Genomic DNA, 230,686 nt, shown 5'->3' with positions numbered 1-230,686 from the left:
CCATCAATTCGAACTGTTCACGTTCTATTTCCTTTTTCATTGTACTGTTTGGAAGCTCTAAATGAATAGCGAAGCCCTCTTTTAGTTTAGGAATATCTGAATGCAAGTTAGAAGCAAGGATTTTTTGACCCTTTTTATCGATGATCTCTATAAAATCTGCCCAATGTTTACGAAGTTCTTCTTCAGTGAATGGTTCTTTAGGTAAGTTATTTTCGTCAATAACAACCTCGATTTTGTTTAGTTCGTGTTGTTTTTTGGCGTTTAAGCTAGAAATTGAAAGTCCAGAAACCCTTTTGGTAGGACGATTAATAATTGGTTTTTTAACGTCAGTACTGATTTCCGCTGACGTTGATTTTTCAGTATTTTGTTGAGGTTCTTTAGTTTTTATCGGTGCCACTTGTGTCTCAACAGCTGCTACAGGTTTTTTATCTTCTACCGTAGTTTCAGAAGTCTTGTTTACAACATTTGTTTCTTTAGGAACATTGGTTTGGGTAACTGCCGGTTGATTTCCGCTTACAGGATTAACCTTAGATTCTTTTTTAGGCGCTTGGTTGTAAAATGCGGAAGGGGCAATGAAATCAATAGTCTTATTGTTTAGAGCTACGGATTCAGGATTTTTTTTTTCTCCATCAAAATTGATAGAGGCAAGTTTCATAAGTGTAAGCTCAACAAGTAAGCGTTGATTTTTACTTGTTTTATACTTTAAATCACAGTCGTTTGATATTTCCAAACCTTGCAATAAAAAGGAGGGAGCAGTCTTTTTACTTTGATCTCTATATAATTGTTGCGCTGCTTCACCAACTTCTAACAAGTTAATTGTATCAGGATGCTGGCATACCATTAAATCCCTGAAATGAGATGCTAGTCCAGATATGAAATGGTGTCCGTCAAAACCGAGAGATAATGTCTTATTGAATAATATAAGTAAGCCAGGTATATTATGGTTTAGGATTAAATCTGTAGCTTCAAAATAAGTATCATAATCTAAGACATTTAAATTTTCAGTAACCGCTTTACGAGTAAGCTCTGAACCGGAAAAACTGACTACTCTATCAAAAATAGATAAGGCATCACGCATAGCGCCATCTGCCTTTTGGGCAATGATATGTAGTGCATCATCCTCAGCATTTACACCTTGGTTTTCAGCAATATATTTTAAATACTCGGCAGCATCTTTAACGGTAATTCTTTTGAAATCGAAAATTTGACATCTAGAAAGAATAGTAGGTATGATTTTGTGCTTTTCTGTCGTTGCCAAAATAAAAATAGCATGCTTTGGTGGCTCTTCTAAAGTTTTTAGAAATGCGTTGAAAGCAGACTGAGACAACATATGCACCTCATCAATGATATATACTTTGTATTTACCTACCTGTGGTGGTATGCGTACTTGGTCGATAAGATTACGAATATCGTCTACAGAGTTGTTAGAGGCGGCATCCAGTTCAAAAATATTAAAGGCAAAATCTTCATTTTCCTTTTCGGTACCATCAGAATTTATCTGTTTTGCCAAAATACGTGCGCAAGTAGTTTTACCAACACCTCTGGGTCCACAGAATAATAAAGCTTGTGCTAGGTGATTTTGGTCTATTGCATTTTGTAGTGTATTGGTTATAGACTGTTGGCCCACAACATCTTTAAATGTCTGGGGTCTATACTTTCTAGCCGATACAATAAATGGTTCCAAAATTCTATCTCTAATTAAACTTATACAAATATAATTATAGCCATTAATTCTAACGAGAATAAAGAAAAGAGATCATCCTTAGTTATCAACAATTGCAGTACATTTGCGCTCAGCAGGCCACCTTATCGCTGCCAAGTAATTGGGAGAGGAAAGTCTGGACACCATAGTGCAGTATAGCGGGTAACGCCCGTCCGCAGAGATGTGAGGACAAGTGCAACAGAAAGCAAGTACAGTTCGGCTGTAGTGAAACCAGGTAAACTCTATACGGTGAAACGTCATGTAAATCGGTGTTTGAGGGCTGCACGCTCAAGCCGAAGGGTAGGCGGTTAGAGCTCAGGGGTAACCCTTTGCCTAGATAAATGATAAGGAATTCTGATTTTTTTCAGAATACAGAATCCGGCTTATGGCCTGCTTTTTTTATTGAAATGGTAAGTGCGAAATTTACCTAATGGTAACAACCTTGAGTGTAGTTAAGATTCTTTACATTTCAGAATTAAGGCTGGTCATTTAAAAATTACTTCTCAAAAAAGCTAAAAACGCTTCCGCCGTATTTTCTAGAATTTTTATAGTGTGGAAATTCTGCTAAACTGGTACGGTTAGAATGTTCAATAATTAATACGCCGTCTTCCAAGAGAAGATCATTTTCAAAAACTAGTTTGGGCAATTTTTCAAAATCGGCTAATTCCATATCGTAGAAGGGGTCAGCGAATATGATATCGAATTTCTCTGTATTTCTTTGAAGAAAACTAAACACATCACTCTTTAAAGTACGAATATTCATGTCTAGCAATTCAACTGTTTTGTCAATAAATTGAATACAGCCAGAGTGTGCATCAATGGCAAGTACATCATCAACACCTCTAGAAGAGAATTCGTAGCTAATATTACCGGTACCTGCAAAAAGGTCAAGAACTTTAAGGTCTGGAAAATAGTAGCTATTGTTCAAAATATTGAACAAGCTTTCTTTAGCCATATCTTTTGTAGGTCTAACAGGTAGTTTTTTAGGGGCCATTAAATGACGACCTTTATGTTTTCCTGATATGATGCGCATTATATAGTATTAATAAGGGTGAAATCTATTGAGCCTGTTGAAGGTTCTCCAAGTTTTAATAGTTGAGCTGCTGATGGTTCAAAAATACTGATATGTTGAATATACGTATAGCAAAGTTGAAAAGTTTCGTTATCTTCTTCAATATCTCCAAATAGTTTTACAACTACGGTCTTTGGGTCTAATTCTAATTGCTCGATTACGAATAATAGGTAGTAGACAAAGTCTTCTTTTGTTTGAAATTTAAAGCTGTTGTACAGAAGAAGTTTGCGTTGGTTTAGAACGGTAATATCTAGTTGCTCTTTGTTTACATGTACAAAACATGTAATTTCTTGATTCTGTGTTTGGTTGTTTAGCAAAGATTGTAATAACACCGTGCCATTGTGCATAAAATCGAACTCGCCAAAAAGATCGTATATGTAATTGTTGATGTTCACATAGGGCACATACACATTTACCAAATCATGATTTTCTACCTCGTCATAGGCTAAAACATCATTTGCTAATACCTTGGTATTGAATTTAAGGTATTCATTTAAATGATTAGGGTTGAATAATGATTTTGGTACCAGACCAAAAAGTGTATTTCTATGAACAGCAACTACTTCATCAAACTGCATGTTTTCTATATCATGCTTCTGAAAAAGCTTTTCCAATTCATCTTTAGCGGTCATCGGGTTTTTTTCATCAGAAAAATCGATTCTGTCAGAAATCAACAATTTTTGCGAAACAGTATCTGCTACACAAAAAGAAAGTCCATTCAAGCTAACCTGAATGGACAATTTTTTAAAATTTTTATCCGCTATATTTAAGCTACTATTTTTTAACTTTTTTGTCATATATGGAAGGCCAGTTACCGCTTGTGCTAACTTCATCTAAAGAACCTACATAAATAGTTGGTCCATTTACTTCTTCTACACTTAAGGCTGCTTTTTCACGAGATAATAAATCTTTTGGCTGATCGTAAAGGATAACTTCTTTATCAACTTTTGCCTCAAAAACAGGGGCTTTATATCCACTTTTTTCTACAAATCCAGCCTTCATTGTAAACTTTTCACCATTTGCTGCTGTAGGTACATCCATTAAGCTTTTGTATCTACCATCAGATTTAAAAAGTGAATCTTTTACAGAAACAGTACCTAATGTATCAATGATTTTCATTTCTTTCAACATATCAATACCGTATGCTTTGTCAAATTCCATGAAAGAAGAATCTCTCTGCTGAGTAATAACATATTTACCAGTGTCGATAAAACGAATAAGACTATTAAAGTCATTTGCGTATTTGCCATTCACAGTTTTGTAAGCCTCTTGAGAGTTTTTAATGTCTTTCAATTTGGCGATAACCTGCGAATAACGCTCTATTTTTACTTCTTTAAATTTGATTGGTCCAGTAATGGAGTTGTAAATAAAGTATCCTAAAGCGATACATCCAATCCAAAGTACAATTTGTATTATGGTCTTCATTTCGTATGTGTTATTTTTATTTAGTGGTCTTCACAAATCTACAATTTTTTTTTAATCGTAAAAGTTTTTAGGCTAAAAATCATCTTTATCTTTGAAGGCACATGAAACCAACTACACCCGCATCATTCTATAGTATACTAGAAACCAAATTTCCTCACACACCAACTGCCACACAATCAGTGGCTTTGCAAAAATTGGCTGAGTTTACACTTTCAACGGTTAAGGATGAAGTTTTTTTGTTAAAAGGTTACGCAGGTACCGGTAAAACTACTTTAATAGGCACTTTAGTTAACAGTTTATGGAAGGTTCAGAAGAAAGCTGTGCTCATGGCACCTACTGGGAGAGCGGCAAAAGTGATGTCAAATTATTCAAAAACACAGGCATTTACCATCCATAGGAAAATATATTTTCCGAAGAAACAAAGTGGAGGAGGAGTACAGTTTGTTTTGGCACCTAATAAACATAGGGATACTTTATTTATAGTTGATGAAGCATCAATGATAACAGATACGGCTGCAGATTCTAAATTATTTGAAAACGGTTCGTTATTAGATGACTTAATGATGTTCGTGTACTCTGGTCACAAATGTAAGTTGTTATTAATAGGAGACACCGCGCAGTTACCTCCGGTTCATTTAGTATTGAGTCCGGCTTTGGATGGCGATAAACTTTCACTTAATTATAATAAAGAAGTGGTTCGTTTAGAATTGAATGAAGTAGTTAGGCAAGCAGGTGATTCGGGAATTTTGGCAAATGCTACCTTGTTAAGAGAACAATTACAAAGTGAATTCTTTGAAGATTTTAAATTTGATGTAGATCCTTTCACTGATATAGTACGCTTAATAGATGGTAATGAAATTCAAGAAGCCATTGACAGTTCATACTCAGAAAACGGAAAAGAGGAAACGGCATTTATTGTACGCTCTAATAAACGTGCAAATCTTTACAATCAGAATATTCGAGAACGGATATTATTTTTAGAGAATGATATTGCCGTAGGCGATTTTATGATGGTGGTTAAGAATAACTATTATTGGTTAAAGCCAAGCACAGAAGCTGGTTTTATTGCAAACGGAGATATTATAGAGATTCTAGAAATATTCGATATCAAAGAGATTTTTACGTTTAAGTTTGCCGAGGTTAAAGTGAAGATGGTAGATTACCCTAATATGCCACCTTTTGAAACCGTATTATTGTTAGATACCATAACGGCAGAATCTCCGTCGTTGTCTTATGAAGATGGCAATAGGTTGTATCAAGAAGTCATGAAAGATTTTGCCCATGAGAGTTCTAAGTACAAGAAATTTTTAGGGGTTAAGAATAACAAGTACTTCAATGGGTTGCAAGTAAAGTTCTCGTACGCCATAACCTGTCATAAATCTCAAGGGGGACAATGGGATACTGTTTTTGTTGAGCAACCATATTTGCCTAATGGGATAGATAAAGAATACTTACGTTGGTTGTATACCGCGGTAACCAGAGCAAAGAGCAAGTTGTATCTTATTGGTTTTAAAGATGATTTTTTTCTTGATTAAGAAAAGGTTATTTTAGTAATTATTGATCTATAGGAAAGAATATCTTATAATAGTAAATAGAATATGACAACAGATACGGTATTAAGTATATTTTTAGGAATAGGATTAGCCGCATCTGTGGGTTTTAGGGTATTTCTACCCTTATTTGCTTTGAGTTTGGCGTCATATTTCGGAGTATGGGAACTAAACGATAATTGGCAATGGATAGGCAGTTTAGTAGCGGTTTTAACTTTAGGCGTCGCGACATTATTAGAAATATTTGCCTATTTCATCCCTTGGTTCGATAATTTATTAGATAGTATAGCGGTGCCTTTAGCAGCAATAGCAGGTACAGCGGTTATGGTTTCAACAGTTGCAGATTTAGATCCAGTGATAACGTGGTCATTGGCTATTATAGCTGGTGGCGGTACAGCTACGGCGATTAAAGGAGCAGGGGCAACAGGAAGATTGGCATCTACTGCCACAACAGGTGGTTTGGCGAATCCGCTGATTACTACGGTAGAAACAGGTACTGCCGCTGTAGTATCGGTCGCGTCGATATTTGCACCTATCTTAGCAGCGGTTTTGGTCATAATCATTTTGGTTGTCATTTTTAGGATATACAGAAGCTTAAGACCAAAGGCAAAAACATAAAATAAAAGTAGTTGAAGAAAATAGCAATGATACCTGCCCGTTATGCGGCATCAAGATTTCCTGCGAAGCTAATGCAGGATTTAGCTGGTAAACCGGTCATTTTAAGAACATATCAAGCTGCGGTACATACCAAATTGTTTGATGAAGTATATGTGGTTACAGATAGTGAGGTTATCTATGATACCATCGTTAAAGCAGGTGGCTTGGCGATCATGAGTAAAAAAGAGCATGATTGTGGTAGTGATCGTATTGCAGAGGCCGTTATGCAGATGGATGTCGATATTATCGTAAATGTGCAAGGCGATGAGCCCTTTACTGATAGGGAAAGCTTAGAAGGGGTGATGAAGGTTTTTGAAGATGATATTCATAAGGAAATTGATTTAGCTTCTCTAATGGTGAAAATTTCAGATGAGGAAGAAATCAATAATCCGAATACGGTAAAGGTAATAGTGGATAATAGAGATTTTGCTCTATATTTTTCAAGGTCACCTATACCTTATCCAAGAGCAAAAAGTGACAACACCATATATTATAAGCACAAAGGTATATATGCTTTTAGAAAAAGTGCTTTAATGGATTTTCAAAGGTTACCTATGTTGCAATTGGAAGCAACGGAGAAAATCGAAGCCATTCGCTATTTGGAATATGGCAAAAAAATTAAAATGGTAGAAACGAATGTTCAGGGCATAGAAATTGATACTCCTGAAGACTTAAAGAAAGCTCAAGCAGCATGGAAATAAATTTTGACGGAATTAATGTAATCGGTTTTGATGCTGATGATACCTTGTGGGTAAATGAGACTTACTTTAGAGATACTGAAGATAAGTTTGCCAATTTATTGGAGAAGTACGAAACCAAGAATAAGATAGATCAAGAACTTTTTAGAACTGAAATAAAGAATTTAGATTTATACGGATACGGCATAAAGGGTTTTGTGCTTTCTATGGTAGAATGTGCTTTAGAACTTTCTAATAATCAAGTTTCATCCAAAACCATAAGTGCACTATTAGATTTGGGAAAAGATATGATTACCCAGCCCGTAGAATTATTGGATGGAGTAGAAGATGTTTTAAAAAGCTTAAAAGATAAATACCGATTAATTGTCTTGACAAAAGGAGATCTTTTAGATCAAGAACGAAAACTAGAACGATCAGGATTATCGGAATATTTTCATCATGTAGAAGTATTGAGCGATAAAAAGGAAAAGAATTACAGCGATCTTTTAGAGCATTTGCAAATAGCACCAAGTGAGTTTTTAATGATAGGTAATTCTCTGAAATCAGACGTTTTACCTTTAGTAGAATTAGGTGCACGTGCCATACATGTACCCTTTCATACTACATGGGAACACGAAGAGGTAAAAGGACCAATAGAGAATAAGGGATACATGACAATTTCTGCACTAACGGATATTTTGGAATATGTGTAATGGAGATGGACGTGAATAAACAAATGACATTGAAGAAAATACCAACAAAAGCATCGGAGGAGTTTAGAAATTTTCCAATGGTGCCAAGAGTAGTTTATGGAAAAGGAAGTTTTAATACCCTAGGTGATATTTTAATGCCTAAAAGAAAGCATTCAGAAGCACCAATGATTTATTTGGTAGATGATGTTTTTGAGAATACTGAACTTATAAGTAGGATTCCAAGCATTTTTTGTGATCAAATTATACTGATATCTGCAGAAGAAGAGCCCAAAACAGAACAAGTGGATGCTCTTGTTAAAATGATACAGGAAAAATTCACCGAATTGCCATCGGGTATTATAGGTATTGGTGGTGGTACGCTATTAGATTTAGCAAAAGCAGTGGCTATTATGCTAACCAATAAAGGTAGTGCATCAGAATATCAAGGCTGGGATTTAGTGAATAAGCAATCAATTTACCATGTAGGTATACCCACAATAAGTGGAACCGGTGCAGAAGTTTCAAGAACTACCGTGTTAATGGGACCAGAAAAGAAACTGGGTATAAATTCGGATTATACCACTTTTGATCAGGTTTTGTTAGATCCAGATTTAACTAAAGGCGTATCAAAAGAACAATGGTTTTATACCGGTATGGATTGCTATATACATTGTGTAGAATCTTTGAACGGAACATTTCTAAATGCTTTTAGTCAAAGTTATGGTGAGAAATCATTAGAACTTTGCAAAGAAGTATTTTTAGAGGATATAGAAGAATCGGAAAGTAGAGAGAAGCTTATGATGGCATCTTGGCATGGTGGTATGAGTATTGCATATTCACAAGTTGGCGTAGCACATGCTATGAGTTATGGTTTGGGTTACGTTTTAGGTGTAAAGCACGGAATAGGTAATTGTCTTGTTTTTCAATATTTAGAAGAGTTTTATCCAGAAGGAGTGGAGGTGTTCAACAAAATGCTTAAGAAACATAATATAGTATTACCAAAACAGGTATGCTCAAAATTGACAACAGCAGAAATGGATACTATGATTTCTGTTGCTATGGGTATGGAACCTTTATGGGAAAATGCGTTAGGGGAAGAATGGAAATTAATCATTACTCCCGAAAAGCTAAAGGCTATTTATCAAAAAATATAGTTTATTTCATTTATTTAATCAGTAGGTTAATTAATATCATAGCCTACATCTTAGTCTTATGCAGCAAATAGCAAAATTTATATATTTTAAAATGCTAGGGTGGAAACTTAATGGTGAATTCCCTTCACATCTAGATAAGTTTGTTGCTATTGTAGTGCCACATACTAGTTGGTGGGATTTTCTCTTGGGGTTGTTAATACGAGCCGTTTGGCAAGAAGAAATAAACTATGTTGGAAAGAAAAGCCTGTTTAAAGCCCCTTTTGGTTGGTTTTTTAGGTGGACAGGTGGTGCTCCAATTGATAGAACAAAAAATAGCGATACGGTAAAAGCTACAGCAGCCATATTCAGTGAAAGAAAAAAGTTTAGGCTGGCACTTTCTCCTGAAGGCACACGAAAGAAAGTAGAAAAATGGAAAACAGGATTCTACTATATAGCTAAAACTGCTAATGTACCCATAGTACTAGTTGCCTTTGACTATGGCAAAAAAGAAATAAAATTATCAGAACCTCTTATCCCAACAGAAGATAAAGAAGCCGATTTTAAAAAATATCATGCTTTTTTTGATGGGGTGGAGGGGAAGCATGTATAGAGTTTTAGAAGAATTATGTTATAAAACTAATATAGAAAGAAGTTCTGCTTTCTAATTGAATTTTAACTTTCCTTATATTCATTACCAAAGCTGTCGTTTATCGACTTTTTAAGTGTTTTATCTGGTTTTCAGATGTTAATTTTTCGTTAATCCAATACTGTCGTAATTTTAATAGAGTCAATAGATTAATAGATTTCCCCTACTTTTTTAATGTTTCATATGGTGTTTGTTAACAATCGATTATTGTTGATGGATAGCTGTTAAATATACTTAAATGAAAATATATAGGGGGTTAAGTCAATGGTTTAAGATAGTTGCTGGTCTAGTTGTAATTTCAATGTCTATGAGTTTCGGTTCTATGTTTTTTGGACCAGGTCTCACAGAAACAAAACCAATTGGTACTTTTCTAAATGGTAATTTCCCAGATGTTAAACTTGAGGGAGATCCTTATGAGATAGCTTATCCCAACATAAGATTTGACTGGCCATTAACCTATACGGTAGTTCCAGGGCAAACACGTATCGTGATAGGGCAATTAGATGGTAAAATCTTTTGGATTGATGATAGCCAAGATACTTCCGTTAAAAACCTTTTAGTGGACTTTTCAAATGAAATTGGTGATGCTGTAACTCCAAATCTTGAAGTATGGGATGGTGGTTTATTAGGGTTGGAAATTCACCCAAATTTTGGTTCAGAAGGAAATAATTATGTATACATTTATTATACTACAGAGTCTGAGACTGGAGATAACACTTTAAATAGTGGTGGTACTGGCACCTATGGCTGTAATCTCGCTAATTTTCATGGAAACTATATTCATTTAGATCGGTTTGAAGTAAACCCTTCGAATATGGTTTTAATTTCAAATTCTAGAGAACGTATGATGCGTCGTCGTATGTTGAATACAACTCATAGAGGTGGTGCTATGGAATTTGGAAGTGATGGATTTCTTTATATAGCCACTGGTGAGCAAGGTAGGGCTGTCAATGCCCAAAATATAATTGACAATCTTGATGGAGGAGTGCTACGCATTGACGTAGATATGGATGAATCTAAAAGTCATCCACCTAGGCGGACAATGCCAGCCAATGCAGGTAAAACTGATGAATTAACAGGTCATTTATATTGGATACCCAACGATAACCCTTTTCTAAGCACATCTGGTAATAACTTTGAAGAGTATTACACAATAGGTAATCGAAGTCCCCATAGAATGAGTAAAGATTCTCAAACAGGAGAGTTATATATAGGAGAAGTAGGTCAAAGTACACATGATGAAATAAATATTGTTTCTAAGGGAAAGAATTATGGGTGGCCTGTTTGGGAGGGTTTAGTTCCTGGGCCCTTTAATCAGTGTAATATCGAAATGCTAAATAATATGTCTCATGAGACTCCTTTGACTGCATTTTCTAGAACAGATGCTGGTTCTATTATAGGAGGTAACGTATATAGGGGGGCGGTATATACCTCATTTATAGGAAAGTTTATTACTGCTGACTGGGTTACCAGAAAAATTCTTTCAGTAGATGTCAATAGTGGAAGCTATGAAGCAATAGGAACTCTTCCTAAAAGACCAATTTCTTTTGGAGAAGGTACAGATGGTAATATTTACTATTTGGTACAGGGTCATAATGTTTCATTATATCGTTTTGTAGCACCTGGAACAGAAGGTAATATGCCACAATTGCTATCGCAAACAGGTGCTTTTACAGATTTAGATAATCTTACGGTAACAGATGGTTTTGTGCCATATGACTTAATAGATTCTTTTTGGTCTGACGGCGCGTATAAAAAACGTTGGATGGCTATACCAAACAATGGTGATTACAATTCTCTTGAAGAACAGGTGCAATTTTCAGAAGATGGAACATGGGTATTTCCAGTTGGATCTGTTTTAATTAAGCATTTTGATTATCCTATAAATGAAAATAATCCAGCAATTACGAAAAAAGTAGAAACTAGATTTTCTATTAAAAATACAAATGGTGATTGGACTTATTTGTCCTATAAATGGAATCAAGAACAAACGGAAGCTTACCTCGTTAATATGAATACTGGTGATTACGAACAGATTGCTATTACTGAAGTAGGCGGCGGAACGCGTACCGAAATTTGGACATACCCCTCCTTGAACGATTGTCTAAACTGTCACAATGAAGCTTCACAAGGAACTTTGGGGACAAGAACACGTTACTTAAATAGCACTTTTGATTATTCGAAACATACTCCTGATGGTATACAGGGCAATCAACTGGTAACGTTAAGTTATTTGGGTATTTTAAATCGTTCTATCACTGATTCGGATATTTCGAATTTCCTTACATATAAATCCATAGATGATCAAAATGCTAGTTTAGAAGATAAGGCTCGTTCATATTTAGATTTAAATTGTGCTTATTGTCATCAACCGGATAATAACATTCGTCCAGTTTTTGATTTAAGATTAGTAAACACCTTCGCGGAAACACGTTTGATGACTTCAGGAGTAAATGAACCTATAGAAGGGTTGGATTCTGATCAAAAAATTATATATCCAGGGAATGCGTCAAAGTCTCAAATTTACCATAGGACAAATAATTTAGTTCCAGGAACAATGATGCCGCCAATAGCGAAACAAAAAATAGATAAAAAAGGAGTTGCTCTATTGGAGGAATGGATAAATCAACTAGAATTTGAACCTACGGATATAATTTTCAACGCTCCTGATTCTGATGTGAACCTTGCACTATTGGAAGATGCGGTTTTAAGCGGTAGTGTGACCGGTGGTAGGGGAACGGTAGATGCTATTTTATACGATCCCGTTGCGGACGATTATTATACGCCCATACGTTTCAATGAGTACGGTGTTGCATATAGGGAGAACCTTGGTCGTCCCGCAGCAGATGACGGATTCCGTTGGCAGGTAGACTGGTCTAGTCCCAAGCGAATCAATTATATTACTTTCGGCGGTACGTACCCTAACCAGCCACAACCTAATTCCATGTGGCGCATATCCTATCTGCGCAATGGTAGCTGGGCAGTACTGGAAGAGGGCAAGGGAGGCTGGATCGATTCGGGAATCTATGAATGGGGCGGAGGTACTCAGTTTCCTATCGAGGCCGATGCACTTCGAGTACAGGTCTATAGCGACGGTAACAGCGATCTGGTAAGTATCCATTTACGTGGGCGCGGCGGTATATCTACATATAACAACGATAGCGGAACGGCCACCAAGGCCACATTGATACAGTATCTTCCGGGCGACCACGGTCCGGATACGGTGGCGCCGGTAATAACGTTGAACGGAGCGGACCCACAGATAATAGAGTTGGGAGAGGGATATTTCGAATTGGGCGCAACGACGGATGACGGTTCACCTGTCAATATAGACTCCAGTGCCTTCGTTGATGCCGTTGGTAGTTACGGTATCATATATAGCGCTACGGATGGAATAAACGATTCTGAGGAAGTGATCCGCATAGTAAATGTTATAAGTTCAGTTGATACGACAGCACCGGTAATAACGTTGAACGGAGCGGACCCGCAGGTAATAGAGTTGGGCGAGGGGTATTCCGAACTGGGCGCAACGACGGATGACGGTTCACCTGTCAGTGTAGACTCCAGTGCCTTCGTTGATGCCGTTGGTAGTTACGATATCATATATAGCGCTACGGATGGAATAAATGATTCTGAGGAAGTTATAAGAACGGTAGAGGTGGTGGAAACATCTATAGATTGGAACCAAGCGGATCCAGCTATCAACCTTGGTCTGGTAGATGATGCATCGATTAGTGGTAGTGTAGGTGAAGGTAGGGGAACGGTAGATGCTATTTTATACGATCCCGTTGCGGACGATTATTATACGCCCATACGTTTCAATGAGTACGGTGTTGCATATAGGGAGAACCTTGGTCGTCCCGCAGCGGATGACGGATTCCGTTGGCAGGTAGACTGGTCTAGTCCCAAGCGAATCAATTATATTACTTTCGGCGGTACGTACCCTAACCAGCCACAACCTAATTCCATGTGGCGCATATCCTATCTGCGCAACGGGACATGGACCGTTCTGGAAGAGGGTCGTGGCGGCTGGATCGACTCTGGCATCTATGAATGGGGCGGTGGGGATCAGTACCCTATCGAGGCGGATGCGCTCCGAGTGCAGGTGTACAGCGACGGCAACAACGATCTTGTGAGCATCCATCTGCGCGGGCGCGGCGGAATATCGGGGTCTGTGGACGACAGTTCCACGGCCACCAAGGCGACGTTGATACAGTATCTGCCGGGCGACCATGGTCCGGACACGACCGCGCCTGTGATCACTTTGAATGGAGCGAACCCCCAGGTGATAGAGCTTGGCGAGGGCTATACCGAGCTTGGTGCAACGACGGATGACGGATCACCGGTAGACATAGACTCGAGTTCCTTTATGGACGTTGTGGACAGTTATAATATTGTTTACAGTTCCACCGACGGGATCAACGAATCGGAAGATGTGGTCAGGGTAGTGGATGTTATCGACACGACCGCGCCTGTGATCACGCTTAACGGGGCGAACCCCCAGGTGATAGAGCTGGGCGAGGGCTATACGGAGCTTGGTGCTACGACGGATGACGGATCACCGGTTGACATAGACTCGAGTTCCTTTATGGACGTTGCGGGCAGTTACGATATCGTATATAGTTCCACCGATGGTACGAACCGATCGGAGGAAGTGATCAGGCGTGTCGAGGTAGTGGATGTATCTGGAGAGTTCAACGTTCCCGATTCTGATATCAACCTGGCGCTGGCAGAGGATGCTGTCCTTGGCGGCACGGTCAACGGAGGCCGTGGAACTATGGAGGTCATCCTCTACGACCCCGTGGCGGACAATTATTACACGCCTACGCGTTTCAACGAATACGGTGTTGCCTATAAGGACAACCTGGGCCGTCCCGGTGCGGATGACGGTTTCCGTTGGCAGGTGGACTGGTCCAGTACCAAGCGGATCAATTATATCACCTTCGGCGGAACGTACCCGAACCAGCCCCAGCCGAACTCGATGTGGCGTATATCCTATGAACGCAACGGTATATGGACCGTTCTGGAAGAGGGTCGTGGCGGCTGGATCGACTCTGGCATCTATGAATGGGGCGGTGGGGATCAGTACCCTATCGAGGCGGATGCGCTCCGTGTGCAGGTGTACAGTGACGGCAACAGCGATCTTGTGAGCATCCATCTGCGCGGACGCGGCGGAATATCACAATATGTGGACGACAGTTCCACGGCCACCAAGGCGACGTTGATACAGTATCTGCCGGGATCATATATAACCTCCAGGACAATCGGGGAGCTTAATAACGATATGGTAATTTACCCGAACCCTGCCGTTTACGAAACATCGATAAATTTCGATCGACCCACGACTGTAGGTGAGATTCAAATATTCGATGTAACAGGTAGATTGGTGCAGATGATTAATGGCGGACTTATAGATGAAAGAGGTACTCCTATAAATGTTCAGGAAATGCCCGATGGAGTTTATTTTGTTAAGACGACAGATTCCTTTGGTGTCGAATTCCAACAGAAAATATTGATAAAGAAATTATAAAAAATTATTATTATTAATAATCAACAACAAATAGAAATCTTTCATTACAAATAACAAAAGGAGAACTTTAATAACATGTAATGTTATAAATGATCCGTTTAACGAAAAAAATATACTTTAATCGTTAAAAAAGAATGAAATGATACAAAATTTAAGTTAATTACATATTCTTGTCATAGATATATTTTTTGTGATTTTAGTTTTTTGAGCTAAAATTTCCCCCTTCAGAAAAGGTATTTATTTCGTACCCCACTTACGATAATAAATTAACCTTGTAGTGCTTTGGTTATTCTTTAACCAAACCTATTTTAAATGACCAAAAATTACCTGATCAGTATTCTTAAGCTATATTATAGTTTAACGAATATTCATACCTGTTTTTTTATCTATAAATATTTCGTAATAACACAATTATTAAGGTGTTCGTTTGCGAAATCGTCTACTTTGAATATATCTCACCATCATTTTAATCTACCAATTTCACCTGTCTTATGAAGAAACAGCTACTATTATTCTACGGTTTATATGAAAATTCCATTATTCAAAATTTATTAAAAACAGATTTTGAACCTTGGATTGTCTATAGAAGTTCGATGTTACTTTTTACTTTTTTTATAAGTTCTTTAAGTCTCTGCGGTCAGTCAGAATTATCGATTACGCCATCTATTTCTAATGTATCAGTTGGAGATAATTTTGATTTGATTGTAGAAGTAAATAATGCAACTTCTCCTATTGATGTTGCTGAAGGTTATTTGACATTTAATAATTCTGTTCTTCAAGTAACTAATATAGAATTAGAGAGTACTTTGATTTCTTCTTTTCAGGGACCACCAATTTCAAATAATAATTTAGGAACTATTAGTTATTTGTTGGCTGCTTTTTCGAGCCCACCTTCGGGTGATTTTAATTTGTTGACCATTAGTTTTATTGCAATTGCCGATGGAAACGCTAATATAGATTTCTATGATCCTGATGGAGTGGCAGATACTGTTTTATTTTCGGCAGGTAGTCAGTTGCTTGATCAAACATATGGAGCAACTGTAAATGTTGGAACTTCTAACCAACCTCCTACAGCTAATTACACATTAGTGGTAGGTAATGGTGCTCAAAGTTTAGACGTATATTTTGATGCCAGTAGTTCTACTGATACGGATGGCAATAATACAATTTTCTCATATACATGGAATTTTGGAGATAGCTCTCCAAATGTAACTGGTCAAATTGTAAATCATACATATTTAAATTCTGGTACCTATCAAGTTAGTTTAACTGTTGAAGATGATAAAGGATTATCAGATACAATTACTAAAGAGGTGTCGGTTATTGAAACCATCGGTAATTCTATACCTACCATATCACCAATTGCCGACCAAATTTTATTTGAGGGAGATGATTTAGATTTAAATAACATTATTGAAATAAGTGATATTGATAATGACAATTTAATTGTTACTATTTCTTCTATTTCAAATGAACCTCAAGAGCTACAATCCAATAATAATGGACAACAGACAGATCCATATCCTTTTGATGCAAATAATTTTATAACTGAAACAGTAATTATAAATACCGCTGGATCGTATGTTTCAGACCTTAATTTTTTACCCACTTTTGGGGATGGTGGGTCAAATGGAGACAGTAGTGCGGTTTATACAGTTTCAATTACGGTTACAGATGAAGATTTGAATACTATAGTTGAATCATTTGAGGTTACTGTGAATGATGTACCTCAAGTATTATCAACAACTGAAATTGTATTGATAGAGGCTGAATCATATGACAACCAAGGCAACCTTGGAGGGGGTGTTGGTGTTGGTGTTGAAGTTGGTGCTAAAACGGTAGTTGGTTTTACTGGCCCAGGAGATTTTGTTGAATACACAATCGATGTGCCAACAACTGGATTATATGAGTTTAATTTCAACTCATCAAATGGAACTGCACAAGTAGGTACATTAATGATTAATAACGAACCAACAGCTACGGTTATTGTTCCTCAAGGAGCTAGCTGGGCGGCTTTTGGTGATTATGCAGCAACTGTAGAACTAATTCAGGGCATACAAACCTTACGTTTAGATTGGTCTGGAGGACCACAATATTATTCTAATACAGACTTTTTCAACGTATCGTTTGTTGGTCTGTCAAATATAGGTCCTGAGGTTTCTATTATCACTCCTGAGGATGGTATTGCTGTTTCACGAGGTGTAGAATTTAGTATTTCAGGATCAGCAGAAAGTGAGGGTGGTGATATTTCTTCAAGTATAAGTTGGTCTTCGGATACTGATACAGGTTTTTTGCCCACACCGAATATAGGTGAATCTGTTAGTGGAGTTTTTCTAGAACCAGGTATTCAAAATTTAAAAGCTTTTGTATCTGATTCTGAAGGTTTAACGAGTTTTGATGAAATTAATATTGAAGTTTCTTGTCCTCAAGTATCATTTAATAGTCCGTCAGAAGGTAGTGTTTTGACAAATGCATCTGTAGATATTGAAGTAAGTGCTTTAGATTTGTTATTTGGCACTGTAGCCAATCCAAATGAACATTTTCACTTTTTTATTAATCCATCAGATATAAATAATATTGATGTTAGTAAAAGAATTTCTACTGCACCATATGGAAATCAAACTGTATTTACATTTGATGAAAATAGCGGAGATTTAGCATTTGATGGTAATGGTAACGGTATTGTAGAAGGAGCTAATACTATTGTAGTTGTGGCGGCACAAGCTAATCATGTCGAATTTGACTGCTCTGGAGCAAAGGCAATTCTTAATTTTACAGTTAATTCTTTAATTGCTGATACTGAGGCTCCGATTATTACCCTTAACGGTGAGGCTGTAATAAATATAAATTTAGGTGACGACTATATTGATGCTGGTGCCACAGCTACTGATAACGTTGATACTTCGGTAACCGTAAATACTAGTGGAATTGTCGATTCCAATACTGAGGGCGTTTACACCATAATATATTCTGCTACAGATTTGGCAGGAAATTCATCGAGTGAGACAAGGACTATTAATGTTATTGCAGGTCCATTTCAAATTTGTGTAGCATCTGGTTCAGAAGGATTAACTGCTTTTGGAAGAACTTTTATTGGTGACCCCAACAATCTAGCTCCTGAGGGAGAGGGTTTTAGTCGCACCAACGGTAAAAAATATTCAGGCTATAATGGGGTTATTTCAGGTGCGAATACGACAGATGAATTACTATTATTTCAAAAAGAAATTTACGGGGGTCAAAATACCGCGAATCCTTCATTTAAATATTCTGTTCCAGTTACTAATGGTTCTTATCAAGTAGATTTATACTTAGCAGAAGTATATCATCAATCTTCAGGAGGGAGAGTTTTCGACATTCTTCTCGAAGGGGAAGTTATACTAGATGAATATGATTTAGTTGATCCTATTAAAGGTGGGTTGAACACAAACCAAACAGCTATTATTAGAACCTACTATGTAAACGTTATTGATGGGGCTATTGAAATAGAAGTAGGACCTGCTTCCACGGATAATGGAAAAATATCAGGATTTTGTATAACAGAATTAAGTGCTGCTAATTTAATGCCAACTTCAGATATAGGGAATTTATCTGCTGAAGCACTTCAGCCTATTGTTTGGCCTTTGAATATAAGTGACTCGGAGAATGATAATTTAAGTATTGTCTTAAATACTCTTCCCACAGGTCTAAGTCTAGATGCTGCTAATAATCAAATTATAGGTACGCCAGATGTAAGTTCGATAGGTATTCATGTTGTTAATGCAATTATTAGCGATGGAAACAGTTCACCTATAACGGAACAATTTGAAATTGAAATTACAGAACCATCTAGTACCACTCCTCCTTTATTTGTTACTGAGTTGAGTACTCAAACTAATTTTGAAGGTGATTCACCTTTAGGTTTGTTGGTTATAGCGGAAGACCCGGATGGAGGTATTATTACACTCTCTGATAACGGAACATTACCATTAGGTTTGTCAATTGATCCAGTATCAGGCGTAATAAGCGGAACTATTATTGAGGGTGCAGCAAAGGATAGTCCGTATAATGTTATTATTACGGCAACGGATGATCAGTTAGAAAATACAATAACATCTTTTGAGTGGATTGTAAATACAGAAATGATATTCCCTGTTTGCGTTAATGTAGGTAATCAACCTTCCTCCAATGCATTTGGAAAGACTTTTAGTTCAGATGAATATTTGACATCGGAAGCTACAGCTTATAATAAACTAAATACAACTTTTAATGGTATAGTTTCCGGCAGTGACGAAGAGGTTCTTTTTCTTTCCGAAAATTATAATGATCCTTTGAATTATGCAATACCTACTGGAAATGGAGCATTTACGGTCGAATTATATTTCGCTGAATTATACATAGGTGTAGCTGGAGGAGGTACTTCTCTAGGTGTAGGAGATAGAGTTTTTGATATAAACGTTGAGGGTTCTGTAGAGTCAGATGTTGATTTATTTTCTGAATATGGACCATTGACATCAGCTACAAAAACATTTGCAGTTACAGTTTCTGATGGAATTTTAAATATTGATTTGGATGCTATTGTTGACAACGCCAAACTAAGTGGGTTCTGTATTATCGAAACCTCTAATTATATGCCGAATGCAGCTCCTGTACTAACGATAGAACCTTCTTTAGATATTTTAGATTGTGATAATGATGGAGAAGATTTTATTCTTACGGCAAATGCTGTGGATAATGAACAGGGAGATTTGAGCTCCATAATTATTTGGAAAGATGAAAATGATGTACAAGTTGGCGTAGGCTCCACATTAGAGGTGTCTGGAGTTATTGGATCTAAAACTTATATAGCACAAGTTCAAGATGCTACACCGTCTTTAGTTATAGAAAGTGTAACTGTCAATTCAATTTCTAATACCCAACCATTATTGACAGATATAATTGCGGCACCTCAGCAGGTAGTATCGGGTGATACAATTAGTTTTAGCAGCACAGCTTCTGATAATGAAGATGATTATAATTCATTAATAGTTAGTTGGAGTTCAGATATAGAAACTGACAATGGTGGGGATTTAGGTTCTGGAGAAAGTATTACGGCTGTTTTAAATGTTGAGGGAACACATCTAATTACAGCTTCTGTGACTGATAGTTGTGGTGTCACAACCATCGTGACAGCAAGTGTCGTAGTCAATGGATTGGCAGACACAGAATCTCCGGAAATTGTTTTAAATGGTAGCGAAATTATTAATCTAGAAGTTGGTGATGTTTATACCGAACTAGGGGCTATTGTATCTGATAACATAGATTTAGATTTGGTTGCAAGCATAGGTGGTGATACTGTAGATACTTCAGTCGAAAATCAATATATAATTACCTATAATGCAGAAGATGCAGCAGGTAATGTTGCTGTTCAGGTTATTAGAACGGTTAATGTGAATGCTGCTCCAGACATAGAATCTCCTGTAATTGTGTTAAATGGAGATAGTATAATTGATCTTACGGTGGGTGATGTATATCAAGAATTAGGTGCAAATGTGTCTGATAATATAGATTTAGATTTAGTAGCAACCATAAGTGGTGATACTGTAGATACTTCAGTTGAAAACCAATATATAATTACTTATGATGCAGAAGACTCTGCAGGTAATGCTGCTGTTCAGGTTATTAGAACTGTAAATGTAAATGCAGTTCCGGATACAGAATCTCCTTTAATTGTTTTGATTGGAGATGCGATCGTAGAACTTAATGTTGGCGATACATATCAAGAATTGGGGGCTACGGTGACAGACAATGTTGACAACAGTTTAACTGTTGTAATAGGAGGAGATTCTGTTGATACAAATAGTCCAGGTAGTTATATAGTGAGTTATGATGCCATAGATTCGGCTGGAAATCAAGCAATACAAGTAATTAGAAATATAAATGTTGAAGCTTTGCCAGACAACACTGCCCCAGTCATAACTTTAAATGGGGAAGCAATAGTTAATTTAACAATTGGAGACGTTTATACAGAATTAAATGCAGCTGCCATTGATAATATAGATTCTAATGTAAGTGTTATTATTGGCGGTGATACTGTAGATACTTCGGTAGTTTCAACCTATATTATCACTTATGATGCAACTGATGCCGCTGGCAATATTGCTGTTCAAAAAACAAGAACTGTAAATGTTTATGAGGAAGGGGTTTTTCTTTCTGTAAACCCTATGTTGACCAATGTGGAAATTGGAGATGAGTTTGAATTATTAATTATGGTTCAAACGGGTGCACAATTTATAGATTTAGCCGAGGCACATCTTTCATTCGATACTTCAATTTTACAAGTGAATAATTTAACTCCAATTACCGATATTCTTTCAGTTCCATTAGTACCAGCTTCATTTGACAATGAACAAGGGACAATAGATTATGGAGCGGGGAATTTATTGCCACCTTTCCCTTCCGGAAATTTTAATTTGTTGAAAATCAATTTTACAGCAATAAACTCCGGAGAGACAAGTATTTCTTTTGTTGATCCTATTGGAGCTCCAAGTACGATTGTTACTTTCAACTCGACAAATGTTTTAACGGCCACAAATAACGGCAGTGTTATCGTAGCAAATGAACCTGAGCTGCAAATTATTCCAAATTCTTTATCTACAACTTTATTTGTTGATGAAACAGTTTCTTTGGAATATCTTTTAGAATCAAACAATGGTTCCATTTTGCCAACAGGAGCTAATATTTTAATTTTAGATAATGAAACATCAAATATTTCAACTTGGTCAACTACAGATTTAAATGTTGTTCAAGGGGTTACTAATCAGATATTATTTAACAGTACAGGGCTTGCTCCAGGATTTTATGGTGCTACTTTAACTGCGTCAGATGTTCCTGGATATAACGATATTTCAATACCTATTACTTTTGAGGTGTTAGAGTTGCCTAGTTTGGTATTTAGTGATGATAATTTTGAATTTGTTCTAAATTCGAATGAGCAGGCAGCTGGTTCTTTTAATCTTACTACTACAGATGGAAGTCAAGTGCCAGAAGATTTATTGATTTCTGTACTAGATGACGCTACTTTATCATCACCAACATGGTTAGTTGTGAATACGGCAAACGATGGATTTAGTATAAATACTGAGGAATTGCCCCCAGGTGATTATTCAGCTACTATAACTGCCTCGGGAACAAATGTTAATAACGTCATTTCAATTGTTAGTCTTACAGTTTCAGAGTCAATTCCATGTGCAAGAGTTGCTTTTGATACTGGCGGAAATATTGGAAATTCAAGTACATATGGAGGTGGTCTTGTTATCACAAATAATTCTACGGGGAACGTAACTATTACTTCGATAAGCATTGATTTGAGCACAGCGGTTTTTCCGAACATTGTTTTTGACCCTATAGGTACAGCGGGTGATGCAACTGCTCAATGTGTAACAATTGTTTCTCAAACAGGTGGCGATTCTAATGTCGGCTTAACCATTCCAGGTAATAATGGAACTGGGTCAGATATAGATTGTACAGAGCCCTTCTCAGGTCCTAATGGACCAGGCGGATATAATATAATGACATTAAATTTCAATGATTTTGAAGCAGGTGAAACTGTTGATATTGCAGTTGATGTAGATCCTAGAAGTATCGAAGGTTTTAATTCTGCCGGTAATGCCGGGGCTATTAGTGGTTTAGAATTAATTGGTACAACTGTAACTGTGACGTATTCTAATGATAGTTCCTCTACCAGACAATTATTTCAAGTTGGTAATAGTGAAGTAAATTCAGAAAATTATTTTAGCCCTAGCACATTACAATGTAACGCTCCAACCATTAGCTTAGAGAGCAATTCAGATAACTTTTCTATTAACTCTACAGAGCAAACAATTTCTGTAAATGGCCCTACTAATGCTAATATCAAAGTATTGATTTTTGGTACTTCAATTGAAGATTTAGATTCTTATGTGCCAATAGATATTTTTGAAATGAATAAAACTCAGTCTTTACAGCAGTTTTCTGGCGTATTGGATGGAACAGGAAATTTGAATTTGGATGTGAACTTTACAGGTCTTTCAAACGATCAAGTTTATTATGTTGTTTCGACCGTTATACCTGATAGCGAAGATTGTGGACCTAGTGCTTGCGATATTTCAAATATACTTAAAGTTAAATTAGACTTTACCCCCCCCATAATTACGCTTAACGGACCGGACCCCCAGGTTATAGAGCTTGGCGAGGGCTATACGGAGCTTGGGGCTACGACGGATGACGGATCACCGGTAGACATAGACTCGAGTTCCTTTATGGACGTTGTGGGCAGTTATGATATCGTATACAATTCCACCGACGGGATTAACGAGGCTGAGGATGTAGTCAGGATAGTAGAAGTTGTGGACACGACCGCGCCTGTGATCACTTTGAATGGAGCGAACCCCCAGGTGATAGAGCTTGGCGAGGGCTATACCGAGCTTGGTGCTACGACGGATGACGGATCACCGGTAGACATAGACTCGAGTTCCTTTATGGACGTTGTGGGCAGTTATAATATTGTTTACAGTTCCACCGACGGGATCAACGAATCGGAAGATGTGGTCAGGGTAGTGGATGTTATCGACACGACCGCACCTGTTATCACGCTTAACGGGGCGAACCCCCAGGTGATAGAGTTGGGCGAGGGCTATACGGAGCTTGGTGCTACGACGGATGACGGTTCCCTTGTAACGATAGACTCCGGTAGTTTTATGGATGCGGTAGGCAGTTATGATATTGTTTACAGTTCCACCGACGGAATCAACGAGGCAGAGGATGTAGTAAGACGTGTCGAGGTAGTGGAAGTTTCGGGAGAGTTCAATACTCCCGATTCTGATATCAACCTGGCACTTTTGGAGGATGCTGTCCTTGGCGGCACGGTCAACGGAGGCCGTGGAACTATGGAGGCCATCCTCTACGACCCTGTGGCGGACAATTATTACACGCCTACGCGTTTCAACGAATACGGTGTTACCTATAAGGACAACCTGGGCCGTCCCGGTGCGGATGAGGGTTTCCGTTGGCAGGTGGACTGGTCCAGTACCAAGCGGATCAATTATATCACCTTCGGCGGAACGTACCCGAACCAGCCCCAGCCGAACTCGATGTGGCGTATATCCTATGAACGCAACGGTATATGGACCGTTCTGGAAGAGGGCAAGGGCGGCTGGATCGACTCTGGCATCTATGAATGGGGCGGTGGGGATCAGTACCCTATCGAGGCGGATGCGCTCCGTGTGCAGGTGTACAGCGACGGCAACAGCGATCTTGTGAGCATCCACCTGCGCGGACGTGGCGGAATATCGGGATCTGTGGACGACAGTTCCACGGCCACCAAGGCGACGTTGATACAGTATCTGCCGGGCGACCATGGTCCGGACACGACCGCGCCTGTGATCACTTTGAACGGAGCGAACCCCCAGGTGATAGAGCTTGGCGAGGGCTATACCGAGCTTGGTGCTACGACGGATGACGGATCACCGGTAGACATAGACTCGAGTTCCTTTATGGACGTTGTGGGCAGTTATAATATTGTTTACAGTTCCACCGACGGGATCAACGAATCGGAAGATGTGGTCAGGGTAGTGGATGTTATCGACACTACCGCGCCCATCATAACTTTGAACGGAGCGAACCCCCAGGTGATAGAGCTGGGCGACGGTTATACGGAGCTCGGGGCGTCGACGGATGACGGTTCCCTTGTAACGATAGACTCCGGTAGTTTTATGGATGCGGTAGGCAGTTATGATATTGTTTACAGTTCCACCGACGGAATCAACGAGGCAGAGGATGTAGTAAGACGTGTCGAGGTAGTGGAAGTTTCGGGAGAGTTCAATACTCCCGATTCTGATATCAACCTGGCACTTTTGGAGGATGCTGTCCTTGGCGGCACGGTCAACGGAGGCCGTGGAACTATGGAGGCCATCCTCTACGACCCTGTGGCGGACAATTATTACACGCCTACGCGTTTCAACGAATACGGTGTTACCTATAAGGACAACCTGGGCCGTCCCGGTGCGGATGAGGGTTTCCGTTGGCAGGTGGACTGGTCCAGTACCAAGCGGATCAATTATATCACCTTCGGCGGAACGTACCCGAACCAGCCCCAGCCGAACTCGATGTGGCGTATATCCTATGAACGCAACGGTATATGGACCGTTCTGGAAGAGGGCAAGGGCGGCTGGATCGACTCTGGCATCTATGAATGGGGCGGTGGGGATCAGTACCCTATCGAGGCGGATGCGCTCCGTGTGCAGGTTTACAGTGACGGCAACAGCGATCTTGTGAGCATCCATCTGCGCGGACGTGGCGGAATATCACAATATGTGGACGACAGTTCCACTGCTATAAAAGCGACGCTGATACAGTATCTGCCTGGCGACCATGGTCCGGACACGACCGCGCCTGTGATCACTTTGAACGGAGCGAACCCCCAGGTGATAGAGCTTGGCGAGGGCTATACCGAGCTTGGTGCTACGACGGATGACGGATCACCGGTAGACATAGACTCGAGTTCCTTTATGGACGTTGTGGGCAGTTATAATATTGTTTACAGTTCCACCGACGGGATTAACGAGGCTGAGGAAGTAATCAGACGTGTCGAGGTAGTGGATGTTTCGGGAGAGTTCAACGTTCCCGATTCTGATATCAACCTGGCACTTTTGGAGGATGCGGTTCTTGGCGGCACGGTCAACGGTGGCCGTGGTACGATGCAGGCTATATTGTACGATCCGGTAGCGGATAACTATTATACGCCTACACGTTTCAATGAATACGGTGTGGGCCGTTATGACAACCTGGGCCGTCCCGGAGCCGATGATGGTTTCCGTTGGCAGGTCGATTGGTCGAGTACCAAGCGGATCAATTATATCACTTTCGGTGGAACGTACCCGAACCAGCCCCAGCCGAACTCGATGTGGCGTATCTCATATCTGCGCAACGGGACATGGACCGTTCTGGAAGAGGGTCGTGGCGGCTGGATCGACTCGGGCATCTATGAATGGGGCGGTCCCGATCAGTACCCTATCGAGGCGGATGCGCTCCGTGTGCAGGTGTACAGCGATGGTAACACCGACCTTGTAAGCATTCATTTGCGCGGACGTGGTGGAATATCTGGTTATGTAGACGACAGTGCCACTGCCACAAAGGCGACGTTAATACAGTATTTACCGGTTTCGTCATCGACATCAAAGTCGATAACAACTGTAGAATCGTTTAACAAAATGACAGTTTTCCCTAACCCCGCTGTGAGTGAAACTTCATTGAGTTTCGAATTACCAACTACAGTTGAAGAAATTCAAGTATTCGATGTAACTGGTAGATTAGTAAGAACAATAAAAGGTGGTGAAATTGACGAAAGAGGTGAACCTGTAAACGTACAAGAATTACCGGTCGGAGTTTATTTTCTCAAAACTCAAGATGTTAAAGGACAGCAATTTCAAGAACAAATGGTTATTAAACGGCAATAGTAGAATCTCATTTATACCCACAATTATAATACTATAATAAAGATTTAGATTATGAAAAATATCAAACCAAACCACTCAATTCCTAAGCAAATCAAATTTATCTTGATATGCTTAGGAATTACATTACCATTGCTTATTCATTCTCAAGATTTTGGTGCTAGTGGTCTATCTGGGGAATCTTCCAATAACCCAACTTCACTTCAATTTGGACCGGATGATAGATTATATGTTTCGCAACAAAATGGTACAATCTATTCATATACAATTAATAGAAACGGTGCAAATGATTATGATGTAGTAGCTACGGAAACTATTAATTTGGTGCAGAACATTCAAAACCATAGCGATATTACAGGACTTGCAGACGGTCAGGGAAATAGACAGGTAACTGGTATATATGTAACAGGTACGGCATATAATCCAAAATTATATGTTAGTTCTAGTGATCCAAGAATAGGTGCTGGAGGTGGAGGTAACGATAGCGGGTTAGATACTAATTCTGGTATGTTATCTTGTTTAACATGTATAGGAGGTGTTGTAGACAATATATGTACTGAATGGGAAAAAGTGGATTTAGTAAGAGGGTTGCCAAGATCAGAAGAAAACCATGCAACAAATGGTATTCAAATTGACGAAACTACAAATACATTATATCTAGCCGTGGGCGGACATACTAATGCCGGAGCTCCTTCAAACAATTTTGCCTTAACTACGGAGTATGTATATTCAGCAGCGATAATAAAGGTAAACTTAAGTATGCTTGAAAGTATGCCTGTTAAAACGTGGTCAGATCAATCAAAATACAAATATGATTTACCAACTTTAGATGACCCAACTAGACCCAATGTAAATGGTATTGATGATATTAATGCTCCAGGATATGATGGTATAGACCCTGGAGATCCTTTTGGTGGTAATGATGGTTTAAATCAAGCCAAAATAGATTTGGCTGGACCTGTTCAGTTGCATGCTACTGGATTTAGAAATTTGTATGACATTATTTTGACGGAGTCAGGTAAAATGTATGGTGTTGATAATGGGGCGAATGGTGGCTGGGGCGGTCATCCAGAAGGTGAGGCCGATTATACTTCAGAAATACCAGTCGGGGGCACTGCTACAGTTACGAATAATTTTTTATCTGGCGAACCTGGGTCAAATGGTAGTGGACCTGGTGGTGATGATAAAGTGAATAATAAAAATGGTTTGCATTATATTAGACCTTTGGTACCAGGTGATTTTAATTATGCGGCTCCAAATGAAATATATTACGGAGGACATCCTGCACCTATTAGAGCTAATCCGGTCGGAGCTGGACTTTATGTGAACGGAACATTTCGAAACGAAATTTTAAGTCCAGATGACCCTAATTTCGCAAACAGTTCTTTACCTGTAGATTGGCCACCAGTACCGGCTTCAATGGCAAATCCCGCCGAAGGAGATTTTAGAAATTCTGGGCAAGATGATAATACACTTTCCAATTATGGACCTTCAACGAACGGTTTAACAGAATATACGGCAAGTAATTTTGACAACGCTTTGAAAGGCAATTTATTATTGGCAGCATATAATGGTAACATTTATAAAGTTGTTTTAAGTGAGGATGGAAAGGTCGCGACCAATTGTCCAGATGTCTCTCAAAATGGTACATCAACTGTGGGTGATTGTAGTAATGGAAGTGCAACTTTTGCTTCCGGTTTTGGGTCCAATCCATTAGATGTAATTGCTCAAGGTGATAACGATACCTTTGCAGGTACGGTTTGGGCGGTAACCTATGGAGAGGATAATATAACAATATTCGAACCAACAGATTATAATGGCATCGATCCTGGAACTTGTGACGGTTTGAATGATGATACTATTGACGACGATGGAGATGGTTATACTAATGCTGATGAAATAGCAAGTGGGAGCAACCCTTGTTCTGGAGCTAGCCAACCAAATGATTTTGATGATGTAGTAGAGTACAATGGTTTTAAGCGGTCAGATTTTAATGATACTGACGATGATAATGATGGTATTCTGGATGTAAACGATGCGTTTTGCTTTGATGCCGAAAATGGTAAAAGTGGTATAGGTAATATCCCTTTTAGATTAGATTTGTTTAATTCAACAGGTTACGGTTTTGGAACTATTGGTTATACAGGAATAATGACTAATGGAACCGATGATTATCTCAATTTGATTGATGACGTAGGAGATGAATTGGTTTTTGGAGGAACTGCTGGTGTATACACAGATCCTTCAGTTTCAGATGGTGATGCATATCAGGCTACGAATTCTCAAAAGAATGCATTTCAGTTTCCTATAAATTCATCCATTGCTACAGGTTCATTTTCTGTGTTAGGACAAATTAATGGTCCATTTTTCAATGATATACCCCCCGTTAACTATGCTGCTCATGGCATATTTATTGGTTCAGGTAATCAAGACAATTATTTAAAGTTAACGCTAAGAAACAATGGAGGTACACCCGCATTACAAATATTATATGAAGAAAATGGCGTTAGTTCAGATGACCAAGTTATTAATGTTCCTGGTATTTTAGCCGCAACTGCTATTAAATTATATTTAAGTGTAGATCCTGGTACAGGTTCGGTACAGGCTAGTTATACGATTGACAGTGGCGACCGTACAGAAATAGGAAATCCTGTTACTGTTAGTGGTGATTTATTAGCAGCGGTTCAAGGTTCATACACAATCAATGGTGTGCCAAGTGCACTCGCAGCAGGTCCAATTGCGACCTCTGCCAATGCTTCACCAGAATTTTCCGCTAGTTGGGATTATTTTTTGGTAGAACAAAATTTATCTGAAACATCCGCTTTAGTAGAAATTAACACAAATGGAATTGACGGCAGTACTTACGGAAATTCTTCTTTTTATATAAAGAATAATGCAATTGGTGCCAATATAACTAATGTGACATTTAATTTGGCAACAGCTTTGTTGCCGGAAGTTGTTTTTGACCCTAATGGAAATGCTGGCGATGGTACCTCTAAAGATTTTACTGCTAATGCCGGTGGAGATGTAACTACAGGTAAAACTACCCATACCTTTGCAAATCCATATGAAGGTGGGTTTTATGAATTGTCTATTGATTTCAATGATTTTGAACCAACAGAAGAAATAGCGTTTGGTTTAGATGTAGATCCAATTAGTATTAAAGGAGGTAGTTCTCCAGGTCCAAATGACTCAGGAAGTGTTTCTGGATTGGAATTGGCGGGTTCAATGGTGACTGTATCATTTGATACGGGAGAGGTCTGGACTATTGAGTTATATAGAACCCAACCAGATTCTGATAGTCAATCTGTAAATGTGGTTAGAAACGCCTTGCCTAATGCTCCTGTAATTGAAATGCTAGGGGTTGAATCACAAAGCGTAGTGTCAAATTCAAATCAAACTATTATTGTGACTGCACCTGTTGATGCAAATGTTTCTCTTTTACAATTAGAAGCAGGTCTGTTTATAGATGGTTTAACAGGACCATATGCAGATGTTGGATATAATATAGACCCATGGGAAATTAATAGTATTATTAATATTCAGGAGTTTGACGGTATTGCCGATAACTCTAGTCAAGTTACTTTTCCAGTTACACTTAGTGATTCGGATGAAGAAGCAGGATTTGCCATTTTTGCAGCTGTAGTTGTTGATGATGATGGTGCTACTAGTAATTTATCTAACTATATTCTAGTAGAATTTGACGAAGCAGCAGTACCTGCTGAAATCATAAGAATTAATGCGGGTGGACCTGCATTCACGGATAATGAAGGTAATGAGTGGTCAGCAGATGAATTTTTTGTAGGAGGAGAACTCTATGCGAATGCAAAAGCTATTGAAAACACTGTTGATGATGTTCTGTACCAAACCGAACGATATGCAACAGTGTTAAATTATGAAATTCCTGTAACGCAAGTTGGTACTTATAATGTTAATCTTTCCATGGCAGAATTGTTTTTTACAGGAGGAAATGGAGGTGTCGGTGCTAGAGTTTTTGATATAGAGATTGAAGGACAAACAGAAATATCCGCTTATGATATTTTTGCAGACGTTGGAACAGCTACTGCTGTGACAAAACAATTTAGTAATATCAATGTAACTGATGGGTTTTTAAGTATTGTAATGACCGCATCTACAAATAATGCCAAGCTTTCTACAATAGAGGTATTGTCAAGTGATATTGAAGTAGAAGATATAGCGATCATAGCTAACCCTATTTCTAATCAAAGTAATCAAGAAGGAACAGAGGCTTTGATAGATGTTGCTGCAACCGGCGGAAACGGTAACCTAATATATACTGCTATAGGATTACCAAATGGTTTGGATTTGGAACCGACAAATGGTGATATTTTTGGAACAATTTTAAACGGAGCTGCTTTTGGCGGACCAAATTCAAACGGTATCTACCCGGTAACCATAACAGTTGATGATAGCGATTCAAATACAGAAGATGCCCAAATAATTACGTTTACATGGACGGTAACACCAGGTGCAGGTGGTGGGGTAGAGCAAGTTCTTTACAGAGTTAACGTTGGAGGTCCTCTAACGGTAGCTGCAGACGGCTCAGAGTTAGATTGGGGTGCTGATCAGAGTAATTTTGGATTAGAAGGCAATTCTCCTTATTTATCAGCTAGTACTGTAGGTAATAGTATATTTTTAGGTTCTTCTGGTGCAGCCCATCCCGGATCAATAATTACAACTGATCCATCATTGGATGCATATCCAGAAATCGATCCAATTATATTTAACTCAGAAAGATATGATGCTGTAGCTGCACCAGAAATGTTATGGCAGTTTCCTGTGGAGACTGGTACTCAAGTCGAAATAGTATTATTGTTTGCTGAATTATATAATGGCATTTCAGGAATTGACCAAAGAGTGTTTGATATATCTGTAGATGGAGAAGTTCCGTCAATTTTCACGGCAATTGATCCTTATGCTATAGCAGGACCAAAAGGAGCTTTTGTACGTTCATTTACAACAGTTTCTGATGGAGTTATTGATCTTGAATTTATTCATGGTGTTGAAAACCCCGCTTTAAAAGGAATTCAAATCAAAGCATTAAATTTTTCAGGAAATCTAGCACCCAAAATTACGGCAATAGCTACCAAAAATAATATTGAAGGTGAAGAGGTTAATGTTCAAATTGTGGCACTTGATGATGATAATTGTGGGGAGTTTATTTATACGGCATCTAATTTACCTACTGGGTTGACGATGAATTCATCAACAGGACTTATAAGTGGTGTACTTGAGGAAGGTACAGGTGGTTCTGGTGTTGATGGTGCTTTTATCGAAGAAAATGGTTTGGTAATAATTGAAGCGGAAACTGATTTTGTTGAGTCTCCTAGTGGATGGAATTTAGAACCTGGTTCGCCGTCATACTTAGTAGCCAGTCAAAATAATTATGGTAATGCAACAGGAGGACAAGTGCTAACTTATAACGTTCAAATAAGTACACCAGGTGTTTACAGGTTACATATGAAATCTGAATTTACGGGTACAAATGCTACTGAAGAAAACGATACATGGTTCAAGGTAGATAATACCGCCGATGTTCATTTCTTTAGTGTACAGGGTGGTGCTTTAAGTAGTACTTCAGAGTTGGAAAATCTTTTAAGTGGTAGTGGGTCAAAAACACTTTATTACCCAGCTGGGAATGCTCAAGGCAGACCGAATCATGGTAATGAAAATCCCGGTAGTAAAGGCTTTTTTAAGGTCTATAGAAGTGGAGGTGGAGGAAATAAATGGGATGCTAAAACCATTGATAATAATGGTTTTCCCATTTACGCCTATTTTCCAAATTCAGGGACTTTCTCCGTTCAAATATCAGAAAGATCTGCAGGGCATAAAGTTGATCGGTTCGGTTTGACTAATATTGATTTACAAGGAACCGGTGTACCTACATCAACTTTAAACGGCGCAGAATCTCTGCAAGTTGAAGGAGGTTCTGCCGGTGCTTCAGAAAGTAGCCCTTATGCTGTACAAGTTTCTGTATCAGATAACTGTTCTCCAGCAGCCTCGTCTGTAATAAATTTCGATTGGATAGTATCCCAAGGGCAATCCGGTGTTGGTTCCGCGTTAGTTCAAGTAACTCCGGGATTGGGTATAGAGGCAAGTACATATGGTAATAATTCTTTTATAATAGAGAATACTGGTACAGTCGATATTACAAGGTTGGAAATTGAGACGACATCAGCTTTTATGTTCGATGTTGTTTTTGATCCAGTAGGAACTGCCGGTGATTCAACAGCTAAGTGCCTTACACCAGGAAACTTAGGAAGTGGTGCTGTTGCCGTGGGTCAATCAGTTATTGACCCATGTCTCGACCCTTTCTTCAACCCTCATAATGGGGTTGATAATTCAGAAGGATTTGATGGTGTTGCTGTTGATTTTACTGATTTTAACTCTGGAGAAACATTTTATTTTGGAGCTGATATGGATCCAACTAGTATCAAAGGTGACTTAAGCGCAGGTGATTCAGGGTCGATTTCAGGGTTTGAATTAATTGGCGCAAAGGTCACAGTATATTTTGCCAATGGTCAATCTTACACATCTGCATTGTGGGATCAAGGTTCACTAGGAGGTTCAGATGCTATAATAACTGAAACAGACTTAACAGCACCAATTATTACAGCTGCTGGTCTATCCGCTCCATCATTAACTAATAATTCAAACCAAACTATTAATATTATCGGAGAACCAAATGCAACAGTTGAATTGTTGAGAGTTGATTCACATTTATTTATTGACCCAGGGAACCCTACGGTAGGTTACGATGTAGATCCATTTGAAGCTAATTCTGCAATGGCGAAGGAATTGTATTCCATAACACTAGATGCATCGGGTATAGGTTCTGTCCCTGTTATATTAACAAAAACGTTAGGTACGGGTAATGCACCTGATGGAGGATTGAATCATTTTATAGCTATCACCACCTCTCCAAACGGTAATAGTATTGCTTCGAATATAATTGTATTAGAATATGACCCAGAAGCTGTTAACTCTGATGTAAATTTGTCATATACGTTACAGTCTTGGAATAATTCTATTTCTAGTAATATTGATTTTACCGTAGAAGTTTATACAAGTGGAGTAGAAACACCAGTGTTAACTACTGAAATAAATACTACTGTTAGTGAGGGTCTTTTATCTTTTTCGGGTCTTGAAATAGGTACATATAATTTAGTAGTAAAAGCAAATAAACATTTGCAGATAGTATTATTGAATGTTGACATAGTTAATGGTGTTAATTCATTCGATTTAGGACAACTGTTAGGTGGGGACACTAATAATGATAATCAAGTAACTGCACTAGATTTTTCCTTGTTAGTTGCCAGTTTTAATATCTCTGAAGGGTCTACAGGTTATAACGAAGCTGCTGATATAAATGGGGATAAGTCAGTTTCTGCATTAGATTTTTCATTATTGGTTTCTAATTTTAATCAGCAGGGAGATGTTTATGTTCCTTAATATGAAATAAATTATTTCTTTATAAAAAAAAGGAGACCAACTAGGTCTCCTTTTTTCATATAACTTGATAAAGCTTATTCCTGCATAGAGTGATATACGTTCTGTACATCATCATCTTCTTCTAGTTTTTCTAGAAGCTTTTCAACATCAGCAGTTTCTTCTTCGTTAAGTGCCTTTGTCACTTGTGGTATACGTTCAAAGCCTGATGATAAAATTTCAATTTCACGGTTCTCCAATTCTTTTTGAAGAGCACCAAAACTTTCAAAAGGTCCGTATATTAATATTCCGTCATCGTCTACGAAAACTTCTTCAGCGCCAAAATCAATTAATTCTAATTCTATTTCTTCAGGGTCTAAACCTTCAGCTGGAATACGGAAGTTACAAGTATGATCGAACATGAATTCAACGGAACCTGAAGTACCTAAATTACCGTTGCATTTATTGAAGTAACTTCTAACGTTAGCAACCGTTCTTGTATTATTGTCAGTAGCGGTTTCTACTAGAACAGCTATACCATGAGGAGCATATCCTTCAAAAAGAACTTCTTTGTAATCACCAAGACTTTTATCACTCCCTCTTTTTATAGCGCGTTCCACATTGTCTTTCGGCATGTTGACCGACTTGGCATTTTGTATAACCGCTCTTAATCGCGAATTTGAATCAGGATCCGGTCCTCCTTCTTTTACGGCCATCACAATATCTTTGCCAATACGAGTAAAGGCTTTGGACATTGCTGACCATCTTTTCATTTTACGTGCTTTTCTAAACTCAAAAGCTCTTCCCATGGTAAATTATTTTAAACAAATGTACAAAAACGGTCAATGTTCAGAAATCATTAAATAAATTTCATGAATACCATTTTTAACTATTAGTATTGATTATTAAAATTCACTTTCTATAATATCTTCTATAGTTCTAGCTAGAACAAAATCTTTTTCGGTAACACCATTGGCATCATGAGTATTTAAACGAATATTCAAGGTGTTGTACACATTGCTCCAATCTGGGTGGTGATCTTGAGCTTCGCACTCAAATGCAATTCTTGTCATTACAGAAAAGGCTTCTTTGAAATTTTTAAATTCAAATGTGGTTTCTATGGCGCCATCCACATATTCCCATCCGTCCAATTGACCCAAATAATCCGCTATTTGCTGGTCAGTAAATTTTTCCATTTCTTTCATAATTGCTGCTAATTTAAAACATGATGGTCAATAATATCTTGAAAAGTAAACTGTAAATTTTTAGGTAATGTATTGGTCTTTGGTAAAACTGCCAAATATCTATCTTCATTGGTAGTATATACCCTTTTGATTATTGGGTTGAAATTGCCAACACGTTCTAATACTTCCTTTATAAAATCTTCGTGATGTGTTAAGTCATTACTTCCTAAATGATAAATACCGGTTTTGTTTCTATTTATAAGATAATGAATTTGCTGGGTTAGTTTATCATCATTAGTGACATTTAATATCAAATTAGGAAAGACCTCTACAGGTTCGTTGGCTATAATCGCTTTTTTCATATCCTTTACTCTTGGAGAACTGTTGCCAAAAACCATAGGAACTCTTAAAATAGCCATTTTATCTTTTGGTAACCTAAGCAGCATATTTTCAATCTTAATTTTCAGTCTGCCATACACACTTTCAGATAAAGTCTTGTCCATTTCATAGGATGGATATTTACTATAGGCATCAAAAACATTGGCAGAGGATATAAAGTAAATTTTACAGTCTTCTTTTAAAACATACTCGGCTAAATGACTGTGTGCAATAACAAGGGCTGCAAAATTACCTCTTAATGCGGAAACTATAACCTGTGGTTTCAGTTCTTCTAATACTTCAACAATATCATCTTCCTCTAAATTATAATGTATAAATTGTTTGTTAGATGAAAAAGAATTTGCGGCATGACAATAGGTGCCATAGGTGTCAAAATAATTACAAAGCTCTTTGTAAATTGCATTACCTATGAATCCGCTTCCGCCAAGAATCAGTATTTTTTTAGAGTCTAATTTCAAAAAATAGAAAGTTCAGTTTCTGTGGTTAATTTTTCAAGGGCTAGCATTCCTAATTTGGAATTTCCTTTAGGATTGAGACCGGGAGACCATGTAGCTACACAGAATTTATTTGGTAGTAATGCTACAATACCGCCACCAACACCACTCTTGCCGGGTAAGCCAACTTCAAAAGCAAATTCGCCTGCTTCATCGTAGAATCCGCACGTTAGCATTATAGCATTAATTCGTTTTACTTGAGATAATGTTAAATATGTCTTGTTTCTTCTACATTTACCATGATTCATGAAAACGTAGAATATATGTGTTAGCTGTGCACAATTCATGGCAAGTGAACATTGATGAAAATAGAAGTCTAGTACAACATCTACCTCATTATTTAAATTGCCATAAGATTTTAATAAGTTGGCAGCTGCAAAATTTCGAAATCCTGTTTTCTTTTCGGAAAGTGCTACGGTTTCATCATAATCTATTGTGTTATCACCTGCAATATTTCTAACGTAGTTTAGAAAATCTTCTTTCGGATTCTTTAATTGTGAAACCAAAATATCCGCAATAACTATAGCGCCAGGGTTTATTAACGGATTTCTTGGAATTCCGTTTTCTAATTCTAATAACGATAGATGGTTAAATGGATCACCAGATGGTTCAACATCAACACGTTTCCAAACGTCTTCTCCAATAAGGCTTAATGCCATAGACAATGTTAGAACTTTAGAAATACTTTGAATTGAAAACAGTTCGTTTGAATTTCCTGCAGAAAAGTCGTTCTGCAGATTGTCTATGAGGTGTATACCAAAATTGTTTACATCTACTTTTGCTAATTCTGGAATGTAATTAGCAATTTCTCCCCTTTCCTTCTCATTGGATGCAGCTTCATTTATAGCGGTAAGAATACGTTGAAAATCTATCATTTACTTTTTGTAAAATGGTAATTTAACTATAGTTGCAGATACAGCTTTCTTTCTTATTTGAATATTGATTTTGCTACCTACTTCCGTAAATATCGGTGGAACATACCCTAGTCCGATTCCGGTTCCCATAGAAGGCGACATCGTACCAGATGTTACTATGCCAATAGTTTTTCCACTACCATCAACTATATCATAACCATGTCTTGGTATGCCACGTTCATCTAATTCAAAAGCTACTAATTTGCGTTCTGGACCGTGTTGCTTTTCTTTTGCCAAAGCCTCAGAGTTTACAAACTCTTTGGTGAATTTGGTTACCCATCCTAATCCAGCTTCAAAGGGAGATGTATTATCATCAATATCATTCCCGTAAAGGCAGTATCCCATTTCTAGACGAAGTGTGTCTCTAGCCGCTAGTCCTATTGGTTTAATTCCAAAATCCGCTCCGGCTTCAAAAACCTTGTCCCATATTTGTTTAACCTCTTCATTTTTACAGTAAATTTCAAATCCTCCAGATCCAGTATATCCAGTTGCAGAAATAATCACATTGTCTATACCTGCAAAATCGGCAACTTCAAAATGATAAAATTTTATATCGGCTAAATTAACAGAAGTCAAAGATTGCATTGCTTCAACAGCCTTAGGACCTTGAATAGCTAAAAGCGAATATCCTTCAGAGATATCTCGGATATCTGCTTTTAAATCTGTATTGTAAGATGAAATGTGATTCCAGTCTTTTTCAATATTTGAAGCGTTCACCACTAGCAAATATTGTTCTTCTTTAATTTTATAAATGATTAGGTCATCTACTATACCACCAGTTTCATTAGGTAGGCAACTATACTGAGCTCTACCAATGGTCAATTTAGATGCATCGTTAGAAGAAACTTTCTGAATCAAGGCTAATGCATTTGGTCCAGAAATTAAAAACTCGCCCATATGCGATACATCAAAAACCCCAACAGCATTACGAACTGTTTCATGTTCGGCATTTACACCTTCGTATGAAACGGGCATGTTGTAACCAGCAAATGGTACCATTTTGGCACCAAGTGATTCGTGTGTTGTGGTAAGCGCAGTATTTTTCATCTTGTTCTATTTATTAGCGATACAAATTTATCGAAAATAAATAGAAGCAAATGTGGCTAAACCTTGATTTGGGAAAATATTGTAACCTTTAATTGAGGTCTACGATTTTAATAGAAAATCTTTGAGTCCTTCATAGGTTGAAATCTTAATTGATTTTTTTGTTTTACCCATTACTTTTTCAATTTGTGTTGGGATTTCCAATTTCTCATTTAAGGTTTCCTCAACAATATCCAAAAATTTAACTGGGTGTGCAGTTTCTAGGAAAATACCATAAGTGTCAGGGTGTGTTTCTTGATATTTCTTTAGGCCCAAGTAACCTACAGCACCATGAGGATCGGCAATGTATCCGTTGATATTGTAAATTTCCTTTAAGGCTTCTTTTGTTTGATTGTCATCAAAAGGATAAGAGGAAAGATTCTCTTTTAATGCTTCAAAATTATCCTGAAACAAATGCCTGATTCTAATAAAATTACTAGGGTCGCCTACATCCATAGCATTGGAAATTGTAGCTGTTGATGGTTTAGGAGTGTACTCTTTTGTAAGCATAAACTGAGGTACGGTATCGTTAACATTCGTAGAGGCTACAAAATGTTTTACAGGCATTCCTAGACGTTGAGCTACTAATCCTGCGCAAATATTACCAAAGTTACCTGAAGGAACAGAAAACACTATTTCTTTACCTTTTGATTTCGCTTGCTTGTAAGCAAAAAGGAAATAGAATAATTGTGGCAACCAACGGGCAACATTAATGGAATTTGCAGAAGTCAACTTCATATTGTCCAGAAGTTCTTTGTCTAAAAAAGCATTCTTAACCATAGCTTGGCAATTATCAAAAGTACCATTTACTTCTAAAGCAGTAATATTTTTACCCAAAGTAGTTAGTTGTCTTTCCTGAATATCGCTCACTTTTCCGCTTGGATAAAGAATAACCACATTCACACCTGCAACACCTAAAAAACCATTTGCAACTGCACCGCCAGTGTCGCCAGAAGTTGCTACAAGTACGGTAACCTCATTTTTTGAAGATCTGGAAAAATAACCTAAACATTGCGCCATAAAACGAGCACCAACATCTTTAAATGCCATCGTAGGACCGTGGAATAGTTCTAGTGTGGCAATATTCGGTGTAATTTCAACTACCGGAAAATCAAAGTCCAATACTTCTTTTAAAATGTCTTTCAATACATCGTCAGGTACTATGCCTTCTACAAATTGTTGTATTGCCTTAAATGCAATTTCTTCGTTAGAGAAGTTCTCTATGTTCTCGAAAAAAGAACTTGGTAGTGGACTGATTTTCTCAGGAAAGTACAAACCTTTATCAGGTGCAATACCATTAATTACGGCGGTATCAAAAGAAACCTGAGGCGCTGAATTATTTAAACTATAGAATTTCAAGCTGAATATTTTTAATTGTTATGATTGTAGTGATGTCTAACTTATAATAGTTTAACACCTTCCATATTGATTTTTGATACGTGTATTTCGTAAGCAATACCGATTTTATCGTAAACGGTTTTCATTGCATCACCAACTTTTACAGCTGTTTCGTTTCCTTTGCTAAATGCAAAAATTGATGGTCCAGACCCAGAGATGCCAGAGCCTAAAGCACCGGCTTCTAAAGAAACTTTTTTAACTTCATCAAAACCGGGAATTAAGATAGAACGGATGGGTTCTACAATATGGTCTTCTAAAGAACGACCAATTAAGTCGTAATCTTCTTTGAATAACCCTGCAACCAAGCCACCTACATTACCCCATTGTTTAATTCCGGTTTCCATAGAAATAGTAGTTTTTAAGATCTTTCTAGAATCTGAAGTTTTTATTTCTATTTGCGGATGAATTATGGTTACATATAATTCTGATGGTGCGGGAATGTCTATAACGTCTAGCGGACTATAGCTACGTACAAGTGTAAAACCACCGAATAGGGCAGGGGCTACATTATCTGCATGAGCAACATCACTGGCCAAACGTTCACCTTCCATGGCAAATTTTACCAGTTCGGTCTTACTGAATGGGTTTCCCAATAAATGGTTCATTGCCCATACGGCACCTGCAGAACTAGCGGCACTACTCCCAATACCACTACCTGGCTTTATTTTTTTATCTATTTTAATTTCAAATCCGCCATCATAATCAGAAGCCAATAAAAAAGCGTTTCCGGCTACACCAGCTACGTTATTTAAAGTTTCTTTTGGTAGATCTTGCCCGGTAAGTTTGGTTATGAAAATACCTTTTTTAGATACCTTTCTAACAATCATGTCATCGCCGACCGAGTCTAGGGCAACCCCTAGAACATCAAATCCGCATGAAACATTTGCAACCGTTGCTGGGCAAAAAACTTTAATTTCATTCTGGTTCATAATGAATATATTATTTATGAAATTTAGAAATTACCAATTCGTATGATATCTGCAAATATACCTGAAGCCGTTACAGCTGCACCAGCACCAGCACCTTTAATGATCATTGGCTGGTCTGGGTATCTTTCAGTGTAAAATAAAACAATATTATCGCTACCCTCTAGGTTGTAAAAATCGTGTCCCCTAGGTATTTCCTGTAAACCAACACTAGCCTTTCCATTATCAAACTGAGCAACATATTTCAATTTGCTATCTGCATTTTTTGCGCTGGTAAATAGGGATTGAAAATGAGCTTCGTTTTGTATTAAAGAAGCAAAGAACTCATCATTATTAGCTGTGTTTAAACTTTCTTCAGGTAAGAATGGATTGTTGGTAATGTCGCTGATTTCTAATTGATTTCCACTCTCACGAGCTAAAATTAATATTTTACGCATTACGTCAACTCCACTTAAATCAATTTTTGGATCTGGCTCAGTATACCCCTCTTCCTGAGCTTGTTTTACCACATCATGAAAGGTAGTTTTGTCATTGAAGTTATTGAAAACAAAGTTCAAGCTACCAGATAACACAGCTTGAATTTTCAATATTTTATCTCCTGATGCAATCAGATGTTTTAGCGTATCAATAATTGGTAAACCGGCGCCAACATTAGTTTCGAATAAAAAGGGCGCGTTATAAGTTCTTGCCAATGATTTAAGATTTGAATAGTTCTCGTAGGCAGAAGAACATGCAATTTTATTACAAGTAACTACTGATATGCTGTTACCTAAATATTCGCTATATGTTTTAGAAACCTCTTCACTTGCTGTGTTATCAACGAAGATGCTATTTCTATAATTCAAGCTATTTACTAATTCTAAAAACTTGACCTTATCGGCTTTTTCACCTTCGGCAAGTTTTGCAGACCAATCACTTAAGTCTATGCCTTTTTCATCAAAAAGCATAGTTCTAGAATTAGACATACCAATTACGCGAATATTCAATTTTAAATTCTCTTTCAAGAATTTACGTTGCTCTTTAATTTGCTCTAAAAATTTAGCTCCAACATTACCAACACCCATTACAAATAGGTTTAATTGCTTAATGTTTTCTTCAAAAAACTCTTCGTGCAATGCATTTAGTGCTTTTTTTACATCCTTTTCATCTATTATACACGAAATGTTTCTTTCAGATGCACCCTGCGCAATGACTCTAATATTTACATTGTTTTTACCAAGAGTGCTGAACATTTTACCGCTCAATCCTTGATGGCTTTTCATGTTGTCACCAACTAGCGCAACAATGGCTAAATCTTTTTCAGGCATTACTTCTTTTATGCGACCTCTTTCAATTTCATATTCAAAGGCTTCATTTACTATGTGTACTGCATTTTCAACATCGTCCGCAGATATGGCTACACATATGGAATGTTCAGAAGAAGCCTGTGTAATTAATACGACACTAATATCCGCTTGTGAAAGTACTTCAAAAAAACGTTTAGAAATCCCTGGTATTCCTACCATTCCTGGTCCTTCTAAGGATAGCAAAGCAATATTGCCAATATGGCTTATTCCACGAACGGTCTTTCCTTTTTCGTTTTTGGATTTTGTAATTAATGTACCAGCTTCATCAGGACTAAAAGTGTTCTTAATAACAATGGATATGCCTTTAGCTAACACGGGCTGTATTGTAGGTGGGTAAAGTACTTTAGCGCCAAAATGAGAAAGTTCCATAGCTTCCTCATAAGAAATATGTGGTATAGCTTTGGCTTGTTTCACCATTTTAGGGTTGGCAGTGTACATTCCACTTACATCTGTCCAGATTTCTAGCACATCCGCATCAATGGCGGCAGCATAAATAGCAGCCGTATAGTCAGAACCACCTCTGCCTAGTGTAGTAGAAATTCCTTCTTCAGAAGTAGCTATAAATCCAGGGCAAACAATTATTTTTTTATTTGAAACTTTAAAATAATCTATGCAGTTAGCATTGGTTTTTGCGAAATTGACCACATTTTTACCGTTAAGCTTATGCGTGATTATAAGCTCTCTACTATCTTTGAACTCAGCATCCAGTTTTTCGCTTATTAGATATTCGCTAATAATATACGAAGATAGAAGTTCGCCGTAGCTAACTATTTTGTCAGATAATTTCGGAGTAATTTCTCCGATAAAAAAGGCACCTTCTAAAAGAGTTTCCAATACATTGAACTCGCTTTTTACTTTGCTAAGTACCTTGCTTTGTGCTGTAACCGGCATAAGCTCTTTAATGGTAGAAAGATGTCTTTCTTCTAATGTGCTTAGAATCTTTTTATAGGATTCATCTTGGACAGAAGCTAAGGATCCAGCTTCTAGTAAAAGATCCGTTACACCACCTAATGCAGAAACAACCAGAATTATAGGGTCGTTGTACTTAGAGATGATATTTTTAATTTTAATTATATTTTCAGGTTTGGCTACAGATGAACCACCAAATTTTAGAACTTTCATGATATGAAATATTGACTTTGTAATTTAAGATATGGTGTAATTAAACACAGGTACGGAGAAATATAGTTTTTAACCCCTAAGGGTGAAACAAGCCGTAGTTGTACCATAAGTAATAGTAGCTGAAGTGAAATCGAATGTTATGTCTGTTTTATAGCAGTCCATAAATACTAATGGTTGAAAATCAAAAGTAGTACATTTGATAACTTAAACAAATCATTCCACAATTTTTTACGGAATAGTTATTTTTTAGATATAAATACAATAAAGAATGAAATTATATAGCGCAAAACAGATTTATAAAGCAGATCAGATTTCTATTAAAAAAGAGGAGATAGAAAGTAATGAGTTAATGGAACGTGCTGCTTTACAACTCTTCAATTGGATGCATCTACGCATGCAAGGAGCTCCCGTTAAAATACATTTATTCTGTGGAATTGGCAATAATGGGGGTGATGGTATTGCCCTTGCTAGGCATCTAGTGGACCATGGTTATAATGTAGAAGTATACGTTATAAATTACAGTGAGAAGCGATCAAAAGATTTTCTGATAAATTTAGATAGATTGAAAGATCGTAAGGTATGGCCTCATTTTATGAATTGTGATGATGAGTTACCAGAAATTGGCAGAGAGGATATTATTGTAGACGGAATTTTTGGAATTGGATTAAATAGAACACCAGACGCTTGGGTAACAAAAGTAATTCAGTATTTAAATAATTCTCAAGCTTTCATTCTTTCTATTGATATTCCGTCAGGATTATTTACAGATAAAGGTCCCGAAGATTTTGAATCTATAATAAAGTCAAATTATGTATTAAGTTTTCAAACTCCAAAATTGGTGTTCTTTTTACCGGAAACAGGTAGGTATATTGAACAATGGGAGGTTTTGGATATAGGTTTAGATCCAGAATATCTAAGAGTTACGGAAACCGATTATGAATTAATAGGTAAAAATGAAGTGCTAACTTTATATAAACCTAGAGAGAAATATGGTCATAAAGGTACTTACGGACATTCATTACTAATTGGTGGTAGTTATGGTAAAATAGGTTCTATATGTCTTTCATCTAAAGCGGCATTGTATTCCGGTAGTGGTCTGGTAACGTCTTATGTTCCTAGAATAGGATATAACATTATACAGACCTCATTGCCTGAAATTATGGTCTTAACAGATACAGATGAAAATGAACTTACGGATATTAAGTTTGATTTAGAGCCGTCAGTTATAGGAGTAGGTGTTGGTATAGGAACAAGTGAACCTACAGTGAAAGCCTTATCTAATTTTTTAAAAGGTAATAAGGCACCATTAGTAATAGATGCGGATGCGCTAAATATTCTTTCTCAGAATAAAGAGTTGTTAAAAGATTTACCCGAAGATTCTATATTAACTCCACATCCAAAAGAGCTAGAACGATTAATTGGAAAATGGAAAGACGACTTTGAAAAATTAACCAAGGTCAAAAAGTTTTCAAAAAAATATAAGTGTATAATAGTTATTAAAGGTGCACATACCATTGTAGTTCAGAATGACAAAGGTTATGTAAATACAACCGGAAACCCCGGTATGGCTACTGCGGGAAGTGGTGATGTCTTAACTGGTGTGATTACAGGTTTAAGAGCTCAGGGTTATCCTGTTTTAGATGCTGCAATATTTGGAGTCTACTTGCATGGTAGAGCCGGTGATATTGCTGTGGAATCTACAGGTTTTCAATCGTTAACAGCTTCTCATCTTATTGATAATATTGCTGGTGCATATTTGGATTTATTTAAACTACCTGAACAACCTGTAGTGGAGGAAGAAAATCAACAAAGTTGATTCTCTTTATGAATTAACTCTTCTTTTAACCCATTTTAATGCATTGTCAAATTCAATGAAAAACTTCATTGGTTTTTTATAAAACAGTTTTTCAATCTTAAAGTTATGCATGTCTATTTCTTTTACAGAAACTATTGCAAAAGCTTTAAGGTTGTCTAATTGCTTAAGATAGTTATATATAGTAGGGTCTATGGCAAAAGAGTTTTTACGTAAACTTATGAAGCCAAAGTTTCTGTCTCTAAAATGAATTTCAGATATACCGATAATCTGATACGCTCTTTCCAGCGTTAAAGTCGCTCCCTCGTCAAAGATCGATACCATGTAATTATCATAAACTTGAATTTTTCCGGTTTCTAATTCGTACTCCCGCACAATTACCTTCTTCTTGGTAGATCCTAACTTCATTCTTATCGTATTATATAGTGTGTCTGAAGCGAAAGTATAAGGAACTACTTTTTCTAGGTAACTTTTTAGTTTAAACGCGAAAATATCGTTCGTACTGCGTATGGCTACTATTCAGTGTATTTGTATTCTTACAATCGAAATTGAATTGTACGAAAAAGGAGCCCTACAAAGGGCTCCTTTTTTTATATTAGTAAATTAAGAATACCTATGTTTTAGGTGATTCTTTCTCTGCTTTTTCAATTTTTATAGTCAATTCTTCACTTTTCTTGTCAAGATCGATATAAATACTATCTCCTTCTTTAAGTTTAGAATTCACTATTTCTTCCGCAAGTGCATCTTCAATATATTTTTGAATAGCTCTTTTTAGCGGTCTAGCTCCATATTGTTTGTCAAAGCCTTTCTCTGCAATATAATCCTTAGCTTCATCAGTAAGGTTCAAGTGGTAACCAATATCCTTGATTCTCTTGAATAACTTCGCTAATTCAATATCAATGATCTTATGAATGTCTTCTCTTTCAAGAGCGTTGAAAACAATTACATCATCAATTCTATTTAAGAATTCAGGAGCGAAAGCTTTCTTCAAGGCATTCTCAATAACACCTTTTTGATGCGCATCTTCTTGTGACTTTTTGGCAGAAGTACCGAAACCGACACCTTGTCCAAAGTCCTTTAGTTGTCTAGCGCCAATATTAGAAGTCATTATAATAATGGTATTTCTAAAATCGATTTTACGACCAAGACTATCTGTTAAGAAACCATCATCCAATACTTGTAACAACATGTTGAATACATCTGGATGTGCTTTTTCAACTTCATCTAAAAGAATAACAGAGTAAGGTTTTCTTCTAACTTTTTCAGTTAATTGACCACCTTCTTCATAACCAACATATCCTGGAGGTGCACCAACTAATCTAGAGATGGCGAATTTTTCCATATACTCACTCATATCTATACGAATAAGTGCGTCTTCAGAATCAAAAAGTTCTTTAGCCAATACTTTTGCCAATTGTGTTTTACCAACACCTGTTTGACCTAAAAAGATAAACGAACCAATTGGCTTGTTTGGATCTTTAAGTCCGGCTCTATTACGTTGTATAGCTTTAGAAACCTTGGCAACTGCATCATCTTGACCAATAACATTAGATTTAATAAGTTCAGGTAAACCTGCTAACTTATTACTTTCAGTTTGTGCAATTCTATTTACAGGAATTCCACTCATCATAGAAACAACATCTGCAACATTGTCTTCACTAACGGTCTCTTTGTTAAGCTTGCTGTCATCTTCCCAGCGCTCTTGAGCAATAGCAAGTTCCTTTTCTAGACTTTTTTCGTCATCACGAAGCTTTGCGGCTTCTTCATATTTCTGCTTTTTAACAACACTGTTCTTAAGCTCACGTACATCTTCTAATTTCTTTTCCAATTCAAGAATTTGTTTTGGAACATCCATGTTAACAATGTGCACACGAGAACCAGCTTCATCTAAAGCATCAATAGCTTTGTCCGGTAAAAAACGATCCGTCATGTATCTATTAGTCAACTTAACACAAGCTTCAATAGCTTCATCAGTGTAGGTTACATTATGGTGATCTTCGTATTTACCTTTTATGTTATGAAGAATTTCAATTGTCTCATCAACAGAAGTTGGTTCAACAATAACTTTTTGAAAACGTCTTTCTAAAGCACCGTCCTTTTCAATATACTGTCTGTATTCATCTAGGGTAGTGGCACCAATACATTGAATTTCACCTCTAGCTAATGCTGGTTTAAACATATTGGAAGCATCTAAACTTCCGGTAGCTCCACCTGCACCTACAATAGTATGAATTTCATCAATGAATAAAATAACGTCGTCATTCTTTTCTAATTCGTTCATTACTGCTTTCATTCGCTCTTCAAACTGTCCACGGTATTTTGTACCGGCAACTAAAGATGCAAGATCAAGTGTAACAACTCTTTTGTTATAAAGAATTCTAGAAACTTTTTTATCTATAATTCTTAAGGCAAGACCTTCTGCAATGGCACTTTTACCAACGCCAGGCTCACCTATAAGTAATGGGTTGTTCTTTTTTCTTCTACTAAGAATTTGAGAAACCCTTTCTATTTCTTTTTCTCTACCAACAACTGGGTCCAATTTATTTTCCTCAGCCATTTGGGTAAGGTCTCTACCAAAATTATCTAATACCGGAGTTTTAGATTTTTTGGTACCTTTTTGACTAGAAGAAGCACCGAAAGTACTTTCTTTACCTTCGTTCGTATCTTCAGAATCACTAGGGAAAGATTCGGCCGTTGGGCCGTCTACCATATCGTCATCGCTTGTAATCATAAATTTAAACTGTTCCTTAACTCCGTCATAATCTACCTTTAGTTTATGTAAAAGCTTCGTAGTAGGGTCGTTTTCATTTCTAAGAATACAAAGTAGAAGGTGCGCTGTATTTATAGAAGAACTTTGAAAAAGTTTAGCTTCTAGAAATGTGGTTTTCAATGCACGCTCTGCCTGCCTTGTTAAGTGCAAATTCTTTTTATCTTTTTGTACGCCACTGGCGTTAGGGTTAGAAGGACTAAGTATTTCTACTTTTCTACGTAGGTGTTCCAGATCAACTTCCAAAGCATCTAAAATGCTTATAGCCTTCCCGTTTCCATCTCTAAGAAGCCCTAGCATGAGGTGCTCGGTACCGATAAAATCGTGACCAAGTCGCAATGCTTCCTCCTTGCTATAAGCAATTACATCCTTAACTCTTGGGGAAAAATTATCATCCATATACTATATTATCTACTATAAAATTACTAAATATGATTCAATCAATGGCAAATACCGTACCTATAATCGTTAAAGTTATTGTAAAACCCATTAAATGCGGCTTTAATAGTACCTAAATACTGATATAAAGTAAAAATTAACATAACTATGCCAAGTGTTAATAAAAAATAATATTATTAAATCCACTTATTCTTAAAACGCTCAGGATTTAAGTATATTGGCATGCTTTTTTACTAATTAAAAAACAGAAGATTTTAAAATGGCTGACGGTGAAAAATTGATTCCCATTAATATTGAAGAGGAAATGAAATCTGCCTACATTGATTACTCAATGTCGGTCATTGTGTCACGAGCCCTGCCAGATGTCAGGGATGGATTAAAACCCGTACACAGAAGAGTTCTTTTCGGAATGCATGAATTAGGAGTTAGAAGTAATAGCTCTCATAAAAAATCTGCACGTATTGTTGGGGAAGTTTTAGGTAAGTATCACCCACATGGTGATACTTCGGTATATGATGCCATGGTACGTATGGCTCAAGAATGGAGTTTGCGTTACATGTTGGTAGATGGTCAAGGTAACTTTGGTTCTGTTGATGGTGATAGCCCTGCGGCAATGCGTTATACGGAAGCCCGTATGCGTAAGATTGCAGACGATATGCTAATTGACATAGAAAAGGAAACCGTAGATTATCAATTGAATTTTGATGACTCTTTAAAAGAACCGACGGTTCTGCCTACTAGGGTTCCAAGTTTGTTGGTGAACGGTGCATCTGGTATTGCTGTAGGTATGGCAACCAATATGCCGCCACATAACTTATCTGAGGTAATAGATGGTACGGTTGCATATATAGATAATAACGACATTGAGATAGATGAGCTTATAACACATATTAAAGCACCGGATTTTCCAACTGGTGGTACTATTTATGGTTATGATGGTGTAAAAGAAGCTTTTCATACAGGAAGAGGGCGTGTAAAAATGCGTGCAAAAGCAACTTTTGAAGAAGTTCAAGGTCGCGAATGTATTGTTGTTACCGAAATTCCTTATCAGGTCAATAAGGCAGACATGATTAAGAAAACTGCCGATCTTGTCAATGATAAAAAATTGGAAGGTATAGCCAATATTAGAGATGAATCCGATAGAAACGGTATGCGTATCGTTTACATTTTAAAGAGGGATGCTATTCCTAATATTGTGTTGAACATGCTGTTTAAGTATACGGCTTTGCAAACATCTTTTAGTGTCAATAACATTGCATTGGTCAATGGAAGACCTCAATTGTTGAATGTCAAGGAAATGATTCATTATTTCGTTGAGCATAGACATGAAGTGGTAGTTAGGCGAACACAATTCGAATTAAAGAAGGCTGAAGATCGTGCTCATATCTTAGAAGGTTTAATTATTGCATCAGATAATATCGATGAGGTAATTGCTATAATCAGAGCCTCTAAAAATGCAGATGAAGCAAGGGCAAACTTAATTGAACGTTTCAAATTAAGTGAAATTCAAGCGAAGGCAATAGTAGAGATGAGACTTCGTCAACTTACTGGTCTGGAGCAAGATAAGTTAAGAAGTGAATATGATGAAATCATGCTTCTTATAGCGGATTTAAAAGATATTCTTGATAAGAAAGAACGTAGAATGTCTATTATCAAAGACGAGCTACTTGAGATTAAAGGTAAATACGGAGATGAAAGAAGATCTGTAATTAATATTGCAGGTGGTGATCTTAGCATGGAAGATATGATTCCAGATGAGCAAGTGGTAATTACTATTTCTCATGCGGGTTACATTAAAAGAACTCCTTTAAGTGAATACAAAACACAAAATAGAGGTGGGGTTGGTCAAAAAGCATCTTCTACAAGAAATGAAGATTTCTTAGAGCATTTATTTGTAGGTACCAATCACCAATATATGTTATTCTTTACCCAGAAGGGTAAATGTTTCTGGATGCGTGTGTTTGAAATTCCGGAAGGAAGTAGAACATCAAAAGGACGTGCAATTCAGAACCTTATAAATATTGAACAAGATGATAGTGTAAAAGCTTTCATTTGTACACAAGATTTAAAGGATGAAGAGTATATCAATGCGCACTATGTTATTATGGCTACTAAGAAAGGTGTTGTGAAGAAAACATCTTTAGAGCAATATTCAAGACCACGTCAAAATGGTATTAATGCCATTACCGTTCGTGAAGGTGATGAATTGTTAGAGGCTAAATTAACTACAGGTTCTAGTGAAATTTTCTTAGGACTTAAATCTGGTAAAGCAATTCGTTTCGAAGAAAGTAAAACACGACCAATGGGTAGAAATGCTTCTGGTGTTCGTGGTATTACTTTAGCAAATGACGAGGATGAGGTAATAGGTATGGTTTCCGTTCATAATTTTGAAGATGAAATATTAGTTGTTTCGGAAAAAGGTTATGGTAAGCGATCAAGTATTGATGATTATAGAGTTACCAATAGAGGAGGTAAAGGAGTTAAGACTATTAGTGTGACCGATAAAACGGGCGGACTAGTAGCAATTAAAAACGTTACCGATTCTGATGATTTAATGATTATCAATAAATCTGGAATTGCAATACGTATGAGCGTAGAAGATTTACGTGTAATGGGTAGAGCAACACAGGGTGTTAGGTTGATTAATATTAAAGGTAACGACTCTATTGCTGCAGTAGCGAAGGTTATGAAAGATGAGGATGATTTGGAAGAAGCTGAAATACTTGATATTGAGGTAAATGCAGAAGATGGCACGGAGATTGATACTTCTGATTCCGAGGAAAGTACAGACACGGATAATCCTGAAACTGAAGAGTAACATCATTTAAAAGTAAACACTAATAATTAATATATTAAAAATGAAGAATAGATTATTACTTGTAGCGGCACTGACATTTACAATGGTCGGTTTTGCTCAAAAGAATGAAATAAAAGCTGCAGAAAAGGCATTGAAAGCTGGTGATTCAGCTACTGCACAAACAGCTTTAGAAGCTGCTTCAGGTACAATTGCCGCTGCAGATGAAAAAACCCAGGCGCAGTATTATTTTACAAGAGGTAAGATATATAATGATTTAGCCAAAAAAGGAAATAATGATGCGTTTGAAAAAGCGGCATCTTCTTTTAAGAAAGTCGTAGAAATAGAAGAAGCTTCCGGTAAGCAGAAATATACTTCTGAAACCAACCAATACATGGCTGCATTGACTGCTGATCTTGTAAACTCTGCTGTTAGTGATAACGGTAACAACAAATTCAAAGAAGCTGCTGAGAAATTGTACATGAGTTATACACTTAGTCCAAAAGATACTTCATACTTGTACTATGCTGCAGGTAGTGCTGTAAACGGTGGACATTATGAAATGGCTTTGGACTATTACAACAAGCTTCAAGAAGTTGGTTATGATGGTGGCGGTATGATTTATAAAGCAACCAACGCTGCTTCAGGTGAAGTAGAGGAGATGGATAAAGTTCAACGTGACCTAATGGTTAAGTCTGGTACTTATTCTAATCCTGTAGATGAGAAAACGCCATCTAAAAAAGCTGAGATCGTTAAAAATACTGCATTGATTTATACACAATTAGGTCAAGATGAGAAAGCTTTAGAGGCTTATCAAGAGGCAAGAAAGAATGATCCAGAAGATGTAAATCTTATTTTGAACGAAGCTAACTTATATTTCAATCAAGGAAATAAGGATAAGTTTAAAGAATTGATGGCTCAAGCAATTGCATTGGCTCCTGATAATCCAGATTTACACTATAACGTTGGTGTTATTAGCATGGAGCAGGAGAATTATGAAGATGCTCGTGTATCTTATAAAAAAGCAATTGAGCTTAATCCTGAATATACTAATGCTTATTTAAATCTTTCTACTACTTATGTAAACGAAGGAAATAAGTTAATTGATGAAATGAATTCTTTAGGGAACTCTAGAGCTGACATTGCAAGATATGATGAGTTAAAAGAAAAGAAGGATGGTTTGTTCAAGCAAGGTGCAGATGTATTGGAAGATGCGTTAAAGAACAATCCTGAAAACGAAAATATAATGACTCAGCTTAAGAATATTTACGGAGCAATGGGTGATACTGAAAACTTCACGAAGATGAAGAAGATGTTAGGAGAGTAATTGTAAACTCACCTATAAAATTAAAGGCCCTGTCTAGGGCCTTTTTTTATACTATCTTTTTAATAACCCGTAATTGGTGGGTGTATGTTCTAAGTTCGTTGTTGAATATGCCGGTGTGATCTAAACGGTCAATTCTAACTTTTCCATTCACATGAATAACATGATTGTTTTCCATGATTATACCCACATGGTCAATTTCACCTTGTGCGTTATCAAAAAAAGCTAAATCTCCAGCTTCGCTTTCTTCAACAAAACTTAACGCAGTACCTTGAGTAGATTGAGTCTCTGCAGTTCTTAAAAGATGGTATCCATTTATTTGGTATACCATTTGTGAAAGACCTGCGCTATCAATCCCAAAAGGAGATTTTCCACCTTTTAGTTCGGGGGAATTTAAATAAAGCAATGCCGTTTTAACCAAGTTCTCTTTGGTATTAATTTCGCCACTCAAATTACCATCAAAATCAAAAGGTAATGAAGGGGTTTCAAACAAACAGGAGCCAATTAGTATTGGCGTCAAAATTTTATTTGAATCTTCAACAAAAGATACTAATTGGGAGACATGCTTTGATTTTTTATTTGCTTGGATGGCATTAAATTCTTCTTCCGGTATAAAAACTAACTGGCTGTTCATTATCCATCCTTCGCATTTGTCAGCAACAGTCTTTATTCTAGACCAATTCTTCCTGCATTCAAGTATCTTATAATGTTCACCGAACAAAAGTTGGGTAATCAGTTCAGATGCCTCGTCTGGAGTACTTCTTACAGGAACAATGCTTAATTGACAAATACCGTATTGCATATACAAATTTTATGCGCTTATGCTTTTTCAACAATTATAGCTGAAGCACCTCCACCACCGTTACATATTGCGGCAGCACCTAGTTTAGCATTATTTTGTTCCAATACATTTAATAATGTAATTAAAATTCGTGCACCAGAGCATCCTAATGGATGTCCTAAAGAAACAGCACCTCCGTTTACATTTACATTTTTATCATTTAAGCCTAGTATTTTCATATTGGCAAGACCTACCACAGAGAAGGCTTCGTTAAATTCAAAGAAGTTTATCTCTTCTAATTTTAGATTAGCTTTTGCCAAAGCTTTTGGTAATGCTTTTGCAGGGGCTGTAGTAAACCACTCAGGTTCATGAGCTGCATCAGCGTAACTTTTGATGACTGCCAATGGTTTTAGGTTTAACTCTTCTGCTTTTTCTTTGCTCATTAAAATTAATGCAGCGGCACCATCATTAATTGTAGAAGCGTTGGCAGCGGTTACCGTTCCATCTTTTGTAAATGCAGGTCTTAAATTCGGAATTTTGTCAATAAAAACATTACTGAATTCTTCATCTTTAATAACCATTTTAGGTTCTCCGCGTCTTTGTGGAACAGCTACTGGAATAACTTCATTGTCAAATTTTCCTTTTTCCCAGGCGTCTGCTGATCTTTTGTATGATTGTATGGCATAAGCATCTTGATCTTCTCTACTGAATTCATATTCAGTAGCACATGCATCGGCACAAACACCCATAGCATTTTCATCATACGCATCTACAAGACCGTCTTTTTGCATACCGTCAATTAAAGAAGTAGGTCCAAATTTAGTACCTGTTCTCATGTGAACATAATGAGGTATTAAGCTCATATTTTCCATGCCGCCTGCAACAACGATATCGGCATCGCCTAAAGCAATTGCTTGTGCACCTTGCATTACTGATTTCATACCAGAGGCACAAACTTTATTGATGGTTGTACAAGGAACAGTATTTGGTATGCCGGCAAATATAGCAGCTTGTCTAGCAGGTGCTTGACCTGTACCGGCTTGCACTACATTCCCCATTATTACCTCATCTACTAATGTAGGTGAAAGGTTGATTTTTTTTAAAGCGCCTTCAATAGCAATTGCTCCTAATTTTGGAGCAGGAACTGTTGATAATCCACCCATGAAACTTCCTATTGGAGTTCTTACGGCTGATACGATAACGACTTCTTTCATGTTTTTAATTATTTGATTACACGAAATTACTAAATTCTATAGCAACCCAAGGGATATCGATTCAATTACTAGTTATCAGCTTATTATTTTCTATTTTTGAAGAACCTAATACAATTTTCTTTTGGATAATCTTTACAAACAGCAATCGCTCATATTCAAGTATATACTCTATTTTGTAGCAGTTGCATTTATTGTGTTTTTCTTGCCTAAGGGAGGAAAGTTCAAGTACGAATTTCAAAAAGGGAAACCTTGGCAGTTTGAAAATCTATATGCGCCTTTCGATTTTTCCATTCAAAAAACCGATGCAGAAATAGCGAAAGAAAAACAAGTAATAGAAAGTAATCAGTTGCCATATTATAGGTATGATCAGGCTGAGGTGAGTAATGTTGCAAAAGAATTTGAGCAAAAATTTGAAAATAAATGGGATAGAGCCGCACTTGGGGAAAATCAAAAATCACGTTTAAAATACTTTTCAAAAGTGGTGTTAGATTCGGTGTACGCCAAGGGTATTTTGCAAAATAACGGAAAGCAAATTCAGCGGAGTTATATTTATTTGGTTAAAGATAATGAAGCAAGAAAAGTTAGGGTTTCAGATTTCTATAGGGTAAACGAAATTAACAACTTGGTAAGTAAAGTTCTTGCAGAGAATAATTTATCTGCTTTTGAGAAAGAAACTCAAGCACTTTTTTTTGATATTATTGCTCCCAATGTAAGTTTTGATAATAGTCTAACCCAAAAAGCTAGGGCAGAGGCATTGTCCAAATTGTCATATACAAGGGGAACGGTAGATCAAGGAAGATTGATCATTGCTAAAGGGGAAGTTGTAGAAGCGGAAAACCTTAAGATATTAGAATCGTTAAAATCTGAATACGAATCTGAGTTATGGACAGCAAATAACTATTATTATATATTGATAGGGTATACTGTTCTGGTTGCACTAGTACTTATTATGTTGTTCTTGTTTTTGAAAAAATACCGAAGAACCGTTTATGATAATAATGTAAAGGTCACTTTTATATTTTTCAATATTTTATTGATGGTATTTATTACCACTATGGTTATAAAGTACAATGATCAATTAGTGTTTGTTGTGCCGTTATGTATACTTCCGCTAATCTTAAAAACGTTTTTTGATGCTAGATTAGGATTGTTTGTACATGTATTGACGATACTGATTTTAGGTTTTGTAGTACCCAATAGTTTTGAGTATATATTTCTTCAGATAATTACAGGTATAGTTACAATTTTGACGGTATCAGAACTGTATAAAAGAGCAAACCTATTTGTTAGTGTTGGTCAAATAACATTGATTTATATTATTGGATATTTAGCTTTTCATACCATACACGAAGGAGACTTAAGTGATATTGAATGGTACACATTGGGGCTTTTTCTGTTAAATGGTATGATTACCCTTTTTGTACAGCCTTTAATATATATCTATGAGAAAGTTTTTGGGCTGGTGTCAGATGTGTCGTTATTGGAGTTGTCAGATACCAATTCTAAGCTTTTAAAGGAATTATCTAACAAGGCACCAGGAACTTTTCATCATTCGTTACAGGTCGCCAATTTAGCTGAAGCAGCTGCTAATGAAATTGGAGCAAACGCTATGTTGGTCAGGGTAGGGGCTTTATACCATGATATTGGTAAAATGAACGATCCTACTTACTTTACGGAGAACCAGGTGACAAATGTGAATCCGCATGATGAGCTTAGTCCTAAAGACAGTGCGCGTATTATAATAAATCATGTCATAAAGGGAATAGAGATAGCTAGAAAGAATAATATACCTGATCGTATTATAGATTTTATACGTTCTCACCATGGTACCACATTGGTATTTTATTTCTACAAGAAACAGAAAGAATTAGAAGAAGAGGTAAATGAAGAGGATTTTAGGTATCCTGGTCCGTTGCCATTCTCTAGAGAGACTGCAATATTAATGATGGCAGATTCTGTAGAAGCGGCATCAAAGAGTTTAAAGAATCCTACTTTTTTAATTATTGATGAGTTCGTTGATAAAATAATTTCGGGTCAAATGAAGGCAAATCAATTTTTGAATGCAGACATTACGTTCAAAGAAATAGAAACAATCAAGAAAATATTCAAACAAAAGCTCATAAATATTTATCATTTGCGAGTGGAATATCCTGAGTAACAGGGATGTATTTTTTTATTGAAAAAAAACATTAAAAATAGTTGTGTATAATCAGTAATACTTACTACATTTGCATCCGCTATTTAGAGCAACAGTTCATTGAAGAATTACTGGAGAGGTGCCTGAGTGGCCGAAAGGAGCGGTTTGCTAAATCGTCGTAGGTGGAAACATTTACCCAGGGTTCGAATCCCTGTCTCTCCGCAACAATATGTTGAGAGACATATTTTTTGATAACCAATTCGGGGTGTAGCGTAGCCCGGTTATCGCGCCGCGTTTGGGACGCGGAGGTCGCAGGTTCGAATCCTGCCACCCCGACCAATTTTAATTACCCTCGTAAATCATTTGATTTGCGAGGGTTTTTTCATTTGTAAGGAAGTCTGTGTATTATTTGTAAAATAAGTGCAGATATCCGCTAAAACCGGTTAAGTGTAGACGTTTAAAAGCTTAAACTATACCTGACATTGCTAATGAAATAATGGTAATTAAAAAATTCCCATAAAGATTAGCGTAGTTCAATTAAAACATGAACTACAAATTTTCTGTAACGAAGGTTGATTCTTTGTTTTTCTATTGTTCAGCATAAATATCCATAATCTCAGTGCTAAACTTCTCTCTTATGACCCTACGCTTTAATTTAAGGGTAGGTGTCAATTCTGCAGCTGCACCATCTGCATGTACTGGTAGCCATTCACGAGCAATAAGTTTAAATTTTTTAATTTGTTCTACATGGCTAAATTCAGGGTTGTATTTATCAATTATTTTTTGATATCGCTTTAGTACCTTGGGGTGCTTTGCTATTTCATCTAAACTGATCCAAGGAATATCCTTTTTATGGCAGTAGCTTTTCAATGCTTCCTCTGCAGGGACAATCAAAGCGGATACAAATTTTTGTTTATCACCAATAACCATCATTTGTTCTACCAAAAACTCCTCTTTTATTCTATTTTCAATAGGTGCCGGTGCAACATATTTACCACCAGAAGTTTTGAGTAATTCTTTCTTTCTGTCAGTAATTTTTAAAAATTCTCGTCCCGTTGGTCCTTTTACTAGCGTACCAATATCACCTGTGCGAAACCAACGTTTGCCATCTTTTTCGCAAAAAACTTGAGTATTGACTTCTGGTTTTTTGTAATACCCCATCATAACATTTGGTCCATGGGCTAAAATTTCTCCTTCGCCTTCTCTATAATCCCCATCTTCTTGGTCTATTAATATTTCTATACCATCAATGAGCGGACCTGCAGAACCTAAAAGGGCTCCATCTGGTTCCATAGTATTTACACTTAAAGTAGGTGAAGTTTCTGTTAGTCCATATCCTTCACGAATAGGTATACCGGCAGCACAAAAAACACGCATAACCTTAACTGGGCAAGGAGCAGCACCTGTAACTACTGCTTTTACATTTCCTCCAAGGGCATCTCGCCATTTAGAGAAAATCAATTTATCGGCAATTTTCCATTTTAGTTTGGAAACAAAAGATAATTTTTGATTTAGTTCATAATCATCGGTCAATGACAAAGCCCAAAAGAATAGCTTCTTTTTTGTACCATCTAATGCCAATCCTTTGTTGTAAATAGCCTCGTAAATTTTTTCTAGCAATCTAGGGACAGTAGTGAATGTTGCAGGTTTAACTGCAGCTAAGTCACCTTCAGGACCACTTAGATTGTCGGTGCCAGCAAAAAATATTTTAGCACTTTTGTAATAGTACACAAATGAAACAGAGCGTTCGTAGATATGGCACAAGGGTAAAAAACTTAATACATTGTCTCCTGGTTTCGCTTGTAAATGAGGAGAAGTGTTTAGAACTATGTGCATTATGTTTTTGTGCGATAGCATAACCCCTTTTGGGTTTCCTGTGGTACCGGAGGTATAAATAATGGTTGCTAGATCTTCATTTGTAATCCCGCTTTTAATTTTTTCTATTTCGGTAATATGAGAATTGTCAAATACGTCTTCCCAATACGGAATATTAGATTGCTTATCTAATGTATAAATGTGCTCAAGGGTGACTACACTTTTTCGTGTTGCATTTAATTTGCTATATAAATCTCCGCCACCGCAAAAAGCTACTTTTACCTCCGCTTCGTTTAAAATATATTCATATTCGCCAACACTAATAGTAGGGTATAAGGGAATACTTATGATACCTGCCATTTGCATAGCAAAATCTAAAATCATCCATTCCGGTCTATTTTTATAAACAACTAAAGCAACTTTATCGCCTGGTTTTAGACCAAGATTTAATAATCCTGATGCCATATTTTCGGCAGTTTCTTTAACTTCTTGCGAACTATACGATTTCCATTTTCCAGAGGCATCTCGACCATTTATGGAATTTTCTAAAGGATGATTTTCAAGTTGATGGTATAAAAGATCAAAGAGTCTGGTCATTGCTTCTGTTTGTTTTTGCTAGTTTAAAATACGAAAAATTTACAAGAGATTTTATTTACATAACTATGATTATTAAGGTCTTATGAGAACATAAGACTGATAAATTCTGCTACACAGGCTGGTTTTTCTGAACCTTCAATTTCAACGGTACAGTTCCATGTAACTTTTAATCCGTTATCGCCGTATTCTTCAATGTTGGCAATATTGCCTACTAATCGAAGGCGGCTATCAACCAATACGGGACTAGGAAACCGAACTTTATTCAATCCGTAATTAACACCCATTTTAACTGACTTTACCGAAATAAGATCTTCTAACATTTTTGAAAGCATAGAAATCGACATAAAACCATGTGCAACAGGTTTTTTAAAAGGGGAGTACTTGGTAGCTTTTTCAACATCTACATGAATCCATTGATGGTCACCGGTCGCTTTTGCGAAATCGTTGATCATTTCTTGGGTTACTATCATCCAATCACCTTCAGGAAGTGGTTTGCCTTCTAATGTTCTAAATACCTTAAAATCCTCTATCTCTAATTTTGCCATGTTATTATCTTGAAGTTCCACCATCTATCGTTAAACAAATTCCTGAAACAAACCTAGCCTCGTCTGATGCTAGGTATAGATATCCATAAGCAATATCAATTGGCTGTGCAACGGTCTTTAACGGTATACTTGCTTCAATTGCAGCAAAATGTTCTTTTGGTATTTTGGCAACCATGTCTGTCATGGTGAAACCAGGCGCAATTGCATTGGCTGTTATCCCATGTTTACCAAGTTCCATAGTCCATGTTTTTGACATTGCAATTACTCCTGCCTTTGTTGCGGCATAATTGGTTTGACCAAAATTCCCCCTTAAACCAACATTAGAAGCTGCACTTACTATTCTACCATATTTATTGGCTTTCATATAAGGTGCTGCGGCCTGGGTACACAAAAAGACTCCTTTTAGATTTACGTTTACTACAGAATCAAATTCTTCTTCACTCATTTTTTCAAGAGTTTTATCTCTTGTAATTCCTGCATTATTAATTAATATATCCAGTTTTCCGTGCTTTTCGTTTATAGATGCAAAAAGACTTTCAATAGCCTTTTTGTCTGTAACTGACACGGCGTGAAATTCTGCTTTACCGCCACTAGCGTTAATATCATCTGCTACGGTTTGTCCTTCCGGCAATAAATCAACTATTATTACGGTTGCACCTTCTTTTGCAAAAAGTTCTGATATTGCTTGTCCTATTCCTCTAGAACCGCCTGTTACTACTGCTATTTTGTTTTCTAATCTCATGATGTTCTGTTTCGTTATTCTTATATTGTTAATAGAATTGTTATGTTAAGAATGCTTCGCTGTTTGTTACTTTCTCTTTCAGGTTTTAACAATCAATTTACCCTTCACTTTTCTGTCGGTCATTTCTTCAAGTGCCGTGGCCGTATCTTCCAAATTATAAATGGCGTGGATATGTGGTTTTAGTTTTCCTTCGGCATGCCATTTCATTAAAGCCATTGTATTTTGCATATTCGCTTTAGCATCTTTCATGGCAAATGCACCCCAAAAAACACCGACAATTGAAGCTTCTTTTAAAAGGGGAAGATTAAGCGGAATTTTAGGGATATCGCCTGCGGCAAACCCTACTACTAAATACCTGCCATTTCGTGCTATACCTCTAAAAGCGGCTTCTGAATATGTTCCGCCAACAGGGTCATATATAACATCTACACCTTTACCATCTGTTAATTGCTTTATAGAAGCTTTAAGGTCTTGTGTGGTGTAATTTATTATTTCATCGGCACCATATTCTTTACATAGAGCCAACTTGTCATCCGTAGAAGCTGCTGCAATAACCTTAGCTCCCATAAGCTTCCCTAATTCAACAGCTGCCAAGCCTACACCACCAGAGGCACCTAAAACCAAAAGTGTTTCTCCTTCTTTCAAATTACCTCTGTCTCTTAATGCATGATATGACGTACCGTAAGCCATCAAGAATGAAGCTGCAATAGGGAAATCCATTTGGGGAGGTTTTGGAAAGCATGCGTTAGCAGGTATTAATACCTCTTCTGCCAAGCCACCATGTGCTACAAAACCAAATACTTCTTGACCCACTTTTAAATGCGAGACTCCGTCGCCAACTTCTTTAACGATACCGGCTACATCACTACCCGGGGTAAAAGGTAATTCTGGTTTAAACTGATACAGACCTTGAATAATCAATGTATCGGGAAAATTTAATCCACATGCTTTTACTTCTACTAAAACTTCTTTTGCTTTCGGACTTAAATTATCGACCTCTTCTAGTGATAAAGAAGAGGGGGGACCAAATTTTTTACACCGTATTGCTTTCATACCTATTAAAATTCAAAATTTAAAAGTCAAACTCAACTACCAATTCAAATTTCAGCTTTTGTCTTTCTGAATTTGATTTTTGTATTTGTGCTTGTATTTTATTATTTATTCCTCTATTATTTTCAACACCAATTTACCCATCTTGTCACCAGAAAAAAGACGGCTATAGGTTTCGGGAAAATTTTCAATTCCCTCGTAGATGTCCTCTTTACTTTTTAGTTTGCCTTGAGCCATCCAGCCACCTAAAATTTTAGCACCTTCAGCATATCTATCCGCATAATCAAAAACAACCATACCTGTCATGCTTGCTCTGTTTACTAATAAGGATAGGTAGTTGCTAGGTCCTTTTATTTCGGTTTTGTTGTTGTATTGTGATATGGCGCCACAAATAACTATTCTTGCATTCATGCGCAATCTACCTAAGGCTATATCAAGTATTTCGCCACCAACATTATCAAAATAGATATCTAATCCTTTAGGGCATTCTTCCTTTAATCGTTGTTTAACATCTTCATTTTTATAATCAATACAGGCATCAAAACCTAGTTCGTCAACAACGTATTTGCACTTATCAGTACCGCCTGCAATCCCTACTACTTTACATCCTTTTATTTTAGCAACCTGCCCAACAATACTACCAACGGCACCGGCTGCACCAGAAACTAAAACAATGTCACTTTCTTTTAATTTACCTACCTCTGTAATGCCAAAGTATGCGGTCATTCCAGGCATTCCTAAAGTGCCAATGTAAGTGGGTAATGGTGCCAGTTTTGGGTCTACTTTGTAATAGCCGTCTGCATTTGTAGCAATATATTGTTGCACACCGGCATAACCGGCAACATAATCACCTACTTTAAATTCTGGGTGATTGTTAGCTTCTATTACCTGACCAACAGAACCCGCTCGCATTACCGAATTTATTTCCATAGGCGGTATGTATGATTTTGCTTCATTCATCCAACCGCGCATGGCAGGGTCAAGCGAGACATAATGTTGTTGTAATAATACTTCTCCTTCTTTTATTTTAGGGATAGGATTAGACACTAATGACCATGTAGAAGCGTCTGCGTCACCTGTTGGTCTTTTTACAAATAATAATTGTTTGTTCATGAGTTAGTTATTTTATGATCAATCTGATAAGAGTTAGAATCTGATTGATTTTAATTTATAATCGTTGAGTGTTTATTTTTTCTTACTTGAAAAACTTTCTACATAGGCTTTCATCTTTGCTCGTATTTCGGGTTTCCACCAAAGTTCTGCTGCTTCTTTTAGGGAGTTTTCTCCATTTACATCTAATTTTTCAAGAAGGTGTTTTCGTATTTTCGCTTTGGTATTTCTCCAAATTTGCTGGTCTGCTTTCATGTAAAGTCGCATTTGCTTTTCAGCACGTTCCAAAACATTTTCTAACGGAACCAATTCATCTACCAAACCGGCAGAAAGCGCTTCTTTACCAGTTAACAATTTTCCCTCTAAAATATATCTGCTTGCTAATCCGTCACCCATCCAAAATGCATAGACCTCTGTCAGGTTTTGACTAATCTGAATATTTACGGCAACCTCGTTGAGTCCTATAACATATTTTTCCCCATCTGCCATGTACCGATTATCGCTGGCAACTGCTAAAACGCATCCTCCAGCAGGAGAATAACCGGTTATAGCAGATATAAAAGGTTTTTTAAATTGTACCAGTTCTAAATACAAACTACCAAAGGCAGAGAAGAAATCGCTAATTTGATTTTTGTCATACTGAAAGAGTTCAATTAAGTCCAATCCTGCAGAAAAATAATGCGGTTGACCAGTAAGGATAACACCTTTTACCTTGTTATTTGCAGCTATAGTTTTGAAAATTTCTCTCATTTCTGAAACCATTTCCGCATTAATAGCGTTTACCTTTCCACGGTTCATCTGTACAATAGCGTACTCGTCTTTATAAGTTATTTCTAATGTCTTCATATATTTTATAAGGAAGTTCCTCCGTCTAGTGTTAATGTTTGTCCTGTCATAAATTTAGAATTATCAGAAGCCAGAAAGCAAATGCCTTCTGCAATTTCATTGGCTTCACCAAATCTCTTCATAGGGATCATTCTTTTTAGCAAATCACCCATGTCAGGTCTAACGCTTAGCAGTTGGTCTAATAATGCAGAATGTGTGTAACCTGGGCAAACCGCGTTAATGCGAATATTTTTACTACCATATTCCAAAGCTGCGGATTTGGTCATACCTACCACGGCGAATTTGCTTGCACTGTATGAAAGATTATTTCCAGAAGCTTTAAGCCCCGCTAAAGAAGCTACATTGATTATGTTGCCATGACCTTGCCTCGTCATTTGTATAAGAGCTGCTTGCATGCAGTAAAAGACCCCTGTTTGGTTCACAGCAATAACATTATGCCAATCTTCATGTGTGTGCTCTGCAGTTTTTAATTGATGCTTGCCACCAATACCGGCATTGTTTACAATGACATCAACACGGTCGTATTTTGATACTGTTTGAGATATCAGTTCTTCTATCTCTTCATATTTTGTAACATCAGTTTTAATGGCAAATGCTTTGCCGCCGTTTTTTTTGATTTCATCAGCAATTTTTTCGGCGTTATCCAGGTTGATGTCTGAAACCACTACGTTTGCTTTGCGTTCACCTAATAGTTTAGCCGCTGCTGCACCAATACCGCTTCCGGCACCAGTTATAATTACTACTTTATCTTCTAAATTCATTTCTTCTATTTTAACCTTAGTATTCTAAGTGCTTATATTTTAAATCTCAAATTTTCAATCGCATTGAATTAATCTGGAATCCTGTAAAGACTGATCTCTAAAATGTGTGGGATAACCTTCTGCTTTTATCATCCATAAAAAATCAGCTGTAGAGTTATATTTTACGAGTAATATTTTATCCCATAACGCTTCATCTTCAGGTCCGATTAATATTCGTTGAGGTTTTCCCATATAAAGAATTTCAGCGTTCGCTTTTTGAAAGTAGGGCATAGCCGCTTTCATATACTCTTTATAAGATTCTGCTCCAGATAATCCGGTTTCTGCAACCGTATCTTTAAATTTTAGCAAGTTCATCATCACCACAGGTTTACCTGCAGGTAATAGCGAAAAGGCTTTTAACTGTTCTTGATTAATTTTATGATGTGATATTGTTTTCAAATATTTTAAAATAAATTATCGATTTGTTTTTTTTGAATTGCCTCCCAAGCTGTTTTACAGCATAATTCAGATGCTTTGTTTAGGTGCGCAAATTTTGGGTCGCTCGTATGTCCATTTTTATAGCGATAGTAGATTTGCTGAGCGATTACAGCAATTTTGAACAATCCGTAGGCATAATAAAAAATTAGGTTATCTACATTTCGTCCACTTTTTAAGGCATACTGCTGTACAACCTCTGCACGAAGAGGATTACCTTCCATAACCGTTGGAGACTGTAGGCCTTGCTTCATGAAATCTGGGTCTGCATACGTGGTCCAATACCCCAAAGAAGTACCTAGGTCCATTAAAGGGTCACCAAGTGTACACATTTCCCAATCTAGAATAGCTGCAATTTCTTTCCAGCTATTGTCCTTAAAAACCACATTGTCATATTTAAAATCATTGTGTATTAAAGTGTGATCATAGGTTTTGGGTTGATTTTCTGCCATCCATTTCATGACTTTCCCGGCAGTAGGGACATCATCTGTTGCGGCAGCTACATATTGTTTGCTCCAATTGGTTACTTGTCGCTCCACATAACCTTCAGGACGTCCCAAGTTTTCTAATCCTGCTGCTTTGTAATCTATTGCGTGAAAAGCTACAAAAGTATCTAGCCATGTATTGGAAATGGTCTTGAACTCTAGTGGAGTAATTTGTAGTTTATGTGCTTCTCTAGCAGTCAGGATAATCCCTTTTACTTTACTCATGATGTAAAATGGAGCTCCAATAATTGTAGTGTCTTCAGTATATGTATATGCTTTAGGGGTTTTATCGAATACAGTATTTAAGTTTGAAATAACCTTGTATTCTCGACTCATATCATGTCCTCGTTTTGGTGCAGCAAATGGAGGTCGACGTAAGACGTATTCCTTATTTTCAATTTTTAATAAGTAAGTAAGATTAGAAAAACCATTGGCAAATTGTTCTACTTGAAGTGGACTATCGCTATCTGCAATTAAGTTGTGCTCAAGAAGAAATTTCTTAAGATTAATTTCTTGTAATTCTTCACCTTTTCTAACCGGTTTTATATTCATATTTTTATTTTCTTTCCCAAGTAGGAGGGAAGCTTTTAAATTTTTAATTATCGTTTTATTTATTTGGCATATCTTTTTATGACATTTTTACCAAGTTGGCTCATATGCACCTCATCAGGTCCGTCTGCCAACCTAAGGGTTCTTGCAGCGGCATAAAAGTGTGCTAAAGGAGTGTCGTTGCTAACACCCATACCACCTAAAATTTGAATAGCTCTGTCAATTACTTTTAAGGTCATTTTTGGTGTAACAATTTTTATCATCGCAATTAGATCTTTAGCTTCTTTATTACCTAGTCTGTCCATTTTGTCCGCAGCAGATAGTACTAGCAATCGTGTTTGTTCTATTTCACACGCAGAACTGGCAATATCTTGTCGTATGCTACTATAGGTGTCTAATGTTCTACCAAAAGGTTTTCTTTTTGTGGTGCGCTCTGCCATAATTTCAAGAGACCTTTGTGCCATACCGATCAGGCGCATGCAATGGTGAATTCTACCTGGTCCCAATCTACCTTGAGCAATAGCAAAACCTTGTCCTTCACCTACCAATAGATTTTCTTTTGGTACACGAACATTTTCCAATAAAATTTCAGCATGCCCTTCTGGAGAGTCAGAATACCCAAAAACAGGTAAGTGTCTAATTATTTTTAGACCTGGGGTATCCATAGGAACTAATATCATACTCTGTTGCTGGTGTCTTGGGGCATCAAAATCTGTTTTTCCCATTACAATACTAATTTTGCAATTGGGGTTCATAGCACCTGACGACCACCACTTTTTACCGTTTATAATATATTCATCGCCATCGGCAACTATGGAGGTCTCAATATTCGTTGCATCAGAAGATGCAACTTCTGGTTCTGTCATTAAAAAAGCAGAACGTATTTCACCATTCATTAAAGGCTTTAACCATTGTTTTTGCTGAGCGGGAGTGCCATACTTAGCAAGTACTTCCATGTTTCCCGTGTCAGGGGCATTACAATTAAATATTTCTGGAACCCATATGGTACGACCCATTATTTCAGCTAACGGTGCATATTCTAAATTTGTTAATCCTGGACTTAAATCGCCGTAAGCTTTAGGTAGAAATAAATTCCATAAACCAGCATCTTTTGTTTTTTGCTTTAAGCCTTCTAATCCTGGCCATTTTTTCCAAGCATTATCCGGATGGTGATGAAAAGCATCAACCTCAGCTTCCACTGGAAGAATGTGTTCATCCACAAAAGCTTGTACTTTTTTCTGTAATGCAATTGCTTTTTCGCTATGTTCGAAATTCATTAGCTTTTTATTTTATCAACTTAATACTGAGTTCTTTTCTTATCCTGAGATTAAATAACCACCATCTACAGCATACACACCACCTGTCATATAAGAGCCGGCATCAGAGGCTAAAAGCATGACCACTCCCGCTAATTCATCTGGTACTGCAATTCTTTTTAAAGGTACTACTGCTTTGTAACCTGCAGCCAATTTATCATTTGACCAAAGTGCTTCACTAAGCTTCGTTTTAACCAATCCAGGGCAAACCGCATTAGAGCGGATACCATGTCTTCCCCATTCTTTTGCTTGATTCTTTGATAGCATTATTAATGCTGATTTTGAAATACTGTATAAGCCAAGATTAAAACCGGGGTGAATTCCTTCTACGGAAGAGATATTGATAATGCTGCCACCACCTTGTGTTTTCATATGCGGTTGTGCTAAGTTTGAAAGCAGCCAAGGCGCCTTTACATTTACATTCATAATTTTGTCAAAAACTTCGTTATCGGAAGCTTCTAAGGGACCATAATATGGGTTAATAGCAGCGTTGTTTACCAGTATGTCTATTCTGCCAAATTTTTCTATGGTTTTATTGATTAAAGCTTCACATTGGTCTGGATCACCAATATGGCATGCAATACCCACTGCATCAAAGCCAGCTTCGTTCAACTCTTTTGCAATGGCATCAACAGCATCTTGTTTTCTGCTACTGATGACTACCTTTGCACCGTTTTCAGCTAATCCTTTTGCTATAGAAAGTCCAATTCCTTTACTAGAGCCTGTTATTATTGCTACTTTGCCAGTAACATCAAATCTTTGTTTTATACTCATTTTATACTATTGGTTGCTACTTGTTTAATTAAATAATGATTGCAGAAGGGCACCTTAGTAAGATGCCTCTCTGTCTGCGCTCATGTTAATGGTTAGTGCAGTAAATTATGCAAATACTTCTTTATCTGTACCTATGGTTAAGGCTTCCCTATTATCTTTTAAAATTTCTGCTAGCCCTGAAGTTTTTGGTAGCTCATATTTAAAATAAAACTGCATGGTATGGATTTTACTTTCGTAGAATTCTGTACTATTATCGGTATTGCCCGTTACTAGGGCATTTTGCGCTTCCCTGGCTAAATCTAGCCATAACCAACCTATTAAAATGTTGCTGAAAAATTCCATAAATGGAGTGGCATCAGCTAAGAAACGTTGATAATCACCTTTCATGGCAAAGCCCATTAATGATTGTAATACCTCTTGTGTTAATTCTAATTTAGAAGCTAATTTCTTAGCGTAAGGTGCTAAAGAATCATGAGCCATGCTAGCTGTAATGGAGTTTTTGATTTCTTCGGATAATAATTGTAAAGCTTTACCATTGTTCATGGTAATCTTTCTGCCCAATAAATCTTGAGATTGAATCCCTGTAGTACCTTCGTAAAGTGCAAAAATTCTAATATCCCTTAGGTATTGTTGTAATACATAATCTGAACAGAAACCATATCCGCCTAAAACTTGTACGCCATTATCTACAGATGCTTTGCCCATTTCTGATGGATAGGTTTTAACAACGGGAGTCAAAATTTCCAATAGCAATCTATATTTCTCTCTGTCATCAGCTGTTGTACTTGATAATGAAAGATCTTGATATTTAGCAGCTAAAAAGATAAGGCTCAAAGAACCTTCTGATACTGCTTTTTGTAGCCATAACATTCTTCTTACATCCGGGTGGTTGATTATCAGTGTTTGCTCTTCATTGGCATCTTTTTTACCGGTACTTGTCAACTTACGCCCTTGAGGTCTTTCATTTGCATAATTTAAAGAAGCGTGGTAAGCTGCCGTTGCAATTGCTGCACCACCTCTACCAACACCAATTCTGGCACCGTTCATCATCAAGAACATATATTTAAGACCTTGGTGAGGTTCACCCACTAACCAGCCTTTACAATCCTCTTTATCACCAAAGAACAGGTGTGTAGTACAATAACCTCGCTGTCCCATTTTCTGAAAATCAGCCACTGTGGTCACATCGTTTGGAGTTAAGCCTCCGTCTTCTGTTGGTCTCTTTTTAGGTACTACAAACAGTGAAATTCCTTTAGTACCGGCCGGAGCACCTTTTATTCTAGCTAGAACCAAGTGAACAATATTTTGCGCACCAGTGTAATCTCCTCCAGAGATAAATATTTTTTGTCCGTGAATTTTATATGAATCGCCATCTGGGGTAGCAGAAGTTACTATATCCGATAATGAACTACCAGCTTGTGGTTCTGTTAAACACATGGTGCCGCCCCAAGTACCTTCCATCATTTTAGGCACATAGGTTTCGTTTAATTCTTTATTTGCAAAATGGGTTATTAATTCGGCAGAACCAACCGTAAGTCCAACATAACCAGGTAGGTGGTTGTTAGCTGCTTCTTGAATAAAAGCAGAAGCATTTAAGACCATTTGCGGTAATTGCATACCACCATCTTCATAAGAAAAAGAGCCGGAAATAAAGCCCATTTCACCAGCAGCCTTCATGTATTTGTTTACCTGTGGATGAACAACAATTTCACCATCTTTAAAATGGGCAGGTTGTTCATCCATTTCTCTGAAATACGGAAAGAGTTCTTTATCAGAAAAGTCCTTAACAGAATTCAAGAGCATTTCTATAGACTCTTTGTCATACTCTGCATATCGTTCTTGATCAAGAACTTCTTGCACGTTATGTACTTTATATAATAAAAATTTAAGGGTTTCTAAATCTACATATTGGTTTGCCATATCTAATTTTGTCTTTGAAATTATCGTACGACAATTTAGAATTAATTCATATGAAACTTATTAAACCAGTTTAATAAAATAAAAATATTAAGTTAAAATTTTGCGATTATGATAATATAAAGGGTGTAAAACAGGCTTAAAATGAGTAGTTCTTAATATAATTGGCTTTATTGAGAAATGCTAATTCGCTTTCTAATCTTTGAAAGTCCTACAGGTGTTAGCCCTAAATATGAAGCAATTAGGTACTGTGGCACCCTTTGGAGTAGATCAGGTCTTTTCTCCAATAAGCGCAAATAACGTTCCTCATTGGTTCTGTTGCTTAATCGCTCTACCCGAGTAAATATTTTCATAAAGGCTTCTTGCATTGACAGGCGACCAAAACGTTCCAATTGATGAGATTTTTTAAAAGAGTTTTCACCATCGGTCTTTAGTATGGCATAAACGACTGTATTTTCAGAAGCTCTTAAATAATAGTCTGAAGGTGTTTCTTTTACGTAAGCGGGTAAGTCTGTAAAAAAGATATCCTCTGTATAGAATTCAAGCACTTTTTGCTCACCTTCTTCCAATTTATAATAGTAAATACAGCCTTTTGCAACATAGTAAAAGTGCTCTACCATTTGCCCGGGAGAAATTAAGGTATCACCCTTTTTAACATCTATTCTTTTATAATAGCGTAGCCAGTGATTCAAAAGTTCTTCGTCCACCTCTGTATATGAGAGAATTTTATTTTTAAGATTTTTAAGATAATCTATGGAAGCGGATGCAGTCATTATTTATAAATACCTTTTGGGACTTTATAAATATAAGAATTTTGTTGAATTTAGAAATTTCTTAATGAGAGCGGTTAAAGAAATAACATGTGTCCTACAAAATAATTGACCGATCCGTCAACCTATTACATTGAAAATAAAAAGATTATCAGCTAGTAATTCTACCGGTCTTTTTTTTAATTTTTATTGCCGCCGAAGTTATACGTTAATTTCGCAATAACTCTTCTACCGATTGCAGGCATATTGACCAAAGCTCTATATTCATTGTCAAATAAATTTTGAGCGGATAGGTCTACCGCTAGTCCATTGTCAAAAACATAACCGATACCAGCATCTACTAAGTTTTTTTCTTGTACTTCCCCAGAAAATTGTCCGGCACTTGCAGTAAACGCATCATCATGTTGAAAAGATACGTTTGCTCTAATTCCTTTTTCTGCTCCATAATTTGCACCTAATCGATATTTATTTGCAGGTGCATTTAAAAAGGTAGTAAATGGGGCGGTACCGTCACCTTGTTCCCTTTCAAATTCAGAAGCATTAACCCAAGAATAGTTGCCGAAGAATGTTAACTTATCCGATGCAAAATATTGCAGACCTAAATCTGCGCCATATCTTGTATAAGGAGCATCAAAAACTCTGTAACCTGCAGCAACATGTAAGATTCCATCATCTTGTGGCACTCTATTAGTTTCAACACTACCTGTTGAATAAAAGTTTGGTATTAAAGCGGCAGTACCTGCATATGCCTGCGAAACTAATCCAGTTGCTACTTCTTGAGATAATCCTGCTTCGACCAAAGCGCCAATTAATTCCCCGGTCTTAGCTAAGAAAGGGTCTTGGCTAAATTCGGTCAAACCAATTAACGGAGCAATTGCTGTAAAGTCAAAACCGCCTCTTTCTGTAATAGCATACAAATCAAGAGAAGCAGAAAATTTATCACCTATAATTCCTTTGTAACCAACTTCATAAGTCTTAGAAGTTGCTATTACCCCACGTACTGTATTGGTTAAATTATTATTAGGTGCACCGCCTTCCAATGCGTTGATTCCAAGAAATGTTCCGTTATTTCCTGTAGGGCTATTTGCCAACACGCCTTGAATATCATCAATAAAATCTTCTAAACCGTTGGCTTGCATAGCAGCAATTAATGAGCCTGACGCAAATTGATGTACAAATTCATTTGTAAGACCTCCAGTACCTAATAACTCCTTTGGTAATTCTTGTGGAAGTGCACCGGCAAGAGGTGTTAGGGACTCAATGGGTATACCGGTCGCCGCACTTATACCAGCAGCCGTTACATTATGATTTAAAAATTCGATACTTGTTGCATTATCAAATGAATGAATGTCATTTGACCCAGCTAACCAAAAATCAAAAAAGCCCGGAACAGGAGAATTTACTGGGAAATCGTAATTCCATTCAGACGCAGAAGGAGAGAAGCTAGCATTATTAAAAGAAGCTCTAAAGGTATGTTTTGGACTTGCCTTATACACTAATGCAATTCTAGGAGCAATGGCAGTCTCGTCAGGAATATTAAATTTATCAAAACGTCCTGCTAAAACTAAATCTAACTTTTTCGCCAATTCAAATTTACCCTGTGCATAAATACCGAATACATTATAATCATCATCGTCTTCATTTCTACCATGCACTAATCCCTCGGTATCTGTTTTAGTAAGACGGTAATCTGACCCAACCGTAAAATTTGAATTTAAAAAATCAGGAATATCGAAGTTGTATTGCAATTGCCCTTCGTATTGTTTTAGAGCTAATGGGGTTCTATTTCCTGTTTGATATAAGAATATAGGTCTGTCTTCAGGGCCAAAATTAGTGTGAGTAGTATAAAATTGAGCAAACAATCCACCTTTTTGCATTCTTGCCTGTCCCCAAATTTCTTGCGGTTGTGATAGACCTTCTCCCAAATCATTATAGAACACAGAAGAAGATTGATTTAATCCACCTGCTACAATGATACTTAAATCATCTTGCGGACGGAATTCCAATGTGATATCTGAACCCATATTCCAATAATAATCTTGCATTACATTTCCATCTGCTCTAGGGGTTAATTCTAGGATTGTTTTACCAGGACTACTATCATCTACTACACCTGTAGATGTTAATGAAGGTTGTACAATGGTAGATTGAAACTTATCTATTTGCCTAGTAAATGTTCCATCAGCTGCGGTTGTGCCTTCAGAACCATCAAGTGTAAATTCATCACCTCTATTGTATTGGAGATTTATTTTGAAACCGAATTTATCAGAAACTTTGGTAGCATGTCTTAAGGCGGCTCCATATGTATTTAATTCACCACCATAAACTTGAAGAGTGGTACCAGGGTTGTCTATTGCGCCTTTGGTTATAAAATGTATTACACCAGAAGTTACTCCTGGTCCATAAAGTGCAGAACCTGCACCTCTAACCACTTCAATTCTTTCAATATCAATATTACTGAGTCCAGATTTGTCTGATTGAAAGGTATTATTTCCTGGAGCCACTAAACTCCTGTAATCTTTAATAGGAAATACTCTTGTACTAAAGGTACTAGCAGCTGCCCTCATTTCAAAATTCATTCTAGAGCCAGATTGCTGTTGAACGGTAACACCAGGTACATTCACCAAATTTCTTGCGGCATCAATTTGTGGTGAGCCTACTAATTTTTTAGCTGAAAGGACGGTGACCGAAGCGGGTGCCTCCTGTACTTTTTCTCTTCTACGTGAAGCAGATATTACAACTTCATCTACAATAAAAGCTGTTTGTTTTAAATCATATTTTAAATTGGTGTTAGCACTTGTTACCGGCATAATTTTAGAAGCATAGCCGGCGTAACTAATCGATAAGTTCCAAGGTAACGGTTCATTGCTGGTTATTGAAAACTTACCATCATAATCTGTACTTGCACCTATATTAGTTCCTTGAATTATAACGTTGGCGCCAATTAAGGGTTCGCCTATTTCTGAATCTGTAATGACTCCAGAAATTGTGGTTTGTGCTGTAAGAGCGAGTGTTGAAAGTGCAAAAATTGCCAATGTTGTTAAGAGGAATTTTTTCATTTTGGTTGATTGGTTTAATGTTCGCCCTAATATATGTCAATTATTGAATAATTAAATTAAACTAGTTTAATAAATTAATTTAATAATTTTTATATTAAAATTTTATGTAAATGATAATTTTATGGTCTTTTTAGTGACTTAAATTAAAACTGATGATATTGTAATTTGTATAAGGATTCACAGCTAAGCAATTGCTTTTGAAATCTATTTCATTGAGGAAAACAATTTTATTAGCTAGAGGTTGTGGAATAGTTTAAAATGTAGTTAGATTTAGAAAACAGTATTATTGGAGTGCTTTTAATGTGTAGGTCAAAAAAGCTTGTCTCCGTAATTAGTGTACCATTTTTCTGCATAAAAAAACCTCGCTGATGTAGCCGCGAGGTTTTTTTAAATATCATAAATAAGTAATGGTTGTATTAGTTACATTGTAGGATTGTATTATACCACTTCAAAAAGACCGGCAGCACCCATTCCACCACCAACACACATGGTAGAAACTACATATTTTGCTCCACGTCTTTTTCCTTCTATTAATGAATGTGCGACCATTCTTGAGCCCGACATACCATAAGGGTGACCAATGGAAATAGCACCGCCGTTAACATTCATTAATTCATTGGGAATACCTAATTTTTCTTGACAGTACAGTACTTGAACAGCAAAAGCTTCATTAAGCTCCCAAAGTCCGATATCACTCATTTTTAGTCCATGTGCCTTTAATAGTTTTGGAATGGCATATACAGGACCAATTCCCATTTCGTCTGGCTCGCAACCGGCAACCGCAATACCACGATAAATGCCCAATGGGGAAACACCACGTTGTTCTGCTAATTTTGAATCCATTAAAACACAGGCAGATGCACCGTCAGACATTTGGCTGGCATTACCTGCAGTTATAGTACCACCTTCATTCACTAAACGCAAACCTGCAAGACCTTCGGCGGTTGTTTCAGGTCTATTGCCTTCATCCTTATTTAAATAAGCAGGATGAAATCTCATTTCTTTGGTTTCCTTATCTACGATAGCCTTTACCGTTTCTACAGGTATGATCTCATCGTCAAATTTACCGGCTTCTTGTGCAGCTGCGGTTCGCATTTGAGATTGAAGTCCGTAAGCATCTTGCGCTTCGCGGCTAATTTTATAACGTTTGGCAACCACTTCTGCTGTTTGCAGCATTGGCATATAAACATCTTTATGGACTGCCTTTAATTTTTTGTCTACCATATGAAACGTATTCATATGGTCGTTTTGTACCATAGATATAGATTCTACTCCGCCACCTATAGTAATACTCATACCGTCATGTAAGATTTGTTTTGCAGCTGTTGCAATGGCCATCATACCAGAAGAACATTGACGGTCAATGGTCATGCCAGAAACGGTTACAGGTAAACCGCCGGCAAGTGCTGCCATTCTGCCTATATTCATACCAGATGTTCCTTGAGGTAAAGCACAGCCCATAATAACATCATCTATTTCTGCGGGGTCTACACCAGCACGTTTTACTGCTTCGTGAATGGTCCAGCCTGCCATTGTTGGAGTTTGTGTGGCATTCATAGCGCCCTTATAGGCTCTTCCCATAGGAGTTCTAGCGGTTGATACAATTACTGCTTCTTTCATTTTTAGGATTTAAGTTTTTTACATATTTATTAATAGTGCTGAGACCAAATCTTTATGCGATATTTTAGAGATTAAATGAATTCACTTTTAATCTTTTAATTAGTCATTAAAAAGATATGCACTTGTGGATATTTGTTTAGGTAGTCTAGACTTATTAATAACAATGGTATATAAACATTGATAATTAATCAATATTTTAACATTATATCATTGATTTAATATAATAGTTTAATGAAATCTTGTTTATTCATAAGAATTTTGTTCTTAGCTTATGCGTTATTTTTTTTAGTAAGGTGTTTTTTAATGCATAGATTATCTCGTTTCCAAAATTAAAATTCGGTAAAATTTGCTATGAGTTTAGAAATGTAAAGTCCGGTTCTTCTAGATTATTTTCAAAAGGGAATAGGTTTAACCACGAACTTTTGTTTTTTTTATACTTAAATTGTTCCACTTACAATCAGTTACTATACATGCAGACAATTAAGGAATTAGTAGAGTTGATAACTCTAAAAAAAATAGAAGAAACCATATTTGAAGGGCAAAACTACCAAGCACCTTGGGGAAGGGTTTTTGGAGGGCAAGTATTAGCACAATCTTTACATGCTGCTTATCAAACTGTTCCAGAAGATCGTATAGCCCATTCGTTACATGGTTATTTTATTTTGGGTGGAGATTTGAGATATCCTATCCGTTATGAGGTAGATACCATTAGAAATGGGGGGAGTTTTACTACCAGAAGAGTAGTGGCGAAACAAAATGGAGTAGCTATTTTTAATATGGCGGCATCTTTTCAGGTAAAAACTGACGGAGTAAACCATCAGTTTCCAATGCCCAATTTAATTCCACCAGAGAAATTAACCACAAGTTTAGAACAGGTTGAAGAGATAAAAGATTTACATCCTACCGCATATAAAAGACTTAAAGCGATACAGCCTAAGGTGTTCGAATTTAAGCCAGTAGAAAAATTTACCACACAGTTGGTAGAGAATGGTTCTCCTTTCTTTAATACTTGGCTTAAAACTTCTGATGCTACTGAAATTAGTTTGCCCATGCAGCAACAGTTATTAGCCTATGCCTCTGATTATAATTTGCTGACGACGGCAACTTTGCCACACCGAGAAGAGTTGAATAAAGGAGAAACGTTTTACGCCAGTTTAGATCATGCCATCTGGTTTCATAGAGACTTTGATATTACAAAATGGTTGTTATATAGTATGGATAGCCCAAGTGCATCTAACTCTCGTGGTTTTGCAAGAGGTAGTGTTTATGACAGAAAAGGAGTTTTGGTTGCTTCGGTTGCGCAAGAAGGTTTAATGAGGCAGAGTATTAAATAAGTGACTAAAAACTTTTAAGAATTCCATTAGTATCGAGTTTTTAAAATCCTTTAAATAGATTTTTAAAATAGTGTTTTGGCTTTAATTTGTTAAATGCTTGTAATCCCTTATTTTTATTGAATATCTATCAATAATTCGCTTAAATTTTGCTATTTTGATTATTAAATCTTTTTGGAGTGAAAAGCGTCTTTTTTAGCTTTTTTTAGTTCAAAATAATAATCGGTCAATAATGAATTTAAGGATATTCTTTCTCGTCCTGTTTTACTCAATAAGCTTCTTGTCTTATGCTCAATTCAACAATTTTAAGTTTGAAAACTTAGATACCGTTGATGGATTATCGAGCAGTACTTGCTTAACTATTTTTCAAGACTCAGAAGGTTTTATGTGGTTTGGTACTATTGACGGCCTTAATAAGTATAATGGGTACGAGTTTGAAGTGTACAGGTCAATATTAAATGACCAAAATTCAATTAGTAATAATAGAATTAATGCAATTGTAGAAGGAGAAGACGGTAATTTATGGATAGGAACTAACAATGGCTTAAATTACTTTAATAAGAAAACCAATAGTTTTCTTAGAGTAGATCTGTACAAGCAACTTTCCTTATCTAATAATCCACGTAAATTTATAAATGCTTTACTTTTTGATGAAGAAAAGAATGCCTTGTGGGTAGCTACCAATAATGGTGTCATAAAAATTTTACTTGAAGAGTTTAATGCAGATGTATCTGAATTAAAATTTTATTATTATCTAAATGATGATTCTAATTTAAATTCGTTGGATAATAATATAGTTAATGTAATTCTTAAAGATCAAAACAATGAAATTTGGTTAGGAACCAATGGTGAATATTTAAATAGATATAACGCTGAGCAAGATAATTTTGATCGTGTATTAATAGAGAACACTTCTAACTACGAATTAAACCATATACCTAAGAATATATTTGTTGATGCTGATAATGATTTTTGGATAGGAAACAACCTCTCAAACATTATTCATTGGAATAGGTCTAAAAATAGCTTTTCTCATATATCATTTACAGATGAAACCGATATTGCCATTCGAGATATGCATTTAGATGAAGATGGTAATATTTGGGCATCAACAGATGGTTATGGAGTGTTCATTTTAAATAAGACCGAAGAAAGAATAATTCAGAATTTAGTCAATAATTTTTCCGATTCATTTTCATTGCCTAACAACAAACCATCTAAAATTTATGAAGATTGTAATGGTATTTATTGGATAGGTAGTTACGATAAAGGTGTAAGTAAGTTAGACCCGTCGCAATATGCTTTTGGTCATTATTACTATCAACCTGGCAACCCAGATGGTCTTAACGAGAAAATTGCACAATCTGTTCTGGCAGACTCAAAAGACAGAATTTGGATTAGTGCCTACAATGGCGGGTTAAATCTATTAGATCAAGAAGAAAATACATTTCAACATTTTCGGCATAATCCTAAGAATATCAATAGCATAAGTTCAGATAGAATACTATACACCTTTGAGTCTAAGAATAGGAAAATTTGGGTATGTACTTTAGATGGGGGATTAAATAGATTTGATCCAGAAAGTTATAATGTTAAACGTTATTTGCACAATGAATCTAACCCTAATACCATAGGCCAAAATTCCGTTTGGTCAGGGGTAGAGGATAATGATAATAGAATATGGCTTGGGTTGAGAACAGAAGGTTTAAGTCTTTTTGACCCTGTAACCGATAAGTTCTATAATTTTAAAAATATAGCTGGCAAGGAAAACGGTCTGGCCAGTAACTTTATATTCTATTTATTCGTTGATTCTAGAAATAGGTTATTTGTTGGCACTTCTTTAGGGTTAAATTATATTGAATTAAACCAGTTTAATGAAAGAATACCTGAAACATTGACATTTAGCGAAATTAAAAGATCAGGTATTGAAGACAACCTAATCAATCATATATCTGAAGATCATTTAGGTAATATTTGGTTGGGCGCAGATACTGGTATTTATAAATTAGATTCAGAATTTAATGTCCTTAAGTCATACACCTCAAAAGAAGGTTTACCCAATAATTTGGTGGTTGGTGTACAAGAAGATGATAATCACAACTTTTGGATTACAACAAAAAGCGGACTTTCATTTTTAAATACAGAAACAGATCAATTAAAGAACTTTAATATTCATGACGGGTTGCAAGGGCCCGAATACCAAAGTAAATCTATTGAGAAAACCAGTGATGGTAGAATTATAATAGGAGGCATAAACGGATTTAATATATTTCACCCAGATGATATTACGTTAAAACCTTCATCACCGCTAAAACCTAAGATTACTCAATTTACATTGAATAATATACCCGTAGTTGTTGGTGATACGATTAATGAGAGGATTTTATTAGAGGATAAGTTAGAGGACTTAGATAATTTAAAATTGAACTATGATGAAAATTATGTCGCATTCGATTTTTTGGCACTTAATTTTGAAAACCCGGAAAGGGTAAAATATGCTTATAAATTGCAAGGTCTTGATAACGATTTTGAAACCATTGGTACTAAAAGAGAGGTTAGCTATGCTAATCTAAGTCCGGGTAAATATGGCTTTGAGGTGAAGGCATCTTTAGATGGCAATTGGGAGCAAGCTAAGGCAACAATCGTTAATTTTGAAGTTCTTTCACCACCATGGAGAACCTGGTGGGCTTATGTACTTTATATCTTATTAGGTGTATTGGTTTCGTACTTAGTATTACGTTACTATACCCAAAAAGTTCAAGAAGCCCAAGAGCATGAATTGGATCAGATGAAGTTACAGTTCTTTGTAAATGTATCTCATGAATTTAGAACACCGCTTACTTTGATTATGAATCCGGTAGATAAGATATTAACTAACTATAACTACAACCCAGAAGAAGTAAAATCATCAGCTATTTCTATACAACGTAGTGCACGTAGGTTATTACACTTAGTAAATCAATTGTTAGATTATAGAAAGATGGATGTAGGTATGGCACCACTTCAATTAGAAAAAGGAAACATTGTAAAATTTAGCGAAGATATTTTCTCCCTATTTGTTGGTCTTGCCAATAAGAAAGAGATTGAGTATCGATTTATATCGGAATCTGAGGATATTGTTTTCTTATTTGATTTAGATAAGGTAGAAAAGATCATTACCAATTTAATTTCAAATGCTTTAAAATTCACCAATTCAGGTGGAGAGATAACTTTTTCAATAAAAAAGATATCTCAGAAAAAAAGCTCGTCGAAATTGTTATTCCTTAAAAAGGAAATGACAGGAGACTTCGTTGAAATTACGGTTACTGACTCTGGTATAGGTTTAGATAAGGAACAGATTAAAAATATATTCTCTCGTTTTTATCATATTGATATTACCAAATCTGGTACAGGTATTGGGCTCAACTTTACACAAGCATTGGTTGAAAAACATGGAGGTGAAATTTATGTTGAAAGTGAATATGGGGTAGGGAGTAAGTTTGTTGTCAGGTTACCTTTAGATAGCAAGTTGGCACCAGTAGAAGTTGAGAATGTAAAAAATGAATTCTTGATAAATTCAATGAAGTCTGTAGAATATGAGATGTACATTGCAGATGATGAAAATTTAATATTACCTAATCTAAATTCAGAAAGTGAAATAGAAAAACCTACAATTTTGCTTGTAGAGGATAATAAAGAATTGCGTCAACATTTAAAGAACGATTTGCAGGATAAGTATAAAGTGTTGCAGGCAAAGAATGGCGAAGAAGGATTGGAAATGGTTAAAAAACGCTATCCTGATTTGGTGATAAGTGATGTAATGATGCCTAAGATGGATGGATTTGAAATGTGTAGATTATTGAAAACCGAGTTTGAGACATGCCATATACCGGTAATTCTACTTACGGCAAGAAGTCTAGAGATTGATAGGGTAAGTGGGTATGATAATGGTGCCGATGCCTATTTATCCAAGCCCTTTGTAACAAGTGTTTTAAAATCTAGAATTAGAAATCTTATTGAAGCGAAAAAAAGACTTAGAAAACGTTTTTCTGAAATTGGAGGAATTTTTCCATCGAGTGAAGTCACTACAAATAATATGGATGAAGTATTCCTGGATAAGGCTACTAAGGTAGTGTTAGATAATGTAAGTGATGAAGATTTTAAGCAAGATGATATTTTAAAAGAATTAGGTATTGGTCGATCTCAATTCTACCGTAAAATAAATACATTGACGGGGAATAACCCTAGTCATTTTATACGAACAATTAGACTTAGATATGCAGCTGAGTTATTGGAACAAAAGAACTATTCTATCAAAGAAGTAACGCATATGTGCGGTTTTAATTCAACAGCGTATTTCAGTAAAACCTTTAGAGAATTGTTCAATGTTACGCCTACAGAATATATGGAAGGAAATAAAGGTGAAACAGTTGAGGATAGAAAGTAAATAACCTTGGAGCAAAACCACGAAACATTGAAAGGAAAAAACACTTTGATTTCAAGACAAACCTCGAAGCATTTTTAATCTCGATTATGGAGTAACTGGTCTTCAATTAGATAAACTAGTTGGGTATTTTTAAGAATGCAGATTTAAGTTAGAATTAATTCTCTATTCATTCACTGAACAAAGCCAAGTAGCAACAGGAATACTAATTGAAATTGCTATTTAATATTATTTTGATGTAATCATTACCGAGAGAAGTGTATTTCTTACTGACAATAAGAGTTGCTTGGAATTAACGAATGATAACTCTGATAGAAATGTCTATTCTCGCAATTATACAAAAATAAAAGGCAGCTATACATAATGTATAACTGCCTTCAAACTAACTCAACACAAATTATTTAGTAACCAGGATTCTGGTTTATATTAGAATTTAAACTTATTTGAGATGTAGGAATTGGGAATAAATAATTATCTCTAGAGAAATTACGGGTAGCAGCTGGCTGAACAATTAAAGCTCTTCTTTCACCAACTCCTGTATCTGTAACTCCTTCTCCAAAACCATATCCACCAGGTGTATATAATTCTGGGTTATCTTCATAAACAGTACCTTCTATAACGGCACCATAAATAGTTTCTCCCAATTCATCTTCTGCAATACCCCATCTTTTCAAATCATTGAATCTTGTTGCACCTTCTGCATAAAGCTCAATAGTACGTTCTCTTCTAATTTCCGTTTCAATATCCATATTATTGGAAGCCAAGAAAGAATTGGAGATTGCAGGTAAACCTGCTCTAGCCTTAACTAAGTTTATTGATTCATCCATTTCAGCATCTGTGAGGCTACCATTTAATTCAAATAACGCTTCGGCGTACATTAAATAGACTTCTGCCAAACGAATAAAAGGCATGTCATAAGCTTCTGTCTTTGTAGCTCTGTAAGCTTCGTCAGTACCCCATTTCCAACTCATGAATTTAGAGTTGAAGTAACCAAAATTGTTTGTACCGTTTAAGGTTACATCTCCATTCTGTGGTATCTCACCAAGATTCTTGTGGTACGTGAAATATGCTGTCATTCTATAATCTCTATCTTGAAATTCATCGGGTGTATTTCCATAACCTTGAAATAAAGGAGACTGATCAATAGGTAAACCATCGGTATTCAAGAATAGATCCATCATTTTTCTACTAGGCTTAACTCTACCTTCATAAACGTGGCTAAGTAAATCGCCAGCTTGTCTAAAAGTAAAATCATACTTGTTATAGAAAATAAATTCTTTGTTGGTAGCTTTATCTAATCCTGCAGGGTTAGAACCACCATCTTCTAGGTTGAATAAGAAATTAGAACTTAAGTTATTTAACTCATCATTATAATCCCATAGTTCAAAACCACCTTGGTCCATTACAGTCTTAGTTAATGTCACCACTTCCTGTAAATAAGTTGTTATGTTAGAAGCATTAAAACCTTCACTACCGGCACCAACACCTGTACCATCACCATCAGTAGTTGTACCTACGTTTTTCATCCAAGTAGCCTCATGTAATAAAACATCTGCTTTAAAAGCCATAGCAGCCCATTTGCTGATTTTACCTTTATCTTCTGAAGCAATTTGTTGTTCAGTTGGTAAACCTGCAATGGCGTCATCTAAGTCTGCCAAAATTTGAGCAACAACTTGATATCTACTACTACGAGGCGCGCTTAGCTCTTCATCACCAACATCTAATGGTCTTGTAACTAAAGGAACACCGCCAAAACGCTGCACCAAATTAAAATATTGGTATGCTCTATGAAATTTTGTAGCGGCAACGTAAGGCACAATGCTTTCTTCACCTTCGTAGGCTTCAGCTCTTTGCAGTAAAAGATTCATATCTCTAATTGCAGAATAGGGAGCTGAGTAATATCCGTCTGATTCTGGTGCTCTAGTATCACCTCTACTATAAATTTGCATGTCACTATCCTCGGTATACCCAACCAAATCAGAACCATGATCGGCATAAACACCTTGGTCAAACCTCCAAGTCATTAGGTCTAGGTAAAATTGATTAGATCCAGTTAGAAAATGTTCTGCTTCGGTATAGTATACCTGATCTGTTATTGATGCAGGTGGGTCTAGGTCTATAAAGTCGTCTTCACAAGATGTAAAGAAGACCATTAGGCATGGTACTATTATATATATTATTTTTTTCATCTGTATATGATTTTATGATGTATTAACTACTTATTTAATTGTATTAGAGCGATACTTTTAAACCTAATGCCCAAGTACGCATAAATGGGTATGCACTGTTGTTAGAACTCGCTTGAAATTCAGGATCGTAACCATCCTTAACACTTGTTAATTCAAATAAATCATTTCCCGAGAAATAGATTCTGATGTTGTTTATAGGTGTGTTTCCAATATTTAAATCTCTAAAGTTGTATCCTATAATAAGAGACTTCAATCTCATATATCTATTATTCTGTAGAATGTGATCTTTACTTCTGTAGTTCCATGCAGATAAACCACGTTGTGTAGTCAATCTAGGGAATTCTGCATTTCTATTATCTTCTGTCCATGTTCTACCTAACCATGTGTTAGACTGATTTTGCCATTCAGCTTGAAAAGGCTGTGCAAAATATCCTGTTCTATAGATGTTATGATCTAGAGCACCTTGAAAAAATGCGCTCAGGTCAAAATTCTTATACTTTAGGTCAAAATTAAACCCGTAAACATAGTGAGGTGCAGCATCACCATGATAAGTTAAATCTTCATTGTCCAATGTGCCATCTCCGTTAGAATCAACAACGCGCATATCACCAGGTCTTAAAGCATCGTTTGATGTCTGTAGCGGTAATATTCCACCTTCGTTTAAACTAGCGTAATAAGCATCAACTTCAGCTTGAGAATCAAAATAGCCATCGGTTTCCCATAAAAAGAAAGAGTTTATAGGTCTGTTTAATATATTCTGTCCATCTTCGGCAGAGTTCAAGTTTTCGAAAATAGTTTGAGCACCATCATATTGGGTAATTTCATTTCTGGTATCACTCATGTTTGCGCTTACGGTGAATTCTAAATCACTTATATTTCCTTGGTATCCTAGCATAGCTTCCCAACCATCGGTTTCCAATGTTCCAATATTTGTAAATGGGGTTGCGGTACCTAAAACAGCTGTTTCAATACCTCTAACTAACATACCTACATTTTCTTTTTGATAAAGATCAAAAGAACCGAAAACCTTGCTGTTGAACAGTCTAAAGTCAACACCTATTTCTTTGGTTACAATTCTTTCCCAAGTGGTGCTACTACTAAATAAGCTACTAGCTACAGAGGTTGCTTGTTGGCCTGCATTTGTCTCTCCAAATACGGTATTACCAAAACCTACGGTAGACAAATAACTAAAATTGCCTATACCCGAAGTACTACCAAGCTCACCATAACCACCTCTTAACTTTAAGAATGAAATTAAGTTACTATCTTGTAAGAACTCTTCTGAGCTAATTACCCAACCACCGGAAACACTACCATAATTGGACCATTTTGCACCATCGGCAAATCTTGATGAACCATCTCGTCTACCTTGCAATTCCAATAGGTACTTGCTTTTGTAATCATAGTTAATACGGCCTATATAACCAAAGAACCCCCATGAAGTACCGCCACCAGAAGTGGTTACCAATTGATCTGTAGCTCCTAAGTTAATATCGTAAACCCCATAATCGACAAACCCGTTTCTTTTGATATAATATTCGTTAACATCGTTTTTTTCTGCTTCTATAGCCACAAGTCCCGATAGGTTGTGATCACCAAACTGATTTGAATAATTTAAAGTTGCTTTGTAGTTTTTATAGGTGATATTACCATCATTATTGTCAGGACCCGTACCTTCTTGAATAGAGGTAGTATTATTTATATTGTTAGAGAATTTTCCGCCCCAGCTATAAAGTGGCACAGAAACAGCATAGGATTGATATTCACTATTTTGTCTACTAATTGCATAAGAGCCTGTAATATCTAAGTGATCGGTTAATTTATATTTCGCTAAAGCAGATATTTTAAACTGCTCTACCGTTTTGTTTTCACGGCCACCATCAATAACTTGTGCAACACCATTTCTATCACCTGTAATTAAGTCACCACCAAAATTTGCATAGTATTGGCCATCTGCATTATACGTTGGGAAAAGTGGAGCATCCCAAGTAGCGGCCTCTCTACCCAAGCCACCTGATGGTCCAGAAAATTTGTTGTTGAAATAGGTAATATTCGTATTTACATTTAACCTATCACTTATATCAACACCGTAGTTCATTGAGAAGTTATACCTGTCAGAACTATCATCTGCTACTTTTAAACCACCAACGTTATTGTCATAACCTGCAGAAATACGAAAGTTACTTGTTTCGGTACCACCAGATATACTAATATTATGTTGGCTAGAATACGAGTTACCGAACATTTCATCAAATCTAGGAGCGTTACCCAACCAAATGTTTCCGTTAATAGGTAAATCATAATACCCTTCAAAACCAGAAGCAATTCTGTCAACTGTTTCAAGATCGTTCCAAAAGAAATATCTTGGCGGCTTTCCAGAAGCAATATCTTCACGAGCTGCTGCTGCATATAGTTGTCCGTATTGTGACATTGTCGGTGTTGGTGGGCGAATACCTATAGTACCAACTCTAGAAACAGTACTGATATCTACAGAAATTTTTCCTTTACCTTTTTTAGTAGTAACAAGAATAACACCACCGGCAGCTCGAGAACCATATACAGATGCAGATCCACCTTTTAATACACTAATACTTTCAATATCATTGGGGTTCATGTCATTAAATGATGATGAGTTAATAGAAGGAATTCCATCAATTACAATTAATGGTTCTATACCATTTATAGAAGAAGCACCTCTAATTAAAAAATTAACCCCTTCATCACCAGGTCTAGATGAGGTACGCGTAACTACTAAACCAGGAGTTCTTCCTTGAAGTGCCAATGCCGGACTACCAACAGCCAAATCTTCAAAAGCTTCAGCTTTTACCTGTTCAACAGAACCGGTTAATGTTTCTTTTTTGGCAGTACCATAACCTACAACTACCACTTCATCTAATGCAGTGGTATCAGGTTCAAGCGATACGTTGATAACATTTTTTGAACCAACGGCAATTTCTTGCTTTAGAAATCCTAAATAAGAAACTACGAGTATAGCATCTGATGAAGGAACGGTAATTGAGTAATTACCATCAAAATCAGTAACTGTACCTGTGGTCGTTCCTTTTACTACAACGGCAACACCAGGTAGCCCCATGCCGTCATCACTACTTACTATGGTACCTGTAATAGTAAGTTGTTGTTCTGAGTTTAATAAATGTACATCACTAGATAGAGTATTACTAGCTGTAATCGCGAAAGCATTGTTCGTACACAAAACTACAAACCCTACCAATAATGGTATCATGGTCTGTAATTTCCATTTAGAAAGTTTGATTAGTTTAATCATAAGATTGTTAATTTAATTAGTTAATTAATGTCGTTTCATCAGTTTCCCAATACAGTAATTATCATATTGATATTTGTTAAGGCAATGTTAACTAGAATTGAAGCAAAGGATTATAAATTATAAGTCAATGGTTATAAATTATATTCCTTTTTGCTGAATTGGGGGGTAAATTCATTTTTTATGCATGCTTAAATTTCGTAATGCTCATTTTTTTAACATTTTTTTTGTTGTTATACAACCTTGGTGTACAAGCTATAGTTTTCACACTATTTTCCATACCTATTAAAAGGTTACATATTCACAATTATTAACAATTCATATTAATAAACTTAAAATCAGTAAGTTGTGATGTATTGTAATTAACTGCGCACTTCTTGTTCAAGATTTTTAGTAGTGAGTAAACACAGCTTAGTTTTCATTTTTTACTCCTCATTATTTATCATGTAATTTTAAACAACTGATAATACACTTTTTGCTCAATAACGGTCACCATACAGGATTAAACCCGAAAATGACATGGGTAATAAGTTATTTTGGATGCTATTTTATAGTGTTTGAATGATAGTTTATCTACTTCAAAAGACATTCTTAATAAACTTGTTAAACAGTAATTCATCAATATTTGATCAACAATTTTCCCAGTAAAAATTTCACTTTCCTAGTCATTTTTAACGGGTCTAATTTTTACAAACGAAGACATTTTTTGTCTAATTATTAAGAAAAATATGAATCGATTATTCCTATTACTTTTCGTCTTAACGCTAACTAATTGTTCCGATCAAAAGGAGACTAGTGTCGTTACTACAGAAAAGATATTATCACAGAATGTAGAAAAAACAAAAGCAACACTTAAGGTATTGACTCCCGATCAAGGGTTTGCTAGAAATATTCCTAAGGGTCAAACTAATTGGGAATTAGTAGGGGCAAAAGATTGGTGCAGCGGATTTTGGCCTGGTGTTATTTGGTATGCTTATGAAGCTTCTGGAGACGAAGAACTTCGTAAACAAGCAGAGAAATTTACGGCACCACTTAAAAGTATCGCCTACACTCCTGCAGAAAACCATGACATAGGGTTCATGTTATATACCAGCTATGGTAATGGGTATAGGTTGACCGAAAATGAAGAATATAAGAATGTATTATTGGCAGCAGCAGATACTTTGGCAACACTTTACAATCCTAATGTAGGTTCCATATTGTCTTGGCCATCGCAAACTCAGTTTAGACACAATACTATTATAGATAATATGATGAACCTAGAACTTTTGTTTTGGGCGGCAAAGAATGGCGGTACACAAGACCTTTATAATGTAGCTGAAAGCCATGCTTTGGTAACTATGAAGAATCTAGTAAGAAAAGACAGTGCCATATATCATGTAGGTTCTTTTGATGAAACAACGGGCGAATTTTTAAAAGGTCAAACACACCAGGGCTTTGGCGATGAATCTATGTGGGCTAGAGGTCAAGCTTGGGGAATTTATGGGTTTAGTGTTGCCTACAGGGAAACCCATAGAAAAGAGTTTTTAGATACGGCTATAAAAGTTTCTGAGCATTATTTGGACAGATTGCCGGAAGACGGAATACCATATTGGGATTTTGATGATGTAAAAATACCTGATGCGCCTAAAGATGCTTCGGCAGCTGCTATTGCTGCATGCGGATTATTGGAGTTGTCAAAATTTGTACCTAGTAAAGAACAATCTGAAAATTATATAGCGGCAGCTAGAACAATGATTAACCTATTGTCAGAATCTCCATATTATAGCGGTGAAACTAACCAAGCACTTTTATTACATTCTACGGGTCATTTACCACATGATTCTGAGATAGATATGCCAATAATTTATGCCGATTACTATTATATGGAAGCTTTGCTACGGTTAAAGAAAATGGATGATGCAAAAAAAAAGGAATTGGCTAAGTCTTAAATCACCCTTTATATAAAACCGCTTAAGTTGTACAGCAATTCCTTATTAAAACAACAACAACCTAATCATGAATAAAAAAATACTTTTATGGTCTATAACTGCTGCGCTTGCCGGATTTCTATTTGGTTTTGATGTAGTAGTTATATCTGGTGCAGATAAAAAATTACAAAGTTTATGGCAATCGTCAGATTCATTTCACGGCTGGGTGGTTATGGGTATGGCGCTGTGGGGAACCGTAGTAGGTGCTATTTTTGGTGGTAAGCCTACCAATATTTATGGTAGAAAAAACACCTTGATAGCTATTGGGGTACTATTTGCATTTTCTGCAATAGGTTCGGGCTTGGCGAACGACCCTTATATTTTTGCCCTTTTTAGATTTATAGGTGGTATTGGGGTAGGAGCTTCTACCATTGCGGCACCAGCTTATATATCTGAAATTTCACCAGCTAAGGAACGCGGAAAGTTAGTAGCTATGTACCAATTCAATATTGTCTTTGGTATCTTAATAGCTTTTCTATCAAACTATTTATTAAGTGGTAGTGGAGAAAACGATTGGCGATGGATGTTAGGTGTGGAAGCTATTCCTGCTGTTTTATATATTCTTTTTGCATTGAAATTACCGAAAAGTCCAAGGTGGTTATTATCAAAAAACAAAATAGAAGAAGCCAAGAAAGTATTGGCAATAATAAATCCAGATATTGATGTTGAGCAACAATTAAAATCTATTGATGGTAGAAACAAAAAGCCCGATACTTCAGAAACTATTTTTATTAAAAAATATCGTTTTCCACTTATATTAGCCTTTTTAATTGCTTTTTTCAATCAATTTTCCGGTATAAATGCCTTTTTGTACTATGCTCCAAGAATTTTTGAAGAAGCCGGTTTAGGTGAAAGTACCGCACTTTTAAGTAGTGTCGGTATTGGGGTCACCAATTTAATTTTCACACTTTTAGGAGTTTTTCTAATAGATAAATTAGGAAGAAAAACCTTAATGTATTTTGGTTCAATTGGCTATATAATCTCATTAAGTTTAGTTGCAATGGCATTTTTCTTAAACTGGTCAGGTATGGCGGTTCCTATATTTCTATTTCTTTTTATAGCTGCGCATGCCGTTGGTCAAGGAGCTGTAATCTGGGTATTTATCTCTGAAATATTCCCAAATCATTTGCGGGCATCGGGTCAATCTTTCGGTAGTACAACGCATTGGGTATTAGCGGCATTAATTCCGTCACTGATTCCATATTTATTTAGTCACCCCGCAATAGGGGCAGGAGTGGTATTTCTCTTTTTTGCCGCTATGATGGTTTTGCAATTACTTTTTGTAGCTTTTATGATGCCAGAGACAAAAGGCAAAACTCTTGAAGAGTTAGAGGAATTAATGTTAAATAAAAAATAATTATAGTATGAGTAAGAAAGTATTTGGGTGCATAATTCTATTTTTTCATATCAACATTTTTGTTTTTGCCGGTGATGTAGATACGCTAATAGTGCATAGTAATGCAATGAATAAGGACATTAAAAATGTTGTTATTACGCCAGAAGGTTATGCAAAAAAAGAGAGCGCCTATTCAGTTGTTTATTTATTGCATGGTGCAGGTGGAGATTATAAAACGTGGTTAAAAGTAGCACCTAAATTAAAGGAATACTCAGATTATTATAATGTAATAATTGTATGTCCTGATGGTGAAAGAACAAGTTGGTACTTAGATAGCCCAATAGATTCAACTTATAAATATGAAGCATATGTTTCAGAAGAACTTATAGCCTCTGTCGATGAAAAATATAATACCGTTACAGAGGCAAAAGGTAGAGCAATTTCTGGTTTAAGTATGGGTGGGCATGGTGCATTATACTTGGCTTTTAGACATACGGATATTTGGGGCGCTGCGGCTAGTATGAGTGGTGGTGTTGATTTAAGACCCTATGGTTTACGATGGGAGATACAAAAACGTTTGGGAAGTATAACTGAGCATCCAGAGTATTGGGAGGAGAATAGTGTCATCAATTTAATACATCTAATTAGCGATAAAAAGTTAATTTTTCAGATAGATTGCGGAACAGAGGATTTCTTCTATCCAGATAATAAGAGATTACATGAGAAATTAATAGAAAGAAAAATTCCGCATGATTATACGGAAAGACCAGGTAAGCATAATACAGATTATTGGAGAAATTCTATTAAGTATCAATTGTTGTTTTTTAATGATTTCTTCAACAAATTAGAACAAGTAGAATAGTGAATTTATAACCTCAAATATTAAAAAAATTGAGGGTTTTGTTTAGCGCTGATAATAGTAATGCAATATTTGGGTATGCAAGTTTTTACTAAGAACTAATTCATCGGAGAATCTGTATAACAGACAAGAAAAAAGCAACTGGTTAAGGAGAAGAAGGTAAAGCAGTAATTTAATTTAAAAATGCGAAAAATCCTGCCGGATATAGCAGCGAAAAACTAAAATCAACCAAAAAATTATGAATCTAAAATATCTCTCAAAATTTACATTTCTTTTTTTATTTATGGTGGTAATGTCATGTAAAACAGAAAAGGGAAAAGAAAATAAAAAAGAGGTACTTGTTTTACCAAAACGACCCAATATAATCTTCATGATGTCAGATGACCATGCCTACCAGGCCATCAGTGCATATAGCAATCATTTGATCGAAACTCCAAATATAGACCGAATTGCTCATGAGGGTATTAAGTTTACCAATGCTTGCGTATCTAACTCTATTTGTGCACCATCAAGAGCAACAATACTAACCGGTAAGCATTGTCATATTCATGGAAAGGTAGACAATGTATTCCCTTTTGATGAATCGCAGATCACTTTTCCTCAGTTAATGCAACAAGCGGGTTATCAAACAGCAATGTTCGGAAAGTTACATTTTGGGAATAATCCGAAAGGAATCGATGAATTTAAAATCTTACCAGGGCAAGGGCAATATTACAATCCTGATTTTAATACCAATGAAGGCACAATAACTGTTGAAGGCTATGTTACGGATATTATTATGGACATGACTATTGACTGGTTAGAAAACAGAAGACAAGCGGACAAGCCCTTTATGTTGTTCTCCATGCAAAAAGCACCACATAGAGAATGGTTACCGGCACCTCGCCATTTTAAAGAATACACAAAAAAAACATTTGTAGAGCCATTAACTTTGTTTGATGATTATGAGGGTAGGGGTACTGCGGCCAAAACAGCAGAAATGAATTTGTTGGAACACATGAACTGGGCAGGTGATTCAAAAGTGTACCCCGAGGTTATGAAAAAGCTTGGTCTAAAAGATACATCTGGCTGGGATCTAGAAGCTTTTGAAAGAGAGGTAGGGCGTATGAAAAAAGATCAACGTGCCGTTTGGGATTCGATCTATGGTCCAGTAATCGAAGATTTCAAAGCCAAATATCCAGAAATGAGCGAGAAAGAACTAATGCGCTGGCGTTACCAACGTTATATGCAAGATTATTTAGGCTGTATTGCATCGGTAGATGAGAATGTGGGTCGCCTTTTAGATTATTTGGATGAAACTAAATTAGCAGAAAATACGGTAGTTATTTACACATCAGATCAAGGTTTTTATTTGGGAGAACATGGGTGGTTTGATAAGCGCTTCGTTTATGATGAATCTTTCAAAACACCATTGTTGATCAAATGGCCAAATGTCATTCAACCAGGTATAACCAATACCGAAATGGTTCAAAATTTAGATTTTGCACAAACCATTTTAGAAATTGCAGGAATTGATGCACCATCTGATATGCAGGGGGAAAGCTTATTGCCATTACTCTTAGGAAATGATGAAGAATGGACGAGAGAAGCGGTATACTATCATTATTACGAATACCCAGGAATTCATATGGTTAAAAGACATTATGCCATTATTACGCAAGAATATAAACTAGCACATTTTTACTATGATGTAGACGAATGGGAATTATATGACCGAAAGAAAGATACTCAAGAAATGAAGAATGTTATAGATGATCCTGCATATGCTAATGTTGTAGTAGAACTGAAAGAGCAGCTACAGGGTTTACGCGATCAATACGGAGACAGTTCTGAGTTGGATCAAGAGATTTTAAGAAAATATATTGAAGCAATGAATAACCCAGATGCAGAAACAGTACCGTTGCATTAAAACCGAAAAATAAACAGCGATAGAAATAAATAAATGGGTAGAACAGGTATATATATTGTTTTAATAATTTGTGTGTGGCTAGGGCTAAAACCTGGCTACGGGCAAGAAGAAAGTCATCCAAGAATATATGTTACTAATAAAGAAAAAGATGCTTTTAAAGCATCCTTAAAAACTGTAATATGGAAAAAAGACTTAATTGAAAGGAAGAAAGAGGGTTTGCAAAAGTATATTGAGCTTTGGCAGCAAAATCCAGAGTGGTTGGTTTCAAGACTACAGATGAACTGGAAAACCAGGCATGATAAAGTTTTTTTAAAAGGCGGTGATTTTTCACATTCAGAAGGAAAAGCTCCCGTGCCTACGGTACGATTTTCAGGTACAAGAGATTGGGCTACAGACTATAGGTCGCCATCTTTAGAAAATGTATTACCTTATTCCGATGACGCCAAAGGATTGTATTTAGAGCATAAAAAGACAGGAAAAAAAGAGTGGATAGCACCTAAAGAATCTGGTCATATCATAGAAGGTATTAACCGTAAGATCATGTCTTTAGTAGAAGATGCAGCTTTTTTGTATTGGGTTACCGGTGATAAAACGTATGCTGATTTTGCAACACCAGTTTTTACCACCTACATAGAGGGTATGTATTTTAGGGATGCCCCTGTAGATTTAGAAAATACGAACCAACAATTTATTTCTGGATTAGCCACTTTTGAGGTTATTCATGAAAAGGTGTTAATTAGTTTAATTACCACTTACGACTTTTTATACGAACATTTTCAATCTCAAAAAATGAACCTCGCTCATTGCGAGGCCGTTTTTCAAAAATGGGGGGATCAGATTATTAAAAATGGGATACCTAATAATAATTGGAACTTGTTTCAAGCGCGGTTTTTAACCTATGTAGCTTTGGTCTTAGAGCCAAATAAAAATTATAAAAATTGTAAGGGCAGGGAATACTATTTAGAACATACATTTAATACGTCGACCGATAGACAAATTTCAATTAAAGAATCTTTACTGGTCTATGATCAAGAAAACGGCATTTGGCCCGAGTCGGCTTCATATTCCGTTCATGTGATTACTACACTTTTAAATATCATCACCCTATTGGATAATTTCACAGATGTAAATGAATTATCTAATTTCCCGGTAGTCGAAAAAGCCGCTTTGTCATCTTTTCAATACCTTTTTCCATCAGGTCATACTATTGGTTTTGGCGATTCTGCACATAAAAAACTGCCAGCCGAAAATTTTGAATTACTGATTTCCAATTATCACAAATACAATCAGCAAGAGAAGTTAAAAGTGATATCGAGTTTACTTGATGATATGATTGCTGAAGGCAATTATAAAAGAGAGGCAAAAGACTTGTTCCAATTATTCTTTTATGTTAATGATATACCATCAGTTCAATTAAATGAAGAGCTTAAAAGTCAATTGGTATCTCCTACATTTTATGCGCCTAATGTCAGTTGGTTTAACCAAAGAATGGGTAGTGGAGATAATGCCGTCATGGTGGCAACCACCGGAACATATGGCAATCATGCACATGCGAATGGAGTATCAATAGAGTTGTATGCAAATGGCTATGTTCTAGGTCCAGATATGGGTAAGGGTTCTAGCTATTGGCATGATGATCATAGGCAATACTATTCTAGAATGCCTGCACATAATACGGTAGTAGTAGATGGTATTTCAGACTATGCGGCAATGCGTAGCTATCATCCTTTTAAATTGGAAAACAGCTTCCCAAAATCTGGCACATCTTCAAATTTCGATAAAATTACATTCTCAAATGTCTCGTTTACAGAGCCAAAAACCGAAGCAAAACAATTACGGTTTACATCGCTGATAAAAGGTCCTGCAGGAGATGGTTATATGGTTGATGTTTTTAGATCCAGAAAACAAAATGATGTGTTGCAACGGCATGATTATTTCTATCATAATCTAGGTACAGAATTAAAATTGAATACAACGGAAGGGTTAGTGAAATTGGAAGCCACGAAAGATTTAGGAAGTCACCAAGGCGATATAAAAGCATACGATTATTTGACTGAAAAAAAGAAATTGACGACGCCGAAAGCTGTTCAGGCAAATTTCAGTTTTAATACCGAAGGGCGTACTTCAAATATTATGGAAGTTTGGGTAAAGGGTAGTGCCGATCAAAATTTGTTTACGGCAATGGCGCCAAAATCTAAAGCATCCACAAGCGCAACTACACCAAAGGAATTATTGAATAAACCGGTTCCAACTCTTATGGTACAGCGCAATGCGGAAGCTTGGGATAATCCGTTTGCAATGGTATTCAATCCGTTAGATGTAACAGGAAACAATCCTATTTCTGAAGTTAATTTTTTACAAATTGATGAAAACAGTACCGCCCAAGAAGTAGCTGTGAAATTTAGTGATGGTATAACACAAGATAAGTTGATAGTCAATGAGGATGAAAATACAATTCTAGCGCAGGAAGATTTGTATCAAAAAGGATTAATGTCCGTCGTAAGAACAGATAAGAATAAAGAGCAACCAACTTTTATCTTCCTTTCAGGAATGTATAGGTTTGAACAAAATAATTGGGGAGTTCTAGCATCAGGTGAATCAGTTACTATATCCTTTGAAATTGAAGGAGATGAAATTTTGATTCAGAACGATCATCCGTTGGTATTTAATATTCCAAAACCAGCAAAAGGAAAGGAAGCAGTATTGCATTTATTTGAAGGTGATAAATTAGTAGACAAAAGAAGAGGACTAAAAAGTTGGGCAAACGATGCACAGTTAGAATTCAGATTATCAAAAGGGTATTCAAAAGTGCTTGTTAAAATTCAAAATAGTACAAATGAAAAGTAGGCTACAACATATTGGTATAAGAAGAATATTGGTCGCGTTGTGCATTTCGGCTAGCATATTTGTGAGCGCTCAAAAGAAATATAGTATTTCAATACCAGGTAAACAGTTAAAAGAATTGGTCTACAAAGTGGTTAATGGAGATACTTTGAAAATGGAATTGTATTCACCGGATAACTGGACTTCGACTAAAAAATTCCCAGCGATCATTTTCTTCTACGGAGGAGGTTGGAATGGAGGAACTTTAGATCAATTCAGGGGTCAAGCAGGATATTTTGCTTCACGTGGTATGGTAACGGTATTAGCAGATTATAGAGTAAAAAGCAGACAGGGTACCACACCTTATGAATCTGTAAAAGATGCAAAATCGGCAGTTCGTTTTTTGAAACATAATGCAGCAAGGTTACAAATAGATACGACTAAATTGGTAGCATCAGGTGGTTCTGCAGGCGGTCATTTAGCTGCTGCCGTAGCATTGCTTCCGGGTGTAAATGACAGCATTGATGATATTAAAATTGACACCAAAGTAAGTGCCGTCATTTTGTATAATGCCGTGGTAGATAATGGTCCTGGAGAGGGTGGTTTTCAACATGAAAGAATGGGTAAGAGCTGGTTAACAATTTCTCCCATACATCATATAGAAAAAGGTGCGCCACCGACATTACTCTTTTTAGGTGACCAAGATAAGATAATTCCGGTTTCTGTGGCACATGAGTACAAATCGAAAATGGAAGCGGTTTTCAGCAGATGCGATGTCATTATTTATAAAGGTCAAGGTCATGGATTTTTTAACCCTAGAGTAAAATCAAATGAATATTATTTAAAGACAACTCGTGAAGCTGATAAATTTTTGAGCTCTTTAGGTTATATAAAAGGAGAACCAACAATAGAATAGAATTAGATATATGAATAAATGTTTACTTTTTATCATGGCTGTGGTTCTGTTGTGCTCTTGTGCTTCAGAAGATAATGCTGTAGAAATATATGTAGATTCTAATGAACGAATGGTAGGTGATGGCAGTAAAGAGCATCCGTTTAATTCGATTGCAAGTGCATTGCATAAAGCGAAAGAAATAAAAGGAACTTCAGAGAATGCAGAAATAACGGTCAAGCTTTTAGATGGCGATTATTATTTAATGAAAGCCATTGTAATCGATTCCTCATTAAACGGATTAACAATAACTGGAACAGATGCTTCAAAAGTTACTATCAAGGGTTCTAGAAAACTAGAAACAAACTGGCAAAAATTCAACGAAGATATTTATGTCACTTCGGTTGCAAAAAAATCAGATTTTGATCAATTAATAATTGATGATACTCCGCAAACATTAGCAAGGTACCCAAATTATGATGAAAATGGTGGGTACTGGCAAGGGCATGCGTCAGATGCTATAAGTAAAGAAAGAATAGCCACATGGAACAATCCTGTAGGAGCATATTTTCATGTATTGCATGGCGGTAGATGGGGCGGATTCCATTATCAAATTACTGGAATAAATGATAATGGTACCCCAAAATTAAAAGGTGGTCATCAAAATAACAGACCATCAAGACCTCATGAAAAATATCGAATGGTCGAAAATGTGTTTGAAGAGTTAGATGCACCGGGCGAGTGGTTTTTAGATAAAGCAAGTTCAAAACTTTATTATTATCCGTCTGAGGGTGTGAACCTAGTAAACACCACAGCTGAGGTTTCGGCCTTAAAAGATCTGTTTCAGTTAATAGGTACTGCTGAAAATCCTGTAAAAGATATAACCATATCTAACATAAGTTTACAGCATACCAAACGTACTTTTATGGAAGAGTTTGAACCTTTATTACGAAGTGATTGGACCATCTATAGAGGCGGAGTAGTATTTTTTGAAGGTACTGAAAACTGCACTGTAAAACGCTGTATATTTAAAGATTTAGGCGGTAATGTCATATTTGCAAGTAAGTACAATGACAATTTAAAAATAGCCGAAAATAATATTTATGATTGTGGGGCAAGTGCTATTAGTTTTGTTGGTGATCCTTCGGCAGTTAGATCACCCGCTTTTCAGTATGGAGAAGTAGTGCCCTATTCAGAGATGGATACCCTACCGGGACCTAAAAACGAGCTGTACCCTAGAAACAGTTTGGTAGAGAACAACTTAATTCACAGAATAGGCAGAACAGAAAAACAAACGGCTGGTGTGCAAATAGCCATGGCAATGGATATAACCATACGTTCTAATAGCATTTATGATGTGCCTAGAGCCGGTATTAATATTAGCGATGGTACTTGGGGCGGACATCTTATTGAAAAGAATGATGTTTTCAATACCGTATTGGAAACCAGTGACCATGGGTCTTTCAATTCTTGGGGGCGTGATCGTTTTTGGCACCCGAATAGAAAGGTGATGGATAGTATGACTTTAGAGCACCCAAAAATGTACACTTGGGATGCTATAAAAACGACGACCATTCGTCAGAATAGATTTAGATGCGACCATGGTTGGGATATTGATTTAGACGATGGCTCATCTAACTATCACATTTACAATAACCTGTGTTTAAATAATGGGATTAAACTGCGAGAAGGTTTTGAACGTGTGGTAGAGAATAATATTTTGGTGAACAATTCTTTGCATCCGCATGTGTGGTTTGCAAATAGCTTAGATGTTTTTACGCATAATGTGGTAGCCAAGGCATATCAAGATGTAGGATTGAAAGGTTGGGGAAAAGACTTGGATTACAACCTATTCCCTAATGAAGAAAGCATGATGAAATCTCAGATATATAGTAGAGATATACACAGTGTTTACGGAAATCCGGAATTTAAGAATCCTTCAAAACTTGATTTTACGATCATGAACGATTCTTTAATTAAAGCTATAGGATTTAAAAATTATCCCATGGATGAGTTTGGTGTGCAAATACCAACTTTAAAACGGATAGCTAAAACCCCAGAAGTACCTGTACTTACTACCGGAAGCAAATCCGAAGACAAAGAAAGTCCGACAGTAGAATGGCTTCGCAATAGCTTAAAAAGTGTAGACTCTGAACAAGAGCAATCTGCATACGGATTAAAATCTGCGGCAGGAGTAATCATATTAGGGGTTTGGAACAAAAGTCCCGCAGTACAAAACAACGGTCTCAAAAAAGGAGATGTAATTATAGAAGTAGAGGGCAAACCGATTGCCACCATAAAAGACTTCTTTACCATCAATCAAAATTATCAAAACGAAGGCAAGCTAACGGTAGTGGTCATGCGTAATCAATCAGAGAAAAAACTAACAATTCAAACTAAATAATAATCTAATTCAGTAAACAATAACGAAATGAAAAAGCTAACAAAAATACTAACGGTACTTGTACTTGTAGCAAGTATGAATATGAGTTGTGCACAAACTAAAAAAGCAGTACAATTGTCTGAAGATGAACGAATGGAGTGGTGGCGCGATGCCAAATTCGGTATGTTCATACACTGGGGCGCATATTCTATAATAGGCGGTGAAAGAGGTGAGAATATAGCTGGTGGTGGTGCCGAATGGGCAATGGATAAATTAGATTATACGATAGAAGAATATGAGAAGTTTCCGGCAATGTTCAATCCAGAATTGTTCAATGCAGATGATTGGGTGAAAATGGCTAAAGATGCCGGTATGAAATATATCGTAATTACCTCAAAACACCATGACGGGTTCGGTTTATGGGACTCTCAAGTGTCTGATTATGACATTATGGATGCCTCCCCATTTAAACGTGATATCATCAGAGAATTAGCAGAAGCTTCAAGAAAACAGGGTATTAAATTTGGAGTGTATCACTCCATTGTAGACTGGCACCATCCGCAGGCACAAGGTAATTTGTTTCCAAATTACAATGCTGGTCAAAAAGATCAGACAGTAGTGAATCCTGAATTTCCGCAATACTATAAAAACTACCTAAAACCACAAGTAAAAGAGTTGTTGACAAATTACGGAGACATCGATGTAGTCTGGTTCGATGGTGATTGGATCGCTGATTACACTACAGAAATGGGTAAGGATATGTACGGATTTATACGTGAAATACAGCCAAATACTATAATCAACAACAGAGTTGATAAGGGAAGAAATGGAATGGAAGGTATGGATGTAGAAGGAAATTTTGCCGGAGATTTTGGTACGCCAGAACAAGAGATACCAGCAACGGGTATCGATGAAGATTGGGAAGCTTGCATGACCATGAACGGTACTTGGGGTTATAAGCCAGACGATACGAAATGGAAAAGTAGCGAAGACCTTATTCAGAAGTTGGTCGATATCGTATCAAAAGGAGGAAACTTCTTGTTGAATATAGGTCCTGATGGTTTTGGTAGATTTCCTGCACAAAGTATAAGAAGATTAAAGGCGATGGGTGAGTGGACCGAAGTTAATGGCGAGTCAGTTTATGGAGCAAAAGCTAGTCCGTACGATATGCCAGAATGGGGTAGATATACGACTAAAGACGGAGTTATTTATGCCCATGTTTTTAACTGGCCAGAAGATGGAAAATTAAAGCTTCACAAAGATTTAAAAGTAAAAAAAGCAACTTTATTAGCAAATTCTAATGCAGAATTAAAAGTATTAGCAACCTCTAGAGAGGTATTCATAGATATGCCGATGCAAGCTCCAGATGCTACTGTTTCTGTTGTTAAAATAGAATTGGCTAAATAGAGCGTTTTCTAGGTAGATTAATGTGATTGTATAAGTCTTAAAAACATTGTGGTAACCTTTCGGCGAACCGTAATGTTTTTTTGATAGTGAAACAATTTGAAAATTTTGAAAATGAAAATAGTGAATAAATTAATACTGATTGCAGCATTTGCAATAGTAAACCTAAGTACTATTTATGCTCAGGAAAATACAGAAGACCAACAGTCAGACAATGAAAAGCTCACCGAATGGAAAAAGGTAAATGAAGAAGCTTTTAATGATACTTTAGAGAATCCATTTGAAAAACCCAATTGGGGTATATATACCAAAAAGGATGATATTATATATGCCCATGTGTATGATTGGCCATCTGATGGAAAGCTGATTATCGATAGAGATATGAAAGTAAGAACAGCTTACTTAGATTATGGGGAGAAAAAATTAAAAACGCAATTAAACGATGGTAATTTAATTGTTTTTTTACCTAATGAAGCGCCAAATGAAATCGCCACTATTGTGAAAATTGTATTAACACCTACTGAAGATTGGGCAAACCTAAACCGTTATAGGCAGGCAAATACCCAATTAAAATCTCCTGCTAAAAAAGAACAAAGAGTAGTGTTTATAGGTAATTCTATAACAGACAATTGGACTAGAGATCATGGTCAATTTTTTGAAGCTAATCCATCTTATGTCAATAGAGGTATTAGTGGTCAAACAAGTGCACAAATGCTTTTAAGGTTTAGACCTGATGTTGTCGAGTTAAAGCCAAAAGTAGTAGTTATCTCAGCCGGTACAAATGATATTGCCGGTAATAGAGGAGCTATAGGCCTTAAGCGCATTGCTGGAAATATTTTTTCAATGGTAGAGTTAGCCAAGGCAAATAATATAAAAGTTGTTTTAGCTTCTGTATTACCAGCCTCAAGCTATTCTTGGAGTCCTTCTGTTGAACCAGCAGATAAAATTATTGAATTAAATACACTCATAAAAGCATATGCAAGTGAAAATAATGTCCTTTATCTAGATTATTATACGCCAATGGTTAATAAAGAAAAAGGGTTGAAAAAAGAATTAGGCAGAGACACGGTTCACCCCAATGAGCGAGGATACTTATTAATGGAACTATTGGTAAAAGAAGCTATCGCTAAAGCCCTAAAGAAAAAATAGTAGTAAGAGGGCATAAAACAATTGAGGCATACAACTTACTGAAAATTATAATTGAGCAGCAATGGTATATAAAATGAGTGTTTTAATGCTATATACTTGGTATTGGAACATAATTTATACGAGCTGCACACTATATTATATCCTATTTAGCCAAGAACTGATAACATTGTAATGTGATTGATTCTTGGCTTTTTTATTAAAACTATCGACAATGTTAAAGTTTGTCTTCTTAGACATGGGACAATACTTAATTCTATATGATGAAAAAAACGCTTCAACTTATTTATTGCTTTATGGCGATGGTTGTTCTCAACCAAAATATTATAGGGCAAACTTCTTCTGTATATTTAGATATGTCGATTTATCTAAAACTTGCAGATAGCGATACTATCTACCCATCTTCTGAACAAATTGAAATGCTTAAAAAAGTAATGCCTAAAGAAACATTTGAACCGGCACCTAAAATATCGGATAGAATGTATTGGAAAGGTATCGGGGACACAGACTCTGGTAAGGAATATTTGGCAAAGGCATTGGAGTTGTTGGACAGAAAACCAGAAGTGCCCATTACCGATAGTATTTATCGCCTTGCCAATAAAGATGGGAATAGGGGAATCTACAAACCAAGATACTACAGAACTATGGATCGTTTAGAACATTTTATTCTTGGGGAGTGTATCGATAATAAAGGGCTTTTTTTACCACAGATTGAAGCGTATAGCAAAGCGATAATGAGCATGAAATCATGGTTGCATCCCAATCATGATGATGATAATAACGGAGTATTGGAAGGAAGACGAATATCAATTGATTTAGGTGCCAGAAAGTTTGGGTCGGTATTGGCGTTGGCAGAAAATCTATTGGAAGATAAATTGACTTTAGAATTGCGAAATGAAATTAACGCGAAGCTGCAAAAACGGATAACCGATTCATATTTAAAAAGTACCAAATATTTAGATGAAAATAATAAGTGGATCAAGAGTACCAGTAATTGGAATTCGGTCTGCACCAGCGGTACGGTATTGACCACTATTACGAATTCAGATAGTTATGATAAGCGTTTGGCTACCGTAGGTTCGGCGCTGAATAGCATGACGTATTATTTAAGCGGATTTGGTGATGACGGGTATTGTTCAGAAGGTTTGGGGTATTGGGGCTATGGATTTGGTCATTACCTTTATTTAGCCCAGATTTTGCACGATTACACAAATGGAAGAATAGATTTGTTTAGATTCAATAATGCCGAAAAGATGAATAATGTAGGCAATTTTCCTGAGGGCTTTGAAATACAGAACCGCGTATGTTCCCCATTTTCAGATGGGGTATCATCGATTTCAAGTAAAGGAAGCAATTTTGCAAATGTCCTTTCTGCAAAACACTATGATGCTGTGCAACCAACAGAAATACGAATGGAAGAAGCAGCAGAACAATTGATCGCCTGGCAAAATCCAGAGATGTTTCAGGTGGCTGAAAAATCAGGCGTGTCAGATTTACCCGATCATACGTATTTTAATGATTTCGGAATGGTCATTTCTAGAGGAAAACAAGAAGTACCATTTTCAATTGCGGTAAAAGCAGGTCACAATGCAGAGAACCATAATCATAGTGATGTTGGCACGTATAGTTTGGTACTTAATGACGAAATTATAGCCGGGGACATTGGTGCACCGTCTTACCGAGCAGGCTCATTTTCTCCGGATAATAAAGCTAGGAGTTCATGGGGTCACCCAGTACCCATGATAAATAATACACTACAGTCTAACGGTATTGAATACAAAGGCATTATAACAAATGCTGATTTCAACAAGCAAAAAGATGAGGTGGTAATGAATATTCTTCCAGCTTATGAATTACCCATGTTGCAGATGCTCACCAGAACTGTCATTAATGATAAATCAGGAAAAGGCACTATCACAATTGAAGACCATTTTGTAGCCACAGAACCCGTTAGTTTTGCTTCTTCAATAATGACATTGAACGCATATGAAATTATCGATAATCATACGGTGATTTTAAAAACGGAGCATCAAAAAGTAAAAGCTGAAATTAAAACCAATGGTATTAAATTTAGCATTAAGGATGTTAAGGTACCGGTTGAGCATTTAAGAGAAGGAGGTCCGGCTTACAAAATAGGTGTAGAGTTTACAGAGCCTAGTGTTGAGGGTGTTCTAACCATTAAATTCACACCTATATCATGATGAGAAAAAGACTGTTGGTTATTTGCTGTTTGCTTGTTTCTATGGTACAAAGCCAAAACGTAATTCTTGATAATTTGGGTGTGGCACCTGTGGACGGCGGACTCATAATGGAAAATTATTGGGTTTGGGGTAGTTCTGTGATAAAGGGAGAAGATGGTACATATCATATGTACGCTTCTAGGTGGCCAAAATATTTAAAGTTTCACCCTGGGTGGATGATAGCTTCCGAAATTGTGCATGCCGTTTCAGATACAGCCGAAGGTCCTTACGTATTTAATGATGTTGCACTAGGATCTAGGGGTGCTCAGTTTTGGGACGGTCGGTCATGCCATAATCCGAAGATTGTAAAGTATAAAGACAATTATTTACTCTATTATATGGGTTCTACGCATCCGTTTGAAGAATTAACGCAAGAAAATTCAGATGCACTTACGTTGGATAGCAAATGGTGTATTGCCGGACGATGGGGCAAAAGAGTTGGTTTAGCCATTTCTAAGAGTCCGAATGGACCATGGAAACGGTTGGATGCCCCAATTTTAGATGTTCAACCAAACTCATTTTACAGTTATATAACATCCAATCCTTCACCATTGATTAAGAAAGATGGCTCAGTCGTCTTATTGTTTAAAGGCAGAAGTTACCAAGAAGATGGTATAACCCATACAGGTCAGTTTATTGGCGTGGCAACGGCAGATTCTTTTGATGGAAAGTACAGTGTTGTCGGTAACGAACCACTCTTTTCTGCGGATAAATTCGGCGAAGTCGAAGATCCTCATTTATGGAGTGATGATACTGGCTTTCATATGATTGCGAAAGATATGACGGGCGCAATTACTGACGGCTACCATGGAGGAGTTTTAGCACATTCTAAAGATGGAATTCAATGGGAGTTGGATGAGAACCCCTTGGCATATACCCGAAAAGTGAAATGGAACAATGAACTAACTATAGAACAAGGTCAATTGGAAAGACCTTTTGTTTTGGTGGAAGATGGAAAACCAACACATATATTTTTTGCCACAATGGATGGTCCAGGAGGATTTGGTAACGGCACCAAAACATGGAATATGGTAATACCACTCAAAGAGACCGATAAATAACATGCAAATGAGATATACAAAACAAATTTTTATAATGCTTTCGCTCTTTGTGATAGCGACATCATTTAAGATAACGGTTGATAATACGCAACAAGAGGTTATAGAAGTAAGTTCAATTGCAGAACTTAAAACGTACATAAATGTTGATAGTGTAAAAGTAAAACTTGCTGCTGGCAACTATCAAATTGATGATGCCAAAAAAATAAGATTCCTAGAGTTCACAGGTAATAATACCCATTTTGACTTGAAAGGAGCAAGGTTCATGGTCGATACTAAATTATTTAGTCGCAAAGATTTAGAATCTAGCAACGATGGTAATGACATGTATTGTGTTATTGAAGTATCTGGTAAAAATGTGATGTTGGAGGGGCTGTATATTGAGACATATGGCGATACTCCTGGAAAACAAAGTAAGAACAAGATTTTTAATGTTGTTGGTGAAGATGTAACCTTAAAAAATATAGAGATACGTACAGCAGGTTCTAGTCCTTGGGGCTATGGTAGTTTATACGGATTAGGTGGTGGCGATGTTCGAAAAATGAACGGAATACGAGTAGGCTATCCTGCCAAGAACGCAAAATTAATAGGGTGTAAAGTCCATATGAGAGCCATGGGTCATGCAATTTTTCTACAAGGCTCGGAGAATACCTTAATAGAAGATTGCCATGTAGACGGTTTGTTGCGAACAACAAATGCTATTCTTAAGGAGACTTCGGGGTATATGTTTGATAAAGGTTTTTATGCAACAAAACCAAAACACAAGCACAAACCTGGTTATGTTGAGGGAACAATTATAGGTTTGGATGGTAAAATTCTACCTGGTGAAATCATTTCTTTAAGCGAAGATGGTATACGAATGTACCCGGAATACAACGGTCATAAGACCTTGAATACAACCGTTAAAAACTGTACGGTTACACAAATGCGAAGAGGTATATGTACAGGACTAAGTACATCTGGCGATAAAATTATTGATTGTGTAGTTCGTGATTGCGTGGCAACAGGTTATAATATAGGTAATGCAGATACCGTGATCAACTGTAGTGCCGATGCCAAATATGCAGAAGCATTCTGTGTACCCTACACCGATGCCAAAGGCGCCCATGTAGAAATGACTATTTTAGATAGTCGGGGAGGTTTAGCTAATAATCTATTGGCGAAAATTAATGGGTCAGGGCATGAAATAATTATTAAAACAGCTGACCCTGATTATATTCCTGAGAATTTAGAGATCAAATTATCAGTTTGGGAGAGTTATGGCAACTTTAGTAAAGATGCCGTAATGCATGTTACAGATATCAAACTAGAGAATCAAACGAATACGAAAGTGCTTTTATACCCAGGAACTAAAAATCCACAAATAGAGAGTGTTGGGGAAGTGGTGAAAGTGCCATCGCGAGAATAACTAAAATGATTTTATAAGTATGAGTAAAGAGAAATCACTTATGAGGACGTGTATATGTATTTATATTTTAATAGGATGTATCTCGCTTTCATATGCCCAAGAAAATACCAAAATCCCGCTACCAACCAATTTAGAACAAGGGTATCCACGATTGTATATTACAAATTCTGAAAAGAAAGAGCTTCAAAAAACCATTAACAAAGAGACTTGGGCAAAAGATGTTTTAGCAGGATTGCACGATAAGGTTGATGCACATGTTGAGCGTCATGTTTCTGATCCAGAATGGATGGTTTCTCGTCTACAGATGCATTGGAAAACAAAAGCGACCAACATTTATGTAAACGGAGTGAATTTTTCTCATGCCGATGGAGAAGCCCCTGTGCCGACCGTTCGTTTTGTGGGTGCTAGAGATTACACCACCCCTTATGGCAAACCAAAACTAGAAGATATTTTACCCTATATGGATGACCCAAGGGGATTGTATTTGCCGAATAGAAACAAAGAAGGTAATCCGTTTGAATGGGTGCATCCCGGTAAAACTGGGCGTGTTATCTATTCTATAAATGAAGAAATCATAAGACTTGCACGCGATGCCGCCTTCATCAATTGGCTTGAAAGTGAAGAGGAGTATGCTGAATTCTCGTTCGATATATTTCATAAATATATGGAAGGTATGTCATACAGAAGCGAGCCTATCGATTTGCTGAACGGTCATATTCAAACCTTAGTAGGGTTTACCAATTTTCAAGTAATACATGAGGGTGTTTTAATAGATATAGCTGAACTATACGATTTTTTGCATCCGTACATAGAAGCGAATCATCCGCAGCATATTACTATGTATGATAAAACTATAAAACGATGGACAGACCAAGTTATTAAGAACGGGGTACCGCAGAATAACTGGAACCTTCATCAAGCAAAGATCATTTTAAAAGCGGCTATGGTTTTACAAGATGACAGGTACTATGAAGATAAAAAAGGACGAGAATACTACATTGATTATATCTTAAATGTAACATCTGCACGCCAATGGTCGTTGACCAAGTTTATGGATTATGGGTATGATAAAGATAATGGGGTTTGGGCTGAATGCCCTGGGTATTCTATGGGTGTTACCAAAGATTTGACGCATTTTATTGAAGATTTCAATAATACCTTCGACCATAACATATTGCCATATATGCCGGTTATGGAAAGTGCGGTTAAAATGTTGCCGCAGTATTTATTTCCAAATGGAGAAACCGTTGCTTTCGGTGATAGCTACTATGGACCTTTGAGTTCAGAACCTATGAGCGATATGATTCGCATTGCGCAGAAAAATGACAATCAAAAATTAGAAGAAGAATTTACCGGTTTATATCGCCTATTTGCTGACAATGAATCAGATAAAACAAGAAAGCCTAGAGCCAATATAAGTTCGTTTTTTGCGAGTAAACCCTTAGAAATCAATCCGAAATATCAAAAAGGTAATTTAGACGATTATGTAACTCAGACTTTCTATGCTCCTAATGTCAGCTGGCATGTGCAACGCATGGGTACGGGTAAAAACGGAATGATGGCTTCTTTAAATGCATCGTTAGGTAACCACATGCATGCCAATGGAATCAATATGGAATTGTACGGAAAGGGTTTTGTACAAGGGTCTGATCCTGGTAAAGGTGCAGGGTATTTGCAACCTGTTTATCTTGAATATTATTCCCAATTTCCAGCGCATAATACGGTGATGGTAGACGGTGTATCTTCCTATACTGAAATGTTGAGTTACCATGCGTTTGACTTGATGGGGCAATACCCAAAATCGGAACAAAAAGAAGGTTATTATAAAGACATCACCTATTCTGATGTTTACTTTTTAGAGCCAGAAACACAAAGTGACCAATCGCGTTTGGTAAGTATTGTTAAAACAGGCGAAGACACAGGGTATTATGTAGATGTTTTTCGCTCGAAGAAACAACGAGAAGGCGATAAATTCCATGATTATTATTACCATAATTTAGGTCAGACCATGAAAGTTATGGATGCTGATGGAAATCCGTTATCTCTTACGCCTAGCGAAGAAATGGGCTTTGCAGGCGGACATTTATATGCCTTGGATTATATGTGGGATAAAAATTCGATGAAGCTATCAGATGATTATCAAGCCGAATGGAAGATAGATATGCCAGAAGGTGAAAATGACGTATTTATGAATCTATGGATGATAGGTACAGAAGGTCGTGAGGTATTCTCTATAAAATCACCACCAAACAAAGCATTCAAAAAGCACAACTTACCGTATGATGTTGGCAAGTCACCTTATTTGACTTTTGCGGCACGTCAGCATGGCGAGGCTTGGGAGCATCCGTTTGTATCGGTTTATGAACCTTTTATGTCATCCGAAGGAAAAAGTATCTCTAGTATTTCAAGTTTTGAAGATGAAAATAAAAACAAGGAATTTGTTGGGTTAAAAGTCCAGCATAAATCGGGTAGAGAAGATTTAGTTTTTTCTACGGTCAACAACCAAATAGCAATATATGCACAAATGAGTACTGATGCTACGTATGCCTTATTTGGAAAGGAGAAAAACGGAGACATGGTTTTGTTTATGGGCAATGGTACGCAGCAAAGAACTAATGATATAGCAATTTCTTCCACAGAAAAAGGAAATGTTGTTGTAGAAATCAAGGGCGGTAAAATGTATTTGCACAATGAAGTACCAGTGATAATTACCAAAGGTGATGTAGAGAATGAGTACCCAGTAGGTGCCTATAGATTAATAGAATAAAATGTGGTTATCATAAATTGTACAGATGTTTATGAAGAGTATACAATACTTGATTTTTGTTTTTTGCGTAGGATTACTAGGAATAGCTAGTAGCCACGCTCAAAAGGAAGTTAAGAGCCCAAATATTATTTTCTTAATGACCGATGATCAACGGTGGGATAATATGGGGTGTTACGGTAAGCCTGAATTCAACACGCCTAACATTGATAAATTAGCAAGTACTGCTGTAGTTTTTGATAAAGCTTATCAAGCAGTTGCTATTTGTATGCCCAGTAGGGTAACCATGATAACGGGTCGTTTTAACTCCAACCATAAAGTGGGTTTTGTAGCACCAACTGATTATACATTGTCGCAAAGCGATTTTAATAATGGGTATCCTGCCATCCTGAAAAAAGCAGGTTATCGTAATGGGTTTATTGGTAAAGTTGGCTTTACTGTTACTAAAGAAGCGCAAAGACCCAGCATGCCAAAAGAACAATTTTATAAGAAGAATATGGCTCATGTTTTTGATTTTTTTGCAGGAAGTCAAGAACATGATAGAAACGGTGTGACTATGTGGCCAGAAGATGATAAAGGTTTACAAGAAATATATAAAAAAGGCAGACTTAATTCTGGGAGAACCTTAAGAACAGGAGAGGCAATGTTACGCTTTATAGAAACCCAACCCAAGGATCAACCCTTTTGTTTGTCGGTTAGTTTTTATGCGGTAAAACATGATAATGATAAAGATATGTATATGCCTCATCATGATCTGTTTAAGGAAAAGGAATTAAGCGTACCAGAAAATTGGGTAGAGGGGGGTAATGATGAATTACCTACAGTTGTTAAAGAAAATGCACGGGGAGTTCGCCTACATAAACAAAGGTCTGCTACTCCAGAATTACAGCAGAAATTGGTTCGTCGTTTTGCAACGCAAGGGTATAGTTTAGATGATCAAGTTGGTCTATTGGTGGCAAAATTAAAGGATCAGGGACTTTTAGATAATACAATTATTATTTATACAAGTGACAATGGTCGTTTTCAAGGCACTCATGGTCTTTTTGATAAATGTTTGCTTTATGAAGAATCGGTGAAAGCACCATTAATTGTGTATGATGGTAGAGTACTGGAATCTGAACGTGGATTTCGCGAAAATGCCCTTATTTCATCCGTAGATATTGCGCCCACTATTTTATCTATGGCAGGTATAACCGCTCCTAAAAGTATGCAGGGCAAAGACTTTAGTAACCTGTTGAATAAAACTCAAGATATGTCTCAATGGCGAAACGCCGTATTTATGGAAGACCTCTTTATTGAAGAAATGTTTCACCAACGTTACAAAGAAAATGTTGATGAAATTAACCAAGAATTGATAAACGCCAACAGGTCTTACCGCAGTCGTGGAATAAGAACAGATCGTTATAAATATTTTGTTTACTACGAACACAAGCCTAAAATAGAGGAATTGTACGATGTAGAGAATGACCCTCTTGAGCAAAATAATCTGGCAAATAATAAGGAGTATGTTGATGTATTAAAGCGCTTAAGAAAACAAACGGAAGAAATGTATTTAGAGGCACTGCGCTAGCTAGAAATATGAAAGCAACATTTTCTATGACAATTAATTTATAAGAAATGATAAAAAAATATTCGGGAATTCTATTCTTACTGCTTTTAGTGGCAATGGATAATGCTAATGCACAACAGGATAATGCTTTAAAGTTATGGTATACGGCACCAGCGGCAGATTGGAACGAAGCTTTGCCTATTGGCAACGGTCGTTTGGGAGCGATGGTTTTCGGTAATCCAACAAGTGAAAATATACAGTTGAACGAAAGTACCCTGTGGGCAGGTGGTCCGCACAGAAACGAAAATCCAAAGGCAAAAGAATCATTATCCGATATACGAGAATTGATTTTTGAAGAAAAATATGATGAAGCCCATAACTTAGCTAATCGAGATTTTATTTCAAAAACCTCTCATGGAATGCCCTACGAAACGGTTGGAAATTTGAGATTGAATTTTAAAGATCAAGAAAATTACACCAATTACTATAGAGAACTGGATATTGAAAATGCAGTGAATACCACCACGTACACGGTAGAAGGAGTGGAATATAAACGGGAGGTTTTCTCCTCTTTTACCGATGAGGTTATTGTAATGAGACTTACCGCCAATAAAGAATCTCAAATTAGTTTTACGGCAACAATGGATCGCCCCGCACCTGCGAAAGTTAGCTTGTATAATGAAGGTGATGCTATTTTGGTCATGACAGGTTTTGGTAGTGATAATAAGAACAAACGCTTACCGGAAAATGCCGACCCAATTAAAGGGGAAGTAGAATTTGATGCCAGAATAAAAATAGTTCCGGAAGGGGGAGCGATAACGTCAACAGCAAAAGAATTAAAAGTAACAAAGGCAAATAGCGTGATGCTGTACATTTCAATAGCTACAAATTTTGTCGACTATAATAATGTAAGTGCAGATGCCCATAAAAGGGCGGCAAATTATATGGCTAAGGCAACATCTAAAATCTTTGATGAATTGGTAAGCCGTCATTCAGATTTTTATCAAAAGTATTTTAATCGGGTCTCATTGAATTTAGGCAGTACTGATGCGGTTAAAAATCCCACCGATGTTAGAATAAAAGAATTTAGTACAGGTTTTGACCCATCGCTTGCTGCGTTGTATTTTCAATTTGGAAGATATTTATTGATCTCCTCATCGCAACCAGGTGGTCAGCCAGCAAACTTACAGGGCTTATGGAATAATCTATTAATCCCACCTTGGAAAAGTGCATATACGGTAAATATCAATACTGAAATGAATTACTGGCCTGCTGAGGTCACCAATTTATCTGAAATGCATGAGCCATTAATTGAAATGGTAAAAGACCTTTCAATAACAGGTAAAGAAACCGCCAAGGTTATGTATGGTGCAGATGGGTGGGTAACCCATCATAATACTGATCTATGGAGAATTACAGGTCCCGTAGATGGAGCAACATGGGGAATGTGGCCAACTGGTGGTATATGGTTAAGCCAGCACTTATTCGATAAATTTGAATTTAATGGAGATTTAGATTATTTAAGTACCGTATATCCCGCCATGAAAGGTGCCGCGCTATTCTGTTTAAGCATCTTGACCCCCGAACCTGAAAATGGTTTACTGGTAGTCTCACCATCTATCTCTCCAGAACATGGCCCCATGAACCGTTCTAAAAATGTATTCATTGCGGCAGGGACTACCATGGATAATCAGTTGGTGTTCGATATGTTGACAAAAACAATAAGAGCAGCAAAATTACTACGAATAGATGATAAAATGATAGTTGAAATGCAGTCCGCTTTGGCGAAGCTACCACCAATGAAAATTGGTCAATATCAGCAGCTTCAAGAATGGATGCAAGATTTAGATGACCCAACAGATGATCACCGTCATGTATCTCATTTGTACGGTTTGTATCCTTCCAATCAAATTTCACCATATAGAAATCCGGAATTATTTCAAGGAGCCAAGAACACGCTTATACAGCGGGGAGACCCTTCTACAGGCTGGTCAATGAACTGGAAAATTAATTTGTGGGCTAGAATGTTAGATGGCAACCACGCTTATAAATTAATGGGCGACCAGATTAAGTTGGTCGGTAGACCAGATTCGCCAAAAGGTGGTGGTACCTATGCCAATATGCTCGATGCTCACCCACCTTTTCAAATTGATGGCAATTTTGGGTTTACTTCGGGTGTTGCGGAAATGTTGGTGCAAAGTCACGACGGAGCAATTCATTTGTTACCTGCATTACCAGACGTATGGGAAGATGGTGAAGTATCGGGTTTACGAGCTCGGGGAGGATTCGAAATAACTTCCTTAGCATGGAAAGATGGAAAAGTTGTAAAAGCAATAATAAAGTCGAATTTAGGAGGGAATCTTAGAGTGCGTTCATACAGTAAACTAAAAAATCAGAATGCAAAGGAATTGGCTGCTGCATCCGGAGAAAATAAGAATCAATTTTATCAAGTGCCAAAAATAAAAACGCCGGTCGTTTCCGAAGCGACGAAATCAGAAGGGCTAGATTTAAAACCAACATTCTTATATGATATACCTACAAAAGTTGGGCAAGAGATCATCTTGCTTGCTAACTAGTAGTATAAAAGTCAAACTTACTTTTTTGCTTTAGTGCTCCTAAAACCCCTTGTATTGGTATAATAGGTGATAATTTATAGAAGTTGAACAATAAGAGATACACGTTTTGTTCAATAAAGAATAAACTTGTATAAATCAATAATCAACAACTTATAACTCGTTCTTACCTATGTGGAATTTTTTATCGAACACCTCAATTTTCAAGTCCATAGTTGGTGCATTTTTGCTGATGCAAATAGCATGCGCTCCAAATAATGAAAAAAATATAGATGCAGAAGTGGTCATTTATGGTGGCACATCTGCCGCCATTGCTACAGCGGTGCAATTGGCAAGAATGGATAAATCGGTCATTATTGTTTGTCCGGAAACCCATATTGGCGGACTCTCATCTAGCGGATTGGGATTCACCGATTTGGGTAATAAAGAAGTTATTGGTGGTATTTCAAAAGAGTTTTATCAAGAAGTATACAAGCACTACCAAAATGAAGTAGCTTGGAACTGGCAACCAAGGGAAGAGTATGGTAACGAGGGGCAAGGTACTACTGCTATAGATGATAAACTCAAGACCATGTGGACATTTGAGCCCCATGTTGCAGAACAAATCTTTGAGCAATTTGTAAAGGAGCATAACATTACCATACATCGTGATAAATGGCTCGATAGGGAAAAAGGGGTAGAAGTAGATAACGGCGTTATCAAATCTATCACCATGTTAGACGGGGAGAATTATAAAGCCAATATATTCGTTGATGCCACCTACGAAGGAGATTTAATGGCAGCCGCAGGTGTCAATTATCATGTAGGTAGGGAAGCTAATAGTGTATATGGTGAAGAATGGAACGGCGTACAAAAAGGCATTTATCACCATAGCCACAACTTTCAACAGTTGAATATTAGTCCGTATGTAATACCTGGCGATTCCACCAGCGGTGTGCTTCCAAGAATATCAACAGCGCCACCTGGTGAAAATGGTTCGGGTGATAAAGGTGTGCAGGCATATAACTATAGATTATGTACCACCAATGCAGAAGGTAATGTGGTACCTTTTGAAAAACCAGAAAATTATGACCCAGCACAATATGAGTTATTGAGAAGGGTATTTGAAGGTGGTAGATATTCCATGTTCGGTGGAGGAAAGATTCCCAATAAAAAGCGCGATGTCAATAACGTAGGACCGTTCAGCTCTGATAACATTGGGAAGAACTACGATTACCCTGAAGCATCGTACGAAAAGCGAAAAGAGATTTTACAAGAGCATATAGACTACCACAAAGGTTTGCTTTATTTCTGGGGTCATGATGAAAGCGTACCTGAGCGGTTTAGAACTAGCATTAAAAAGTGGGGACTTGCCAAAGACGAGTTTGTGGATAACGGTCACTGGCCTTATCAAATTTATGTTCGCGAAGCTAGAAGAATGATCGGGGAATTTGTAATGACAGATAATGAGATCCTAGGTAAAAAGAAAGTGCAGAAACCAATAGGTATGGGTTCTTACGCCATGGATTCCCATAATGTTCAACGCTATATCACCAAAGAAGGTTATGTACAAAATGAAGGTGATCTAGGAATAGAACCAGACGCTCCATATCAAATACATTTAGGAACAATCTTACCAAAGCAAGATGAATGTAAAAATTTATTGGTTCCTGCTGCGGTCTCTGGTTCGCACATTGCATTTGGTTCTATAAGAATGGAGCCTGTGTTTATGATTTTGGGTCAAAGTGCAGGTACACTTGCCGCGATGGCGATAGACGAGGAGAAAAATATTCATGATGTTGACTATACGGCTTTAAAGGAGCAGTTGCTTAAAGACGACCAAGTGTTAGAGTATAATAAACAACTAGTTGAAGAGTCTAAATGAGAATAACCAGAAATCATATCATTTTCATCGCATTATTTGTTGCAACTTCATTATCAACCTATGCTCAAGTAATAAATGCCGGTGTGGGCGGTAATACCACGGTACAACTTTTAGAAAGATTGCATGATGATGTTTTGGAAAAAAAACCAGATTTGGTAATAGTAATGGTCGGTACCAATGATATGCTGAATTCTAGAAAGTTGGTTTCATATCGTGCATATGAAGATAATTTAGAGCATATCGTAAAAAGCATAAAGCAAACGCATAGTAAAGTAGTGCTTATGACTTCACCTCCGGCAGATTCCGTGTATTTGTTTAAAAGGCATGATAAAAAGTTGTTTAATGAAGCACCCAACGTAAAATTAGATAGAGCAAGAAATAGTGTGTCTCGTGTAGCAAAGAAATTGTCGGTGCATTATTTGGATTTATTTCAGATTTTTAAAGATATGGATTTGCCAAAACACAACAGCGATTTATTTTTTAAGAATATAAGCAATAGTGGTGCCGCGGACGGAGTGCATCCTACGGCGTTGGGCTATCGGTTTATTGGTGAACTGGTATTGCGCTATTTAAAGGAAAACCAGCTACTGGAAAAGTCTCAGAAAATCATTTGTCTAGGCGATTCTATAACCTATGGCAGTGGTATGCAAGGCAGGGGAACTTCTACGGGAGATACCTATCCCGCAGTACTTCAAAATTTTATAAAAGAATACAACAGTGTAAATAGAACAACCAAGAACTGAAAAAACTAAACAATGAGAAATCACCGATTATTACTTATCTGCGTCACACTAATCGTAAATGTGGGTATCTCCAATGGACAAAATCAAAAGAGGATAGAGGACGGTTTTGAACAATTGTTCAATGGTAAAAATTTTGATGGTTGGCATCTGAAACTGAGGAATGGAGATACTGCTAAGGCGAAAGAAGTATATGCTATTGAAGATGGCATGGTGCATGTTTTTAAGCACATGCCAGATAGTTTAAATTTAAATACTGGTGAAAATGGCACTCACGGCCTATTCTATACCAATAAGAAATATAGTAAGTACATACTTCGATTCGAATATAAATGGGGAGAGAAAATAACCAATAATTTTGATGAATGGCAGTATGATGCGGGCTGCTATTACCATGTGTTCGATGACAAGGTGTGGCCTAAAGGTCTAGAATATCAAGTACGTTACAATCACATTACCGATAGAAACCATACAGGCGATTTTTGGGGTGCAGGTGTAAGTTTAAATTGGACAGCTACAGCAGATGGCAAAACATTTTTATTACCTAAAGATGGTGGTAAAGAGATGCCTAACATGAAGAATGAAATTTATGGGTATGCATCTCCCAAATACAATGCCCTGAATGGAGAATGGAACCAGTGCGAAATTATTGTAATGGGCAATGCATATACCATTCATAAGCTAAACGGTGAAATTGTAAATATGGGTACGAATCTGTCGGTGGGTGAAGGTATCATCGGTTTTCAATCAGAAACGGCAGAAATTTATTATCGTAACATAGAAATTAAAGAATTTGATAAGGTTGTTCCCATGAAAAAGTTTCTAAATTAAGAGAATGCCCATTAAAGTGAATAATTTATATAGAATGAACTATAAATTATAACATATGTCTATAGTAAAAAATACTTTCGATATAAGACCGAAAATATAGTAGAACTAATAGAAGCGGTGAGTATAACTGGTGTGCAAGTCTGGATAAAATTAAATGAATTCAAAAAATGAATAAAGGCAGAATTTTTTGCAACGTTATCGTAGTCTTTTTAGTTGCGATTGTTGGTTTTAGTTGTAAGGATAAAGAGAGGAATCAACCGTTTGAGGTAAAAAAGAAGCCGAACTTTTTATTCGTATTGGTGGATGATCAGTCACCATTCGATTTTAAATTTTACGATTCCACTTCTACTTTAGATGCCCCTACGATAACTCAATTGGCAAAAGATGGTTTGGTAGTGGACGATGCAAGGCATATGGGGGCAATGGTAGGTGCGGTATGTACACCATCAAGACATATGATCATGAGCGGTAGAACGGTGTGGAGCCTCCCATCAATGCAAGGGTATATTAACCCAAACGAACCCAAAAATTTAGAGGAGAATACTATTGGCGCTATTTTCAATAGGGCAGGGTACAGCACCATGCGCACATGTAAAAAGGGAAATTCATACCCAAAGGCGAACAAACAATTTACCGTGGTGAAAGATGCTACAAAACGAGGTGGCACTGACGAATCTGGTAGTGCTTGGCACGCTAATCAGGTATTGACCTATTTAGAAGATAGAGATTCAACAGCCGATAAAAATCCGTTTTTCATTTATTTTGGTCTATCGCATCCGCATGATGTAAGAGATGGCACTCCGGAATTGTTGGCGAAATATGGAGCAACAAATCATACCGATAAAAATAATCTTCCAGCAGCCAATGAAAAACAACCCCCGTTACCCGATAATTATTTGGACGGTCACCCTTTTCATCATGGTCATTTAGAATTGAGGGATGAAGAAAATGTAAGCGGTGTTTGGAAAAACAGGGATGAACAAACCGTTAGAAACGAAATAGGAAGAGAATATGCATGCTCAGAAAATATTGATATTCAACTGAATAAAGTCTTGAGAAAATTAGAGGCAATGGGCGAATTGGATAATACCTATATCATCTATACCTCTGATCATGGAATTGCGGTAGGCCGGCATGGTTTAATGGGGAAACAGAATTTATATGAACATACTTGGAGGGTGCCCTTAATTGTAAAAGGTCCTGGTATTAAGGCGAACCAACGAGTTAAGGGCAATATTTATTTAACCGATATTTTACCTACATTATGTGATTTGGCTGACATAGATATACCGGAAACAGTACAGAGCAAAAGCTTTAAACCTGTACTTATGGGTGAACAAGATAGTATTAGAGATGTAATGTATGGCGTTTATGCGGGTGGTTCAACACCCGGCATGCGCACCGTAAAAAAAGGAGATTGGAAATTGATTAAGTATGATGTTTTAGACGGTAAGGTTCGTGAGACACAATTATTCAATCTGGCGGAAAATCCTAATGAATATATTGCAGAACATTGTAAACCCAAAGAAATGCAAAATGACTTGGCAGAAAACCCAAAATACGCAGCTAAGTTGGCAGAAATGGAGAATTTACTTTTAGAGGAAATGGAAACTTACGGAGACCCATTTAGGTTATGGGATCAAGAAACTAAATAAGAATACACGATGATTTTAAAGAACACACGTAATACCACAATATTAATGCTACTATTTTTTAGTGTAGTAATAAGTAGGGCACAACAAGATAAAAAGACAGAACAGCCTAATATTATTATTTTTTTGTGCGATGATCTAGGTTACGGAGATCTATCGTCCTATGGTCATCCATTTATAAAAACACCGAATATTGATAAATTGGCGACCACGGGAATTAAAATGACCAATTATTATGCTGCCGCACCGGTATGTTCTCCTTCACGTGTAGGGTTGTTAACAGGACGTAGTCCCAATAGAGCAGGGGTGTACGACTTTATACCGGGGCCAAAGAAAAGTGAGGATTTAAGGGATAAGGTACACTTGCAAGAAGGGGAGGAAACCATACCGGCTATGCTTAAAACAGTGGGTTATGAAACCGCATTGGTCGGTAAATGGCATTGTAGTTCTTTGTTCAATAACCCGGCACAACCACAACCGGATTATTTTGGGTTTGACCATTGGTATGCAACACACAACAATGCATCGCCCAGTCATCAAAACCCAAAGAATTTTGTTCGTAACGGAGAGAAAGTAGGGCAACAAGAAGGGTTCAGTTGTCAATTGGTGGTAGATGAAGCCATGAGCTGGTTAGATCACAGAACGGGAGACAATCCGTTTTATTTACAAGTCACATTTCATGAACCTCACGAACCGGTAGCTTCACCAGAAGATTTGGTACAAGAGTATTTGCCATATTCCAATGGTCGTGCAGAAGCCGAGTTTTTTGCAAATGTTGCCAATGTAGATAAGGCAGTGGGTAGATTATTGGCATACTTGGAAGAAAAAGGAACAGATAACACCTTGGTAATTTTCACTTCGGATAACGGACCCGAAACTTTTACACGGTATTCTGGTGCAAAACGAACTTTTGGGCAGACAGGAGGATTAAAAGGAAGAAAATTATGGACAACCGAAGCAGGTATACGTGTACCGGGAATTATAAATTGGATAGGGAAACCAATGTATACCGGTACTACAGATGCCGTTGTTTCCGCATTGGATTTTCTGCCGACGCTATCTGAGCTTACGGGGGCAAAACTACCTAAAAAAGAGTTGGATGGGGAGTCGGTTCTATCCTTGATAAAAACAGGAGAATTCGAAAGAAATAAACCATTGGTTTGGGGCTTTTATAATGCTCTAAACCAACATAAAGTCGCTATGAGATATGGCGATTATAAAATATTGGCTCGTTTAAAAAATAATGGGGAATATCTTCCACAGATAATGAATGTTTACGATGGTAATGAAGCGTTGATTAAAAAAAGTGAACTAACGGACTTTGAATTGTATAATCTAATGGAAGATAAAATGGAGTCCGTAAATCTGATAGAAACAGAGCCGGAGAAATTTGCTGAAATGAAAAAATTACTTCATGTCGGGTATGGTAAATTATTGGATGGTAGTCACATATGGAAAAATGAAGCCAAGTAATTAATACGAATCAAGAATTGTATATGATGAAATATTGGAGGGCTAGCGGTATAATTTTTCGAGTAATAAATGTGGTTGTTTTTTTGATAGGCTGTGAAAATCAAGTAGAACCAATACTTGTTTCACCAGATCATAAGTTGACCGTACAGCTTTTCAACACCAAGTCTAATCTGCAGTTCTCATTTATGCATGATACAGATACAATTTTCTCTTCGTCATCTATTGGATTAGAGTTAGAGGAGATTGATTTAACGAAAAATGTGCATATTGGTGAAGTAGCTTATAAAAGCTATGATAATACCTGGTCTACCATAAATGGAAAGCAACCGACCGTAAAGAATAGCTATAATGAATACACATGTAAGGTAGTTTCAAACGCCAATAACAATGTTGGTTATAACATTCAGTTTAGAATGTATAATGACGGATTCGCATTTAGATATCAATTTCCGAAAATCTTAGGTGATAGTGTAACCATTCAACAAGAATTGACCAAGTTGAATATTACACGAAACTATACCTATTGGGCATACAATGGAGAACGCCATAATTTGGGTCCTGTTAGTAGTACCGAAGGGTTTCATAAAAAAGTGAGAACACCTATGGTAATTAAAACCAATACGGATAAATATATTGCGGCGTTAGAAGGTGCTATTGTCAACACGGCACCTATTACTTTTAATACATCAAACGATAATGGTGTATTATCGATAAATAACAAACCGGTACGCATTACTTCTGGATTTGAAACTTCGTGGAGAACTTTTATTGTTGGAGACAAGGCTGGGGGTTTGGTCTCATCAGATCTTTTGGTAAATCTAAATGAACCCAACAGAATAGAAGACAGCTCATGGATTAAACCGGGTAAAGCGCTGTGGGATTGGCGTGTGTGGGGTTATGCCACAAAAGATGGTTTTGAATATGGTGGTAATACCGTATCGCATAAACGAATGATCGATTTTGCCAGTCAAAATAGCATACAATATCTACTGGTCGATGCAGATTGGTATGGTTCTGAATTTAGCGAATCATCAGACCCAACCACGTCAAAAAGCGATATTGATATTGAAGAATGTATCGCCTATGGTAAAAAGAACAATGTGGGAATAATATTGTATTTGAACAATGTTGGAGCCAAAACTTACGGACTGGAGAATGTCATAAAGCAGTTTGCAGAATGGGGTGCTGTTGGTATCAAATATGGCTTTATGAAGGGAACGCCCAAACAGAAAGTTATAAATACTCAAAAGGTTGTTCAATTGTGTGCCAAGTATAAAATGATGGTTAATTTTCATGATAGTCCGGTAGCTCCAAGTGGCGATTATAGAACATGGCCTAATTTGATGTCTAAAGAATATGGTCATGCCCAGGCAGATGCTAAAAGGTCGTACTTTCCGGAAACTGCCGTAAATGCTACCTTAATTAATATGATTTCTGGACCGTTAGATTTAACCAATGGATATTTTGATTTAAATGAGGCGCATAAGCGTGATAAAGTATTTCAAGAATTACCGGGAACTGTGGTTGCAGAAGTGGCAAAACTAATTACGGTACATACTGGCTGGATGGTACTACCTGACAGCCCCGAAGCATATATGGCTAAAGAGGATCTATTCAATGCTATTAGACAAATGCCAGCACAATTCAATGGTTTTAAAGTCCTGGACGGTGAAATTGACGAATATGTGAGTATCGCTAGAAAAGCAGGTGAAAATTGGTTTGTAGGTTCTCTTACCAATCGGGAAAGTAGAGAGATAAATTTACCATTAGACTTTCTTGAGGAAGGTGAAAAATACAAAGCTACATTGTATGAAGACGCAAGTGATTCTCACTTTTTAGATAATAAGGAATCTTATATCATAAGTGTTACCGAGCTTACTAAGGAAAGTAAGTTAAAAATTAAAATGGCGCCCGGTGGAGGTCACGTACTACACCTTGAGAAAATTGATTAATTTTTAAAAACGATTATGAAAAATATAATAACAGTGGTTTTTGTTTTGCTACTTTTTGGTGGCCAATTTCTCATGGCGCAACAAAAGAATGTGCTTATAATTTGTATAGATGACCTAAGACCAGAATTAAATTCATTTGGAGTCGACTATATCCATTCGCCCAACATAGATAGTTTAGCGAGAATGGGGCGTGCGTTTACCAGACATTATGTAAACTCTCCTAGTTGCGGTCCATCACGTTATGCCTTTTTAACCGGACAATACGGATTGGAGTATAGGGGTGAATACAATCAGTCTTTATTTAAAAGGTCGGAAAGCTTTAAAGATAAAAATGCGAGTATAGCACCTAGTATGCCAGAATGGTTTCGAAATAATGGCTACACCACAGTTTCTGTGGGAAAGGTATCGCATCACCCTGGTGGTAGAGGTGGTGAGAATTGGGATGACAATAATATTCCAGAAATGCCAAATGCTTGGGATAATCATATCATGCCCGTGGCAGAATGGCAAAACCCAAAGGGAGCAATGCACGGCTTGGCATACGGTAAAGTACGTACGCCTAATACCAGAGATGTCATAGAAACTGTAGACGGTAATGATAAAAGTTATCCTGATGGTCACATTGCCGAAGAAGGTCTTCGACAATTAGATCAGTTGGCAAAAGCTGATCAACCATTCTTTTTGGCGATAGGGCTTATCAAACCTCATTTGCCATTTGGAGTTCCTAAAAAGTATTTGGATCTCTATGAGAATGTAGAAATTCCGCCAGCATCACATCCAGAAAAACCAAAGGGAAAAACGACTTGGCACGGCTCCGGAGAATTCATGAATTATAATAGGTGGAATAAAGACCCACGAAAGGATAAAGACTTCGCACTAGAACTTAAAAAGTATTACGCGGCATGTGTAAGCTATGCAGATAAGCATGTAGGTGATATTATGCAAAAACTAAAGGAAACCGGGGCAGATAAAAATACCATTGTAGTATTATGGGGAGATCACGGCTGGCATTTAGGGGAACACGCTATTTGGGGTAAGCATAGCCTGTTCGAAGAATCGCTGAAATCACCATTGATCATTTACGATCCGGCGATGGTAGAAAAAGGAAAAATGAGCGATGCCATAGTAGAATCGGTCGACGTGTTTCCAACCCTTTGCGGTTTAACCGGTTTGTCCACACCAAAATTTACAGAAGGCACTTCTTTGCAAACCTTGATAAATAATGTAAATGCCGAGGGGCATGAAGCTGTAGCTTTTAAATCGCACGCAACTACAATTAGAACAGAACGGTATCGGTTTACGCAACATAAAAGCGGAGTGGTTGAATTGTACGACCATAAAAATATATTGGCAGAACAAGTGAATATTGCAAACGATAATCCAAAACTAGTGGAAGAATTTAGAAGAAAGATATTGGTTAAAATGGGGGCTAAAGCTTTTACATTTTCAGAATAATCTTGAAATTTTTAACGATTCTAAGCCTTAACGGTTATTTATTAGGTATGCATAGCCCTTTTGCAATCTAATTTATATACATGGAGCATTAATTTATATGCTTTTACTATTAAAGATTTGATATTGGTGTATGAAATTAAATGAATCAACAAAATGCTAGATAAAGTAACTTTAAACGCTTTGTGTCAAAAATTAGAAGTGCTCTCCAATGTATGTAAGGGGCTGGTATTTTTTGCTATAATTTTTTCCGGTTCCGAATTACTGGCGCAGCAATTTAAAGTGTATGATGCTCCCAAGGGTATAGTTTTAGCTGAATCTTATAATGTATACGTTGAGGGTAAAGAAGTCCCAGTTTACAGAACAAAAATACCTCCATCTAAACCAGTGCCAAGATTAAACCCAATTCAAGGTAAATATGGTCAAGCTTCTGTAGCTTCTTTTGATATGAATGAAAGTGTTACGGTTTCCGTTGCTTATCATGAAAAAGTAGAAACGGTTAAAATTTTGCCTACTTCATATGGAATTGAGCCAACTTTTAAGGGTAGTACTATAGCTTTTGAAATGAATGAACCGGGTCATGTAACGGTTGAAATTAATGGCGAGTGGCAAGAATCTTTACACATTTTGGCTAACCCTTTCGAAGAAAATATTCCTGATGTAAACGACCCAAGTGTTATTTATTTTGGTCCGGGGGTGCACCATGTATCCCAGATAACGGTTAAAGATGGGCAGACCGTTTATATTGCAGGAGGAGCATATGTTTATTGTGTTCTTCCAACTAAGGAAGAAGAAATAGAAATTAGAGGGCATTTAAGAAAAAAACCATCATTTATTTTAGAAGGTAAAAATGTAAGCATTAGAGGACGCGGAATTATCGATCAAAGCAAAATTCCCAAAAAAGTAAGGCGTTACACCATTTTGGCGCAAAAAGCCGAAAAAGTAAAAATTGAGGGTGTAACCATTTTTGATCCTAGCCATTGGACAATTCCTATTCAAAGTAGTGACGATGTACATGTAGATAATATAAAAATTATTGGTTGGCGAGGTAATGCAGATGGTGTAGATATCACTAGCAGTAGGGATGTTTTGGTTGAAAATTGTTTTATGAGAACGTTTGATGATGCCGTCGTTATAAAATCTTTTGGTGGATACGGCGAGGTCAACAATATTCACACACGAAAATGTGTGGTCTGGAACGAATTGGCTCACTCTTTTAGTATTGGCGCAGAGGTTCACGAGAATATCAGCAATGTACTTTTTGAAAATTGTGACGTAATTCACGATGTTGGTAGAGAAACAGCTTTACGGGTATATCATTGTGATGATGCTGTAATAAGTGATATCACTTTTGATAATATTAGAATAGAGGAAGCCCGTAGATTAATATCTTGTTGGATAGGAAAAACAAGATGGACGGAAACCGAAGAACGCGGTCACATTAAAAATGTAATTTTTAAAAATATCACGGCAACTTCAGCTCCAATTGACACCACACTAACCGGTTTTCAAGACGGACCCGATTGGAAGCCGTATATCATTAAAGACCATGCGAGTATAGAGCTTATTGGGTTCGATAATGAACATATTGTTGAACAGGTGATATTTGACAATGTAATAATCGATGGTAAAAAAGTAGCAACTGACAATATCATTATGAATGATTTTGTCAAGGATGTTGAGGTTGAATAAAATTAGCATTCACAAGAAGGTTTATAAATTAACAACTAGTATGACTCATAAATTAAAATATTTTGCATTTATTCTTTTACTGCTTTTCAGTATGGCAATTTATGCACAAACAAAGGTGGAGACTTTAGCAGAATTAGTACCTTATTTATCACAGGACAATGCGAATGTGGTTTTAAAAGAAGGAACATATACCATTACGGTCAACAATATCAAAAACGGTACATTTAAATTTCATACTACAATCGATAATCATGAAGCTTTGGTGTTGTTGTTATTTAGCGGTAACAATAGCGTATATGATTTTACCGGTGTCACTGTCAATGTAGAAACAGAGGTGTTGACGGCGTTTAAAGAATATAATGAGTTTTATGAACTTCAGGTAGTTGGTAATAACAATGTTATCAAAAATTTGACTTTGGTAGATGTAGGTTCGGTATATGATCACCCTACAAGAAGAGCCTGTAATGTTGTTATGGATGGGGCAGGCAATAGAATTGAAGGTTTACATTTAAGTACTAAAGGATCTTATCCTTATGGATATGGAGAAACATTTGGTAAGGGAGGTAATAATGTGATAAATCATTTTAAACACTCCGCCTTTTTAATTCGTGGTTATAAAAATCATGCAAAAAACTGTACAATTATTCATAGGTCATATGGTCATGCAATGTTTATGCAAGCTGCAGATGAGCCTTTAATAGAAGGCTGTTATATAGAAGGTACTATGCGATCTACCGATGATATGCTAGCTGAAACCGGCACAGGTTCAGACGGTGACAAAGCAGGATTTATGACGTATTTTGGGTACAAATTGCCAGCAGGCTATATGATGAGTTTGGGCGAGGGTGGCATAAGAGCCTATAATGGTGGTGAAACTATTATTGACGGCGTAGTCTATAATCGCGGAACATCTAACCCTACCATCATCAATTGCACGGTAAAGAATATGAGAGCAGGGGTAACATTGACCCATGCAACGGGTAAAAAATATGTATCGGGGACGGCTACTATTGGTTGTGAAAGAGGATTTTGTATCGGTACTGGCGATATTGTAGATAGTTATGCAGATACCCAATATGGTCCTGCTCTAGGGGTAGATTATGTCAACGATAGCGGTACAAATGCAGATATTACATTACTGCCGTATGAAGGTAAATCATATAACGGTAGTGGTCATGCCGCTATAATTATAGGAAGCGATCATAAAATTACTCTTAGAAGCGCTGTGCCAAATCCTGATCAAAATTTAAAAATTCAAGTAGGTGGAGATAATAGAACTATTGGTCTATTGAAGCGCGATGAAAACTATCCCGCTTCCCATATTAAACTGAACAATTTAACGGAGTATCCGGTTGTTCTAGATGAAAATAGCAATAATACTACGGGTGTATCAGCCGGAAAAGTTAGCGATGACGGTCAAAATAATCATCTGTTTTATAAAGCGATGCACTAAAATTGGTTTACCCATCCGAAAAATAAATTAAAGAATAGAAACACTTATTAATCTATGTTTTTACAATCAATACTTAAACGTTCGAATAGAATATTTACATTTTTTATAGGATCCATAACAATATTATTTTTTTCATGTGAAGAAAAGAAGGAAATCACAACAGAGAAAGAAGCAAAGCCGAATGTTATTTTAATATTGGTAGATGATCAAGGTTATGGAGATATAGCGGCATTGGGTAATCCGTATATAAAAACGCCTAACATAGATAAACTACATGCAACAAGTGCCCGGTTTACAGATTATCATGTAAACCCCACCTGTGCGCCAACAAGGGCAGCATTGCTAACGGGTCATAACGCCAATAGAGCAGGAGTATGGCATACCATAAACGGTAGATCTTTATTGTTGGAGCGTGAAACAACTATGGCTGACATATTTAAGGAAAACGGCTATGCCACCTCAATATTCGGAAAATGGCATTTAGGCGATAACTATCCGTTTAGACCACAAGATAATGGCTTTGATGAGGTGCTTTCTCACGGTGGTGGCGGTATGGAGCAAACCATGGATTATTGGGATAATGACTATTTTGATGATATGTATGTGCATAACGGAGAGCTAAAAAGATTTGAAGGTTATAGTACCGATATCTGGTTCAATGAAGCCATTAAGCATATAGAGAAAAATAAAGACAAACCCTTCTTTTGTTACCTGCCTACAAATACGGCACATTCCCCATATTTTGTAGCTGATAAATATATAGAACCCTATAAGGATAATGAGGATATTCCCTTACCTGCTTTTTATGGCATGATCGCCAATATAGATGAGAATATAGGGAAGCTTGTAGACTATTTGGAAACCTCAGAACTTATGGATAATACCATTCTGATCTTTACCACAGATAACGGTACGGCTCAAGGAGCAAGAACGGAAGGGCATAGATTGGATGGTTTTATTAAAAAAGGATATAATGCAGGTATGCGTGGTGTGAAGGCAAGTAAGTATGAAGGCGGACACCGAGTTCCTTTATTTATTCATTGGAAGAATGGTGGAATTACAGTTGGTAAAGATATTGATGAGCTAACGGCACATTTTGATGTATTGCCTACCTTGGTAGAAATGTGCGATCTAGAAGTAGATACAGCTATATCTTTTGATGGAAAAAGTTTGCTGCCTTTGATCAATGACGAAAGTGAAGATTTTAAAGAGCGAATTGTTATTACTAATTCTCAACGTACCGAAAACCCAGAACCATGGCGAAGAACTTCTTTAATGCAAGGTAAATGGCGATTGGTAGATAGTACCGAGTTATATAATTTGGCTACAGACCCTGAGCAGCGAGATAATATAGCTTCCAAACATCCTGAGAAAATGGCGGAGTTTAAGAAAGCTTATGATCAGTGGTGGCAAGATTTGCTACCTGGGTATGATGATCTACCAAGAATTTATGTGGGTAACGAAAATGAAAATCCGGCAAAATTATATTGTCATGATTGGCATACTGACGGTGATAGTCCGTGGCACCAAAGACATATCAGAACTGGCTATATGGATAATGGGTATTGGGCAATTCATGTAGATGAACCAGGAACGTATTCTATAAAATTACGTAGATGGCCAGAAGAAACACAGTTAGCTTTAAATGCAACTGCAGCTGTAAGACCGGCAAAAGAAGGGACTAGTGTATCTGCAAGTAAGGCGGGTAAATCATTACCTATTACCAAGGCTAGATTAAAAGTACAGGAAACCGACAGTGAAATAGCGGTAGATCCTACACAAGAATATGCCGAATTTAAGGTGGAACTAACCAAGGGCGAGGCTAATTTACAAACCTGGTTTACTTTAAAGAACGAAAAAACCTTAGGGGCATATTTTGTAAGTGTGGAGAAAATGGAATAAGCTAAATGACTGGTTTTTAGGGTTTAATTTTATCGTGATTCATAATTTATCGATTATGAACGATGAGTTATATGTAAATGGGTGTTAAATTACCATATTGCATAAGATCAATTAACCAATCTAAAAGAGGTACATGAATTTAAGGAACATTCCATATTGTAAAACGGTAATATTGGTGCTGTTTACTGTACTGTTCAATTATGGGTGTGCCCAAACTTCTAAAGTTCTTTCTCTGAATGATACTTTAGAGGTACGTTCTATTTTACTTCATGAAGAGAATTTTAATGATGATTTAAGCTCTTGGCAGGTGGAGCAGATGCCTGGTGGAATTTCTGAAATTAAAAACAGCAAGCTTGAAATTGATGATGCCTCAGGGTGTACAATTTGGTATAAAAAGGAGTTGTCAGGTCCAATAATGATCGAGTACGATACCTACATCATTTCTGATGGAGGAAAGAATGACCGAGTGTCTGATATGAATTGTTTTTGGATGGCTACGGATATGGAACATCCTGATGATTTATTTAAGAACTCTGCAAAGCGTCATGGTAAATTTTCCAACTATGATGGTCTGCGCTTATATTATATGGGCGTCGGTGGTCATGATAATTCTAAAACCAGATTTAGACGCTATGTTGGCAATGGAGACCGACCCTTATTGGACGAACATGATTTCTCTAAATCAGAATTTTTGTTGCAGCCCAATACAACTTATCATATTAGAATCATCGCCTATAATAATGTAATTCAATATTATAGAAACGGAGTGAAAATGATCGATTTATATGATGCCGATCCATATACGAAAGGTCATTTCGGTTTTAGAACTGTGAAAAATCACATGACAATAGATAACTTTAAAGTGTACAGATTAAAACAATAATAAAATATAATTAAATGTCTACAACCTATCAAACAAGATATGCTTCTAGTCCTGAAGCAGTTAAAAAATATGATACCACAGCTTTAAGAGATGAATTTCTGATTGATGACCTTATGAAAAAGGGTGAGATCAATTTAACATATACTCATTATGACCGCTATATAGCGGGCTCTGCGGTACCAGAATCTGATTTGAAATTAGAAACTATTGACCCGTTAAAGGCTGAATTTTTCTTGGAAAGAAGAGAAATGGGTATTATTAATGTAGGAGAATCGGGTGCAGTTGAGGTAGATGGTACCACGTATAGCTTAGGACATAAGGATGCTTTGTATATTGGTATGGGAGCAAAAGAAGTCGTTTTTAAAAGTGACGACCCTAAAAAACCGGCAAAGTTTTATATCAATTCGGCACCGGCGCATACCAACTATCCTACGAAAAAGGTAAGCTTAGAAGAAGCTAACAAATTAGAATTGGGTTCACTAGAGACGGCAAATCATAGAACGGTTAGTCAAATGATCATTGGAGGTGTGGTTACTACTTGTCAATTGCAAATGGGAATGACCAAGTTAAAAACCGGAAGTGTTTGGAATACCATGCCGGCACACGTACATGATCGTAGAATGGAAGTATACTTTTATTTAGATGTGCCAGAGGGTCAGGCAGTGTGTCATTTTATGGGGCAACCACAAGAAACACGACATATATGGATGCATAACCACCAAGCCGTAATTTCACCACCATGGTCTATTCACTGTGGATCAGGTACTTCTAATTATACATTTATATGGGGTATGGCGGGTGAGAATTTAGATTATAGCGATATGGATGTTGCGGCAATAACAGATTTAAAATAAAAGTATGTCTACTGAACTATTTAATTTAAAAGGAAAAGTTGCTTTAGTAACGGGTAGCACGCATGGTCTTGGTATGGCAATGGCGAAAGGCTTAGGATTGGCAGGTGCAAAGCTGATTGTTAATGGTAATTCGTCTCAATCTAAAATTGATGATGCAGTTGCATTTTATAAGTCTTTAGGTATTGAAGCTTACGGATTCAAATTTAATGTCACCGATGATGCTGCCGTTATAAAAGCCGTAAACGATATACAAGCAACAGTGGGTTCTATTGATATTTTAGTAAATAATGCTGGAATTATTAAAAGAACACCATTGGAAGAAATGGAAGTCGAAGACTTTAAAGAAGTAATCAATGTTGATTTGGTGAGTCCGTTCATTGTATCTAAACACGTGGTGAAAACCATGATTGCGAAGAAGCAAGGTAAGATTATCAATATTTGCTCAATGATGAGTGAGTTGGGTAGAAATACTGTTGGTGCTTATGCTGCCGCAAAAGGCGGTTTAAAAATGCTGACACAAAATATGGCTACAGAATGGGCTAAGCATAATATTCAAGTAAACGGTATTGGTCCGGGATATTTTGCTACGAGTCAAACTGCACCGATTCGGGTTGATGGTCACCCGTTCAATGAGTTTATTTTGAATAGAACACCAGCCGCAAAATGGGGAGATCCAGATGATTTATCGGGTGCCGCTATATTTTTATCATCTAAAGCGAGCGATTTTGTAAACGGACATATTTTATACGTTGATGGTGGTATTTTGGCAACCATTGGTAAACCAAGTAATGAAAACTAAAATTAGTATGAACCAGATTCATTTAAAATACTGTGCAGCAATTGTAACCTTATTGTTGGTAAGCTGCGGTAGTGAAAAAAAACCGCTAGAAATTGAGGTTGTTAATAGTTTAGATGTTGATCGTTCTTTTGAGACTGTAGAAGTTGATTTAGATCTTTTGAAATCTAGCGAAACTTTAAAACTTGTATCTGGTAAATCTTATCAAATAAATGAAGTAGGAAGTGATGTAGAGTTGGTTTCGCAATTAAGTGATAATGATGGTGATGGTACTGCAGATGTACTTTTGTTTCAACCAGAAATAGCAGCAAATTCAAGTAAGTTATTTAACATATCGCTAAAAGATAGCGAAGCTCAGACAGATGAAATACCAACATGTTATTCAAGATTTGTACCAGAGCGTACCGATGATTACGCTTGGGAAAATGATAGGGTAGCTTTTAGAACTTATGGACCTGTTGCGCAAAAAATGATAGAGGATAGTATCCCTGGAGGTACACTTTCAAGCGGAATGGATGCGTGGTTGAAAAGAGTAGATTATCCTATAATTAATAAGTGGTATAAGAAAGAATTGGAGACAGATGGTTCTTACCACGAAGATGATGGCGAAGGCTTAGATAATTTTCATGTAGGTACCAGTAGAGGAGTTGGCGGTATAGCGGTTAAAGTAGATACCACGTATCGGTTTTCTAAAAACTTTACCGAATATAAAACCATCGAAACCGGACCTTTACGAACAAGTTTTTGGATTACCTATGCACCTTGGAAAGCAGGCGATAAAAACGTTGTTGAGAAGAAATTTATTTCTTTGGATAAAGGCAGTAACCTTACTAAATTCAGGGTAGAGGTTGAAGGTTCTGATACGCTGTCTGTAGGACTTACATTGCATGAGAAAGATGGTGAAGTAACTACCAAGGTCGAAGAAGGTTGGGTAAGTTATTGGGAACCTTATTTTGGTTCTGACTTAGGTACCGGTATTGTAGCCCCATCGAACACGTTGTTGGGCTATGATAAATATGTAACCGATGCAAAAGACTTAAGCAATCTGTATGCACAACTAAAAGTTGATGATGGTGTAGTTGTTTATTACACCGGATTTGGTTGGAAAAAAAGTAAGCAATTCAACACCAAAGTAGAGTGGAACAACTATTTAAAGCAGTTTGCTGAAAAAATAAATGCACCTTTAGAAGTGAGGGTGAAGTAATCAAATTATAAGAATACTATTTACGGATGATTATTTTACGGAATAAGTGTTTAGTGCTTATTAAATTAAAGTAATCATCCGTTTTTATTATTTGATTTTCTTAATCAAATGGTTGGGAAAATCTAACGTGTTTTCACAGCAAATTTGTTCCATTACCTGTTGTAATTCGGTTTTTAAAAGTGAAATAGTGTGGTTTCCACCTTCATTTCCTAATGCTGCTACGCCGTACATAAACGAACGACCCAAAAAGGTAAATTCTGCACCAGAAGCCATTGTTCTTGCAATATCTGGACCAGAGCGTAAACCACTATCCATCATTACTTTAATTTGGGCGCTATATTTCTCGGCAATTCTCGTTAATGGTCTAATAGTAGATTCGCCGGCATCTAGTTGTCTACCACCATGGTTAGAAACAATGATACCATCGATGCCCAGACGAATAGCTTTCTCTGCATCCATTTCAGAAGCAACACCTTTTATCACCAATTTACCCTTCCACATATCGCGAATAGGTTTTATTTTCTCTTCATTTAATCTACCTGTAAAGGTTTGGTCCATGAATTTACCTAGTTGCTTTAAATCTAGATTTTTAGGCATATAAGGTTTGAGCGTTTCAAAATTAGGTTGTCCGTGAATAAGGGTTTTCATAGCCCATTCTGGTCTTCCTAAAATTTGAAGAATATTCTTTACACTCATTTTTGGTGGCATTGCCAAACCATTTCTAATATCTCTAGGTCTAAATCCGAAAGTAGGTACATCTGATAAAATGACCAAAACAGAACATTCCGCCTGAGCAGCTCTTTGAATCATATCGTCTCGTAATCTATTCTCGGTGGGGTGGTATAATTGAAACCAGGCCTGACCCTCGGTTATTTCTGATATTCTTTCAATACTACTTGTAGATACAGTACTTAACACAAAAGGAACATTATGCTCGAATGCTGCCTTTGCTAATATTTCTGGAGCATTAGGCCACATGAGTCCTTGGAGACCAACAGGGGCAATACCAAAGGGTGCATCATAAGTATGACCAAATAGTTCGGTTTTCATATTAGAACCCGTATGCTTGCTTAAATAGCTGGGAGTCAACTCAACCTCTCTAATTTCAGACGTATTTTTAATAAGGTTTACATCTTCATTACATCCGCCGTCCAAATATTCAAAAGCGAATTTTGGAATCTTCTTCTTCGCTTTATTTCTTAGGTCGGTAACTGAAGGGTATTTATTATTGATGGCAAGTTTGGCTTTGCTCATAATTCAAATATTTTGTTCATTAATCGCCATTTTTCTCCTGATTTTGAGTTGGGTATAGCTTGTTGGTATTTCCACATTAAAGTTTCCCATTCTTGTACTTTGTCATTATTTTGGTCGGCTTTTTGTTTCTTATCAAAAGAAAACAGTGGAGAAGTCTCCATAACCATAAAGAGCCTGTTTTCTACCAGATAAATATCTAAATTTTCTATGTGAGAATTTTTTATGCTTTCTGTAATTTCTGGCCAGACATTTTTATGATACTCCACATACTCTTTGATTAGGGTAGGGTCATTTTTTAAATCTAGGGCAAAACAATGTTTTTGATTTTCCATATTAGCTCTGGTAATGTTTATTGGTCATTTGCCCATAAATAGCAATAACAACAAAGCAAATTAATGGTAGAATGAATGAAAAATTAACTTCTGATAATCCCATGATTTGGGTGTCGTCAACGCCAAATCCGCCAATATCGATAATTTTCCCTTGCAGACCGGGCATTAAGGCGCCACCAACAATAGCCATAACAAGACCAGCGGCACCAATTTTAGATTCCTCTTCTTCTAGGTTTTCTAGTGCGATCCCATAAATAGTTGGGAACATAACAGACATGCACAAAGAAAGACCTACAAGACAATAAAGACCTACAATGCCAACAAGAAACATAGTTCCTAGAGATGCAATAATGGCTGCAATAGCATAGGCTAAAAGTAGTTTTCCTGAGGATATAAATCTTAGCAGGTACGTTCCAATAACCCTGCCTACTAGAAATAAAATGAAGGCAACAATCTGATAATTGGCAGCAGTTTCACTGTCCATACTAATAGCTTCTGCGTATTGATAAATGTAGGTCCAGCACATGATCTGTGCTCCCACATAGAATATTTGTGATACTACGCCAAAGACATATTTTTTGTTTTTTTTCAAGGAAGCAAAAGTGTGACTTAAGCTGGGAATTGAACCATCTCCTTTAGACTGTGGCATTTTGCTAACGGCAATCAGTACCAATATCGCTAAAATGACCAGACCAAGAATAACATAGGGGTCTCTGATGACCATTAAATCTGAAGTTCTAATGAGTGATTTTTTAGCTTCGGATAAAGCACTATAGTTTTCAATATCATCAGATTGTAAATTTTTAAGTACGAATTGCTGCGCAACTAATAGTCCTAATAATAGACCAATAGGGTTAAAGGCTTGTGCCAGATTCAATCGTTGGGTGGCAGTTTTGGTATCTCCCATTGCCAAAATATATGGGTTGGCAGTAGTTTCTAAAAAAGCGAGTCCGAAAGTTAAGATATAAAGTCCTAAACAAAAGAACCAAAATTGCTCTGTGATAGCTGCCGGATAGAATAATAAAGCCCCCACAGCATAGAGTGCTAAACCTATGAGTACGCCTACTTTATAAGAATATTTTCTAACGAAAAGAGCTGCAGGCAAAGCCATGCAAAAGTAACCACCATAAAAAGCCATCTGTACCCAGGCCGCTTGAGAGTTAGAAAGTTCTAATACCTTTTTAAATGCTTGTACCATTGGGTCTGTAACAGCATTTGCAAAACCCCACAGCGCAAATAGAGAAGTTATAAGAATAAATGGCAGCAAAGTTTTTGTAGCTACGATAGGAGTTTTATCTGACTTTGACATTATTGGTGAGTTTTGTTGTTAGTTGAAGTATGGGTAGTCATGTCAGTTCTATAATGCGCGATCTAAATGACTATAGCCGCCATCGACAAAAATGAGTTGCCCTGTGGTGTGGCTAGACTTTTCAGATAATAGGAATGCGACTGTATCTGCAATTTCCTCAGCTGTGGTCATTCTATTTTCCAAAGGAATATTTTTGGTGATTTTATCAAGTCGTTCTTCGGGATTTGGAAAAGATTTGATCCAACGGTCATATAATGGCGTGTAGCATTCGGCAACTATGACCGCATTTACACGAATGGAGTAGGGTAGTAGTTCAACAGCCCATTCTCTGGTAAGTGCATTTCTACCGCCATTGGCAGCAGCGTAGCCAGAAGTTCCACCTTGCCCGGTAACCGAAGTTTTTGAGCCTATATTTACAATGGCTCCTTTATTCTTTTTTAGTTGAGGTAGCGCATAATGAGCCATCATGTAATAATGTGTAAGGTTTCTTGATATAGACCTCATGAAATCTTCATGGTTGCCATCTTCTAAACCTACAGAATCATTAACTCCCGCGTTATTTACCAAACCGTCAATTCTACCAAATCTTTCTATACAGCTATCAACGGCATCTTTACATTTTTCGGGGTCGGTAAGTTCTGCGAAAGCATAACCTGCTTGACCACCTGCTTTTTCGATTTCAGAAATTACAGATACGATGTTCGCTTTATTTCTACCTAAAATATAAGGTATGGCACCTTCCTTAGCAAGACTTAAGCTTATACCTCTACCAATTCCCGATGAGCCACCAGAAACTATTATAATTTTGTCTTTCAGTTTTAAATCCATCGTTGGTATGTTTTAATAAGTTGATTTAATGAGTGTTTAATCTGTAAAAGTTAATGGCATTTAAACCCATTACTTGATTCTGTTCGTTTTTTGACAATTGCTTAATATATGTTGTAACAACGTCTTTGTTTTTGGCATAGCTACCGGCCAATAAGCATACCGGCCAATCTGATCCGAATAGAATACGTTCGGCACCAAAAGCTTCGAAAATAACATCTATATAAGGCGTAAGTTCTTCTGTTTTCCAAGTGCTCCAATTAGCCTCTGTTGCTAACCCAGACAGTTTGCAATACACATTTGTGAAGCTAGCAAGTGTTTTAATGCCAGCTTTCCAACTATCTATTTCGCCTGATTTAATTGGTGGTTTTGCCAAATGGTCTATTATAAATTTTTGATCAGGAAATTTAGACACTAGCATTGTGCTATTTTTTAACTGATGAGGAAAAATTAAAATATCGTAGGTTAGATTTAGTGGGACTAATTTTTTAATGCCGTCTAAGAAAGCTTCAGAGATAATAAAATCTTCTTTTTCAGCCTGTAAAATATGTCGAACTCCTTTAAATAAATTGTCTTTTGTGTAATGTTCAAGACGCTGTTGTACATTGGTACTACACAGGTCTACCCATCCTACCACTCCTTTTATGAAATCGTTTTCAGCAGCCAGTTGAAGTAAGAATTTCGTTTCGTTTTCAGATTGATCAGCTTGTATGGCAATGCAACCATCAACATTATTACTTGTAAGTATAGGTTTAAGGTCGCCAGGTAAAAAATCACGCTGAATGATTTTCATAGAGCTATCAATCCAACTATCTCTAATTGGGTCATACTTCCAAAAATGTTGATGGCTGTCAATGATCATTTTGTATATGCCTTGGCAACTTGTTTAGAGCTTCCTAATTTTTCAATTCCTAATTCGACAACATCACCAGGGTTCAAATATCTAGGCGGATTGAAGCCTAAACCAACACCGAAAGGTGTTCCTGTAGAAATGATATCTCCAGGTAGCAATGTCATATATTGACTGATATAACTTACCAATTCTGGTACGTTAAAAACTAAATCTTCTGTATTACTGTTCTGTAATAATTCGCCATTTACCTTTAGCCAAAGATCTAAAACATGCGGGTTGCTCACTTCATCTTTAGTAGCCAAAAACGGACCGATAGGAGCGAAGGTGTCACAGCTTTTACCTTTTACCCATTGCCCTTCTTTTTCTAATTGAAATGCTCTTTCGCTATAATCGTTATGTAGCATATAACCAGCAACATAGTCCATAGCATCGGCTTCTTCAACATAACTTGCTTTTTTGCCAATGACCACAGCTAGCTCAACTTCCCAGTCGGTTTTCTTACTGTTTTTGGGAATAATTACATCATCATTAGGACCAACAATCGCAGAAGTTGCCTTGAAAAACAAAACAGGCTCTGTAGGTACCTTCATTCCACTTTCAGCAGCATGCTTCGCGTAATTTAGCCCTACACAAACAATTTTAGAAGGTTTTTTTAGTGGAGGACCTAAACGCGTACTCTTGTCTATTTTTGGAAGATCATTGCCTTTTTCGTCGAGCCAAGATTTAAGATGGGCTAAGCCATCGTTTTCAAAAAATAATTCATCATAATCTTCACCAAACGCAGAGGTATCTATCCATTCTCCGTTTTCAAGTATTACACCCGGTTTTTCATTTTGTGGTGTTCCAAATCGTATTAATTTCATATCGTAAATTTTATCCGTTAAGTTTTATGAATCCCCCGTCAATTGGGAAATCCGTTCCAGTAATAAAAGAAGCTTCGTCTGAGCATAAGTATAAAGCTAGATCAGCTACTTCTTGCGGTTTGCCCATTCGACCAATTGGTTGAGTGGCAGACAGGTTTTTAAACATTTCATCTTCCTGCCCAGGGTAGTTCGCTTTTATAAATCCGTCAACAAAGGGAGTGTGAATTCTAGCCGGTGAAATGCAGTTGCAGCGAATACCATTATTAATATAATCTTTAGCAATGGAGTAGGTCATGGTTAATATAGCCCCTTTACTCATAGAATATGCAAAGCGATCATCTATACCTACACTAGAAGCTATTGATGCCATATTAATAATTACTCCGCCGTTTTTCTTCATTTTGGGTATAAGGGCATACATGCAGTTATATGGACCTTTGACGTTTACGTTATAAACACGGTCCATATCATCTTCCGCGGTTTTTTCAATATTACCAACATGGGCAATACCCGCATTATTGATTAAAATATGAACCTCATGCTCCGATGTAATTTCATCGATAACAGCTAAAACCTGTTTTTGATCAACAACATTACAATTATAAGCTGTTGCTTCACCACCTTGCTCTTTAATTAAGTTTACTGTGCTTTCTGCATTTTCTGCATTTAATTCTAAAATATGAACGCTTGCTCCTTGTGCGGCAAAAGTGGTAGAAATTGCTTGACCAATACCACTACCACCACCCGTTATTATTGCGTTTTTACCTTTAAGGTTAAACCTCATGTTTCTATAGTTTAGTTTTTTTGTAATTCTTCTTTCCAAAATGCCCCATCAGGAAAAGTATAAGTATCCAAAGAGTCTTCCTTCATGGTAATACTATAACCTGGTAATTTAGGAGGCATATACGCACCATCTTTTATAATCACAGGGTCATAAAAATGCTCGTGTAAATGATCCACAAATTCTATTATCCTATTTTCCATAGACCCGCTAATAGCTATATAATCTATCATAGATAGGTGTTGTACATATTCACATAGACCAACCCCACCTGCATGCGGACAAACGGGAATATTAAATTTCGCAGCCATTAACAAAATAGCTAATATTTCATTTACTCCGCCAACCCTACAACTATCAATTTGGCAAATACCAATGGCACCTGCTTGCATTAACTGCTTAAAGATAACCCTGTTTTGGCAATGTTCACCAGTCGCGACCTCAATTGGCTTAACAGCTTTGGCAATTTTTGCATGTCCTAGAATATCATCAGGACTTGTGGGCTCTTCAATCCACCAAGGATTAAATTTTTTAAGTGATTCCATATTGGTGATAGCTTCATCAACATCCCACTTTTGATTGGCATCCATCATAAGTTTTAAATCGTCCCCAATTTCTTCACGAATAATTGCGGCACGTCTCATATCATCATTTAGGTCAGAACCAACCTTAATTTTCATATGTTTAAAACCACTCTCTTTAGCTTCTCTACAAAGACGTCTCATTTTATCATCAGAGTACCCTAACCATCCTGCAGATGTAGTATACGCAGGATAACCTTTGTCTTTTAAATGCGCAATTCGTTCTTGTTTGCCAGCTTCCTTTTTACTCAAAAGCTCAAGAGCTTCTTCAGGAGTTATAGCATCTGTGATATAAGTGAAATCTACACAAGAGACCAATTCAGCAGGAGTCATATCTGCCAATAGTTTCCAAAGAGGTTTCTTTTCTACTTTGGCATACAGATCCCAAACAGCATTAACAATCGCACCGGTAGCTAAATGTATAACTCCTTTTTCAGGACCTAACCAGCGTAACTGACTATCACCGGTAATCATTTTCCAAAAATCACCCATATTAATAGTGAAGCTTTCTATAGATTTCCCAATAACTAAATGAGAAAGAGATTTTATGGCTTGAGTACAAAGTTCGTTTCCTCTACCAATGGTAAAAGTTAAACCGTGGCCTTCATAACCCTCAGGTGAATTAGTCTTTAAAATTACGTAAGCGGCACTATAATCTGGATCCGGATTCATTGCATCAGAACCATCTAGAGACTTACTAGTAGGGAAGCGGATGTCCCTAGATATTACCTCAGTAATTATAATAGAATTTGACATTGATTTTGTTTTATCCAAAATTATTTGAATAGGGAAGTTAAAACCACCTCATAAAATACCAAATCTGATACTTTTTTTGCATAAAGACTATAAATGTTTTCGATGTTGGCTTAAAAATGAGGATGGAGATTCTTTTTTGATAATTTTGAACTGGCGGTTGAAGTTTGAAATATTTCCGAATCCGCATGCATATGCAATAGAAGTGATACTCTCTTTATTTTCCAATAACATTTTGCAGGCAAAACCAATGCGTATTTCATTTAAAAATCTTGTAAATGGTTTTCTGTGTGTACTCTTGAAAAATCTACTGAAGGATGAGGCATTCATATTTGCTAATTCAGCAACATCTTTTGAGCTAATTGGAGTATGGAAATTTTGATATACATACTCATAAATAATATTCAATCTCTTGTTTTCTGTTTGATGAAAAGTATTGATAAATCCATTACTGGATAATAAGGTATAGTTTTGGCTTTGCTCAAGTTTGATTAAAATTTCAATAATTCTTGTAATTTTAATGGCAGAATCTAGACTATGTAGATTTTTTAATTCATTTTTTATAGTATCGGTAACATTGGGAAATTTAATGCCTTGGGATGCTTTCGTTAAAAGATGAGAAATGGGTTGCATTTCTGGAAGGGATAAAAATTCTTTTCCTACAAAATTATCTTTAAAATGAATAGATACAGCTTGCGCTGTAAGTGTAGAATGTTTATCGAAATAGACTTTATCATTTAACCACATATGTGGCACATTTTTGCCAATTAATATGACCTCGCCAGCTTCGAATTTTTCTATACTATCACCAACAAATCTAGTGCCGGTACTTTTAATAATATAGACCAATTCTAGCTCTTCATGAAAATGCCAAACCTTCAAAAAATTCTTATAATTATTTTGAGATATGGTAATAGAGGTATTAGCAAGACTAGATCTATCTAGTAAATGAAGTTTCATTTCATGAATTTAGTACAAAATACGTACTATTTATGGATGTATAAAAAATATGTAATTAGAAGCGGAAATATAGTTGGTTAATCATTAATGAAGGTAACTCGTGCTTTTATTAAGTGAATTTTTTTAGTACTATTTTTTTTAATCTAAACGAAGATTTAAGTTACCGTAATAGAACACTATAATAAATCAATTTGGTTTGTTTGAATAGTTATTAAGTTTTACAATAAAATGGTAACTTTAAATTATATGAATATATATACTACCACTCTTTTAGAGTTTTTACTTATATCTTCAAGTATACTTTTCTTGTTTAAGTATAGAACTAAATTTGGTTTAGCTCCACTTTACATTCTTTTGGGTTCTGTACAATATTTACAAGCCTTTTCTGGTTCCATGGTTAGTTTTAATTTATTCGACGTATATCCAATCTACCCTGGTTCTGTAATTATATTTAGCGCTGTATTATTTGCTATTTTATTAATTTATATAAAGGAAGGTGTAGCTAATGCAAGAGCACTTATTATTGGCATTATTATTTCAAATGTTATTTTGTCTGCATTGTTTGGTATTACTTATATTTAAGAGCATTCTGACCAAATGATGAGTATTGAAGATTCATCGTCTATTTTTCAAATAAATTATAGATACTTTATTACAGGTACTATAATATTATTCCTAGATTTTTTTTATTGGTAATTATATACCAGTTTTTAATTTCAAAACTTAATAAACTATATTTTTTTCTAATTCTTTTCATTTCATTATGTTCTGTTTTACTTTTTGATTCTCTTGTCTTTAATTTCATTCTCAAGTATGACACACCAATTTTCACAGATTCATTAATTGGTCATATAATAGGTAAATCGTTTTCAGCCTTTATTTTTTCTTTTATTCTATACATTTATTTAAAGTTTATAGATAAAGAGGAAGATAATGGTGGTTTTATTGCTGCTCAAAACAGAGAGGTTTTTTCAATACTCAACTATAGAGAAAAGTACTTTAATCTTAAAGAAGAGAAACAACACGTAGAGAAAAAATATATTTCGCAAATTGAATCTACATTAAATCAAATTTCTGATGGCTTTGTATCATTAGATACAAACTGGTGTTACACCTATATAAATGAAAAAGCAGCTGAGTTTCTAGGTAAATCACCAGAAAGTTTAATAGGAAAACATATATGGAAAGAATTTCCTGAGGGTATCGGTTCTTCAATTGACATAGCTTATCGCAAAGCTCAAAAAACAATTCACTTTGAAAATTATTTCGAACCCTTAGATAAATGGTTCAAAAGTAGAATTTATCCATCTCCGGAAGGTTTAACTATCTACTATACAGATATTACAGAGAAGAAAAAGGCTGAAACTCATAATCAGATGTTGCTTTCTTTAATTGAAACAAGTGATGATTTTCTAGGATTAGCAACTTTAGAAGGTAAACCAACATATTTAAATACTAATGGTAGGCAGCTCGTAGGTTTAAAATCAAATGAAGAATTGGCAGATTCCATAACAGATTTTTTCCCTCAAAATTATAAAGAGGTTATCTTAAATGAGCATATGCCTAATATTTATAAAAAAGACAAATGGAATGGTGAAGTTGAATTTAAAAATTTTAAGACAGGAGCATTAATACCAATTGAAATGTCTGGTTTTTTAATTAAAGACAACCTTACTAAAAAATCTATAGCCTTGGGTATAGTTGCTAAAGATATTACGCAATGTAAAAAATCTGAAGAAAAATTAATAAGTAGTGAACAATTATTTAGAGGTCTATCATCTAACGTACCAGTTGCAATTTTTCAAGCAGATAAAGATGGTGCTTGTAATTATGTAAATGAAGAATGGCTAAAATATTCGGGACAATCTTTTAATGAAGTTATGGGTTTTGGCTGGTCAAATGCCATACATCCCGAGGACAAAGAAAGAGTTGTTAGTCAATGGCAAGAATCTATTGTTACTGGCACCAATTTATTTCAGATTTCAGACTGCTTCAAAAAAACGGAAAAGTAAAATGGCTCTCGTCTAAAGCAGTTTCCTTAATTGATGTAGATAAAGTAGTAAGTGGATATATAGGTATGTTATCAGATATTACCGAACATAAATACGCAGAAGAGGAATTAATAAAAAGCAAAAAATATTTTGATAATATAATTAACAGTATCGGAGACCCCGTATTTGTAAAAGATGATCAAAGTAGATTGTTAATTGTAAATGATGCTTTTTGTTCACTATTTAATCTTTCAAGAGTTGATATATTAGGAAAAACACTAGTAGAAAACGTGTCTGTTGAAGAAAGAGAGAGTTTTTTAAGAATAGACAAGCATGTTATTTCTTCAGGAATTGAAAATGTTAATGAAGAAACTTTAACATTAAGCGAAAATAAAAAAAAGATAGTTTCTACTAAAAAGACAAGATTTGTTGATAGTAATGAGAATAAATTTCTAATAGGAGTTATTAGGAATATAACCGAAAAGAAAAAAGCAGAAGTTGAGTTAGAAAAGCACAGAAATAATTTAGAAGAGTTGGTAGATGTAAGAACTTCTGAGTTATAAAAAGAAAAAATAAAAGCACATTCTGCCGATTTAATGAAATCTGCGTTTTTAGCAACAATGTCTCATGAATTAAGAACACCAATGAACTCTATTATTGGTTTTACAGGTATTTTATTAAAAGAATTAGCAGGTCCATTAAATGAGGAACAGAAAAAGCAGCTGTCTATGGTTAAAAATAGCAGTCAACATTTACTAAGTTTAATTAATGAGGTATTAGATATCTCTAAAATTGAAGCAGGTAAATTAAAAGTATCTATTTATCCTTTTAACTATTTAACAACACTAGAAAAAACCATAGACTTTTTAGTACCGCAAGCATTGAATAAAAAACTTCAAATACATTCAGAGATTACTGAGTTGGAGAATACTTTACATAGTGATGAGCGAAGAGTAGAGCAAGTATTACTCAATTTGCTTTCTAATGCTATTAAGTTCTCTAACCAAGGAATAATTAAAGTAAAAGTAACTATTGTTGATAATTATGTGGTTACTCAAGTAATTGATGAAGGTATAGGTATAAGTAAGATAAATCAGAATAAATTATTTATGCCATTTATTCAACTTGATGGAGGATTAAGTAGAACACATGAAGGAACCGGACTGGGATTAGCAATTTGTAAAAGTTTAATAGAAAAACTAGGAGGTACAATACAAGTGCAAAGTAAAGTTGGCAAAGGAAGTAATTTCTCATTTACGTTACCACTAAATTATGATGATAAAGTGTAACTGATTATAGAATTAATGTAAAATTGTTTAGACAAGTTTAGTATATTTAAGAATAAAGTTTTTGGTATTAAAAGTTTATACGCATTAATAATTGAAGATAATGAGCAAAATATGTACATGCTAACTTATCTGTTAGAACATAGTAATTATACTATTATTAAGGCATATAATGGAAAAGATGGGTTTAAATTGGCACATGTAAATAATCCAGAAATTATTTTAATAGATATTCAATTACCAGATATGGATGGCTATGAAATATGTAATAAATTAAGGCATAATGGTCTGCCTAAGAACACAACAATTATTGCAGTGACCTCGTATGCCATGGGTGGGGATAAAGAAAAAGCATGAGAAGCAGGTGCCGATGGTTATTTAGAAAAACCAATAAACCCAGAAACTTTTGTAATTCAAATGGAACGTATTGTAAATGAAAAATAATGAATGAATAGAAAAATTATTTTAATAGTAGATGATATTTATGAAAACCTATACTTGTTAAGAGTAATTCTTGAGGAGGCAGGTTTTAAAGTTATTGAAGCTAACGATGGAAGTGATGGACTTAAAAAACTATACGAGAATAGTACTGTAGACCTTATTATTTCTGAAATATTAATGCCAAATATGGACGGGTATTTATTTTGTCAAGCATGTAAAAAAGAAAAATTATTTAAAGACATTCCATTTGTTTTTTATACATCTACCTACACCGAAAAATTAGATGAAGAGTTTGGCTTAACCTTAGGCGTGGCAAAATTTTTAAGAAAACCAATAGATTACGATGAAGTTCTTATTACCGTTAATGAAATTTTAGATTTTGGTCTAAAAAAAGGAACAAATGAAGTAAGAAATACAAAATCAGAAGCTATTTCTGATGGTGAGGTTTTAGAGCTGTATAGCAAACGACTAATTCAAAAATTAGAGCAAAAGGGCTTAGATCTTGGGCAAGAAGTATTAGAGCGTAAAAGAACAGAGCAATTATTAATTCATGAAAATGAAATATTAGATTTAATTACTGTTAATAAATCTCTACATGAGATTTTTGAAAGGTTGGTTCTTAACTACGAGTCTATTCATGAAGGCTATTTAGGTAGCATTAGTTTACTTGATGATGACGGTATTCATCTTATATTAGAAGCGGCACCTTCATTGCCAAAAGCATTTAGTTTGGCCATAAAACGTTTAGCTATAGGTAAAAATATAGGGTCTTGTGGCACTGCTGCTTTCCTTAAAAAACCAATAATAGTTTCTGATATATGTACTGACAAAAGATGGGTAAATTATAAGGACATTGCAGAAGAGTACAATTTAAAATCGTGTTGGTCATTGCCAATAATTTCTAAAAATAATGTGGTTTTAGGAACTTTTACTATTTACAGTAAAACGATAAAAACACCTTCAGATAATGAAATACGCGAGCTTAATTTTTCAGTTAGTTTGCCCATGCAGCAACAGTTATTAGCCTATGCCTCTAATTATAATTTGCTGACAACGGCAACTTTGCCACATAGGGAAGAGTTGAATAAAGGAGAAACGTTTTACGCCAGTTTAGATCACGCTATTTGGTTTCACAGAGACTTTGATATTACAAAATGGTTGTTATGTAGTATGGATAGCCCAAGTGCATCTAACTCTAGAGGTTTTGCTAGAGGTAGCGTATATAGCAGAAAAGGTGTTTTGGTAGCTTCAGTTGCGCAAGAAGGATTGATGAGGCAGAGTATTCAATAGAATTATTTGATATGCCAGGTATAACTATCAGTATTTTATAGAACTAAAAAACCAAGCCAATGTTAAAGTTGACTTGGTTTCTTATTTTATACTAAGCATGGGTAAAAGTCAAATAAAGAGGCTTTATTCCTTTTCATTAAGACTCCAATCATATTCTTTATATTTAATTTTAGCTTTTGTAGCTATTTCCAATTCTGTATAAGGATTAATAAACTCCACAAGTTTACCATTATTGAAATCTCCCTTGTACCATTTAAAAATTCTAGATAATTCTAAATTTTCTTGATTGATAGTATTGTTGTTTGAATTAATAAAACCTAAAGTAGCTTTTTCTAATTGTGCTTCTATTTTTTCTGGATTATATGCTTCATTAATAAGTTTTGGACATGAGGCTGATGCGCAATTGATGGCGAAATGAATACGAGGCTCATTCATTTTTCTTAAAATACTATGTTCTAATGCACCCAAAGACAATTCTTTATCTCCAATTTTAATAAAATCCGTAGCCCAAGGTTTGTCAATATCTTTAATGCTCTTAGTTGGGTAATTTCTTAAAATTAAAGCTATCGTATGTGCATTATATAAATTAATATAATAGGCCAATTGTTCTTGAACAGACCAACCATCTGTAGGCACTTGATTTGATAAGCTATTTAAATAGGTGTCTAATTTACTTTTATCTTGTAAAAAGCCTTTATAATCTACATTACCATTATCGGCTACATGTTTCTGTAAAAGAGTGTTCCATTCGGTATGATCAATTTTTGCTGTAGAATTAAATGATATAGAAGCTAAATTTCCATTTACTTGTTTTATGGGCAGGTCTTTTCCATTTAATCCAGCCATAGAAATAAGACCAAATTGATTGTTAAGTATAAAAAATGCACTCATAAAGAAAGTAACGGTGCCTAAAATTATTATGTTTTTCATGGATATATAAATTTTATATTTTGTCTTTTTGTACATCTACTTTAATTGACGTAAAATAAAATAAACCTGACAAAATTAATTCTGTTTTAAAATTATAGTCCCATTTCTATTAGAATTATGCAAAAGAATTCTGTTATACAATTATCTTTAATTTACCATCAATAGCAGCAATGTTTATGCTCTAGGTTATCTTAAATTCTTTGCTTGTTGCTGATGGGTTAAAAGAAAGTCTTATAATTGGTTTGAATTTGCTTATTAAATAGGTCACTATTTACATGAATAAAAAACCTTATGTATTAAATTTATAAATGAGAATTATGACTAAAGTTAAAAATAACAGGTTATTATCTATTGATGTATTAAGAGGCTTTGATATGTTAATGATAATATTTGCAGATCGTTTTTTTATCGAGTTACACGAAGGTTCACAAAATAAATTTACAGAGGTTTTAGCTACACAATTTAATCATCCAGAATGGTTTGGTTTTCGTTTGTATGATATAGTAATGCCACTTTTTTTATTCTTGGTTGGTGTGGTTATTCCTTTTTCTTTAGAAAGGCGAGTTCAAGAAACGGGTAACGCCTCTTCACTATATAAACATTTTATTAAGCGCTTTATAATATTATTTATTTTAGGGTGGGTAGTACAAGGAAACCTATTACATTTAAATATAGAAAATTTTAAAATTTATAGTAATACACTACAAGCAATAGCGGTTGGTTATTTGTTTACTTGTATTGCTTATATGCATTTAAATAAAAAAGGTAGATATTTTATTTTTATAATTTGTCTTATTCTCTACACACTTATATTAGAGTTTTCAAATATACCAGGAGCTGGTAACAGTGAGTTGTTACCTGATAAAAACATTGCTATTTATATAGATAGGTTAGTTTTTGGAAGGTTTGACGATGGTTACCAATATACTTGGTTGTTAAGTGGATTAGGTTTTATTGCAACTACTTTATCTGGTGTATTTGCAGGAGAATTATTAAAATCTCAACTACCAAGAAAAAAAGTAGCGTACAGCCTTGTTTTAATTGGTGTTTTAGGGATTATATTGGGGTTAATTTTAAATTTTTGGCACCCAATTGTAAAGAAATTATGGAACAGTTCTTTTGTTCTGACCTCTTCAGGTATTTGTTTTTTGCTCCTTGCTACTTTTTACTGGGTTATTGATGTCAAAGGTTATGTAAAATGGGGCAAACCTTTAAAAATAATAGGCATTAACGCTATTACAGCTTATGTAGTTTCTCATGTAATTAATTTTCCTGCCATTGCTGATCAATTGTTATTTGGTTTAAAACAATATACAGGAACGTTTTATGAAACTATTATAGTTACTGGAGGTTTTTTAATTCTCTACGCATTACTTTGGTACATGAATAAGAATAAAACATATATAAAAATTTAGATCCTTTATAAATAATTGTCCTGTGTATAAACAGTTTATTTCTTATATAGACATTCATAATATAATTGTGTTATAAAAAAAATATTTAAAATTTTTATATACACTTAACACCTTAAAAAATCATAACATTCCTCCTAAATATGAAAAAACAAATCATTTACCTGTATATTCTCGTTCTAAGCTGTTTTTCTTGTATAGACAGGGAGCCAGCTTTAGTTGAAGTGTTTTATGAAACTGATAATGATGAATTTATAAATCCGGAGAGAGGTTTTTATAGACCTTTTGGAACTTCAGCGAGTAATTTTGTGCCGTTAGAGGAACAAATTTTACTTAATTTGAGAAATCCTAACCCGGCAGCTGGTGGTTTTTCTGTAGGGAGTTCACTTACCTATAGGTCTTATCAATTGGATCTTTTTAAAGACAAACCTATATCTCATGAAATGTTAATTTCAATTCAAAAAGATATGGACATAATACGTAAGGTAGGTAATAAACTAGTTTTGCGCTTTTCTTATAGCAATTCTTGTTGTGAGCCTCCTTTTAAAGATGCACCTAAAAATATTATTTTAGAACATTTAAATCAATTAAAATCTATTTTAGAGAAGAATAAAGATGTTATTTCAGTAGTTCAAATGGGATTGATTGGTCCGTGGGGAGAGCAATTTTATTCTGATTTTTTTGGAGATTTAGAACATGGTCCCGTAACTGATCAAAATTGGTTAGACCGTAATGAGGTTATAAATAAACTATTAGAAGTTGTCCCGGTATCTAGAATGGTTCAAGTGCGTGCACCGTATTACAAATTACGAGCAATGGATGGCGTAAAAGCACATCCGGAAAAGACTAATCCGTTAACCATAGATAATGCTTTTAACGGCAGTAAAATAGCAAGGCTTGCGCATCATAACGATTGTATTTTAGCAAATTATGATGATTATTGGACCTACAATTCCTTTCATGAATGGCCAGCGGTAAGTGATACATTAAACTTGAAAAAGTATGTGGCTGAAGAAACCAAATTTCTTGTTTTTGGTGGAGAAACTTGTCCTGGAGGAGATAATGGTGAAGATGTATATAGCCCATATAACGATTGCGATGCTGAAGGTGGCGGTGCTCAAACTTATTTAAAACGCTTTCATACTTCTTTTTTAAATACAGCATGGTCTGGAGCGGTAAATGGAGATTGGACAAATAAATGTATCGATGAAATAAAAAGAAATTTAGGATACAGATTTGTAATTAAAAGAGGAATGTTTCCTAAAGAAATAAATAACAATGAAATAATTAATATCGAATTGGATATTGTTAATGAAGGTTATGCATCAACCTATAATTACAGATTTGCAGAACTAATTCTTAAAAATAAAGAAAATCAAAAAACATTTAAAACTAAAATTGATAGTGATCCTAGATATTGGTTTACAGATGAATTACAAGATATTAAATTAAATATACTTTGGCCAGAAACCTTACCTAAAGGAAACTATGAATTATATTTAAATTTAGCAGATCCAGAACCAACAATATATAATCGTCCAGAATATTCCATTCGATTAGCTGGTAAATTAAATGCTAATTCTATATGGGATCCTTCAACAGGTTGGAATTTGTTATATTCTGATATAAAAATTAATTAGTTTATTTGTTTCTATTGAATATTCAAACAAAGCTATACATCACTTACATTTCATTTTTAAAATGGAAAGGTAAAATATACGGTGGTCAGAGGCTTGCATTCTTGATTCAATACTTCGTCTTATTTTGTTTAGAAGCCCAATTATTAAAAACTTCTACAGCCTCTTCTTGTAGCATTTGTTTAAAGTGAATTTGTCTGTCTTGCATACCAACTTCTAATTCATCATAAATAAACTGATCATCGAAATCTATGGCTTTTGCATCCGCCTTATCGCAACCAAAATACACGGCTTTAGGTCTAGCCCAATATATAGCACCAAAGCACATAGGGCAGGGTTCGCAAGAAGTATAGATGATACAATCGGTTAGCTGAAAAGTATTCAGTTTGTTACAGGCATCTCTAATCACCACCATTTCTGCATGTGCTGTGGGGTCATTGGTAGAGGTTACTTTATTATGGCCTTCAGCAATAATTTCTCCATCTTTAACTACCACGGCACCAAATGGTCCACCGGCGTTCGAGTTCATTCCCTTTGCTGCCATTTCAATGGCTCTTCTCATAAAAAACGCGTGATCTTTCATCATATTTATAAAATTCCAATGGTATGTATTCCATTATTTGGGGGTGCAAATTACGTCTTTTATATAGAATTCTAATCACATCTTTTTTTGAAAGAAAATGCCCTTTTTAGATAATTGTTAAAAAAATTATGAAAGATTTTGATTTTAATCCGACTTAATCTAAAACCAACCAATTGTAAAAAAAATAGAAAAACTATTTATCAAAGCATTTTTTGCATTTATAACTACTAAAATCTACTCAACTGTCGTCTAAAGTAACTCTGTGAGTTTTATAGTTTTTGCATACTGTTGATAATCAGTAATATTGGTTTTTATTAAAAATAGATATTGAAAGCAATTACGAAATATTGGTTCTTAGAAGGATTTAGCCTTTTTCAAAAATTAGGAATGCCTTCTATGATGAAACTTTGTGATCTTCTAGAGATGGATCATGTAGACAAAGGCAGCATCATTGAGATAGGAGCAAGAGATAAAAAATGCATTTTCTTTTTAAAAAATGGATCTGTTAAAATCGTGGACTCTGAAAATGACATTGTAAAATACGTCGTTAAAAAGGGTAATATTTTTGGTGAGCTATCTATTTATGATAAGGATAACTCGTCTAAAGAAGTAGCCCTTGCTTTAGAAGATGTGGTAATCTGTTATATAGAATCTGATATGATGGAAGGCTTAATGGAAGAGTATAAGTCTTTAAAAAATGGTCTGTTAAAAATATATGGTCTTCGTATCAGAAAATTAGAAACAAGACTACAAGACCTTTTATATAAGGACAGTAAAACGAGAATCTCTGAATTTATAAAAGCTTTTATAGAGGAGTTTGGTGAAATAGAAAATGATAGGGTAGTGGCAAAAAACCTACTCTCTCATAAAGACATTGCCAACTTGACCAACACCTCTAGGCAGACAGTAAATAATGTATTAAGCATAATGCGAAAAGATAAGGTCATTGACTACGATTCTAAATGTATATCATATTCTAAGAAATTCATATAACTAAATAATGACACGTTTAAATAAACCAACTATAATGAAAAAGTTCTCCCGTTTTCTCCTAATATCTTCATTAGGATTATTTACAAGTATCGTTTTTTCTCAAGAAATAGAGCAGTCTATTTTTATTACTGGTAACACTTGGGATACCACAAATACAGAGGTTCTTTCTGAGATTTCAAAAGAATCGCAGTTAGCTAAGAAACCTACAGTATTAATATTAGGAAATGCAGCACCTAAGACTGAAATAGAAAAGTCATTAGACAAGCAGTTGTCAATTATGTCTAAACTGGGTAATGATGTCATTTTTGTATCTGGTAATAAAGAATGGACAAAAGGTCATAAAGGTGTTTCTGATATTGAAGAATATATACAGAAGAATAGTAAAGCAAAATTTTCTCCTGATGACGCTGAACCTATTAAGCATCAAGATTTGGGAGAAAACGTAGAATTGATTACGGTAGATTCTCAATGGTTCTTAGAAAACTGGGACAATCATATTTATATCAATGAAGATTCTGAGATTCAAAATAGGAATTTGTTCTTTTTAGAATTTGAAAATCGAATAAAAAAAGCACAAGGTAAAATCGTATTTGTTGCATTATATCACCCCATAAAAACAAATAGTAGGCAGGGTTTTTTTAGTAGTATCGGTGGCTTCTCTACTCAAGAATTTCAAAATAAGCAGTACAGAACGCTTAGAAACAGGTTGAAAACAATAGCTAGAGGTTCAGACAACGTTATTTTCTTGTCGGGTCAAGGTAAAAATTTGCAATATATTAATGGTAGTGTTCCTCAAATTACAAGTGGTGCTGCTGGTAAAATCGAATCCGTTAAAAATGGTGAACCAGATGATTTTTCTATCGCTAAAAAAGGTTATGTTCGCCTAGATATTACAACTGACGGTAGTGTAAAGGCAAATTACTATGCTTTAGAAAATGGTTCTTTTAATGAAGTTTTTAAGACTACTGTACTAAAAAGCGAAACTGAAGATTTACAGGTTTACAACTTCGATAAAAATCTAGGGGCTAAAAAATCAGCGGCTATTTATACGAAAGAAGCTGCAACAAAAAGCGGATTCTATAAAGCGCTATGGGGTGAACATTACAGAGAATTCTATGGTAAAGAAGTTAACGCACCAGTAGTTTTCTTAGATACTTTAATGGGAGGTTTAACCCCGTTGAAGCGAGGAGGCGGACAACAATCAAAATCACTTAGATTAGAGGATAAAGAAGGTAAGCAGTATGTTATGCGTGCCTTAAAAAAGAGTACCATAAAGTTTTTACAAGCGAATGCTTTTCAAGAAACTTACATTGGAGATGTTTTAGACGGTACAACCGTAGATAAATTTTTAGCCGATTTTTATACGACTTCAAATCCATATACTCCTTTCGTTGTAGGTGGGTTATCTAATGCAGTTGGTGTCAATCATACCAATCCTATTTTATACTACATTCCTAAACAAGAAACATTAGGAGTTTATAATGATGAGTTTGGTGATGAATTGTATATGATTGAAGAGCATGTAGGCGATACTCAAGTAGAAGCTGAAAGTTTTGGAAAACCGTTAAAAATATTAAGTACTGCAGATGTTTTACAAGAAATAAACAGATCGGGTAAATCGGTAGTAGATGAGTCTTCTTATATCCGTGCAAGAATATTCGATATGCTTTTGGGAGATTGGGACAGACATGAAGACCAATGGCGTTGGGCGCTTTATAAGAATGAAGACGGAACGGAGTATTGTAGTCCAATACCAAGAGACCGTGACCAAGCATTTTCAAAGTACGACGGTACTTTAATCAGTTTTCTAACAAGAGTAATACCAGGGCTACGTAAAATGCAAACTTATGATGAAGACCTTAGAAGTGTAAAATGGTTTGCATCATCTCCTTATCATTTAGATTTAACTTTTATTCATGCTTCTGGTTGGGAAGAGTGGGAGAAGCAAACCAATCATATTCAAGATCAGTTATCAGATGCTGATATTGAAAATGCTTTTGAAGCAATTCCTGATGAGATAAAAGGACCGATCATAGATGATATTAAACAGAAATTAAAAGGTAGAAGAGATAATCTTAAAAAAATAACAAAAGCATATTATCTCTATTTGAACAAGTTTCAAGTTGTTACAGGAACACAGAAAGCAGATGATTTTACCATAACTAGATTAGCGGATGGTAAGACTACGGTAAAAATAGACCGTAAAGATTTAGGTCTTTTAAATCATACATTTTCGAATGACATTACCAAAGAAATTTGGCTATTTGGCTTGGATGGAAAAGATACGTTCACGGTAGAAGGTGAGGGAGACCATCCTATAAAAATTAAAATAGTAGGTGGAAAGAAAAATGATACATACGACTTTAAAAACACGCGAAAGGTAAAACTTTATGATTACAAGGATAAGGAGAATACCATTGTAAATAAAAGATCTAAAAAATGGTTGGTAAATGATTATGAATTAAATAATTACGATCATAAAAAAGTAAAATATAATTTTAATCAGTTGTTACCTATAATAGCATTCAACCCAGATGATGGAGTAAAATTAGGAGTAATAAGCAATCATACCTCATATAGTTTACAACGTAATCCATTTACGTATAAGCATAGCATTAATGCTGCATATTACGGCAGTACATCAGGTTTTGATTTGTCATATAAAGGGGAGTTTTCGAATATTTTTCATAACTGGAATTTTGGTTTAGAGGGTTTATACACAAGTCCTAGTTTTTCAGAAAATTTCTTCGGCTTTGGTAATGAAACACTTTATGACGCTGATGAGGTCGATTTAGATTTTAATAGAATTAGAATTAGTAAATTTAAAGCAGCAGTGTCATTGCAATGGGAAGGTATTAACGGAGGTTCTTTCTATTTTAAACCTTTAGTAGAATCTTTTGAGGTTGATAATACAGCCGATCGTTTTGTAGCACAACTACCACAGACGAATGCATTTTTTGATAGGCAAACCTATGCAGGTGTAGAAACTGCTTATAACTTCAAAAATAAAAATAGTGCCGCTTTTCCAACCTTGGGATTAGATGCAGGGCTGACCATTGGTTATAAAACGAATATAGATAATACCGAAGCAGATAATAGTTTTGCGTACATACAACCACAATTGATCATAGATCACAAGTTAACTAAAAGTGGAAGTATCGTTTTTGCAACCAAGATTGCAGGTGAAGCATTGATCGGTGATAATTTTGAATTTTACCATGCAGCAACTATTGGCGGTATCAATAGCTTAAGAGGATTTAGAAACGAAAGATTTACTGGAAAACAATCTTTTTATCAGAATACAGATTTAAGGTTTCCTTTAGGAGGGTTAAGAACCAGTCTTGTGCCTTTTAGATTCGGACTTACCGGTAGTTTCGATTATGGTAGGGTTTGGGTTGAAGATGATACTTCAAATAAATGGCATAATTCAGTAGGTGCATCGGCTTGGCTTATTGGGGCTGAAGCATTTACAGCTAACATAGGATATTTTAATAGTACGGACGGTGGTAGAATAGTTTTTGCATTAGGCTTCAATTTTTAAGATAGCGACTTGCCAAGAAATATTATACTAGTTTCTGCGTTTGTTAAAATGTAAGAAAAAAGTTACAAAATATAATGTTGTAAAAGCGTTAAAAACATCAGACTAAAAAAATAAAAAGAGAGTAAAGAGAGAAGCGAATTAGTTGAAAAAATTGCTTAAGTAATAATGAGCGTTATTTTCGTGCATAGCCTTATGTTAATAAGCTCATGCAGTACAAGTGCTTATTTTGCCTCTTCGACTTTAATAATCAACAATTAGAAAAACTCATGAAAAAACCAATTGCAATTGCTCAAGTAGACACTTTAGAAAATAAAAAACCAGAACACGCATTAGTCAATGGTTTGGATTTAGTAATCGTAAAATTTGATGATGATATTTCTGTATTGTACGGTAGATGTCTGCATAGAGGGGCATTAATGTCAGACGGTCATGTAGATGGTCATAACCTTATTTGCGGTGTCCACGGTTGGGATTATAGAGTAGATACCGGGGTTTCTGAATATAATAATGCTGAGGTATTACATAAGTTTACTACTAAAATAGAGAGAGGTAGTCTATTTGTAGATGAAGAAGAGATAGATGCTTATTTAGTAGACAGTCCGCAACCTTTTAATAGAGATGCTTATTTGGGAGCTTACGCAGATACACATCCTGAAGAAACAGAACCATATACAGGGTATATAAAGGAATTAGCTACTAACGGACTTAAAAATTTAGGGCATCACGGTTTTTCGGCTTCCATGGGTGTAGATAGAAATACGTTACCAAAATGGAGCGATATTCAATTTTTGCCTGCCCAATTGGCAAGTAGACCGTTGCTAGATGAAGATGAGGTGGCTACAAAGGTGGTAATTGGGCCAAAGGCTAAAAAGCCTTTACATTTAGATATTCCCCTTTTTGTGAGTGATATGAGTTTTGGTGCTTTGTCACGCGAAGCAAAAATAGCGTTGTCTAAAGGAGCAGAACTGGCTGGTACGGGTATTTGTTCAGGAGAAGGCGGTATGTTACCTCAAGAACAAGAAAATAATAGCAAGTATTTTTACGAATTGGCTTCGGCAAAATTCGGTTTTACTTGGGATAAGTTAGATAATGTACAGGCATTTCATTTTAAAGGCGGACAAGGAGCAAAAACAGGTACGGGAGGTCATTTGCCAGGTGCTAAAGTAAGTAAGGAAATTGCAGAGGTAAGAGGTTTAAAAGAAGGCGAGACGGCAATTTCACCAGCCACTTTTCCAGATTTTTATGGTGTAGATGACTTCAAATCTTTCGCAGCTCAGGTAAGAGAACGTACAGGTGGTATACCGGTAGGGTTTAAAATTGCTGCAAGTCACATAGAAAAAGATATTCAGTTTGCATTAGATGTGGGTGTAGATTATATAATTTTAGATGGTAGAGGTGGGGGAACAGGTTCTGCACCAACCATATTAAGAGATAATATCAATGTACCTACAATTCCTGCTTTGGCCAGAGCAAGAAAATATTTAGATAAAGTAGGTGCCACAGATGTAACCTTGGTTATTACCGGAGGTTTAAGAGTTGCTGAAGATTTTGGTAAAGCCCTTATGTTAGGTGCAGATGCTATTGCCGTCTCTAATTCGGCTTTACAGGCAATTGGTTGTTTGGGAATGCGTGCTTGTGGTAGTAATAACTGCCCTGTGGGTATTGCAACGCAAAAAGAATCATTGCGTAGTAGGTTGATTATTGATTCTTCAGCAAAACAATTACATAACTATTTTGATGCCACAAATAATCTTATCAAGGTCATTGCTAGAGCTTGTGGTCATGATGATATCTCAAAATTCAATTTTGATGACCTATCTACTTTTAATCATGACATGCATCGTTTAACAGGAATTAATTACGGCGGTGTTAACGCTTAAAAAAAATATAAAGATGGATAAAATGATGCATTTAGCGGCACAATATTTGGCTGCAGCAGGAATAAGTTTTGTAGAGAAGAAAGCAGATGATAGTCATACCAATCTTGGCTGGTCAACTGATAAGCAACGTTTAGAAACACACCCGTTATCAACAGATGGGGACGTTCTTGCTTTAAACTATAATAACTTTTCTTTAGAATGGAATTCCCCTAAGAACAATGCTTCTTTGGCTTTAGAAGGTAAAACCCATAAACAAGTATTGGAGTGGTTAACGAATTCTGCGAATATATTTTTGGGTAAGACATATACCTATGATTTTCATTACGACCTACCGTATTCAATTGATGATTCTTTCACATTTAAGCTAGATGTAGCAAAGTTAAAAGAGCTAGCAGATTTGAGAACTTTAACGCAGTCAGGTCTAGAAAAAACGCTTGAGGTAAATGGTTTGGAATCGGACATTCGTATTTGGCCCCATCATTTTGATTCAGGTGCTTACGTTATTATTTCTGATGATTTGTCTATAGGCTTTGGTTTAGCTGTACCTGATACCATGATCAATGAACACTATTTTTATATCAGCGGATACAAAGGTCATAACGGTTTAGATACATCTAAGTTTGATGCTCTTTCATTAGGTGAATGGAAAAACGACGGATTTAAAGGAGCAGTTTTACCTGCTACAAAAATTAAAGAAGAACAAGCGGTACAGTTTTTCACGGAAGCTATCAATATCTATAAAAAGTAAATATGCAGGTGACCAGTCTTTCATTAGAAGCCTTTAAAGAGATGGATTATTGGGCGGTTGAAAAATTCAATCTGTCCATTGAATTGATGATGGAAAATGCGGGGCTTCAACTAGCAAGATTAATCGCCAAAAAGGCAAATGAGACCTCTGTTATCACTATTGGCGTTGGTAATGGAAACAATGGCGGCGGCGGTTTAGTAGCTGCTCGCAGACTTGCTGCTTGGGGGTTTAATGTGAATTTAGATTTGGTAGTTCCTATTACCAAAGACCTGCCAAAAGCACAATTAGAAAGAGCGTTGTTGTTTGGAGCTAAAGATGGTATTCCAGAAACAACGGATATTTGGGTAGATGCCTATTTAGGATTCTCTCAAAGATTACCGTTGTCAGATGCATTTGTAAAAAGTATTGCATTAGCAAACGCATCAACGGCATTTAGAATATCATTGGACATTCCCGTTGGTATTTCTAAAGATGGTGAATTATCAGGGTTTAAAGCGAACCAAGTAATGACATTGGCAGCTCCTAAAAATCTTTTGGAAAAATTACCAAGCGGAGTAGAAGTATTTATGGCTGATTTGGGAATACCAAAATCGGTTTATGAGCATTTCAATATTCAAATGCCTGATTTTAAAGAATACCAATTGATAAAAATTAAATAACCGGAAAAAAACCGACCCATGGAAAAGAAAGTAGTGTGGCATAAAGTGTTAGATAGTAAAAAGAGATTGGCAGAAGGTCGTGTAATGACCGTTACTGCTGCTCATAAAGGTATTTGCTTAACACATTTTAAAGGCAAATTTTCTGCTTTAGATAATAAGTGTCCACACCAAGGTGGACCTCTAGGCGAAGGTTCTATTGAAAACGGATTGTTACGTTGCCCGTGGCACGGTTGGGATTTTGACCCTTGTACCGGTGTGCCGCCAGGTGGTTATGATGATGGTATTGAAACTTTTCCAACAAAGGAAGAGGGCGATGAAATTTTTGTGGGTATTGAAGAGGAAGAGAAACACGCAGAAACGATTTCTGATGTCATGATAGAAACCATGGTAAATTGGGGTGTTGATACCGGTTTTGGTATGGTTGGTCACTCAAACCTAGGGGTTGCCGATGCTATGATGCGTCAAGAAGAAAAAGGAAATTTCAGGTTTTTTGGAATACGTCATGAAGGAGCTGCAGCATTTGCGGCATCTGCTTATGGTAAACTAATGGGGAAACCCGCAGTTTGCTTTGGTATTGCAGGTCCGGGTTCTACCAATATGTTCACAGGTATGTGGGATGCTAAGGTTGACCGTTCACCAATGTTGGCACTTTCTGGTCAGGTAAATACACAAGTATTGGGAACAGGTGCTTTTCAAGAAGTAGATTTGGTAGGTGCTTTTCAAACCGTAGCCAATTTTAACCATAGTGTACAACAAAACTCTAAGCATAGTGAATTAATGAGCTTGGCGATTAAAAGCGCATTAATAAATAGAGATGTATCTCATATTACTTTCCCAGATGAGGTGGCCTTTATGCCAAAGCCAGAGAATGAAAAAGCACAGACTCCAGAAGATAGAATTACACCTTTTAATATTTCACCACCAAGACAAATGGTAGCGAAAGCAGTAGGTATGATTACAGAATCTGAACAGCCTGCAATAATCGTAGGGCATGGCGCTCGTTTTCAAATGAATGCTATAATCGCATTTGCAGAAAAATTAAACTGTCCGGTAATCACCACCTTTAAAGGAAAAGGACAAATTTCTGACCATCATGAATTAGGTTGTGGAGTATTAGGAAGAAGCGGAACGCCCATAGCTTCATGGTTTATGAACGAAAGTGATTTATTGATTGTTTTTGGAGCATCGTTTTCTAATCATACAGGTATTACGCCTAAAAAACCTATTATACAGGTAGATTATGACCCAGCAGCTTTAAGTAAATTTCATAAAGTTGATGCTGCGCTATGGGGAGAGATTTCTGAAACCTTGACCATTATAGAAGGACAAACCGAAGGAAAAATAAATACGGTAGATAGACGTCCAGAAATTGCTAAACGATGGGAGATATGGCAGGAGGAAAAAGCAAGTAGGCTGCAAGATGAAAGTACAGTTGGTCTAAGTTCAATTGCAGTATTTGATGCAATGAACAAAGTAGTACCAGACAATGCGGTTATTGCCGTAGATGTTGGTAACAACACCTATTCTTTTGGTCGTTATTTTGAACCTAAAAATCAATCTGTATTAATGTCGGGTTACTTGGGTTCTATAGGTTTTGCATTGCCTGCGGCAATGGGCGCTTGGGCTGCTCAAGGCAACGAAAGACCTATTTGGTCGGTCTCAGGTGATGGTGGCTTTGGTCAGTATTTAGGTGAGATGATGACTTTGGTGAAATACAATATGAACATTAAGCATGTGCTTTTAAACAACTCGGAAATCGGTAAAATTTCAAAGGAGCAAAAAGCGGCTGAATTAGATGTTTGGAAAACTTCTTTACACAATGCTAATTTTTCAAAGTATGCAGAGAATTGTGGGGCACTTGGTATTAGAGTTACCAAAATAGAAGAATTAATACCTGCTTTAGAAAAACTAAAAGCACATGATGGTCCGGCATTACTGGAAATAATCACTGACGCTAGTTTGATTTAAATAAGAAAACATGTTTCAATCATTTAGTATCATATTCTTAATTGCCGCCTTTTTTAGTTACGTCAACTATAAGTGGTTAAAGTTGCCATCAACCATTGGGTTAATGATTTTAGCTTTGTCAACGGTCATTTTAATTACATTGACTCAAAATATATTTCCTGCATTTTATCTTTACTTCTGCGATGTGGTAATCAATACAGATTTTAGAAGTCTGTTAATGGACGGTATGTTGAGTTTCTTGCTTTTTGCTGGATCTTTACATGTTAATATCGATGACCTAAAAAAAGAGCGTAAATCCATATTATTGTTTGCAACGTTCGGAGTACTTATTTCTACTACAATAGTCGGATTTTTAACCTATTATCTTGCTCAATTTTTAAGTATAGAATTACCTCTTATACATGCTTTGCTTTTTGGAGCATTAATTTCACCAACAGACCCTATAGCGGTAATGTCAATTTTGAAAAAGGCAAATATTCAGAAAAGTTTGGGAGTAAAAATTGAAGGTGAATCTTTGTTTAATGACGGTATTGGTGTTGTAGTGTTTTCTGGTTTGTTAATTGTAGCACGATTAGATGAAAATAGCAATGAATCCGTAAGTAGTGCAATTGGCGAGCTATTTTTAATGGAAGCCGTTGGTGGAATTGTTTACGGTTTGATTTTAGGTTATATAGGATATAGAGTTATTAAATCTATTAATGAAAATCCGCAATTAGCGGTTTTAATAAGTTTAGCCATTGTCATAGGTGGTTATGCAATAGCTTCGTTACTTCATGTATCCGGACCGTTGGCTATGGTAGTTTCGGGTATGGTCATTGGAAATAAAATTAATATTGCTTCAAATAAAGGAATAACCCGAAAGATGCTGAATGAAATTTGGGAAGTTCTAGATGATGTATTTAATGCTATTCTGTTCGTTCTAATAGGGTTGTCAATACACCTGCTAAAATTTGATTCGTTATATCTAACATTAGGCTTCTTGTCTATATTCGTGGTGCTTTTTGCTCGATTTATATCTGTATTATTACCGTATAGCTTACTTAAACATGAAGAAAGTAAACCTATAAAAACAGTAGCTATTTTAACTTGGGGAGGCTTACGCGGCGGTATATCTATAGCGTTGGCACTTAGTTTGTCAGAAGACCTTTCCGCAGAAATAATACTTTACATAACTTACGTTGTTGTATTGTTATCGATTCTTGCTCAAGGATTAAGTATTGGTAAAGTGGCAAAGAAAATATATAGCTAGTAAAAGTATTTGATGATGGAAGAATCAGAAAAAGAATTAAAAAAGCAAGAAAAAGCGATTGATAAACAATTGATTACCGAATTGGGTATCGATAAAGAGAAGTTAAAAGAACTGAAGAAGAAACTATCAAAAGTTGAACCTCGTTCAGAACGTGGTGCAGAAACTTTGTTTCGTTTGGTATCTAAAAATCAGTATACTTTGAACGCAATGATCGATAGAAAATCCAATATTCTTATTTCCATCAACGCACTTATTTTATCAATAATCCTGGGAACCGTATTAAGTCAGTTAGATAAAGATCCACATCTTATATATCCGGCAATTATAATGTTGGGAACTAATCTCATATCTATAGCATATGCAGTATTTGCCACTAGACCAGAACTTACCCATGGAGATAGAAGCACCAATAACCTTTTGTTCTATGGTAATTTTAATACTATGAATGAGGAAGAGTACACAGAAGAACTTACAGGTCTAATGTACAAAGGAGACGAACTTTATAAGACCATTGCAAGAGATACGTTTCATTTAGGTAAGACAATTGATAGAAAGTTTAAACTACTTAGAACTTCTTTTCATGTTTTCTTAGTAGGTATTATTTTGGCAGTGGTAGGCTTTATAGCTTGCCATATCATGTTTGCTATGTAATCTTAATTTAATGGTACGGCGTTCGTTTTAATTCTAAAACAACGCTCTTCTCCTAAATAAAGTGGATTTCCATGTTTCTCGGACCAAAATCCGTCTAAAATATCTTTAGAAATACATTGGTAAACAGCAACACCTTTGTAAATATTACGGTCTTCGCCAATGTATCTAAAGTTTATAACTAGAATATTGTTTTTAAAAAATCCAGTGCCTGTTTGTTGTTGATTAGTGCCTATAGTCCATATGGCAGCTATTCTGGTATTATCATCTAAAGACAAAATCAGTTTTCCTTTGTAAGAATGCTGTTCGGCATCTTGGTTACTTCCTAAGATTTGATATTCTCCAACTAAATCTTCAATGGTCATATATGCTGTTTCCTTTTTCAAAAGTATTAAATATTAAATGGATTTATTTTCTGATTCTGTTTACAAAATGAATGGCATAAACTTAGTATACAACATATATTATCAACATGGCAATTTTAAGAATAAACAATCAAAGTAAAAGCTTCAATTAATTTTGATGATAGTTATACTGGTAGTAGTTTATTATTTGAAGGAAATGAAGATGCTGATATTCCTTTAATTAAAAATGTAAAATTTATAATAGTTACAAAAACAAAAGGACACATTTGGTTAGAAGTATATTACCAGTTATCTAATAGTGAATTATCGCTGATATCTACAAAAGAAACTAAGCCATCAACATTTACATTTAAAGTTCAAACTTTTCCTCATTAAAATGGTACTGAAGTATATGTTCATTTTACTTCTAATTCTGAAAAAATACATCATAATTTGTACTATGTAAATGCTAAAAATGAAAAAGTATGGTTAGGGAAAACTCCGGCACAAGATTTCTATATTTCAAAAATTCCTACAAAAAACGGCATTATTTACTTAGAAGTGCAATCTGAAAGTTTTGGTGGTGCAAAAGGTAAAATAATCAGAAAAAGGGTGAATTTGAGGAAGTGATCAAAGTTGCGGTTTAAGTAAAAAATATAATGCTTCGGTTAATATGATTTTAGCTATTTAATTGACCTAAAACTACTTAAAGTATGGTGAATTTTAATAAAAAATTTACATCAAGGTATATAGTAGATTATTTTAAAAAATAGCTTATGAAAAAAGGTGCGAAAAATAATTTAAAAAAGTTTTAGCTGAAGTGTTTCTTTAAGTTTACATTGTGTTTGTATTCAATTAATTTGATTTAATATGTTGATTTATAGTGTTTTGTGTGTTGTTTTGTAGAGAGATTTTAACCAGTTAATTTGCGTTAAAAATCAAATTGTTGATAACCCTGTTAAAAGCTTAAGGAGGTAAATGTAAAATTAAGGTGATTAATTTTCGAACTTTACACCTCGCTTATTACCCACAACATTAACTTTATATTAACATGGAAATCACAGAAGTCATAAAAAGGGATTTTTCGACAAAACCTTTTCATTTACACAAGATTACAAATGCCATTTTAAAGGCTATGACAGCTGTAGAACATGGAGGTCCCAGTGAAGCTGAAACTATCTCTAATAATGTTCATTCAGCACTTTTAGAAAGAAAGCAAGCTGATATCAATTATATTCCTACAGTAGAGGAGGTTCAAGATTTTGTTGAGAATAAATTAATGGAAGGTGGTTTCTTTGATGTAGCAAAAGCTTACATTATTTATAGAAACGAACAGGCACAAAGAAGAAAGTCAAATGTGTTTGAAAAACGTGTAAATCTTAAGCCATATGAATACCCTGCATTATATGAATATGTATCTGCGATAAGACATTCATATTGGATCCATACAGAATTTAATTTCACGAGTGATATTCAAGATTTTAAAACGGGGTTAAACGATATTGAGAGAAACGCGATAAAGAATACCATGTTGGCTATTTCTCAAATAGAAGTAGCGGTAAAAAGTTTTTGGGGAGACATCTATCAAAAAATGCCAAAACCGGAAATTGGTTCTGTAGGTGCAACTTTTGCAGAAAGTGAGGTAAGACATCATGATGCTTATTCACACTTGTTAGAAATATTAGGATTGAACGAAGAGTTTAAAAATTTGAAGAAGAAGCCTGTTATAATGAAAAGGGTTCATTATTTAGAAACTGCTCTTAAGAACTCTAAGAGTGAGGATAATCAAGAATATGCAGAATCTGTGCTATTATTCTCTTTATTTATAGAACATGTGTCTTTATTTTCTCAGTTCTTGATCATTATGGCTTTTAATAAGCATAAGAACATGTTTAAAGGTATTTCAAACGTGGTAGAGGCTACCTCTAAAGAAGAGCAGATTCACGGTGATTTTGGAATTGATATAATAAATATTATTAAGGACGAAAATCCTACATGGTTCAGTAAAGAATTCCATGCGTCTGTACAAGAAATGTGTAAAGAAGCATTTGTATCGGAAAGTGATATTATAGATTGGATTTTTGAAGCCGGGGAAATAGATTTCTTACCTAAGAATTTGGTGAAGGAATTCATTAAAAAGAGATTTAACGATTCTATAGAAAGTATAGGAATCGAAAAAATATTTGACGTAGACGAAGAATTACTGTCGCAAACAGAATGGTTCGATGATGAAATAATCGGTACCAAACATGGCGATTTCTTCGTAAAACGCTCTATCAACTATAGCAAAAGAACACAAAGTATAACCAGTGACGACTTATTTTAAATGAACGATTCAAAAATTAAATTAGAGACTAGCATACAGGAAGAAGTAAAACTGAATGGTTCAAATGAACTGGTACAGGCTAGGAAAGAAGCGCTTAAAAGCCTAAAAGAAGATAAAGAACAAGGTTTTAAGTGGTTAAATGAAGATAGCCGTAACTTTTTAGGTTCTGGTTACTTATCACCGGGTATTTCTGCGGAAACTCGTATTCGTGAAATTGCTGATAGAGCAGAAAAGATATTGGGCATGCCTGGTTTTTCAGACAAGTTCTATGGCTATATGAGCGAAGGTTTTTACTCTTTGGCTTCACCGGTTTGGTCTAATTTCGGTAAAGAAAGAGGATTACCAATTAGCTGTTTTGGTTCTAACATCGCTGATGACATGGGTAACATTTTGTATACACAGTCAGAAGTTGGTATGATGTCTAAATTAGGTGGTGGTACATCTGGTTACTTTGGTAATATTAGGCATAGAGGAGCAGAGGTGAAAAATAATGGTAAAGCTTCTGGAGCGGTACACATTATGCAGCTTTTTGAATCTATGGTAGATGTTGTTAGTCAGGGTTCTGTTCGTCGTGGTCGTTTTTCTCCATATTTACCAGTAGAGCATGCAGATATTAAAGAATTTTTGGAAATTGGTACTGAAGGGAACCCAATTCAAGAGCTTACTCATGGTGTTACCGTAACTAATGAGTGGATGCAAGAGATGGTAGATGGCGATAATGAAAAGCGTTCTATCTGGGCTAAAGTATTACAGAGAAGAGGTGAAATGGGGTATCCGTACATTTTCTTTAAGGATAACGCTAACAATGGTGCTTCTGATGTGTACAAAGAAAAAGGGCACAAAATTCATGCAAGTAACCTATGTACGGAAATCATGTTGCCATCAAGTGATGAGTGGTCTTTTGTATGTGTATTATCTTCTGTAAACGTTCTTCATTATGATAAATGGAAAGATACGGATGCGGTAGAAACAATGGTATTCTTTTTAGATGCTGTTATTACCGAGTTCTGTGAAAAGTTAGAAGTTTATAGAGATTCAGAAAGTCGTGAAGATCGCCAAACGTTCATGTTCATGGAGCGTGCTTATAACTTCGCAAAAGATAACCGTGCTTTAGGTTTAGGGGTGTTGGGATGGCATTCATTGTTACAATCTAAAATGTTGCCTTTTAACAGTCAAGAAGCATATAATTTGAATAGTGAAATATTCAAAACAATAAAAGATAAATCATACAGCGCTTCTGCAGAGCTAGCCGAAAAATTTGGTGAGCCAGAAGTATTAAAAGGATACGGTAGAAGAAATGCAACCTTGAATGCAATTGCACCAACAACATCTTCTGCTTTTATTTTAGGTCAAGTATCACAAGGTATTGAACCAATATGGTCTAATACATATGTAAAGGATATTGCCAAAGTAAAAACTACTATTAGAAATCCTTTCTTGGTAGAGCTTTTAGAGGAAAAAGGAATGAATACTACAGCAGTATGGCATAGTATTCGTGATTTTGACGGATCTGTTCAGCATTTAGATTTCCTTTCAGACTTAGAGAAAGATGTATTTAAAACGTATTCTGAAATTGACCAGATGGATATTATCTATCAGGCAGCGAACAGACAAAATCATATTGATCAAGGGCAGTCAGTGAATATTATTGTTCACCCAGATATGCCGGTTAAAGAAATCAATAAGATTCACGTAACTGCATGGAAATTAGGATTGAAGTCATTGTACTACCAACATAGTATGAACGCGGCTCAAAAATTCAAGCAAAAGAAAGATTGTGCTAGTTGTGAGGCATAAGCCTTGACATTCTAAGAATAGAATTTAAATTGTAAGTCTGGTGTTTTAAACAATGTTTGTTTTAAACACCAGACTTTTTTTAGATTATTGTTGACGACATTAACTTTATAAAGACCTAGTTAAGAAGAGCATATACCTGTTTTGCAATTTCTAATTCTTCATTAGTTGGTATGACTAATATTTTAACCTTAGAATTAGTTGTATTTATTTCTCTAGTGTTTTTTGATCTTAATTCATTTTTTGAATCATCTAAATGAAAATTAAAATACTCCATATCCTTACAGACCAGTTGACGCATTAAACTAGAGTTTTCTCCTATACCAGCAGTGAAAATAATGGCATCTAACCCGTTCATAGAGGCGGTGTAGGCACCTATGTATTTTTTAATACGGTAGGCATTCATTTCAAGGGCTATGATACAATCTTTATTTCCTTTACCCGCTTCCTCTTCTATATCTCGTAAATCATTATATCCGGTAAGCCCCAGCATTCCGCTCTCCTTGTTTAAAAGTTCGCTTACTTCATCTAACTCATAACCAAGTGTTTTTACCATATAGAAGATGATAGCGTGGTCAATATCACCACTTCGTGTACCCATTACAAGTCCGTTAGAGGGTGCAAACCCCATACTATGATCTACACTTTTTCCATCTTTAATAGCGGTAATGCTACAACCATTTCCCAAATGAATGGAAATCAACTTGGTATTTTGATTGCCTAAATATTCATTCGCCTTTTCAGATACATATTTATGACTAGTGCCATGAAATCCATAGGCTTGTATTCTTTTTTCATTGAACAAAACATTAGGAACGGCATATTTTTTAGCTTTTATTGGTAACGTACCATGAAAGGCAGTATCAAAAACAACGATTTGTTTAGCAGATTCAAATATTTCTTCCGCCATGAGAATACCTTCTAAATTCGCAGGATTGTGTAAAGGGGCTAGAGGAAAGAGCGATTTGATTTTCTTCTTAACCTCTTCATTGATTAAAGTAGTGTCAACATAATCTTTACCACCATGTACCACACGATGACCAATGGCGTCAATGTCTTCTGTACTATTGATAACGCCCATTTCGGCATCAAGTAAAAGCGAAGTAATTCGTTCTAGACCAGCTTTGTGAGTTGCAATTTCATAGGTTTTTTCAACCTTATGTGTATCCGTTTTATAGGTAGAAATTGCTTCGGTACTGGCAATACGTTCTATAGTGCCTAGACATATTATTTTAGCCGAAGGCATTTCTAAAAGTTGATATTTTATAGAAGAACTACCAGAATTGATAATTAGAATTTTCATAAAAATGGTTTTAGAATCCTTCTGCTTGAATTGCAGTAATTATTACAGTATTAAAAATATCATCAACGGTACAACCGCGACTTAAGTCATTAACAGGTTTATTTAGACCTTGTAACATTGGTCCAATAGCTAAGGCACCAGTTTCTCTTTGTACAGCCTTGTAGGTGTTGTTGCCCGTATTCAAGTCAGGAAATATAAAAACGCTAGCTTGCCCTGCTACCTCAGAATCTGGCAATTTACTTAGTCCTACTTTAGCATCTACCGCCGCATCATATTGTATAGGACCTTCAACCTTTAAATCGGGTCTTTTTTCTTTAATGATTTCAGTTGCTTTTCTAACTCTGTCCACATCTTCACCAACGCCAGAAGCACCTGAAGAATAAGAAAGCATGGCTACTTTTGGTTCTATTCCAAATGCGGCACTTGTAGCGGCAGATGAAATGGCTATTTCAGATAATTGTTCAGAATTAGGATTAGGATTAATGGCGCAATCTCCAAAAACGGTCACTCTATTGGGTAGGCACATGAAAAATATAGAAGACACAATAGAAACTCCTGGTTTGGTCTTTATAAATTGAAGAGCCGGTCTAATAGTGTGTTGCGTGGTATGTACTGCGCCAGAAACCATACCATCGGCATGTCCTTTATGAACCATCATAGTGCCAAAATATGAGACATCCTCCATTAAATCTTTAGCCATTGCCAAGTTTACATTCTTATGCTTACGCAATTCAAAAAGGGTAGTGGCGTATTCTAAAAACTGATCAGATGTCGTTGGGTCGATAATGTCGATAGTATTGATGTCCAAATCAATATCTAGATCTGTAATTTTTGAGATAATCTGTTCTCTATTTCCCAAAAGAGTAATAGTAACGGCATCGGCATCTATTAACATTTTTGTTGCCATTAAAATTCGTTCATCTGTACCTTCTGGCAGAACAATATGTTTTTTAGAAGATTTTGCTTTTTGAAGAAGGTTATACTGAAACATTCTAGGAGTTATACCCTTAGCCTTGAAAGTAATTAACCGTTCAGCCAATTCTTTGGTAGGTACATGTTTCTCGAATTCTTGTATGGATGTCTGTATTTTTTCAGTGTTTTCAGCGTAAATACGTGGTCTAATGGTACCTATTTTGTTGGTGACATAGAACGTACCCCTTGCAACCGATAGAATGGGAATGATGTCAGAAAGACCTTCTATCAACTTTATAATGGATTCTTCCGGCAATAGACCTCCGGTTAAAACAATACCGGACAAGCTAGGATAATTACTTGAAATGTTAGCCTGTAGCGCACCCAAAATAATATCTGCACGATCACCAGGTGTAATAACCAAACTATCATCTTTTAAATGGGTGATGTAGTTACGTAATTGCATGGCACCCACACTAAAACTACCTGCCTGGTTATTTATATGATCTTTACCAAAAAGAACTTTGGCATCTAATTCTTGGGCAATTTCTTTTAATGTTGGGCTACCTAAAATAGAGTTAACAGGTATGGTGCCTACTAAAACATCATCGGGTAATTTTTCTTTTAATCCTTCAGAAACAATAGTGACATTTTCGGGTTGTACTTTATTGGCAACGATTAACAGTACATCTACACCTTTCTCTTTAAAAGAGTCGTAAGCCATGTAAAGATTACCGACCAATTCATTTAAGGTTTTATTTTTTCCGCTTGCTAGAATCACGGCTGGTATGCCTAAATTTTTAGCGATAAGCACGTTTATATCCCACTCAATAATTGCACCTTCTCCAGAAAAATCAGTTCCTTCAACTAAAACGAAATCGAACTTGTTTTCAATGGTTTTATACTTGTGTATAATATGCCCTACAATTTCGTCGTCTTTATCCTGGTTTTTTAATTGAACGACTTGGCTACGCGTGTATGCATAAGCTTCTTCTGATTTCATATCTACATTAAAGTAGCTTAGAACAGTATCAATGTGGTTATCGGTTTTGCCATTGGGGACATCGTCAATAATAGGTCTGAAATAGCCTACTTTGGCAGTTCTACCTAAAAGAAGTTGCATTAGGCCTAATGAGACAATAGATTTTCCACTATTGGGTTCTGTAGTAACAATATATATAGCTTTACTCACGTGTAAAAAGGATTAGTGTTTGACAAATTTATAGGAATATTTAAGGGTAAGGAACATCTAAGTTAAAATCTGACATTTTCTTTTAAAGTTTCTAATATTCTATACAGAATCTGCATGAATATAGTGTAGAACTCTATTTTTTAGGTTCAAAAGTATAGTACGAAGTCATTTTTAAAGATGACTTTAGTCATATTTCTAAGTATAGCAAATATATATTGTGATCATAATTAATATATCTTGTTTTTATCTATGTAATCATTGTATTTTTAATTTAGATGAACAGTGCCTTTGCACTAGCACAATTTTTAGTAAATGGTACGTTTAGCTATTAGTGTGTAAATTATTTTAATAACTATTTTCAAACAAATTTGTTGGTTATAGTTTCTTATGGTGTATTGATTAAATATTAAAGACTATGAAGCAATATTTAGTTCTAATAATGATGTTGATTTCTGGGGCAGGTTCAGTTTTAGCTCAAGACTGGAATACGGATTTTACAACAGCTAAAGAGCTTGCCGAAACTAATGATCTGCCAATAATACTAGTTTTTCAAGGTTCAGATTGGTGTGCACCTTGTATTAAATTAGATAGGGCAATATGGTCTACAAATGAGTTTAAAGAATATGCAAAAGAGCATTATGTAATGTTACAGGCAGATTTTCCTCGTAGAAAAAAGAATGCGCTGCCAGAGGAGCAATTGAATAAAAATAAGGTATTGGCTGAAAATTATAACAGACAGGGGATTTTTCCCTTTGTTGTGGTTATGAACGCCAATGGTGAAGTTTATGGTGAAACCAGTTACAAGAAACTGACACCCAAAGAGTATATAGAAGAATTGAATTCATTCATAAAATAGATTGAAGAAACTAACGCTCATAGTATTATTTTTTTCTGTTGGTATGCTGTATGCTCAGGAGCCCTATAAGCGTACCCTTAAATTAATGGGCAGCCGTTTTGATATTACCGTAGTGGCTAAAGATCCTGTTGAAGGCGATGTGTATATTGACATGGCTATCAGTGAAATAACAAGAATAGAAAAGTTGATTTCTTCTTGGGATTCAAACTCACAGACATCAAAAATTAATAGAAATGCTGGCATTAAGCCAGTGCAAGTTGATATAGAATTATTCAATTTAATACAACGGGGAATAGGTATTTCTAAACTGACAGATGGGGCTTTTGATATTAGTTATGCCTCTATGGATAAAATTTGGAAGTTTGATGGTAGCATGACCGTTATGCCATCAGAAGAGTCCATTAAGGCATCTGTTGCCAAAGTGGGTTATCACAATATCATTTTAGATAAAGAGAACCATACCGTTTTTCTGAAGTTAGCAGGAATGAAAATTGGTTTCGGAGCTATTGGTAAAGGGTATGCCGCGGATAAGGCAAAAGAGCTATTGAAATCTAAAGGCGTTGTTGCTGGTATCATAAATGCATCAGGTGACATGAATACTTGGGGAAAACAGCCCAATGGTAAAGAGTGGAAAGTTGCCATAACCAACCCTATGAATAAGAATAAGGTTTTTGCACTATTGCCAATACAAAATGGGGCAGTAGTAACATCTGGCAATTACGAGAAGTATGTGAATTTTAATAATATTCGTTATACCCACATAATTGATCCTAGAAGTGGTTATCCTGCAACGGGTATTATTAGTGTTACCGTATTTGCTCCCAAAGCAGAATTAGCAGATGCCTTGGCAACATCGGTATTTGTTATGGGTAAAGAAGTCGGCTTAAATAGAATAGAACAATTACCACAAGTGGAATGTATTATTATAGATGATAAAGGAAATATTATCACATCAAAGAATATAGAAATAGAAAAATCATGATGAAGAAGATTTTAATTTTTGCATTGATAGCAGCTTCTTTTACTAGCTGTACCGTGTTGAAGGAGTACGAAAAAATTAATATTAATGATCCAGATATGGTTTTGCAGGATAAAAAGGTAGACCGGAATTTAACCACTGCTCATTCTTACAGAGAAGCTGCAGCAGGTGCAAACGGAGGTAAAACTGGTGGTGGCTGCGGCTGTAATTAGTATAGCATATAATTTTTGTAAAATGAAGATATTTAAAATAACAGTTTCTTTAGCGGCTTTATTCGTGTTCACCATGAATTATGCTCAGCAAACTCAAGATTCTGTAAAAACATACAAAAAGCGTGTTTTAGAAACTACTGAGGTAGATTTCTTAACAAGTTACTATTCCCAAGATGGGGACAATGCTGCTGTAAGTGGTGGTTTGGGTACGGAAGAGTTGACAGATTTTACAGGTACTTTAATAGTGTCTATTCCTTTAAACGATGACGATGTTCTTACCATAGATGCCGGTGTTTCAGCATATACCTCGGCTTCTTCAAGTAATATTGGTCCTTTTGATGGTAGTGATCCTGCAGATCCGTTTGTAGCAAGTTCTGGCGCTTCTAGTTCAGATACATGGACAAATCTTACAGGTTCGTATAGTCATAGCTCTGATGATAGAAATACGATAATTTCTGGTAAACTATCCGTATCATCAGAATACGATTATTTTTCTTTAGGTTTCGGTGGTGGATTAACAAAGTTATTTAATGAAAAGAATACGGAGGTTAGTGTAAATGCTAATGTCTATTTAGATAGCTGGACGGCAATTTATCCTACTGAATTGAGACCTTTTGCAAGTGGAGCAAATGGTTTAGCGAACGGACTATTTAGTAATAATACAATTACGGGTAATACCAATTACAGCCCCATATTCAATGAATTTTCTGATGAAACAAGAAATTCTTATTCCGTGGGGTTCGGTTTTTCTCAAATTTTAAGCAAGAATCTACAAGGTTCATTAGCGTTAGATCTTATTCAGCAAGAAGGTTTGTTGTCCACACCTTTTCAAAGGGTTTATTTCAGCGATGTCGCAGATTCGTTTATAGATAATTTTCAATTGGCAGATGCCATAGAGCAATTACCGGATACCAGATTTAAGGTTGCTGCCGGCGGTCGTTTAAACTGGTATATTAATGAAACGGTGGTTGTAAGGAGCTTCTATAGGTATTACTATGATGATTGGGGTATAAACTCCCATACAGCAAGTTTAGAGGTGCCTATTAAGCTTACAGGTAAGTTTACGGTTTATCCCTCGTATCGATATTACCAACAAACGGCGGCAGATTATTTCTTTGGTTATGAAGAAGCACTTTCTACAGATACGTTTTATACCTCAGATTATGATTTGTCAAAATATTCGGCAAACCAATTTGGTATGGGCGTTTCTTACACAGATATTTTTACGAAAATGCATATCTGGAAATTGGGACTTAAAAGTATTGATTTGAAGTTTTATAAATATGATAGGGATACAACCTTTAGTTCTAGTATTATCACCGCGGGATTTAAGTTTGTGATGGATTAAAATATATGATGATTGATATACAAAAAGCTGGTCTATAGACCAGCTTTTTGTTTTTATGATATGGTTTTAATTTCTGGTTCGTTCAGAATTAACCAAAAGAAATAGTTAACTTTTCAAGCGTATAAAGCTGTAATAAAATTTGATTTTGATGGAATTGAGAAAAGAATATGACCTTATTTGTGTAGGTGCGGGTATCATGAGTGCTACGCTGGCATTATTGGTAAAACAGTTAAAGCCAGATCTTAATGTGCTGATCGTTGAACGATTAGATAAAGTAGCTCAAGAAAGTTCTGCAGCTTGGAACAATGCCGGCACAGGTCATTCTGCCTTATGTGAACTTAATTATACACCAGAAGATGAAGATGGTCATGTCAATATTAAAAAGGCAATAGACATTTGTACGCAATTTGAAACCTCTAAACAATATTGGTCTTTTTTGGTAGCAGAAGGACTTATTAAGGATCCAAAATCATTTATTACTCCGGTACCACATCACAGCTGGGTAAAAGGGAAAGATAATGCCGACTACCTTGAAAATAGATTCAAAGCTTTTAAAGAGCATTTTATGTTCAATACCATAGAGTTTACAAGAGCAGTTGAAAAGATGCAGCAGTGGTTTCCGTTGATGATGCACAATAGAACCGAAGATGAGGTTATGGCGGCTTCTAGAATTAATAGAGGAACAGAAATGAATTATGGTTCCTTAACAGCCCAATTATTCGATATACTAGAAAAACAATATGATACTAAAGTATTGTTCAATACCGAAGTAGAAGATATTGATCCCGATCATGATGTAGACTGGTTGGTAAAAATGGAAAATCTGAACACAGGTGCTAAGAATACGGTAGATGCCGAACATGTTTTTATAGGTGCTGGCGGCGGTAGTTTGTTATTATTGCAAAAAGTAGAGATTGAAGAAAAGGATGGTTATGGTGGTTTCCCGGTAAGCGGGGAGTGGTTGGTATGTAAAAATCCAGATATAATTAATCAGCATAATGCCAAAGTGTATAGCAAAGCAGGTATTGGAGATCCACCAATGTCGGTTCCTCATTTAGATACACGGTTTATCAACGGTAAAAGAGAATTGTTATTTGGTCCGTTTGCAGGTTTTAGTCCTAAGTTTTTAAAGGAAGGCTCGTATTTAGATTTATTGAAATCTATCAATTTTGATAATATACCATCAATGTGGGGTGTGTTTTGGCACAATTTACCGCTAACAAAATATTTGGTAGAACAAGTAGCTATGAGCTTTGAAGATAGAATGGATTCGTTAAGAGTATTTCTTAAAGATGCCAAAAATGAAGATTGGGAAATTATGGTTGCCGGGCAGCGTGTGCAGACCATAAAGAAAGATGAGTTTGAAGGTGGCTCATTAGAATTTGGTACACAGCTAATAAGCAGTAAAGATGGTAGAATTACGTGTTTGTTGGGGGCATCGCCAGGTGCATCTACATCGGTGAAGATTATGTTAGATGTACTTGAAAAGGCATTTCCAGAATTAACAACATCTGAAAAAGGAAAAGAACAATTGAATAAAATGGTGCCTTTTTATAAAAAAGAAGTTACCAAAGAATTGTTTGATGCTCAGCTTGAAAGCGTAACCCAGGTTTTAGAATTGTAGACACCTTATTTTATTTAAGATAGTTTTATGCTTAATAGCACTAAGTCAACACAATAAAAAGATAGTACTTGCATTATCATTATTCAGAGCAGATACTTCAAATAGAAAATGCGGTTTAATTTCTTATTATTTTTTCTTTTCATAACTAGCTTTACGGCACAAGCGCAATTAAGTGATTTGGCTCGTTTAGATTTTACATTTATTCCTAATAAAGGGTCAGATGTAGAATATACGCGATCAAGATTTCTTGTCAATTACCCAGTAAAACTTAAGAAAGAAGGGCAGTATTTATTTTTAGGAGTTGATTATAGCAACGTTCATCTTCGCTTTAAAGATGATGAGCTTCCTTTTGATAGGGAGTTATTAAATGATTTTAAAATTCTAGACTTCACCATTGGTTTTACAAAACCGTTAAAAAATGATTGGCGCCTAGGTGTACGTTTTCAACCAGGCATTAGTACTAACCTTACTGCTAAAAGTTTAAATGCCCATGACTTGGTTTTTTCAGGAGATGTTGTATTTATAAAAAAGTTTGAAACTGAAATAGATAAGCCATCTCGTTTAATTGTCGGATTATCTTATTCACAAAATAGGGGCTATGTATTTCCATTGCCTTTCATTAGCTATTATAAAAATTTTAGACCAGATTGGTCTTTTAATATTGGTATCCCAAAGTCAAATTTACAGTATCATTTATCAGATAAACACCGGTTTAAATTATTTGGACAATTAGATGGTTTCACTTCTAATTTACAAAATGGTGCATTGGTAAATGGCAACGAATATGCAGAAATAATAAATATGTCCTTAATTAATGGTGGTCTACAGTATGAGTATCATTTTACGGATCATTTACAATTAGACTTACGTGCTGCCTATAATTTTAGTCTAAATAATAAATTAAAAGACGGTAGCAACAACACCTTACTTACTATAGATAATGATTCTAGAAGTTATTTAAGAGCAGTGCTAAGGTTCAAGATATAATTAACTAATGGAAAATAAAAACGCCGAAATCTTAGATTTCGGCGTTTTCGTTTACAATAGCATAAGGGCGTTAGCCAATTACTGATTTTTCAGTAATAAATGGTTGATTATAATGTCTTTGACCTGTTGCTTTGTATAGGGCGTTTGCTAAAGCTCCAATTATAGGTGGTAAAGAAGGTTCTCCTAACCCGGTAGGGTCTATTCCATTATCCACAAAAAAGCTTTCAATTTCTTTTGGTGCTTCTTTATGTCGTATTAAGCGATACGTATCAAAATTCTTATGTTGAGGTTTACCATCTTCAAAAGTCATCTCACTATACGTAGCGTGACCTATACCATCAATGATTCCGCCTTCAATTTGATTTTTTGCAGCCATTGGGTTAATGACAATTCCGCAATCTACGGCACACCATACTTTATTAACCGTTGGTGACTTTGTATCGCTAGACATGTCTAAAACTTGCGCAACGTAAGAGTTGTGGCAGTAGTAAGCTGAAACACCTCTGGCGGTACCGTTCTTTTGATTTCCATCCCAACCAGCTTTATCTCTTACTAACTTAAGTACACCCGCATAACGTACAGGATCGTAGTCGTTCTTTTCAGGTTCGCCAACAGGATCTTTAATCGCCCTGTCAAATAAATTCAATCTAAACTCTATGGGGTCTTTACCCGCAGCTTCGGCAACTTCGTCTAAAAATGCTTGTTCGGCACCGGCAACAAAGTTAGAGCGTGGCGCACGCCAAGCACCTGTGGTTACATTTGTTTCTAAACTGAATTTTTCAGCTAGGTAGTTATCGACGGCACCTGCCGGAAATCTATTTTCAAAAAGTAAATCATCATTAGATCCAGCACCTTTTACGTGCCATGCAATTAAATTACCTTCTTTGTCTAAACCTGCTTTATATTTTACTTTATATGTTGGACGGTAGGTACCTTGGGTCATATCATCTTCACGCGTATACACCAATTTTATAGGTGCTTTCATCTGTTGGGAAATTACTGCAGCTTCCACACCGAAAGTTCCATACAGACGACGACCAAATCCGCCACCCATACGGCTCATTTTAATATCAATTTTTTCAACTGGCATTCCTAGTCTAGAAGCCAGTGTCTTTTCTAAAAACTCAGGAGTTTGTATAGGTCCGTTGAACAAAGCCCTTTCAGCGGTAACATCTGCATAAAAGTTCATTGGTTCCATGGTATTGTGCGCTAAAAAAGGAGCACTGTACGTACGCTCTATAACCTTATCCGCTTTTTTAAATGCACTAGCTACATTACCATCTTTACGAGCAGGCTGTTTTGCGGACGTGTTCAATAGTTTAGTCAATGCTTCATCATGTCCTTCTGTACTTTCTAAAGCAGAAGATTCTTCCCATTCCACATTCAATGCCTTTTTAGCCTGCATACATTGCCAAGTAGATTCACCAACAATAGCTACAAGCTTATTAATGGCACCAGCATCAGACCATTGTTTCTCTGTATCATCTTTATACGCATCAATTGGGAAAACATCTTTAATACCTGGCATAGATTTTACAGCATCGGCATTCATTGATTTATAGGTCATGCCAAACCCAGGTGGGTGAACGATCATGGCGATCATCATTCCTTCTTCTTGAATATCAATACCGAATAAAGGTTTCCCGGTAACAATATTTGGACCATCAACATTTCGTCTATCGGTACCTATGATATCAAAATCATTTGTTTCTTTAAGTTTCACCTCTTCAGGTACGGTCATCGTAGCTGCTTTAGAAGCCATATCACCAAATCCGGCTGAGTTGTTTGATGCGGTATGAGTTATAACACCTGCATCAACCGTAATTTCAGAAGCATCAACCTGCCATGCGTCTGCAGCTGCGGCAACTAACATATGTCTAGCAGTAGCACCTGCCATTCTTAATCCAGACCAACCAACACGGATAGATTGACTACCACCTGCCAATTGTCTTTGAAAAATATCGGTATTCAAAGGGGCTTGCTCTACAATTACATTTTTCCAATCCACACCAAGTTCATCTGCCACGATCATGGGCATAGAGGTCTTTACATTTTGTCCTATTTCTGGGTTAGGCGACATAATAGTCACCATACCGTTGTCGCCAATTTTAAGAAAGCTGTTGATATCAAACCATTCTTTTGGTATGTTACTAACTTGTTCTGGGGTAGGTTTACAAGATGCTAGCCAACTAAATCCTAAAATCATACCACCACCGGCAAGCGTACCGCTTTTTAAGAAAGAACGTCTATTATATGTTGTTTTAATAAGTGTCATCTGTTTGTTTTTTGAAGGTTAAAATCCCAACATTGTGGGGTTATAATTACGCGTTAGAAATACTTGAAGCATTTTTAATTGCTTTTTTGATTCGCGTATAAGTACCACAACGACAGATATTACCGTTCATAGCATCTTCAATTTCAGTATCTGTAGGATTAGGATTTCGTTTTAAAAACGCACTGGCATTCATAATCTGACCTGCCTGGCAGTAACCGCATTGGTACACATCTTCTTCTAACCAAGCCTTTTGAACCAGATGATCTCCGTTTTCAGAAAGACCCTCAATAGTTGTGATGGATTGTTCCCCAACGGCAGAAACTGGTAGCTGGCAAGAGCGCACGGCATTATCGCCTAAATGAACGGTACATGCACCACATTGGGCAATACCACAACCAAATTTTGTACCTACCAATTTTAAATGATCTCGTAATACCCAAAGCATTGGTGTAGTGGGATCTACATCTACTTCTTTGGTTTCTCCATTAACTTTTAAACTGAAATTTGCCATTCGTTTTTCCTATTTGTTTGAGTTCTTTGAAATTAGGTATTTTTTAGATAAAAGTGGATAATTTAAGAACAAATAATCTTTAAGTTCTATTTTAAATGTGAATACTATCGAAATATAAAGAGGTCTGTAACATTCAGAAAACTAATACACGCTATATTTTGATGTATGTTCATTTAAAAATGTCGCTTTCGATTTACATTTTTGACTTAAAACCGAAAGAGTTATTTAATTTTTGAATTGTGCTATTCTAAGATTACCCGTGAAAGTATTTTTATCAATATGGATAATCCTTGTTTTCTGCTTGGATATTAATTGATTATATATGATAACTCAAAATATTTCGGACACGGTTTCTGAATCTATTATAAGCACCGTAGGTAATACTCCTTTGGTACAATTAAATAAAATATTCAAGCAAAGTACATTCAACCTTTTTGGTAAGCTTGAAGCGGCTAACCCGGCCGGAAGTATTAAAGACAGAACTTCCCTTTTTATATTACAACAAGCACTTGCAGATGGTAGAATAAAAAAGGGAGATACGGTTATAGAATCAAGTTCAGGAAATATGGCGGTAGGTTTGGCTCAGGCATGTTTATACTATGGTCTTAAATTGATTGTAGTTGTGGATCCAAAATTAAATTTACACACAGAGAAAATTCTAAGAACATATGGTGCTCGTATAGAAAAAGTTACAGAGCCAAAAGAGAATGGTGGTTTTCTAGCGGCAAGATTAGAGCGAGTTCAATATTTATTGATAAGTATTCCTAATAGCTTTTGGTCTAACCAGTATGGCAATAAAGACAACCCGTTAACCCATCATAAAACCATGACAGAGATCATGGATTCTTTGGAAGGAGAATTAGATTACTTATTTGTGGCTACAAGTACCTGTGGAACATTGATGGGCTGTGCAGATTATATTAAAGAAAACAACCTAAACACTAAGATAATTGCAGTAGATGCCGTTGGTAGTGTTTTATTTGGTGGTCCACCATTAAAGCGATTAATTCCGGGGCATGGGGCAGGCGTACCTTCCCAATTTTTAGATACTAATAAGATTCATGATCATGTTTATGTAGATGATGTTGACTGCGCAAGAGGGTGTTGGTCGTTGTTAGAAACCGAATCTATTTTATGTGGAGGTTCATCTGGCGGTATGATCAGTGCCGTTAAAAAGTATAGCAAAAAAATAGAAGCAGGTAGTAATTGTGCCTTGTTTTTATGTGATCGCGGTGAGCGTTATTTAGATACTATTTACAATAGAGATTGGTTGTTGAAAGAATTGCCAGAAAGTAAAAACGCATTTACTCCGTTAGGAGGGTGGTAGGTAGCATAATTTATGAATGATAATAACTTATATAAAGTTGGTATTATAGGTTTTGGACCTAAGGGATTTTATGGTTTTGAAAGATTGATAGCTTATTTAAATGAAGCTGATATTTTAAACGATATACAAATTCATATTTTCAATACTACCGAATTTGTGGCATCTGGTGATGTATATAGAACAGATCAGCCGGAATATTTAATAATGAATTACGCCAACCGTAATATCAACAGTTGGGTATTGCAGGAACCTTTTTCAATTGCTAGTGCTACACCAGACTTTATAACATGGTTGACGGCAAAGGGCCACACCAATGCGGCTCCAGGGAAATATGCTCCAAGAGCAGTGGTAGGAAGTTATTTAGTGGATTGTTATAGATTGCTATTAGAGCAGTTACCAAAGAATATAAAGGTGATTACGCATATTGGTACGGTAACCAATATGATAAAAAAGAATCATAAATATCAGGTATTTTATACGGAGGGGAAAAGGGGCGCGCAAGAAGCTGTTGTTTGTAATAAAGTCCTATTTACAACAGGTCACCATTCTTTTAAGACTCAAAAAAACCAAAGTGATATTTCAGATAATAAGATTGATTTTATTTATCCTACCAATGAAAAATTAAAGCATATCTCTTCACCATCTTTGGTAGCAATAAAAGGTTTCGGTTTAACGGCAATAGATGCAATTTTGGCTTTGACAGAAGGCAGAGGGGGGAATTTTGAAAAAAATGATATCGGCGATTTAAAATATGTTTCTTCAGGGAGAGAGCCTCATAAAATATACCCATTTTCAAGAACAGGTTTACCTATGATACCCAGAAATGGTTCACCTATGTCAGAAACTGAATTACATTTTTTTACCAAAGAGATTATAGCAGAATTAAAACAAGATAGGTCTATTAGTTTCAATTGTTCGCTGCTGCCTTTAATCAAAAATGAATTTTATTTTGCCTACTACAATGTACTTTTTAATAATTACGGTCATCAATTCTATTTCGATGAAGATTTTACGGTAATTGAGAAACAGGTGAAATATTTTCATGAGGACTATCCAGACGCTCCTGTTTTCAATTGGGAAACTATAGTAAATCCGTTTAAAGAGAAGTCTGTCTTATCAACTGATGAAATACAAAATTACATGCAGTATTTGATTGATGAGGTTAAAAATGGAGAAGAAAAAAGTCCGCTCATGTCAGCTGTTGCCACATGGCGTAAAATCAGTCCTATTTTCAATGAGCTCTACAGTTTCGGAGGTTTAGATGCGGTTTCGCACAGGGAGTTTGATTCGTATTATTTCGGCTTGTTCAACCGCCTATCTTACGGTCCGCCAGTAAAGAACGTGCAAAAAATGTTAGCCCTGTGTAAAGCTGGGTTTTTAGATTTTACTTATGCTAAATCCGCAACTATTTCAATAGACGATTTCGATAGTAATTTTAGTCTATATATGGAAAACGGACAGAGAACGGAGATAAATTATTTTGTAAATGCTACGATTTCTAGGGCAAAGGAAGGCGGGTTTAAAAATGAACTTTATCAGAATTTATTGAAAAATGGACTAATTCGTGAATTCGAAAATAAATCAAAGACTAGTTATAAACCAGGTTGTATAGAAATTAATAAAGCCGGAAATGCTATAGACGTTAATGGTCATGTCAACCATGATATTTCATTTTATGGAACACCTACAGAAGGCATAACCTTTGACAATGATACCCTGTCAAGAACCCGAAACGATTTTGCATCGGTTTGGGCAAAATATGTTTGTGGAGCAATTAAAGAGAAAGATGAAAGAATTGAAAATTATAAAAGACAAGAACATGTATTTTAAGGGAAAACCTGAATATCAATTAACCCCAAAAACTTCTGACTGGATGCATGAACTATTTAATGACCAAGCGGTTGTTAGAGGTTTGGTGGAAAGATATGGTTCTCCGATAAATATACATCACTTACCATCTTTCAATAAAAATTGTGAAAACTATCAGCAGGTTTTTCAATCTTACGGATTGAAATATAGAATTTTTTATGCCAGAAAAGCGAATAAATCCAAAGGTTTGGTAAAACAGGCATTTGTATCTGGTATAGGTGTAGATACCGCTAGTTTTAAAGAATTGGAACAGTCTCTGGCATTGGGCGGAAATGCTGAAAATTTAGTACTGACTGCAGCCATAAAGACCGAAGCACAGATAGAACTGGCAATAAATAATGGAGTACCTATTATTTTAGATAATGAAGATGAATGTAGATTGACCCAAACTGTAGCCGCTAAATTGAATAAAAAGGCAAATGTTGGCTTTAGAATTAGCGGATTTGAAGTAGACGGTGAGAAACTTTATAGTCGTTTTGGATTTGATGTAGATGAGGTGGTAGGTTTTATTGCTTCTTACGTAGGTGACGGTAAAACTTTTGATTTATTAGAAGTAACCGGACTGCATTTTCATTTAGATAGTTATTCTACACATCAACGAAGTCTCAGTTTAATTGTTAGCATTCATATTGTATCAGCTTTAAAGGAAAAAGGATATCCTATTTCCTTTATTGATATAGGTGGCGGTATTTTAATGAATTATTTAGAGGATGAGGAAGAGTGGACCAATTTCAATGAAAAATTAAAGGACGTAGTATTAAATCAGAACAATGATATTACGTTCAATCATAACGGATTAGGCTTTAGATTGGAAGATGGTAAGTTAAACGGAAAGCTCAATACCTACCCGTACTTCAATAAAATAAATAAAGGTTCCTTTATAAGAGAAGTACTGGATTTTACGGATGATGTATCCAGATTATCGGTAGCATCTTTATTGCTCAAAAATGATATAGAAATACGCATTGAACCTGGTCGTTCTTTATTGGATCAAGTAGGTATGACGATAGCTAAAGTCATCCACAGAAAAAAAGATGCAAGAGGACAATGGTTGGTAGGTCTAGAAATGAATATGAGCCAGATGATGAGCTCTAGCGCAGATTTTCTATTAGATCCATTTATGCTCTATAATTCTGAAATTGAAGGAAATGAACATGTAGATGTATATTTTACAGGAGCTTATTGTTTGGAAAGAGACGTATTGTTGAAACGAAAAATAACCCTACCAAGATTGCCGGCAATAGGGGAGTATGTAGCCTTTGTAAATACGGCAGGTTATATGATGCACTTTTTTGAAACGGAAGCACATCTTTTTGAATTGACTACCAATTTAATTTTTACCGGGTCCAATGAAAAATTATCGTTCTTTCAGTTTATAGATGATAATAAAATCATGCTAGAATAGTATTATTAAATGCATCAATAACTAAGCGTTTAAAGACAAAGCGAATATTGGGTATTAGGTAAATTGTATAAAAACAAATTATCATGAAAACACAAGCATATTTAGCCTTCAACGGCAATTGTCAAGAAGCATTGAACTTCTACGGAAACCTATTCGATGCAGATATTAAAAACAAACAAACATACGAGGATAAGAAAATAGATGTACCGTCATCTTTTCGTCAAAAATTACAACACGCAGAATTAAAAGGCAAAGGTGTGCATTTTATGGCATACGATGCTGCACCGGATACACCATTGAATAATGGAAATCAGATTAATATGAGTGTTGATACCAATAGCTTAGATGAAGGGAAACAGTTATTTGAAGATTTGTCTAGTGGAGGACAAATTCATCACGAGTTTAGAGAACGAGAATGGGGACATTTTGGAAGATGTACCGATCGCTACGGTATTGGGTGGATGGTCAACGTAGATAAATAGACTATTCTTTAAGAACATTAGAAATAAAAAAAACTAAAGTATCGAGGCTAGGCTCTTAAAGGGTACAGTCTCGATTTTAAATTAAATATAATTATGGATATAATATATGAGTACGATGGTGTAACTGCCAGTGATAGATTAGAAGGGTATATAGAAGAAAAGGTAAATAAACTACACACAAAATTCGACGATATTATTAGAGCAGATGTTTTTCTAAAACAAGAGAACACATCATCAGATGAAACAGGTATGATTTGCAATATTAGATTAAGCTTACCTGGTCCAAGAATTTTCGCAGAAGCCAGCAATCAAAATTTTGAGGAGTCGGTTAATGAGTCCGTCAGTGAATTGGAACGACAGCTGAAAAAGCGAAAAGATAAAATGAAAGCTTATTAATGAGCATAAAAAAGCCCTTGCAAATTGCAAGGGCTATTAAGTTTATTGGGAAATGATTTTAGATATGAGTTTCTAAAATTTCAGTAGTTTCTAAATCATTTTGCAATAATTCTTTCTGTGCTCTAATGATTTCCTTTAAACGGTGTGGCATCATAGTTTCAGCTAAAGCCTTGTCGTAATCATCTATGGCTGCTTTATCGCCTCTTACAGCTTCTTCCAACATGGCTTCATCATTATCTTCTGCAAAGAATGCTTTTACATCCATCCATGTTCTATGCAAAGTACCTGCTGCACTACCTTCAATTTCGACTCTTCCTAAATCTAGTTCTGGCACCGCTGCTCTAAGTTCTCTTAAAAACGTCATGCGGTCCACTACTTTTTTTTCAAAGTAGCTTTTAATTCCTACTTGTTTAGAATTTTCAGATGCTTTCTCAAATCCTTTAATGGCATCTTCATTTTTACTTACCAAGTCTTTTAAATGGTCTTCAATTTTCTTTATATCAGTATTCATATATTAAATTTTAGTAGACGGTTACGCCTATGATTAAACAAATTTTCTATAAGCAAGATACAGGCATTAGACGGCATTGCTTAGTTATAAAAAATAGAACTTTTGCTGTATTGAATAAACAAGTAAATACTATAGTATTAAAGAGCTATTGACATACCATTTCAGTGGATAGAGTTAAGCTAAAAAACGGTTGAATGTTATTTTGGACGAGAACAATAAAAAAAAGATTATGGGATTATCACCACTATTTGGAGTAGCAAAATTATTAGTAAGAAGTAGAAAATTGAAAATGGCAGCGGTAGGCCTACAATTGGCATATTTAGGTTATACCTACATTTCAGATAAAAGAAAAAATAAACAGGTTAGAAAATAAGCTAATAATTTTCATAAATATCTGATTTTAAAGTAATTGTATTGATTTTTCGATTTAATTGTTTATTAAATTTTTAAAAACCTATGAATTTTTATTAATAATCAATTGAATGAGTTACAAGACCTTTGGAGTATTAATCCCCAAAATCTAGTAACATGAACAATTCAATTAAAATTAGCCTTTTGTTTGCTTGTATGGCAACCATGGGCTATGGCCAAGATTTGGCCTACAATGACAACAGTACAAGTTTTCAACAAAGAAAGGTTGAAGAAGTAACTAACCGTACAGAGAACTACAATAAACTAAAGACTCTTGGTTTTTCTGATGCAGAAATCTTTGAAGATTTAGGCAATGCCAATTTCCTGACCAAAAAATATGCAAATGCATTATACTGGTACGGTAGGCTTATGGAAATTTCTGAAGATGGTACATTGAAGAAGAGCTACCAGAAAAGATTTGACCATGCAGTATCACAATTAGGTAAAGAAGTACAAAATGAAATAGCCGATGAAAATTGGACGGAGTTGGTAAAAGATGATTACAAAATGACACGTTCAGTTGTGCCATCTAGACTTACCTCTAATAATAGAAGAAACTTTTTACCGTGGGATGACCAAGGTTCTGTTAAAGAGTTTGCATCTAACAATGCTACCCCAACAAAAACTACTGGTGAGTATGCACCACCGGTAGCATTGACAAATGGAGGAAGAACTGCATATTATAGTAAAAAAACATACCAAAAGCCCACAACAGGTTTGTTCTCAAAAAAGAAAGAAATACACAAAATTTATAAAGCCGATAAAGTGGGTGGTGAGTGGAAAAAAATTACCGAAGTGGCTGTTTGCCCAGGTGATTATTCGGCAAAACATCCGGCGATATCACCAGACGGTAGTCGATTATTCTTCGCGTCAAACATGCCGGGTACTTTTGGCGAGTATGATATTTATGTAGCAACAATTCAAAAAAACGGTATGTTGGGTCAAGCTAAAAACTTGGGTTCAAAAGTAAATACAGCGAAGAATGATGTTCTTCCAAATCCTATTTCAAATGGTAGTTTGGTTTTTGCGTCAGATGGTAGAGATGGTTATGGTGGCTTAGATGTCTATATGGTAGAAGTTGGGCAACGTAGCGTTGGTCTAGCAGTAAATATGGGCAATACAATCAATAGTTCTTATGACGAGTACTCGGTAAATCTTTTACAGAGCGATGGTTCTGGTTATGTAGTGTCTAACAGAATGGCACAAGGTAAGCATACGCAAAATGTAGCTTTCAATTTAAGTGATAAGCCTATAAATGATAAAGATAGAGACGATCGCTTCTTAGAAGCCTTTAACTCAGATAGACAGACACAGTATTCTAGTTCTGTATTTGAAGATGAATAACCACCCATTATTCATTTCCCCCAATTCAAAGACAAATTCAAATTTAATCGTAAAAATCAATCGTTATGGAAAGTCCTTATAAAATCAATAGTTTTCTTATTGCTTTATTCTTATTGGCTCTTGTCCAAACAGTAAAAGGTCAAGAAACCAATGCAAATTTAGGATCAAGCAGTACGTACCACAACCAATTATTCTTCAACAGGTTTTTTATAAACCCAACGTTCTCTTTGGTACGTGAGAACAAATCATATTTAAACATTCTACATAGAAATCAATATGCAACCTTTGATGATAATAGCCAAAACTATTTTCTAGGGTTCAGCAACAAATTAAACGAAAATACCGCAGTAGGTATTGGTGTTTACAGTCAGTGGTCTGGCGTTGTGCAAGAATTTGGATTCAATGCCAACTACGCATCATCAGTACAATTAGGAGAGAAATCTGTTTTAACCTTTGGTACCAACGTTACTTATTTTAATCAAGGTTTGGATAAAAATAGAATTGTAGTGAGTGAAGACGATCCACAATTGGCAGATGCACGTAAAGAGAGTAAAATTGCCATACAGCCAGGTATGAACTTGTCTTTAGGTAAGTTCGATTTCGGTTTGTACGCAGAAGACCTTTTAAAATACAATCAAACAACGAACGAATTTTTAACCGAATTGTCTACCAAGAGTGTAAAGGCATCGTTACAGTATACTCATTCATTTGAACATTCAAGAGGACTATTTGAAAAAGCCCGACTAATGCCAATGGCGCAAGTAGGTCAGAATTATGATGGTAGCCTGTATTACTTTGGTTCCTTGTTATTAGACATGCCAAACTACGGCTGGTTACAAACTACGGTAGATGAAGAGTATGGTGTAGCGGCAGGCGTTGGTTTTAACCTTAGTGAGAAAATGTCTCTAGGTTATTTAATGGAGAAAGACTTATCAAATGAAGATGCCAATTTAGGTTGGAATCATGAAATAACTTTAGCCTATAAATTTAAAGATGATGATTTGGCGATATCGGTAGCAGATAATTCATCAGACAATCAAATAGATAATATAGTACGCAATTATGAAGAGCAGATAGCTCATTTAATTGAAGAACGTGATAATGCAAGAAAATCTGGTCGTAAGAGACAAGAGGCAACTGCTAACTCATCTGCTCCAGTTTCAGAAAGCAGCTTAGCCTATGAGAACAAGATTATATTAGATGAATTGATTCTACGTCAAGATTCTATAGAGGTAGAAAGAATAGCAGCATTTGAAGAACGATTCGAATTAATTGTTAGAATGTTACGTAATGATATTGATACGACAATCAAGAGTTCTTTACAAGACTTTAGTGTAGAGGAAAACACATCTTATGCTTCAAATGATCTAAATGATGACACCATGGATTTTGTAACAGAACCTGAAGATGCATTTGCAACGGCATCAGCATCAAAAGCAACTTCGGTAACAACTACAACAGCGGCGGCTGAAAAAGCATCAAGAAGAGCGAATTTTAAAGAATTACCATCCACAAGAGATAACTTTAAACAGATGCCCGTAAAGATGATGGTAGATTCTGATGTTATAGATATGAACTCTGGTTACTATGTAATAGCAAATGTATACAGCCAAACGAAGTATATGAATGCGTTTATGAAAGAATTACGAGAAAAAGGATTAGATCCAAAGCAATTCTACAATAAGGAAAATGGTCTGTATTATGTATACTTAGCAGACTACGATTATAAGAACGATGCACAAATGGCAGCAAGTACGGATTTAAACGGAAAATACAATCAAGAGAAATGGATCATGCAAGTAAGCGAAACAACGGCGACTGCATCTAATACTTTTGAAGATGATGATATAAGTATAGAGTAACATATTAAAAATCTATAAGCCTTTACGGTTATATGGTTGATTTGAATTGTCAATAAAAGGAGGGGTTGTTGTCCGGGGGGATAACTGGGTTCCCTCCTTTATTTTTTGGTTTACAATTGTGGTAATTCTCGGTTTTAACTTTATGTTAACTATCGACGAATTACCTTATTTTTTATAAAAAGTTGGTATTTGAACGAAAATTCTTATGTTTTCATCGGGTATATTATATTAATATATATATTTCGATCACCAAAAAGATTCAAACCCAATTGTATAACCCCAAATCCCCCCACAACCATGAATGAATTTTACCTACTAAATTCCGGTTTCAAAACACATTTTTTTCTTCACAAGATTTCTATCATTTTAGAACTCCGAAATCTCATTAATCCAAAGTTTGGCAAACGCCTAGGTTTTCAGAATTGACTCATTAGCGTTAATCCGTTTTTTGATTTAATTTTTACTGAACAATTGCGAAGTACAATCTCCCTATTTTGATTGTTTTTCAGGGCATTCTTTGTCATTATATATGTAAAAGTGAACGTATAGCATACACTGTTGGTTCATATTACATGCCTATTGTTTAGTTGTTTAATCCTGATAAAGAGGATTGAAATTACTCAAAACTAACTTTTGCTATTGTTCTTTTTTAGAATGAAAGCTTCAAAAACTATGGAGATTATGAAAAATTTAGATATTAGAATAATTGTATTAGAAAAAGATACCTCATTACATTCTGTTTATAAAAATCACTTCGAAGAAATTGATGGCTATGAAGTAGTAGGCAGCTATACATCTGCCAAAAATGCTATTAAAGATTACAAGTTTACCAAACCACATATTGTACTTTCAGAAATTGAATTAGATGATATGAATGGGGTAGATGCCATTAAGCTTTTCAAGAAAAAGGACTGGGAAGTAAAAATCATAATGTTTAGTGAAATCAATGATTTTGACATTATTAAAAATGCATTCAAGAAAGGAGCAAACGGTTATTTGACAAAACCATTGACCTTGGATAAATTGGAACATGCATTACGGAGTATAGAAACAGAAGGTGCCGCTATGAGCAATGATATCGTTAAGAAAATCATTAGCAATTTTCATAGAAAGACATTTGCATTTTTCTCGGAAAGAGAAAATCAGATTGTTGACTTTCTATGTCAAGGAGCAACTTATAAAATGATTGCGCAAAAGTTATTTGTAACGCCCAGTGCAGTTAATTTTCATATTCAGAATATTTATTTGAAGCTAGATGTAAATTCAAAATCTGAAGCACTTTCAAAATTAGAGCAGCTTCAAAATCAATTAGAACAGTATTAAAAAACGAATTCTTATGTATTGATATGAAGGGTAGTACGAAAACCCTTTCGAAAATAATTAATTAATAACTAAGAATATAATTATTTGATAATCAGGTTATTAAAACCATGAAATTACACGGTTTGATTTTTTGATTAATCTAATAACTATAATATTTCGTGACGCAAATATCGAATGGTCGGTATAGTAACTATTTTTGGTTTAACTTATTACAGCAAACCAATTTATACTATTTATGTACCATTTAGGATTAGATATCGGAAGTTCATCTATTAAGATTGCTTTGGTAAATGCTTCAACGGGAAAAAGTGTTGGAGTAGTTACAGAGCCCGAGACAGAAATGTCTATGGAAGCTGTAAAAAATGGCTGGGCAGAACAAAGTCCAGAAGATTGGTGGCGCTACGTTTGTAGCGGTATCGAGAAATTATGTCTACAAGAAAATATTAGTAAATCTGATATTTCAGGTATCGGAATATCATATCAAATGCACGGACTAGTGCTTATTGATAAAGAAGGAAATGCCCTAAGAAAATCTATCATTTGGTGTGATAGTAGGGCAGTAGGCATTGGTCAAACAGCCTATGAAGAAATAGGTGCAGAAACTTGTGATACACATCTTCTAAATTCCCCTTCAAACTTTACAGCTTCTAAATTAAAATGGGTTAAAGAAAATGAACCTGAAATTTACGCGCAGATTTATAAGATGATGCTACCTGGAGATTACATCGCCTATAAACTATCTGGCGTGGTAAATACAACCGTATCAGGTTTATCAGAAGGTATTTTTTGGGATTTTAAAAAAGATACAATTGCTGATTTGGTATTGGATGAGTATGGATTGGACAAAGAAATGATTCCTGATATCGTAGATACTTTTTCAGTACAATCTAAAGTAAATGAAAAAGGGGCAACGGAAAGTGGATTATCAACGGGTACACCCATATTATACAGAGCGGGCGATCAGCCAAATAACGCATTGACATTAAATGTTTTTAACCCTGGTGAAGTGGCGGCTACTGGTGGTACCTCTGGTGTCGTATATGCCGTAACAGATAATCTTTCAGTAAAAGAAAGCTCTCGTGTAAACAACTTTGCACACGTAAATTATTCTCCGGGAAAACCAGCCAGAATTGGCAAACTACTTTGTATTAACGGAGCGGGTATTCAATACAGATGGTTATTGAATAATCTTAATGTTGCATCTTATGAAGAGATGAATACATTGGCAAATGAAGTACCAATTGGCTCAAATGGTGTTACGTTGATTCCGTTTGGTAACGGAGCCGAAAGAATGTTAAAAAGCAAAGATGTAGGTACAAGAATTCTCAACCTAAATTTAAATAATCACGGTAAAGGTCATTTGTGTCGTTCTGCATTGGAAGGTATTGCTTTTTCGTTTGTCTACGGAATGGAAATCATGGAGTCAGACGGTATAAAAGTGAATGTTATGCGTGCCGGTAACGACAATCTTTTTCGTTCAGAAATATTTTCGAATACTGTGGCAACCTTAATAGGGTATGACATTGAAATTTATAATACTACTGGTGCAATTGGTGCGGCAAGAGCTGCGAATCTCTATAAAGGTGATTTTGATGCATTCGGTAAGGCAATTTTAGATAATGATTACGTAATGACATTTAGTCCGAAGAAAGATAAAAAGGCATACCAAGAAGCATATGCAACTTGGAAAAATGAATTAGAATTAATATTGAACAACTTATAAAATCAACATAATGGCAAACAAGGAATATTTTAAAGGAATAGACAAAATTAAATTTGAGGGCAAGGAATCTGACAATCCGTTAGCCTTTAAATACTATAATCCGGATCAAGTAGTGGCTGGTAAAACCATGCGTGATCACTTTAAGTTTTCAACGGCATATTGGCATACCTTCTGTGGTCAAGGTTCAGATCCATTTGGTCCAGGTACGCAGAGTTTTGAATGGGATAAATCTTCAGATGCTGTACAAGCAGCAAAAGACAAGGCAGATGCCGCTTTTGAATTCTTTGATAAAATAGGTTTTGATTACTACTGTTTTCATGATTTCGATTTAATACAAGAAGGGTCAACATTTGCAGAATCAGAAAAAAGATTAGCGACGATCACAGACTACTTAAAAGAAAAGCAAAAAGAATCTGGTAAGAAATTACTTTGGGGTACGGCAAACTGTTTCTCAAACCCAAGATATATGAACGGTGCTGCTACCAATCCTGATTTTAACGTCTTGGCAAGAGCAGGCGGTCAAATTAAATTGGCTTTAGATGCTACAATTGCTTTAGGTGGTGAGAATTATGTTTTCTGGGGCGGTAGAGAAGGTTATATGTCTTTGTTGAATACCGATTTAGGTCGTGAAGTAGATCATATGGGTCAGTTCTTGACTATGGCAAGAGATTATGCTCGTAGCCAAGGGTTCAAAGGAAATTTCTTTATTGAGCCAAAACCTATGGAGCCAATGAAGCATCAGTATGATTTTGATTGTGCTACTGCAATTGGGTTCTTGAAAGAATATGGTTTGGAGAACGATTTTAAAATGAATATTGAAGTAAACCATGCAACATTGGCGCAGCATACTTTTCAGCATGAAATTGCAGTAGCCGCTAAAGCTGGTATGCTAGGTAGTATGGATGCGAACCGTGGAGATTATCAAAATGGTTGGGATACCGATCAATTTCCTAACAATATTCAAGAAACTACAGAAGCCATGTTGGTATTCTTGGCAGCTAGCGGATTGCAAGGTGGTGGAGTAAACTTCGATGCCAAAATAAGAAGAAACAGTACAGACTTAGAAGACGTGTTCCACGCACATATTGGTGGTGCTGATACTTTTGCAAGAGCTTTGATCACTGCAGATAAAATTATTGAATCATCTTCATATAACAAGTTACGTGAAAACAGATACAGTTCTTTTGACTCAGGTAAGGGAAAAGATTTTGAAAACGGTAAATTAGATATGAAAGATCTTTACAATATCGCCAAAGAAAATGGCGAGTTGGAATTACAGAGTGGTAAGCAAGAATTGTTTGAGAATATCATTAATCAATACATATAAATATTTTATCCCTTTAAGTATCGTAGCTTTTTGGGTATTAGAATTTATTAATAAGAAATTAAAATGTCCCTAGGTTTATACCTCAGGGACATTTTGATTTTTATACATAATTTAAATGTCAATTTAAATCTGTTATTTTGCAGTATAAATTATGAAAAAAGTAACCTTAAAGGATATTGCCGGGCATTTTGGCGTTTCTATCTCTACCGTTTCAAAAGCGATAAATGATAGTCATGAGATTAGCAATGACCTAAAGGTAAAAATTCAGGCATACGCAAAAGAAAAGCATTATAAGCCTAATAGGTTGGCACTTAATCTATTGAACAAAAGCACAAAGACCATTGGCGTTGTTGTGCCTAATATTCTAAATTACTTTTTTGTTCAGGTGCTATACGGAATTGAAAAAGTGGCAAATGAAAGTGGCTATAATATTATTAGTTGCATTAGTAACGAGTCTAAAGCAAAAGAAACAAAAACGCTAGAATTTTTTGATGCCGGTACTGTAGATGGTGTTATTATGTCCCTAGCTGAAGAAAGTCAGAATGAAGACACACATGAAGCATTGATTGATGTAATCAATAATGATATTCCTGTAGTGCTATTTGATAGGGTTTCGGATAATGTGCAGTGCGATAAAGTAGTTGTAGATGATCTTGAAGCAGGCTATAAAATTACTAAGCATTTAATAAATATTGGCTGTAAAAATATAGCGGTAGTAAATCCTATTTCTAGTTCAAGCGTTGGTAAATTAAGATTGCTAGGGTATAAGAAAGCGTTAGAAGAATTAGATATTCCGTTTGATCCTAAGTTGGTTATCAATCTAACGATTAAAGATGATTTAGATTTATTGATGTCCTTTTTACTGAATTATAAAACCATAGATGGGATTATAGGTATAGATGAACTCATTGCTGTTCAAGTTTTAGAAGTGGTAAAGGCAAGAGGATATAACGTACCTAATGATATTTCGATCATTGGTTTTACAAACGGACAGTTATCTAAATACGTAACTCCGTCACTGACAATGGTAAGTCAGCATGGTAAATATATAGGCGAGCAAACAGCTAAACTGCTGATAAATAGAATTAAAAATCCTGGTTTGCCATATGAAACTAAGGTGGTGAAAACCAGCTTGTTGGTAAGGGATTCTACCAAAAAACTACAATAATTTAGACCGTATCTGGGTGTGGGTGTTCCCATTGTCCACGATAGTCTCTTTGCAATAATGCAGTAGCTTCTGAGTCGTTTATTACCGTTCTACTTTGAGGGTCATAAACTAAAGGTCTTTTCAAATCCATCGATATATTTGCCAAAATACAGCTAGCGGTAGAAATGTGCCCGTTCTCAATATCGGCAACGGGTTTTGTATTGTTTTTAATTGCATTTAAGAAATCTATCATATGCCTACGAGTTGCGGGTGCGGCATGTAATTCAATGTCTTTTTCAGATAAGTCTTCAGGGTATTTCTCTTTTTCATAAAGAACATCAAAACGAATAGATTCACTACCATTTACGGGTACAAATTCAGCTTTCATCACATCACCCTTTAGAACACCTTTTTCTCCATAGATTTTAAATGCCCAGGGGTATTCAGGATCATCAGGGTTTCCCCATGTTCTATGTTGCCAATTACAGTTAAGTCCGTCATATTCAAACACTGCAGATTGTGAATCGGAGATGTTAGATTTACCATCCTTCTGAACATAAATTCCACCTTCAGAGCTAATACGTTTAGGCCATCCTAAATCTAGCATCCAACGAACGGTATCTAGCATGTGCACACACATATCACCTGTAATTCCGTTACCATACTCACGAAATGTACGCCACCATCTTTTGTGTGGTAAACCATCATAAGGTCTCATAGGTGCAGGACCTGTCCACATATCACAATCAAAGAAATCTGGTACTTCTTGCTCTGACGGATTCCCATTTGCACGCATGTGATAATAGCAGCACATATCTACGTGACCAATGGTGCCTAGCAATCCGGCATCAATAATTTGCTTTTTAGCATCTATAAGGTGCGGAGTACTTTTTCGCTGTGTACCCACTTGAACCACCCTGTTGTATTTTCTAGCAGCAGCGACCATTGCTTCACCCTCCATAACATCTACGCTAATCGGTTTTTGAACATAAACGTGAGCTCCAGATTTTAAGGCGGCAATACAAGTTAAAGCATGCCAATGATCGGGTGTGCCAATAAGAACAATATCTAATTCAGTGCTTTTTAGCATGGTTCTATAATCGGTAAATAGCTTTGGTTTTTTGCCATTTTTTTGCCGTTCAGAAACTAATTCTGCTGCAGTATTTAATTGATTGGTATCAACATCACAAAGTGAGACCACTTCTACATTTGCCACCTGAATAAGACGTAATACATCACCAGTACCATACCAACCAGTACCGATAAGTGCTACTTTTTTCGGTTTTTCGTTCGCGAAGAATTTGAATCCGAAGGCGGGTAAAGAAGTAAATAGTAAAGATGCCGAAGTAGCTTTAATAAAATTTCGGCGCTTAAATAATGTTGGCTGGTGAGGCATGACAAGTTGAGTTTAAGAAGTTTACAAACAAGACAAATAATGTAGTTAAGATAGCGAATACTTTAAAAATAGCATTGATTGATTATGAATTTGTTAATATGGCACATATTTAATTATATTTAAATCAAAATAGTATTGACTACATGAATTTACGTTTTATCCTGATGATGCTGTGCCTTGTGGTTACCACTTTTGCCAAGGCTGAAATTACACTACCTAAAATATTCTCTAATGAAATGGTTTTGCAACGAGAAAGCGATGTATTGCTTTATGGCTGGGCAGACCCTAATGAAGAGTTTACGATTTACACAAGTTGGAACGATGAGACCGTTGCCGTTAAAACAGGTAATGATGCAAAATGGGAAATCAATGTAAAAACACCTGCAGCAGGCGGACCGTTTCAAATAACATTTAAGGGTAGTAAAAACGAAATTACTTTGAAAGATGTATTGATAGGCGAGGTGTGGCTTTGCTCTGGGCAAAGTAATATGGAGTGGAGTGCAAACAGTAAAATCGCGAATAGAGATTTTGAAGTCGAGAATGCAAATTACCCGAATATTCGATTGTTTACAGTAGCGAAGAGAACTGCTAAATATCCACAAGAAGATACGGCAGGTACATGGGTAGCTTGTTCGCCTGAAACCATGCAAGATTTTAGTGCAGTTGCCTATTTTTTTGCAAGAAAGGTGCAAGAAGAATTAAACATTCCGGTCGGATTGATAGATAACGCATGGGGAGCATCTAGCGCAGAAGTCTGGACACCAGACGCTGTTTTCAAAGCACATCCAGAATTGATTGAAGCGCATAAAAAGGTCGAGACTAATAAATGGGTGACGGTAGAGAAATCTACTCTGTATAATGGCATGATAGCACCTTTGACTAAGTTTAAAATTGCAGGTACACTTTGGTATCAAGGCGAAGCCAATACAGCAAACGCAGAAAGCTATCATGAACTTTTTAGTAAAATGATTACTTCTTGGCGAACAGAATGGAACGACGATTTTCCGTTTTACTACGTACAAATAGCTCCATTTAAATATGACCAAGAGTTTGCGGGTGGTATGGTACGCGACCAGCAGCGAAGAACTTTGGCGTTGAAAAATACAGGTATGGCCATGACCAGTGATATTTGTACGACCGAAAACATTCACCCTTTAAATAAACAAGATGTAGGTTTGCGATTGGCGAATATTGCACTTAAAAATGAGTACGGGTTATTAGCCGATACAGAAGTATATGGTCCATTATATGATTCATTTGAAGTAGAAGGCAATCGGTTAAAAGTGAACTTCAGCAACGCGGACGGATTATATAATAAAGGAAATAAAATAGAACTTTTTGAAATTACAAACGCAGCAGGAGAATGGTTTCCTGCAAAGGCAAAATTGAAAAACGAAGAAGTAATATTAAGCTCAAAAGAAGTGAAAAATCCGACAGGAGTTAGATATGCTTTTAAAAGTACAGACATAGGTACTTTGTTCAATGCCGCTGGTTTGCCTGCCTCAACCTTTGTAAGTGAATAACAAAATTGCCCAAAACGGACAATTGTGCTTAAAAAATATCCGTCCGTCCAGTAACGCATGTTATTCAGCTAAAAACAAGGCTCATGTTTTAATAAAGAATTAAATTGTAATCATCAACTAATCTCAAATTATGCAAATAAAAGAATCCTCAGAAATCTTTGATGTTATCATCGTAGGTTCAGGAGCTGGTGGTGGTATGGCTACCAAACAATTGGCAGATGCAGGTTTAAATGTAGCTGTTGTAGAAGCCGGTCCATTTTTTGATCCAGCTGATCCAAAAACCATGACGCAATTAAAACAACCATATGATTCTCCAAGAAGAGGAGCAGGTACAGATAGAGCTTTTGGTGAATGGGATATGTCATGGGGAGATTGGGAAGTAGAAGGAGAGCCATATACACATGCAGAAGGAACTGAATTTAAATGGTGGCGTGCAAGAATGCTCGGAGGACGAACTAATCACTGGGGACGTATTTCTTTACGTTTCGGACCAAAAGATTTTAAAGGAAAAACCCGTGATGGCCATGGCGATGACTGGCCAATAGGATACGAAGATGTTAAACCATATTACGATAAATTAGACAAGTTAATTGGTGTATTTGGCACCAATGAAGGTAGAGAAAACGATCCTGACGGATTCTTTCTTCCTCCCCCGAAACCAAGATTGCACGAATTATTTTACATCAATGGCGCAAAGAAGTCTAACATACCGGTAATTCCGGGGAGACTTTCAATGTTGACCAAAAGAATTAATGAAGATCGTGGCGTTTGTTTCTATTGCGGACAATGCGGTAGATCATGTCAAATATATGCCGATTTCTCAGCAGGTAGTTGTTTAATCTTTCCGGCTCAAAAGAGTGGCGGTCAAGTGAAATTATTTGTGAATTCAATGGTACGTGAGGTTCTTACCAATGAAGAAGGTAAAGCAACAGGTGTATCTTACATCAACAAAGAAGATAGAAAAGAATATAAACTTAGAGGTAAAGTGGTAGTATTGGCTGCATCTGCATGTAGTTCTGCACGTATACTATTAAACTCTAAGAGTAAGCAACACCCTAACGGATTAGGGAATAGTAGCAACCTTGTTGGTAGGTATTTACATGATTCAACAGGATCAAGTGCATCGGGTGTAATACCAGGGTTAATGAATAGGAAGACATCTTATAATGAAGATGGTGTAGGTGGTATGCACGTTTACTCACCATGGTGGGGTGATAATTCAAAACTGAATTTCCCAAGAGGATATCATATTGAAGTTTGGGGTGGTATGGGACAGCCAAACTACGGTTTTGGTTGGGACCCGAATGCCATGAACCAGTACTTCGGATTAAAATCTGGAGGATATGGTGATAGCTTACGTGATGATGTAAAGAAATACTACGGTTCCGTTATAGGATTTGGTGGTCGTGGCGAAGCGATTGCTTATAAAGACAATTACTGTGAAATTGACCCTACGACCGTAGATCAATTTGGTATTCCTGTTTTGAAGTTTAATTATAAACATTCAGAATACGAGGTAAATCAGGCGAAGCACATGCAAGATACCTTTGAAGAGATTATTCATAATATGGGTGGTCATTATTTAGGTGAAAAGCCAGGTAAGGATAAAGATTATGGACTAAATAAACCAGGTGAGATTATTCACGAGGTAGGTACCACTAGAATGGGAGATGATCCTAAAACATCGGTCACAAATAAGTTTCAGCAGTTACATGATGCGGACAATGTATTTATAGTAGATGCAGGGGTTTTTGTTTCTCAAGCAGATAAGAACTGTACTTGGACGATAATGGCGCTTTCATGGAGGGCATCAGATTATATCATTGAACAATTAAAGGCACAAAATATTTAGGATGATGGATAGAAGAAAGAGTTTACAAACTTTAATACTTGGTGGTGCTGCGGCAACATCTGGGCTAGTCTTCAATTCATGTAAGACTGAGAATGGCGAATCTGTAGATGAAGTAATTTCAACCAGCAGTGAGAAGTTTTTTGGTAGAACGCCAGAAGAATTGGATCGTATAGAAAAACTGAACGCTGAGCAATTGTTCAATGAGCATGAGATGGAAACTATCGCAGCTTTAAGTGTTGTGATACTTCCTCCAAAAGAACCACATGGTGGTCCGATAGAAGCAGAGGTGCCCGCGCTTGTAGAATTTATGGGTAAAGATATTCCAGAAATGGCGCCTACACTGTTAGGTGGCTTAATGTGGTTGGACCATAAAAGTAATACGGAGTTCGGTACCGAATTTAAGTCGGCTACTTTAGAGCAGAAAAAACAGATTTGTGATGAAATCTGCTGGCATGATAGTGAGAAACCATTAAGCGAGCAACCATTAGAGATACAGTTTTTCTATACCATGCGTGGTTTAACCGTTACAGGGTATTATACCTCTAAAGTTGGTATTGCAGATTTAGGATATAAAGGAAATTCACCTAATGTTTGGGACGGTGTACCGCAAGATGTACTAGACCAACATGGTGTTGCTTATGACCCGGAATGGATTGCAAAATGTGTAGACCAAAGTCAGCGCAACGTTATGGCAGAGTGGGATGATGAAGGAAATTTACTTACGTAATTAACATCACGATGATAAAAAAAGTAATAATTGCCACTATTCTTCTGTGTAGTGGTTTTTTAGCGCAAGCCCAGGAGGTAGGATTACAGTTATATAGTCTTAGAAATCAATTTAAAATGGATGTTTCTAACACCTTAGGGTTGATAAATGAATGGGGCATCACCAAAATTGAAGGAGGGGAGACCTATGACATGCCATTAGAGGATTTTAAAGCCTTGTTAGTTGAAAATGATTTAGAGATGGTAAGCGTAGGTGCTGGCTTTGAAGATTTGGAAAATGATGTTGAAAAAGTTGTTAAAAATGCTAAAGATTTTGGGGCTACGTACGTAATGTGTGCATGGGTACCCCATGATGATAACAAATGGGATCTAGAAGAAACCAAACATGCCACGGAAGTCTTCAATAAAGCGGGTAAAATTCTAAAACAGAACGGACTCGTATTGGCGTATCACCCGCATGGGTATGAATTTAGACCTTATAAAAATGGAACATTGTTTGACTATATGGCACAGAATGCTAAAGACTTTACATTTGAACTAGATGTGTTCTGGGCACAACATGGTGGTGCAGATCCGTTGGCGTTGATGAAGAAATACCCTAAGAAAATTACGCTGTTACATTTAAAGGATATGGAAAAAGGTATTGAAGGTAATAATACCGGTCATGAAGAAGATGATACCAATGTTGTCTTAGGAACAGGACAAATAGATATTTCTGGCATAGTTGCAGAGGCTAAAAAATTAGGTATTGAATACATGTTTATAGAAGACGAATCTAAAAATGTGGTGACCCAAGTTCCAAAGAGCTTGACGTATTTAAAAACCTTGAAGTAAACCAACAACCAAAAGTGCAATGCAACCTTCTATTTTTAATTAAATAGGAGGTTTTTTTGTGGCTCCAGATCTGATGATCATAGGGTTTCTTATGTAATTGTTTATTATAAAATTTTAGAGTGTTATTTTTACTTTCTTTATCATGAAACGGTTTTACAAAAAATATAAGTTTCTTACTTATAACTAATTATAAATGAAAAAGACATTAATTTTAAAAACGACGATATCAATTATATTTTTAAATATAATTACACTTGTTGGCTGTAAAACTGAAACTTCCAACAAAGAGACTACAACAGAAAAAGAGCCCATAGGTCAGATTGTTGTTGATTCAATAATAGAACCTAAAGTAGAGAAACCTGTATTTAAAAGCTTAGAAGGCGTTGCAGATACTACATTCGTTCGATTAGCAGACTATAGTGATGGCTTTGCGTATGACTTAAGATATGCTACTGATAATAATTTCTTGAAAGAACAAGTATACGATTGTGGTGAATGCTATACAAGGGCAAAAACAGTAAAGGCTTTGCTAAAAGCAAATGAAGAATTTAAAAAGCACGGAGTAAAAATAAAGTTCTATGATTGCTACAGACCTAATTCTGTACAATATAAAATGTGGAAAATAGTACCTAATCCGCAGTACGTAGCAAACCCTGTTAAAGGATCTATTCATAATAAGGGTGGAGCAGTAGATATTACTTTGGTTACACTAGATGGTGATGAAGTGAAAATGCCGTCGGATTTTGATTTTTTTGGTAAACGCGCATATCATGATAATTTTGACTTACCTCAGGAAATTTTAGATAACAGAAAGTTGCTCAAGGAAACCATGGAAAAACATGGGTTTTGGTCCACTAGAACAGAGTGGTGGCACTATAATTTACAAGGAGCATCGCATGACCCTATAGCCAACTTTAAATGGGATTGCGAATAACCTAATAGACTACATATGAAAAACATACTATTATTATTAATGCTGGTTGTTATAGGTAATACCGCTGCCCAAGATACCATTATGCAATTATGGCCAAAAGATAAAATTCCTAACCATTTAAAGAGCTTAGAAAAGGAAGTACATGAACAAAATGAAATTTTACGAATTAGTAAAGTTCAAGTTCCCACTATTGAGGTGTATTTACCATCAAAACGAGATGCAACAGGAGAAGCAGTTTTAATTTTTCCTGGTGGCGGATATGGAATTTTAGCTTATGATTGGGAAGGTACAGATATTGCAAAATTTTTGAATAGCAATGGTATTGCTGGGATAGTGGTAAAATATCGTTTGCCGTCAGATGTATCACAGACCGACAAAAAGTACGTGCCACTTATAGATGCTCAAAGAGCGGTAAGGCTTGTTCGTGCTAACGCAGAACAATTTAATGTAGACTCTGATAAGATTGGAATAATTGGGTTTTCAGCTGGCGGACATTTAGCATCTACCTTAGGAACACATTTTAATGAAAAGGTTTATGAGCCAATTGATGGTATAGATGATGAAAGTGCTCGACCAGATTTTATGGCGTTAGGGTATCCTGTAATATCATTTGGTGAAGTGACACACCTAGGTTCGAAGAATAATTTAATTGGCGAGAAACCAACGATTGATATGGTCGAGTATTTTTCGAATGAAAAACAAGTTACCGAACAAACGCCACCAACTTTTTTACTCCATGCCTCAGATGATACCGCAGTACCTGTAGAAAATAGTTTGTTATTCTATAAAGCGGTAAAGGATAAAGGGGTTTCTGCAACAATGCATATTTACCCAAAAGGTGGTCACGGATTTGGACTAGGTTTGCATGATGAGCATTTAAAAGACTGGGGAGATAGAATGATAGACTGGATAGTTTCGTTGAGATAACTAATTTAAGTTTTAGGAAAAGAGTGATTTTAATTTACAAAACTTCTCTATTTTTGCAATCGGAATTTTCGGGATGTAGCCCTTCGACTCCGCTCAGGATAAACTGCACTACAGTGGATCTTAGGCAGTTGAAAAACTATACAAAATAAGGGAGATTTTCTTCCATTAATATTTCGGGATGTAGCGCAGTCCGGTAGCGCACTCGGCTGGGGGTCGAGTGGTCGCAGGTTCAAATCCTGTCATCCCGACTGAATAAAAAAATGAACTGTGAGAACAGTTCATTTTTTGTTTCCAAAAGCGTCATAAACATAGTTTATGAAAGCGGTTTGGAACAAAAAATGAAAAGGCGATAGCCTTCATTTTGTCATTTGCACCGAGGTTTCATCAGAATTATCTAAATCACGCTTTAATCAAGAAAACCTTTATAAAAGTCGTATTTGTCTTAAATGGCATTTCATTTCTTAATTGCTTATTTTTCATTAATTTACAAACAAGTCTCAAGTGTAGCTTTAATTTCACATGATTTGTTCTTTTAAAAAATAGGCGTAAATGAAAAATATTTCTACGTTTTTAATTCTACTGGGTATCACTGTTTTATTAGGATGCTCAAGTTCAGAAAATCCAGTAAATAATGATTCTTTAGATGAAATAAACACCGTTGAAACACCAAATGATACTAGTATACCAGATGAAGTCTTTAATGGTGATATGCGAGATTTATCGCCCAAAGAATTTGTGCTGGACATGGGTTCTGGTTGGAATTTGGGTAATACTTTAGATACAGAAGATATAGATGTAACCGCATGGGGAAATCCTATAACCACAAAGGCAATGATTGATGCAGTTGCTGAAAAAGGATTTAAAACCTTACGATTACCTGTTACTTGGCGGTTTCATTCAGGCGATGCGCCAGATTATATTTTAGAATCTGACTGGTTAGATAGGGTAGAAAACATTGCAAACTTTGCTTTAAGTAATGAAATGTATGTCATCATCAATATTCATCATGATGACGAATGGATTATACCCACATATGAAAATGCACCAGCTGTAAAAGATCGATTAACAAAAACATGGACACAAATTGCCAACAGATTTAAACCTTATGGAGACTATGTAATATTTGAAACTTTGAATGAGCCACGCCACGAAGGGTCTCCTGAAGAATGGGAAGGTGGTACTGCCGAAGGACGAGATGTTGTAAATCAATATCACCAAGTAGGTGTTGATGCAATTCGTGCAACAGGTGGCAATAATGCTGTTCGTAAAATAATGGTTTCTACATATGCCGCAGGTACTGGTGAAAATGTATTAGAAGATTACCAAATTCCAAATAACGATGAAAATATAATTGTATCTATTCATAGTTATTCTCCTTATTTGTTCAGTCTAGCAGGAACTGATCCAACTTGGGGTACAGATACAGATAAGGCACAGTTAACACAAGAATTTAATACCATTCAAAATAAGTTCGATAACGAAGGTAGGGCAGTAGTAATGGGAGAATGGGGCTCTACATTTGCAAATAATGTGGCAGATCGTTTAGCACATGCACAATATTATGCTGAGTTATGTGCTGAGCGCGGTATTTGTCCTATTTGGTGGGACAATGGTAATGCCGATGAATTTGGTCTTTTTAATAGGAACACATTAGAATGGGTTTACCCAGAAATTGCAGATGCTATAGTCAATGCTACGAAGTGAAAGATGATTAAACTAATTGAATAAAAAATATCAAAATGAAAAATTTTGATTTCATTTTGATATTTATACTAAGGCTTAATTAGTATGTTTTACTTATTTTTCTTTCTTCTGTTCTTTTTTACTTTGGGCTTATCCAACTTCAACTTTTTTTTAATTCTTTTTTCTTCTTCCTCTATAAAAGAGAAGTAGTCGTCATTGTATGAATGCTTTTTAGCTTTTTTAAGATACTTTAGAGCATCTTTATAAGCTTCCTTAGTTTCTGACGCATACGCTGAAAGCCAAAATATATTTCCTTTTGATATCCCTTTTAAATTAAGGGAAAAAGCAATTAGTTTATTTGCTCTTTCAATTTCATCAGCCCAAATTAAGTACTTAACGTAATGTGGATAAACACCTAGATAGTGGCTATCAATTGCAATGACTCTGTCAAAGCAATCAAAGGCTTTTTCATATTGGTTCAAGTTTGCGGCATATACTTTACCTAAAAGACAAAGTGCTGCGCAGTGGTTTTCATCATAAGACAGGGCATAGTTTAGTGATTCACATACTTCGTCCCAATCGTAATCAGATGCCGCTTTTGCCTTTAGATAATAGGTGTCGGCTATAGTAAGTCCCATTTTTGTTGTTTTAAATCGTTTTTCATCTTTTGCCGTTTAGGCTTTAAGCTTTTATTCCCTTTTTGATGTTTAAAATCTGTTCCCTTAAAAACACGAATAGGATTTCCGCGTTGTAGGTTCAAATGATTTTCCCATTGGTTTGCCATTAGTTCTTTCAGCTGCTTCAGGTTGGTTTCGTTTACTTTTTCTTTTAACCTAGCTATAGCTAGTTTTTTGTTTTGGTGTTGTGAGCGACTATCCATAACAACTACTTGCACACCGGTAGGGTCATGAATGGCGCGTACTGCAGAGTTTACCTTGTTTACATTTTGCCCACCAGGTCCCGTACTTCTCATAGTCTGAAAAGAAATGTGTTTTTCATCAACAGCCATAGTTTTAAGTTCTTTTAATTCATAAGCACCTATAAACCAGTTTTTTCGCTTGTGATATTTACGAAAAGTTGAGGTGCCTATCCATTGAATAGTACCTAACCAAGTAGCTAAATAGGCATCTATATTTTTCCCCGTCAAGCGGATGGTGACGGATTGTACCGTTCCGTTTTGGCTACCTTTTTCGCGATGTAAAATGCTATGTTGAAATCCTTTATTCTTGGTTTCGACTAAAAAAAGTTTTAGTACCTGAGCAACCACCCAGCTACATTCTGCAGGTCCTCTACCTGCTGTTATTTGTATAATTGTTTCCATATTATTTTAATTGATCGTTGTCGGTCGTCAGATGATAGTCTTGTTTTAAACAACTATTAACCAACAACTAACAATGAATTTTTACTTGTCCATTCTTACAATTTTTGGTGTAAAGGTTCCGATTACCTCAACTAGCTCTTGTTGATTTGCCATGACCTTTTTAATGTCTTTATATGCCATTGGCGCCTCATCGATGCCACCACCTATAAGAGTCACTTCATGTGCCGCTAATTGTTTTTTAATCTCGCTTTGTGTGAACGATTCTTTACATTTTCGTCTAGAAAAGAGCCTTCCTGCACCATGTGAGGCAGAGTGTAAACTCCCTTGGTTTCCCAAACCTCTTACGATATAGCCAGGCGCGGTCATAGAACCGGGGATAATTCCCAGTTCACCTTTTGCAGCTGGTGTTGCTCCTTTTCTATGGACAATACATTCTTCGCCATTTACCTCTTGTTTCCAAGCAAAATTGTGATGGTTTTCAATTTTAGCCACAGGTTTTTCACCTAAAAGCTTAGCAAGTCTTGCGTGAATATTGTCATGACATGCTTTGGCATAATCACCTGCTAAATTCATAGCTAACCAATATTCTTGTCCGTCATGCGTATTCAAATCCAACCATGCTAAATGTTGCACGTGTTTTGGTAATGGACATTGCTTTGTTGCTAAATAGGTGTAATGTTTTGCAATGTTGGCTCCTAGACCGCGTGACCCGCTATGGGATAATACACCTAGATATTCACCAAGTTTCAAGCCCCATTCGTTTTGATTATCTGTAATAGTAACCGTTCCGAATTCTACGAAATGATTTCCGCCACCAGAAGTACCCAGTTGTTTGTATGCCTTATCCTTTAATCTTTTTAAGAGAGGGATATTTTTAAATTCATCTCGCTCAAAGATTTCATGGTCGTGCTTTATTTGATGTGTTTCTCGCATTCCGAATTTTGTATGTTCTGAAAGGAAATTTGCCAATTGGTGTTTTTTCCCTTTGAGGTATGAAACTGGAATCGGATAAATTGTTAAACACATTCTACAACCGATATCGACACCAACCCCATACGGAATCACCGCATTCTTGGTAGCCAAAACTCCCCCAATGGGCAAGCCATAACCACTATGGGCATCGGGCATTAAAGCCCCAGCGACAGAAATCGGAAGCTTTAAAGCATCATACAATTGGTATTTTGCTTGTTCTTCAATTTCATTTTCGCCATAGATATGAAAAGGTGCTCGCACCGAATTCAGCGCTTGTTTTTTTACCATAACAGGATCTAACAAACTTTCAGCAATTTTGCCCCAAACACCATCCCCTTTGTAGTTTTCAGGATGTAGCAATACTTTTTTGGCTTCTATAAGTATCTTTTCTTTTTTTACTCTTTTATGATACCTATTTATTTGACCTAAAGTGATATTGATACTATTATTCTTTGGAAAACCTAATTTAATAAGGTCTTTTCCACTTAATTTCTTTCCCATGATATTTCATTTTAGAGAATAGAATGGCCGTTTCATTTTTGAAAAGCCATACTTAATTTGATAAAATGTCTCGGAAAATGCTCCTTAGAAAAATTAGGGCATAAAAAAAGTCCGAAACTTTAGGGCTTCGGACTTTCTATCATATGCTATAGTAGCTTTATGTATTGTAGAAGTCCTGAAGCGACACTAATAAAGCACCTGGTACTTTAAGTGTAATTTGATATGTGATTGAAAAAGTCATATATACTTCAGTTAAAATATTTTGTTGTTGTATTGCGGTGCAAAGCTAAAAGGTCTTTTTATATTTTGCAAATAAAATTAAATATAATTAATTGACTTTCAGTTGTTTAGGTTTAGTTTTAGGTATGAGTGTTCCTGTCCGTTGTTTAACGGATAGCAGCATTTTTCCCAATTCGCTGTTTTCTAAGTGCTTAGCTGTCAAATGTCATCCTTTTAGAATTTTGAGAATTCTTGAAAAAAATGCATAAAAAAAGCGCCCAATTTCTTGGACGCTCTAGTTATGTATCTGTTTTTAATAGTATCTACCCATCAATTCGATGCAATCCTAGCTTTTCGGCGTCCGGTATGTGATTAAAATGATTTAGCATGTACTATTTTATTTATGATTAACTTTTAAATTTTAAAGATTAAAATGTGGCATGGAGCCTATAATATCTCTATTACTTTACCATACACATTTTTTGTCCATCCGTTAATTCTACCGTGATTGTTACCAATTAACAAACCTCGTTTATCATTCTTCCCTTTTACAAGATGTGTAAATACGTTTCCACGCACTTTACAGAATACAATATCACCAACATTACATTCATCCCAACTAATTGGTGCAAGGCGCACTGGTTGTTTTGATTTTAACAATGGTAACATAGAATTACCGGGTTCTTTTGAAATGATGGTTTCTCCATCAAGTAATTTTTGAATTTTCCAATTCATAGTTTAAATTTTAAAAGTTATGCAGACCAGTATTGGCATGCATATCCCATAAAACTTTCAAAAGAACTATTTCAATGAACTGATGCAAAGATGCAATTTTTATCTTAAATCTGATTTATTAGATCATATAAGAGGTCTTTTCTACTTTTACCATCCAGTTGCTTTTCATAGCAACTGCTTAAAATTACCCCAAATTGTTGGGAGGGTTTTAAACCTAGGTCAATCAAATCTTTTCCTGAAATCAAGGGTTTAATTTCATTCTCTCCAAATTTTTTAAAAAGATTAAAACAGGTTTCAGATGGCTTATGCTCGTCTAAAATGACATCTCTACCAGTTCTTCCAGCCGAATCAGCTTTGCTCTGCCAGCCCAAGATATCTATTCTACATTTGTTGTGTAACCTTTTCCAAGCTGCCTCCTTTGCCCCGGATGCGTATAATTGACCAGGTCTCATATGTAAGCCAACAATAGTAGTTACTTTATGGATCAAGGTTTTATTATTGGTCATCCGTTTTAAAAAGTTTTCCGCCAAGGACATACCCTTAATATCATGACCATAAGCTGTTAATTTTGGGGTTGTAGTAGCGGGTTTACCTACATCATGTAACAATGCGCCAAACATAAAGGGCAATTTCCAGTTCTCAGGAATTTGAGCTCTTAATTTTGCAGCATTATCCAAAACCATGCATGTATGTACCCACACATCTCCTTCTGGATGCCATACAGGATTTTGAGGGCATCCAACTAAGTTTTGTAATTCAGGAAAATGCTTTAACCAACCAGAATCTCTTAAAAATTCTAATCCTATAGCGGGTTGGTCCGCTTTAAGTAAAAGCTTTTCCCACTCTACAAAAATGCGCTCTGGCGGCAATTCTGAATAAGAATCTACTATTTTTCGACAAAGAGCCAAAGTTGATTTAGCGACCGATTTTCCTTTTCTCGGCAATAACTGCATGATACGAAGAACCCGTAGCGGATCTTCTAAAAAGGTTTGCTCGTTTGTAGCCCTAAGAACGCCTTTTTGTAAATCTACGAGTCCATTAAAAGGATCCACCAATTCTTTGGTATGTAAATTTAGATACATGCTATTGATGGTAAGGTCTCTTCTTATTCCTGCCTCTTTAGGAGTCATTTTTTCATCTAGTTCTATGGTAAATCCTTTATGACCTATTCCCACCTTATTTTCTCTTCTAGGAATAGATATATCGATTTCTAAATTGGCTATGTTTGTTTTAATAACACCAAAAGATTTACCAACCATATTACAATCAATATCTAGCCCCTCTATCAAATCTGTGAGTTCCAAATAAGAAAGACCATACACTTCAATATCTACATCTTTGATTTTTAATCCCTGTATTTCATCTATAACAGCCCCTCCAATTAACATTGCAGTTCCGTTTTTTAATTCTATTTCGTTAAGAAATTTTTGGAAAGTAACTTCTTCAAAGAGTATATTTTTGGTCTTTTGTAAGTTTTCCATATTCTTTTTCATTTAAATTAAATTTTAGTTTTCTTTCTCCTTTTCTTCCTCCAAGGCGCATTAATCTGAAAATCTCCAGCCATAATACAACCATAAGGCATTACTTTATCAATTACCTTACCTAAATCATATTCTTCCATTTGAGAACGAACCGTTTGTGCATTTTTATAAGCGCTGGGTAATTCAGAGATATCTATTTCTTTAGAAAAGAAACGAACATCTAATCCTTTCGTCTCCAGCTCAAACAAGGCTTCTTTCGTAAAATCTGCATTGTTTCTTTTATGCTGGGTTCGACTCATATTTCTGCCTGCACCGTGCGGAGCAAAACCTAAGTTCTTATTGGTTGTTTTACCTTCCACAATCAAAACAGGTTCAGCCATATTCAAGGGTATTAATCTTGGTCCCGTAATATCAGGCATAAATTTAGGATCCAACGGAGTTGCTCCTTTAGCATGATAGAACAAATCTCCGTCTTTGAAAACAAAATTATGTTCATTCCAGTAACGGTCTTCAGCTTCCATCTCTAGAACTTCTAAAGTGGAGTCATGAATACACTCATGGTTTAACTTGGTCCATTTCCTTATCGTCTGTAATGCACTCCAGTACAATTGGCCCTCTTCAGTTTCAAAAGGGATCCATGCATTTTGTTTTAATGCAGCTAGGCAAAGATCTTTTCTAAATCGTTCAGCGATGTGCATTCCTTTTTTATATAAACTAGCTCCTGGAGCTCTTGATCCGTGATGCGTAATCATCATAGTATTGCCTGTTTTTTCTGAAATACCAACAAACAAAAAGTGATTACCATCACCTTGGGTTCCTAAATGTTCTATTGCAAGGCTTATATCTTTAGGTGTATTCAAAAGTTTATTTGCTTTGAACTCAGCTAATAATTCTTCGGGTAATTTGTATTGTTTACCGCGAGGTCTTCCTCCAGGTCCAAAATGCGTAATTGAATGTGCGGCATCTAAAACCACTTTTGGATCTATTTTTCCGAAATCGGTTAACATTACCGAGCAACAGATGTCTGCACTATGCATACCTGGGTGGATAGCATTCTTTGCTACAATTACACCACCAACAGGTATTGTTCCTAGTGGTCCGGTAGGGCATGCATCTGGCATAATGGCACCGTTAACTGCAGTAGGCGTGCGCATCAAAACTTTCATTGAATCAACTACTTTCGTTACATTGGTCTCTTCCAGTTCATTTTCCGCTTTAATGTTTATAGCGAATTCGGCAGCTGTCGTGTGCAAGTTTATCATAGGAGGTAAACGATATTGTTCTAAGAACTCAAGCATAGCTTCTTCCTCCAATTGGTTGTTGTTTATATATTCGATGGCTTTAGGAAACCATTTTCCTGAGCGAAAACCTAAATCGATTAATTCTTTTCCTGTGATATTTACTGTATTTTTCATCTGTTTAACTTTTTTATTTTTAAAGGTCATATGCAATTCGCTATTGGAGATTTTATATAATTGGCAAATCTGTCTAGCTCATTTCATAATTTCTTTTAATTAGCTCTGCCGACTCCAATCGTTCGGCAGAGCGCTACATGAAGACTGTTTAACTGGTCTCCTTTATGATTTTGGTACAAACTTGAGAATCATGTACGCAGTTATTTTGCGTAGTTGAATTGTTTATAGAATTGTTCTCTTATTTCTACTAATAATTTGTTTATCGTATCCAAATCAGGTCTTTCCATAAGGCTTGATTTTTCATAGATATCATCTAATTCCAATCTTAACTTTTCTGCCCTTTTAACTAGCTCTTCATATTCGAATTCAGCGTTCTTTATGGACAAAAGAAAGTCTCTTTCTGTTCTTTTAATATTGATTCTACTATCTTTCCCAATTTCTTTCGCCATATGCAATAATCGAAAAGTATGCATCATATTTTTGGCATCGTAGTTTTTATTATGTGAGATATTGCTTTTGTATCGATCTTCATTTCTTTTTTCTACCCAAGACCAATATTCTTTATATTTTTTACAATAGGATGAATACCCATCTCTATTAAAATATAGAATAGCTACTGGCACCTCTGATTTAGGAATAGAACTCAGACAGACTTCATTCGCATTTTCTCGGGCGATTCCACTATACTTCATATAAGCATTATCGAATAGATTGTAACAGTCTTTCATGTGGCTTATTTTTGCCAATCCGCAACGGGTTGCATCGAGGTCTTCAGTTTCTAAAAATGTATGCAAAGGCACCGAACGTTTTTCTTTTCGAACAAAGCAAAAATCAGTAACAGATTTTCGTTCTTTTTCTACTGGGTTTACTATTTTTTTCTTTAACCCTCTTGCCTTTTTTATTTGAGTAAATGCATAATTGGCAAAAGTGTCCTTGCACAATTTTGAAAGGAAGTATTTAGATTTAAGCGTATCATATATAGGATGTTTTAAAAGAACACAATCTTCTGGTGCACTTAAAAGTTCAAGAATATTAGGATTGTTTTTTGAAAGAAGTTCCACGAATTTCTTGAGCTCATAATAAACAATATCATTCGTCTCGTTATTTATTTGACCCACATATTCTAATGAATAGTACTTTTCTTTTGGCAATATAAAAACTCCACGAATATCCGTATCCGAGGTAGGGGTAGCAAGTCCGTATGCTCTACTGCCGCTTATACATTCAAATATGATATTTCCTGAAGCTTTTAGTTCTTCTATTGTTTTCATTTGCTCAAGGTTTTATATAAAAAACTATCTATTCTATCTGTATCAGGGTTTCCGCCAAAAAGTGATTTTGCGTACTTCTCGTTAGTACAAATGACTCTTGTTATCAGTTCTATGACCTTTTCATTTCTAGAATGCAGATAACTTTCATTATTCTCTGATTTTATAACCATCAAATTTCTTATTTCATCTTCTTCACCCTTTTTAACTAGAGATAGCATTTTACTAAAAACAACTGGTGGCATTGTATTATGTTCTAGTATCCATTTACCCGCCAAAGCTGTTCGTAATGCATAAAACAAACTCTTTAGTTTTACTTTTTCATCCGTTAGTTTTTCTTCATATTTTTTGCTCATACTTAAATAATGGTACATACAAGCTACTGGAGAAAAGCAATCTTCAGCTATGGCTCTAAGTTCTTTTATAGATTCACTTTCCTCAATATAACTTATAGGAGAAAATAGATGTTCTAAAGCAGGTACGTTAGACTTTTTAAGAAGACGCAGCTTCTTTCGAAGTTCCCAACCAACAGCGTCAAAATCACCATCCATAATATCAATAGTATCTTTTTTTGCTGAAACAGATAGATACCAGTCTAGGGGATGAGTGTAAACAAATCGAACATCATAATCACTATCTGGTGATGCAAATCCCCAAGCTCTGCTACCTGATTCGCAAGCAAAAAGGATATCTACTTTTTTATTTTTTGCTAAATTGTTTAGTTTGTGTATCATCATTTCTCTAATTACGATACAAATATGACAATGTACTACGCAGTTATTTTGCGTAGTAAAAATTGATGTGTTATTTTTAGTAAAAATGAATTGAAATGGCTATCAATAAAAATGCACTTATCCGTTATAAAACCATTGATAAATGTCTTCAGAATACATACCGTCAATGGACATTAGATGATTTGATCGAAGCTTGTTCAGATGCCTTGTATGAATATGAGGGTCGTGAAATCAATGTAAGTAAGCGTACCGTGCAAATGGATATTCAATTAATGCGAAGCGATAAGTTGGGTTATAATGCACCCATAAAAGTTTACGATAAAAAATATTACAAGTACGAGGAGGATGAGTATTCCATTACTGATATTCCTTTAACAGAAAATGATATGAACGTACTTTCGGAGACTGTAGAAATGCTAAAACAATTTAAAGACTTTTCATTGTTTTCTGAATTAGGGGGCATTATTCAACGTTTAGAAGATAAGGTGTACACAGAGAAAACACATCAAGCTTCAATCATTCACTTAGACAAAAACGAGAACTTAAAAGGGCTTCATTGGTTAGATGAATTGTACCAAGCAATTCAGAAGAAAATAGTATTAACAATAGAGTATCAATCATTTAAAGCAAAGCAGTCTGGGTTGATTCAGTTTCATCCTATATTATTAAAAGAATTCAATAATCGATGGTTTCTAATTGGGAAAGGAGCAAAATCTAGAGGGGTCGTTAATCTAGCTCTAGACCGTATTAAAAGTGTTGATTACAATTTTGTTGAGCCTTATATTCAAGAAGATTTTAATGCAGATGAATTTTATAAGAATGTAATTGGAGTAACTGTAAACCAAGGAGAAAGAGCAGGTAATGTAAAGTTGTGGGTGCATCAAAGGCATGCACCGTATGTTGAAACAAAACCCTTACATCATTCGCAATGCATTGAAGAAAGAAATGAAGACGGTAGCATAGTTATAGGTATTAAGGTCAAATTGAATTTTGAGTTAGAGCGAATTATACTGGGTTACGGAGAAGCTATGAAGGTTATGCAGCCAGAGCGTTTAGTCAAACGCCTTGCCCTACGAGTAAATAAAGCAAAGAAGTTGTATGATGTAGAGTAAGCTTAACTCAATCGTGTCCATTAATTAGTATTAATAAAAAAAATCCTTGTTTAATTGATCATTAACAGTGCTTTTAATCACATAACTTCATTATTAAAGCAGGCTATTAGATTATTTAAATTAATATAATTCTAACTCCTTAGTTTCTTCTCAACCCCCTGTTTACGGCTTTCATACCCGCTATTTAAAGGCACTTCTTTAAGAGGAATTGCCCCAGGCTCTTCCATTTTATCAATAATAATTTCAAGATCTTCATCAGCCAATAAGGTTCTTATTTGGTCAATATTATCGCACCATGTCTCTTCTTCATTTTTATCGAGACTCGGCGATCTTTCATTACTTCGGTTTTCATCAGCTACAACGCGCGCCTGAATACGACTTAAGTTTGTAGGACTCATAATTTCAACTCCGTAAAGTGAATTTGATTCCTTTTTAACAACTAGGCGCCCGTCTTCAACCCAAGCAGTTTGCATATTGTCATTTATAGTATATCCAGCTTTCTCTAGGGCAGATGTAATGGCAATTCTTCTTGCTTCTACAATTTGGCTTTCAGAGGTATTTTCATAAAATGTTCGAGCCTTTTCTGCTGTTTCTAATACAAGGTCAAGTTCTATAGATTGAAGTATTTCTGTCCATTTTGGTACAAATTTAAAATCTTCTCCAAGTGTTTTTATTAGGAGCAAACTATTGCTGAGGTCTTCACGAGCTTCACGAAGTGCAAGTTCATTTTTAGTGAAGTCCGCAGCATCTATAATAAGGGAATCTAATTGCACCTCATAATTAAAATCGTTGGCATCAAGTTGTCCACAACGATCTATTAAGGTCTGTATTTTTACTTGAGACATTTCATAAACGTACATTTCTTTGAGCGTGTCTTCTAGTTTTTTAAGGCGAGATTTGGTTCTTGGTAGTTTGGCTTTCCAGTCAGTAACCAATAACATACTTTCGCCTTCAAACAAACGCTCTTGTAACTCCAGTTGCTCCTCAGATAACGCGTCAGCCTTGGAAATTGATTTTTGTAGCAGTTCATATAAGTTATCTACTTGTGACTTATATGTTTGTAAATGACTTTTTGTTAGGATACTAGGAGCATCAAAAGGGGCAAAAACAATATTTTTTTCTTTCGAAAGCGCTTTCAACTCATTATGGGTGCTTTTAAGTTGCCTAAATCTATCCCAATCTGAAGTTCTTTCGCTGGCGACTTTATGTTTAAGTTTCTTAAGTTCTGCATTTAAGTAAGCTATCTGCTGCGGTACTTCTAGCTCAATTTGTCGATAATCATCTATGGTTAAATTGGCATAATGTTCATGGGTTTCTAGAATCCCTTTCTTCAAATCATTATCTAATAGATTATTTTTTTGAGCATAATCTTCAGTTCGTTTTAAGGCATGTGCGAGTTGTGTGAGCCATCGATCTTTTATAATTTGACGTTCTTGAGGTGTAACAATACGTACTACTTTAGGTCCGCTCATGTATTTTGTATAAGTGCCAATTCAATGGCGTTTTTTAATTTTAATTGCTCCTCTTGCGTATTCTCAAGCCACTGATAAGAGGTGGTTCTGTGAATATGTGGAATGGACCTTTTCAAAACTTTAGGTCGCCACAATTCTCTATAACGAGCCTGCTTTAAAAGACTGTCATACGGGGCGTCACATTCTATACCCAATATAAAATGACCACGTTCTTTGTCTCTAATGGCAAGGTCCATATAGAATACGGAATTCTCATTGTCTTCTACGGTTTCATACCCTAAGCTTTCAACGAATGCTCTAACGATATTTTTAAATCCGTCATTTCTAACTTTTGTTATTTGCTGATGATCACCAGTGGATAAAAGACGTAAAGTTTTGGTAGCAATATCTATTTGCTCGTTAGAGTGTATTTCCGCGTAGTTAAGATAGGTTTGTATATAGTCCCGTGGTTTAGAGGCTAGTCTACCTGTAGACAAAATATCTGAAATTGCTTGGGTAGGCATAGAGGTGGCAATTACCACTTTGTTTCTTGCTCTCGTAATTGCCACATTAAGACGGCGTTCACCACCCCGATGACCTAGTGCACCAAAATTACGACGGAAAGCACCTAAAGGATTAATACCAAAAGTGGTACTGAACAAAATCATATCACGCTCATCTCCTTGAACATTTTCTACATTTTTAACAAAGAAGCCCATGTCTTCTCCATCTTGCTGCTTATTTCTTGCTATGGTAAGCGCACGACCAAAAGTGGCATTTTCAGCAGCGTATTCTTCAATAGTATCTTCTATGAGCTCCGCTTGTTTTTTATTGAAGGTAACAATACCGGTGCTTTGTCTTTCAGCTTCGGGTAGCGCCCAATGTTCGGCTAAATATTCAATTAGTGTATTTGCTTCTGCAACATTGGTTTGTTCGTCATAGATTCCGTTAACACGAAGAACTTCAATAGGCTTCACCACGGCAATTTCTTCTTTAGGGTGATATGCAGGAATATGAAGCATGGCGTCATAGAATGCATAATTGGAAAAATTGATAAGCGCCTTGTATTTTGATCGATAATGAATTTGTAGGGTAGTGGTAGGCAGAACGGTTTTAGCCAGTGATAAAAGATCCGGACTGTCTTTTACTTCTTTCTTATTCCACGCATCCTCATAATTTTCAAGCTCCTCTTCAGAATGGTCTTCGTCAAGTTCTGCCTGATCTAGTTCATCATCATTCTCTTCTAATTTTTTAGTGAAAAATCCTGTTGGGGGCATTTGTTTTTCATCACCACTTATTATCACCCGTTTTCCTCTATAAAGTGCAGGTATGGCATGATCCACTAGCATTTGCGATGCCTCGTCGAAAATAACAACATCGAACATACCGGCTTGTAGCGGTAATGCCTGAGAAACCACTTCTGGATTCATAAGCCAGACAGGTCTTAATTCTAACAGACCTAAAGGCTCACCTTCCGAAATAAATTCACGGAGTTTTTTGTAATTCTTACCTCTTAATCTGGTAATACTGTTCCATGCGGTTTGCGAATCTATATCATCAAAATTATAGTTTAAAGCTAAAATATTCTGATTAAGCGCTTTCATTGCCTCTAGATTTTCTTCTAGATCACTAATTTTATTTAGTACCTCACTCTCGGCCATAAGCATAGATGGGTATGACTTTTCTATACGCTGCTTCCAAGCCAATAAACCTTCACGATGTAGTGAAGTGGCAATGATAGTTGACCATTTTTCCTGAGAAAAACTAGATATTTCTTTTTCGTAGTTTCTTAGAACTGCGAATATTTCTATGAGCTTATTTTTAGACGGACTGTCATTGAAGCGTATTCTGAATTTTTGATAGGGAACAAAAACAGTCATATCAGCAATGATATTCTCCATAAGGTCTAGGTCGGTGTCGTTTTGCACTATTGCACCATTAAATGCTGAGACGGATTCTGGTGTTAACCATTTTTCTAGCACCTGTAACTTTTCAATAGATTGTTGCCTGTTTTTATAACGTTTGCTGGCACTTTCTAAAGCAACTGAAAATTCTGTATACCCATTTTCATTTCCGGTTTCTAAAACTGTTCTTGCTTCTTCTTTCGCTGGGCAGCTTCTTAAAATACGTACTAATGAGCTGGCTTGTTCAAGTTCACGCGCAGTTGATTTTATGTCTACCGCTAGTCGTCTTGGTTCTTCTATAACGAGCGAATTGGTTTTTAGCTTTACCAGATGTTGGGCATATTCATTACGGTAAGCTCTAAAATTGTTCTCATGGCTTACTGCAGTTTGTAATTCTCTAACGGTTTTTTCGGTTAATTGAAGATTGTGCTTATTCGCTACTTTTTTAAGTTGCGATTTAGATAGCCAATAGAAAGGATTGAGCACTTTTAAACTGGAAGTGCTCAAGTAGGTAGCACAAGCTTTATTTAATTTCAATACTTTTTCATCATCTAAAGAATCAAAATATTGAGCGAATCGGTCGTCTTGATAATTAGAGATGAGCTGTTCTACTTGCGCTAATAAATTGAGTAATTTATCATGAATATCATCTCCTATAGAGCGATTGTCAAATTCATCATATAGAAGGTCTAGCCAGAGTTGACTTTGAGAAGCCTGCGGTTTTGATACATTAAGTAATACCTCTTTATGTATAGCTAACCATTCACTATAATGGGCAGCGTTTGGGGTGTCTAACTTTCCAGAGGTTTCTTTAATGAATTGTACACGCTCTTTCTCTGCTTCGTAAAAGGTCTTTAGGTCATTGGTCAATACACTTTCTGTAGTGCTGTCAAAAGAAGTGACTTGAAGGTTTTGAAGATGGTTGTTTTCATATTTAGACGGAACCCAGTCTGTTATTAAACTACTTATTTCTTCAATATGGATGTTAAGCTTATTTCTAGTGCTGTTTTCAAAAAGCATTCTCAGCTCTGGAACTTCAATGTATTCTTTAGAAGTAATATCAATTAATTCTGAAAGTACATTACGATAGCTTAAACCAGAAGTTTCGTCTACAAGATGAATTTGATGCGATAGTACATCGAGATTAGCCTCTATTCGATCTATTTTTTTACCTAAATTTTCGCGTTTCTGAGCTAGGTTATCTAATGTATTTTGATTGTAAGGTTGAGAATAATAATGCGCTACTTGTTCTCGAATACCTTGTATTATGGGTTGGCGGTCTCTTGCTAAGTCTGTAATCAACAAAGCTCTCTTTTCTAGACCTACAGCCTGTAATCTTTTTAGAATAACTTGTATTGCAGCTCTTTTTTGAGAAATGACCAATACTTTTTCTTTACGACCAATACAATCTGAAATAATATTTACAATGGTCTGACTTTTCCCCGTACCCGGTGGACCTTCTATTACAATACCTGGAGCTGTTCTACTTTTTAGTACAGCATTATCTTGAGATGGGTCAATTGCCATTGTAGTGTAGCGGTCGTTTTCTGTACTATCGGCAACCTGTTCTATAATTTCAGGTTCAGAAATTTTTAAGATAGGCTCCATTGAAGAACCTGTATGCGGTAATTTTTGTAATAAACGTAAGTCTTCACTAATTGCTTGACCTGTGAAATTTGCATTAAAGAATACTGCAGATGGATGAAGCTCCGTTCCAACTTCACCTCTTTTAAAATTAACGCTAGGGTGGGCGGCAAGCTCGTTACTCTTGGCAGGAAAACATGCGCTAAAAGCATCTATAATTTCAGAACTATGCAACGATTGTCTCCCAAGAATCTCACGGCTTATTTTTTCTATTTTTTTGTAACTATCAGGATCTAATGTATTAGCAAGGGCGGGGTTCAGTCTCACTTCACCTTGGGTATAATCAAAACTGATTTTCAAAGATGTAGTTGCCCGTGAGCTAAAGTCTAGATGAACGGGCCATAATAAAATAGGCATTATGCGCGGCCTGTGGGTCATTTTCTGTTGGGCGATCAAAAAAGGAAAACCCATAAACAGGGAATCTAGACCCGTATCTCTTTTAAAATTGGCAGCTTTAAGCAGCATTCTTCTAGTGCGTCTTGCTAATAGTGCATTCTTATTGAAAGCCAAGGGGTCTACATTTTCAGTACCTGTAGACCTTTTAAGAATGTTTTGAACAAGTTTTTCCGTAGTTTTTAAACTTGTACCCAGTTCATTTAAATCTATACGAGCAGAGTGTTTTGATATGATTAACCTAACCAACGGTCCTCTAGAGGAGGCATAAACAACCTTTTTCTCAAAATGACGTAACAAGCTAGAGCCGTATTCATGTTTTGGTGGGGCAATCCATTGATTCTTGGGTACAGAAAGACACAAAACGGAAGGTATAATGGGCAATCGCTTTTCAATTCTAAAACGATCTGCCCATCTATCTAGCGCTTCATTATTACAGCGAGAGAAACCTTCTAAATGGTTGTTGAGCATCTCAAAAATCTCTAATCTATACTTTACAAGGCATGCTTCATAAAAAGGAATATTGAGTTCTAGATCATGCTTTTTTGCAAGTTTTTTCGTCTTGTTTAAAAGTTCTTCAAGTGTAATAAACTGATTACGGTTGGCACTTAAAACAAGTATCATATCTTCTTCCCGCACACGTAGATTACTCATAACATCTGAGAGACCGTCATTATGAGCATCCGGGTAGAGTCGGCGTAAGAAATCTAATTCAGATTTAAGTTTAACTCGAGAAGAACTAAGGCTGTAGATTAAAAACTTATCGTTGTCTAATTGAATTGTCTGATTTTTGGCTTTACGCGCAATGTTAGCTTTTCTTTCTTTAAGTTGTGTAAGCCACTTTTCTCGCTGGATACTTGCAAGATAATCGGGCACTTGGCTTTCAACAAGTTTGATAGCTTCTTTCGTATTCCCCATTAGCCATGCCGGGATTACGATCTGTCCACGCCAAGTTAACGGTAATGACTCGTTTAAGACCATTAAGGCTAGGGGGTAGCGCCATTCTAGCGCAATGTCTTCTTTGTTTCTAAGATTACGTACGGCAGCAGATTTTTGGTCATTACCAAGTACTTCACTTACCCAACTTGCAAGAGAACCAGAATTAAAAAGCGATAAGCCTTCTTCCCAATGTTCTTCTTCAGCAGCGGCCAGTGCAAAAAAAGCAACATTGGTGTAGCTTTCAGAACCTAACGTAATCTTCTTTTCTTTTTTTGTAGTTGTTGTATGCTGTTCTACAGGAGCTAAGACCTCTTCATTTTTGAGCCATTTATCAACCTGTTCCCAATTCCAACGTTTAACTGGGTCTCTGTAAAGTAATCCCTTAAGTAAAAGTAAAATGCGCTCATCAATAGAAGGCGGAATATCCACACCCCTAGTGATTAAATGTATCATAAAGGCTTTGTCATTGATATTGTCAAAGAAAGCCCCTTTGGTGATGTGCTCAAGAACGATCATACCTAAACTCCACCAATCTGAAGCAGGACTAATGCCACCAATAATAGCTTCTGGTGCGGTATATCTTGTGAGTTCAATAGGTGTGTCGGTATCTAGATCATAATCAGACAAACGTGCAGAACTATAATCTATAATTACAACATCAAAATTTTCAGAATCTCTAAGCAGTAGATTTTTAGGACAGATATCGCGATGGCGAATACCAGCCTCAGAAAAATCGTGTATTGCTCTGCCAACTTCATCTACTAATTTCTCAATTTTATCAAGCTCTAGGTAACCGAGTTTATCTATGGACCCACCATCTATACATTCGGAAACTTCAAAAAAGCGACCGTTCCATTCGCCAGTTTTTATAAGTGTGGCAATATGGTCGCTATCCATTTTATCCAATACCTTATAAATACTTTTGTCTGGCTCGCTATTTTCAAAATATAAGGTGAGAAAGTATTTTTTGTCGGCTGCGTCTTTAACAATAAAACATTCTTTGGTAGTGCGTTCTGCTTGTACTGTTTTTACAACTTTATATTCGTCTATTTGCTTAACATTATCATTTTCTTGTGGTACGGAAAGCGTTTCAATATCTGCGCCACATTCCATACACATAAAATCGTTTGGCTGTACTTCGTGTCCGTTAGTACAGTGGCGTGCATTAACAACCTCAGGGATATTTTCAATTTCTACCTTGCCCCCCTTTGGTGTTTGGGTAACGTTCATGAGCAACCAACTACACGTAGTGTCATTCACTGTATTTTGGCAGTACATTTCTTGAACGGGGCGTTCACTTTGGCAAGCAGGACAAACTCTTACAAATTCCATAAATTATTTATTTTTAGTCACTGCTTGACTATGCGATAAGGTTACATTATTTTCTTTACTTGCTTGAGTTATCTCATTCATTCCGTCTATGGGTATGCCTGCCATCCATATAGTCTCTGGGGTTATATGAATATCTAGTTTTTTCTCTATGGGTTGTTCTAAGTACGTAGTAAATTCACTTTTTCCTAACGCTGTTAAAAAATTCACTTTTTGATTGTCACTACCAAGAAGCCTTTTGGTCTGATTTTCTTTGTGGTCATAAGGCTCAGAAATTAGAACATCTATCAATCCATTTTGCACCAGAACTTTATCCTTTAACACATCAAATGGATAGCCGCTATACACTAATATATTCTTGTTGAAAGAATTTAAGAATACAAGTAGTTCTTTTAGTGCATTTTCTTGGTCAAAAGGTTCACCACCAGTGATGGTAATTCCGTCACACTGTGGTAACCAAGCTTTTAAAACTTGCTTTAAATCATTAATAGCTACTTTGTTGATGTTAAATTGCCAAGTATCCATAGAAATACAACCTTCGCAATGAATTGAACAGCCTTGCAGCCAAATACCTATCCGTTTTCCAGGTCCTAGTGTTGTAACGGGATAGTGCACTCTAGATATATGAATATCCATAAAGGTTATTGTTTTTGCAGGGTGATAGTTGTGCCAGTATTATCCACGGTAATAGCAGTAGCTTTCAAAACATCATTTGGCAACGGGTCAAGACTAAAAAGAGAGCGGGAAATAGGGGTGATGAAGTGATATTCTATTTTATTTCGAATACCTCTACCACCATTACTTAAGTCTTTTAAGGCTAATTCTTTGAGACTCTTTTTTACAGATTCGTCTAGATTCAGGGTGATATTTAGTTGCTTTTGAATGGCCTTTAAATGATTATCAAGCATCATATCAAAAATCATCTCGCCAACATTTGGTCTTATGTAGTCAAAAACGATAATATTATCACCAATACGATTTAGAAGTTCAGGTCTGTTCAGTTCAAACTTGAAATAGTTCTCTATTTCATATTTAATTTTTTCTTGAATGGTTTCAAAGGGATCTTCATAAGAAGTATGCGCTATACGACCACCAGTAGCTGTTTTCTTGTAAATACCAAGGTTAGAAGTAAAAATGATAAGTGTTTCTGAAAAATATACTTTATCACCACGACCACTGGTTAGAACACCATCGTCAAGAATCTGTAGAAACTTATCTAATATACGTGGATGCGCTTTTTCAATTTCATCAAATAGAAGTACGCTAAAGGGTTTTTCGCGTACTGCATTGGTTAATTCACCGCCAACATCATAACCCACATACCCGGGAGGTGCGCCTAAAAGTCGTTGATCAGAATGCTCTGCGCTAAACTCAGACATATCAAAGCGTATGTACGCATTCTCATCTCCAAAAAGTAAACTGGTCAATGTTTTTGCCAATTCCGTTTTACCAACACCCGTTGGTCCTGCTAAAAATACTACACCTCTAGGTCGACTATTTCGTTTAGAAGAACCCACACCGGTAATAGCCCTTTTTACAATATCCATAATATGTTGCACGGAATGATCTTGCCCTTTTACACGGGTTTTAATAAAGGTTTCTCCCTGTACAATTTTCTCTCTGTCAATATTTATCCAAGGATCTTCTGTTACACCAACTTTGTATCTACGCACGGCATCGGCAATATGGGTAATAGGTATAGCCTCTGCCCTTGTAAGCTCAATTATCGCTACAAGGTCTAAAAGTAATAGACCTTCAGTTTCATTTACAAAATCGGTCACTATTTTATCTAGATCTTCATCCTGTTTTCCAAAACCCTGTATCAATGTATCTACAAGTCTTCTACGTACAATGTGGTCTGGTTTTTCAATGGGAATGTGACGTATTTTAGGATTGTTTACCACCATCCAATCAGGTAGATCACCTTCTTTATCTACGATCCAAATTACCGAATTGTAAAATGGACAGGGAGGAGTACCGTGGGGTCTTGTATTTGTGGTTTGTGAAAGTACGTTTGCAAGACTAAAAGTATCGTGCTCCGCTTTTACCAAACTTTCAGGATTCATAAGCAGTTGCGATGCAAAATCTACAATCAATGCAATAGGACTTTCTTTAAAGTTGACTATAGATTGAAGTACTTTATTAAAAGTATCTAGATTATTAAAACTAGCGGGACTGCTTAGCGGTATGTTCAGCTTGTTGAACAGGGCTTTTTTCTCATTGGCATTCCCGGTAAAAAAAGGAATATCAAATCCGTCTAACGGATTGTAGTATAATACTTGGGCGTAACCTAAACTTTTAAGTTCAATATCTATTGCATTTTCTAGCCGATGCCAGTTGAAACCGCCAAAACCATTGTCAATAAGTTGTAAGTCTTTGGTGTTTCCAGAAAGTATAAATTGGCTCTTAAGTGTAACAAATCTTCTAAGGTCTTGTAGCCATCTTACTTTGGTATCTTTCATATATGTTTGACTTGAAATTTATGAAGCTGTATAAAAGCTTTTTAATTGAACGATATCAGTTGTTTAATATTTCAAATAAAAGACAATTACAACTACGCCGAGTGTACTCAAATATAATTGATTCTATTTGAAAATAGTTTGTGTAACGTAGTATTTAGGTTACGTTTTTGCGAAAGTGAAAAACAGTACAGCAATAACCAGTAAGAAGTAATCTACCTAATCAGGTACTGAAGATGGCTTAATAAAGTATAAATAGCGGTGAAGGAAAATACTCTTTACTACGTGGTATGATTTTGGAGTCTCACTAAATTTAGATAAGCGTTAAATACAAAAAGGGAGATTGCAAATTAAGTTACTTAGTTACTTGTTATTAAGGTAATTAAGTTGAATTTTTTTGAGGATGATAAGTGATGTGAAAATCAGTAACGATATATAACACATAGGTATTCCTGAATCAGTTTTAGGGCATTCTGCATTACCTATAAACTGCATTACCGATGCCACTAAAGCAATTAGTGCTGCAATACCGGTAAATAAGAAATAAATGAGATTCCATTTTTTAAGCAAATGCGAAATAAAGGGAAGTATAAAACATATTAAGATGATTAAACAAGCAGGCACAGCCCCAAATTTGGGGCAGCCATCACCTGTTGTAAATTCTGTAATAACTAGACTACCCGCACCAAAAAGACCGATGAGGAATAGCATATTTATAACCCAGAATAAAGTAGTACTAGCTTTCATTTTTAGGGGTTATATGACAAGTGGGGCACTCTAGACCGCTAACCTTACTTTTTAGCTGTATACCTGTTAAATGGGTAACCACAAAATTTTGAATAAAGGCATGTTTACTACTGTGATTATTAACTTCAATCTGTAGATCCTTATATTTTTCACGAACTACGTTTCCATATTCTTGGTCACCCCAGCAATTAGGACAAACACCTTCCGGAACTTTATCGAATTCGTCTGGTCTTTTATTGAACATTCTTTTTAGAGATTCTATCATTTTTTTGTTTTCAAGGTTGTTACTACAGTATCATTTGCCATTTGTAGATTACGTTCTTTGATAACATCTACAACCGAATTAATTTTAGGCGAAATAATCTCATCTTTATTACCATTTGAATAGGCTACCGTTATTTTATCGATATGCTGAGTTTTGCCTAATCCAAAGTGCAGTAATGCAGTTTGATCACTCGCTAATCCTTCACCGGTTACCAGCCAATCTGTATAAGTTTCATCTGGTGTAACAACGGTAACTTTAGCTCCCATAGCTTCTGCAGCATCTGCTAAAGTTACTTGTACAAAATTGTTAGCATTTCCTTTATTGATAAAAGCATTTGAAGGACCATCGATATTTGTCCAAATAAGGTCTAAATGTCCATCAGCATTAAAATCACTTACAAGTGCGGTTATACCATACAAAAGATTTTCAACACCACTTTCTGTTTCTGTTGGTACAAAAGTGTGGTCTTCTTTTTGAATCAATAATCGCCCAGGTAGTTTAAATATTTTACTGAAAGGAAAATCGACATAATTTTCTGCAACTATCAAATCTTGTAGTCCGTCATTATTCATGTCGGCAAAAGTGCATCCCCATGAAAACTCATAATCAGCAATTTTAGCCTCTTCTGCGGCATCGGTAAATTCAAAATTGCCCTCATTTTTAAACAGAATCCATTTATCATTAAAAAGGGATTTATCCTTAATGTCACCGCTTGCCATAAAATTTGGGGCGGTAGTACCAACATTAGAGAACATAAAATCTACCAAGCCGTCATTATTATAATCACCAACTGCAAGCCCCATAGGGTAAGCGAACTTACCAGTTAACGGATTCGATTGCATAGTAAAAGTCAAATCACCGTTATTTTTATATGTTCTAGCTTCGCCGGTATCATGAACTACAACAAGATCTAACCAAGAGTCATTGTCAATATCTACTAAAACCCCTTGAAAAGTATTATGTATGTAGTCTAAGCCAGCAGCTTTCGTAATACTCTTAAAAGTATTATCACCGTTGTTTAATAATAACTCACTTGTAGAGCCATAATCATAGCGTTCAAAAATGTTTTGCCCCTCCATCAGTTCTTTGTGCAGGTAGGTAGCTAAGAAAATATCTAAATCTCCGTCCTTATCAATATCACCAAGGGTAATTCCTGCAGGAGATGATTTTTTATTTACAGGTGTATTAACGATTGTTTCTGTAAACGTTTTACCATCATTATAGTAAATACGAAGACCATCTTCGCGAGCAATAATAAGGTCAGTAAAGCCATTATTGTCCATATCTCCAGAAACAACTCCTAATGAAGTTGTGGTGTTGCCTTTTTTTGGTAAACCAACTTCTTCTGAAACTAGTACGAATTCATTATTTCGATATGCATAAATGGCATCTTCTTGGCTCATTCCTCCACCAAAAAATACTTCATCGATGTTGTCATTATCAATATCAATAAGTGCTGACGGAGCTAATGGAAGTGATTTTTCACCAGTGTATTTATGAACAAAGTCTAGGGGTACATTTGAAAATTCAGGTATTTTCTCCGATTCAATACTAACATCGTATTTATCAGAAACAGAATCTCTCCAGAATCTGAAAAAGACTAAGATTATCATCATCAATAGGAGTGTACCTATTATTTTAAGTAGCTTTTTAATCATTATGTAAAGGTTTTATAAGAATATGTAGTTGGTATAGCGATAAGCTGAAAAGTATAAAATGAGTAATGTTCATAAGAATTGGTAAGGTATGCTGACCAATAGACGGGATTGCTAAACCAACAAGTGCCACAGCAATTAAGATAACAATTGGACTGAAAAATGCCATCCATTTTTTATAGTACGTACCGCCTTTAAGTATGGCAACAATGAAAACAACAGATAGCAGTGCAACTATAACCCTTAGTGCTTGCACTAATACTTCCATATGATTTGTATAATGCGCTAGTAGATCTTTATAAACTTCTGGGTTCATGGAATCTTTAAGATGAACAATGTTACCTATAGAAGAGCGAGACCCAATCCATATGCCTCCAACGGCAAAGGCAATAAGGCCAATGGCGAGTACCAATCTAGCTAATGTTTCATTACCTGATCTTAACATTAGATATATATGAATGTACCCAGCAAAATAAAAAGGTAGACCAATGACCGCTAAAAAGTGCCCTAAAGTCATATGCTCTAGGTCTACAAAGGCAAAGAATTCATAATTCTCTGAATGACCTAAAATATTAGTAGAGTAGTGGAGTAAATATTCTCCCATACCTACTAGAATTGATCCGATTAATCCTAGATACCCTAGAAACTGAATAGTTTTGTTTGTACTCATTTGGTTGATTTATAATCTTTGACGAAAAATTTTAACATTTCTTTCAATAAAAAGTAAAAAAATATTGAAGCGGGTAAAATAGTTAAGCCCCAACCTACAAAACCACAGAGTAATTCATATGAAAGTGAACTTAGCGTATTCCAAAAACTAAGGTCATAACTTGCTTTTATAGCCTCAAAAGTTAATAGGGTATGTGCCGTTCCAAAAAGTGTTTCGCCGATATTGATAAAAGGAATAAAAAGAAGTGCCTTAATAGGCTCCACAACATAGCTCAATGCAATCATTATGGGTAGATTTAATTTGTACCTGACAGCAAGTGCAGTAAGAACTATTGTTGAAATACCAAAAATAGGAAACAGAGAAACAACTATTGCGACAGTAATACTTAATGACAATTGCTTAGGAGTAAGCCCTTGTTTAAAAAGTTCTTTGAACTTATTCCAAGTTTTTTTAATAAAATTCATTTCATAATTATATTCAGATGAGCTTTAAGTCGTAAAACGAACTAAAAACTTTTGATACAATTTTGAAAGTAGTATTATTTATATAGGAATCTCACTAAAGTTTTTTGAGAAGTTACTACAGGCGACATTTGCAAATTATATAGTTTAATTCTGAAATTTAGAAGCATAATTTCATTTGGCAATCACAGCATATAAAAAACCAACTACAATAATACCTGCAAAAGTATAGCCCACTAATTTACCAGTTACTTTTGAACCTTTAAATAGGGCAATTCCTAATTTAACAAGCATATTACTCATTACGGCTGTAACTAAGAACTTTATGCATACTATCATGATGGTCATAATCATGTGTGTACGTTTACTTACAGGTGAGGTCATGGGGTTTCGTCTAAAATTCGATATAGCCCTGGGTAATTATGTTGAAAAATTAAGACCAAAGTCATCTTCGTGTAAAGTAAATTGATTTAATAGACTTGTAGGATTTTAGTTTAATTTGAAGAAATCAGTTAGATAAAGTTTTGCTTCAATGTAAATTTAATGTTAATTTTGTGTAAATAAAATAATATAACAGTGATAAGGTTATAGCGATTAAAAATATAAGATGAGTACCACAACTTAATTTTAGAGAAGAGGATACTTTGAAGACTATAACTTTCTAAAGAAGTTTTTTAAATTAAACACTATATAAATTAACTAAAGGAATGAAAGCAGAGATTAAACAAGTTACCAAATCAGCTAAAAAAGTAGAAAGTCTTAAAAGCGAATTGAAAAAAGCAAAAAAGAAAAATGCTAAGAAAAGTGAAATCAAAAAAGTAAAAAACAAGTTGAGCACTTCGGTCAAAAGACTTGAAAACAAAAAAGCAAAACTTAGAAAGGCTTTAAAATAGTTTAGAAAAGACCGAGATGAAAATCTCGGTTTTTTTATGCTTTAATTTAAGACTTGGAACAATGTTTATTCTAGTTTATTCTCTTCAAATTCATATGAAAAACTTAGAATATTATTTATGAACAAATGCTATTTTTAAATGGCTAATATTTATCATGTTTTTTTCAGAAATTGATAGCTACATTGCCGTTTAACGAGATTTGAAGTAATTGTAAACTTCTTAAAAATACAAGCACCTCATGTGGACTTCAATTTTTATTGGTATTTATATTGTAGTAGCATTGTCTATTGTATTTTCGATATTGTTGTATGGTGCAAAGCCTACAAAAAGTCTAGCTTGGCTTTTAACCATTTTTGCACTACCTGTGGGTGGTATTTTCCTTTATTTATTATTGGGTAGAAATCGAAGAAGGTATAAGCTTATTCAGAATAAAAAAGACTTGTTCAAAAGATTACCTAAGCCAAATCCGGAACAGAAAAATGTATTTGAGGGTAAGTATGGTAAATTGATGACACTTAGTTATAAGAATTCTCATTTTCCGCCAACTTCAGATAATGATTTAAAAATATTGAAAGACGGCAGAACAACTTTTGAAACAATATTTGATGCATTAGAAGGAGCAAAAGTCAGAATACATATTCAATATTACATTTATGAAGACGGAGATCTAGCTAATAGACTTTTGACATTATTTGAAGAAAAGATAGCTCAAGGTGTATCGGTAAGAATGATTTATGATGGCATTGGCAGTTTCTCTTTAAGTAAAAAATACCTTAAGAAACTTATAGAAATTGGTGTAGAAGTATATTCTTTTTTACCGTTTAAATTTGGCAGGTACTTTTATTCATTGAATTTTAGAAACCATCGAAAAATAATCGTTGTAGATGGTGAAATTGCATTTACCGGTGGTATTAATGTTTCCGATAAATATTTAAAAGGTCAGGTTGGTCTTGGTAAATGGCATGATATGCATTTAAGACTTATAGGACTTGCAGCCATGCAATTAGATCAAGTATTTATGACAGACTGGTATTTGGTAAGTACAAAATTATTAGAACCTATAAATCTACCTCTGCCTGATGAACCAGATGCTAATTCTAATGAATTGGTACAAATTGTTGCCGGTGGTCCAGATGATGATTTTCCTGTGTTAGAGCAGACTTATTTTTCTATGATAAATATGGTCAAGAACTATATTTATATTACCAACCCATATATTATACCAGGGCAGGCATTGGTCAGGGCATTGCAAACTGCGGCATTAAGTGGGGTAGATGTTAGGCTGCTAGTTTCTGAAAAGGCAGATAACCAGGTGGTAAGTTGGTCTGTACATTCTTATTTTGAGTTGTTTTTAAAAGCAGGTATTAAGATATATCTTTTCCCCGACGGCTTTCTACATAGTAAAATAATGGTGAGTGACGATGCCATATCTTCTATAGGTACGGCAAATTTAGATGACCGAAGCTTTGAGCAAAATTATGAGGTAAATGCAATTATGTATCACAAACAAATTGCCAAACAATTGAAAGAAGATTTTCTAAAGGATTGTCTTATCAGTAATGAATTAATCTATGATGAATTTATCAAAAGACCTTGGAGCAAAAAGCTCAAAGAAGGTGTAGGTAAAGTACTGAGTCCGTTGTTCTAGGTTTACTAATTAACTTGAGAAGTAAATACCAAATCTTGATCTTCCATCGCAACAATAATCATTTTAACGTAATCTTTAATTGCCTTATCAATATTGTTAGGCTCAGTGATTTCGATGATTCCCCTCCATATCATAGCTCTTTCTTTACCTTCACAAATGCAATATAATGTAGTCTCTGCATGGTAAATAGTATATTGGTCGTAGTAGTTGTCATCGTAATAAATACCTTGGTGTTCTAAATAATCATCGTTGAATCTAGACTGGTGGTCATCCCATCTAGAAATAGATTTTATAAAATTTTCGCGACTCTCAGACCCTATGATTTTTGTAAGTAAAATGGCATCAAAATCTTTATCTAAAAGACTTTGTTCCACATCGTCTAGTTCTTTTTCGGTTTTACGGGAATCAGTCAGGGACAGGTCGAAAATATCTAAACTGCGCCATGCTTCTATATTTCTACTGGTAAACTCTTTTCGTAGTTTAGTCTCAAAGTTTTCTCGTGTATTATCATTTTGTGTCATGCCGACGATAAGAACTTTATTCGCATTGAATAAAACGATATCTGGGTTTTTCCAATTTTCAACTAAATTAATAGAAGAGCAACTTGTTAGCATTAGAGAAATAATTACGATTATTTTTTTCATTATTTTGAATTCAAATATGTACTAAAAATAGGGTTCCAGTTTTTAATTCAATATGATAAATATCAGTCTTGTACCGGTAGAATTAGAAACGGAATAGTGGCATAGATACTTAAATCCATAATTACGGGCTCATGTAAAAAACGTTCAAAGAATTTTCTTCTATGATACGCCATTGCCAACATATTTATCTCTCTTTCAGCTATGAAATCTTGAATAACATTTGCCTTATCGGCATAGTTCCAAATCTCATCATAGCTGTGCGGTGTTTTTAATAAGCAGGTATCTAATAGTTTTTGATTGGATACCTGTTTAGAAGTCATTACTTCCTCTTCATTAATATGCAGAACCACAACTGAAGCATCTGAAATTGACGAGATATCTAACAGCATAGAAATAGAAATTTTAGTACATCCTTTTTTATAATCGGTAACAAAAGCGATTTCTTCAATAGGTTTAAATGCAATTTCTCTAGGTATGGCGAGAATGGGACATGTAGTAATAGTATTGGCAATTTGAATGGTATTGCTGCCCATAAATAATTCTTTGGCGCCCGTTTTACCTTTGTTACCCATAACTACCAAATCAATATCATGAGTATCTATCGTTTTGGATATTACACTGGCAAGACTACCATTACTAGAAATAGTGTTGAATTTGTGTATTTCATTACCGGTGTCAAGTACAATTTTATGTACTGTTTTCGTCAAGTTTTCTTGAGATTGGTTTTGTAAATGCTCCATCTCTTTTTTACCTGTAAATAGTGCATTTTTTGCACTCAAAACAATATCATCATAGGCATGAACTATATGAAATGTGCATGCTGTCGACGCAAAAATTTGGGTAGCATAAAAAAGCGCGTTATAGGCTTCATTAGAAAAATCTGTTGCTACAAGAATGTTTTTGGTTTTCATAGTTATTATTGTGGAATTACTAAAAATGGCACTGTTACATGAAAGCCTATTTTCTTGATTACAGGCTCAATAAACAAACGTTCTAAAAAGGTATGCTTGTTTTGTACCATGACTAATAAGTTTATTTTTTGCTTTATCTGAAATTCATTTATAGCCGCAATAATCTCATTACATTTAACTTCATGAAAAAATCCGCTTTCAGATAATACTTTACTCAATTGTTTTTTATTATTTTCCTGAGTAGGAGTAAGAACATCCCCAGTATCAACATGCATTACATTTACCTGCGATACGTGATAATTGGTGATCTTTAATAATTGTGCCAAACTTTTTTTATCTAATGACACTTCAAAATCATTTGGGAAAAGTATTTGCGTAGGTGCTTCGTATTCATATTTTGATGGAATGACCAAAACTGGACATTTAGAATTTTTGATAACGTGCACCGTATTGGTACCTAACAAAATTTCTTTGGCACCTGTAGCGCCCTGAGTTCCCATTACAACAATATCTATACCCTCAGCTTCCACCGTTCTGGTAACTTCACTAGAAAGCACGTTTAGCGCAGAATGAGTAATGAAAGTATGTAAAGGATTTTTAAACTCTTTTTGTAATTTTTCTTTAAGGTTCTCAAGATTATCCTGCGAGTTTTGTTGTACGATATCTCCAAGACCTATTTGCGCTGGGCTA

Annotated in this window: 162 protein-coding genes, 3 tRNA genes and 1 other RNA gene (2 of these 166 only partly in view); 94 read left to right on the top strand and 72 right to left on the bottom strand. The window is 35.9% G+C overall.

Annotation, left to right across the window (positions count from 1 at the left end; translation table 11 throughout):
• Positions 1 to 1,684 carry the 5' portion of a DNA polymerase III subunit gamma/tau gene (locus P177_RS14005; RefSeq protein WP_036155707.1) on the bottom strand. It extends 167 nt beyond the left edge of the window, so 1,684 of the gene's 1,851 nt are visible here — the first part of the coding sequence; its start codon is at positions 1,682 to 1,684; its stop codon lies beyond the left edge, outside the window.
• A gap of 109 nt (positions 1,685 to 1,793) precedes the next feature.
• Here P177_RS14005 and rnpB point away from each other — a divergent pair.
• Positions 1,794 to 2,103: RNase P RNA component class A (rnpB, locus tag P177_RS19570), an RNA gene on the top strand.
• A 95-nt stretch (positions 2,104 to 2,198) separates the two neighbouring features.
• Here rnpB and P177_RS14000 read toward each other — a convergent pair.
• From P177_RS14000 to P177_RS13990, 3 genes are read right to left on the bottom strand one after another with little or no spacing between them, the layout of a single operon-like run.
• Positions 2,199 to 2,735 (bottom strand): RsmD family RNA methyltransferase, encoded by a 537-nt coding sequence (locus tag P177_RS14000; protein WP_036155704.1) that lies wholly within the window; start codon positions 2,733 to 2,735, stop codon positions 2,199 to 2,201.
• Positions 2,735 to 3,571: a DUF3822 family protein gene (locus P177_RS13995; RefSeq protein WP_036155702.1), complete on the bottom strand. Its 837-nt coding sequence runs from the start codon at positions 3,569 to 3,571 to the stop codon at positions 2,735 to 2,737. The genes P177_RS14000 and P177_RS13995 overlap by 1 nt, the downstream gene beginning before the upstream one ends.
• On the bottom strand, positions 3,549 to 4,199 hold the full coding sequence (locus P177_RS13990; protein WP_036155701.1) for a hypothetical protein: 651 nt from the start codon (positions 4,197 to 4,199) through the stop codon (positions 3,549 to 3,551). Before P177_RS13990 ends, P177_RS13995 begins: the two co-directional genes overlap by 23 nt.
• Before the next feature lie 101 nt (positions 4,200 to 4,300).
• On the opposite strand from P177_RS13990, the gene P177_RS13985 reads away from it, so the two are divergent.
• The 9 genes from P177_RS13985 to P177_RS19475 all read left to right on the top strand — a co-directional run bounded on the left by P177_RS13985 (position 4,301) and on the right by P177_RS19475 (position 34,004).
• On the top strand, positions 4,301 to 5,734 hold the full coding sequence (locus tag P177_RS13985; protein WP_036155696.1) for an ATP-dependent DNA helicase: 1,434 nt from the start codon (positions 4,301 to 4,303) through the stop codon (positions 5,732 to 5,734).
• Between the two features lie 63 nt (positions 5,735 to 5,797).
• Positions 5,798 to 6,367, top strand: coding sequence for a DUF4126 domain-containing protein (locus P177_RS13980; RefSeq protein ID WP_036155695.1), 570 nt, complete (start codon positions 5,798 to 5,800; stop codon positions 6,365 to 6,367).
• Between the two features lie 26 nt (positions 6,368 to 6,393).
• On the top strand, positions 6,394 to 7,107 hold the full coding sequence (kdsB, locus tag P177_RS13975) for a 3-deoxy-manno-octulosonate cytidylyltransferase (protein WP_209435213.1): 714 nt from the start codon (positions 6,394 to 6,396) through the stop codon (positions 7,105 to 7,107).
• The gene (locus tag P177_RS13970) at positions 7,098 to 7,796 is read left to right on the top strand and encodes an HAD family hydrolase (protein ID WP_036155689.1); all 699 of its coding nucleotides are present in this window, start codon (positions 7,098 to 7,100) and stop codon (positions 7,794 to 7,796) included. Before kdsB ends, P177_RS13970 begins: the two co-directional genes overlap by 10 nt.
• A 23-nt stretch (positions 7,797 to 7,819) precedes the next feature.
• A complete protein-coding gene (locus P177_RS13965; protein ID WP_245233048.1) occupies positions 7,820 to 8,929 on the top strand; it encodes an iron-containing alcohol dehydrogenase family protein in 1,110 nt (369 codons plus the stop codon).
• Positions 8,930 to 8,987: 58 nt separating this feature from the next.
• A complete protein-coding gene (locus P177_RS13960; RefSeq protein ID WP_036155687.1) occupies positions 8,988 to 9,518 on the top strand; it encodes a 1-acyl-sn-glycerol-3-phosphate acyltransferase in 531 nt (176 codons plus the stop codon).
• A gap of 274 nt (positions 9,519 to 9,792) precedes the next feature.
• The gene (locus tag P177_RS13955; protein ID WP_084684700.1) at positions 9,793 to 15,084 is read left to right on the top strand and encodes a PQQ-dependent sugar dehydrogenase; all 5,292 of its coding nucleotides are present in this window, start codon (positions 9,793 to 9,795) and stop codon (positions 15,082 to 15,084) included.
• Positions 15,085 to 15,575: 491 nt separating this feature from the next.
• Positions 15,576 to 26,534 (top strand): immunoglobulin-like domain-containing protein, encoded by a 10,959-nt coding sequence (locus P177_RS13950; RefSeq protein WP_036155683.1) that lies wholly within the window; start codon positions 15,576 to 15,578, stop codon positions 26,532 to 26,534.
• A 51-nt stretch (positions 26,535 to 26,585) separates the two neighbouring features.
• Positions 26,586 to 34,004 carry a malectin domain-containing carbohydrate-binding protein gene (locus tag P177_RS19475; protein ID WP_051941854.1) on the top strand — a complete coding sequence of 2,473 codons (7,419 nt, stop codon included), beginning with the start codon at positions 26,586 to 26,588 and terminating at the stop codon, positions 34,002 to 34,004.
• A gap of 74 nt (positions 34,005 to 34,078) precedes the next feature.
• On the opposite strand, the gene P177_RS13935 is transcribed toward P177_RS19475, so the two are convergent.
• The 8 genes from P177_RS13935 to thrA form a co-directional block, all read right to left on the bottom strand.
• On the bottom strand, positions 34,079 to 34,789 hold the full coding sequence (locus P177_RS13935; RefSeq protein ID WP_036155680.1) for a YebC/PmpR family DNA-binding transcriptional regulator: 711 nt from the start codon (positions 34,787 to 34,789) through the stop codon (positions 34,079 to 34,081).
• Between the two features lie 96 nt (positions 34,790 to 34,885).
• On the bottom strand, positions 34,886 to 35,176 hold the full coding sequence (locus P177_RS13930) for a 4a-hydroxytetrahydrobiopterin dehydratase (RefSeq protein ID WP_036158489.1): 291 nt from the start codon (positions 35,174 to 35,176) through the stop codon (positions 34,886 to 34,888).
• A gap of 17 nt (positions 35,177 to 35,193) precedes the next feature.
• Positions 35,194 to 36,021 carry a sugar nucleotide-binding protein gene (locus tag P177_RS13925; protein WP_036155678.1) on the bottom strand — a complete coding sequence of 276 codons (828 nt, stop codon included), beginning with the start codon at positions 36,019 to 36,021 and terminating at the stop codon, positions 35,194 to 35,196.
• On the bottom strand, positions 36,018 to 36,932 hold the full coding sequence (locus P177_RS13920; protein ID WP_036155676.1) for a glutaminase: 915 nt from the start codon (positions 36,930 to 36,932) through the stop codon (positions 36,018 to 36,020). Before P177_RS13920 ends, P177_RS13925 begins: the two co-directional genes overlap by 4 nt.
• On the bottom strand, positions 36,933 to 38,018 hold the full coding sequence (gene gcvT, locus P177_RS13915) for a glycine cleavage system aminomethyltransferase GcvT (protein WP_036155674.1): 1,086 nt from the start codon (positions 38,016 to 38,018) through the stop codon (positions 36,933 to 36,935).
• A 99-nt stretch (positions 38,019 to 38,117) separates the two neighbouring features.
• Positions 38,118 to 39,413 carry a threonine synthase gene (gene thrC, locus P177_RS13910; RefSeq protein ID WP_036155672.1) on the bottom strand — a complete coding sequence of 432 codons (1,296 nt, stop codon included), beginning with the start codon at positions 39,411 to 39,413 and terminating at the stop codon, positions 38,118 to 38,120.
• A gap of 41 nt (positions 39,414 to 39,454) precedes the next feature.
• Positions 39,455 to 40,381 (bottom strand): homoserine kinase, encoded by a 927-nt coding sequence (locus P177_RS13905; protein WP_036155670.1) that lies wholly within the window; start codon positions 40,379 to 40,381, stop codon positions 39,455 to 39,457.
• 23 nt (positions 40,382 to 40,404) lie between these two features.
• A complete protein-coding gene (gene thrA / locus P177_RS13900) occupies positions 40,405 to 42,846 on the bottom strand; it encodes a bifunctional aspartate kinase/homoserine dehydrogenase I (protein ID WP_036155668.1) in 2,442 nt (813 codons plus the stop codon).
• Between the two features lie 268 nt (positions 42,847 to 43,114).
• Between thrA and P177_RS13895 the strand changes: the two genes are divergently transcribed.
• The gene (locus P177_RS13895; protein WP_036155666.1) at positions 43,115 to 44,662 is read left to right on the top strand and encodes a bifunctional ADP-dependent NAD(P)H-hydrate dehydratase/NAD(P)H-hydrate epimerase; all 1,548 of its coding nucleotides are present in this window, start codon (positions 43,115 to 43,117) and stop codon (positions 44,660 to 44,662) included.
• Between the two features lie 6 nt (positions 44,663 to 44,668).
• On the opposite strand, the gene P177_RS13890 is transcribed toward P177_RS13895, so the two are convergent.
• Together P177_RS13890 and P177_RS13885 are read right to left on the bottom strand one after the other, a co-directional pair.
• The gene (locus P177_RS13890) at positions 44,669 to 45,067 is read right to left on the bottom strand and encodes a hypothetical protein (RefSeq protein WP_036155664.1); all 399 of its coding nucleotides are present in this window, start codon (positions 45,065 to 45,067) and stop codon (positions 44,669 to 44,671) included.
• A 205-nt stretch (positions 45,068 to 45,272) separates the two neighbouring features.
• A complete protein-coding gene (locus P177_RS13885) occupies positions 45,273 to 47,825 on the bottom strand; it encodes an ATP-dependent Clp protease ATP-binding subunit (protein ID WP_036155662.1) in 2,553 nt (850 codons plus the stop codon).
• 259 nt (positions 47,826 to 48,084) lie between these two features.
• Between P177_RS13885 and gyrA the strand changes: the two genes are divergently transcribed.
• Complete coding sequence (gene gyrA / locus P177_RS13880) at positions 48,085 to 50,643, top strand: DNA gyrase subunit A (protein ID WP_036155661.1); 2,559 nt, start codon at positions 48,085 to 48,087, stop codon at positions 50,641 to 50,643.
• 40 nt (positions 50,644 to 50,683) lie between these two features.
• Positions 50,684 to 51,946, top strand: coding sequence for a tetratricopeptide repeat protein (locus P177_RS13875; RefSeq protein WP_036155659.1), 1,263 nt, complete (start codon positions 50,684 to 50,686; stop codon positions 51,944 to 51,946).
• Positions 51,947 to 51,992: 46 nt separating this feature from the next.
• Here the strand turns inward: P177_RS13875 and P177_RS13870 are convergent, their stop codons facing one another.
• Entirely contained in the window at positions 51,993 to 52,745 is a 753-nt protein-coding gene (locus P177_RS13870; protein ID WP_036155657.1) for a C40 family peptidase, read from the bottom strand.
• A gap of 17 nt (positions 52,746 to 52,762) precedes the next feature.
• Entirely contained in the window at positions 52,763 to 53,938 is a 1,176-nt protein-coding gene (locus tag P177_RS13865) for an acetyl-CoA C-acyltransferase (protein ID WP_036155655.1), read from the bottom strand.
• 121 nt (positions 53,939 to 54,059) lie between these two features.
• Between P177_RS13865 and P177_RS13860 the strand changes: the two genes are divergently transcribed.
• The 3 genes from P177_RS13860 to P177_RS13850 all read left to right on the top strand — a co-directional run bounded on the left by P177_RS13860 (position 54,060) and on the right by P177_RS13850 (position 56,414).
• A complete protein-coding gene (locus P177_RS13860; RefSeq protein WP_036155653.1) occupies positions 54,060 to 56,096 on the top strand; it encodes an HD family phosphohydrolase in 2,037 nt (678 codons plus the stop codon).
• A 112-nt stretch (positions 56,097 to 56,208) separates the two neighbouring features.
• Positions 56,209 to 56,297 (top strand) — tRNA-Ser (locus P177_RS13855).
• A 39-nt stretch (positions 56,298 to 56,336) separates the two neighbouring features.
• Positions 56,337 to 56,414, top strand: a tRNA-Pro gene (locus P177_RS13850).
• Positions 56,415 to 56,663: 249 nt separating this feature from the next.
• Here P177_RS13850 and P177_RS13845 read toward each other — a convergent pair.
• The 15 genes from P177_RS13845 to P177_RS13775 all read right to left on the bottom strand — a co-directional run bounded on the left by P177_RS13845 (position 56,664) and on the right by P177_RS13775 (position 74,505).
• Positions 56,664 to 58,487: an AMP-dependent synthetase/ligase gene (locus P177_RS13845; RefSeq protein WP_036155650.1), complete on the bottom strand. Its 1,824-nt coding sequence runs from the start codon at positions 58,485 to 58,487 to the stop codon at positions 56,664 to 56,666.
• Positions 58,488 to 58,567: 80 nt separating this feature from the next.
• Positions 58,568 to 59,032 carry a MaoC family dehydratase gene (locus P177_RS13840; protein WP_036158485.1) on the bottom strand — a complete coding sequence of 155 codons (465 nt, stop codon included), beginning with the start codon at positions 59,030 to 59,032 and terminating at the stop codon, positions 58,568 to 58,570.
• A 4-nt stretch (positions 59,033 to 59,036) separates the two neighbouring features.
• Positions 59,037 to 59,774 carry an SDR family NAD(P)-dependent oxidoreductase gene (locus P177_RS13835; RefSeq protein WP_036155648.1) on the bottom strand — a complete coding sequence of 246 codons (738 nt, stop codon included), beginning with the start codon at positions 59,772 to 59,774 and terminating at the stop codon, positions 59,037 to 59,039.
• A 78-nt stretch (positions 59,775 to 59,852) separates the two neighbouring features.
• Positions 59,853 to 60,827 (bottom strand): NADPH:quinone oxidoreductase family protein, encoded by a 975-nt coding sequence (locus tag P177_RS13830; RefSeq protein ID WP_036155645.1) that lies wholly within the window; start codon positions 60,825 to 60,827, stop codon positions 59,853 to 59,855.
• Between the two features lie 105 nt (positions 60,828 to 60,932).
• Complete coding sequence (locus P177_RS13825; protein WP_036155643.1) at positions 60,933 to 61,937, bottom strand: NADP-dependent oxidoreductase; 1,005 nt, start codon at positions 61,935 to 61,937, stop codon at positions 60,933 to 60,935.
• A 72-nt stretch (positions 61,938 to 62,009) separates the two neighbouring features.
• Complete coding sequence (locus P177_RS13820; RefSeq protein WP_036155642.1) at positions 62,010 to 62,780, bottom strand: enoyl-CoA hydratase/isomerase family protein; 771 nt, start codon at positions 62,778 to 62,780, stop codon at positions 62,010 to 62,012.
• Between the two features lie 5 nt (positions 62,781 to 62,785).
• Complete coding sequence (locus P177_RS13815; RefSeq protein WP_036155640.1) at positions 62,786 to 63,541, bottom strand: SDR family NAD(P)-dependent oxidoreductase; 756 nt, start codon at positions 63,539 to 63,541, stop codon at positions 62,786 to 62,788.
• Between the two features lie 54 nt (positions 63,542 to 63,595).
• Entirely contained in the window at positions 63,596 to 63,979 is a 384-nt protein-coding gene (locus P177_RS13810; protein ID WP_084684699.1) for a hypothetical protein, read from the bottom strand.
• Between the two features lie 5 nt (positions 63,980 to 63,984).
• Positions 63,985 to 65,052, bottom strand: coding sequence for a phosphotransferase family protein (locus tag P177_RS13805; RefSeq protein WP_036155639.1), 1,068 nt, complete (start codon positions 65,050 to 65,052; stop codon positions 63,985 to 63,987).
• A 59-nt stretch (positions 65,053 to 65,111) separates the two neighbouring features.
• Positions 65,112 to 66,326, bottom strand: coding sequence for an acyl-CoA dehydrogenase family protein (locus P177_RS13800; protein ID WP_036155637.1), 1,215 nt, complete (start codon positions 66,324 to 66,326; stop codon positions 65,112 to 65,114).
• Positions 66,327 to 66,365: 39 nt separating this feature from the next.
• Positions 66,366 to 67,139 (bottom strand): SDR family NAD(P)-dependent oxidoreductase, encoded by a 774-nt coding sequence (locus P177_RS13795; protein ID WP_036155635.1) that lies wholly within the window; start codon positions 67,137 to 67,139, stop codon positions 66,366 to 66,368.
• A gap of 105 nt (positions 67,140 to 67,244) precedes the next feature.
• Positions 67,245 to 69,059, bottom strand: coding sequence for an acyl-CoA dehydrogenase (locus tag P177_RS13790; protein ID WP_036155633.1), 1,815 nt, complete (start codon positions 69,057 to 69,059; stop codon positions 67,245 to 67,247).
• A 167-nt stretch (positions 69,060 to 69,226) separates the two neighbouring features.
• Positions 69,227 to 69,829 (bottom strand): Crp/Fnr family transcriptional regulator, encoded by a 603-nt coding sequence (locus P177_RS13785; protein WP_051941853.1) that lies wholly within the window; start codon positions 69,827 to 69,829, stop codon positions 69,227 to 69,229.
• 176 nt (positions 69,830 to 70,005) lie between these two features.
• The gene (locus P177_RS13780; RefSeq protein WP_051941852.1) at positions 70,006 to 72,885 is read right to left on the bottom strand and encodes a TonB-dependent receptor domain-containing protein; all 2,880 of its coding nucleotides are present in this window, start codon (positions 72,883 to 72,885) and stop codon (positions 70,006 to 70,008) included.
• 438 nt (positions 72,886 to 73,323) lie between these two features.
• A complete protein-coding gene (locus P177_RS13775; RefSeq protein WP_036155630.1) occupies positions 73,324 to 74,505 on the bottom strand; it encodes an acetyl-CoA C-acyltransferase in 1,182 nt (393 codons plus the stop codon).
• Positions 74,506 to 74,975: 470 nt separating this feature from the next.
• Here P177_RS13775 and P177_RS13770 point away from each other — a divergent pair, with 470 nt between their 5' ends.
• Both P177_RS13770 and P177_RS13765 read left to right on the top strand, forming a co-directional pair.
• A complete protein-coding gene (locus P177_RS13770) occupies positions 74,976 to 75,839 on the top strand; it encodes an acyl-CoA thioesterase (protein WP_036155627.1) in 864 nt (287 codons plus the stop codon).
• Positions 75,840 to 76,116: 277 nt separating this feature from the next.
• Positions 76,117 to 80,262 (top strand): hybrid sensor histidine kinase/response regulator transcription factor, encoded by a 4,146-nt coding sequence (locus tag P177_RS13765; RefSeq protein ID WP_245233047.1) that lies wholly within the window; start codon positions 76,117 to 76,119, stop codon positions 80,260 to 80,262.
• A 398-nt stretch (positions 80,263 to 80,660) separates the two neighbouring features.
• On the opposite strand, the gene P177_RS13760 is transcribed toward P177_RS13765, so the two are convergent.
• Together P177_RS13760 and P177_RS13755 are read right to left on the bottom strand one after the other, a co-directional pair.
• Positions 80,661 to 82,448, bottom strand: a complete 1,788-nt coding sequence (locus P177_RS13760; protein WP_036155623.1) for a RagB/SusD family nutrient uptake outer membrane protein — start codon at positions 82,446 to 82,448, stop codon at positions 80,661 to 80,663.
• Positions 82,449 to 82,491: 43 nt separating this feature from the next.
• Complete coding sequence (locus P177_RS13755; protein ID WP_051941850.1) at positions 82,492 to 85,734, bottom strand: SusC/RagA family TonB-linked outer membrane protein; 3,243 nt, start codon at positions 85,732 to 85,734, stop codon at positions 82,492 to 82,494.
• A 725-nt stretch (positions 85,735 to 86,459) separates the two neighbouring features.
• On the opposite strand from P177_RS13755, the gene P177_RS13750 reads away from it, so the two are divergent.
• The 29 genes from P177_RS13750 (at position 86,460) to P177_RS13610 (ending at position 130,793) form a co-directional block, all read left to right on the top strand.
• A complete protein-coding gene (locus P177_RS13750; protein ID WP_036155622.1) occupies positions 86,460 to 87,662 on the top strand; it encodes a glycoside hydrolase family 88 protein in 1,203 nt (400 codons plus the stop codon).
• A 67-nt stretch (positions 87,663 to 87,729) separates the two neighbouring features.
• A complete protein-coding gene (locus tag P177_RS13745) occupies positions 87,730 to 89,058 on the top strand; it encodes a sugar porter family MFS transporter (protein WP_036155620.1) in 1,329 nt (442 codons plus the stop codon).
• 7 nt (positions 89,059 to 89,065) lie between these two features.
• Positions 89,066 to 89,899 carry an alpha/beta hydrolase gene (locus P177_RS13740; RefSeq protein WP_036155618.1) on the top strand — a complete coding sequence of 278 codons (834 nt, stop codon included), beginning with the start codon at positions 89,066 to 89,068 and terminating at the stop codon, positions 89,897 to 89,899.
• Between the two features lie 235 nt (positions 89,900 to 90,134).
• Positions 90,135 to 91,805, top strand: a complete 1,671-nt coding sequence (locus P177_RS13735; protein WP_084684697.1) for a sulfatase family protein — start codon at positions 90,135 to 90,137, stop codon at positions 91,803 to 91,805.
• Between the two features lie 33 nt (positions 91,806 to 91,838).
• Positions 91,839 to 94,652, top strand: a complete 2,814-nt coding sequence (locus tag P177_RS13730) for a heparinase II/III domain-containing protein (RefSeq protein ID WP_084684696.1) — start codon at positions 91,839 to 91,841, stop codon at positions 94,650 to 94,652.
• A complete protein-coding gene (locus tag P177_RS13725; RefSeq protein WP_036155616.1) occupies positions 94,642 to 95,544 on the top strand; it encodes an alpha/beta hydrolase in 903 nt (300 codons plus the stop codon). The genes P177_RS13730 and P177_RS13725 overlap by 11 nt, the downstream gene beginning before the upstream one ends.
• Positions 95,545 to 95,554: 10 nt before the next feature.
• Entirely contained in the window at positions 95,555 to 97,924 is a 2,370-nt protein-coding gene (locus P177_RS13720) for a PDZ domain-containing protein (RefSeq protein WP_036155614.1), read from the top strand.
• A gap of 27 nt (positions 97,925 to 97,951) precedes the next feature.
• Positions 97,952 to 99,310 carry an alpha-L-fucosidase gene (locus tag P177_RS13715; RefSeq protein WP_036155612.1) on the top strand — a complete coding sequence of 453 codons (1,359 nt, stop codon included), beginning with the start codon at positions 97,952 to 97,954 and terminating at the stop codon, positions 99,308 to 99,310.
• A gap of 111 nt (positions 99,311 to 99,421) precedes the next feature.
• A complete protein-coding gene (locus tag P177_RS13710) occupies positions 99,422 to 100,456 on the top strand; it encodes an SGNH/GDSL hydrolase family protein (RefSeq protein ID WP_245233046.1) in 1,035 nt (344 codons plus the stop codon).
• A 257-nt stretch (positions 100,457 to 100,713) separates the two neighbouring features.
• The gene (locus P177_RS13705; protein ID WP_209435194.1) at positions 100,714 to 102,654 is read left to right on the top strand and encodes a heparinase II/III family protein; all 1,941 of its coding nucleotides are present in this window, start codon (positions 100,714 to 100,716) and stop codon (positions 102,652 to 102,654) included.
• On the top strand, positions 102,651 to 103,754 hold the full coding sequence (locus tag P177_RS13700; protein WP_209435193.1) for a glycoside hydrolase family protein: 1,104 nt from the start codon (positions 102,651 to 102,653) through the stop codon (positions 103,752 to 103,754). Before P177_RS13705 ends, P177_RS13700 begins: the two co-directional genes overlap by 4 nt.
• A 7-nt stretch (positions 103,755 to 103,761) precedes the next feature.
• Positions 103,762 to 105,159, top strand: coding sequence for a hypothetical protein (locus tag P177_RS13695; RefSeq protein WP_157486574.1), 1,398 nt, complete (start codon positions 103,762 to 103,764; stop codon positions 105,157 to 105,159).
• A gap of 19 nt (positions 105,160 to 105,178) precedes the next feature.
• Entirely contained in the window at positions 105,179 to 107,926 is a 2,748-nt protein-coding gene (locus P177_RS13690; protein ID WP_209435192.1) for a heparinase II/III family protein, read from the top strand.
• 31 nt (positions 107,927 to 107,957) lie between these two features.
• A complete protein-coding gene (locus tag P177_RS13685; RefSeq protein ID WP_084684762.1) occupies positions 107,958 to 109,493 on the top strand; it encodes a sulfatase-like hydrolase/transferase in 1,536 nt (511 codons plus the stop codon).
• 47 nt (positions 109,494 to 109,540) lie between these two features.
• Complete coding sequence (locus P177_RS13680; protein WP_036155605.1) at positions 109,541 to 112,048, top strand: glycoside hydrolase family 95 protein; 2,508 nt, start codon at positions 109,541 to 109,543, stop codon at positions 112,046 to 112,048.
• A gap of 169 nt (positions 112,049 to 112,217) precedes the next feature.
• Positions 112,218 to 113,909, top strand: coding sequence for an FAD-dependent oxidoreductase (locus tag P177_RS13675; protein WP_084684695.1), 1,692 nt, complete (start codon positions 112,218 to 112,220; stop codon positions 113,907 to 113,909).
• Complete coding sequence (locus P177_RS13670; RefSeq protein ID WP_051941849.1) at positions 113,906 to 114,652, top strand: SGNH/GDSL hydrolase family protein; 747 nt, start codon at positions 113,906 to 113,908, stop codon at positions 114,650 to 114,652. The genes P177_RS13675 and P177_RS13670 overlap by 4 nt, the downstream gene beginning before the upstream one ends.
• Positions 114,653 to 114,664: 12 nt before the next feature.
• Positions 114,665 to 115,480 (top strand): 3-keto-disaccharide hydrolase, encoded by an 816-nt coding sequence (locus P177_RS13665; RefSeq protein ID WP_084684694.1) that lies wholly within the window; start codon positions 114,665 to 114,667, stop codon positions 115,478 to 115,480.
• A 167-nt stretch (positions 115,481 to 115,647) separates the two neighbouring features.
• Complete coding sequence (locus P177_RS13660) at positions 115,648 to 117,135, top strand: sulfatase-like hydrolase/transferase (protein ID WP_036155601.1); 1,488 nt, start codon at positions 115,648 to 115,650, stop codon at positions 117,133 to 117,135.
• Positions 117,136 to 117,180: 45 nt separating this feature from the next.
• Positions 117,181 to 118,605, top strand: a complete 1,425-nt coding sequence (locus tag P177_RS13655; protein WP_209435191.1) for a sulfatase-like hydrolase/transferase — start codon at positions 117,181 to 117,183, stop codon at positions 118,603 to 118,605.
• A gap of 23 nt (positions 118,606 to 118,628) precedes the next feature.
• Positions 118,629 to 120,557, top strand: a complete 1,929-nt coding sequence (locus P177_RS20275) for a glycoside hydrolase family 97 protein (protein WP_051941848.1) — start codon at positions 118,629 to 118,631, stop codon at positions 120,555 to 120,557.
• Positions 120,558 to 120,572: 15 nt separating this feature from the next.
• Complete coding sequence (locus tag P177_RS13645; RefSeq protein WP_036155597.1) at positions 120,573 to 122,012, top strand: sulfatase; 1,440 nt, start codon at positions 120,573 to 120,575, stop codon at positions 122,010 to 122,012.
• Between the two features lie 153 nt (positions 122,013 to 122,165).
• The gene (locus P177_RS13640; RefSeq protein ID WP_051941847.1) at positions 122,166 to 123,701 is read left to right on the top strand and encodes a glycosyl hydrolase family 28 protein; all 1,536 of its coding nucleotides are present in this window, start codon (positions 122,166 to 122,168) and stop codon (positions 123,699 to 123,701) included.
• 40 nt (positions 123,702 to 123,741) lie between these two features.
• Complete coding sequence (locus P177_RS13635; RefSeq protein WP_157486572.1) at positions 123,742 to 125,154, top strand: hypothetical protein; 1,413 nt, start codon at positions 123,742 to 123,744, stop codon at positions 125,152 to 125,154.
• A gap of 54 nt (positions 125,155 to 125,208) precedes the next feature.
• Positions 125,209 to 127,056 carry an arylsulfatase gene (locus P177_RS13630; RefSeq protein WP_084684693.1) on the top strand — a complete coding sequence of 616 codons (1,848 nt, stop codon included), beginning with the start codon at positions 125,209 to 125,211 and terminating at the stop codon, positions 127,054 to 127,056.
• Positions 127,057 to 127,189: 133 nt separating this feature from the next.
• Positions 127,190 to 127,939 carry a DUF6250 domain-containing protein gene (locus tag P177_RS13625; RefSeq protein WP_051941846.1) on the top strand — a complete coding sequence of 250 codons (750 nt, stop codon included), beginning with the start codon at positions 127,190 to 127,192 and terminating at the stop codon, positions 127,937 to 127,939.
• A gap of 14 nt (positions 127,940 to 127,953) precedes the next feature.
• On the top strand, positions 127,954 to 128,793 hold the full coding sequence (gene kduI / locus P177_RS13620; RefSeq protein WP_036155594.1) for a 5-dehydro-4-deoxy-D-glucuronate isomerase: 840 nt from the start codon (positions 127,954 to 127,956) through the stop codon (positions 128,791 to 128,793).
• Between the two features lie 4 nt (positions 128,794 to 128,797).
• Positions 128,798 to 129,592, top strand: a complete 795-nt coding sequence (locus P177_RS13615) for a gluconate 5-dehydrogenase (protein WP_036155592.1) — start codon at positions 128,798 to 128,800, stop codon at positions 129,590 to 129,592.
• 7 nt (positions 129,593 to 129,599) lie between these two features.
• Entirely contained in the window at positions 129,600 to 130,793 is a 1,194-nt protein-coding gene (locus P177_RS13610) for a DUF4861 family protein (protein ID WP_036158434.1), read from the top strand.
• An 87-nt stretch (positions 130,794 to 130,880) separates the two neighbouring features.
• On the opposite strand, the gene P177_RS13605 is transcribed toward P177_RS13610, so the two are convergent.
• From P177_RS13605 to P177_RS13565, 9 genes are all read right to left on the bottom strand, one after another.
• Positions 130,881 to 132,047, bottom strand: coding sequence for an alpha-hydroxy acid oxidase (locus tag P177_RS13605; protein ID WP_036155590.1), 1,167 nt, complete (start codon positions 132,045 to 132,047; stop codon positions 130,881 to 130,883).
• Entirely contained in the window at positions 132,044 to 132,379 is a 336-nt protein-coding gene (locus P177_RS13600; protein ID WP_036155588.1) for an L-rhamnose mutarotase, read from the bottom strand. Before P177_RS13600 ends, P177_RS13605 begins: the two co-directional genes overlap by 4 nt.
• Before the next feature lies 1 nt (position 132,380).
• Positions 132,381 to 133,688: an L-fucose:H+ symporter permease gene (fucP, locus tag P177_RS13595; protein WP_036155586.1), complete on the bottom strand. Its 1,308-nt coding sequence runs from the start codon at positions 133,686 to 133,688 to the stop codon at positions 132,381 to 132,383.
• 48 nt (positions 133,689 to 133,736) lie between these two features.
• On the bottom strand, positions 133,737 to 134,516 hold the full coding sequence (locus tag P177_RS13590; RefSeq protein WP_036155584.1) for an L-fucose dehydrogenase: 780 nt from the start codon (positions 134,514 to 134,516) through the stop codon (positions 133,737 to 133,739).
• Between the two features lie 25 nt (positions 134,517 to 134,541).
• Positions 134,542 to 135,375 (bottom strand): amidohydrolase family protein, encoded by an 834-nt coding sequence (locus tag P177_RS13585; protein WP_036155583.1) that lies wholly within the window; start codon positions 135,373 to 135,375, stop codon positions 134,542 to 134,544.
• The gene (locus P177_RS13580; protein WP_036155581.1) at positions 135,372 to 136,229 is read right to left on the bottom strand and encodes a fumarylacetoacetate hydrolase family protein; all 858 of its coding nucleotides are present in this window, start codon (positions 136,227 to 136,229) and stop codon (positions 135,372 to 135,374) included. The genes P177_RS13585 and P177_RS13580 overlap by 4 nt, the downstream gene beginning before the upstream one ends.
• Positions 136,230 to 136,239: 10 nt before the next feature.
• On the bottom strand, positions 136,240 to 137,013 hold the full coding sequence (locus P177_RS13575) for an SDR family NAD(P)-dependent oxidoreductase (RefSeq protein WP_036158431.1): 774 nt from the start codon (positions 137,011 to 137,013) through the stop codon (positions 136,240 to 136,242).
• A gap of 11 nt (positions 137,014 to 137,024) precedes the next feature.
• Positions 137,025 to 138,347, bottom strand: a complete 1,323-nt coding sequence (locus tag P177_RS13570) for an L-fuconate dehydratase (RefSeq protein ID WP_036155579.1) — start codon at positions 138,345 to 138,347, stop codon at positions 137,025 to 137,027.
• A gap of 87 nt (positions 138,348 to 138,434) precedes the next feature.
• Positions 138,435 to 139,304 (bottom strand): AraC family transcriptional regulator, encoded by an 870-nt coding sequence (locus P177_RS13565; protein ID WP_036155577.1) that lies wholly within the window; start codon positions 139,302 to 139,304, stop codon positions 138,435 to 138,437.
• A gap of 246 nt (positions 139,305 to 139,550) precedes the next feature.
• On the opposite strand from P177_RS13565, the gene P177_RS13560 reads away from it, so the two are divergent.
• The 6 genes from P177_RS13560 to P177_RS13540 all read left to right on the top strand — a co-directional run bounded on the left by P177_RS13560 (position 139,551) and on the right by P177_RS13540 (position 144,312).
• The gene (locus P177_RS13560; protein WP_157486571.1) at positions 139,551 to 139,886 is read left to right on the top strand and encodes a hypothetical protein; all 336 of its coding nucleotides are present in this window, start codon (positions 139,551 to 139,553) and stop codon (positions 139,884 to 139,886) included.
• A 107-nt stretch (positions 139,887 to 139,993) separates the two neighbouring features.
• On the top strand, positions 139,994 to 141,316 hold the full coding sequence (locus P177_RS13555; RefSeq protein WP_036155574.1) for a PAS domain-containing protein: 1,323 nt from the start codon (positions 139,994 to 139,996) through the stop codon (positions 141,314 to 141,316).
• Positions 141,244 to 141,858, top strand: coding sequence for a PAS domain-containing protein (locus tag P177_RS19470; protein WP_051941845.1), 615 nt, complete (start codon positions 141,244 to 141,246; stop codon positions 141,856 to 141,858). The genes P177_RS13555 and P177_RS19470 overlap by 73 nt, the downstream gene beginning before the upstream one ends.
• A gap of 33 nt (positions 141,859 to 141,891) precedes the next feature.
• A complete protein-coding gene (locus P177_RS13550; protein ID WP_051941844.1) occupies positions 141,892 to 142,584 on the top strand; it encodes a sensor histidine kinase in 693 nt (230 codons plus the stop codon).
• Positions 142,585 to 142,626: 42 nt separating this feature from the next.
• Positions 142,627 to 142,938 (top strand): response regulator, encoded by a 312-nt coding sequence (locus P177_RS20395; protein WP_316930804.1) that lies wholly within the window; start codon positions 142,627 to 142,629, stop codon positions 142,936 to 142,938.
• Between the two features lie 90 nt (positions 142,939 to 143,028).
• A complete protein-coding gene (locus P177_RS13540) occupies positions 143,029 to 144,312 on the top strand; it encodes a response regulator (RefSeq protein ID WP_036155572.1) in 1,284 nt (427 codons plus the stop codon).
• A 123-nt stretch (positions 144,313 to 144,435) separates the two neighbouring features.
• Here the strand turns inward: P177_RS13540 and P177_RS13535 are convergent, their stop codons facing one another.
• Positions 144,436 to 145,242: a DUF547 domain-containing protein gene (locus P177_RS13535; RefSeq protein ID WP_036158429.1), complete on the bottom strand. Its 807-nt coding sequence runs from the start codon at positions 145,240 to 145,242 to the stop codon at positions 144,436 to 144,438.
• Between the two features lie 317 nt (positions 145,243 to 145,559).
• Between P177_RS13535 and P177_RS13530 the strand changes: the two genes are divergently transcribed.
• Both P177_RS13530 and P177_RS13525 read left to right on the top strand, forming a co-directional pair.
• The gene (locus P177_RS13530; RefSeq protein WP_167333114.1) at positions 145,560 to 146,657 is read left to right on the top strand and encodes an acyltransferase family protein; all 1,098 of its coding nucleotides are present in this window, start codon (positions 145,560 to 145,562) and stop codon (positions 146,655 to 146,657) included.
• A gap of 140 nt (positions 146,658 to 146,797) precedes the next feature.
• Positions 146,798 to 148,294 (top strand): DUF4832 domain-containing protein, encoded by a 1,497-nt coding sequence (locus P177_RS13525; protein WP_084684692.1) that lies wholly within the window; start codon positions 146,798 to 146,800, stop codon positions 148,292 to 148,294.
• A 106-nt stretch (positions 148,295 to 148,400) separates the two neighbouring features.
• Here the strand turns inward: P177_RS13525 and P177_RS13520 are convergent, their stop codons facing one another.
• Positions 148,401 to 148,874 carry a nucleoside deaminase gene (locus tag P177_RS13520; protein WP_036158426.1) on the bottom strand — a complete coding sequence of 158 codons (474 nt, stop codon included), beginning with the start codon at positions 148,872 to 148,874 and terminating at the stop codon, positions 148,401 to 148,403.
• A 327-nt stretch (positions 148,875 to 149,201) separates the two neighbouring features.
• Between P177_RS13520 and P177_RS13515 the strand changes: the two genes are divergently transcribed.
• The 8 genes from P177_RS13515 to P177_RS13480 all read left to right on the top strand — a co-directional run bounded on the left by P177_RS13515 (position 149,202) and on the right by P177_RS13480 (position 160,563).
• Positions 149,202 to 149,867 (top strand): Crp/Fnr family transcriptional regulator, encoded by a 666-nt coding sequence (locus tag P177_RS13515; RefSeq protein ID WP_036155566.1) that lies wholly within the window; start codon positions 149,202 to 149,204, stop codon positions 149,865 to 149,867.
• 34 nt (positions 149,868 to 149,901) lie between these two features.
• Complete coding sequence (locus P177_RS13510; protein ID WP_051941843.1) at positions 149,902 to 153,408, top strand: metallophosphoesterase family protein; 3,507 nt, start codon at positions 149,902 to 149,904, stop codon at positions 153,406 to 153,408.
• Between the two features lie 266 nt (positions 153,409 to 153,674).
• A complete protein-coding gene (locus tag P177_RS13505; RefSeq protein WP_036155562.1) occupies positions 153,675 to 155,288 on the top strand; it encodes a glutamate synthase-related protein in 1,614 nt (537 codons plus the stop codon).
• A 13-nt stretch (positions 155,289 to 155,301) separates the two neighbouring features.
• Complete coding sequence (locus tag P177_RS19465) at positions 155,302 to 156,036, top strand: hypothetical protein (RefSeq protein ID WP_051941842.1); 735 nt, start codon at positions 155,302 to 155,304, stop codon at positions 156,034 to 156,036.
• 2 nt (positions 156,037 to 156,038) lie between these two features.
• Complete coding sequence (locus tag P177_RS13495; protein ID WP_036155559.1) at positions 156,039 to 156,695, top strand: NAD(P)H-hydrate epimerase; 657 nt, start codon at positions 156,039 to 156,041, stop codon at positions 156,693 to 156,695.
• A gap of 18 nt (positions 156,696 to 156,713) precedes the next feature.
• Positions 156,714 to 158,663, top strand: coding sequence for a thiamine pyrophosphate-dependent enzyme (locus tag P177_RS13490; RefSeq protein WP_036155557.1), 1,950 nt, complete (start codon positions 156,714 to 156,716; stop codon positions 158,661 to 158,663).
• 10 nt (positions 158,664 to 158,673) lie between these two features.
• A complete protein-coding gene (locus tag P177_RS13485; protein ID WP_036155555.1) occupies positions 158,674 to 159,912 on the top strand; it encodes a cation:proton antiporter in 1,239 nt (412 codons plus the stop codon).
• 12 nt (positions 159,913 to 159,924) lie between these two features.
• Positions 159,925 to 160,563, top strand: a complete 639-nt coding sequence (locus P177_RS13480; protein WP_157486568.1) for a Pycsar system effector family protein — start codon at positions 159,925 to 159,927, stop codon at positions 160,561 to 160,563.
• A gap of 2 nt (positions 160,564 to 160,565) precedes the next feature.
• Here P177_RS13480 and P177_RS13475 read toward each other — a convergent pair whose 3' ends face one another.
• The gene (locus P177_RS13475) at positions 160,566 to 160,925 is read right to left on the bottom strand and encodes a hypothetical protein (protein WP_036155553.1); all 360 of its coding nucleotides are present in this window, start codon (positions 160,923 to 160,925) and stop codon (positions 160,566 to 160,568) included.
• A gap of 1,030 nt (positions 160,926 to 161,955) precedes the next feature.
• Between P177_RS13475 and P177_RS13470 the strand changes: the two genes are divergently transcribed.
• Together P177_RS13470 and P177_RS13465 are read left to right on the top strand one after the other, a co-directional pair.
• Positions 161,956 to 163,230 (top strand): ribonucleotide-diphosphate reductase subunit beta, encoded by a 1,275-nt coding sequence (locus tag P177_RS13470; protein WP_036155550.1) that lies wholly within the window; start codon positions 161,956 to 161,958, stop codon positions 163,228 to 163,230.
• Entirely contained in the window at positions 163,231 to 165,027 is a 1,797-nt protein-coding gene (locus P177_RS13465) for a ribonucleoside-diphosphate reductase subunit alpha (protein ID WP_036155549.1), read from the top strand.
• 115 nt (positions 165,028 to 165,142) lie between these two features.
• Here P177_RS13465 and P177_RS13460 read toward each other — a convergent pair whose 3' ends face one another.
• Both P177_RS13460 and pta read right to left on the bottom strand, forming a co-directional pair.
• Complete coding sequence (locus P177_RS13460) at positions 165,143 to 166,327, bottom strand: acetate/propionate family kinase (protein ID WP_036155547.1); 1,185 nt, start codon at positions 166,325 to 166,327, stop codon at positions 165,143 to 165,145.
• Between the two features lie 10 nt (positions 166,328 to 166,337).
• Positions 166,338 to 168,431: a phosphate acetyltransferase gene (gene pta, locus P177_RS13455; RefSeq protein ID WP_036155545.1), complete on the bottom strand. Its 2,094-nt coding sequence runs from the start codon at positions 168,429 to 168,431 to the stop codon at positions 166,338 to 166,340.
• A 415-nt stretch (positions 168,432 to 168,846) separates the two neighbouring features.
• Here pta and P177_RS13450 point away from each other — a divergent pair, with 415 nt between their 5' ends.
• The 6 genes from P177_RS13450 to P177_RS13425 all read left to right on the top strand — a co-directional run bounded on the left by P177_RS13450 (position 168,847) and on the right by P177_RS13425 (position 174,437).
• Positions 168,847 to 169,287: a thioredoxin family protein gene (locus P177_RS13450; RefSeq protein ID WP_036155543.1), complete on the top strand. Its 441-nt coding sequence runs from the start codon at positions 168,847 to 168,849 to the stop codon at positions 169,285 to 169,287.
• A 43-nt stretch (positions 169,288 to 169,330) separates the two neighbouring features.
• Positions 169,331 to 170,269 (top strand): FAD:protein FMN transferase, encoded by a 939-nt coding sequence (locus P177_RS13445; protein WP_084684760.1) that lies wholly within the window; start codon positions 169,331 to 169,333, stop codon positions 170,267 to 170,269.
• Complete coding sequence (locus P177_RS13440; RefSeq protein ID WP_036155539.1) at positions 170,266 to 170,478, top strand: DUF4266 domain-containing protein; 213 nt, start codon at positions 170,266 to 170,268, stop codon at positions 170,476 to 170,478. Before P177_RS13445 ends, P177_RS13440 begins: the two co-directional genes overlap by 4 nt.
• A 22-nt stretch (positions 170,479 to 170,500) precedes the next feature.
• Positions 170,501 to 171,826 carry a DUF3570 domain-containing protein gene (locus P177_RS13435; RefSeq protein ID WP_036155537.1) on the top strand — a complete coding sequence of 442 codons (1,326 nt, stop codon included), beginning with the start codon at positions 170,501 to 170,503 and terminating at the stop codon, positions 171,824 to 171,826.
• A 148-nt stretch (positions 171,827 to 171,974) separates the two neighbouring features.
• On the top strand, positions 171,975 to 173,450 hold the full coding sequence (gene mqo, locus P177_RS13430; RefSeq protein ID WP_036155535.1) for a malate dehydrogenase (quinone): 1,476 nt from the start codon (positions 171,975 to 171,977) through the stop codon (positions 173,448 to 173,450).
• A gap of 108 nt (positions 173,451 to 173,558) precedes the next feature.
• Positions 173,559 to 174,437, top strand: a complete 879-nt coding sequence (locus P177_RS13425) for a DUF6268 family outer membrane beta-barrel protein (protein ID WP_036155534.1) — start codon at positions 173,559 to 173,561, stop codon at positions 174,435 to 174,437.
• A gap of 70 nt (positions 174,438 to 174,507) precedes the next feature.
• Here the strand turns inward: P177_RS13425 and P177_RS13420 are convergent, their stop codons facing one another.
• Positions 174,508 to 176,712, bottom strand: coding sequence for a xanthine dehydrogenase family protein molybdopterin-binding subunit (locus tag P177_RS13420; RefSeq protein ID WP_036155532.1), 2,205 nt, complete (start codon positions 176,710 to 176,712; stop codon positions 174,508 to 174,510).
• A gap of 46 nt (positions 176,713 to 176,758) precedes the next feature.
• Positions 176,759 to 177,223, bottom strand: coding sequence for a (2Fe-2S)-binding protein (locus P177_RS13415; protein ID WP_036155531.1), 465 nt, complete (start codon positions 177,221 to 177,223; stop codon positions 176,759 to 176,761).
• A gap of 322 nt (positions 177,224 to 177,545) precedes the next feature.
• Here P177_RS13415 and sbnA point away from each other — a divergent pair, with 322 nt between their 5' ends.
• The 5 genes from sbnA to hpf all read left to right on the top strand — a co-directional run bounded on the left by sbnA (position 177,546) and on the right by hpf (position 182,702).
• Positions 177,546 to 178,550, top strand: coding sequence for a 2,3-diaminopropionate biosynthesis protein SbnA (gene sbnA / locus P177_RS13410; protein ID WP_036155529.1), 1,005 nt, complete (start codon positions 177,546 to 177,548; stop codon positions 178,548 to 178,550).
• Between the two features lie 12 nt (positions 178,551 to 178,562).
• Positions 178,563 to 180,380, top strand: a complete 1,818-nt coding sequence (locus P177_RS13405; RefSeq protein ID WP_036155527.1) for an FAD/NAD(P)-binding protein — start codon at positions 178,563 to 178,565, stop codon at positions 180,378 to 180,380.
• Positions 180,337 to 181,824: a type III PLP-dependent enzyme domain-containing protein gene (locus P177_RS13400; RefSeq protein WP_245233044.1), complete on the top strand. Its 1,488-nt coding sequence runs from the start codon at positions 180,337 to 180,339 to the stop codon at positions 181,822 to 181,824. Before P177_RS13405 ends, P177_RS13400 begins: the two co-directional genes overlap by 44 nt.
• 83 nt (positions 181,825 to 181,907) lie before the next feature.
• Positions 181,908 to 182,306 (top strand): VOC family protein, encoded by a 399-nt coding sequence (locus P177_RS13395; RefSeq protein WP_036155525.1) that lies wholly within the window; start codon positions 181,908 to 181,910, stop codon positions 182,304 to 182,306.
• Between the two features lie 93 nt (positions 182,307 to 182,399).
• On the top strand, positions 182,400 to 182,702 hold the full coding sequence (gene hpf, locus P177_RS13390; RefSeq protein ID WP_036155524.1) for a ribosome hibernation-promoting factor, HPF/YfiA family: 303 nt from the start codon (positions 182,400 to 182,402) through the stop codon (positions 182,700 to 182,702).
• 58 nt (positions 182,703 to 182,760) lie between these two features.
• Here the strand turns inward: hpf and P177_RS13385 are convergent, their stop codons facing one another.
• Positions 182,761 to 183,213 (bottom strand): ferritin-like domain-containing protein, encoded by a 453-nt coding sequence (locus tag P177_RS13385; protein ID WP_036155523.1) that lies wholly within the window; start codon positions 183,211 to 183,213, stop codon positions 182,761 to 182,763.
• Positions 183,214 to 183,442: 229 nt separating this feature from the next.
• Between P177_RS13385 and P177_RS13380 the strand changes: the two genes are divergently transcribed.
• From P177_RS13380 to P177_RS13350, 7 genes are all read left to right on the top strand, one after another.
• The gene (locus tag P177_RS13380; RefSeq protein WP_157486566.1) at positions 183,443 to 183,586 is read left to right on the top strand and encodes a hypothetical protein; all 144 of its coding nucleotides are present in this window, start codon (positions 183,443 to 183,445) and stop codon (positions 183,584 to 183,586) included.
• Positions 183,587 to 183,741: 155 nt separating this feature from the next.
• Positions 183,742 to 184,968, top strand: a complete 1,227-nt coding sequence (locus P177_RS13375) for a TolB family protein (protein ID WP_051941840.1) — start codon at positions 183,742 to 183,744, stop codon at positions 184,966 to 184,968.
• 65 nt (positions 184,969 to 185,033) lie between these two features.
• The gene (locus tag P177_RS13370) at positions 185,034 to 186,830 is read left to right on the top strand and encodes a PorP/SprF family type IX secretion system membrane protein (RefSeq protein WP_036155521.1); all 1,797 of its coding nucleotides are present in this window, start codon (positions 185,034 to 185,036) and stop codon (positions 186,828 to 186,830) included.
• 681 nt (positions 186,831 to 187,511) lie between these two features.
• Positions 187,512 to 188,153: a response regulator transcription factor gene (locus P177_RS13365; RefSeq protein ID WP_036158412.1), complete on the top strand. Its 642-nt coding sequence runs from the start codon at positions 187,512 to 187,514 to the stop codon at positions 188,151 to 188,153.
• A gap of 235 nt (positions 188,154 to 188,388) precedes the next feature.
• Positions 188,389 to 189,876 (top strand): xylulokinase, encoded by a 1,488-nt coding sequence (locus P177_RS13360; protein WP_036155520.1) that lies wholly within the window; start codon positions 188,389 to 188,391, stop codon positions 189,874 to 189,876.
• 10 nt (positions 189,877 to 189,886) lie between these two features.
• Entirely contained in the window at positions 189,887 to 191,203 is a 1,317-nt protein-coding gene (gene xylA / locus P177_RS13355) for a xylose isomerase (RefSeq protein WP_394330706.1), read from the top strand.
• A 151-nt stretch (positions 191,204 to 191,354) separates the two neighbouring features.
• The gene (locus P177_RS13350) at positions 191,355 to 192,371 is read left to right on the top strand and encodes a LacI family DNA-binding transcriptional regulator (protein ID WP_036155518.1); all 1,017 of its coding nucleotides are present in this window, start codon (positions 191,355 to 191,357) and stop codon (positions 192,369 to 192,371) included.
• A 1-nt stretch (position 192,372) separates the two neighbouring features.
• Here P177_RS13350 and P177_RS13345 read toward each other — a convergent pair whose 3' ends face one another.
• Positions 192,373 to 193,746: a Gfo/Idh/MocA family protein gene (locus P177_RS13345; RefSeq protein WP_036155517.1), complete on the bottom strand. Its 1,374-nt coding sequence runs from the start codon at positions 193,744 to 193,746 to the stop codon at positions 192,373 to 192,375.
• A gap of 143 nt (positions 193,747 to 193,889) precedes the next feature.
• Here P177_RS13345 and P177_RS13340 point away from each other — a divergent pair, with 143 nt between their 5' ends.
• From P177_RS13340 to P177_RS13305, 8 genes are all read left to right on the top strand, one after another.
• Positions 193,890 to 195,269, top strand: a complete 1,380-nt coding sequence (locus P177_RS13340) for a sialate O-acetylesterase (RefSeq protein ID WP_036155516.1) — start codon at positions 193,890 to 193,892, stop codon at positions 195,267 to 195,269.
• A gap of 130 nt (positions 195,270 to 195,399) precedes the next feature.
• Positions 195,400 to 197,121: a GMC family oxidoreductase gene (locus P177_RS13335; protein WP_036155515.1), complete on the top strand. Its 1,722-nt coding sequence runs from the start codon at positions 195,400 to 195,402 to the stop codon at positions 197,119 to 197,121.
• A 4-nt stretch (positions 197,122 to 197,125) separates the two neighbouring features.
• A complete protein-coding gene (locus P177_RS13330; RefSeq protein ID WP_036158410.1) occupies positions 197,126 to 197,848 on the top strand; it encodes a gluconate 2-dehydrogenase subunit 3 family protein in 723 nt (240 codons plus the stop codon).
• An 11-nt stretch (positions 197,849 to 197,859) separates the two neighbouring features.
• Entirely contained in the window at positions 197,860 to 198,681 is an 822-nt protein-coding gene (locus tag P177_RS13325) for a sugar phosphate isomerase/epimerase family protein (protein WP_036155514.1), read from the top strand.
• Between the two features lie 193 nt (positions 198,682 to 198,874).
• Positions 198,875 to 199,615, top strand: coding sequence for a M15 family metallopeptidase (locus P177_RS13320; protein ID WP_036155513.1), 741 nt, complete (start codon positions 198,875 to 198,877; stop codon positions 199,613 to 199,615).
• 15 nt (positions 199,616 to 199,630) lie between these two features.
• Positions 199,631 to 200,542, top strand: a complete 912-nt coding sequence (locus P177_RS13315) for an alpha/beta hydrolase (protein WP_036155512.1) — start codon at positions 199,631 to 199,633, stop codon at positions 200,540 to 200,542.
• A 174-nt stretch (positions 200,543 to 200,716) separates the two neighbouring features.
• A tRNA-Pro gene (locus P177_RS13310) sits at positions 200,717 to 200,790 on the top strand.
• A gap of 301 nt (positions 200,791 to 201,091) precedes the next feature.
• Positions 201,092 to 202,246, top strand: coding sequence for a glycoside hydrolase family 5 protein (locus tag P177_RS13305; protein WP_051941839.1), 1,155 nt, complete (start codon positions 201,092 to 201,094; stop codon positions 202,244 to 202,246).
• A gap of 89 nt (positions 202,247 to 202,335) precedes the next feature.
• Here the strand turns inward: P177_RS13305 and P177_RS13300 are convergent, their stop codons facing one another.
• From P177_RS13300 to P177_RS13265, 8 genes are all read right to left on the bottom strand, one after another.
• A complete protein-coding gene (locus P177_RS13300; protein ID WP_036155511.1) occupies positions 202,336 to 202,863 on the bottom strand; it encodes a tetratricopeptide repeat protein in 528 nt (175 codons plus the stop codon).
• On the bottom strand, positions 202,848 to 203,546 hold the full coding sequence (gene prfH / locus P177_RS13295; protein WP_036155510.1) for a peptide chain release factor H: 699 nt from the start codon (positions 203,544 to 203,546) through the stop codon (positions 202,848 to 202,850). Before prfH ends, P177_RS13300 begins: the two co-directional genes overlap by 16 nt.
• 81 nt (positions 203,547 to 203,627) lie before the next feature.
• Positions 203,628 to 205,019, bottom strand: a complete 1,392-nt coding sequence (locus tag P177_RS13290; RefSeq protein ID WP_036155508.1) for an RtcB family protein — start codon at positions 205,017 to 205,019, stop codon at positions 203,628 to 203,630.
• A 666-nt stretch (positions 205,020 to 205,685) separates the two neighbouring features.
• On the bottom strand, positions 205,686 to 205,973 hold the full coding sequence (locus P177_RS13285) for a hypothetical protein (protein WP_036155506.1): 288 nt from the start codon (positions 205,971 to 205,973) through the stop codon (positions 205,686 to 205,688).
• A gap of 104 nt (positions 205,974 to 206,077) precedes the next feature.
• Positions 206,078 to 207,466, bottom strand: a complete 1,389-nt coding sequence (locus tag P177_RS13280) for a CCA tRNA nucleotidyltransferase (protein ID WP_051941838.1) — start codon at positions 207,464 to 207,466, stop codon at positions 206,078 to 206,080.
• Between the two features lie 5 nt (positions 207,467 to 207,471).
• Positions 207,472 to 208,869 (bottom strand): RtcB family protein, encoded by a 1,398-nt coding sequence (locus tag P177_RS13275; RefSeq protein ID WP_036158401.1) that lies wholly within the window; start codon positions 208,867 to 208,869, stop codon positions 207,472 to 207,474.
• 200 nt (positions 208,870 to 209,069) lie between these two features.
• Positions 209,070 to 210,140, bottom strand: coding sequence for a nucleotidyltransferase domain-containing protein (locus P177_RS13270; protein ID WP_036155504.1), 1,071 nt, complete (start codon positions 210,138 to 210,140; stop codon positions 209,070 to 209,072).
• A complete protein-coding gene (locus tag P177_RS13265; RefSeq protein WP_051941837.1) occupies positions 210,137 to 210,874 on the bottom strand; it encodes a nucleotidyltransferase domain-containing protein in 738 nt (245 codons plus the stop codon). Before P177_RS13265 ends, P177_RS13270 begins: the two co-directional genes overlap by 4 nt.
• Before the next feature lie 92 nt (positions 210,875 to 210,966).
• Here P177_RS13265 and P177_RS13260 point away from each other — a divergent pair, with 92 nt between their 5' ends.
• Positions 210,967 to 211,983 carry a helix-turn-helix transcriptional regulator gene (locus P177_RS13260; RefSeq protein ID WP_036155501.1) on the top strand — a complete coding sequence of 339 codons (1,017 nt, stop codon included), beginning with the start codon at positions 210,967 to 210,969 and terminating at the stop codon, positions 211,981 to 211,983.
• Between the two features lie 131 nt (positions 211,984 to 212,114).
• Here the strand turns inward: P177_RS13260 and P177_RS13255 are convergent, their stop codons facing one another.
• The 10 genes from P177_RS13255 to P177_RS13210 all read right to left on the bottom strand — a co-directional run bounded on the left by P177_RS13255 (position 212,115) and on the right by P177_RS13210 (position 226,284).
• On the bottom strand, positions 212,115 to 213,455 hold the full coding sequence (locus tag P177_RS13255) for a hypothetical protein (RefSeq protein ID WP_036155499.1): 1,341 nt from the start codon (positions 213,453 to 213,455) through the stop codon (positions 212,115 to 212,117).
• Complete coding sequence (locus P177_RS13250) at positions 213,452 to 219,646, bottom strand: protein kinase domain-containing protein (RefSeq protein ID WP_084684691.1); 6,195 nt, start codon at positions 219,644 to 219,646, stop codon at positions 213,452 to 213,454. Before P177_RS13250 ends, P177_RS13255 begins: the two co-directional genes overlap by 4 nt.
• 3 nt (positions 219,647 to 219,649) lie before the next feature.
• On the bottom strand, positions 219,650 to 220,279 hold the full coding sequence (locus P177_RS13245) for a 4Fe-4S single cluster domain-containing protein (RefSeq protein ID WP_036155496.1): 630 nt from the start codon (positions 220,277 to 220,279) through the stop codon (positions 219,650 to 219,652).
• 5 nt (positions 220,280 to 220,284) lie between these two features.
• The gene (locus P177_RS13240) at positions 220,285 to 222,105 is read right to left on the bottom strand and encodes an AAA family ATPase (RefSeq protein ID WP_036155494.1); all 1,821 of its coding nucleotides are present in this window, start codon (positions 222,103 to 222,105) and stop codon (positions 220,285 to 220,287) included.
• 360 nt (positions 222,106 to 222,465) lie between these two features.
• On the bottom strand, positions 222,466 to 222,849 hold the full coding sequence (locus tag P177_RS13235; RefSeq protein WP_036155493.1) for a hypothetical protein: 384 nt from the start codon (positions 222,847 to 222,849) through the stop codon (positions 222,466 to 222,468).
• Entirely contained in the window at positions 222,839 to 223,114 is a 276-nt protein-coding gene (locus tag P177_RS13230; protein ID WP_036155491.1) for a hypothetical protein, read from the bottom strand. Before P177_RS13230 ends, P177_RS13235 begins: the two co-directional genes overlap by 11 nt.
• Positions 223,111 to 224,772, bottom strand: a complete 1,662-nt coding sequence (locus P177_RS13225; RefSeq protein WP_051941835.1) for a CRTAC1 family protein — start codon at positions 224,770 to 224,772, stop codon at positions 223,111 to 223,113. Before P177_RS13225 ends, P177_RS13230 begins: the two co-directional genes overlap by 4 nt.
• Positions 224,765 to 225,439: a DUF6796 family protein gene (locus P177_RS13220; protein ID WP_036155489.1), complete on the bottom strand. Its 675-nt coding sequence runs from the start codon at positions 225,437 to 225,439 to the stop codon at positions 224,765 to 224,767. The genes P177_RS13225 and P177_RS13220 overlap by 8 nt, the downstream gene beginning before the upstream one ends.
• Positions 225,436 to 225,903 (bottom strand): DUF2062 domain-containing protein, encoded by a 468-nt coding sequence (locus P177_RS13215; protein WP_036155487.1) that lies wholly within the window; start codon positions 225,901 to 225,903, stop codon positions 225,436 to 225,438. Before P177_RS13215 ends, P177_RS13220 begins: the two co-directional genes overlap by 4 nt.
• A 171-nt stretch (positions 225,904 to 226,074) precedes the next feature.
• A complete protein-coding gene (locus P177_RS13210) occupies positions 226,075 to 226,284 on the bottom strand; it encodes a hypothetical protein (RefSeq protein WP_036155485.1) in 210 nt (69 codons plus the stop codon).
• A gap of 323 nt (positions 226,285 to 226,607) precedes the next feature.
• On the opposite strand from P177_RS13210, the gene P177_RS13205 reads away from it, so the two are divergent.
• Positions 226,608 to 226,793 carry a hypothetical protein gene (locus P177_RS13205; RefSeq protein ID WP_036155483.1) on the top strand — a complete coding sequence of 62 codons (186 nt, stop codon included), beginning with the start codon at positions 226,608 to 226,610 and terminating at the stop codon, positions 226,791 to 226,793.
• A gap of 238 nt (positions 226,794 to 227,031) precedes the next feature.
• Positions 227,032 to 228,441, top strand: coding sequence for a cardiolipin synthase (gene cls, locus P177_RS13200; protein ID WP_036155472.1), 1,410 nt, complete (start codon positions 227,032 to 227,034; stop codon positions 228,439 to 228,441).
• 5 nt (positions 228,442 to 228,446) lie between these two features.
• Here the strand turns inward: cls and P177_RS13195 are convergent, their stop codons facing one another.
• The 3 genes from P177_RS13195 to P177_RS13185 all read right to left on the bottom strand — a co-directional run.
• Positions 228,447 to 229,085: a hypothetical protein gene (locus tag P177_RS13195; protein ID WP_036155469.1), complete on the bottom strand. Its 639-nt coding sequence runs from the start codon at positions 229,083 to 229,085 to the stop codon at positions 228,447 to 228,449.
• 62 nt (positions 229,086 to 229,147) lie between these two features.
• Positions 229,148 to 229,996, bottom strand: coding sequence for a universal stress protein (locus tag P177_RS13190; protein WP_036155468.1), 849 nt, complete (start codon positions 229,994 to 229,996; stop codon positions 229,148 to 229,150).
• Between the two features lie 5 nt (positions 229,997 to 230,001).
• Positions 230,002 to 230,686, bottom strand: the 3' portion of a protein-coding gene (locus P177_RS13185) for a universal stress protein (protein ID WP_036155466.1). It continues 149 nt past the right edge of the window; the window shows 685 of its 834 coding nt (coding positions 150-834); its start codon lies beyond the right edge, outside the window; it ends in the stop codon at positions 230,002 to 230,004.

This window comes from Maribacter forsetii DSM 18668 (assembly GCF_000744105.1).
Taxonomy (GTDB): Bacteria; Bacteroidota; Bacteroidia; order Flavobacteriales; family Flavobacteriaceae; genus Maribacter; species Maribacter forsetii.
Note: the sequence above shows the minus strand (reverse complement) of the source record. Positions and strands in the feature narration are given on the sequence as shown.

Coding starts and splice junctions, on each gene's coding strand:
- P177_RS14000 (WP_036155704.1), bottom strand. CDS start 2,735: ATGCGCATCATATCAGGAAAACATAAAGGTCGTCATTTAATGGCCCCT.
- P177_RS13995 (WP_036155702.1), bottom strand. CDS start 3,571: ATGACAAAAAAGTTAAAAAATAGTAGCTTAAATATAGCGGATAAAAAT.
- P177_RS13990 (WP_036155701.1), bottom strand. CDS start 4,199: ATGAAGACCATAATACAAATTGTACTTTGGATTGGATGTATCGCTTTA.
- P177_RS13985 (WP_036155696.1), top strand. CDS start 4,301: ATGAAACCAACTACACCCGCATCATTCTATAGTATACTAGAAACCAAA.
- P177_RS13980 (WP_036155695.1), top strand. CDS start 5,798: ATGACAACAGATACGGTATTAAGTATATTTTTAGGAATAGGATTAGCC.
- kdsB (WP_209435213.1), top strand. CDS start 6,394: ATGATACCTGCCCGTTATGCGGCATCAAGATTTCCTGCGAAGCTAATG.
- P177_RS13970 (WP_036155689.1), top strand. CDS start 7,098: ATGGAAATAAATTTTGACGGAATTAATGTAATCGGTTTTGATGCTGAT.
- P177_RS13965 (WP_245233048.1), top strand. CDS start 7,820: ATGACATTGAAGAAAATACCAACAAAAGCATCGGAGGAGTTTAGAAAT.
- P177_RS13960 (WP_036155687.1), top strand. CDS start 8,988: ATGCAGCAAATAGCAAAATTTATATATTTTAAAATGCTAGGGTGGAAA.
- P177_RS13955 (WP_084684700.1), top strand. CDS start 9,793: ATGAAAATATATAGGGGGTTAAGTCAATGGTTTAAGATAGTTGCTGGT.
- P177_RS13950 (WP_036155683.1), top strand. CDS start 15,576: ATGAAGAAACAGCTACTATTATTCTACGGTTTATATGAAAATTCCATT.
- P177_RS19475 (WP_051941854.1), top strand. CDS start 26,586: ATGAAAAATATCAAACCAAACCACTCAATTCCTAAGCAAATCAAATTT.
- P177_RS13935 (WP_036155680.1), bottom strand. CDS start 34,789: ATGGGAAGAGCTTTTGAGTTTAGAAAAGCACGTAAAATGAAAAGATGG.
- P177_RS13930 (WP_036158489.1), bottom strand. CDS start 35,176: ATGGAAAAATTTACTGACCAGCAAATAGCGGATTATTTGGGTCAATTG.
- P177_RS13920 (WP_036155676.1), bottom strand. CDS start 36,932: ATGATAGATTTTCAACGTATTCTTACCGCTATAAATGAAGCTGCATCC.
- gcvT (WP_036155674.1), bottom strand. CDS start 38,018: ATGAAAAATACTGCGCTTACCACAACACACGAATCACTTGGTGCCAAA.
- P177_RS13905 (WP_036155670.1), bottom strand. CDS start 40,381: ATGAACCAGAATGAAATTAAAGTTTTTTGCCCAGCAACGGTTGCAAAT.
- thrA (WP_036155668.1), bottom strand. CDS start 42,846: ATGAAAGTTCTAAAATTTGGTGGTTCATCTGTAGCCAAACCTGAAAAT.
- P177_RS13895 (WP_036155666.1), top strand. CDS start 43,115: ATGAAATTATATAGCGCAAAACAGATTTATAAAGCAGATCAGATTTCT.
- P177_RS13890 (WP_036155664.1), bottom strand. CDS start 45,067: ATGAAGTTAGGATCTACCAAGAAGAAGGTAATTGTGCGGGAGTACGAA.
- P177_RS13885 (WP_036155662.1), bottom strand. CDS start 47,825: ATGGATGATAATTTTTCCCCAAGAGTTAAGGATGTAATTGCTTATAGC.
- gyrA (WP_036155661.1), top strand. CDS start 48,085: ATGGCTGACGGTGAAAAATTGATTCCCATTAATATTGAAGAGGAAATG.
- P177_RS13875 (WP_036155659.1), top strand. CDS start 50,684: ATGAAGAATAGATTATTACTTGTAGCGGCACTGACATTTACAATGGTC.
- P177_RS13870 (WP_036155657.1), bottom strand. CDS start 52,745: ATGCAATACGGTATTTGTCAATTAAGCATTGTTCCTGTAAGAAGTACT.
- P177_RS13865 (WP_036155655.1), bottom strand. CDS start 53,938: ATGAAAGAAGTCGTTATCGTATCAGCCGTAAGAACTCCAATAGGAAGT.
- P177_RS13845 (WP_036155650.1), bottom strand. CDS start 58,487: ATGACCAGACTCTTTGATCTTTTATACCATCAACTTGAAAATCATCCT.
- P177_RS13840 (WP_036158485.1), bottom strand. CDS start 59,032: ATGGCAAAATTAGAGATAGAGGATTTTAAGGTATTTAGAACATTAGAA.
- P177_RS13835 (WP_036155648.1), bottom strand. CDS start 59,774: ATGAGATTAGAAAACAAAATAGCAGTAGTAACAGGCGGTTCTAGAGGA.
- P177_RS13830 (WP_036155645.1), bottom strand. CDS start 60,827: ATGAAAGCAATACGGTGTAAAAAATTTGGTCCCCCCTCTTCTTTATCA.
- P177_RS13825 (WP_036155643.1), bottom strand. CDS start 61,937: ATGAACAAACAATTATTATTTGTAAAAAGACCAACAGGTGACGCAGAC.
- P177_RS13820 (WP_036155642.1), bottom strand. CDS start 62,780: ATGAAGACATTAGAAATAACTTATAAAGACGAGTACGCTATTGTACAG.
- P177_RS13815 (WP_036155640.1), bottom strand. CDS start 63,541: ATGAATTTAGAAGATAAAGTAGTAATTATAACTGGTGCCGGAAGCGGT.
- P177_RS13805 (WP_036155639.1), bottom strand. CDS start 65,052: ATGAATATAAAACCGGTTAGAAAAGGTGAAGAATTACAAGAAATTAAT.
- P177_RS13800 (WP_036155637.1), bottom strand. CDS start 66,326: ATGAATTTCGAACATAGCGAAAAAGCAATTGCATTACAGAAAAAAGTA.
- P177_RS13795 (WP_036155635.1), bottom strand. CDS start 67,139: ATGAGTATAAAACAAAGATTTGATGTTACTGGCAAAGTAGCAATAATA.
- P177_RS13790 (WP_036155633.1), bottom strand. CDS start 69,059: ATGGCAAACCAATATGTAGATTTAGAAACCCTTAAATTTTTATTATAT.
- P177_RS13785 (WP_051941853.1), bottom strand. CDS start 69,829: ATGACTGCATCCGCTTCCATAGATTATCTTAAAAATCTTAAAAATAAA.
- P177_RS13780 (WP_051941852.1), bottom strand. CDS start 72,885: ATGAAAAAATTCCTCTTAACAACATTGGCAATTTTTGCACTTTCAACA.
- P177_RS13775 (WP_036155630.1), bottom strand. CDS start 74,505: ATGAAAGAAGCAGTAATTGTATCAACCGCTAGAACTCCTATGGGAAGA.
- P177_RS13770 (WP_036155627.1), top strand. CDS start 74,976: ATGCAGACAATTAAGGAATTAGTAGAGTTGATAACTCTAAAAAAAATA.
- P177_RS13760 (WP_036155623.1), bottom strand. CDS start 82,448: ATGAAAAAAATAATATATATAATAGTACCATGCCTAATGGTCTTCTTT.
- P177_RS13755 (WP_051941850.1), bottom strand. CDS start 85,734: ATGATTAAACTAATCAAACTTTCTAAATGGAAATTACAGACCATGATA.
- P177_RS13750 (WP_036155622.1), top strand. CDS start 86,460: ATGAATCGATTATTCCTATTACTTTTCGTCTTAACGCTAACTAATTGT.
- P177_RS13745 (WP_036155620.1), top strand. CDS start 87,730: ATGAATAAAAAAATACTTTTATGGTCTATAACTGCTGCGCTTGCCGGA.
- P177_RS13740 (WP_036155618.1), top strand. CDS start 89,066: ATGAGTAAGAAAGTATTTGGGTGCATAATTCTATTTTTTCATATCAAC.
- P177_RS13735 (WP_084684697.1), top strand. CDS start 90,135: ATGAATCTAAAATATCTCTCAAAATTTACATTTCTTTTTTTATTTATG.
- P177_RS13730 (WP_084684696.1), top strand. CDS start 91,839: ATGGGTAGAACAGGTATATATATTGTTTTAATAATTTGTGTGTGGCTA.
- P177_RS13725 (WP_036155616.1), top strand. CDS start 94,642: ATGAAAAGTAGGCTACAACATATTGGTATAAGAAGAATATTGGTCGCG.
- P177_RS13720 (WP_036155614.1), top strand. CDS start 95,555: ATGAATAAATGTTTACTTTTTATCATGGCTGTGGTTCTGTTGTGCTCT.
- P177_RS13715 (WP_036155612.1), top strand. CDS start 97,952: ATGAAAAAGCTAACAAAAATACTAACGGTACTTGTACTTGTAGCAAGT.
- P177_RS13710 (WP_245233046.1), top strand. CDS start 99,422: ATGAAAATAGTGAATAAATTAATACTGATTGCAGCATTTGCAATAGTA.
- P177_RS13705 (WP_209435194.1), top strand. CDS start 100,714: ATGATGAAAAAAACGCTTCAACTTATTTATTGCTTTATGGCGATGGTT.
- P177_RS13700 (WP_209435193.1), top strand. CDS start 102,651: ATGATGAGAAAAAGACTGTTGGTTATTTGCTGTTTGCTTGTTTCTATG.
- P177_RS13695 (WP_157486574.1), top strand. CDS start 103,762: ATGAGATATACAAAACAAATTTTTATAATGCTTTCGCTCTTTGTGATA.
- P177_RS13690 (WP_209435192.1), top strand. CDS start 105,179: ATGAGTAAAGAGAAATCACTTATGAGGACGTGTATATGTATTTATATT.
- P177_RS13685 (WP_084684762.1), top strand. CDS start 107,958: ATGAAGAGTATACAATACTTGATTTTTGTTTTTTGCGTAGGATTACTA.
- P177_RS13680 (WP_036155605.1), top strand. CDS start 109,541: ATGATAAAAAAATATTCGGGAATTCTATTCTTACTGCTTTTAGTGGCA.
- P177_RS13675 (WP_084684695.1), top strand. CDS start 112,218: ATGTGGAATTTTTTATCGAACACCTCAATTTTCAAGTCCATAGTTGGT.
- P177_RS13670 (WP_051941849.1), top strand. CDS start 113,906: ATGAGAATAACCAGAAATCATATCATTTTCATCGCATTATTTGTTGCA.
- P177_RS13665 (WP_084684694.1), top strand. CDS start 114,665: ATGAGAAATCACCGATTATTACTTATCTGCGTCACACTAATCGTAAAT.
- P177_RS13660 (WP_036155601.1), top strand. CDS start 115,648: ATGAATAAAGGCAGAATTTTTTGCAACGTTATCGTAGTCTTTTTAGTT.
- P177_RS13655 (WP_209435191.1), top strand. CDS start 117,181: ATGCTACTATTTTTTAGTGTAGTAATAAGTAGGGCACAACAAGATAAA.
- P177_RS20275 (WP_051941848.1), top strand. CDS start 118,629: ATGATGAAATATTGGAGGGCTAGCGGTATAATTTTTCGAGTAATAAAT.
- P177_RS13645 (WP_036155597.1), top strand. CDS start 120,573: ATGAAAAATATAATAACAGTGGTTTTTGTTTTGCTACTTTTTGGTGGC.
- P177_RS13640 (WP_051941847.1), top strand. CDS start 122,166: ATGCTAGATAAAGTAACTTTAAACGCTTTGTGTCAAAAATTAGAAGTG.
- P177_RS13635 (WP_157486572.1), top strand. CDS start 123,742: ATGACTCATAAATTAAAATATTTTGCATTTATTCTTTTACTGCTTTTC.
- P177_RS13630 (WP_084684693.1), top strand. CDS start 125,209: ATGTTTTTACAATCAATACTTAAACGTTCGAATAGAATATTTACATTT.
- P177_RS13625 (WP_051941846.1), top strand. CDS start 127,190: ATGAATTTAAGGAACATTCCATATTGTAAAACGGTAATATTGGTGCTG.
- kduI (WP_036155594.1), top strand. CDS start 127,954: ATGTCTACAACCTATCAAACAAGATATGCTTCTAGTCCTGAAGCAGTT.
- P177_RS13615 (WP_036155592.1), top strand. CDS start 128,798: ATGTCTACTGAACTATTTAATTTAAAAGGAAAAGTTGCTTTAGTAACG.
- P177_RS13610 (WP_036158434.1), top strand. CDS start 129,600: ATGAACCAGATTCATTTAAAATACTGTGCAGCAATTGTAACCTTATTG.
- P177_RS13605 (WP_036155590.1), bottom strand. CDS start 132,047: ATGAGCAAAGCCAAACTTGCCATCAATAATAAATACCCTTCAGTTACC.
- P177_RS13600 (WP_036155588.1), bottom strand. CDS start 132,379: ATGGAAAATCAAAAACATTGTTTTGCCCTAGATTTAAAAAATGACCCT.
- fucP (WP_036155586.1), bottom strand. CDS start 133,688: ATGTCAAAGTCAGATAAAACTCCTATCGTAGCTACAAAAACTTTGCTG.
- P177_RS13590 (WP_036155584.1), bottom strand. CDS start 134,516: ATGGATTTAAAACTGAAAGACAAAATTATAATAGTTTCTGGTGGCTCA.
- P177_RS13585 (WP_036155583.1), bottom strand. CDS start 135,375: ATGATCATTGACAGCCATCAACATTTTTGGAAGTATGACCCAATTAGA.
- P177_RS13580 (WP_036155581.1), bottom strand. CDS start 136,229: ATGAAATTAATACGATTTGGAACACCACAAAATGAAAAACCGGGTGTA.
- P177_RS13575 (WP_036158431.1), bottom strand. CDS start 137,013: ATGAGGTTTAACCTTAAAGGTAAAAACGCAATAATAACGGGTGGTGGT.
- P177_RS13570 (WP_036155579.1), bottom strand. CDS start 138,347: ATGTCAAATTCTATTATAATTACTGAGGTAATATCTAGGGACATCCGC.
- P177_RS13565 (WP_036155577.1), bottom strand. CDS start 139,304: ATGAAACTTCATTTACTAGATAGATCTAGTCTTGCTAATACCTCTATT.
- P177_RS13560 (WP_157486571.1), top strand. CDS start 139,551: ATGAATATATATACTACCACTCTTTTAGAGTTTTTACTTATATCTTCA.
- P177_RS19470 (WP_051941845.1), top strand. CDS start 141,244: ATGGCAAGAATCTATTGTTACTGGCACCAATTTATTTCAGATTTCAGA.
- P177_RS13550 (WP_051941844.1), top strand. CDS start 141,892: ATGAAATCTGCGTTTTTAGCAACAATGTCTCATGAATTAAGAACACCA.
- P177_RS13540 (WP_036155572.1), top strand. CDS start 143,029: ATGAATAGAAAAATTATTTTAATAGTAGATGATATTTATGAAAACCTA.
- P177_RS13535 (WP_036158429.1), bottom strand. CDS start 145,242: ATGAAAAACATAATAATTTTAGGCACCGTTACTTTCTTTATGAGTGCA.
- P177_RS13530 (WP_167333114.1), top strand. CDS start 145,560: ATGACTAAAGTTAAAAATAACAGGTTATTATCTATTGATGTATTAAGA.
- P177_RS13525 (WP_084684692.1), top strand. CDS start 146,798: ATGAAAAAACAAATCATTTACCTGTATATTCTCGTTCTAAGCTGTTTT.
- P177_RS13520 (WP_036158426.1), bottom strand. CDS start 148,874: ATGAAAGATCACGCGTTTTTTATGAGAAGAGCCATTGAAATGGCAGCA.
- P177_RS13510 (WP_051941843.1), top strand. CDS start 149,902: ATGAAAAAGTTCTCCCGTTTTCTCCTAATATCTTCATTAGGATTATTT.
- P177_RS13505 (WP_036155562.1), top strand. CDS start 153,675: ATGAAAAAACCAATTGCAATTGCTCAAGTAGACACTTTAGAAAATAAA.
- P177_RS19465 (WP_051941842.1), top strand. CDS start 155,302: ATGGATAAAATGATGCATTTAGCGGCACAATATTTGGCTGCAGCAGGA.
- P177_RS13495 (WP_036155559.1), top strand. CDS start 156,039: ATGCAGGTGACCAGTCTTTCATTAGAAGCCTTTAAAGAGATGGATTAT.
- P177_RS13490 (WP_036155557.1), top strand. CDS start 156,714: ATGGAAAAGAAAGTAGTGTGGCATAAAGTGTTAGATAGTAAAAAGAGA.
- P177_RS13485 (WP_036155555.1), top strand. CDS start 158,674: ATGTTTCAATCATTTAGTATCATATTCTTAATTGCCGCCTTTTTTAGT.
- P177_RS13480 (WP_157486568.1), top strand. CDS start 159,925: ATGATGGAAGAATCAGAAAAAGAATTAAAAAAGCAAGAAAAAGCGATT.
- P177_RS13475 (WP_036155553.1), bottom strand. CDS start 160,925: ATGACCATTGAAGATTTAGTTGGAGAATATCAAATCTTAGGAAGTAAC.
- P177_RS13470 (WP_036155550.1), top strand. CDS start 161,956: ATGGAAATCACAGAAGTCATAAAAAGGGATTTTTCGACAAAACCTTTT.
- P177_RS13465 (WP_036155549.1), top strand. CDS start 163,231: ATGAACGATTCAAAAATTAAATTAGAGACTAGCATACAGGAAGAAGTA.
- P177_RS13460 (WP_036155547.1), bottom strand. CDS start 166,327: ATGAAAATTCTAATTATCAATTCTGGTAGTTCTTCTATAAAATATCAA.
- P177_RS13450 (WP_036155543.1), top strand. CDS start 168,847: ATGAAGCAATATTTAGTTCTAATAATGATGTTGATTTCTGGGGCAGGT.
- P177_RS13445 (WP_084684760.1), top strand. CDS start 169,331: ATGCTGTATGCTCAGGAGCCCTATAAGCGTACCCTTAAATTAATGGGC.
- P177_RS13440 (WP_036155539.1), top strand. CDS start 170,266: ATGATGAAGAAGATTTTAATTTTTGCATTGATAGCAGCTTCTTTTACT.
- P177_RS13435 (WP_036155537.1), top strand. CDS start 170,501: ATGAAGATATTTAAAATAACAGTTTCTTTAGCGGCTTTATTCGTGTTC.
- mqo (WP_036155535.1), top strand. CDS start 171,975: ATGGAATTGAGAAAAGAATATGACCTTATTTGTGTAGGTGCGGGTATC.
- P177_RS13425 (WP_036155534.1), top strand. CDS start 173,559: ATGCGGTTTAATTTCTTATTATTTTTTCTTTTCATAACTAGCTTTACG.
- P177_RS13420 (WP_036155532.1), bottom strand. CDS start 176,712: ATGACACTTATTAAAACAACATATAATAGACGTTCTTTCTTAAAAAGC.
- P177_RS13415 (WP_036155531.1), bottom strand. CDS start 177,223: ATGGCAAATTTCAGTTTAAAAGTTAATGGAGAAACCAAAGAAGTAGAT.
- sbnA (WP_036155529.1), top strand. CDS start 177,546: ATGATAACTCAAAATATTTCGGACACGGTTTCTGAATCTATTATAAGC.
- P177_RS13405 (WP_036155527.1), top strand. CDS start 178,563: ATGAATGATAATAACTTATATAAAGTTGGTATTATAGGTTTTGGACCT.
- P177_RS13400 (WP_245233044.1), top strand. CDS start 180,337: ATGAAAGAATTGAAAATTATAAAAGACAAGAACATGTATTTTAAGGGA.
- P177_RS13395 (WP_036155525.1), top strand. CDS start 181,908: ATGAAAACACAAGCATATTTAGCCTTCAACGGCAATTGTCAAGAAGCA.
- hpf (WP_036155524.1), top strand. CDS start 182,400: ATGGATATAATATATGAGTACGATGGTGTAACTGCCAGTGATAGATTA.
- P177_RS13385 (WP_036155523.1), bottom strand. CDS start 183,213: ATGAATACTGATATAAAGAAAATTGAAGACCATTTAAAAGACTTGGTA.
- P177_RS13380 (WP_157486566.1), top strand. CDS start 183,443: ATGGGATTATCACCACTATTTGGAGTAGCAAAATTATTAGTAAGAAGT.
- P177_RS13375 (WP_051941840.1), top strand. CDS start 183,742: ATGAACAATTCAATTAAAATTAGCCTTTTGTTTGCTTGTATGGCAACC.
- P177_RS13370 (WP_036155521.1), top strand. CDS start 185,034: ATGGAAAGTCCTTATAAAATCAATAGTTTTCTTATTGCTTTATTCTTA.
- P177_RS13365 (WP_036158412.1), top strand. CDS start 187,512: ATGAAAAATTTAGATATTAGAATAATTGTATTAGAAAAAGATACCTCA.
- P177_RS13360 (WP_036155520.1), top strand. CDS start 188,389: ATGTACCATTTAGGATTAGATATCGGAAGTTCATCTATTAAGATTGCT.
- xylA (WP_394330706.1), top strand. CDS start 189,887: ATGGCAAACAAGGAATATTTTAAAGGAATAGACAAAATTAAATTTGAG.
- P177_RS13350 (WP_036155518.1), top strand. CDS start 191,355: ATGAAAAAAGTAACCTTAAAGGATATTGCCGGGCATTTTGGCGTTTCT.
- P177_RS13345 (WP_036155517.1), bottom strand. CDS start 193,746: ATGCCTCACCAGCCAACATTATTTAAGCGCCGAAATTTTATTAAAGCT.
- P177_RS13340 (WP_036155516.1), top strand. CDS start 193,890: ATGAATTTACGTTTTATCCTGATGATGCTGTGCCTTGTGGTTACCACT.
- P177_RS13335 (WP_036155515.1), top strand. CDS start 195,400: ATGCAAATAAAAGAATCCTCAGAAATCTTTGATGTTATCATCGTAGGT.
- P177_RS13330 (WP_036158410.1), top strand. CDS start 197,126: ATGGATAGAAGAAAGAGTTTACAAACTTTAATACTTGGTGGTGCTGCG.
- P177_RS13325 (WP_036155514.1), top strand. CDS start 197,860: ATGATAAAAAAAGTAATAATTGCCACTATTCTTCTGTGTAGTGGTTTT.
- P177_RS13320 (WP_036155513.1), top strand. CDS start 198,875: ATGAAAAAGACATTAATTTTAAAAACGACGATATCAATTATATTTTTA.
- P177_RS13315 (WP_036155512.1), top strand. CDS start 199,631: ATGAAAAACATACTATTATTATTAATGCTGGTTGTTATAGGTAATACC.
- P177_RS13305 (WP_051941839.1), top strand. CDS start 201,092: ATGAAAAATATTTCTACGTTTTTAATTCTACTGGGTATCACTGTTTTA.
- P177_RS13300 (WP_036155511.1), bottom strand. CDS start 202,863: ATGGGACTTACTATAGCCGACACCTATTATCTAAAGGCAAAAGCGGCA.
- prfH (WP_036155510.1), bottom strand. CDS start 203,546: ATGGAAACAATTATACAAATAACAGCAGGTAGAGGACCTGCAGAATGT.
- P177_RS13290 (WP_036155508.1), bottom strand. CDS start 205,019: ATGGGAAAGAAATTAAGTGGAAAAGACCTTATTAAATTAGGTTTTCCA.
- P177_RS13285 (WP_036155506.1), bottom strand. CDS start 205,973: ATGAATTGGAAAATTCAAAAATTACTTGATGGAGAAACCATCATTTCA.
- P177_RS13280 (WP_051941838.1), bottom strand. CDS start 207,466: ATGAAAAAGAATATGGAAAACTTACAAAAGACCAAAAATATACTCTTT.
- P177_RS13275 (WP_036158401.1), bottom strand. CDS start 208,869: ATGAAAAATACAGTAAATATCACAGGAAAAGAATTAATCGATTTAGGT.
- P177_RS13270 (WP_036155504.1), bottom strand. CDS start 210,140: ATGAAAACAATAGAAGAACTAAAAGCTTCAGGAAATATCATATTTGAA.
- P177_RS13265 (WP_051941837.1), bottom strand. CDS start 210,874: ATGATGATACACAAACTAAACAATTTAGCAAAAAATAAAAAAGTAGAT.
- P177_RS13260 (WP_036155501.1), top strand. CDS start 210,967: ATGGCTATCAATAAAAATGCACTTATCCGTTATAAAACCATTGATAAA.
- P177_RS13255 (WP_036155499.1), bottom strand. CDS start 213,455: ATGAGCGGACCTAAAGTAGTACGTATTGTTACACCTCAAGAACGTCAA.
- P177_RS13250 (WP_084684691.1), bottom strand. CDS start 219,646: ATGGAATTTGTAAGAGTTTGTCCTGCTTGCCAAAGTGAACGCCCCGTT.
- P177_RS13245 (WP_036155496.1), bottom strand. CDS start 220,279: ATGGATATTCATATATCTAGAGTGCACTATCCCGTTACAACACTAGGA.
- P177_RS13240 (WP_036155494.1), bottom strand. CDS start 222,105: ATGAAAGATACCAAAGTAAGATGGCTACAAGACCTTAGAAGATTTGTT.
- P177_RS13235 (WP_036155493.1), bottom strand. CDS start 222,849: ATGAAAGCTAGTACTACTTTATTCTGGGTTATAAATATGCTATTCCTC.
- P177_RS13230 (WP_036155491.1), bottom strand. CDS start 223,114: ATGATAGAATCTCTAAAAAGAATGTTCAATAAAAGACCAGACGAATTC.
- P177_RS13225 (WP_051941835.1), bottom strand. CDS start 224,772: ATGATTAAAAAGCTACTTAAAATAATAGGTACACTCCTATTGATGATG.
- P177_RS13220 (WP_036155489.1), bottom strand. CDS start 225,439: ATGAGTACAAACAAAACTATTCAGTTTCTAGGGTATCTAGGATTAATC.
- P177_RS13215 (WP_036155487.1), bottom strand. CDS start 225,903: ATGAATTTTATTAAAAAAACTTGGAATAAGTTCAAAGAACTTTTTAAA.
- P177_RS13210 (WP_036155485.1), bottom strand. CDS start 226,284: ATGACCTCACCTGTAAGTAAACGTACACACATGATTATGACCATCATG.
- P177_RS13205 (WP_036155483.1), top strand. CDS start 226,608: ATGAAAGCAGAGATTAAACAAGTTACCAAATCAGCTAAAAAAGTAGAA.
- cls (WP_036155472.1), top strand. CDS start 227,032: ATGTGGACTTCAATTTTTATTGGTATTTATATTGTAGTAGCATTGTCT.
- P177_RS13195 (WP_036155469.1), bottom strand. CDS start 229,085: ATGAAAAAAATAATCGTAATTATTTCTCTAATGCTAACAAGTTGCTCT.
- P177_RS13190 (WP_036155468.1), bottom strand. CDS start 229,996: ATGAAAACCAAAAACATTCTTGTAGCAACAGATTTTTCTAATGAAGCC.